General features: G+C 69.6%; 215 protein-coding genes, 4 tRNA genes and 1 pseudogene (1 of these 220 only partly in view). 149 read left to right on the plus strand and 71 right to left on the minus strand.

Annotation, left to right across the window (positions count from 1 at the left end; all coding sequences use genetic code 11):
* Positions 1 to 4: 4 nt before the first annotated feature.
* Positions 5 to 193: a hypothetical protein gene (locus tag QC180_RS30375; protein WP_474646487.1), complete on the minus strand. Its 189-nt coding sequence runs from the start codon at positions 191 to 193 to the stop codon at positions 5 to 7.
* Positions 194 to 637: 444 nt separating this feature from the next.
* Here QC180_RS30375 and QC180_RS18965 point away from each other — a divergent pair, with 444 nt between their 5' ends.
* A complete protein-coding gene (locus QC180_RS18965) occupies positions 638 to 1,030 on the plus strand; it encodes a DUF6301 family protein (RefSeq protein ID WP_278264523.1) in 393 nt (130 codons plus the stop codon).
* Between the two features lie 270 nt (positions 1,031 to 1,300).
* Here QC180_RS18965 and QC180_RS18970 read toward each other — a convergent pair whose 3' ends face one another.
* Together QC180_RS18970 and QC180_RS18975 are read right to left on the minus strand one after the other, a co-directional pair.
* A complete protein-coding gene (locus QC180_RS18970; protein ID WP_278264112.1) occupies positions 1,301 to 2,548 on the minus strand; it encodes a ribonuclease D in 1,248 nt (415 codons plus the stop codon).
* 22 nt (positions 2,549 to 2,570) lie between these two features.
* Positions 2,571 to 3,122: a DUF3000 domain-containing protein gene (locus QC180_RS18975; protein WP_474646488.1), complete on the minus strand. Its 552-nt coding sequence runs from the start codon at positions 3,120 to 3,122 to the stop codon at positions 2,571 to 2,573.
* 318 nt (positions 3,123 to 3,440) lie between these two features.
* Between QC180_RS18975 and hemE the strand changes: the two genes are divergently transcribed.
* The 7 genes from hemE (at position 3,441) to hemQ (ending at position 9,521) form a co-directional block, all read left to right on the plus strand.
* A complete protein-coding gene (gene hemE, locus QC180_RS18980; RefSeq protein WP_278264114.1) occupies positions 3,441 to 4,496 on the plus strand; it encodes a uroporphyrinogen decarboxylase in 1,056 nt (351 codons plus the stop codon).
* A 303-nt stretch (positions 4,497 to 4,799) separates the two neighbouring features.
* The gene (locus tag QC180_RS18985) at positions 4,800 to 6,155 is read left to right on the plus strand and encodes a protoporphyrinogen oxidase (RefSeq protein ID WP_278264115.1); all 1,356 of its coding nucleotides are present in this window, start codon (positions 4,800 to 4,802) and stop codon (positions 6,153 to 6,155) included.
* A 35-nt stretch (positions 6,156 to 6,190) separates the two neighbouring features.
* Positions 6,191 to 6,781, plus strand: a complete 591-nt coding sequence (locus tag QC180_RS18990; RefSeq protein ID WP_278264116.1) for an HAD-IA family hydrolase — start codon at positions 6,191 to 6,193, stop codon at positions 6,779 to 6,781.
* A gap of 101 nt (positions 6,782 to 6,882) precedes the next feature.
* Positions 6,883 to 7,347 (plus strand): RrF2 family transcriptional regulator, encoded by a 465-nt coding sequence (locus QC180_RS18995; protein WP_278264117.1) that lies wholly within the window; start codon positions 6,883 to 6,885, stop codon positions 7,345 to 7,347.
* A 3-nt stretch (positions 7,348 to 7,350) separates the two neighbouring features.
* A complete protein-coding gene (locus tag QC180_RS19000) occupies positions 7,351 to 8,589 on the plus strand; it encodes a globin domain-containing protein (protein ID WP_278264118.1) in 1,239 nt (412 codons plus the stop codon).
* Positions 8,590 to 8,641: 52 nt separating this feature from the next.
* Entirely contained in the window at positions 8,642 to 8,797 is a 156-nt protein-coding gene (locus QC180_RS19005) for a hypothetical protein (RefSeq protein ID WP_278264119.1), read from the plus strand.
* A gap of 28 nt (positions 8,798 to 8,825) precedes the next feature.
* Positions 8,826 to 9,521, plus strand: coding sequence for a hydrogen peroxide-dependent heme synthase (gene hemQ / locus QC180_RS19010; RefSeq protein WP_278264120.1), 696 nt, complete (start codon positions 8,826 to 8,828; stop codon positions 9,519 to 9,521).
* 166 nt (positions 9,522 to 9,687) lie between these two features.
* Here hemQ and msrB read toward each other — a convergent pair whose 3' ends face one another.
* From msrB to QC180_RS19030, 4 genes are all read right to left on the minus strand, one after another.
* A complete protein-coding gene (msrB, locus tag QC180_RS19015) occupies positions 9,688 to 10,122 on the minus strand; it encodes a peptide-methionine (R)-S-oxide reductase MsrB (RefSeq protein ID WP_278264121.1) in 435 nt (144 codons plus the stop codon).
* 50 nt (positions 10,123 to 10,172) lie between these two features.
* Entirely contained in the window at positions 10,173 to 11,504 is a 1,332-nt protein-coding gene (locus QC180_RS19020) for a glycosyltransferase family 87 protein (RefSeq protein WP_278264122.1), read from the minus strand.
* Between the two features lie 82 nt (positions 11,505 to 11,586).
* Positions 11,587 to 13,143 (minus strand): alpha/beta hydrolase, encoded by a 1,557-nt coding sequence (locus QC180_RS19025; RefSeq protein WP_278264123.1) that lies wholly within the window; start codon positions 13,141 to 13,143, stop codon positions 11,587 to 11,589.
* A gap of 32 nt (positions 13,144 to 13,175) precedes the next feature.
* A complete protein-coding gene (locus tag QC180_RS19030) occupies positions 13,176 to 13,937 on the minus strand; it encodes a pyrimidine reductase family protein (RefSeq protein WP_278264124.1) in 762 nt (253 codons plus the stop codon).
* 35 nt (positions 13,938 to 13,972) lie between these two features.
* Here QC180_RS19030 and zapE point away from each other — a divergent pair, with 35 nt between their 5' ends.
* Together zapE and QC180_RS19040 are read left to right on the plus strand one after the other, a co-directional pair.
* On the plus strand, positions 13,973 to 14,992 hold the full coding sequence (gene zapE / locus QC180_RS19035) for a cell division protein ZapE (protein ID WP_278264125.1): 1,020 nt from the start codon (positions 13,973 to 13,975) through the stop codon (positions 14,990 to 14,992).
* 29 nt (positions 14,993 to 15,021) lie between these two features.
* Positions 15,022 to 15,828 (plus strand): tyrosine-protein phosphatase, encoded by an 807-nt coding sequence (locus tag QC180_RS19040; protein WP_278264126.1) that lies wholly within the window; start codon positions 15,022 to 15,024, stop codon positions 15,826 to 15,828.
* Positions 15,829 to 15,831: 3 nt separating this feature from the next.
* Here the strand turns inward: QC180_RS19040 and QC180_RS19045 are convergent, their stop codons facing one another.
* Positions 15,832 to 16,371: a GNAT family N-acetyltransferase gene (locus tag QC180_RS19045; protein WP_278264127.1), complete on the minus strand. Its 540-nt coding sequence runs from the start codon at positions 16,369 to 16,371 to the stop codon at positions 15,832 to 15,834.
* 37 nt (positions 16,372 to 16,408) lie between these two features.
* Between QC180_RS19045 and QC180_RS19050 the strand changes: the two genes are divergently transcribed.
* Positions 16,409 to 17,917, plus strand: coding sequence for a flavin-containing monooxygenase (locus QC180_RS19050; RefSeq protein WP_278264128.1), 1,509 nt, complete (start codon positions 16,409 to 16,411; stop codon positions 17,915 to 17,917).
* A gap of 66 nt (positions 17,918 to 17,983) precedes the next feature.
* Positions 17,984 to 18,949 carry a LysR substrate-binding domain-containing protein gene (locus QC180_RS19055; RefSeq protein WP_278264129.1) on the plus strand — a complete coding sequence of 322 codons (966 nt, stop codon included), beginning with the start codon at positions 17,984 to 17,986 and terminating at the stop codon, positions 18,947 to 18,949.
* On the opposite strand, the gene QC180_RS19060 is transcribed toward QC180_RS19055, so the two are convergent.
* The gene (locus QC180_RS19060; RefSeq protein ID WP_278264130.1) at positions 18,946 to 21,657 is read right to left on the minus strand and encodes a hypothetical protein; all 2,712 of its coding nucleotides are present in this window, start codon (positions 21,655 to 21,657) and stop codon (positions 18,946 to 18,948) included. The two genes, QC180_RS19055 and QC180_RS19060, sit on opposite strands and share 4 nt — an antisense overlap.
* A gap of 373 nt (positions 21,658 to 22,030) precedes the next feature.
* Here QC180_RS19060 and QC180_RS19065 point away from each other — a divergent pair, with 373 nt between their 5' ends.
* Positions 22,031 to 22,984, plus strand: a complete 954-nt coding sequence (locus tag QC180_RS19065) for a hypothetical protein (RefSeq protein ID WP_278264131.1) — start codon at positions 22,031 to 22,033, stop codon at positions 22,982 to 22,984.
* On the opposite strand, the gene QC180_RS19070 is transcribed toward QC180_RS19065, so the two are convergent.
* The 5 genes from QC180_RS19070 to QC180_RS19090 form a co-directional block, all read right to left on the minus strand.
* Positions 22,950 to 24,134: a hypothetical protein gene (locus QC180_RS19070; protein WP_278264132.1), complete on the minus strand. Its 1,185-nt coding sequence runs from the start codon at positions 24,132 to 24,134 to the stop codon at positions 22,950 to 22,952. The two genes, QC180_RS19065 and QC180_RS19070, sit on opposite strands and share 35 nt — an antisense overlap.
* A gap of 59 nt (positions 24,135 to 24,193) precedes the next feature.
* Entirely contained in the window at positions 24,194 to 25,267 is a 1,074-nt protein-coding gene (gene mraY / locus QC180_RS19075; protein ID WP_278264133.1) for a phospho-N-acetylmuramoyl-pentapeptide-transferase, read from the minus strand.
* Positions 25,268 to 25,484: 217 nt separating this feature from the next.
* Positions 25,485 to 25,559: transfer RNA gene (locus QC180_RS19080), tRNA-Val, on the minus strand.
* A gap of 1 nt (position 25,560) precedes the next feature.
* Positions 25,561 to 25,631 (minus strand) — tRNA-Cys (locus tag QC180_RS19085).
* 40 nt (positions 25,632 to 25,671) lie between these two features.
* A tRNA-Gly gene (locus QC180_RS19090) sits at positions 25,672 to 25,744 on the minus strand.
* A gap of 384 nt (positions 25,745 to 26,128) precedes the next feature.
* Here QC180_RS19090 and QC180_RS19095 point away from each other — a divergent pair.
* From QC180_RS19095 to QC180_RS19115, 5 genes are all read left to right on the plus strand, one after another.
* Positions 26,129 to 26,200: transfer RNA gene (locus QC180_RS19095), tRNA-Val, on the plus strand.
* A 476-nt stretch (positions 26,201 to 26,676) separates the two neighbouring features.
* The gene (locus tag QC180_RS19100) at positions 26,677 to 27,732 is read left to right on the plus strand and encodes a ThiF family adenylyltransferase (protein WP_278264134.1); all 1,056 of its coding nucleotides are present in this window, start codon (positions 26,677 to 26,679) and stop codon (positions 27,730 to 27,732) included.
* A complete protein-coding gene (locus QC180_RS19105) occupies positions 27,732 to 28,361 on the plus strand; it encodes a GNAT family N-acetyltransferase (RefSeq protein ID WP_278264135.1) in 630 nt (209 codons plus the stop codon). The genes QC180_RS19100 and QC180_RS19105 overlap by 1 nt, the downstream gene beginning before the upstream one ends.
* Before the next feature lie 143 nt (positions 28,362 to 28,504).
* Positions 28,505 to 29,479, plus strand: a complete 975-nt coding sequence (locus QC180_RS19110; protein ID WP_278264136.1) for an AraC family transcriptional regulator — start codon at positions 28,505 to 28,507, stop codon at positions 29,477 to 29,479.
* 200 nt (positions 29,480 to 29,679) lie between these two features.
* A complete protein-coding gene (locus QC180_RS19115; RefSeq protein ID WP_278264137.1) occupies positions 29,680 to 29,892 on the plus strand; it encodes a helix-turn-helix domain-containing protein in 213 nt (70 codons plus the stop codon).
* An 11-nt stretch (positions 29,893 to 29,903) separates the two neighbouring features.
* Here the strand turns inward: QC180_RS19115 and QC180_RS19120 are convergent, their stop codons facing one another.
* Positions 29,904 to 31,277: a cutinase family protein gene (locus tag QC180_RS19120; protein ID WP_278264138.1), complete on the minus strand. Its 1,374-nt coding sequence runs from the start codon at positions 31,275 to 31,277 to the stop codon at positions 29,904 to 29,906.
* A gap of 339 nt (positions 31,278 to 31,616) precedes the next feature.
* On the opposite strand from QC180_RS19120, the gene QC180_RS19125 reads away from it, so the two are divergent.
* The 15 genes from QC180_RS19125 (at position 31,617) to pdxS (ending at position 50,918) form a co-directional block, all read left to right on the plus strand.
* A complete protein-coding gene (locus QC180_RS19125; protein ID WP_474646489.1) occupies positions 31,617 to 33,131 on the plus strand; it encodes a glyceraldehyde-3-phosphate dehydrogenase in 1,515 nt (504 codons plus the stop codon).
* A gap of 205 nt (positions 33,132 to 33,336) precedes the next feature.
* Complete coding sequence (locus tag QC180_RS19130; protein ID WP_347567338.1) at positions 33,337 to 34,626, plus strand: hypothetical protein; 1,290 nt, start codon at positions 33,337 to 33,339, stop codon at positions 34,624 to 34,626.
* A gap of 51 nt (positions 34,627 to 34,677) precedes the next feature.
* On the plus strand, positions 34,678 to 35,895 hold the full coding sequence (locus tag QC180_RS19135) for an AAA family ATPase (RefSeq protein WP_278264140.1): 1,218 nt from the start codon (positions 34,678 to 34,680) through the stop codon (positions 35,893 to 35,895).
* Positions 35,892 to 37,121 carry a vWA domain-containing protein gene (locus QC180_RS19140; RefSeq protein WP_278264141.1) on the plus strand — a complete coding sequence of 410 codons (1,230 nt, stop codon included), beginning with the start codon at positions 35,892 to 35,894 and terminating at the stop codon, positions 37,119 to 37,121. The genes QC180_RS19135 and QC180_RS19140 overlap by 4 nt, the downstream gene beginning before the upstream one ends.
* 192 nt (positions 37,122 to 37,313) lie before the next feature.
* Entirely contained in the window at positions 37,314 to 39,536 is a 2,223-nt protein-coding gene (locus QC180_RS19145; protein ID WP_278264142.1) for a bifunctional SulP family inorganic anion transporter/carbonic anhydrase, read from the plus strand.
* 236 nt (positions 39,537 to 39,772) lie between these two features.
* Entirely contained in the window at positions 39,773 to 41,998 is a 2,226-nt protein-coding gene (locus QC180_RS19150; RefSeq protein ID WP_278264143.1) for a bifunctional SulP family inorganic anion transporter/carbonic anhydrase, read from the plus strand.
* A gap of 43 nt (positions 41,999 to 42,041) precedes the next feature.
* Positions 42,042 to 42,533, plus strand: coding sequence for a TIGR02611 family protein (locus QC180_RS19155; RefSeq protein WP_278264144.1), 492 nt, complete (start codon positions 42,042 to 42,044; stop codon positions 42,531 to 42,533).
* Positions 42,530 to 43,201 carry a (2Fe-2S)-binding protein gene (locus tag QC180_RS19160; protein ID WP_278264145.1) on the plus strand — a complete coding sequence of 224 codons (672 nt, stop codon included), beginning with the start codon at positions 42,530 to 42,532 and terminating at the stop codon, positions 43,199 to 43,201. Before QC180_RS19155 ends, QC180_RS19160 begins: the two co-directional genes overlap by 4 nt.
* 212 nt (positions 43,202 to 43,413) lie before the next feature.
* Positions 43,414 to 45,471: a threonine--tRNA ligase gene (gene thrS / locus QC180_RS19165; RefSeq protein ID WP_278264146.1), complete on the plus strand. Its 2,058-nt coding sequence runs from the start codon at positions 43,414 to 43,416 to the stop codon at positions 45,469 to 45,471.
* Complete coding sequence (locus QC180_RS19170; protein ID WP_278264147.1) at positions 45,468 to 46,028, plus strand: ATP adenylyltransferase; 561 nt, start codon at positions 45,468 to 45,470, stop codon at positions 46,026 to 46,028. The genes thrS and QC180_RS19170 overlap by 4 nt, the downstream gene beginning before the upstream one ends.
* 5 nt (positions 46,029 to 46,033) lie before the next feature.
* A complete protein-coding gene (gene pgsA / locus QC180_RS19175) occupies positions 46,034 to 46,711 on the plus strand; it encodes a phosphatidylinositol phosphate synthase (protein ID WP_278264525.1) in 678 nt (225 codons plus the stop codon).
* Positions 46,708 to 47,631, plus strand: a complete 924-nt coding sequence (locus tag QC180_RS19180; RefSeq protein WP_278264148.1) for a phosphatidylinositol mannoside acyltransferase — start codon at positions 46,708 to 46,710, stop codon at positions 47,629 to 47,631. Before pgsA ends, QC180_RS19180 begins: the two co-directional genes overlap by 4 nt.
* Positions 47,628 to 48,752, plus strand: a complete 1,125-nt coding sequence (locus QC180_RS19185) for a glycosyltransferase family 4 protein (RefSeq protein WP_278264149.1) — start codon at positions 47,628 to 47,630, stop codon at positions 48,750 to 48,752. The genes QC180_RS19180 and QC180_RS19185 overlap by 4 nt, the downstream gene beginning before the upstream one ends.
* Positions 48,752 to 49,798 (plus strand): NUDIX hydrolase, encoded by a 1,047-nt coding sequence (locus QC180_RS19190; protein ID WP_278264526.1) that lies wholly within the window; start codon positions 48,752 to 48,754, stop codon positions 49,796 to 49,798. The genes QC180_RS19185 and QC180_RS19190 overlap by 1 nt, the downstream gene beginning before the upstream one ends.
* A gap of 199 nt (positions 49,799 to 49,997) precedes the next feature.
* Positions 49,998 to 50,918, plus strand: a complete 921-nt coding sequence (gene pdxS, locus QC180_RS19195; protein WP_278264150.1) for a pyridoxal 5'-phosphate synthase lyase subunit PdxS — start codon at positions 49,998 to 50,000, stop codon at positions 50,916 to 50,918.
* 46 nt (positions 50,919 to 50,964) lie between these two features.
* On the opposite strand, the gene QC180_RS19200 is transcribed toward pdxS, so the two are convergent.
* Positions 50,965 to 51,753 (minus strand): hypothetical protein, encoded by a 789-nt coding sequence (locus QC180_RS19200; RefSeq protein ID WP_278264151.1) that lies wholly within the window; start codon positions 51,751 to 51,753, stop codon positions 50,965 to 50,967.
* 197 nt (positions 51,754 to 51,950) lie between these two features.
* Between QC180_RS19200 and QC180_RS19205 the strand changes: the two genes are divergently transcribed.
* The 5 genes from QC180_RS19205 (at position 51,951) to QC180_RS19225 (ending at position 57,191) form a co-directional block, all read left to right on the plus strand.
* Positions 51,951 to 52,685 carry a sulfite exporter TauE/SafE family protein gene (locus tag QC180_RS19205; protein ID WP_278264152.1) on the plus strand — a complete coding sequence of 245 codons (735 nt, stop codon included), beginning with the start codon at positions 51,951 to 51,953 and terminating at the stop codon, positions 52,683 to 52,685.
* Positions 52,686 to 52,723: 38 nt separating this feature from the next.
* Positions 52,724 to 53,680 carry a hypothetical protein gene (locus QC180_RS19210; protein WP_278264153.1) on the plus strand — a complete coding sequence of 319 codons (957 nt, stop codon included), beginning with the start codon at positions 52,724 to 52,726 and terminating at the stop codon, positions 53,678 to 53,680.
* Positions 53,681 to 53,724: 44 nt separating this feature from the next.
* On the plus strand, positions 53,725 to 54,525 hold the full coding sequence (locus QC180_RS19215) for an inositol monophosphatase family protein (protein WP_278264154.1): 801 nt from the start codon (positions 53,725 to 53,727) through the stop codon (positions 54,523 to 54,525).
* A 39-nt stretch (positions 54,526 to 54,564) separates the two neighbouring features.
* The gene (locus QC180_RS19220; protein ID WP_278264155.1) at positions 54,565 to 56,523 is read left to right on the plus strand and encodes a nucleotidyl transferase AbiEii/AbiGii toxin family protein; all 1,959 of its coding nucleotides are present in this window, start codon (positions 54,565 to 54,567) and stop codon (positions 56,521 to 56,523) included.
* 167 nt (positions 56,524 to 56,690) lie between these two features.
* Positions 56,691 to 57,191 (plus strand): WKL family lipoprotein, encoded by a 501-nt coding sequence (locus tag QC180_RS19225; protein WP_278264156.1) that lies wholly within the window; start codon positions 56,691 to 56,693, stop codon positions 57,189 to 57,191.
* 62 nt (positions 57,192 to 57,253) lie between these two features.
* Here the strand turns inward: QC180_RS19225 and QC180_RS19230 are convergent, their stop codons facing one another.
* Positions 57,254 to 57,865 (minus strand): nucleoside/nucleotide kinase family protein, encoded by a 612-nt coding sequence (locus QC180_RS19230; RefSeq protein ID WP_278264157.1) that lies wholly within the window; start codon positions 57,863 to 57,865, stop codon positions 57,254 to 57,256.
* Between the two features lie 79 nt (positions 57,866 to 57,944).
* On the opposite strand from QC180_RS19230, the gene QC180_RS19235 reads away from it, so the two are divergent.
* The 6 genes from QC180_RS19235 to QC180_RS19260 all read left to right on the plus strand — a co-directional run bounded on the left by QC180_RS19235 (position 57,945) and on the right by QC180_RS19260 (position 62,522).
* Positions 57,945 to 58,766, plus strand: coding sequence for an acyl-CoA thioesterase (locus QC180_RS19235; protein ID WP_278264158.1), 822 nt, complete (start codon positions 57,945 to 57,947; stop codon positions 58,764 to 58,766).
* Between the two features lie 45 nt (positions 58,767 to 58,811).
* Positions 58,812 to 59,429 (plus strand): pyridoxal 5'-phosphate synthase glutaminase subunit PdxT, encoded by a 618-nt coding sequence (gene pdxT / locus QC180_RS19240; RefSeq protein WP_278264159.1) that lies wholly within the window; start codon positions 58,812 to 58,814, stop codon positions 59,427 to 59,429.
* 91 nt (positions 59,430 to 59,520) lie between these two features.
* Entirely contained in the window at positions 59,521 to 60,276 is a 756-nt protein-coding gene (locus QC180_RS19245; RefSeq protein ID WP_278264160.1) for a YebC/PmpR family DNA-binding transcriptional regulator, read from the plus strand.
* A gap of 91 nt (positions 60,277 to 60,367) precedes the next feature.
* Positions 60,368 to 60,862, plus strand: coding sequence for an ImmA/IrrE family metallo-endopeptidase (locus QC180_RS19250; RefSeq protein WP_278264161.1), 495 nt, complete (start codon positions 60,368 to 60,370; stop codon positions 60,860 to 60,862).
* Positions 60,859 to 61,938, plus strand: a complete 1,080-nt coding sequence (locus QC180_RS19255) for a hypothetical protein (RefSeq protein WP_278264162.1) — start codon at positions 60,859 to 60,861, stop codon at positions 61,936 to 61,938. The genes QC180_RS19250 and QC180_RS19255 overlap by 4 nt, the downstream gene beginning before the upstream one ends.
* Positions 61,935 to 62,522 (plus strand): phosphatase PAP2 family protein, encoded by a 588-nt coding sequence (locus tag QC180_RS19260; RefSeq protein WP_278264163.1) that lies wholly within the window; start codon positions 61,935 to 61,937, stop codon positions 62,520 to 62,522. The genes QC180_RS19255 and QC180_RS19260 overlap by 4 nt, the downstream gene beginning before the upstream one ends.
* Position 62,523: 1 nt before the next feature.
* Here the strand turns inward: QC180_RS19260 and QC180_RS19265 are convergent, their stop codons facing one another.
* Together QC180_RS19265 and QC180_RS19270 are read right to left on the minus strand one after the other, a co-directional pair.
* Positions 62,524 to 62,955 (minus strand): helix-turn-helix domain-containing protein, encoded by a 432-nt coding sequence (locus tag QC180_RS19265; protein WP_278264164.1) that lies wholly within the window; start codon positions 62,953 to 62,955, stop codon positions 62,524 to 62,526.
* Between the two features lie 248 nt (positions 62,956 to 63,203).
* Positions 63,204 to 63,701, minus strand: a complete 498-nt coding sequence (locus QC180_RS19270; RefSeq protein ID WP_278264165.1) for an SRPBCC domain-containing protein — start codon at positions 63,699 to 63,701, stop codon at positions 63,204 to 63,206.
* 105 nt (positions 63,702 to 63,806) lie between these two features.
* On the opposite strand from QC180_RS19270, the gene QC180_RS19275 reads away from it, so the two are divergent.
* From QC180_RS19275 to QC180_RS19295, 5 genes are all read left to right on the plus strand, one after another.
* Positions 63,807 to 64,316 (plus strand): O-acetyl-ADP-ribose deacetylase, encoded by a 510-nt coding sequence (locus tag QC180_RS19275; RefSeq protein WP_278264166.1) that lies wholly within the window; start codon positions 63,807 to 63,809, stop codon positions 64,314 to 64,316.
* 150 nt (positions 64,317 to 64,466) lie between these two features.
* Positions 64,467 to 65,036 (plus strand): crossover junction endodeoxyribonuclease RuvC, encoded by a 570-nt coding sequence (gene ruvC / locus QC180_RS19280; protein ID WP_278264167.1) that lies wholly within the window; start codon positions 64,467 to 64,469, stop codon positions 65,034 to 65,036.
* A complete protein-coding gene (gene ruvA / locus QC180_RS19285; RefSeq protein ID WP_278264168.1) occupies positions 65,033 to 65,632 on the plus strand; it encodes a Holliday junction branch migration protein RuvA in 600 nt (199 codons plus the stop codon). Before ruvC ends, ruvA begins: the two co-directional genes overlap by 4 nt.
* 3 nt (positions 65,633 to 65,635) lie before the next feature.
* Entirely contained in the window at positions 65,636 to 66,715 is a 1,080-nt protein-coding gene (gene ruvB / locus QC180_RS19290; RefSeq protein ID WP_278264169.1) for a Holliday junction branch migration DNA helicase RuvB, read from the plus strand.
* Positions 66,716 to 66,767: 52 nt separating this feature from the next.
* A complete protein-coding gene (locus QC180_RS19295) occupies positions 66,768 to 67,280 on the plus strand; it encodes a GtrA family protein (RefSeq protein WP_278264170.1) in 513 nt (170 codons plus the stop codon).
* A gap of 113 nt (positions 67,281 to 67,393) precedes the next feature.
* Here QC180_RS19295 and QC180_RS19300 read toward each other — a convergent pair whose 3' ends face one another.
* On the minus strand, positions 67,394 to 67,972 hold the full coding sequence (locus QC180_RS19300) for a DivIVA domain-containing protein (RefSeq protein WP_278264171.1): 579 nt from the start codon (positions 67,970 to 67,972) through the stop codon (positions 67,394 to 67,396).
* 164 nt (positions 67,973 to 68,136) lie between these two features.
* On the opposite strand from QC180_RS19300, the gene QC180_RS19305 reads away from it, so the two are divergent.
* The 6 genes from QC180_RS19305 (at position 68,137) to QC180_RS19330 (ending at position 75,443) form a co-directional block, all read left to right on the plus strand.
* Positions 68,137 to 69,627, plus strand: coding sequence for a flavin-containing monooxygenase (locus QC180_RS19305; protein ID WP_278264172.1), 1,491 nt, complete (start codon positions 68,137 to 68,139; stop codon positions 69,625 to 69,627).
* A 153-nt stretch (positions 69,628 to 69,780) separates the two neighbouring features.
* Positions 69,781 to 70,119: a preprotein translocase subunit YajC gene (yajC, locus tag QC180_RS19310; RefSeq protein WP_278264173.1), complete on the plus strand. Its 339-nt coding sequence runs from the start codon at positions 69,781 to 69,783 to the stop codon at positions 70,117 to 70,119.
* Positions 70,120 to 70,224: 105 nt separating this feature from the next.
* Positions 70,225 to 71,946, plus strand: a complete 1,722-nt coding sequence (secD, locus tag QC180_RS19315) for a protein translocase subunit SecD (protein WP_278264174.1) — start codon at positions 70,225 to 70,227, stop codon at positions 71,944 to 71,946.
* On the plus strand, positions 71,943 to 73,112 hold the full coding sequence (gene secF / locus QC180_RS19320; protein ID WP_278264175.1) for a protein translocase subunit SecF: 1,170 nt from the start codon (positions 71,943 to 71,945) through the stop codon (positions 73,110 to 73,112). Before secD ends, secF begins: the two co-directional genes overlap by 4 nt.
* Before the next feature lie 22 nt (positions 73,113 to 73,134).
* A complete protein-coding gene (locus QC180_RS19325) occupies positions 73,135 to 74,847 on the plus strand; it encodes an ABC transporter substrate-binding protein (RefSeq protein WP_278264176.1) in 1,713 nt (570 codons plus the stop codon).
* Positions 74,848 to 74,870: 23 nt separating this feature from the next.
* On the plus strand, positions 74,871 to 75,443 hold the full coding sequence (locus tag QC180_RS19330; protein ID WP_278264177.1) for an adenine phosphoribosyltransferase: 573 nt from the start codon (positions 74,871 to 74,873) through the stop codon (positions 75,441 to 75,443).
* Here the strand turns inward: QC180_RS19330 and QC180_RS19335 are convergent.
* Positions 75,433 to 76,038 carry a GNAT family N-acetyltransferase gene (locus QC180_RS19335; RefSeq protein ID WP_278264178.1) on the minus strand — a complete coding sequence of 202 codons (606 nt, stop codon included), beginning with the start codon at positions 76,036 to 76,038 and terminating at the stop codon, positions 75,433 to 75,435. The two genes, QC180_RS19330 and QC180_RS19335, sit on opposite strands and share 11 nt — an antisense overlap.
* 233 nt (positions 76,039 to 76,271) lie before the next feature.
* Between QC180_RS19335 and QC180_RS19340 the strand changes: the two genes are divergently transcribed.
* Positions 76,272 to 77,849 (plus strand): ABC-F family ATP-binding cassette domain-containing protein, encoded by a 1,578-nt coding sequence (locus tag QC180_RS19340; protein ID WP_278264179.1) that lies wholly within the window; start codon positions 76,272 to 76,274, stop codon positions 77,847 to 77,849.
* A 205-nt stretch (positions 77,850 to 78,054) separates the two neighbouring features.
* The gene (locus QC180_RS19345; protein WP_278264180.1) at positions 78,055 to 78,684 is read left to right on the plus strand and encodes an NUDIX hydrolase; all 630 of its coding nucleotides are present in this window, start codon (positions 78,055 to 78,057) and stop codon (positions 78,682 to 78,684) included.
* 68 nt (positions 78,685 to 78,752) lie between these two features.
* On the opposite strand, the gene QC180_RS19350 is transcribed toward QC180_RS19345, so the two are convergent.
* The 7 genes from QC180_RS19350 to QC180_RS19380 form a co-directional block, all read right to left on the minus strand.
* The gene (locus QC180_RS19350) at positions 78,753 to 79,526 is read right to left on the minus strand and encodes an ESX secretion-associated protein EspG (RefSeq protein WP_278264181.1); all 774 of its coding nucleotides are present in this window, start codon (positions 79,524 to 79,526) and stop codon (positions 78,753 to 78,755) included.
* Positions 79,526 to 80,674 carry a WXG100 family type VII secretion target gene (locus QC180_RS19355; protein WP_278264182.1) on the minus strand — a complete coding sequence of 383 codons (1,149 nt, stop codon included), beginning with the start codon at positions 80,672 to 80,674 and terminating at the stop codon, positions 79,526 to 79,528. Before QC180_RS19355 ends, QC180_RS19350 begins: the two co-directional genes overlap by 1 nt.
* A gap of 50 nt (positions 80,675 to 80,724) precedes the next feature.
* On the minus strand, positions 80,725 to 81,231 hold the full coding sequence (locus QC180_RS19360) for a hypothetical protein (RefSeq protein WP_278264183.1): 507 nt from the start codon (positions 81,229 to 81,231) through the stop codon (positions 80,725 to 80,727).
* A gap of 44 nt (positions 81,232 to 81,275) precedes the next feature.
* A complete protein-coding gene (locus QC180_RS19365; RefSeq protein ID WP_278264184.1) occupies positions 81,276 to 81,854 on the minus strand; it encodes a DUF3558 domain-containing protein in 579 nt (192 codons plus the stop codon).
* A 665-nt stretch (positions 81,855 to 82,519) separates the two neighbouring features.
* Positions 82,520 to 83,407: a hypothetical protein gene (locus QC180_RS19370; protein ID WP_278264185.1), complete on the minus strand. Its 888-nt coding sequence runs from the start codon at positions 83,405 to 83,407 to the stop codon at positions 82,520 to 82,522.
* A complete protein-coding gene (locus QC180_RS19375) occupies positions 83,404 to 83,715 on the minus strand; it encodes a hypothetical protein (protein ID WP_278264186.1) in 312 nt (103 codons plus the stop codon). Before QC180_RS19375 ends, QC180_RS19370 begins: the two co-directional genes overlap by 4 nt.
* The gene (locus tag QC180_RS19380; protein ID WP_278264187.1) at positions 83,715 to 84,515 is read right to left on the minus strand and encodes a hypothetical protein; all 801 of its coding nucleotides are present in this window, start codon (positions 84,513 to 84,515) and stop codon (positions 83,715 to 83,717) included. The genes QC180_RS19375 and QC180_RS19380 overlap by 1 nt, the downstream gene beginning before the upstream one ends.
* Before the next feature lie 570 nt (positions 84,516 to 85,085).
* On the opposite strand from QC180_RS19380, the gene QC180_RS19385 reads away from it, so the two are divergent.
* The 18 genes from QC180_RS19385 to QC180_RS19470 all read left to right on the plus strand — a co-directional run bounded on the left by QC180_RS19385 (position 85,086) and on the right by QC180_RS19470 (position 105,730).
* Positions 85,086 to 86,228 carry an RNA-guided endonuclease InsQ/TnpB family protein gene (locus QC180_RS19385; RefSeq protein ID WP_278264188.1) on the plus strand — a complete coding sequence of 381 codons (1,143 nt, stop codon included), beginning with the start codon at positions 85,086 to 85,088 and terminating at the stop codon, positions 86,226 to 86,228.
* Positions 86,229 to 86,301: 73 nt separating this feature from the next.
* Positions 86,302 to 88,647 (plus strand): RelA/SpoT family protein, encoded by a 2,346-nt coding sequence (locus QC180_RS19390; protein WP_278264527.1) that lies wholly within the window; start codon positions 86,302 to 86,304, stop codon positions 88,645 to 88,647.
* 274 nt (positions 88,648 to 88,921) lie between these two features.
* A complete protein-coding gene (locus QC180_RS19395; RefSeq protein ID WP_278264189.1) occupies positions 88,922 to 90,499 on the plus strand; it encodes a cutinase family protein in 1,578 nt (525 codons plus the stop codon).
* A gap of 56 nt (positions 90,500 to 90,555) precedes the next feature.
* Positions 90,556 to 91,785: a DUF8176 domain-containing protein gene (locus tag QC180_RS19400; RefSeq protein WP_278264190.1), complete on the plus strand. Its 1,230-nt coding sequence runs from the start codon at positions 90,556 to 90,558 to the stop codon at positions 91,783 to 91,785.
* A gap of 9 nt (positions 91,786 to 91,794) precedes the next feature.
* Positions 91,795 to 92,649: a MinD/ParA family ATP-binding protein gene (locus QC180_RS19405; RefSeq protein WP_278264191.1), complete on the plus strand. Its 855-nt coding sequence runs from the start codon at positions 91,795 to 91,797 to the stop codon at positions 92,647 to 92,649.
* On the plus strand, positions 92,646 to 93,293 hold the full coding sequence (locus QC180_RS19410) for a hypothetical protein (RefSeq protein WP_278264192.1): 648 nt from the start codon (positions 92,646 to 92,648) through the stop codon (positions 93,291 to 93,293). Before QC180_RS19405 ends, QC180_RS19410 begins: the two co-directional genes overlap by 4 nt.
* Before the next feature lie 94 nt (positions 93,294 to 93,387).
* Positions 93,388 to 93,684 carry a hypothetical protein gene (locus tag QC180_RS19415; protein ID WP_022566424.1) on the plus strand — a complete coding sequence of 99 codons (297 nt, stop codon included), beginning with the start codon at positions 93,388 to 93,390 and terminating at the stop codon, positions 93,682 to 93,684.
* Complete coding sequence (locus QC180_RS19420) at positions 93,681 to 93,935, plus strand: hypothetical protein (protein WP_278264193.1); 255 nt, start codon at positions 93,681 to 93,683, stop codon at positions 93,933 to 93,935. Before QC180_RS19415 ends, QC180_RS19420 begins: the two co-directional genes overlap by 4 nt.
* Before the next feature lie 11 nt (positions 93,936 to 93,946).
* Positions 93,947 to 94,540, plus strand: coding sequence for a DUF8175 domain-containg protein (locus QC180_RS19425; protein ID WP_278264194.1), 594 nt, complete (start codon positions 93,947 to 93,949; stop codon positions 94,538 to 94,540).
* The gene (locus QC180_RS19430) at positions 94,537 to 95,352 is read left to right on the plus strand and encodes a DUF8175 domain-containg protein (RefSeq protein ID WP_278264195.1); all 816 of its coding nucleotides are present in this window, start codon (positions 94,537 to 94,539) and stop codon (positions 95,350 to 95,352) included. The genes QC180_RS19425 and QC180_RS19430 overlap by 4 nt, the downstream gene beginning before the upstream one ends.
* A 71-nt stretch (positions 95,353 to 95,423) precedes the next feature.
* Positions 95,424 to 96,869, plus strand: a complete 1,446-nt coding sequence (locus tag QC180_RS19435) for a hypothetical protein (protein ID WP_278264196.1) — start codon at positions 95,424 to 95,426, stop codon at positions 96,867 to 96,869.
* Positions 96,866 to 98,362 (plus strand): SCO6880 family protein, encoded by a 1,497-nt coding sequence (locus QC180_RS19440; protein ID WP_278264197.1) that lies wholly within the window; start codon positions 96,866 to 96,868, stop codon positions 98,360 to 98,362. The genes QC180_RS19435 and QC180_RS19440 overlap by 4 nt, the downstream gene beginning before the upstream one ends.
* A 7-nt stretch (positions 98,363 to 98,369) precedes the next feature.
* The gene (locus QC180_RS19445) at positions 98,370 to 100,832 is read left to right on the plus strand and encodes a hypothetical protein (RefSeq protein WP_278264198.1); all 2,463 of its coding nucleotides are present in this window, start codon (positions 98,370 to 98,372) and stop codon (positions 100,830 to 100,832) included.
* Entirely contained in the window at positions 100,829 to 101,137 is a 309-nt protein-coding gene (locus QC180_RS19450; RefSeq protein WP_278264199.1) for a transposase, read from the plus strand. The genes QC180_RS19445 and QC180_RS19450 overlap by 4 nt, the downstream gene beginning before the upstream one ends.
* A 58-nt stretch (positions 101,138 to 101,195) precedes the next feature.
* Positions 101,196 to 102,863, plus strand: coding sequence for a peptidoglycan DD-metalloendopeptidase family protein (locus QC180_RS19455; protein WP_278264200.1), 1,668 nt, complete (start codon positions 101,196 to 101,198; stop codon positions 102,861 to 102,863).
* Positions 102,864 to 102,931: 68 nt separating this feature from the next.
* On the plus strand, positions 102,932 to 103,447 hold the full coding sequence (locus QC180_RS19460; RefSeq protein ID WP_278264528.1) for a hypothetical protein: 516 nt from the start codon (positions 102,932 to 102,934) through the stop codon (positions 103,445 to 103,447).
* A 43-nt stretch (positions 103,448 to 103,490) separates the two neighbouring features.
* Complete coding sequence (locus QC180_RS19465) at positions 103,491 to 105,320, plus strand: type IV secretory system conjugative DNA transfer family protein (RefSeq protein WP_278264201.1); 1,830 nt, start codon at positions 103,491 to 103,493, stop codon at positions 105,318 to 105,320.
* A complete protein-coding gene (locus QC180_RS19470; protein ID WP_278264202.1) occupies positions 105,317 to 105,730 on the plus strand; it encodes a DUF4913 domain-containing protein in 414 nt (137 codons plus the stop codon). Before QC180_RS19465 ends, QC180_RS19470 begins: the two co-directional genes overlap by 4 nt.
* A 56-nt stretch (positions 105,731 to 105,786) precedes the next feature.
* Here QC180_RS19470 and QC180_RS19475 read toward each other — a convergent pair whose 3' ends face one another.
* The gene (locus tag QC180_RS19475; protein ID WP_278264203.1) at positions 105,787 to 106,344 is read right to left on the minus strand and encodes a hypothetical protein; all 558 of its coding nucleotides are present in this window, start codon (positions 106,342 to 106,344) and stop codon (positions 105,787 to 105,789) included.
* A gap of 154 nt (positions 106,345 to 106,498) precedes the next feature.
* Positions 106,499 to 107,395, minus strand: coding sequence for a peptidylprolyl isomerase (locus QC180_RS19480; protein ID WP_278264204.1), 897 nt, complete (start codon positions 107,393 to 107,395; stop codon positions 106,499 to 106,501).
* 85 nt (positions 107,396 to 107,480) lie between these two features.
* On the opposite strand from QC180_RS19480, the gene hisS reads away from it, so the two are divergent.
* Together hisS and QC180_RS19490 are read left to right on the plus strand one after the other, a co-directional pair.
* Positions 107,481 to 108,755 (plus strand): histidine--tRNA ligase, encoded by a 1,275-nt coding sequence (gene hisS, locus QC180_RS19485; protein WP_278264529.1) that lies wholly within the window; start codon positions 107,481 to 107,483, stop codon positions 108,753 to 108,755.
* A 75-nt stretch (positions 108,756 to 108,830) separates the two neighbouring features.
* Complete coding sequence (locus QC180_RS19490) at positions 108,831 to 109,469, plus strand: hypothetical protein (RefSeq protein WP_278264205.1); 639 nt, start codon at positions 108,831 to 108,833, stop codon at positions 109,467 to 109,469.
* 36 nt (positions 109,470 to 109,505) lie between these two features.
* On the opposite strand, the gene QC180_RS19495 is transcribed toward QC180_RS19490, so the two are convergent.
* On the minus strand, positions 109,506 to 110,519 hold the full coding sequence (locus QC180_RS19495; protein WP_278264206.1) for an Rv2578c family radical SAM protein: 1,014 nt from the start codon (positions 110,517 to 110,519) through the stop codon (positions 109,506 to 109,508).
* A 31-nt stretch (positions 110,520 to 110,550) separates the two neighbouring features.
* On the minus strand, positions 110,551 to 111,525 hold the full coding sequence (locus QC180_RS19500) for an NAD-dependent epimerase/dehydratase family protein (protein ID WP_278264207.1): 975 nt from the start codon (positions 111,523 to 111,525) through the stop codon (positions 110,551 to 110,553).
* Between the two features lie 195 nt (positions 111,526 to 111,720).
* Between QC180_RS19500 and QC180_RS19505 the strand changes: the two genes are divergently transcribed.
* Positions 111,721 to 112,050, plus strand: coding sequence for a type VII secretion target (locus QC180_RS19505; protein ID WP_278264208.1), 330 nt, complete (start codon positions 111,721 to 111,723; stop codon positions 112,048 to 112,050).
* On the plus strand, positions 112,047 to 113,672 hold the full coding sequence (locus QC180_RS19510; protein WP_278264209.1) for a hypothetical protein: 1,626 nt from the start codon (positions 112,047 to 112,049) through the stop codon (positions 113,670 to 113,672). The genes QC180_RS19505 and QC180_RS19510 overlap by 4 nt, the downstream gene beginning before the upstream one ends.
* 64 nt (positions 113,673 to 113,736) lie before the next feature.
* On the opposite strand, the gene QC180_RS19515 is transcribed toward QC180_RS19510, so the two are convergent.
* Both QC180_RS19515 and ypfJ read right to left on the minus strand, forming a co-directional pair.
* Positions 113,737 to 114,231, minus strand: a complete 495-nt coding sequence (locus tag QC180_RS19515; RefSeq protein WP_278264210.1) for a hypothetical protein — start codon at positions 114,229 to 114,231, stop codon at positions 113,737 to 113,739.
* Positions 114,232 to 114,274: 43 nt separating this feature from the next.
* On the minus strand, positions 114,275 to 115,198 hold the full coding sequence (gene ypfJ, locus QC180_RS19520; RefSeq protein WP_278264211.1) for a KPN_02809 family neutral zinc metallopeptidase: 924 nt from the start codon (positions 115,196 to 115,198) through the stop codon (positions 114,275 to 114,277).
* Positions 115,199 to 115,396: 198 nt separating this feature from the next.
* Between ypfJ and aspS the strand changes: the two genes are divergently transcribed.
* Complete coding sequence (aspS, locus tag QC180_RS19525; protein WP_278264212.1) at positions 115,397 to 117,208, plus strand: aspartate--tRNA ligase; 1,812 nt, start codon at positions 115,397 to 115,399, stop codon at positions 117,206 to 117,208.
* A 26-nt stretch (positions 117,209 to 117,234) separates the two neighbouring features.
* Positions 117,235 to 118,203 (plus strand): DUF389 domain-containing protein, encoded by a 969-nt coding sequence (locus QC180_RS19530; RefSeq protein ID WP_278264213.1) that lies wholly within the window; start codon positions 117,235 to 117,237, stop codon positions 118,201 to 118,203.
* A gap of 7 nt (positions 118,204 to 118,210) precedes the next feature.
* Here QC180_RS19530 and QC180_RS19535 read toward each other — a convergent pair whose 3' ends face one another.
* Complete coding sequence (locus QC180_RS19535) at positions 118,211 to 119,230, minus strand: hypothetical protein (RefSeq protein ID WP_278264214.1); 1,020 nt, start codon at positions 119,228 to 119,230, stop codon at positions 118,211 to 118,213.
* Positions 119,231 to 119,423: 193 nt separating this feature from the next.
* On the opposite strand from QC180_RS19535, the gene QC180_RS19540 reads away from it, so the two are divergent.
* Positions 119,424 to 120,593: a phosphotransferase family protein gene (locus tag QC180_RS19540; RefSeq protein ID WP_278264215.1), complete on the plus strand. Its 1,170-nt coding sequence runs from the start codon at positions 119,424 to 119,426 to the stop codon at positions 120,591 to 120,593.
* A 70-nt stretch (positions 120,594 to 120,663) separates the two neighbouring features.
* Positions 120,664 to 121,488 carry a siderophore-interacting protein gene (locus QC180_RS19545; protein WP_278264216.1) on the plus strand — a complete coding sequence of 275 codons (825 nt, stop codon included), beginning with the start codon at positions 120,664 to 120,666 and terminating at the stop codon, positions 121,486 to 121,488.
* 49 nt (positions 121,489 to 121,537) lie between these two features.
* Here QC180_RS19545 and QC180_RS19550 read toward each other — a convergent pair whose 3' ends face one another.
* The 3 genes from QC180_RS19550 to QC180_RS19560 form a co-directional block, all read right to left on the minus strand.
* Positions 121,538 to 122,746, minus strand: a complete 1,209-nt coding sequence (locus QC180_RS19550) for an RNA polymerase sigma factor (protein ID WP_278264217.1) — start codon at positions 122,744 to 122,746, stop codon at positions 121,538 to 121,540.
* A gap of 59 nt (positions 122,747 to 122,805) precedes the next feature.
* Positions 122,806 to 123,153 (minus strand): YciI family protein, encoded by a 348-nt coding sequence (locus QC180_RS19555; RefSeq protein ID WP_278264218.1) that lies wholly within the window; start codon positions 123,151 to 123,153, stop codon positions 122,806 to 122,808.
* Positions 123,154 to 123,269: 116 nt separating this feature from the next.
* Positions 123,270 to 124,928, minus strand: a complete 1,659-nt coding sequence (locus tag QC180_RS19560; protein ID WP_474646490.1) for an alkaline phosphatase D family protein — start codon at positions 124,926 to 124,928, stop codon at positions 123,270 to 123,272.
* A gap of 131 nt (positions 124,929 to 125,059) precedes the next feature.
* Between QC180_RS19560 and QC180_RS19565 the strand changes: the two genes are divergently transcribed.
* The 6 genes from QC180_RS19565 (at position 125,060) to QC180_RS19590 (ending at position 132,551) form a co-directional block, all read left to right on the plus strand.
* Entirely contained in the window at positions 125,060 to 126,406 is a 1,347-nt protein-coding gene (locus QC180_RS19565) for a replication-associated recombination protein A (RefSeq protein WP_474646491.1), read from the plus strand.
* Between the two features lie 74 nt (positions 126,407 to 126,480).
* Positions 126,481 to 129,147 (plus strand): alanine--tRNA ligase, encoded by a 2,667-nt coding sequence (gene alaS, locus QC180_RS19570; protein WP_278264219.1) that lies wholly within the window; start codon positions 126,481 to 126,483, stop codon positions 129,145 to 129,147.
* A complete protein-coding gene (gene ruvX / locus QC180_RS19575) occupies positions 129,147 to 129,695 on the plus strand; it encodes a Holliday junction resolvase RuvX (RefSeq protein WP_278264220.1) in 549 nt (182 codons plus the stop codon). Before alaS ends, ruvX begins: the two co-directional genes overlap by 1 nt.
* On the plus strand, positions 129,692 to 131,245 hold the full coding sequence (gene mltG / locus QC180_RS19580; RefSeq protein ID WP_278264221.1) for an endolytic transglycosylase MltG: 1,554 nt from the start codon (positions 129,692 to 129,694) through the stop codon (positions 131,243 to 131,245). The genes ruvX and mltG overlap by 4 nt, the downstream gene beginning before the upstream one ends.
* Entirely contained in the window at positions 131,238 to 132,065 is an 828-nt protein-coding gene (locus QC180_RS19585; RefSeq protein WP_278264222.1) for a shikimate dehydrogenase, read from the plus strand. The genes mltG and QC180_RS19585 overlap by 8 nt, the downstream gene beginning before the upstream one ends.
* Before the next feature lie 36 nt (positions 132,066 to 132,101).
* Positions 132,102 to 132,551, plus strand: coding sequence for a B-4DMT family transporter (locus tag QC180_RS19590; protein WP_278264223.1), 450 nt, complete (start codon positions 132,102 to 132,104; stop codon positions 132,549 to 132,551).
* A gap of 85 nt (positions 132,552 to 132,636) precedes the next feature.
* Here QC180_RS19590 and aroB read toward each other — a convergent pair whose 3' ends face one another.
* The 4 genes and pseudogenes from aroB to QC180_RS19610 all read right to left on the minus strand — a co-directional run bounded on the left by aroB (position 132,637) and on the right by QC180_RS19610 (position 136,776).
* On the minus strand, positions 132,637 to 133,752 hold the full coding sequence (aroB, locus tag QC180_RS19595) for a 3-dehydroquinate synthase (RefSeq protein WP_278264224.1): 1,116 nt from the start codon (positions 133,750 to 133,752) through the stop codon (positions 132,637 to 132,639).
* 560 nt (positions 133,753 to 134,312) lie between these two features.
* Positions 134,313 to 134,795 (minus strand): annotated as a pseudogene (locus QC180_RS19600) (shikimate kinase); the annotation flags it as partial.
* Between the two features lie 110 nt (positions 134,796 to 134,905).
* Entirely contained in the window at positions 134,906 to 136,114 is a 1,209-nt protein-coding gene (gene aroC, locus QC180_RS19605) for a chorismate synthase (protein WP_278264532.1), read from the minus strand.
* Positions 136,115 to 136,302: 188 nt separating this feature from the next.
* Positions 136,303 to 136,776 (minus strand): prepilin peptidase, encoded by a 474-nt coding sequence (locus QC180_RS19610; protein ID WP_278264225.1) that lies wholly within the window; start codon positions 136,774 to 136,776, stop codon positions 136,303 to 136,305.
* 160 nt (positions 136,777 to 136,936) lie between these two features.
* On the opposite strand from QC180_RS19610, the gene QC180_RS19615 reads away from it, so the two are divergent.
* From QC180_RS19615 to QC180_RS19630, 4 genes are read left to right on the plus strand one after another with little or no spacing between them, the layout of a single operon-like run.
* Positions 136,937 to 138,058, plus strand: a complete 1,122-nt coding sequence (locus QC180_RS19615; protein ID WP_278264226.1) for an aminopeptidase P family protein — start codon at positions 136,937 to 136,939, stop codon at positions 138,056 to 138,058.
* A 50-nt stretch (positions 138,059 to 138,108) separates the two neighbouring features.
* Complete coding sequence (efp, locus tag QC180_RS19620) at positions 138,109 to 138,672, plus strand: elongation factor P (protein WP_278264227.1); 564 nt, start codon at positions 138,109 to 138,111, stop codon at positions 138,670 to 138,672.
* Between the two features lie 2 nt (positions 138,673 to 138,674).
* Positions 138,675 to 139,181, plus strand: coding sequence for a transcription antitermination factor NusB (gene nusB / locus QC180_RS19625; protein WP_278264228.1), 507 nt, complete (start codon positions 138,675 to 138,677; stop codon positions 139,179 to 139,181).
* Between the two features lie 3 nt (positions 139,182 to 139,184).
* On the plus strand, positions 139,185 to 139,451 hold the full coding sequence (locus tag QC180_RS19630) for a YciI family protein (protein ID WP_278264229.1): 267 nt from the start codon (positions 139,185 to 139,187) through the stop codon (positions 139,449 to 139,451).
* 59 nt (positions 139,452 to 139,510) lie between these two features.
* Here the strand turns inward: QC180_RS19630 and QC180_RS19635 are convergent, their stop codons facing one another.
* From QC180_RS19635 to QC180_RS19650, 4 genes are all read right to left on the minus strand, one after another.
* Positions 139,511 to 139,987, minus strand: coding sequence for a hypothetical protein (locus QC180_RS19635; protein WP_278264230.1), 477 nt, complete (start codon positions 139,985 to 139,987; stop codon positions 139,511 to 139,513).
* A 342-nt stretch (positions 139,988 to 140,329) separates the two neighbouring features.
* Complete coding sequence (locus QC180_RS19640; RefSeq protein ID WP_278264231.1) at positions 140,330 to 142,771, minus strand: NERD domain-containing protein; 2,442 nt, start codon at positions 142,769 to 142,771, stop codon at positions 140,330 to 140,332.
* 111 nt (positions 142,772 to 142,882) lie between these two features.
* The gene (locus QC180_RS19645; protein WP_278264232.1) at positions 142,883 to 144,073 is read right to left on the minus strand and encodes a serpin family protein; all 1,191 of its coding nucleotides are present in this window, start codon (positions 144,071 to 144,073) and stop codon (positions 142,883 to 142,885) included.
* Between the two features lie 64 nt (positions 144,074 to 144,137).
* Positions 144,138 to 145,103, minus strand: a complete 966-nt coding sequence (locus tag QC180_RS19650) for a quinone oxidoreductase family protein (protein WP_278264233.1) — start codon at positions 145,101 to 145,103, stop codon at positions 144,138 to 144,140.
* Positions 145,104 to 145,207: 104 nt separating this feature from the next.
* On the opposite strand from QC180_RS19650, the gene QC180_RS19655 reads away from it, so the two are divergent.
* Entirely contained in the window at positions 145,208 to 145,783 is a 576-nt protein-coding gene (locus tag QC180_RS19655; RefSeq protein WP_278264234.1) for a TetR/AcrR family transcriptional regulator, read from the plus strand.
* Positions 145,784 to 145,785: 2 nt separating this feature from the next.
* Here QC180_RS19655 and QC180_RS19660 read toward each other — a convergent pair whose 3' ends face one another.
* Positions 145,786 to 146,409: an alpha-ketoglutarate-dependent dioxygenase AlkB gene (locus QC180_RS19660; protein WP_278264235.1), complete on the minus strand. Its 624-nt coding sequence runs from the start codon at positions 146,407 to 146,409 to the stop codon at positions 145,786 to 145,788.
* A 68-nt stretch (positions 146,410 to 146,477) separates the two neighbouring features.
* Positions 146,478 to 146,999 carry a hypothetical protein gene (locus QC180_RS19665; protein ID WP_278264236.1) on the minus strand — a complete coding sequence of 174 codons (522 nt, stop codon included), beginning with the start codon at positions 146,997 to 146,999 and terminating at the stop codon, positions 146,478 to 146,480.
* Between the two features lie 125 nt (positions 147,000 to 147,124).
* Between QC180_RS19665 and QC180_RS19670 the strand changes: the two genes are divergently transcribed.
* From QC180_RS19670 to pyrF, 9 genes are all read left to right on the plus strand, one after another.
* Positions 147,125 to 147,622 carry a VOC family protein gene (locus tag QC180_RS19670; RefSeq protein WP_278264237.1) on the plus strand — a complete coding sequence of 166 codons (498 nt, stop codon included), beginning with the start codon at positions 147,125 to 147,127 and terminating at the stop codon, positions 147,620 to 147,622.
* 29 nt (positions 147,623 to 147,651) lie between these two features.
* On the plus strand, positions 147,652 to 148,446 hold the full coding sequence (locus QC180_RS19675; RefSeq protein ID WP_278264238.1) for a MerR family transcriptional regulator: 795 nt from the start codon (positions 147,652 to 147,654) through the stop codon (positions 148,444 to 148,446).
* A 340-nt stretch (positions 148,447 to 148,786) separates the two neighbouring features.
* Positions 148,787 to 149,419 (plus strand): bifunctional pyr operon transcriptional regulator/uracil phosphoribosyltransferase PyrR, encoded by a 633-nt coding sequence (pyrR, locus tag QC180_RS19680; RefSeq protein WP_278264239.1) that lies wholly within the window; start codon positions 148,787 to 148,789, stop codon positions 149,417 to 149,419.
* A complete protein-coding gene (locus tag QC180_RS19685) occupies positions 149,416 to 150,369 on the plus strand; it encodes an aspartate carbamoyltransferase catalytic subunit (protein ID WP_278264240.1) in 954 nt (317 codons plus the stop codon). Before pyrR ends, QC180_RS19685 begins: the two co-directional genes overlap by 4 nt.
* Positions 150,366 to 151,682, plus strand: coding sequence for a dihydroorotase (locus tag QC180_RS19690; protein WP_278264241.1), 1,317 nt, complete (start codon positions 150,366 to 150,368; stop codon positions 151,680 to 151,682). Before QC180_RS19685 ends, QC180_RS19690 begins: the two co-directional genes overlap by 4 nt.
* Complete coding sequence (locus tag QC180_RS19695; RefSeq protein WP_278264242.1) at positions 151,675 to 152,181, plus strand: PH-like domain-containing protein; 507 nt, start codon at positions 151,675 to 151,677, stop codon at positions 152,179 to 152,181. The genes QC180_RS19690 and QC180_RS19695 overlap by 8 nt, the downstream gene beginning before the upstream one ends.
* Positions 152,178 to 153,293 carry a glutamine-hydrolyzing carbamoyl-phosphate synthase small subunit gene (gene carA, locus QC180_RS19700; RefSeq protein WP_278264243.1) on the plus strand — a complete coding sequence of 372 codons (1,116 nt, stop codon included), beginning with the start codon at positions 152,178 to 152,180 and terminating at the stop codon, positions 153,291 to 153,293. The genes QC180_RS19695 and carA overlap by 4 nt, the downstream gene beginning before the upstream one ends.
* Positions 153,293 to 156,655 carry a carbamoyl-phosphate synthase large subunit gene (gene carB / locus QC180_RS19705; protein WP_278264244.1) on the plus strand — a complete coding sequence of 1,121 codons (3,363 nt, stop codon included), beginning with the start codon at positions 153,293 to 153,295 and terminating at the stop codon, positions 156,653 to 156,655. The genes carA and carB overlap by 1 nt, the downstream gene beginning before the upstream one ends.
* Positions 156,656 to 156,677: 22 nt before the next feature.
* Positions 156,678 to 157,502: an orotidine-5'-phosphate decarboxylase gene (pyrF, locus tag QC180_RS19710; protein ID WP_278264245.1), complete on the plus strand. Its 825-nt coding sequence runs from the start codon at positions 156,678 to 156,680 to the stop codon at positions 157,500 to 157,502.
* A gap of 61 nt (positions 157,503 to 157,563) precedes the next feature.
* Here the strand turns inward: pyrF and QC180_RS19715 are convergent, their stop codons facing one another.
* Complete coding sequence (locus QC180_RS19715) at positions 157,564 to 158,637, minus strand: serine hydrolase domain-containing protein (protein ID WP_278264246.1); 1,074 nt, start codon at positions 158,635 to 158,637, stop codon at positions 157,564 to 157,566.
* A 182-nt stretch (positions 158,638 to 158,819) separates the two neighbouring features.
* On the opposite strand from QC180_RS19715, the gene QC180_RS19720 reads away from it, so the two are divergent.
* The 3 genes from QC180_RS19720 (at position 158,820) to QC180_RS19730 (ending at position 161,388) form a co-directional block, all read left to right on the plus strand.
* Positions 158,820 to 159,470 (plus strand): DedA family protein, encoded by a 651-nt coding sequence (locus QC180_RS19720; RefSeq protein ID WP_278264247.1) that lies wholly within the window; start codon positions 158,820 to 158,822, stop codon positions 159,468 to 159,470.
* Between the two features lie 155 nt (positions 159,471 to 159,625).
* Complete coding sequence (locus QC180_RS19725) at positions 159,626 to 160,750, plus strand: sensor histidine kinase (RefSeq protein WP_278264248.1); 1,125 nt, start codon at positions 159,626 to 159,628, stop codon at positions 160,748 to 160,750.
* Positions 160,741 to 161,388, plus strand: coding sequence for a response regulator transcription factor (locus QC180_RS19730; protein WP_278264249.1), 648 nt, complete (start codon positions 160,741 to 160,743; stop codon positions 161,386 to 161,388). The genes QC180_RS19725 and QC180_RS19730 overlap by 10 nt, the downstream gene beginning before the upstream one ends.
* A 6-nt stretch (positions 161,389 to 161,394) precedes the next feature.
* Here the strand turns inward: QC180_RS19730 and QC180_RS19735 are convergent, their stop codons facing one another.
* Positions 161,395 to 161,736, minus strand: coding sequence for a DUF6463 family protein (locus QC180_RS19735; RefSeq protein ID WP_278264250.1), 342 nt, complete (start codon positions 161,734 to 161,736; stop codon positions 161,395 to 161,397).
* A 30-nt stretch (positions 161,737 to 161,766) separates the two neighbouring features.
* On the opposite strand from QC180_RS19735, the gene QC180_RS19740 reads away from it, so the two are divergent.
* The 14 genes from QC180_RS19740 to QC180_RS19805 all read left to right on the plus strand — a co-directional run bounded on the left by QC180_RS19740 (position 161,767) and on the right by QC180_RS19805 (position 175,761).
* Positions 161,767 to 162,357, plus strand: a complete 591-nt coding sequence (locus QC180_RS19740; protein WP_278264251.1) for a TetR family transcriptional regulator — start codon at positions 161,767 to 161,769, stop codon at positions 162,355 to 162,357.
* Between the two features lie 348 nt (positions 162,358 to 162,705).
* The gene (mihF, locus tag QC180_RS19745) at positions 162,706 to 163,026 is read left to right on the plus strand and encodes an integration host factor, actinobacterial type (RefSeq protein WP_030203531.1); all 321 of its coding nucleotides are present in this window, start codon (positions 162,706 to 162,708) and stop codon (positions 163,024 to 163,026) included.
* A 5-nt stretch (positions 163,027 to 163,031) separates the two neighbouring features.
* Complete coding sequence (gene gmk / locus QC180_RS19750; RefSeq protein ID WP_278264252.1) at positions 163,032 to 163,616, plus strand: guanylate kinase; 585 nt, start codon at positions 163,032 to 163,034, stop codon at positions 163,614 to 163,616.
* A gap of 28 nt (positions 163,617 to 163,644) precedes the next feature.
* On the plus strand, positions 163,645 to 163,923 hold the full coding sequence (gene rpoZ / locus QC180_RS19755) for a DNA-directed RNA polymerase subunit omega (protein ID WP_067493623.1): 279 nt from the start codon (positions 163,645 to 163,647) through the stop codon (positions 163,921 to 163,923).
* Between the two features lie 28 nt (positions 163,924 to 163,951).
* Positions 163,952 to 165,169 carry a bifunctional phosphopantothenoylcysteine decarboxylase/phosphopantothenate--cysteine ligase CoaBC gene (gene coaBC, locus QC180_RS19760; protein WP_278264253.1) on the plus strand — a complete coding sequence of 406 codons (1,218 nt, stop codon included), beginning with the start codon at positions 163,952 to 163,954 and terminating at the stop codon, positions 165,167 to 165,169.
* 173 nt (positions 165,170 to 165,342) lie between these two features.
* Positions 165,343 to 166,554 carry a methionine adenosyltransferase gene (gene metK / locus QC180_RS19765; protein WP_278264254.1) on the plus strand — a complete coding sequence of 404 codons (1,212 nt, stop codon included), beginning with the start codon at positions 165,343 to 165,345 and terminating at the stop codon, positions 166,552 to 166,554.
* Between the two features lie 14 nt (positions 166,555 to 166,568).
* Positions 166,569 to 168,938 carry a primosomal protein N' gene (locus tag QC180_RS19770; RefSeq protein ID WP_474646492.1) on the plus strand — a complete coding sequence of 790 codons (2,370 nt, stop codon included), beginning with the start codon at positions 166,569 to 166,571 and terminating at the stop codon, positions 168,936 to 168,938.
* Positions 168,939 to 168,996: 58 nt separating this feature from the next.
* Positions 168,997 to 169,824, plus strand: coding sequence for a thioesterase family protein (locus QC180_RS19775; RefSeq protein WP_347567339.1), 828 nt, complete (start codon positions 168,997 to 168,999; stop codon positions 169,822 to 169,824).
* A gap of 94 nt (positions 169,825 to 169,918) precedes the next feature.
* Positions 169,919 to 170,596 carry a PadR family transcriptional regulator gene (locus QC180_RS19780; protein WP_278264255.1) on the plus strand — a complete coding sequence of 226 codons (678 nt, stop codon included), beginning with the start codon at positions 169,919 to 169,921 and terminating at the stop codon, positions 170,594 to 170,596.
* 62 nt (positions 170,597 to 170,658) lie between these two features.
* Positions 170,659 to 171,678, plus strand: a complete 1,020-nt coding sequence (locus tag QC180_RS19785; RefSeq protein ID WP_474646493.1) for an esterase/lipase family protein — start codon at positions 170,659 to 170,661, stop codon at positions 171,676 to 171,678.
* Positions 171,679 to 171,763: 85 nt separating this feature from the next.
* Positions 171,764 to 172,303, plus strand: coding sequence for a peptide deformylase (gene def / locus QC180_RS19790; RefSeq protein ID WP_278264257.1), 540 nt, complete (start codon positions 171,764 to 171,766; stop codon positions 172,301 to 172,303).
* Positions 172,303 to 173,226 (plus strand): methionyl-tRNA formyltransferase, encoded by a 924-nt coding sequence (gene fmt, locus QC180_RS19795; RefSeq protein WP_278264258.1) that lies wholly within the window; start codon positions 172,303 to 172,305, stop codon positions 173,224 to 173,226. The genes def and fmt overlap by 1 nt, the downstream gene beginning before the upstream one ends.
* A gap of 695 nt (positions 173,227 to 173,921) precedes the next feature.
* Positions 173,922 to 175,295, plus strand: coding sequence for an RsmB/NOP family class I SAM-dependent RNA methyltransferase (locus tag QC180_RS19800; RefSeq protein ID WP_278264535.1), 1,374 nt, complete (start codon positions 173,922 to 173,924; stop codon positions 175,293 to 175,295).
* A 121-nt stretch (positions 175,296 to 175,416) separates the two neighbouring features.
* Entirely contained in the window at positions 175,417 to 175,761 is a 345-nt protein-coding gene (locus QC180_RS19805; RefSeq protein WP_278264259.1) for an MmcQ/YjbR family DNA-binding protein, read from the plus strand.
* A 23-nt stretch (positions 175,762 to 175,784) separates the two neighbouring features.
* Here QC180_RS19805 and QC180_RS19810 read toward each other — a convergent pair whose 3' ends face one another.
* Positions 175,785 to 176,666 carry an RNA polymerase sigma factor SigF gene (locus QC180_RS19810; protein ID WP_278264260.1) on the minus strand — a complete coding sequence of 294 codons (882 nt, stop codon included), beginning with the start codon at positions 176,664 to 176,666 and terminating at the stop codon, positions 175,785 to 175,787.
* A complete protein-coding gene (locus QC180_RS19815; RefSeq protein ID WP_278264261.1) occupies positions 176,666 to 177,034 on the minus strand; it encodes an ATP-binding protein in 369 nt (122 codons plus the stop codon). The genes QC180_RS19810 and QC180_RS19815 overlap by 1 nt, the downstream gene beginning before the upstream one ends.
* Before the next feature lie 152 nt (positions 177,035 to 177,186).
* Here QC180_RS19815 and rpe point away from each other — a divergent pair, with 152 nt between their 5' ends.
* Entirely contained in the window at positions 177,187 to 177,843 is a 657-nt protein-coding gene (gene rpe, locus QC180_RS19820) for a ribulose-phosphate 3-epimerase (RefSeq protein ID WP_278264536.1), read from the plus strand.
* Between the two features lie 61 nt (positions 177,844 to 177,904).
* On the opposite strand, the gene QC180_RS19825 is transcribed toward rpe, so the two are convergent.
* A complete protein-coding gene (locus QC180_RS19825) occupies positions 177,905 to 178,312 on the minus strand; it encodes a hypothetical protein (RefSeq protein ID WP_278264262.1) in 408 nt (135 codons plus the stop codon).
* Between the two features lie 470 nt (positions 178,313 to 178,782).
* Here QC180_RS19825 and QC180_RS19830 point away from each other — a divergent pair, with 470 nt between their 5' ends.
* The 4 genes from QC180_RS19830 (at position 178,783) to QC180_RS19845 (ending at position 181,793) form a co-directional block, all read left to right on the plus strand.
* Positions 178,783 to 179,406 (plus strand): riboflavin synthase, encoded by a 624-nt coding sequence (locus QC180_RS19830; RefSeq protein WP_278264263.1) that lies wholly within the window; start codon positions 178,783 to 178,785, stop codon positions 179,404 to 179,406.
* 140 nt (positions 179,407 to 179,546) lie between these two features.
* On the plus strand, positions 179,547 to 180,791 hold the full coding sequence (locus QC180_RS19835) for a bifunctional 3,4-dihydroxy-2-butanone-4-phosphate synthase/GTP cyclohydrolase II (RefSeq protein ID WP_278264264.1): 1,245 nt from the start codon (positions 179,547 to 179,549) through the stop codon (positions 180,789 to 180,791).
* A 31-nt stretch (positions 180,792 to 180,822) separates the two neighbouring features.
* Complete coding sequence (gene ribH / locus QC180_RS19840; RefSeq protein WP_278264265.1) at positions 180,823 to 181,299, plus strand: 6,7-dimethyl-8-ribityllumazine synthase; 477 nt, start codon at positions 180,823 to 180,825, stop codon at positions 181,297 to 181,299.
* Positions 181,300 to 181,301: 2 nt separating this feature from the next.
* Complete coding sequence (locus QC180_RS19845) at positions 181,302 to 181,793, plus strand: PH domain-containing protein (RefSeq protein ID WP_278264537.1); 492 nt, start codon at positions 181,302 to 181,304, stop codon at positions 181,791 to 181,793.
* A gap of 3 nt (positions 181,794 to 181,796) precedes the next feature.
* On the opposite strand, the gene ggt is transcribed toward QC180_RS19845, so the two are convergent.
* A complete protein-coding gene (gene ggt, locus QC180_RS19850; protein WP_474646503.1) occupies positions 181,797 to 183,695 on the minus strand; it encodes a gamma-glutamyltransferase in 1,899 nt (632 codons plus the stop codon).
* Between the two features lie 112 nt (positions 183,696 to 183,807).
* Between ggt and QC180_RS19855 the strand changes: the two genes are divergently transcribed.
* Positions 183,808 to 184,500, plus strand: coding sequence for an HAD family hydrolase (locus QC180_RS19855; protein WP_278264267.1), 693 nt, complete (start codon positions 183,808 to 183,810; stop codon positions 184,498 to 184,500).
* Between the two features lie 10 nt (positions 184,501 to 184,510).
* Here the strand turns inward: QC180_RS19855 and QC180_RS19860 are convergent, their stop codons facing one another.
* Positions 184,511 to 184,924 (minus strand): hypothetical protein, encoded by a 414-nt coding sequence (locus QC180_RS19860; protein WP_278264268.1) that lies wholly within the window; start codon positions 184,922 to 184,924, stop codon positions 184,511 to 184,513.
* A 121-nt stretch (positions 184,925 to 185,045) separates the two neighbouring features.
* Here QC180_RS19860 and uvrC point away from each other — a divergent pair, with 121 nt between their 5' ends.
* The 7 genes from uvrC to tpiA all read left to right on the plus strand — a co-directional run bounded on the left by uvrC (position 185,046) and on the right by tpiA (position 193,357).
* Positions 185,046 to 187,037 (plus strand): excinuclease ABC subunit UvrC, encoded by a 1,992-nt coding sequence (gene uvrC, locus QC180_RS19865; RefSeq protein ID WP_278264269.1) that lies wholly within the window; start codon positions 185,046 to 185,048, stop codon positions 187,035 to 187,037.
* A gap of 119 nt (positions 187,038 to 187,156) precedes the next feature.
* A complete protein-coding gene (rapZ, locus tag QC180_RS19870; protein ID WP_278264270.1) occupies positions 187,157 to 188,113 on the plus strand; it encodes an RNase adapter RapZ in 957 nt (318 codons plus the stop codon).
* Positions 188,110 to 189,156: a gluconeogenesis factor YvcK family protein gene (locus QC180_RS19875; protein WP_278264271.1), complete on the plus strand. Its 1,047-nt coding sequence runs from the start codon at positions 188,110 to 188,112 to the stop codon at positions 189,154 to 189,156. The genes rapZ and QC180_RS19875 overlap by 4 nt, the downstream gene beginning before the upstream one ends.
* Entirely contained in the window at positions 189,147 to 190,130 is a 984-nt protein-coding gene (gene whiA, locus QC180_RS19880) for a DNA-binding protein WhiA (protein ID WP_278264272.1), read from the plus strand. The genes QC180_RS19875 and whiA overlap by 10 nt, the downstream gene beginning before the upstream one ends.
* Positions 190,131 to 190,329: 199 nt before the next feature.
* Entirely contained in the window at positions 190,330 to 191,346 is a 1,017-nt protein-coding gene (gene gap / locus QC180_RS19885) for a type I glyceraldehyde-3-phosphate dehydrogenase (RefSeq protein ID WP_278264273.1), read from the plus strand.
* 4 nt (positions 191,347 to 191,350) lie between these two features.
* Entirely contained in the window at positions 191,351 to 192,565 is a 1,215-nt protein-coding gene (locus QC180_RS19890; RefSeq protein WP_278264274.1) for a phosphoglycerate kinase, read from the plus strand.
* Between the two features lie 3 nt (positions 192,566 to 192,568).
* On the plus strand, positions 192,569 to 193,357 hold the full coding sequence (gene tpiA / locus QC180_RS19895; RefSeq protein WP_278264275.1) for a triose-phosphate isomerase: 789 nt from the start codon (positions 192,569 to 192,571) through the stop codon (positions 193,355 to 193,357).
* Between the two features lie 66 nt (positions 193,358 to 193,423).
* Here the strand turns inward: tpiA and QC180_RS19900 are convergent, their stop codons facing one another.
* The gene (locus tag QC180_RS19900) at positions 193,424 to 194,212 is read right to left on the minus strand and encodes an META domain-containing protein (RefSeq protein ID WP_278264276.1); all 789 of its coding nucleotides are present in this window, start codon (positions 194,210 to 194,212) and stop codon (positions 193,424 to 193,426) included.
* 228 nt (positions 194,213 to 194,440) lie between these two features.
* On the opposite strand from QC180_RS19900, the gene QC180_RS19905 reads away from it, so the two are divergent.
* From QC180_RS19905 to QC180_RS19915, 3 genes are all read left to right on the plus strand, one after another.
* Positions 194,441 to 196,036: an MFS transporter gene (locus tag QC180_RS19905; RefSeq protein WP_278264277.1), complete on the plus strand. Its 1,596-nt coding sequence runs from the start codon at positions 194,441 to 194,443 to the stop codon at positions 196,034 to 196,036.
* A gap of 34 nt (positions 196,037 to 196,070) precedes the next feature.
* Complete coding sequence (secG, locus tag QC180_RS19910) at positions 196,071 to 196,304, plus strand: preprotein translocase subunit SecG (protein WP_278264278.1); 234 nt, start codon at positions 196,071 to 196,073, stop codon at positions 196,302 to 196,304.
* Positions 196,305 to 196,382: 78 nt separating this feature from the next.
* On the plus strand, positions 196,383 to 196,556 hold the full coding sequence (locus QC180_RS19915) for a hypothetical protein (protein WP_278264279.1): 174 nt from the start codon (positions 196,383 to 196,385) through the stop codon (positions 196,554 to 196,556).
* A gap of 1 nt (position 196,557) precedes the next feature.
* Here the strand turns inward: QC180_RS19915 and QC180_RS19920 are convergent, their stop codons facing one another.
* Together QC180_RS19920 and QC180_RS19925 are read right to left on the minus strand one after the other, a co-directional pair.
* A complete protein-coding gene (locus QC180_RS19920) occupies positions 196,558 to 198,741 on the minus strand; it encodes a transketolase C-terminal domain-containing protein (RefSeq protein ID WP_474646494.1) in 2,184 nt (727 codons plus the stop codon).
* Positions 198,742 to 198,822: 81 nt separating this feature from the next.
* The gene (locus tag QC180_RS19925) at positions 198,823 to 199,053 is read right to left on the minus strand and encodes a hypothetical protein (RefSeq protein ID WP_278264280.1); all 231 of its coding nucleotides are present in this window, start codon (positions 199,051 to 199,053) and stop codon (positions 198,823 to 198,825) included.
* Between the two features lie 552 nt (positions 199,054 to 199,605).
* Here QC180_RS19925 and QC180_RS19930 point away from each other — a divergent pair.
* Entirely contained in the window at positions 199,606 to 200,055 is a 450-nt protein-coding gene (locus QC180_RS19930) for a hypothetical protein (RefSeq protein WP_278264281.1), read from the plus strand.
* Positions 200,056 to 202,231: 2,176 nt separating this feature from the next.
* On the opposite strand, the gene QC180_RS19935 is transcribed toward QC180_RS19930, so the two are convergent.
* Together QC180_RS19935 and QC180_RS19940 are read right to left on the minus strand one after the other, a co-directional pair.
* Positions 202,232 to 206,752, minus strand: coding sequence for an RHS repeat-associated core domain-containing protein (locus QC180_RS19935; RefSeq protein ID WP_278264282.1), 4,521 nt, complete (start codon positions 206,750 to 206,752; stop codon positions 202,232 to 202,234).
* Positions 206,752 to 207,084 (minus strand): type VII secretion target, encoded by a 333-nt coding sequence (locus QC180_RS19940; protein ID WP_278264283.1) that lies wholly within the window; start codon positions 207,082 to 207,084, stop codon positions 206,752 to 206,754. The genes QC180_RS19935 and QC180_RS19940 overlap by 1 nt, the downstream gene beginning before the upstream one ends.
* 676 nt (positions 207,085 to 207,760) lie before the next feature.
* Between QC180_RS19940 and QC180_RS19945 the strand changes: the two genes are divergently transcribed.
* The 4 genes from QC180_RS19945 to QC180_RS19960 are packed head-to-tail and all read left to right on the plus strand — an operon-like array spanning position 207,761 to position 210,944.
* Positions 207,761 to 208,306 carry a DUF3558 domain-containing protein gene (locus QC180_RS19945; protein WP_278264284.1) on the plus strand — a complete coding sequence of 182 codons (546 nt, stop codon included), beginning with the start codon at positions 207,761 to 207,763 and terminating at the stop codon, positions 208,304 to 208,306.
* 36 nt (positions 208,307 to 208,342) lie between these two features.
* Positions 208,343 to 208,744 (plus strand): hypothetical protein, encoded by a 402-nt coding sequence (locus tag QC180_RS19950; RefSeq protein WP_278264285.1) that lies wholly within the window; start codon positions 208,343 to 208,345, stop codon positions 208,742 to 208,744.
* A complete protein-coding gene (locus tag QC180_RS19955; protein WP_278264286.1) occupies positions 208,744 to 210,114 on the plus strand; it encodes a hypothetical protein in 1,371 nt (456 codons plus the stop codon). Before QC180_RS19950 ends, QC180_RS19955 begins: the two co-directional genes overlap by 1 nt.
* Positions 210,111 to 210,944 (plus strand): ESX secretion-associated protein EspG, encoded by an 834-nt coding sequence (locus QC180_RS19960; protein ID WP_278264287.1) that lies wholly within the window; start codon positions 210,111 to 210,113, stop codon positions 210,942 to 210,944. The genes QC180_RS19955 and QC180_RS19960 overlap by 4 nt, the downstream gene beginning before the upstream one ends.
* Positions 210,945 to 210,969: 25 nt before the next feature.
* On the opposite strand, the gene QC180_RS19965 is transcribed toward QC180_RS19960, so the two are convergent.
* Positions 210,970 to 211,899 (minus strand): YbaB/EbfC family nucleoid-associated protein, encoded by a 930-nt coding sequence (locus tag QC180_RS19965; protein ID WP_278264288.1) that lies wholly within the window; start codon positions 211,897 to 211,899, stop codon positions 210,970 to 210,972.
* 363 nt (positions 211,900 to 212,262) lie between these two features.
* On the opposite strand from QC180_RS19965, the gene QC180_RS19970 reads away from it, so the two are divergent.
* The 3 genes from QC180_RS19970 (at position 212,263) to QC180_RS19980 (ending at position 213,983) form a co-directional block, all read left to right on the plus strand.
* Positions 212,263 to 213,060, plus strand: coding sequence for a hypothetical protein (locus QC180_RS19970; RefSeq protein ID WP_278264289.1), 798 nt, complete (start codon positions 212,263 to 212,265; stop codon positions 213,058 to 213,060).
* Positions 213,057 to 213,716: a DUF5642 family protein gene (locus QC180_RS19975; RefSeq protein WP_278264290.1), complete on the plus strand. Its 660-nt coding sequence runs from the start codon at positions 213,057 to 213,059 to the stop codon at positions 213,714 to 213,716. Before QC180_RS19970 ends, QC180_RS19975 begins: the two co-directional genes overlap by 4 nt.
* Before the next feature lie 63 nt (positions 213,717 to 213,779).
* Positions 213,780 to 213,983, plus strand: coding sequence for a hypothetical protein (locus QC180_RS19980; RefSeq protein ID WP_278264291.1), 204 nt, complete (start codon positions 213,780 to 213,782; stop codon positions 213,981 to 213,983).
* 147 nt (positions 213,984 to 214,130) lie between these two features.
* Here the strand turns inward: QC180_RS19980 and QC180_RS19985 are convergent, their stop codons facing one another.
* Positions 214,131 to 214,670 (minus strand): hypothetical protein, encoded by a 540-nt coding sequence (locus QC180_RS19985; protein ID WP_278264292.1) that lies wholly within the window; start codon positions 214,668 to 214,670, stop codon positions 214,131 to 214,133.
* A gap of 190 nt (positions 214,671 to 214,860) precedes the next feature.
* Here QC180_RS19985 and QC180_RS19990 point away from each other — a divergent pair, with 190 nt between their 5' ends.
* Positions 214,861 to 215,436 carry a dihydrofolate reductase family protein gene (locus QC180_RS19990; RefSeq protein ID WP_278264293.1) on the plus strand — a complete coding sequence of 192 codons (576 nt, stop codon included), beginning with the start codon at positions 214,861 to 214,863 and terminating at the stop codon, positions 215,434 to 215,436.
* 25 nt (positions 215,437 to 215,461) lie between these two features.
* The gene (locus QC180_RS19995; protein WP_278264294.1) at positions 215,462 to 216,205 is read left to right on the plus strand and encodes a hypothetical protein; all 744 of its coding nucleotides are present in this window, start codon (positions 215,462 to 215,464) and stop codon (positions 216,203 to 216,205) included.
* A 7-nt stretch (positions 216,206 to 216,212) separates the two neighbouring features.
* Here the strand turns inward: QC180_RS19995 and QC180_RS20000 are convergent, their stop codons facing one another.
* The 6 genes from QC180_RS20000 to tkt form a co-directional block, all read right to left on the minus strand.
* Positions 216,213 to 216,935, minus strand: coding sequence for a PaaI family thioesterase (locus tag QC180_RS20000; RefSeq protein WP_278264295.1), 723 nt, complete (start codon positions 216,933 to 216,935; stop codon positions 216,213 to 216,215).
* A 168-nt stretch (positions 216,936 to 217,103) separates the two neighbouring features.
* The gene (gene pgl, locus QC180_RS20005; RefSeq protein WP_278264296.1) at positions 217,104 to 217,895 is read right to left on the minus strand and encodes a 6-phosphogluconolactonase; all 792 of its coding nucleotides are present in this window, start codon (positions 217,893 to 217,895) and stop codon (positions 217,104 to 217,106) included.
* Complete coding sequence (gene opcA / locus QC180_RS20010) at positions 217,888 to 218,796, minus strand: glucose-6-phosphate dehydrogenase assembly protein OpcA (protein WP_278264297.1); 909 nt, start codon at positions 218,794 to 218,796, stop codon at positions 217,888 to 217,890. The genes pgl and opcA overlap by 8 nt, the downstream gene beginning before the upstream one ends.
* Entirely contained in the window at positions 218,793 to 220,364 is a 1,572-nt protein-coding gene (gene zwf / locus QC180_RS20015) for a glucose-6-phosphate dehydrogenase (RefSeq protein WP_278264298.1), read from the minus strand. Before zwf ends, opcA begins: the two co-directional genes overlap by 4 nt.
* A 4-nt stretch (positions 220,365 to 220,368) precedes the next feature.
* Positions 220,369 to 221,502: a transaldolase gene (gene tal / locus QC180_RS20020; protein WP_278264299.1), complete on the minus strand. Its 1,134-nt coding sequence runs from the start codon at positions 221,500 to 221,502 to the stop codon at positions 220,369 to 220,371.
* 4 nt (positions 221,503 to 221,506) lie between these two features.
* On the minus strand, positions 221,507 to 223,648 hold the full coding sequence (gene tkt, locus QC180_RS20025; RefSeq protein ID WP_278264300.1) for a transketolase: 2,142 nt from the start codon (positions 223,646 to 223,648) through the stop codon (positions 221,507 to 221,509).
* Between the two features lie 322 nt (positions 223,649 to 223,970).
* Between tkt and QC180_RS20030 the strand changes: the two genes are divergently transcribed.
* Positions 223,971 to 224,963 (plus strand): heme o synthase, encoded by a 993-nt coding sequence (locus QC180_RS20030; RefSeq protein ID WP_278264301.1) that lies wholly within the window; start codon positions 223,971 to 223,973, stop codon positions 224,961 to 224,963.
* A 57-nt stretch (positions 224,964 to 225,020) separates the two neighbouring features.
* On the opposite strand, the gene QC180_RS20035 is transcribed toward QC180_RS20030, so the two are convergent.
* Positions 225,021 to 226,478 carry an FAD-dependent monooxygenase gene (locus QC180_RS20035; RefSeq protein WP_278264302.1) on the minus strand — a complete coding sequence of 486 codons (1,458 nt, stop codon included), beginning with the start codon at positions 226,476 to 226,478 and terminating at the stop codon, positions 225,021 to 225,023.
* Between the two features lie 95 nt (positions 226,479 to 226,573).
* On the opposite strand from QC180_RS20035, the gene QC180_RS20040 reads away from it, so the two are divergent.
* On the plus strand, positions 226,574 to 227,176 hold the full coding sequence (locus QC180_RS20040; protein WP_278264303.1) for a TetR/AcrR family transcriptional regulator: 603 nt from the start codon (positions 226,574 to 226,576) through the stop codon (positions 227,174 to 227,176).
* Here the strand turns inward: QC180_RS20040 and QC180_RS20045 are convergent.
* Entirely contained in the window at positions 227,170 to 227,955 is a 786-nt protein-coding gene (locus tag QC180_RS20045) for a CPBP family intramembrane glutamic endopeptidase (protein WP_278264304.1), read from the minus strand. The genes QC180_RS20040 and QC180_RS20045 overlap by 7 nt on opposite strands.
* 87 nt (positions 227,956 to 228,042) lie before the next feature.
* Entirely contained in the window at positions 228,043 to 229,008 is a 966-nt protein-coding gene (locus QC180_RS20050) for a quinone oxidoreductase family protein (protein ID WP_278264305.1), read from the minus strand.
* 76 nt (positions 229,009 to 229,084) lie between these two features.
* Here QC180_RS20050 and QC180_RS20055 point away from each other — a divergent pair, with 76 nt between their 5' ends.
* Positions 229,085 to 229,296 carry the 5' portion of a hypothetical protein gene (locus tag QC180_RS20055; protein WP_278264306.1) on the plus strand. 157 nt of this gene lie beyond the right edge of the window, so the window shows 212 of its 369 coding nt (coding positions 1–212); its start codon is at positions 229,085 to 229,087; its stop codon lies off the right edge, out of view.

Genomic DNA, 229,296 nt, shown 5'->3' on the forward strand with positions numbered 1-229,296 from the left:
TTACTCACTTCGAGACAGAACCTAGCCCCGGGTCTACGACGAACTCGAACAACGACGGATCACCGGCCATATCCCACGTCGCGGCACCCGCGACAAGGTGACCGCCGGCCGCTGGATCGTCGAGCAGACACTGGCGTTGCTGCACCAATACCGGCGCTTGGCAGTCCGTTGGGAACGCCGTACCGACATCCATCAGGGATTCCTCGACCTCGCTGCTGCGCTCATCTGCTGGCGACGAATCAGCAACCGAACCCGTTAGGTGCTCTTGGTGGGCACTGATGTTCCAGTGTGCTGCAGAAACTGTGATTCACACTTCATCGGGATAGTGGTCGATCCGTAATTGACTTTTGCAGGAGATATGATTTCGCGCTACAACAGTCATCGCTATGTGGATTTATGTCCGGTGTGTAAGCAGCGCTGGCGGACCGACATTTTGGAATTGGTTGCGAGTGCACCTTGTTCTGAATAGGGGCTACGACCGGCTGGCGGTCACAACCGGGCCGTCGGTGACTACGAGAAAGAGCTGTTTCTCAATGCGAGCAGATATTGAACGCGCTGCCCAGGCAGTGCGTGTGGCTACCGAGTTCGATTGGACGTGGACCGTTGACGATCTGCGGCGGTTCTGCAATGGTGTCGGCTGGCAGCTCAGCGGTCTTGGGGAAGATTCCCGAAAGCTACGACCAACCTAGAGGTCAATCGACCCGATGTATTGCTGTCTATAGGCGACGCACCGACAACCGAACTTTCGCGGCGGATCGATCAGATCTCGTTTCGCGCGAGCGATGTGGTTCTCGACCGAACTGGCTTGGGTCCTGAACTGGACGAGGTCTTCGATGCGCTAGTGCAGCGGGTGTTCGAGGTTCTCGGGAAGCGGCCGACGGATTGGTGGATCGAACCGACACGCGGATTGCGCTGGGATTTCGAGGCTGTCATCGTTACGGCCACGATCTCGGCAACATCGGTCTATGTGGACCTGGTCAGCCCTGCGTACCAGCAGTGGTGCGGAGAAATCGAGAACGAGTTCTGCTGATTCAGCCGGGCGCCGCGCGGTCCTTCCTGGAGCGGTTCGCCTACCCGAAGTCGGCGCCTTGATCGGTGTGGAGCTTAGCCGACCGCACCCGGTCGACGTGACGGTGTCGATCACGGCGGCCGTGGCCGACGTCGTCGGTGAGCGCAACGCGACGGTCCTGGGGAGAAGCAGCCGGATCACTTGGACGGGCACTCCCCGCCAGTAAGTCATCGGACGGCGCATCAGCTACAGGTCGCCGACATCGTCTGGCACGGCGCTCACGGCGAACGGTCAGGTGGTCGGGGTCAGGGCTTCGGTGAGGGTGGGGACGGTGAGGGTGCGTTGCCAGGGGCGGGCGCCGCCGGTGTGGAGGAAGGACTCGATGCGAGCGGACAGTTCGTCGGGGGTGCCGGGGTTCTTGTAGTCGGGGAGGGCGTCCCAGCAGAGGCGGCGGACCAGGTCGGGGGAGAGAAGGTTTTCGACCGGGATGGCGTACTCGGTGGAGAGTTTGCCCATGGCGCTGCGGGCGGTGTTGAGGCGTGCGGCGGCGGCGGGGTCGCGGCGTTCCCAGCGGTTGACCGGTGGGGGGCCGTCGAAGGGGAGGGTGAGCGGGGGGAGTTCTTTGTCGGGGAGGGTGCGGGCGCGTTCGACGGCGGCGAGCCAGTCGCGGGAGTAGCGGCGCTGGCGGGGGCCGCCGAAGACCGGCAGGTTGCGCAGCTGGGCGATGGTGCGGGGTTCGGAGGTGGCGGCGGCGACGATCGCGGAGTCGGGCAGGATGCGGGCGGGGGCCACGTCGCGGGCGCGGGCCAGGCCGTCGCGAGTGGTCCACAGTTCGCGCACGATCGCCAGCTGACGGGTGCGGCGCAGGGTGTGGATGCCGGAGGTGCGGCGCCAGCGGTCGGCCTTGGGCGTGGGCGGGTCCAGGGTGCGGACGTGCTCGAATTCCTCGGCGGCCCAGTCGATCTTGCCCTGGGTGGTGAGGTCGGCGGCGACGGTGTCGCGCAGTTCGAGGAGCAGTTCGACGTCGAGGGCGGCGTAGTTGAGCCACTCGTCGGGCAGCGGGCGGGTCGACCAGTCGGCGGCGCCGTGGCCCTTGCGCAGCGAGCGGCCGAGCAGGTTCTCGACCATGGCGGCCAGGCCGACGCGTTCGTATCCGGCCAGCCTGCCGCCGAGCTCGGTGTCGAACAGGCGGGCGGGGCGCAGGCCGAGTTCGGCGAGGCCGGGCAGGTCCTGGTCGGCGGAGTGCAGGACCCATTCCAGGCCGTTGATCGCGTCGGCCAGCGGGGTCAGCGCGTCGGTGATCGGGATCGGGTCGATGAGGAACGAGCCAGCGCCCGCGCGCCGCAGCTGGATGAGATAGGCGCGCGCGGAGTAGCGGAAACCGGACGCGCGCTCGGCGTCGACGGCCAGCGGACCGGTGCCCGCGGCGATGGCGGCGGCGGCCGCGGCGACCTCGTCGGCCGTCGCCAGCACAGGTGGAACCCCCTCGGCGGGGGCGAGCAGGGGCTCTGCTGCGGTGGGTTCCTCGGCGACCGGCATAACCGTGAACTCTACGTGGCGATCACGGACGATCGGTGTGGGTATAGGTCTCCGGTCGCAAATGAGTGATCCCGGCGGGTGGCAGTCCGGCCGCGAACGCGAGCACTTCGCAGAAGGCCTCCACGTGACGCCGCATCTCGGTGTTCATCGCCGTCCAGGACGCGCGCAGCTCCAGTTGGTGGGCGCGCGGCGGGCCCGCGATGTCGCCGTAGCGGACCGAACTGGTGGCGGTGACGGTGCCGCCGAGCGCGGTGAACGGCTCGCCGCGCGACTCCAGCGAGTCGACCAGCCAGCTCCAGGCCACCTCGGGGAGTAGTGGGTCGGCGGCCAGGGCGGCGTCGATGTCGGCCTGGATGTAGGCGACCAGGCGGAACACGCCGTTCCAGGCCTCGTCACCGTCCGGGTCGTGGAGCAGGATCAGCCTGCCGAACGCGTCGCCCTCGGAGTCGATGGGCACCGGACCGCCGTCGGGGTGGGTGACCTCCGCTCCGAGCGCATAGGAGAACGGCGCCAACCGTTGCGGGGGACGGATAGGCGCCAGCTCGATTCGGGGGTGCACTGTTGCGGTGCCCATCGCATCGACCGCCGCCCGGAAAGAAGCAGGCTCGCGGGGCGTTCCCCCGGTCGGTGCGGCGCCGTCGCGGATGTCGAGCGGTGTCACGAGGAGCAACCGTAGACGGTGGGCGGCCGGTGCGCGCGGAGGCGCGCCGCCGTCCGTGTGGCGTGCGGGGGCGCGTTGCGAAGGGCGCATTTTCCGGGCGCTGACGGTGCACGATGCGCGATGCGGAACGGGCGGTGGGCGGTTCGTCCGTTTCCGGTCGACGCGGCGGTGATCGGTGCGGTGCGTCACCGTGAGCCGGGAGCGTCGTCAGGTCACCTAGGATGAGCGGTGATGAGCACTTACACCCGCCGCCGGTTGACCGATGCCCCGTTCCTGGCCGCCGCCACCGGCGCGACGCCCAGCAGGCGACCGGTCTGGTTCATGCGTCAGGCCGGTCGGTCGCTGCCCGAGTACCGGGAGCTGCGCAAGGGCATCGGCATGCTCGAGTCGTGCTTCGACCCGGAACTGGTGTGTGAGATCACCATGCAGCCGATCCGCCGCCATGGCGTCGACGCGGCGATCCTGTTCTCCGACATCGTCGTTCCGCTCAAGGCCGCCGGGATCGATCTCGACATCGTGCCCGGTGTCGGTCCGGTCATCGCCTCGCCGGTGCGGACCGAGGCCGACGTGCGCGCGCTGCCGCGGCTGCGGCCCGAGGAGGTGGGCGCGGTCTCCGAGGGCGTGCGGCTGCTCACCGACGCGCTCGGCGACACCCCGCTCATCGGTTTCGCCGGTGCGCCGTTCACGCTGGCGTCCTACCTGGTCGAGGGAGGTCCGAGCAAGCAGCACGAGCGCACCAAGGCGATGATGCACGCCGACCCGCGGACCTGGCATGCCCTGCTCGGCACCCTCACCGACATCACCATCGCCTTCCTGCGGGCCCAGCTCGCGGCGGGTGTGGACGCGATCCAGCTGTTCGACTCGTGGGCGGGCGCGCTCTCCCTCGCCGACTACCGCGAATTCGTGCTGCCGCACTCGGAGCGTGTCTTCGCCGAAGTCGCCGACGCGGGTGTGCCGCGCTTCCACTTCGGTGTCGGCACGGGCGAGCTGCTCGGCGCCATGGGCGAGGCCGGTGCCGACGTGGTCGGTGTCGACTGGCGGGTCCCGCTGACCGACGCCGTGCGCCGCGTCGGTGCCGGAAAAGGCTTGCAGGGCAATCTCGATCCGGCCATCCTGTTCGCCGGATTCGACGCGGTCGAGAAGGAGACCCGCCGGATCGCCCGCGAAGCGGACGAGGCGATCACCCTCGGCGCGACCGGGCACATCTTCAACCTCGGGCACGGGGTCCTCCCGGACACCGATCCCGGCGTGCTGACCGCGCTGGTCGAGCTGGTCCACTCGCTCTAGCCGTTCCGGACGATCGACCACCACGCGCTGGGTGGCGTTCGCCGCCGAGGTGGATTCCGTCGGCCGAGGCCGCGACGCGAGTGTGGTGATCGCCGAGTCCGGCAGGTGATCGCGCAATGCGGGGCGGCGATCGTCGTTGCCGTAGGTGACTGTCTCGGCCCAGCGTGCGGGGGCCGAGGTAGGGACGCTCGGGCGTGCCGCTGGCGAGTAGCGGGCCTTGGCTCTGCTCGGCGTGATCCGTCCGACAGCTGTGCGGGTCGGGTCAGGGTGGGCCGGGGTGTGGGGCGCGGCTACGGTCGAGGGATGCGGATCGCGGTTATCGGGGGCGGAATCAGTGGGCTCGTCGCGGCGTATCGCCTGCGGCAGCGGCTGGGGGACGACGCCGACATCGTGGTGGTCGAACAGGGCACGCGGGTCGGTGGGGTGCTGCATACCGATGAATTGGCCGGGGGGCCAATGGATCTCGGTGCCGAGGCGTTCGTCGGGCGCCGTCCCGAGGTGATCGAGCTGATGGGCGAGCTCGGGATCGAGGATCAACTCGTGCGCCCTGCCGGGAAGCGGCCCCTCGTCTGGGCACAGGGGGCGGCGCATCCGCTGCCGGGGCGCACGCTGATGGGCATCCCGTCCGACGCGGAGTCGCTGCGCGGCCTCGTCGACGAGCAGACCCTCGCCCAGGTGGCCGCCGAGCCGCAGCGGCCGCTGCACTGGGAGCCCGGCGGTGACGTCGACGTGCAGAGTCTGGTCGCCGATCGGTTCGGCGCCCAGGTGGTGGCGCGCAGCGTGGACCCGCTGCTGGGCGGTGTGTACGCAGGGATCAGCGCGTCCATCGGTATCCGGGCCGCGCTCCCGACACTGGCCGCCGCCCTCGATCGCGGGGCCACCAGCCTCACCGAGGCGGTTCGGCAGGCGATGCCCGCGCCGAGTTCGGAACCGGTCTTCGGCGGACTGCGCGAGGGGTACGGTGCGCTGCTCGCGGCGCTGACCAGGGCGTCGGCGGCCCGGATCGTCACCACGCTCGCGGCCACCCGCCTCGCCACGGCATCGCGCGGATGGATCGTCGACCCGGTCGGCCTCGTCGACGCCGTCGTCCTCGCGACACCGGCCCCGGTCACCGCGCGCCTGCTGCACTACGTGGCACCGGCCGCCGCCGAAGCCGCCGCGGGCATCGAGCTGTCCTCCTCGGCACTGGTCGCACTGGCTCTGCCACGCGAGACCGACCTGCCGGACAACTCCGGCATCCTCGTCGCCACCGGAGAACCCCTGCGCGCCAAGGCTTTCACCCTGTCCAGTCGCAAGTGGCCGCACCTGGCCGACCGTGACGTCGCCCTGGTCCGCGCTTCCTTCGGCCGCTTCGGCGACGAGTCCCCGCTGTCCTGGACCGACGAGGACCTCGTCGCCGCCGCCGTGGACGACCTCACCACCGTCACCGGCGTGCCGATCACCCCCCTCGCCGCCGTCATCCAACGCTGGCCCGGCGGACTGCCCCAGTACGCCCCCGGCCACGCCGAGCGCATCGCCACCCTGGAATCCGCCCTCGCACCACTCGACGGCCTCGCCGTCGCGGGCGCCTACCTCCACGGCGTCGGCGTCCCGGCCTGCGTAGCCACCGGCACCGCGGCCGCCACCCGCATCGCGACGTCCCTGGCGACGCGCGCCTAGATTCGAACATCCTGCGGCACAGGCACACTGGTGTCATGCGAGAATTCGACGCGGTGCTGTGTGACCTGGACGGTGTGCTCCGCCGGTTCGACGAGGACCGTCAGCGGTGGATCGAGCGGCGGTACGGACTTCCGGTGTACGCGACCGCCTTCGCGCCGGAGCGTATGGTCCCCGCCGTGCTGGGGGAGACCACCGCCGCGCAGTGGCTGGCTTCGATCGCCGAGGCGCTGGGCGGGCATCCGGAGGCCGTGCGGGCCACCGAGGACTTCGCCGCGGTCGAGTTCTGGGTCGACGAGCAGGTCCGGGAGCTGCTCACGCCGATCCGGGCGGTGATGCCGCTGCTCCTTGTCACCAACGCGATGGACGACCTGGACGAACACCTGGCCCGGATGGGCCTGCGCGACTTCGCACACCAGGTGATCAGCAGCGCGATGGTCGGGGTGGCGAAACCCGATCGGCGGATCTACGAGATCGCCGCTGCCGCCGCCGGTGTCGCGCCGAACCGCTGCCTGTTCATCGACGATCGGGCCGAGAACGTCGAAGCCGCGCGGGAGCTCGGGATGCTCGGCATCCACTATCACGAGATCGAAGACCTGGCTCTGCTGCGTGGAGTCGCCGGACGATAGCGGGGGATTCGCGGTGACGGAAAATACGCACGGGGAGACGTAATAGATCGCACGGTGTTCGGGTGGGGGAAACTCGTGTCGGCGCCGATACGCTCGGGGACATGCAGCTCTCGCCCTCGACCGACATCGCGTTGCGGGCCGTCATGCGGCTGGCCGCCGGTGACGATACGGGTGGGCGGGTGACGACCGGGATCATCGCCCGGCAGGTCGGCGCTTCGCCGCGGCACACGTCCAAGGCCATCGCCCGGTTGGTGGCGATGGGGCTGGTCGAGGCCCAGCGCGGCCGGATGGGTGGGCTCACGCTCACCCGCGCCGGACGCGAGATCGGGCTCGGCACGCTGGTGCGTGACCTCGAGGACGATCGCGAGATCGTCGACTGCGCTGGCGAGCATCCGTGCCCGCTGATCGCGGCGTGCCGGTTGCGCAAGCTCCTGGCCGAGGCGAAGGCGGCGTTCTACGCCGAACTCGACCGCTACGTCGTCGCCGACCTGGTGTCCGGTCCCGCCGGGCGTTTGCTGCAACTGCTCGCGCACCCTGGCGCGGGCCCCGGTAACACCCAGGAGTGAACCATGAGCACATCCGTCCGTCGCGGCGCCCCCGAACTCGCCCCGGCCCACGCCGACATCGTCCGCGCGACCCTGCCCCTGATCGGCGCCAATATCGACGCCATCACCAGCGCGTTCTACGCGACCCTGTTCGAGCGGCACCCCGCGCTGCGACGCGACCTGTTCAACCGAGGCAACCAAGCCCAGGGCAGCCAGCAGCGCGCCCTCGCCGCGTCCATCGCCACCTTCGCCGGATACCTGGTCGACCCCGACCTGCCGCACCCCACCGCGCTGCTCGCCCGGATCGGCCACAAGCACGCGTCCCTCGGGATCACCGCCGATCAGTACCAGGTGGTGCACGACAACCTGTTCGCCGCGATCGTGGAGGTGCTCGGCGCCGACGTGGTCACCGATCCGGTGGCCGCGGCCTGGGACGCCGTGTACTGGATGATGGCCGATGCGCTCATCGACCTGGAGAAGCAACTCTATGTGGCCGCGGGCGTCGAACCGGGCGAGGTGTTCCGGAAGGTCCGGGTGACCGCGCGCGCCGACGACGCGGCGGGCACGGCCGTGTTCACCGTCGCCGCCACCGATTCCGGCACCGAACTCCCGGATTTCCTGCCGGGACAGTACATCTCGGTCGGCGTCCGGCTCGCCGACGGCGCCCGCCAGCTTCGGCAGTACAGCCTGGTCAACGCTCCCGGTGGCGGTCTGCTGGAATTCGCCGTCAAGCGGGTGCGGGCCGGGCATGGCTGCCCGGCCGGTGAGGTGTCGAATCACCTGCACGACACTGTCTTCGCCGGTGACGAAATCGAGATCACCCTGCCCTTCGGCGATCTCACCGTCGACACCGACGCCGACACCCCGCTGGTGCTGATCTCGGCGGGCATCGGCAGCACCCCGATGATCGGCGTGCTCGAACATCTCGCCGCGCGCACCCCGCACCGGCCCGTCGAGGTGCTGCACGCCGACCACGCCCCCGGCACGCATCCCCTGCGCGAGCGGATGCGCGCGCTGACCGAACGGCTGCCCGCGGCGAGCCTGGACCTCTGGTACACCGAGCCGACGCCGGGCGCCCACCTCGGCAGGCTCGACCTCACCGAGGTCACGCTGGCGCCGGACGCGGAGGTCTATCTGTGCGGCGCCACCGGGTTCCTCGACGCCGCCCGCGCCCAACTCGCCGCCGTGGGGGTGCCCGCCGAACGCGTGCACGTCGAACAGTTCACGCCCACCGACTGGCAGGCGCTGAGCTGCCCCGTCTGAGCTGCGGCGTGTCACCGGTCACGGCGGTGTCGATCGGGCATGATCGCCCGCTGTGACCACCAGCGACGAGCACGGACACCGCACCCTCATCCTCGACCCCGACCTCGGTCCGGTCGAATTCCACGCCGATCGGGTCAGCACCGTCGTCTCGATCTTCGGCACCGACGAGAACCGGCCGTGGCGCACGGACCGGGCCACCCCGAGCTGACCGGCACGACAGTGGCACGATAGGAATCATGGCGCGACTCGATTATCAGGCTCTCAACTCCACCATCCGCTACCTGATGTTCTCGGTGTTCCAGGTCCAGCCGGGCGTGCTCGGCGAGGACCGCACCGCGGCGATCAAGGAGGCGCGGGAGTTCTTCGACGGCCTCGCCGACAAGGGCGTGGTGCTGCGGGGCATCTACGACGTGGCGGGCATGCGCGCCGACGCGGACTTCATGCTGTGGACCCACGCCGAGCGCGTGGAAGACCTGCAGGCCGCCTACGCCGACTTCCGCCGCACCACCGAGCTGGGCCGGGCCAGCGCGCCGGTGTGGAGCAATGTGGCGGTGCACCGGCCCGCCGAGTTCAACAAGAGCCACATCCCCGCCTTCCTGGCCGGGGAGGACGCGGGCAACTACATCTGCGTCTACCCGTTCGTGCGCTCCTACGAGTGGTACCTGCTGCCCGACGAGGAGCGTCGCAAGATGCTGGCCGACCACGGCAAGGCCGCGCGCGGCTACCCGGACGTGCGCGCCAACACGGTGAGCTCGATGGCCCTGGGCGACTACGAGTGGATCCTCGCCTTCGAGGCTCCCGAACTGCACCGCATCGTCGACCTCATGCGCGACCTGCGCGCCACCGAGGCGCGTCTGCACGTGCGTGAGGAGGTGCCGTTCTTCACCGGCCCGCGCGTGGAGGTCGAAAAGCTGGTCACCGCCCTGCCGTGATTCTGGAGCGCTGGCGCGCTCGAGTTCGCGGCCCCGGGGGTCCCGTCGATCAGGCACCGTCGCTTGCTCCTTCGTCGCGTACGCAACGGCGCCTGATCGACGGGACGGCCGCGAACCGCCGCTGCGCGGCGGGACCCTCCTCAGGGTCGGGTCGTGCGGGGTCAGGTCAGGCGGATTCGTCCGGTACGGCGGGCTGCAGGCGCAGGGCGATGGAATTGATGCAGTAGCGCTGGTCGGTGGGGGTGGGGTAGCCCTCGCCCTCGAAGACGTGGCCGAGGTGGCTGTGGCAGTTCGCGCACAGCACCTCGACGCGGCGCATGCCGAGCGAGTCGTCGGAGCGCAGGATCACCGCGTCGGAGTCGGCGGGGTCGAAGAACGACGGCCAGCCGCAGTGCGAGTCGAACTTCTCGGTGCTGCGGAACAGTTCGGCGTCACAGGCCCGGCAGGTGTAGACGCCCTCGGTCTTGGTGTCGGTGTACTCACCGACGAACGGGCGTTCGGTGGCCGCCTCACGCAGGACGGCGTATTCCTGCGGGTCCAGTTTCGTCCGCCACTGCTGCGGCGTCAGCTGAATGCGCGGTGTGGGCAACGAAGAACTCATCACTCCACGCTAATGGTTTTCGCCGGAACGCGCCGCGAGCGCGGCCCGCGCTACTTGAGCGCGGGTTCGCGATCCTCGACCGGTTCCTCCGGCGCGACCGGGTCCTGCTCGGCCGACGCGGCGGTGGCGCGCGCGGTGACGGGGGTCTTGCCCTCGCGCGGTTCGGGCGCGTCCGTCAGCCAGACCGGGTCGATGCCGAACCGCAGCCTGCCCTCGCGGCGCGCGGCCAGGTAGCGATCGCCCAGGACGCAGAACACGACGATGAGCAGCAGACCCCAGCCGAAGGTCACCCGCAGGTATTCGAGGTTGCGTCCGACGCCCTGCCAGCGGTCCGAGAGCCACTTGTCGTAGGTCATGAACCCGAAGATCGCCAGCCAGGCGGGCCAGTTGCGCAGCACCGAATTGCGCAGCACCACCGACATCAGGAACGGGAACAGCATCATCGAGTAGTACATCTGGCCCAGTGAGAGCAGCAGGAACGACGCGGTGAGCAGCACCCCGGAGAAGGTGGTGACGAAGAACAGTTCGTCGTCGCGGTAGTAGCGCCACAGCAGCCACAGGGTGAGCGCCACGATCACCGCCATCACGCCCTGGATCAGCAGGATCAGCCAGTGCGGCAGCCCGTAGTAGGCGCCGTTGCCGCCGATCGAGCTGTTGAAGTAGTCGCGCGTCTGCGCCAGATACGGCACCACCCGGGTGAAGAACTTCTCCGGATCGGCCGACAGCGGCCAGGCGATGGCGGTGAGCGCCACCGGCACGCCGAGCGCGGTGATGAAGACCTTCCACTGCCCGCGCACCGCCGCGAGCAGCAGTAACGGCGCCAGCGTGGGTTTGACCGCGATGCTCAGACCCAGCGCCACACCCGCCCACAGGTCGCGGCGTTTGAGCAGCAGGTGCAGGAACACCAGCTCGGCCAGCAGCAGGCAGCCGTTGACATTGGTGAAGACCAGCGTGTTGGTCACCGTCTCGGAGGTGAACATCGCCAGCAGCAGCGCGGGCGCGGCGATCGAACCCAGACCGAACTTGAACAGCCGCAGGATCAGATACCAGGCGATCAGGATCGCGACCGCGTTGAGCGCGATGAACAGCCACCGCGACAGCTCGTACTCGATGACCGCCACCGGCGCGATCAGCAGCGTCCCGCTCGGATAGTAGAGATAGTGCGGGTCGACCGAGGAGAAGTCGGCGGTGTACAGGGGCCTGCCGTTGAGGAACTCGAACGACGCGTTGTAGACCGGTCGGTAGTCGTCGGTGATGAACCCGTTGATCGCCTTGATGAAGACACGGTTCAGCACGGTCATGACCGCGAAGGGCCACAGTGCGAACTTGATCACCTCGGCGGAGGTGCGAGCGGTACGAGGCTCGAGCTGTCGGAACAACACTGGGGCACGGTACACCGAATCACGGTGTGATGGTGTCGCCGGACCCGTCCGACGCGCCGAAACGCCGGGGTCAGCGCCCCGCTCAGGCCGGGCAGGCGCCGCCGTCGCCGGGCAGTTTCGCCTCCGCGAGATAGGCGTTGGCGGCCTTCTGCGCGCACCCGGAATGCGCGAGCACCGGATGACCCCAGCCCTGCCAGCTCATGGTGGCGTGCCGGGCACCCGCGACGCCCAGCGCGCCGGTGACCGAGGCCGCCGCACTGCCCACCACCGGATCGGCCATCCCGGTGAACACCAGTACCGGCATGTCCAGCTTCGCGGGCAGTGGCGGCGCGGTGGACACCGGCCAGGCCGAGCACACCATCAGCTCGATCGCCGCGGTCGGCCCGAACACCGGGTACTTGCTCGCCCAGGTCCCCAGCAGTTCGCGCGCCTTGTCCGGAGTGGGGGACTGCTGGCTGTCGGTGCACCGGTTGACGAACTCGCCGTCGGAGTTGATCGCGGCCGATTCGCGGGTGACCAGCGCGGCCAGCGGGCCGCGATCGCCGCGGTCGGCGGCGGCGAGGATGTCGGCCAACGCGGTGACCCGTCCGGCCTGGTCGCCGCGTGGGCTGGACAGGAACCCGGTCAGCGCGGTGGACAGGTCGGCGGCGGAGATCTCGCCGAGCTCACCCGCGTTCGCCTTGGCCATCAGCGCGGTGACACTGGCGCGCGGGTCGGCGCCCAGCGCGCAGTTGGCGGCCTTGCAGCGTTGCGCGAAGGCGGTCAGCGCGGCCTCGGCGCCGGTGACGCGGGCCTCGGTCATGGTGGTGGCGTCGGCGTTGACCGGCTCCGGGGAGTCCAGCACCAGCCGGGCCAGGTGATCGCCGTAGCGGCGCGCGTAACTGAGCGCCACCTTGGTGCCGTTGCCGGTGCCGAGCAGATTGATCTTCTCGACCTGCCACTGCTTGCGCAGCTGCTCGATGTCGTCGGCGGCGTGCGGCGCGTCGAAGGTGCCCTCGTAGGGCTGCAGGAAATCGCGGCAGGCGATGGTGGCGTCCTGGCTGTATCCGGCCACCGCCCCGACCCGGTCGTCGCTGCCGACCCCGAACTGGCCGAGATCGGTGAACACCGCGCGCAGCTGCGCGGGAATGCAGTCGATGGGCTGGGAGGAGCCGATGCCGCGCCGGTCCACCGCCACGATGGGCTGGGCGGCCAGCAGCGCGCTGTCGGGGCCGATCGCGAGCCCGGCCAGCGTCGAGGCCGAGGAACGGTCCGAGCCGGAGGTGAGTACCAGGGGCGGGGCGTCGGCGGGAGTCTGGGGCAGCCGGGCGCGCACGGCGCCGGTGCGGAAGGTGCCGATCACGGTGCCCGCGGTGTCGATCGGGGTGGAGAACTCCGCGCAGTCGAGCACCAGGCCCGCCGGGGCCGGACCGAAGTCGAGCGAGCCCAGGGTCGCGGCGGTGCAGTCACGCCAGGCCAGATCGGTCTTGGGGACCTCGGCGGTGGCCGGTTCGGGGGTGGTGGGCGCTTCGGTCTGCCCGCCGCCGCCCGCACCGGGACGCTCGACCGCGACGCCGGGCCGATCCGACGGACCTGCCCCACATCCCGCGAGCATGATCGACAGTGCGGCGGCCGTCGCCGCGGCCCGAGTCCAGCGCATGGGCTACACACTGCCAGGTTCGGCGCCAGGTTTCATCGACGGGCCCATCGGGCCAGGACGGTGCCGTCCTCGGCGAGCACCAGCTGCTTGCGTGCCATCGGCTGATCGAATCCGCTCGCCGACAGTGAGATTCGCCCGCCCGCCCCGCCGACCAGCACCGGCGAGGTGCTCAGGCACAGTTCGTCGACCAGCCCGGCCTCGGCCAACTGCCCGAACAGATGCGGTCCGCCCTCACAGAGCACCCGGTGCAGATCGCGCTCCGACAGCACCCGGACCAGCGCCTGCGCGGTGATCGCCGCCTCGCCCGCGACCACCACCTCCGCCCCCGCGTCCCGTAGCGCGGCGAGCCGGTCGGCCTCGGCGTGCGCGGTGGTGATGATCAGCGGCGCGGTCTCGGCGTCGGTGAACAATTTCGCCGCCGGATCCAGGTCCGCGCGCGCGGTGACGACCGCGATCGGCGGCGGGGCGCCATCGGCACTACCGCCGATCCCGTGTCGGAAATGCGCCCGTCGACGCTCCGGATCGGGGTGCGCGCCACCGTAGTTCTCGGCGCGCACGGTGCCAGCACCCACCAGGATCACCTCGGCCAGTTCGCGCAGCACGTGGAACACCTGGTGGTCGGCATCGGTGCCCAAGCCCTTGGACACCCCGTCGACGGCGAAGGCCCCGTCGATGCTGCTCACGAAGTTGGCCCGCAGCCACGGCCCGGCCAGCTGGCGCGGGTAGGCGTAACACCTGGCCAGTGCGTCGTCGTCGAGGTCTGCGAGCTGGGTCACATTGTGGATACGCTGCATAGGAACCGATGCAACCACGTATCTACCATTTGTCCATGCAAGAACGCCTCGTCGATCGCCATCCGGAGGTCCCGGCCGACCAGCTCGTCGCCCAGATGGTGCCTCCGCCCATGTTCGACGAGGTGAGCTTCGCCTCCTACATTCCCGACCCCAAGGAACCGAGCCAGGCGGCCGCGGTCCGCAAGGCCGAGGAATTCGCCGGTCAGGTCGCCAAGATCCACAAGGCATCGTCGAAGAAGAGCCTGTTCGGCAAGAAGAAGGCGGTCTCGGGCGCCGGGCTCTACCTCGACGGCGGCTTCGGTGTCGGCAAGACCCACCTGCTCGCCTCGATCTTCCACAGCGCGCCCGCGCCCAAGTCGTTCGGCACCTTCGGCGAGCTGACCAACCTGGTCGGCGCGCTGGGCTTCGTCAACGCCGTCGAACGCCTCTCGGCCAACAGCCTGCTGTGCATCGACGAATTCGAACTCGACGACCCGGGCGACACCACCATGGTCTCGCGCCTGCTCACCGAACTCTCCGCCGCGGGTGTGTCGATCGCCGCCACCTCCAACACCCTGCCCAGCCAGCTCGGTGAGGGCCGCTTCGCCGCCCAGGACTTCCTGCGCGAGATCAAGAAGCTCGGTTCCATCTTCGAGCCGGTGCGCGTGGACGGCCCCGACTACCGCCACCGCGACCTGCCGCCCGCCCCCGAGCCGACCTCCCCGGACGTGCTGGCCGAACGCGCCGCCACCACACCGGGTTCCACGCTCGACGACTACGACGCGCTGCTGAAGCACCTGAGCACGCTGCATCCGTCCAAGTACGGCGCGCTGATCAACGGCGTCACCTCGGTGTTCATCTCCGGCGTGCACCCGGTGACCGACCAGGCCGTCGCGCTGCGCATCGTGGTGCTGGCCGACCGTCTCTACGACGCGAGCATCCCGGTGACGGTCTCCGGCGCCAAGCTCGACGAGATCTTCTCCCAGGAGATGCTCGACGGCGGCTACCGCAAGAAGTACCTGCGCGCGATCTCGCGTCTGCTGGCGCTGTCGCGGTTCGAGGCCGCCGCCGCGTGATCGTCGGTCCCCGGGTGTAGCTTCTGGGCATGCTGACAGTGCCCCGAGTTCGTGCCGTGCGCGCGAGCCTGTCCGTCGCGACCGCCGTGGCCCTGCTGTTCGGGCCGGTCGCCGGGCAGGTACTCGCCGCGCCCGCACCGGCGAACGAGAACGCCACCGCCGAACGGCTGCTCGGGCTCTCCGGCGTGCCCAACGCCAGGGACGCGGGCGGCTATCGCACCGTCGACGGCCGGTGGGTGCGCACCGGGCTGTTCTTCCGGTCCGGCGCGCTGGACAAGGCCACCCCGGCGGACCTGGCCCGGCTCAGCGCGCTGGGCGTCACCGTCGTCGACGACCTGCGCACCGGCTACGAACGCTCGCTCGCGCCGGACAAGCTGCCCGCGGGCGCGACCGGACACTCCTACGACGTCATCGGTCAGGCGCCCCCGCTGATCCTGGCGGGCGCGCTGTTCGGCGGCGAGGGCATGTACCGCGCCTTCATCACCGCGCCCGGCGCCAACGAGGCGTTCGCGGCGGTGCTGCGCGGCATCATCGCCACCGACGGCGGCGTGCTGTACCACTGCAGCGCGGGTAAGGACCGCACCGGCTGGACCTCCGCGCTGCTGTTGAGCCTGCTCGGTGTCGACCGCGCGACCGTCACCGTCGACTTCCTGCTCTCCAACACCTACCGCAACGCCAACCCCGGCGACCCGCTCAACGGGGTGCAGGGCGAATGGCTCGACGCCGCCTTCGACCAGGCGACCCTGTCCTACGGCAGCTTCGACGGCTACGTGCGCGAGGGCCTGGGCCTGACCGAGGCCGAGCTCACCGCGCTGCGTGCCAAGCTGCTGGTCTGAGGCTCACAGTGCGCACTCGTAGACGAAGTCGTCGTGCACCTGGTTGCCGACGTGGAAGGTCTTGGTGCCCACCCGCGTGAATCCGTGCTTGGCGTAGAACTTCTGCGCGCGCTCGTTGGCCTGGTTGACCCCCAGCCACAGTGCGTCCGCGCCCGCCTCGCGCGCGACCGCCACCACCGCCGCCATGAGCGCCGCGGCCACCCCGCTGCCGTGATGGCCGGGCAGCACGTACATCTTGCTCAGTTCCACCACCGTGCCGGGACGGACCTGCGCGTCCACCTCCGGATCGCGGGGGCGTCCCGCCACGAGCATCGCGTAGCCGACGATCTCGTCGCCTTCGACCGCCTTCAGTACCGTCCGGTCCGGATCGGAGAGGTATTCGCCGAAACGTTCGCCGGAGAGCATCTGCTCGAGGAAGATCTCGATGTCGCCCGGAGTGGCCTCCGGCGGGCAGGCCAGCGGAAAGGTCGCCGCGGCCACGTCACTGAGGGCTTCGGCGTCCCAGAGTCCGGCCCGATCGACGACGACGGAACTGTTGGTCATCAATCCAGTACAGCACGGGTCGAGTAATCTCTCGGCCATGACGAGCGGTAGCCGCATCGGGATCGTCGGTGCGGGAGTGGCGGGTTTGGCCTGCGCGAAGGTTTTGAGCCAGGCGGGTTTCCCGGTCGAGGTCTACGACCGGACTCCTGATGTCGGCGGTGTGTGGAGTGCCACTCGCCGCTATCCGGGGCTGCGCGCGCACAACAGCAAGTACACCGGTCAGTTCAGCGACCACCCCATGCCGGAGGACTATCCGCGCTGGCCCGACGCCCAGCAGATGCAGGCCTACCTGGCCGGGTACGCGCAGCACTTCGGCCTGGCCGACACCCTGCGCCTGGGCACCGAGGTGGTGGCGGCCGACCCGGTCGACAGCGGCTGGCTGCTCGAGTTCCGCGACCGCGACGGCGTGCACCGCACCTCCTGCGATCATCTGATCGTCGCCAACGGCGTGCACAGCGAGCCCTTCGTGCCCGCGCTGCCCGGAGAGGCCGCCTTCCGCGCCGCCGGTGGCCAGTTGGGCCACGTCTCCCAGTTCCGTGATGCCGAGCAGGCGCGGGACCGGTCGGTGGTCGTCATCGGCTACGGCAAGTCCGCCTGGGACGTCGCCGAGGCCGTCAGCCACTTCGCCGACGACACCACCGTGGTCGCGCGCAGGCTCACCTGGAAGATGCCGCGCACCTTCGGCGCCGGTATCGACTACGAGCGCCTGCTGCTGACCCGCGCGGGCGAGGCACACTTCCGCTCCCGCCTCCCGCGCCGGGCCGAACGCCTACTCGACCGCTCCGCGCTACGCGAGACGAACATGGACCTGCTGCAGGAGCGGATCACCCGCAGGCTGCGGCTGCGCGAGCTCGATCTGGTGCCGGAGGGCTCGATCACCGATATCGCGACCAGCAGCGCGAGTCTGGCCACCGAGGGCTTCGTCGACCAGGTGGAGGCAGGCCGCATCCAGGTCTGCCGCGACACCGAGGTCACCGAACTCATCGGCGGCCAGCACGGACCCGCCGTCCGCCTCGCCGACGGCAGCGTGCGGCTGGCCGACCTGGTCATCTGCGCGACCGGGTACAAGCAGGAGGTGCCCTTCCTCACCCCGTTCGTGCGGCGCGCACTCACCGACGAGGCGGGCGATTTCCGGCTCTTCCGCAACATCCTGCCGGTGGACGTACCCAACCTGAGCTTCGCCGGATACAGCAGCTCGAACCTGAGCGCGCTGGGCGCCGAGGTGAGCGCGCACTGGATCGCGGGCCTGCTCACCGGCAAGTTCGTGCCGCCCATGCCGGAACTGATGAATTCCGAGATCGACGAGCAGCTGGCCTGGTCGCGCGAGCGCACCGAGGGCAGGCACGCACACGGTGCCTCGGTGGGTCCGTTCTCGCTGGCCGCCATCGACGAGATGCTCGAGGATCTGGGTCGGACCCTGCCGTGGAGCACCCGGGTGGGGCAGTGGGTGCGCCCGGTGCGGCCCGCGTCCTATCGGGGCGTGCTGCGCGGTCCGGTCGTCCCCGTGCCCGCGGCGCCCGCCCCCGCCGCGTTCACCGAGGGATAGCCCGACACGCCGGTCGGTGGTCGCGCAACGCCGGAGCGCGAGACCGGCAATGGTGATAATCCTCGCGTGGATGCGCTGGATCTGAACCTGTTGCTCGCGCTGGACGCGCTACTCGACACCAACAGCGTGACCGAGGCCGCCCGGCGGCTGCAGACCTCCACCTCGGCGATGAGCCGCACCCTGACCCGGCTGCGCGTCGTGCTCGACGATCCGCTGCTGGTGCGCTCCGGCCGGGCGCTGGTGCCCACCCCGCGCGCGCTCGAGCTGCGCCACGATGTCGCGCACCTGGTCGAGCAGGGACGCACGCTGCTCACCGCGCGCGACGGCGGCGAGCCCAGGCACCGGGATTTCGTCGTCCGGGTCGGGGACGCGGTGGCGGCGCGGCTTTCCGGGCCGCTGCTGGCCGCGGTGCGGGCCGAACTGCCCGGCGTGAGTGTGCGGTTCCTGGCGGCCGATCCCGCCGACGGCTCGGTCGCGCTGCGCGACGGACACGTCGACGTGGAGGTCGGCATGCTCGGACGCACCGACCCGGAGACCGTGGTGCAGCGGCTGTTCGCCGATCGTTGGATCGGCGTGGCCGCCGCCCGCCACCCGTTCGCCGCCGCCCGGCCCACCGTCGCCGCCTACGCCTCCGCGTTGCACCTGGAGGTCTCGGCCACCGGCCGCACCCACAGCCCGATCGACGACCGCCTGGCCCTGCACGGCCGCACCCGACGCGTGGTCGCCACCGTCCCCGACCTGGCCACCGCGCTGTTCACCGTCACCACGACCGAACTGGTCTGTCCCGCCCCGGAACAACTCGCCGCCCCCGCCTGCGACGCGCTCGGCGCGACCGTGTTCGACATCCCCCTCCCGCTGCCCGATCCCGTCGTCGCGATGGCCTGGCACCCCCGCAACACCGCCGACGCGGGCCACCGCGCCCTGCGCGAGCTCATCGCCGAGGTCCTCGTCCCCACCCGCGCGCCCACGGTCGAACTGCTCACGCCACCGGTCGAACTCGTCGCGCCGCGCGCCGAACCCGCCTCGGCCTAGCTCTCGGGCGTCGGCGGCCCGAACACGTCCCGCCGCCCCGGCGGCAACCCCGCCGACCGCTTCAACTCGTCGAGCATGGCCTGCAACTTGTCGACGTGCGCGCGCTCGATATCGAACGCCCGGAACGTCCCCGTCACGGTGATCCCCGCCGCGTCGGTGGCCGTGGGCGGCTCGGGGTCCGCGGGAGTGGTGTGATCCCGGTCCTTGGGCAGTCCGATGGTCGGCGGGTCGTAGGCCGTGGGCGGGATGGTGAGTTCGGGCGTGGGGGAGTGGTCCCCCGTGGGGTCCGAAGCCGGGTTGTACTGTGCGAACTCGCTCGGGGCGGTGGATTCCGCCGAGGAGGTGACCTCGGGCGGCGCGAGCCGAGCAGGAGGGTTCGCGATGGCCGGGGAGTCCATCGACCCCTCGGCCGTCACCGGACCGGTCGGCTGTGACCCGACCGTCTGCTGTGCGCTCGTGCCCAGCTCGGAGGGGCGGGTGTCGTACGGGTCCACCGATTGGGACGTTCTCGCCTGCAGCGCGCCGGTGTTCGCCTGCTGGGCGCCGGTGTTCGGCTGCTGGGCGCCGGTGCCCGGCTCAGCGGGCCGGACGACGAATGGATCCGTCGAAGGGGATGTGACCGCCTGCTGCGCGCCGGTGTTCGGCTGGTGTGCGCCCTGCTCGGCGGGACGGGCCGCGAACGGGTCCGTCGAAGGAGACATGCTCGCGTGTTGCGCGCCTGCGCTCGGCTGATGGGCGTCTGGCTCGCCGGAGCGGGTGGCGAACGGGTCCATCGACGCGCTGGCCTGTTGCGCGCCTGTACTCGGCTCCCCGGGTAGGGCGGCGAATGGGGCGGTCGAATCGGATGCTCGGGTGACAGGTGTCGAATCTGTCTGCCGGTCCGGTGCGGGAAGCTGGGGTGCGGTGGACGGCGGGGCGCTCGCGGCAGCGGGCGTGGTCAGGTTCCGGGGCGTGAAATCGTCGAACAGGGAGTCGGCCCGCCGCGTCGAATCGGTGGTGAAACCGTTGCGGGCGTGCCCATTTCGCGGCGGAATCGGCTCGGCGCTGGCAGGAGTCTCCTCGGCGAACGACCAATGGAACCCGTTGGCGGTGGTGCCCTGATCGACGTGCTCGGAACGCCCTCCTGCCGTCAGCCCCGCCGCGCGCGGATCCGGCGCGGTGGAGCCAGCGCCATTCCGCGAGGCGGGTGGGAGTTCGATACCGCTGTCGTCGGCACCCTTCGCCGTCGACTCCTCGCGAGTGGCCGCGCCGTCGGCCCGGACCGAATCATCGGACCGCACCGAGCTGTCGGTCAGCCGATTCGCTGGCCGCGCGCGCCCGACACCGGCAGACGACACCGGTCGAACATCCTCCGGTGACACAGACGAAAGATGTTCGCCCACAGGGACATCCCCGGTCGGCCCGGCACCGATCACCCCGTCGACCACGCCGCCGCGAACACTCGCGGTCGCCGGTTCATCGACTACCCCGTCGACCACGCCGCGAGCACCCAAGGACGCTGCTCCCTCGACCGCCCCGTTCTCCCTTTCGGGTCTCCGATCATCGCGCGCCCCACCGGGCTCGCGCACATCCGCGGCCACCTGTTCGGTCGTCACACCTGATCCGCGCCCATCAGCGGTCGCCCGGTCACTGACTGGCCCGCTCCGGTCCGCACCACCCGCCAGGGCCCGGTCGTCCGCCGAATCCGGTACCACCCGTGCGCTGTTGAGCGCGGAGAACGACACGGCCCGCTCGGGAACCTCGCTCACCGAGGAACGAGGAGTCTCCGACCCGGAGTGCCGCGAAACCGCCGTCCCGGCTTGCTCGGAAGCATCCGACCCGGCCGACGGCTCATGTCCAGCCGTCTGCCGCACACCGGGATGCGAAAGACGTTGGGGTGCTGTGCGTTCCGAGCTGCCGGTCTCGGCGCGTTCGGAGGGGGTGACCTCCTGCCGCGACGCCTCGTGTCCTCGCGCGGGCACACCGATCCCCGCCGCCACCCCGGCCTTCCCCCCGCCGGGGGGTGTCTCGGCGTCGAGGCCGACGGACGCGAGCCCGTTCGTCTCGGGCGCGGAAGGCGCGCTGGGCTGAGGCGTGGAGTGATCGAGTCGCGTCCCATTGCGGTTGGTCGACACCTCGTCCGGCGTTGCGCCGCTGTGCCTTTCGGCCATCTCCTCGACCGAGTCGGTCTCACGCTCGACGGTGACCACCGCGACCCCACCGGGCGCGTGCGCCGCACGCGGGACCGGGGTGACGGTGATCGGCCAGGTCGGATCACCCAGGTGATCGGTGGCGGTCGGCCGCAGGGCGGACTGTCGACGCTCGAGCGGCGGCCGCGCGCCGTCGATATTGCGGAAAGGGTGGGGCGCAGGAGGTTCCGGCGCGACGGCGGCTTCGGCGGCCCGCTCCGCGGCTTCGGCGGCCTCGCGCACCTCGCGCCGACTGGGCGTGGTGCGGGTGGGCCCGCGGGTGCCGGGCTCGGGATCGCCGCCGTCGAGTGCGTCCAACCGGGAACTCAACCGCGAAATGTCCTGTGACGCATGGAAAGCCCAGGACTCCAGCCTGCGGATCCGGATCTGGTCGGGCACATCGTCGTCGTTCGGGAAGGGCGGGATCTCCTGCTGGACCCGCGCGGCGACCATATCGAGCTTCTCGCTGACCTCACGCAGCGCCGCGGCGATACTCGCCAGCATCGACCCGATGGTTTCGTCGTGCTCCGCGTGGTTCATGCACACCCTACTTCCCGTGGTAGGCGAGCGGGCCCGCCTCGGCCGCAGCGATCATATCCACCGGTGCCGTCGAGTGCGTCCTCGCGCCGGACCGGCCCACCCATCGGGGACACGCCGAAGCGTTTCTCGATCGGGATGAATCGGACACGCAACAGGCCCGGTCTGTGTATCGAAATGATCAAGATCTCGGGGACGTTCTGCGACGTCGGCACAATGAAATAGCTTGATATACAGGTCAAGCCGTATTTGTGATCTCGCTCACCGAAGGGTGACGCACCCGAGCGCGGGTCAAGGGGGCTGGCGGCGTGTCGGATGCTGCGGGAACCTGGTGTCCAGGGCGCGGGCGAGATGCCCTTGGTGAGGGAGTGATGGTGTGAGGACGACGCGGCGCAGTGACACCCAGGTGGTGTGCGGACGACGGGCTCTGCTCGACGAGCTCGGGATCTCCGAGGGCAGTCGGCGGGCGGCTCCCGAACGAACCGGCTACGGCTGTGGCTGTCCCGAATGCGCGGCCGCGCAGTGGAACACGCAGCGACTCGAACACTGGATCTGCGGTCGACTCACCGCGGCGGGCGCCGACGAAGCCGAGGTCGACACCCGGGTCGGCGACATTCCGGTCGACATCTACTGGCGCCGGGGCGAGCGCCGCTGCGTGGTCGAGGTGCACAGCGGTCCGCTCGACATCACCGCCGCGCGCGAACATCGGAAACGGTTGCGGGCGGCCGGAATCGACGACGTGCTGTGGGTCTGCCCGCAGGGCTACTGGGTGCCGCTGGTCCCCGCCGTCGGCGTGCCCGACTTCGCTCCGGCGGCCGCGGACTACCGCATCGACCAGGGCATGCTCACCGCCGGGGAGACGGGTTTCGCCGCTCCCGCGCAGGCGAGCACGGAACTGCGTGACTTCCTCGAGGGCTGGGTGGTCGGCGAGATCGAGTGGGGCCATCGGGATCTGACGACAGGAGGGTGGGCCGAGGTGGGCACCTGGGAACGGCATACCGCGGCGCAGGCCGCGACGATCGAGCGTCAGCGCCGCGAGCTGCGCGATCAGCGGGTGGAGTTGGCGGTCTCCCGCCAGGCCGTGCGTGACAAGCAGAAGCTGGTGACGCGTCTGCACAATCGGATCGACCGCGCGGGGGTCACCGCCGACGCCGAGGCCATCACCCTGGCCGGGGTGCGCAGCGAACTGCTCGCCCAGCAGCGCATCGCCGCGGGGCTGCGCGCGACGATCGGGCGGATGGACCGCACGATCAATCAGTGGCAGTGGCTCACCTGCTGCGCGATGCTGCTGGTGATCACCCTGATGGCCGGGGCGATGGTGGTGCGCTGAGCCGCAGCGGCATCCGGTCCCACCGCCAGTCGTTGCGCAGGACCAGTCCGGCCAGGTCCAGCAGGTCCAGGCCGGTGTCCGCGCACAGGGCGGTCAGCGCGGCCCGGTCGTAGGGCGCCTGGGCGAGGTCGGCGGCGACGCGCTCTTCGACGGCCGGGTCGATGTCGCGTGTTCGTAATCGGTCCGGACCGAGCGCGCTGCCGGTCCAGGGCAGCCAGCCCCAGCCGTGCTCGTGCGCGTGGGCGCGGGTGAGCTCGTTCTGGATCCGACTGTGGTGGAAGGCGATCCGGCCCAGCGGCACCACGTCGACGAGCACGACGCGACCGTCGGTGAGCTGGGCCGCGACGGTCGGGTAGTGCTCCTGGTCCGCGCCGTCGAAGCGGTAGGTGAGCGCGACCGGTTCCTCCTGGAACGTGGCGACCGAGGGCGCGGCGTCGAGGGTCCGCAGCAGGCGGGCGGCCAGTGCGGAGTCGTAGGCGACCTCGCGGCCCACCTTGGCCAGGTAGAAGCGGCCGCGCCCGTCGTCGTCGCGATCGGCGCGCGCCGACGCGGTGGGCAGCGGCGCGGGGGACCCGGCAAGCCATTCGACGCCGGTGAGCAGCGCGTCGAGGTCGTCGGTGTCGTCGTCGGGGGAGTGGAGTTTGGCCAGGATGCTGGCGGTCTTCTTCTGCCAGCCCAGGATTCGCTGCATCACATAGCCCGCCACCCGCTTGGCGTCGGCCTGGTCGTGTCCGGCCAGGCGCAGCTTCAGATACGACCACTCCATCGCCACCAGGTCGGTGTCGGTGGCGTAGGTCTCGGCGAGCAGGGTCCGGGTCAGGCGCAGGTCACCGACCGCGCGCGGATATCGATGGGCGAACACCGCGGTCGCACGGTGTCCCGAGCGGGCTGCTTCGCGCACGACCTGTCCGATCGCCTTGGCGTAGAGCTGACGGACCCGGTCGCGCGCCAGGTCGTAGCGGGCGCCGACCTGGGTGAGGGTTTCCGGGCGCCTGCCGCCGATCCCGAGCCGCAGCGCCACGATCCGCGCGTCGCGGGCCGCGCGTTCGGCATGCTCGACGAGCAGTTCACCGACCAGGTCGTCGAGCTCTTCCAGCTCGAACGAGACCTCGGCGGCGATATCGTGGCCGACCTCGCTCGCGGTGCTCACCGTGCAACCTCCCTCGCTCGCCTCGGGTCAGCGTAGCGGCAGGCTCCGACAACTCCGGCTCAGAGCGCGGTGAGGTATTCGCTGTAGAACAGGCACAGCCCGGTCGCCGACGCGATACCCGCCAGCACCCAGAACCGGATGATCACCGCCGTCTCGGGCCAGTTGTTGAGCTCGAAATGGTGATGGAACGGCGCCATCCGGAACAGCCGCGTGTGGGTGGTCCGGAAGACCACGATCTGCAGCACCACCGACATGATCTCGGCGACGAACAGCGCGCCCAGCACCACCGCGAGCAGCTCGGTGTGGCTGGTGATGGACAGTCCGGCCAGTAGGCCGCCGAGGCCGAGGGAGCCGGTGTCGCCCATGAAGATCTTCGCCGGGGCGGCGTTCCACCACAGGAATCCGATACACGCGGCGGCCCCTGCGGCGCTGACCATGGCCAGATCGAGCGGGTCGCGCACGGTGTAGCAGGCACGGCCGGGGCTGATCTCGCAGGAGTTGTCGTACTGCCACAGCGTGATCACCACGTAGGCGCCGAGGGTCAGACTCATCGACCCCGCGGCCAGTCCGTCGAGGCCGTCGGTGATGTTCACGGCGTTCGACCAGGCCACCACCAGCAGCACGATGAACGCGACGAAGAACAGCGAGGTGAAGGAGATGGTGCTGATATCGCGGACGTAGGACAGGTTGCGGCTGGCCGGGGTGAGTCCGGTGGCCCCGGGGAAACGCAGCACGAGCACCGCGAACACGACCGCGGCGCCGATCTGGCCGATGTACTTGCCCGCCGCGGTCAGGCCGAGGTTGCGGTGTTTGCGCAGCTTGATGGAGTCGTCGAGGAAGCCGACGATGCCGAGAGCGGAGGCCAGCAGCAGGACCAGGATGCCCGAGGCGCTGGGCCCGGACGCGCCCCACAGCATCCCGATCAGGTGTGATCCGAGATATCCGGCCCACACGCCCGCGCCGATCGCCAGCCCGCCCATGGTCGGGGTGCCGCGTTTGGTGTGGTGGCTGGCCGGTCCGTCGATCCGGATCTCCTGGCCGAACCCTCGCCGCGCGAACACCCGGATGAGCACCGGGGTGAGCGTGATGGTCACGACCAGCGCGATCCCCGCCGCCAACAGGATCTGCCTCAAATACTCGCCCCTCACACGTGGCCGGTCCGCGCCACCCGACCCACCCGGCGACGCCGAGTGCCGATCCTAGGGGAGCCCGCGCCCTCTCCGCCCATCGAGTGACCTGCGTTACATCAGATCGGATGTGGTCAGCGAACCCGGGCGCTGACCAGGCCCGACGGTCGTGGACAGGCCGGAAACGCAAGTAGGGCCCCGGGGGTAACCGGGGCCCTACTTGTGGTGCGCGATACTGGGATTGAACCAGTGACCTCTTCCGTGTCAGGGAAGCGCTCTCCCGCTGAGCTAATCGCGCGAGGTGGAGACGGGAATCGAACCCGTGTGCACGGCTTTGCAGGCCGTTGCCTCACCACTCGGCCACTCCACCGCGCAAAGGAGGATTGGCGAAATGCCTAACCTACCTCTCGAGCGGATGACGGGATTCGAACCCGCGACCCTCACCTTGGCAAGGTGATGCGCTACCAGCTGCGCTACATCCGCATTCACACTTCCGGAGGCTGTCGGCCTGGCGGCTTCGCTGTCCTCCGTGGTGCGATGAGAACATTAGCCGACGTTCGACGCAGACTACAAATCGCCTGGTAGACGGGCATGAATGCGAATTACACGGGTGTCGTTCAAGCATCCGTGGGCGAGTCTTCACCGCCCGGCGCGCCCGAGTTACTGCATCGTGAAACGTAGATATGCGCATTGAAACATCTATGTGCCCAGCGGTCTGCCGGTAGTGGCTCGAACGGAACGGAGGCAAAGGACAGCTGAGGACCCCGAACCTCCCGCTCACAAGCCGATTTGGTGTCACACCGGTACTCCGTGCTAATGTTCCATCTCGTTCGAGCGGCCCACCCCGGCCACTCGAAAAGCAGGTCAGGTCCCATAGCTCAGCGGGAGAGCGTCCGCCTCACACGCGGAAGGTCGCTGGTTCGAAACCAGCTGGGACCACACATAATGGCTGGTCAGGCATGTTCTTCATGTCGGCCAGCCATTTTTTGTGCGCCGAGCACGATGGATCGTCGTCTATGAACCCACGGCAGTCGGGGCTGCGGCGGTTTGGGCGGGTTGACCGATACTTGCGGGGGTATTGCGAGGTCGCGGACGGCTGACCGGTCGGGTTGCCTTTTCGCTCGGGTCCGGGCGGTTGTAGGCCCAGTTGGGTGGAGTCTTGTTCGCGCCATGCCGGTGGACCGGAGATCGATTTGCTGGAAGTGTGCTGACTGTATCCTGTGCGCGTCCTGTTCGACAGAGAGACAAGCGGGTGTCCGTTCGTCTCATGAGGGTCGGAGGTTCGTGCACCTATGGTTCGGCTTCGCTCGGTTCCGCGTCCGGCGGTACTCACGCCCTGCGCCGCGACATCGCAATTCCTTCCCGTACTGCTCGACGCGTCGAGTGCGGAAGGGCTGAGTGATCTCGAAGCGTTGGTGGCGTCGGGTGCTGTGCGCGCGGTGCACGACACGATCGAGGAGCAACTCGACGAGCTGATCCGCTGCGAGGATCCCGCCGTCGTGTGGACGACGGACTCGTTGGCGGCGGCCCGGCGGGGGATCTGTGGTGAGACGCCGCTGTGGCGGTGGGGGACCTGGGTGTTCTACCCGTGGAGCGGTCGGTTGGTGCATGTGCTGCCGCGTGAGGGTTTTCAGCAGGTAAGAACCGATCGGAATCGGAGCAAGATCGACCGGGTGCAGCAGCGCGACCTGCGGGGGCGGCGGATCGGTGTGGTCGGGTTGTCGGTGGGCAACAGCGCGGCGGTGACGTTGGCGATGGAAGGGGTCGGGGGAGCGTTCCGGCTGGCCGATTTCGACACCGTCGGGCTGTCGAATCTGAACCGGCTGCGGGCCGGGATCGGTGATCTGGGGGTTTCCAAGGCGGTGCTGGCCGCGCGGCAGATGGTCGAGATCGACCCCTATCTCGACATCGAGGTGATCACCGACGGGCTGACCGAGGCATCGATCGGGCCCTTCTTCGACGGTGTGGACGGCACCCGGCCGCTGGACCTGCTGGTGGAGGAATGCGACACGGTCTGGGCGAAGGTCGCTGCCCGCGAGTACGCGCGGAACCGGGGGATTCCGGTCCTGATGGACACCAACGATCGCGGTCTGCTGGATGTCGAGCGGTTCGATCTCGAACCCCATCGGCCGCTGTTCCACGGCCGCACCGGCGAGGCGACATCGTCGGATGTGGCGCGGATGAACAAGGGTGAGCTGCTGACATTTCTGCTGGCCGTGGTCGACGGGCCGCGATTGAGTCCGGCGATGCGCGAGGCTGTCGGCGAGATCGGCCGGAGTCTGTCGAGCTGGCCGCAGCTCGCCTCGGGGGTGACGCTCGGCGGTGCCCTGGTGGCGGACACCGCGCGCCGGATCCTGCTCGGCGAGCTGATCCCTTCGGGCCGGACCTATATCGATCTCGACGAACTCGTCCCCGCCCTGTGTCCACCGAGTGTCACGGAAGCCGTGCGGGTGATGGAGGAAGCCCGGTGATGATCGATCCGCGCGATGTGGAACTGGTCGGCTCGCGGCTGCGGCTGCGTGACCTGCGCGCCGGTGACCTGGGGGTCTACCAGCGGATCTTCACCGACCCGCACCTCACCCGGTACATGGGAACCGACAGCATGGGCGTGCAGGCGGCCACGGCGGCGTTCGACGCGGCTCTGCGCGCCCGAGGCGAGAGCCCGCGGCGCAAGTACACATTGGCGATCACGGCGCGCGACGCGGACACCATGGTCGGCACCATCGGTCTGCTGGTCGAGGACTACGGCAGCAACGCGATGATCGGCGGACTGGTCGTGGTGCCGGAAGGGTCGCTGCGCGCGGGCGGGATCGAAGCGGGACGGCTGCTGGCGGCGTTCGCCTTCGGACCGCTCGGGATCCACCGGGTGTGGGCGGGACACCGCCACGATCATCCGGTGATGGACACGGTGATGTCGGGGGTGGGCTTGACACCGGAGGCGCGGCTGCGGCAGCTCTACCGGACCCAGGGTCGGTGGCACGACGTGTGCACCTACGCGGCGGTGCGGCCGGAGTGGGCGGCCACGGCGACGGCCGCCGAACGACGGATCCTCGCGGTAGGTCCCACTGCGGCAAGGGAACACGCCTCCGTGGGGCGGTGAAGTCGGCGGGGGAACCCTGCCGAATCGGGCTCGGGGGCGGCCGCGGCGCGATAGCATCGCGGCATTGCCCCCACCCCGAACGCGCAGCGGCCGGCGACGGGATGGCCTCCACCGCCGGCGAGAATCCGAAGCGGAGATCCCCCATGGCAGTGCTGATCGACTCCGACTACTTCACCCCGGCGGACCGTCGCGAGGCGGTCACCGCGATCCTGCAGGAAGCCGACATCGGGGCGAATCTGCGGATGTGGGACGCGCCCGCCGAAGTGGTCAGCAGACATCAGGCCTGGATGCTGGGTCCGATCGCGCTCACCCGCTCGGAGGTGTCCGGGCACCAGGTGTGCCGGACCAGTCGCCACGAGCGGGCCACCCCCAGCGACACCCTGACGGTGACGGTGCAGAACGGGCAGGTCCGCAGGCACGAACAGTTCGGCGCGCAGACGCTGATCGAACCCGGCGCGTGCGAGGTGATCGATCTGGCCACCACGTTCGCGTCGGGCTGGCACGGTCTCGGCGGCACCCTGTGTCTGCAGCTGTCGCGGGAGCGCCTCGGCGTTTCGGCGGAAACGATCATCGCCGCGCACGGACGACTGGCGGCATCGCCGCTGTATCCGATGGTGACGGCCCAGATCCAGCATCTCGTCGGGATCGCCGACCAGCTCGAAGCCGATCCGGCCGCCGCCTCGGTGGGCGAGTCGTGCATGGAAATGGTTCGGGCGCTGCTGATTTCGGCGGCCGGGCGCGGGCCGGGCGACGGTGGCGCCATCCCCGAACAATTGTTGATCGAGCAGATTCTCGGCTATGTGCGGGCGCACCTGTCGGATTCGGCCCTGAAGATTCCGGACATCGCCGCCGCCAACAACATCTCCGTCCGGCACCTGTACAAGGTGTGCGCGCAGTCGGGAATCAGCCTCGAGCAGTGGATCATCGAACAGCGCCTGGTCCGGGCTCGCGACATGCTGGTCGACCGGGGCTACGCGCATCGGTCGATCGCCGCGGTCGCCGGTGCCGTGGGGTTCCGCGACTCCGCCCACTTCACCCGCCGATTCCGCGAAACCTTCGGGATGACACCGCGAGACTGGCGCCGCAGCGCCACCGAGGCGGACAACCCGCCGACGTAGTCGGGGACATCGAGCCCAGGTGCGCGTGCAGGTGTGCGTGCAGAGTCAGTTGCCGTGCAGTCACAGTCTCTTTCGGCCTCCGATTCCTCGATATCGTTCGAATGTGGCTGCGCGAGACCGCTTCAGGGGCGCGAGTGTTCGCCGACGGACACCAGCGCCGATGCGATCCGTGCCGAGGGCATCGAGAGAAAGGGGGGACCATGTCCACGATCGGCAAAGCTATTCGGGCGGCGAGGATGGCCTCCGGATTCACGCAGGCGGAGTTGGCCGACTGGATCGGGATCCGGGACGGAAATCAGATCAGCCGTTGGGAACGCGATGTGGTGACCCCCAGTCCCGACAGTGTCGGCGAGTTGAAGCGGGTCCTCGGCGTGCGCATCGACAACGCGTCCGGCGACGCGGTGTCGTGCTGAGCTGAACCCCGCTACGCGCCGACCTGCGAGCTCAGGTAGTTCAGCAGGAGGGGAACGTCCTCGCCGTAGTCGAGGTGGGCGGCCGAGGCGTAGAAGTTGGCCATGTCCACACCCTGACGGCCGAGCTGGACGAGCTCGTCGACTGTCTCGGGATCGGTGAGGCTGAGCAGGGTGCGGGTGGTCGCGCGCAGGTCGGCGCGGATACCGGCGGCGACGGGGCCGAGTACGGCGCCGGTGAGGTCGGCGCCGGTGGCGGCCAGGTTCGTCAGGTCGGCGGCCGCGGCGACGGGGTCGTCGCGATCGAGCGACTCGATCGCGCGCCAGAGGATCTCCTGAACCCGGCCCACCTGGTCGGCGATGCTGAGGAAGTCGATCCGGGTGAGGGCGTCGGCGACGACGCTGAGGCCCGCCGTCCGGCCGGAGGGGTCGGCGGCGGCCGCCGCGCGGATGACCTCGGCGATCAGGTCGCGGTCCACCCCGGCGGCGGCCTGGACCAGCGGGGACAGGGCGACGTTCAGGGCGTTCGCGGTGCGGTGCGCGCTGCGGATGTCACCCGCCGCGAGCAGCTCCGGCAGGCTGGTCAGGTCGTCGAGGATGGTGGGCAGGTTCGCCGCGGTGGCGGTCCAGCCCGCGCCCATCGTGACGGCCTGTTCGATCAGGGTGCGGGGATCGACCGTGGCGGGGACGACGTCGGCGATCGGTCCGGGATCGCCGCTCAGGACCCGGCCCACCACGGCGAGGAACGGGGAGGTGGCGGCATCGAGGGAGCAGTACAGGTCGCCGTCGGCGCACAGGGTGCGGACCCGGTCGGTCAACGCGCCGAAATCCCGGCTGCGCGTTCCGGCGATGCCGCGACCGGGCTGGGGGTCACCCAGGGACAGGGTCGTGTTCGGGTCGCGATGCGGGTCGGCCAGTAGTCCGACACCGGCCACTCGATCGGTGTCGACGGGTCCCTCGCCGTGACCGATCTCGGTGGCGAGATCGCCGATGCCGTCCGCGCCCTGGCTGTACCCGGCGAGGACGACCCGCGTCGAGTCGCACAGGCCGCGCAGCATCCGGTGCAGGCGGGATTCCAGGGTGCCCAGCGACTCCGCGTAGGTCAGACCCAGATCGAAGGCGCTCGCGGCGTAGGGGACGTAGAGGACGGTGATGTCCGGGCCGAACCGCTGTCGCAGGCCGTCGCCGACGGGTCGGAGCATGCCGACCGGCACCCGGGGATCGGCGTCGGGCGTGGTCTCCCAGGTTCCCGGCGCGAGAATCGCGGTGTACGGGGTGCAAGGCTGGGTGGCGGGTACTTCCGCCCGCGCGACGCCGACCGCTCCGGTACCGGCCGCGACGACGGCGGCGACCAGGGCCGCCGCGGTGGAATTCACCAAGCTACGCATCGCCGAATCCTCTGTTGCCGAGGGGGATTCGCGACCTCGAAGGGTCCCGAATCCCGCTGAGGGTGCCTCGGCCAATTATCGCCAGCCGCCCTCGGTTTTGTCCGCCTTTCCGACACAGTTACATTTCAGATTGTTCGCGCGGGGCGCGCGTCGCGTGGGCGCGTGGCCGAGCCATTTTGTGCGGTGCGAGGTTCGTTCTGTAGTGTCACAGTGCTGGTTCGAAACCGGCCGGAACCACACCACAGGGCCAGGACCGCCGTCCTGGCGTTTTTTGTGCGCCTGAACGATGACCTCACGATCGGGGAGCCGGTTTCGGTGAAAATCGCCGGCCTCAATAGCATGGATCTGCCGTACCGATCGAAGAACCTGAGGACGCCTGTGACTACCGAACAACTTGACCGCTGGAACGCTCAGGAAGCAGCCGCCGAGGCGATGATCCCGATCATCGGCACGCTGTACCGGAGCAAGGGTGTGACGATCCTGCTGCACAGCCGTTCGCTGGTGAACAAGTCGGTGATCAGCATCCTGCGCACGCACCGCTTCGCGCGCCAGATCGAGGGCGAGGAGCTCTCGGTCGACGAGACGCTGCCCTTCCTGCAGGTGCTCAGCCAGCTGGACCTGGGTCCGTGCAAGATCGACCTCGGTCAGCTCGTGAAGTCCTACCGCGCCGACGGCGACGGCCGCTCGATCGCGGAGTTCACCGCCGCGGCGCTGGCCGACGTGCTCGACGGCAACAAGGCACAGCCGCAGGGCCCGCGCGACGTCGTGCTCTACGGCTTCGGCCGGATCGGTCGCCTGGTGACCCGCCTGCTCATCGAGAAGGCCGGTTCGGGCAACGGGCTGCGGCTGCGCGCCGTGGTCGTGCGCAAGAGCGGCGACGAGGACCTGGTCAAGCGCGCCTCGCTGCTGCGTCGCGACTCGGTGCACGGTGCCTTCAACGGCACGATCAAGGTCGACACCGAGAACAGCACGATCACCGCCAACGGCAACGTCATCAAGTTCATCTACAGCAACGATCCGACGACGATCGACTACACCGACTATGGCATCGACAACGCCATCCTGATCGACAACACCGGCCGCTGGCGCGACCGCGAGGGCCTGGGCCAGCACCTGCGCCCCGGCATCGAGAAGGTCGTGCTCACCGCGCCCGGCAAGGGTGACGTGCCCAACATCGTGCACGGCGTGAACCATCGTGAGCTGGACCTGTCGCAGCAGATCTACTCCTGCGCGTCCTGCACCACCAACGCGATCGTGCCGCCGCTCAAGGCGATCGACGACGAGTTCGGCATCCTGCGCGGCCACGTGGAGACGGTGCACTCGTTCACCAACGACCAGAACCTGCTCGACAACTTCCACAAGGCGGACCGTCGCGGCCGTTCGGCGCCGTTCAACATGGTGCTCACCGAGACCGGCGCGGCCTCGGCCGTCGCCAAGGCGATGCCGGACTTCAAGGCCAAGATCACCGGTAACTCGATCCGCGTCCCCACCCCGGACGTCTCGATGGCGATCCTGAACCTGCACCTGAAGCAGGAGACCACCAAGGAAGAGGTGCTCGCCTACCTGCGTGGGGTGTCGCTGGCGGGCCCGCTGAGCCGCAACCTGGACTACACCGCGGCCACCGACGTGGTCTCGAGCGACTTCATCGGTTCGCGCGCGGCCTCGATCATCGACGCCAACGCGACCATCGTCGAGGGTGACACCGCGATCCTCTACGTCTGGTACGACAACGAGTTCGGGTACTCCTGCCAGGTGGTGCGGACCGTGCAGTTCATCTCGGGCATCGAATACCCGACCTACCCGCAGGTCGCGGCGCAGTCCGAGGCCCGCGAGCCCGCCACCGCGGCGGTCTAGCGATACGCTCCGCGAACGGGACCCAGCGCCGCGCGCCGGGTCCCGTTCGTCGTCTCCGGGTGGACCGAACGGGTCGGCCTGTGCATACTGATCCCATGACATCTCGTCGAAAGGGCGTTCTGCGCCCGGGCCGTTGAGCCCCCGGCCGGTCGTCGAACCGGCTTCCCTCTTCCCCGATCGCGGGGATTCTTCCTCCGATTCCCGGTTGTCCTTCTGGCAGCGCGTGCGCGAATACGCCGTGCCAGCCACCATGATCGAGACCGCCACCGCCCGGCGTCGCGTCGGCGACTGGGCCGGGGCCTGTGCCGCCGCCGGGGTCGATGTCGATCTCGATCTGCGCGCGCTGGCTCGCGCCAGCGGACGTGACGTGGCCGCGCGGGTGCGGGCCGACCTGCGTCAGCTGGCGCCAGATCTGCTGCGCTGGCATCTGCCGCGCGTCGCGCCGGACGGTCTGCTGCGGCCCGGTCTGACGATTCCGCTGGCCCGCTACGACCCGGGCGGGGGAGCGCCGCCGGTGTGGCTGGTCGTCCGGACCGCCCCGGCCTGGGCCGATGCCGGTCAACGGCTCGTGCTCGCGCTGTGGGACGGAGCGGACGGTTCCGCGCATCCGCACCGGCGTTTCCGGCTCGACCTGCACCGGCACCTGTGGGACGCGCGCCGCACACTCGAACTGCGCCCGCGAGCGGGCGCGGCTCCCGGTCCCGAGAGTGCGGTGCTTCCCGTTCCCGAGACGGTGCCCGACACCTGTGCGGTGCACCGCTGGGCCGCCGAGGCGGCGCTGCTGCTGCGGGCGGACCGGGAGCCGGGCGGGTTGGTGCGGGTGCGCTACGGCGCCCGGCGGCACCTGGTGCTCGACGTCACCGGACCGGCAGCGCGGATCGTGCACGACCCCGCGCGGGGAGTCCGGCTGCCGGTGCTGCCCGACGCCGCCACCTGGGTCCTGCCGGATCTGGCCCTGCTCGACGCGGGCCTCGTCGCCGCCGACCGGCTGCATCCGCTCGTCGCCGCGGCGCTCGTGCCGGGCAGCGCGCCGGTCGACTCACGGCCGCGCGCCACCAACGGGCAGCGCGTCGTGCTGTGCCGGGGTGAGCGTCATCGGATCGGCCTGGTCGACGGGGTGCTCACCGCGCTCGATCACGATCCGGTGGAGTTGCGCCGGGAGGAGCTGCTGGTCGCGCTGACCGGTACTCCGCTGCCGTGCCTGCGGGTCATCGATCGGGCGCTGCGCGCGCCTTCGGGGCTGACGGGTGTCACCGAGCGACTCGACCACGGTGACATCGCCGGGGCGCTGGCTGTCGTCGAGGACCTGCTCGGCACCGGCGCGGCACTGCGCGACGGCCCGCTGCTCGACGCGCTGACGCAGGCGGCCGAGCGGCGCACCACCTACGGCCTGTACCGGGCGGGACTGCCCGCACCCGGGCAGCTCTGCCCGCCGTCGTGCCGGTCGGATCGTCGCGTGCTCGGCGGCCATCCCCGGCACGCCGTCAAGCTCTGACGCGCCCCCGCGCGCTTTCTGACATCCCAACGACCACAAGGTGATTCACTCATGTCTGTTCACACCCTGACCCGTCCCTCCGCACAGCTCGACGTCGCGGCCGAACTGCTGTCCCTGCTCGGTGACGTGACCACCGAACCTCGCCCCGACACCCGACTCGAAGCCCTCACCATGGCTGTGGCCGCCGACCTGCCGGTGCTGCTGTGGGGCGAACCGGGAATCGGCAAGACCGCCGCGCTGACCCAGCTCGCCGACTCGCTCGACCTGCCGCTGACCACCGTGATCGCCAGCGTCCACGAGCCCTCCGACTTCGCCGGACTGCCGGTCCTCGGCGACGACCCCGCCACCCAGGGCGTGCCGATGGCACCGCCGGACTGGGCGGTCGAGCTCGCCCGCACCGGCCGTGGCCTGCTGTTCCTCGACGAGCTGTCGACCGCGCCGCCCGCCGTGCAGGCCGCGCTGCTGCGCCTGGTCCTGGAACGGCGGATCGGCACGCTGCGACTGCCCGCCGGTGTCCGCATCGTGGCGGCCGCCAACCCGCGCTCCTCGGCGGCGGACGGCTGGGAGCTGAGCCCGCCGCTGGCCAACCGCTTCGTGCACCTGCAGTGGACGCACGATCACGAGGTGGTGGTGCGCGGACTCGGCGGCACCTGGCCCCGGGCTACCTTGCCGACCCTCGCACCCGAAAAGCTCTCCGAGGCGGTGGCTTTCGCGCGCCGGGCGGTCTGTGAGCTGCTGGCGGCGCGCCCGAAGCTGGTCCATCAGATGCCCACCAGCGAGACCCGGCGGGGTGGGGCGTGGCCCTCACCGCGCAGCTGGGAGGCGACCGTGCGGCTGATCGCCTTCGCCACCGCGGCCGGTGCGTCGCGCGACGTGCTGTCGCTGCTGGTGCGCGGCGCGGTCGGCGACGGTGCCGGTTTCGAGCTGCTGACCAGCATCGACCGGATGGACCTGCCCGATCCGGAAGTGCTGCTCGCCGACCCGGCCGCCGCGCAGTTGCCCACCCGTGGTGACCTGCGCCAAGCCGTGCTCGACGCGGTGGTGGCGGCGGTGCGGCAACGGCCCGAGCGGGCCCGCTGGGACGCGGCGTGGACGCTGCTGGCCACGGCGGTGGAGACCGGTGCCCCGGACCTGGTGGTGGTGCCCGCGAGCACCCTGGCCGCGTTGCGCCGCGACGACTGGACCGTGCCCGCCTCCATCGAGCGGCTGGCCGGGATGGTCTCGATCTCGCGGCAGGCCGAGCGCGCCGCCGCCGAGGTGGGCCGATGAGCGAGGACCTGGCCGGACTCGACTCCGGCAAGCTCTATGCCGCGCGGCTGCGGGCGGTGTCGGCCCGGCCGTATCTGGCGACCGCCCTCTACGCGCTGCACCTGGTCGTGTCGCGGCGGGTCCCGACCATGGGCGTCGACCGGTACTGGCGCTGCTATGTCTCGCCCGCGTTCGTGGACCGGATGTCGGTGGCGGAACTCGCCTCGGTGCTGGTGCACGAGGTGTCGCATCTGCTGCGCGAGCACCACGCGCGCAGCGATCGCTTCGCCAGGGAACACGAGCTCAGCGGCCCGGCCGAACGGCTGCGGATGAACATCGCCGCCGACGCCGAGATCAACGACGACGCCTTCGGTGACGGCCTGGTGCGGCCCGAGGACGCGGTCACTCCGGCGAGCCTGGGCCTGTCCAACGGTGGCCTCATGGAGGACTACCTGCGGCAGTTCCGGCTCGGGCCCCACACCGCGGCCATGGCCTGGCTCGACTGCGGTAGCGGTGCCGACGGCGCGGACCGGGAGTGGGACCTGGGGCCCGACGGCGCCGACGGACTCAGCGAACAGGAGCGCGCCGCGGTGCGGTTCCGGGTGGCGCAAGGCATCGTCGGCAGGCCGGGCGATGCCCCGCGGGCCTGGCGCCGCTGGGCCGAGCGGACGCTGCATCCGCCACAGCCGTGGCGGCAGCTGCTCGGCGCCGCGGTCCGGTCGGCGGCCTCGGCGGGCGGGTCGGGCGCGGACTACACCTACGGCCGCCCGGCCCGGCGCTCGGCGGCGCTGTCGGGGATCGTGCTGCCGAGCCTGCGGCACATGCCGCCCAAGGTCAGCGTGGTCATCGACACCTCGGGATCGGTCAGCGACGCGGAACTGGGCAGCGCGCTGCTCGAGGTGGGCGCCATCGGCCAGGCGGTGGGCGGGCGCCGCGACCTGGTCACCGTGTTCTCCTGTGACGCGGCGGTGCACCTGGCCGCACCGCTGTGCCGGGCCGAGGGGATGACGCTCATGGGTGGCGGCGGCACCGATCTGCGCACCGGCTTCGCCCAGGCGCTGCGCACCTCCCCGCGCCCGGACGTGATCGTGGCGCTCACCGACGGCCAGACGCCGTGGCCCGAGCGCGAGCCGTCCTGCCGCACCGTGGTCGGCCTGTTTCCGCGCCCGGATACCTGGCAGGAGGACGACCCCTACTACGTGCCGGATCGGCCGCCGTCCTGGGCGCGGGTGGTCGACATCGGCTGAGGCGCACGCGGATTCATGCGATGTGTTGCACGTCACATTTCCGTAGCGATTCCCGGACCGGCTTTCCGTACGCTTGGGTAAGTCTTTACTATTGGCCCGACCCTGTGTCTCGGGTCCGATCTCGCAGCTCAGCATCTATTGCCAGTGCCATGTTCGACCGATGAACCGGGCTCCTTCGCCCGGCGAAGGAGAATGATGACCGACAATGATCCTGACCCGACCACGACGGCGAGCTCGCCACCGGGTATCACGGTGAGTTCCGTTCTGCGGCAAGATCTTCCGGCCTCGCTGGTGGTTTTCCTCGTCGCGCTACCGCTGTCGTTGGGCGTGGCGCTGGCCTCCGGCGCCCCGGTCGTGTCCGGGCTGATCGCCGCGGCCGTGGGCGGTGTCGTCGCCGGACTGCTCGGCGGTTCGTCGATCCAGGTCAGCGGGCCGACGGCCAGTCTCGCCGTCGTGGTCGCCGGTGCGGTGCAGCAATTCGGCTGGGCCGCCATGTGTTTCATCACCGTCGGTGCCGGGGTGGTGCAGATCCTGTTCGGGCTCAGCCGGGTCGCGCGGGCCGCGCTCGGCATCGCGCCGGTGGTGGTGCACGCCATGCTCGCCGGGATCGGCGTGATCATCGCGCTGCAGCAGGTGCACGTGCTGCTCGGCGGGACGACGGTGGGTTCGCCGTGGCAGAGCGTGCTGGCGCTGCCGCACCAGGTGATGTCGGTCCACGGCGGCGGCCTGTTCGTCGGGCTGCTCGTCATCGGGGTGCTCATCGGCTGGCAGTACCTGCCGCGGCGGGTGCGGGTGGTGCCCGGTCCGCTGGTGGCGGTGGTCGCGGCGACGGTGGTGTCGCTGGTGCTGCCGCTCGGGGTCGAACGGGTGCGTCTGGACGGCTCGCTGCTCGACGGCATCGGCCTGCCCGCGCTGCCGCACGGCGGCTGGGGGCCGATCCTGCTCACCATGCTCGCCGTCGCCCTGATCGCCAGCGTGGAGACGCTGCTCTCGGCGGTCGCGGTGGACAAGATGCGCCCCGAACGGCGCACCGACTTCGACCGCGAACTGCTCGGCCAGGGCGCGGCGAACATGACCTCGGGGCTGCTGGGCGGGCTGCCCGTCGCGGCGGTCATCGTGCGCAGCATCACCAATGCCAACGCGGGAGCGCGCACCAGGGCGTCCACCGTGCTGCACGGGTGCTGGGTGCTGGTGTTCGCGCTGGCGCTGGTGGGATTGGTGCGCCAGATCCCGACGGCGGCCCTGGCCGGACTGCTGGTACTCATCGGCGTGCAGCTGGTGAAGCTGGCCCACATCAAACGCGCGCGGCGCACCGGTGATCTCTACGTCTACGTCATCACGGTGATCGCGGTCGTCGCGCTGAATCTGTTGCAGGGCATGGTGATCGGACTCATCGCCTCGTTCGCGCTGCTGCTGTGGCGGGTGGTGCGGGTCAGCGTCGAGGCCACCCCGCGCCCCGACGGCGGCTGGCTGGTCCGTGTCGAAGGGCCGTGCACCTTCCTCGCCGTGCCCAAGCTCACCGCCGAGTTGGCCAAGGTCCCCGCCGACGCCGAGGTGACCGTGGAACTCAGCGTGGATTTCCTCGACCACGCCGCGTGTGACCTGCTCGCCGAGTGGACGGCCGAACGCGAATCCGCGGGCGGCACCGTGCATGTGGTCGAACTGGGCACCGCGCGGATGGCGCGCGCGCAGGACGGTCCGCCCGAGCGTGGGCACGCGCGCAAGGCGGTCGACGAGGCGATCCGGCCGTGGCGGCGCACCGGGGGAGTCGACCCGATCGCGGCCGGGATCGCGGCCTACCACCGCGGCCACGCGCACCTGCTGCGGCCGCATCTGGACGGGCTGCGCCACCGCCCCGACGCCGACACCTTCTTCCTGACCTGCGCCGACGCCAGGATCGTGCCGAACGTGATCACCAGCAGCGGGCCGGGTGACCTGTTCACCGTGCGCAATGTCGGCAATCTGGTGCCGGTCGGCGGCAGCGACGTGTCGGTGGAGGCCGCGCTGATCTACGCGCTCGACAAACTCGACGTGCGCTCGGTGGTGGTCTGTGGGCACAGCGGGTGCGGGGCGATGGAGGCGCTGCACGCCCAGGTGCAGGCCGGTCCCGGACTCGACGACTGGCTCGCCCACGCCCAGCCGACGCTGACCGCCTACCAGCAGGGACATCCGGTGGCCGAGGCCGCCGCCCGCGCGGGCTTCGGGCCGATCGACCAGCTCGGCATGGTGAACGTGGCCCGGCAGGTCGAGACGTTGATCGCGTATCCGGCGGTGCGCGGCGCGATGCGCGAGCGCGGCGTGGCGGTTTCGGGATTGTTCTTCGACCTGGCCACCGCCCGGGTCATCGAGGTGACCGCCGAGGGCATCGCCGAGTTCGACGACCGCCGCAGCGGACTGGCCGCGGAGCCCGTGTGAGCGCCTCCGTGTGGGTCACACCACAGCGCGCCCCTCGTTATGGCGAGGCCCACTCTTTCTGCGGCACACTGGTTTTGCCATTTCTTTACCAATAGTTTGGATGGCCTGCCCGGTCCATCGTCGCACCGGGATTTTCTCGAGATTCACCGTGTGAACCGGTTCGCGGTCTCTGCCCGTGCTGGACAAGTTGATCGTCGACCGACCTCGGCCCAGCGCCGAGTCGGCGAAGGAGAGTCATGTCTGTGGAAAACGATCTCGCACCGCCTCGTCCCGAGGCCGAAGTACCCGGCGGCGCCGCCCGCCCCGCGTGGCGCACGACGCTGCTGCGCCATGATCTTCCCGCGTCCATCGTGGTCTTCCTGGTCGCGCTGCCCCTGTCGCTGGGCATCGCGGTCGCCTCCGGCGCGCCCGTGGCCGCCGGACTCGTCGCCGCCGTGATCGGCGGTATCGTCGCCGGTCTGCTCGGTGGTTCGGTCCTGCAGGTCAGTGGCCCCGCCGCGGGCCTGACCGTGGTGGTCGCCGAATCCATCGCCACCTTCGGCTGGCGTGTCACCTGTTTCATCGTCGTCGCCGCCGGGGTGTTACAGATCCTGTTCGGCCTCAGCCGGATCGCGCGCGCCGCGCTCGCCGTCGCCCCCGTGGTGGTGCACGCGATGCTGGCCGGTATCGGTATCACCATCGCCCTGCAGCAGATCCATGTGCTGCTCGGCGGGTCCTCGCACAGCACCGCGCTGCGCAATCTGCTCGAACTGCCCGGTCAGCTGCTGGACCTGCACGGCGGTGGCGCGCTGGTCGGCGCCACGGTGATCGTGGTCATGCTGGGCTGGAAACGCATGCCGCCCAAGCTGCGTGCCGTGCCGGGACCGCTGGTCGCGGTCGTCGCGGGCACCCTGCTGTCGCTGCTGCTGCCCACCGACGTCGACCGCATCGTCATCGACGGCTCGCTCTTCGACGCGCTGCAACTGCCGGAACTGCCCTCGGGCGACTGGTCGGCGGTGGCCATGATGGTGCTCACCATCGCGCTGATCGCCAGTGTGGAGAGCCTGCTCTCGGCGGTGGCCGTGGACAAGATGCACACCGGCCCGCGCACCGATTTCGACCGCGAGCTGATCGGTCAGGGTTCGGCCAACGTGCTCTCCGGCCTGGCCGGTGGTCTGCCGATCACCGGCGTCATCGTGCGCAGCGCCACCAATGTGCAGGCCGGTGCGCGCAGCCGCGCCTCGGCGATCCTGCACGGCTGCTGGCTGCTGCTGTTCTCGGTGGCGCTGGTGGCGCTCGTCGAGCAGATCCCGACCGCGGCGCTGGCCGGTCTGCTGATCGTGATCGGCATCCAGCTGGTGAAGCTGGCCCACATCCGGCTGGCCCGGCGCACCGGTGATCTGCTGGTCTACGTGGTGACCATCCTGTCGGTGGTGTTCCTGAACCTGCTCGAGGGCGTGATCATCGGCTTGGCCCTGGCCTTCGCCCTGCTGCTGTGGCGGGTGGTGCGGGTGCAGGTCGGCGCCGTGGCCCTGGACGAGTCGCGGTGGCTGGTGAGCATCGACGGTTCCTGCACCTTCCTGGCGCTGCCCAAGCTCTCCGGCGAGCTGGCCAAGGTGCCCGCGGGCGCCGACGTGACGGTGGAGATGACCGTCGACTTCCTCGACCACGCCGCGTTCGAGGCCATCGAGGAATGGCAGCGGCAGCAGGAGAACAGCGGTGGCCGTGTCGATTTCGTCGAGATCGGCAGCGCGCGCATGGCCGGTGCGGCCGCCGCGCCGCCCGCGCGCGGGTTCGGCCGTCAGGTGTGGGACGAACTGCTCGGGCCGTGGCGCAACGCCGAGCCCGGTGGCGACGTGGTGGCCGCCGGTGTCTCGGCGTTCCATCGCAGTCACGCGCACGTGGTGCGCCCGCACCTGGACGAACTGCGCGACAGCCAGGACCCGCACTCGTTCTTCCTGACCTGCTCGGATTCGCGGATCGTGCCCAATGTGATCACCAGCAGCGGCCCCGGTGACCTGTTCACCGTCCGCAACATCGGCAACCTGGTCCCGCTGCGCGGTGACGATTCCGTCGAGGCCGCACTGGAGTTCGCGCTCGAGGAACTGGCGGTGCGCTCGGTGGTCGTGTGCGGGCACTCCTCGTGCGGCGCGATGAAGGCGGTCCACGCCGGTGCCGAGACCGCGGGCGGCCTCAACGCCTGGCTCGAGCACGCCGAGCCGAGCCTGGCGCGGTACCGGGCCGGGCATCCGGTGGCCATGGCCGCGCGGGCGGCCGGGTACGGCGAGGTCGACCAGCTGAGCATGGTGAACGTCGCCGTGCAGCTCGAGACGCTGCAGCGACATCCGGTCGTGCGCCGCGCGATCGCCGAGCGCGGCGTGGTGGTCTCGGGCCTGTTCTTCGACATCGCCAACGCGCAGGTGGTCGAGGTGACCGCGGAGACGGTCCGCGCGATCGAGGGCGAGGTCCCGGTCACGCTGTGATCGGGACTACGCGTGCGCGGCGGTCGGCTCGTAGGCTGGAACGATGATCAGCGAGCCGACCGCCGACGCCACCCGCGCCGACCTCGACTCCGGTGACCCGGGGGATTCCACCGAGGCACCGGACCGGTGGACGCGCGCGAAACAGCGCCTGCGCGCCTTCCGGGAACACATCGCCGACCGCCCTACCCTGAACTTCGGCTATCGCGTCGTGGTCGGACTGGTCGGCGGTGTGGTCCTGCTCGTCGGGATCGTCACCATCCCGTACCCCGGCCCGGGCTGGGCGCTCGTCTTCGCGGGATTCGGCATCCTGGCCACCGAGTTCGTCTGGGCGCATCACACCCTGCGGTGGGTTCGCGGGAAGTACCGGATCGTCATGGACTGGTACACCTCGCGCGGCCCGACGATCAAGGTGCTCGGCGCGGTGGCGACCTTCGCCCTCGTCCTGGCGACGCTGTGGCTGCTGGGCACATATTCGATGGTGGCAGGGTGGATCGGAGTCGATTGGCCATGGTTGCGCAGTCCCCTGATGTCGTGAGCACCGTCCCCGGACGGCTGCTCACCGATCCCGCCTGGGTCGCGGCCCGCATCGAGGAGATGGGCCGGACCTGGGGCACCGACGTGCCCCGGGTGGCGGGCACGCTGTGGTGGTGCATGGTCGCCTCGACGCTGGTCGAGCCGGTCACCCGGGCCTACGCGACGGGCGGCCCGGCCCCGGTCGCCGCGCTCGGTGACTTCGACTGCGAGGTACGCCCGGACGGCGGCGTCGAGCACGTGGCGTTCCGGCGGGTCGCGGTCGACGCCGACGGGCGCGCCGTGCGCTCGGATGTCGGCGGGGAGCGCGGCGCGTGCGCGGCCGAGGAGGTCGGCGAGGCGCTGCGGGCCACCCTGGCCGCGGTGATCGCGCAGGTCGCGGCCGTGTCCGGGGCGGGGATGCCCGCGCTGTGGGCGATCGTGGCCGACGCCGTGGGCAACCGCGCGCTCGACGCGGGCGCCCCGGAGGTGGGTGCGCGCCTGGCCGCCGACGTGGGCGCGCGGCTGCTGCCGCCGCGGTTCGTCACCGTCGGCGCGCGCACCTTCGTCAAACGGATCTCCTGCTGCCTGGTCTACGAGGTCGCGGGCTGCCAGATGTGCACGAGCTGCCCGAAACGTCCCGCCGCCGAGCGGGCCGAGCTGCTGGACCGGCTCGCGCGCCCGTCGCGCTGACCGGGCCGCTCGCCGACCTCCGGAGTTCGCGACATCGCGCGCTGTCGGGCGTTTTCGGCGCGTCCGCGTCGCGGGCGTCGCACAACACGCGGGCCCCCGGTCCGTCGACACCGCCGGTCGACGCGCCCGATAGCATGGGCGACGGCGCGGGATGGACCCCGCGTTCCCGCCGGACGGACCCGGCGGACATCACTGTCAAGGAGAGCATTCCCGTGACCACCTCTGCACCCATCAGTCCTGTCGCCCTCGTCCGGGTGCAGGCCGGGACTACCGCGGGTGCCGCGGTGCGGGAGGCGGGCTTGCCGACCAAGGGCCCGGACACCATCGTCGTGGTGCGCGACGCCGAGGGCGCGCTCAAGGACCTGTCCTGGATCCCGGACACCGACGTCGAGGTCGAGGCCGTCGCCGCCAACACCGAGGACGGCCGCAGCGTGATCCGGCACTCGGCCGCGCACGTGCTCGCCCAGGCGGTGCAGCAGGAGTTCCCCGAGGCGCAGCTGGGCATCGGCCCGCCGATCAAGGACGGCTTCTACTACGACTTCCGGGTCGAGCGCCCGTTCACCCCCGAGGACCTGGCCAAGCTGGAGTCCCGGATGAAGAAGATCGTCAAAGGCGCGCAGCGCTTCTCGCGTCGCGTGGTCGAGGTCGACGACGCCCGCGTCGAGCTGGCGAACGAACCGTTCAAGCTCGAGCTGATCAGCGACAAGTCCGGCATCGACGACCCGGAGATCATGGAGGTCGGCGGCAACGAGCTGACCATCTACGACAACCTGGACCCGCGCACCGGCGAGAAGATCTGGGCCGATCTGTGCCGCGGCCCGCACATCCCCACCACCAAGTTCATCCCCGCCTTCAAGCTCACCCGCTCCTCGGCCGCCTACTGGCGTGGTGACCAGGACCGCGAGGACCTGCAGCGCATCTACGGCACCGCCTGGGAATCGACCGAGGCGATGGACGAGTACCTGCACCTGCTGGCCGAGGCCGAGCGCCGCGACCACCGCAAGCTGGGGCTCGAGCTGGACCTGTTCAGCTTCCCCGACGAGCTCGGCTCGGGTCTGCCGGTGTTCCACCCCAAGGGCGGCATCATCCGCAAGGAGATGGAGGAGTACTCGCGCCAGCGCCACATCGACGCGGGCTACGAGTTCGTCAACACCCCGCACATCACCAAGGGTCACCTGTTCGAGGTCTCCGGTCACCTCGACTGGTACCGCGACGGCATGTTCCCGGCCATGCACCTCGACGCCGAACTCAACGACGACGGCACCGTGCGCAAACCCGGCCAGGACTACTTCGTCAAGCCGATGAACTGCCCGATGCACAACCTGATCTTCCGCGCGCGTGGGCGTTCCTACCGGGAGCTGCCGCTGCGGCTGTTCGAGTTCGGTTCGGTGTACCGCTACGAGAAGTCCGGCGTGATCCACGGCCTGACCCGGGTGCGCGGCATGACCCAGGACGACGCGCACATCTACTGCACCAAGGAGCAGATGCACGCGGAGCTCACCACCACGCTGCAGTTCGTGCTCTCGCTGCTGCGCGACTACGGTCTCGACGACTTCTACCTCGAGCTGTCCACCAAGGACCCGAAGAAGTTCGTCGGCTCCGACGAGCTGTGGGAGGAGGCCACCGAGACCCTGCGCAAGGTGGCCACCGACTCCGGCCTGGACCTGGTGCCCGACCCGGGCGGCGCCGCCTTCTACGGCCCGAAGATCTCCGTGCAGGCCAAGGACGCGCTGGGCCGCACCTGGCAGATGTCGACCATCCAGCTCGACTTCAACCTGCCCGAGCGCTTCGACCTGGAATACACCTCCTCCGACGGCACCAAGCAGCAGCCGGTGATGATCCACCGCGCGCTGTTCGGCTCGATCGAGCGGTTCTTCGGCGTGCTCACCGAGCACTACGCGGGCGCGTTCCCGGCGTGGCTGTCGCCGGTGCAGGTGGTGGGCATCCCGGTCGCGGAGAACTTCGCCGAGCACCTGGACGACGTGATCGAGCGGCTGCGCGCCGCGGGCGTGCGCGCTCAGGTCGACCGCAGCGACGACCGGATGCAGAAGAAGATCTTCAATCAGACCGCCCAGAAGGTGCCGTTCATGCTGCTGGCCGGTGCGCGCGATGTGGAGGCGGGCGCGGTGAGCTTCCGCTTCCGTGACGGCACCCAGGTCAACGGTGTGCCGGTCGACGACGCCATCGCCACCATCACCCAGTGGGTCGGGCACCGCGTGAACACCTCGCCCACCGCGGAGGGTTTCGAGGTCGTCAAGGTGACCTCATGAGCGAGAGCATCGCCTCGGAGGCGTCGGCGGGGTCGATCGCCGACGCCGGGGCCGGGCAGCCCGACCGCCTGCAGCGGTTGTGGACGCCGTACCGGATGTCCTACATCACCGGCGCGGTGAAACCCAAGGACGCCACCGGGCACCCGTTCACCGATATCCCCAAGATGTCGGACGAGGACGGGCTGATCATCGCCCGTGGTGAGCTGGTCTACGCCGTGCTCAACTTGTACCCGTACAACCCAGGGCACATGATGGTGGTGCCGTACCGCCGGGTAGCCGACCTGGAGGACCTCACGCCCGCCGAGAGCGCGGAACTGATGTCCTTCACGCAGCAGGCCATTCGCGTGATGAAACGGGTCTCGCGGCCCGCCGGATTCAACGTGGGCCTCAACCTCGGCGGGGTGGCCGGTGGTTCGCTCGCCGACCACCTGCACCAGCACATCGTTCCGCGCTGGGGTGGGGATGCGAACTTCATCACCGTGGTCGGCGGGGTGAAAGTGATGCCGCAGTTGCTGCGCGAGACGCGGCAACTGCTGGCGGAGGCGTGGGAGGACTGACAACCGTGCTCAGCTTCTTCGGCCGCCAGACGTTTGCGAAAGCGACTGCGCCGCTGGGCAAAGCGCTCGTCGGGACGGGGTTGACCCCGGACGCGATGACGCTGATCGGCACCACCGCGACGATCGCGGCCGCGGTGACCCTGTTCCCCTCCGGACACCTGTTCTGGGGGACGATGGTCATCTGGCTGTTCGTCATGTTCGACATGCTCGACGGCGCGATGGCCCGGGCGCGCGGCGGCGGCACGAAGTACGGCGCGGTGCTCGACGCCACCTGCGACCGGGTCGCCGACGGCGCGATCTTCGCCGGGCTGGCCTGGTGGGCGGTGTATCACGAGCAGAGCAAGTCGCTGTTCGTGGCGACGCTGATCGTGCTGGTCACCTCGCAGGTCATCTCCTACGCCAAGGCGCGCGCCGAGGCCAGCGGACTCTCGGCCGACGGCGGGCTCATCGAGCGGCCGGACCGGCTGGTCATTGTGCTGGTCGGCGCCGGATTCACCGGGATCGGCGGCCACTGGGGCATCGAGTGGCTGACCTGGGCCGTGTACGTGGCCATGTGGGTGCTGGCGGTGCTGAGCATCGTCACCGTGTTCCAGCGGGTGCTCGCGGTCCGCAATTCGCCGGGCGCGCGGGTGGTCGTCCCGCCCGCGCCCCCGGCGCCGCAGGCGGAGGGAACGGCGTCGTGACACTCGGCGAACGCGTGAGCGACTGGGGTTACGCGGCGGGCTGGCGACTGGTGCGCGCGGCACCGGAACCGCTGGCGCGCAAGGTCTTCGACGCGGGCGCCGACCGGGCGGCCCGCGACGGGGGACCGGTGCAGTTGCGCCGCAATCTGGCCAGGGTCCTCGGCGTGACACCCGAGGAGGTGCCCGCGGAGCTGATGCGGGCGAGCATGCGTTCCTACGCGCGCTACTGGCGGGAGGCGTTCCGGCTGCCCGGCATGGACCACACCACCATCGACTACTACGTCGACGGTCTCGAACATCTCGACGCGGCCCTGGAACGGGGCCGCGGCGTCGTCTTCGTGCTGCCGCACTCGGGCAACTGGGACATGGCCGGGGTGTGGCTGGTGCAGCACTACGACACCTTCACCACGGTGGCCGAGCGGCTGAAGCCGGAGTCGCTGTTCGAGCGGTTCGTGGCCTATCGCGAGAGCCTGGGCTTCGAGGTGTTCCCGCTGACCGGGGGCGAACAGCCGCCCTTCGGCCAGCTCGCCGAGCGGCTGCGCCAGAACCGGATCGTGTGCCTGATGGGCGAGCGCGACCTCACCGGCAAGGGCGTGCCCGTCGACTTCTTCGGCGAACGCACCTGGATGCCCGCCGGGGCGGCCAAGCTCGCCATCGAGACCGGCGCCGCGCTGCTGCCGGTGCACGCCTGGTTCACCACCGAGGCCGACGGCACCGAGGGGTGGGGCCTGAAAACCGGTGCGCCGGTGGATGTCTCGGCGGGCGTGGCCGCGGCCACCCAGGCGCTCGCCGACGAGTTCGCGGCCAATATCGCCCAGCACCCGGCCGACTGGCACATGCTGCAGCCGCTGTGGGAGGGCGACTTGTCCGAAGAACGGCTGGCACGCATCGCGACTCAGCAGGCCGCGGGGCCGCGGTGAAGATCGGCATGGTCTGCCCGTACTCGTTCGACGTTCCCGGCGGGGTGCAGGCCCATGTGGTCGAGCTCGCGCGGGTCTTCCTCGAACGCGGGCACAAGGTGAGCGTGCTCGCCCCCGCCTCCGACGACACCCCGCTGCCCGACTTCGTGGTGTCGGCGGGGCGCGCGGTGGCGATCCCGTACAACGGCTCGGTGGCGCGACTGTCGTTCGGGCCGATGGCCTACACCCGGATCCGCCGCTGGATCGACGGCAACGACTTCGACGTGCTGCACATCCACGAGCCCAACGCGCCCAGCCTGTCGATGCTGGCGCTGAAGATCGCCGAGGGCCCGATCGTCGCGACCTTCCACACCTCGACCACGAAATCGCTGGTCCTGAGCACGTTCCAAGGCGTGCTGCGGCCGTATCACGAGAAGATCAGCGGCCGGATCGCGGTGTCCGAGCTGGCCCGGCGCTGGCAGGTGGAGGCGCTGGGGTCCGACGCGGTGGAGATCCCCAACGGGGTCGACGTGTCGGCCTTCGCGCGGGGCCCACTGCTCGACGGCTACCCGCGCGCGGGCAAGACGGTGCTGTTCCTGGGGCGCTACGACGAACCGCGCAAGGGCATGGACGTGCTGCTGGGCGCGCTGCCCACGCTGGTCCGGCGCCACCCCGACGTGCAGATCCTCATCGTCGGACGTGGGGACGAGGACCGATTGCGCCGTGAGGCGGGCGAGCACGCCGGGCACCTGCGTTTCCTCGGGCAGGTCACCGACGCGGAGAAGGCCGCGGCCATGCGCAGCGCGGACGTCTACGTGGCGCCGAACCTGGGCGGGGAGAGCTTCGGCATCATCCTGATCGAGGCGATGGCCGCGAGCACCCCGGTGGTGGCCAGCGAACTCGACGCCTTCCGCCGCGTCCTGCGCGACGGCGCGGCCGGACTGCTCACCCCGGTGGGCGACGCGGCGGCGCTGGCCGAAGCCATCGACACCGTCCTCACCGACGAACAGACCAGGGACCGCCTCGTCCGCACCGCCACCCAGGTGGTCGCCGGATACGACTGGCCGGTCGTCGCCGAGCAGATCCTGCGCGTGTACGAGACCGTCACCGTCGGCGACGCCACCGTGCGGGTGGCCGGATGATCACCTTCTCCGCGACCACCGTCCTGATCCTGGGCCTGGTGGCCCTGCTCGTGCTGGCGCTCGGCGTCTGGGCCTACTCCACGGCCAACCGCCTCGACCGACTGCACGTGCGCTCGGACCAGTCCTGGCAGGCCCTCGACGCCGCGCTGGCCCGGCGCGCGGTGGTGGCCCGCGCGGTGGCCATGGCCGTGGCCGGACCGGCCAGTACCGATCCGCTGCGCGGTGACCGCGCCGCCCAGCTCGCGAGCCTCGCCGACCGGGCCGAACGCGCCGACCGGGCCGACCGGGAGACCATCGAGAACCAACTCTCCGCCGCGTTGTCGCTGGTCGACATCGAGCAGTTGCGCCCCCAACTCGTCGCCGAACTCGCCGACGCCGAGGCCAGGGTCCTCATCGCCCGCCGCTTCCACAACGACGCGGTGCGCGACACCCTCGCGCTGCGTACCCGTCGTCCGGTCCGCATCCTGCACCTGGGCGGTACCGCGCCGCTGCCGCACTACTTCGAGATCACCGAACGCGCGACCCCGGCCGCCGCGACCGGGCTCGAGGTGCACACCACCCGCACCACCGCCCGGGTGGTGCTGCTCGACGAGCAGGACCGGGTGTTGCTGCTGCGCGGGCACGATCCGATGGTTCCCGAGGTGGCCTTCTGGTTCACCGTCGGCGGCGGCGTCGAGCCGGGGGAGACCCTGCGCGACGCGGCCGTCCGCGAGATCCACGAGGAGACCGGCCAGCGCGTCGACCCCGCCACCCTGCGCGGCCCGCTGTGGCGGCGGGTGGCGGTGTTCCCGTTCAACGGCGAACTGGTGCGCTCGGAGGAACTGTTCTTCACGCTGCGCGCCCAGCGGTTCGAATGGCGGCCCGCCGCGCTCAACGCTCTCGAGCGCCGCACGATCACCGATCACCGCTGGTGCGGCCCCGCCGACATCCGCGCGTTGGAGGAGAAGGGCGAGGCGGTGTACCCGTACCACCTCGACGAACTGCTCGCCGAGGCCGTCACCGCGGCCGCCGACGACACCGAACACGTCGTCCGCTCGATCCGCTGAAACGATCGAGTCCACACCGCGTCGTGACGCGGCCCACGATGCTCCGGTGACGCGGGCCACCGGAGCAGGCCAGCGGCCGGTGGTGACGGCATCGCCGCTGGTCGTGGCAAGGCCAGTGGACCTCAACTGGCTATGAAGGCCGATTTCGGACGGCTCTAGAATCGACGGTGTCCACCACCGAGCGACCTGATTGGCGCCCATGACACAGGAGACAGCCGTGACTACGCCTGAGACCACCACCACCGTCGGCACCGCCCGCGTGAAGCGCGGCATGGCCGAGATGCTCAAGGGCGGCGTGATCATGGACGTGGTCACCCCCGAGCAGGCCAAGATCGCCGAGGACGCGGGCGCCGTGGCCGTGATGGCGCTCGAGCGCGTGCCCGCCGACATCCGCGCCCAGGGCGGCGTCTCCCGGATGAGCGACCCGGACATGATCGACGGCATCATCTCCGCGGTGTCGATCCCCGTGATGGCCAAGGCCCGCATCGGCCACTTCGTCGAAGCGCAGATTCTGCAGAGCCTCGGCGTGGACTACATCGACGAGTCCGAGGTGCTCACCCCCGCCGACTACGCCAACCACATCGACAAGTGGAACTTCACCGTCCCCTTCGTCTGTGGCGCCACCAACCTGGGCGAGGCCCTGCGTCGCATCACCGAGGGCGCGGCCATGATCCGCTCCAAGGGCGAGGCGGGCACCGGTGACGTCTCCAACGCGACCACCCACATGCGCACCATCCGCGCCGAGATCCGTCGCCTGACCTCGCTGTCGGCCGACGAACTGTTCGTCGCCGCCAAGGAACTGCAGGCCCCCTACGAGCTGGTCCGTGAGGTCGCCGAGACCGGCAAGCTCCCGGTCGTCATGTTCACCGCCGGTGGCATCGCCACCCCCGCCGACGCCGCCATGATGATGCAGCTCGGCGCCGAGGGCGTGTTCGTGGGCTCGGGCATCTTCAAGTCCGGCAACCCCGAGCAGCGCGCCGCCGCGATCGTCAAGGCCACCACCTTCTACGACGACCCGGACGTGCTGGCCAAGGTCTCGCGCGGCCTGGGCGAGGCCATGGTCGGCATCAATGTCGAGGAGATCCCGCAGCCGCACCGCCTGGCCGAGCGCGGCTGGTGATCTTCGCTCCGGCGGACATCGCCTCGCGGTGTCCGCCGGAGTGCTGTCACGGCCGTTCGAGGTCGAGCGCGTCCCCGAAGTCCTCGGCGTACCCGACGACGAGCAGGTCGCGTTCGGGCAGCAGGACCCCGAGTTCGTGCCAGGCGATGGATTCGGGCAGACCGTAGAGGTGGATGAGGTCGGAGACCACGGCCGCGGCCTCCTCGACGGTCGGTGCGGTGGGTCGGTCGAAGGCCAGCAGCGCGGCACCGATCGCGACATGGCGGTAGCCGTGCCCGGCCATCCGCCGGATGACGGCGTGATTGGCGAAGATGGTCCAGTCGTCGGCGAAGTAGCCGTTCGGGATGCCCGCGATGGCCAGGTCGTCGCGGTCCACGGGGACGCGCTGGACCACGACGGTGGGGTCGAGGGCGCGGTCGGGGGCGTGGTTGAGCCGCACGAGGTGGTCGAGATCGGTCTCGGTGGCCGCCCGGCTGCCCGGCAGCGACGCCCAGTCGACACGGCGGTCGGGATCGTCGAGGAGGGCGGCGATATGCGCGAGGGTCGCGGTCTCGGCGCGGTGCACGGCCGCCGGGTCGTCGTAGTCGTACTCCTCGACCTCTCTGTCCTCGTCGAGGACGTGGGTGGCGTGCATGCTCGTGTACGCGCACTGGTTCAGGTCGTCGTAGGTGCACAGCAGCCGGGCGTCGGGGTGCGCGGCACGCAGCGCCGTCAGTGCCTCGCGGAGGTCGGCGAAACCGGTGACGCCGTCGAGCCGCGCGACGGAATGGGAATCGAGGCGATCACGCACGCCGGGCTCGCTGGGTTCACCGGGTTGGAAGAGCGTTGTCTGCACCCTGCCATCGTGGCACGGGTCACCGACGAGCAGTGCGCGTGAACATGGTGGGGCGAAGGCGGATTCAGGCGCGCGGGGCGGGGTCGTAGCGGGCGCTCAGAACCGGATCGCCGGTTCACCAGCTTCCGCAACACCCCCGTGCGGGCCGGTTAGCACCGGCAAGGAGCTGCCACCTGGGCATACCGTACAGTCGGTCCGTGACCGTGCTCGACTTCTTCCTGCTGGTCGTCGCGGGATTGTTCACCGGCTTGATCGGGTTCGTCACCGGGATGGCCTCCATCGTCTCCTATCCGGCGCTGTTGGCCGTGGGACTGCCGCCGGTCACGGCCAATGTCACCAATACCGTCGCGATGGTCGCCGTCGGCGTCGGGGCGACGGCGAATTCCGGGCGCGAGCTGACGGGGCGGGGGGCCACGCTGGTGCGGTGGGCGGCGCTCTCGGCCCTCGGTGGGCTACTCGGCGCGCTGGCCCTGCTGGTGGCGCCCGAGGGGACCTTCGAGGTGGTCGTGCCCTTCCTGGTGGCCATCGCCTCGCTCGCGCTGCTGGTGCAGCCGGTGGTGCGGCGTCATGTGGGTGAGCTCAGCGCACCGTGGATCGTGCCGCTGGGCATTCTGCTGATCTCGGTCTACGGCGGCTATTTCGGCGCGGGCGCCGGGGTGATCTACCTGTCGATGATGCTGCTGTGCACCTCGGAATCGGTGTGGAGCGCCTCGGTGCTCAAGAGCTTCCTGCTCGGCATCGCCAATCTCGTCGCCGCCATCGGCTTCGCGGCCTTCGGGCCGGTGCACTGGGGTGCGGCGCTGGCGCTGGGCGCGGGCGCCTTCGTCGGCGGCTGGTGCGGGCCGCCGGTGGTGAAGGTGATCCCGCCGGGCGTGCTGCGGGTCGGCATCGGCGTCGCGGGTCTGGGGCTGGCGGCGTACCTGGCGCTCTAGCCGCCGGTTGTCGGTGCGTGGCCCTAGGGTCGTGAAATATGGGTTACGACATCAGCTTTCATCCGATCGACCTGCGGCTCGTGGAGGAACGGCTCACCCCGTTCCTGGCCGGGCGCGGCAGCGACGACGACCTCGACGACCTGGTCGCCGACGCGGTCCGCCAGGCCAAGGTGCGCTTCCGGGCGAACGCGTGGGGGCTCGGCACGCTGAAAGCCTGTGCCCGCACCGATTTCGACGCCTCCCTCTACGTCTGGGGCAGGCCGTTCTTCGTCACCGCCGACGCGCCGGAGGCCGTCGCCGAGACCGTGCTGCGCTACACGAAGGCCGAGGTCGGCGAGGTCGACGAGCTGGCCCGCACCCAGCTCGCCCAGCTCGACCGGGCCCTGCTCGACCGCGTCGAGCCCGACACCGCTGGGACCCTGCCCGCCGACGAGCACCTCGCCACCGGTTTCCGCTGGAAACTCGATCTGCTGCGCGAGGCCGCCGCCGCGGTGCGCGCGGGCAGGCCGAGCATCCGCAATGCCGACGGCGACGACATCGACGCCGCGGACGCGCTGACCGGTAACGCCCAGTTCGCCCTGGTCGAATTCCTCGCCGCGCTGCTGCCGGGCTGGATCCAGCGCGGTCGACTCTGGCCCACCGAACTGGCCGAATCCGCCGCCACCGACGGCTACGCCCCGCTCGGCGGCAACGACCCGCTGCTCGGGGTGCTGCCCGCCGAATTCCCCACGCTGACCTGGGAATCCAACTGGACCATCCCCACCAACTACGCGATCGGCGGCTACGCGGCACCGGCCGAGGTGGGTCCCCTGCGCGACTGGCTCGCCCGCAATGCCGAACCCCTCGAGGCGGTGGGGGACCAGTGGAACGACCGCGCGTCCGTGCGGCTGGCGCTGCGCAAGATCGACGAGGCGCTGGCCCTGGCCGAACTCACCGGGTCGGGCTTCGCCGAGGCCGCCGAGATCTACATCCCGATGGAGGGCAGCATGAACTGAAAGTTTCGCTGTCCGGATGCGCCCGAGCCCGTAGCCTGGAAGAGGTGCACCATTCGGATATCGAAATCGCCATTCGCGCAACGCAAGTCGCATCCGGAGCCATTCGGGACGCGTTCCGGGAGCCGGTCACCCGGCACGCCAAGCACGGCGACGACTTCGCCACCCACGCCGACCTCGCCGCCGAGCGGGCCATCCTCGACCTGCTGACCAGCGCCCGGCCGGGGGACCGGTTCGTCGCGGAGGAGTCGGGAGTCACCGGTTCGGACGCGGGGGAGCGCGTCTGGTTCATCGATCCCCTGTGCGGGACGCGCAATTTCGCGGTCAAGACCACCACCGCCGCGGTCAATGTCGCGCTGCGCGTCGGTACGGAGGTGACCGCGGCCGCCACCGCCGATCCCTTCGCCGCCGAGGTGTTCTGGACGACGGGCGAGGGCGCGTTCGTGCGGCACGAGGGCCTCGACGCGCCGTTGATCCCCTCGGCCGAGAGCAGGCTCGTCGACGTCGACCTGGACAATCCGTTCCCCTGGTCGACTCCGGCGCGTCTGTTCGACGCGACCGGGTTCGCCGGGCGGTTCCACGCCAGGGTGCTCTCGACCTCGCTGGCCACGGCCTGGGTCGCCGCCGGGCGTCGCGCCGCCTACGTCACCGGGGGCGACCTGCGCGACAGCGTGCACTTCACTGCCGCCATCGCCCTGTGTCAGGCCGCGGGTTGCGTGGTCACGGGGCTGGCCGGACAACCCTTACACAGCGCGCCGCACGGGCTGATCGCCGCCGCCGACGCCGACACCCACGCGCGGCTGGTCGGGGCGGTCACCGGGTTACGGGAGATCCGCGCGGCCGGATAGCCCGACGAATCCGGTTGCGCGTGCTGTGATCATGAACAGGTGAGTACCGAGGTCGAGTTCGTCGGCAATTTCGAGATCCATCTGACCGTGCGCGCCGCGAGCGCGACCGAACTCGCCGCGGTGGAGAGCTTCGGGGTGCGGCGGGAGATGAAGTTCACCCATATCGTGCTGGCCCGGGGTCGCGTCGCCGACCAGCCGATGCTCACCCTGCGCCACACCGGTGACCTCGCGAGCGTCACCGCGCTCGCCGAGTCGGCCGCCGCCGACCTGCGCGCCGCGGACTTCGCGCTCATCCGCACGAAGATCGAGGCCGACTATCGGGCGCGTGGCGTCCCGGCCACCGATCGCCGTGCGCGGGAACTGGGTTCCCGGTACTACTTCGAACACCACATCAAGGTCGTGCTGCCCGCCGACGCCGACCTCGTGGCGCTGGCCGCCGCCTGCGCCGGGCACCACGCGCACGTGTCGGCCAATGCCCGGCGGGTGCGCGAGGACGGCCGCGCCGAAAGGTTCGTCACCCAGCGGTGCACGCTGTCGGGCAGGCACAGCGCCGAGCACCGGCTCGGTCTGCTGCGCGCGGTACTGCGCGAGCACGGCTACGAGATACTGTCCACCGAACAGGAATTCGTGGTCTTCGACAGCGACGAATCGGTCGACGACGGCTGGCTGTCCGCAGACGGCGGCACCGCGCCGGTGACGCCGTGGCGGCATGCGCCGCGCGGTCCGTGGCGCGCCGAACAGCATCGCGTGCCCACCGAGCCGCCGACGAACGACCGGGTCGACCCGGCGCGGTTCCCGGCGACGCTGCTGCCGGTCGGTGGGGTCGGTGTGCGGCAGCGGCCCGTCTTCGATCCGGCCTTCGCGGACCGCTGGCACGGGATGCGGTTGAGCGAACCGGCTTTCGACGACGACACGATCGCCCGTACCTGGCGCACCGCCCGCCGCGCCGCGTTGGACCACGTCCTGGCCGGGCTCGCCGACACCCCCTGGGCCGAACGGGTGATGGTGCGCGGCAGTGTGCTGCTGCGCGCCTGGTTCGGCGAGGACGCCAGGGAGCCCGGTGATCTGGATTTCGTGGTGCTCGACCCGACCTGGACCCTGGACGACCCGCGCACCGCCGCCGCGTTCGACGAGATCGCCGCCGCGGCGACCGCGCGGGCGGCCCAGCCCGACAGCACGGTGCGCATCGATCCCGCCGCGGCGGTCTCCGACCAGATCTGGACCTATGACCGCGTGCCGGGCCGCCGCCTGCTCCTGCCCTGGTCGAGCATCGAGCCCGGCGTCCCCGGCGGCAGCGTGCAACTGGACTTCGTCTTCGGTGAACAGCTACCCGAACCGCCGGTCCGCACCGAACTCGCCCGGCTCGCCACGCCCGGCCCGGCCACGATCCTGCTCGCGGCGAGTCCGCGGTTGTCGCTGGCGTGGAAACTGCTGTGGCTCGCCACCGACATCTACCCCGAGGGCAAGGACCTCTACGACGCGGTCCTGCTGGCCGAGCACACCGACCTGCCACCGGCGTTGTTCCGCGCGGTGACAGCCGACGCGGACGACGGCCCCTGGGTGGCGGACTTCGCCGACGGTGCCACCTGGGCGCAGGCGGCCGACTGGCCCGAATTCGCCAAGGACCACCCGCTGCTGGTGGACGAACACGACGCCTACGTCTGGCGGCTGGCCACCGCCCTCGCGGCCCTGCGACCCGAAGGCATGGCCGGTGCCGTGGCCCGGCTGACACCACGGGAGACCCTCGGGCTCGAAGATCTGCGCGCGGCCTTCCGGACCGGGGGATTGCCCGCGCTGGCACCGGCTCTGGACCGCTACCCGCGCGCCACGGTGTTCCGACTGATGACCGTGCGCGCGGTGCTCGGACCCGAGACGTGCACGCTGCGCGAAGCCGCCGAGGTGCTGCTGCGCATGCCGGTGCCCGCCGACAGTGTGCTGCCCACCCGGGTCGACCCGCGCGTGATCGCCGCGAGGCTGGAATCGGTTGCCTCGACCTGAACCTCGGCACAGCGCGCACCGGCGGGCATTGTGTGTGTCTCAGAGTTTCCTCAACATCACTCGGTAGCGTGCGCGCCGTGGCATCGTGGCCCGCGTCGTACGGGCGCGCGGCCCGTGCCTCCCGCCCACCGGGCGAGAACGAGTGACCCGAGATGAAGGACGAGTGGATGAAGCTTCGTAGGACCGGACGTGTGGCGATCGCTGGCCTGGCCGTGGTCGCCGCGCTCGGCATGAGCGCGTGCAGTGACGACAAGGGCACGACCACCGCCAAGCCCAGCACGAGCACCTCGAGCTCGGCCGCGGCCACGCCCAGCGCGAACCTTCCCGCGGTGCCGACCGTGGAGCAGCTCAGCGAGCAGCTCAACACCGCGCTGGACCCGTCGATCCCGAACGAGCAGAAGCTCGAGTTCGTGCAGGGTGTGGCCGCCGATCCGGAGCTGCCCAACCGTCTGGCCCAGGCCGCCAAGGACGCGGGCGTGCAGGTGCAGGTCACCGAGGTGACCTCCTTCGGCGACAGCGTCAACGCCAAGGCCAACTTCACCGTCAACGGCCAGACCAATGTCGTCGACGTGCCCTTCGTCGCCGACAACGGCACCTGGAAGGTGCAGCAGGCCTGGGCCTGCCAGATGCTGACCAACTTCGGCCAGCAGTCGGCCGCCTGCGCCTGATCGGTGCGCGAGGCCCCGCCGGGAACACGTTCCGGGCGGGGCCTTCGCGCGTTCGGGAGCGCTCAGCCGACCCGCAGGGCGGGCCGGTCCGGGTGGTCCCAGCGCAGCGTCCACGTCGCCGCCTCGGGATTTTCCGCGGCGTGGGCGGCCAGCGCGGGCAGGGTCCAGTGCTCCTCGGGCGGGGTGCGGCGCAGGGCCGCCGGTGGGCTCAGTTCCAGGCGCACGGTGAGGTCGAAGTCGAGGTCGCGGCCCAGCAGCATCGGGCCCGCCGTCACCACCACGAGATCGGCGGGCGCGGTGCGCACGGCGGCACGGGCGGACCGGTCGCGGTCCTCGTCCCAGAGGGCGGGCAGCCAGCGGCCGGTGGCGCGCAGCGGGACGAGGATCTCGCGGCGCAGCGCGTCGTAGTCGAACCAGGCGGTGCGATAGGACCATTCGTCGTCGCGGCCGTACTCCATCCGCAGCGAGGCCGGGCGGACGAAATCACGCAGCGCGACCACCTCGGCCGAGCGGCCCCCGGCCCCGAGCGTCTCGGCGATCCGCTCGGCCAGCTTTCTCGGTGCGGCCGCGTCGGGCCCGTCGACGGCGAGCACGCGGCGCCCCGGCAACCTCGTCAGCCGGTCGGCGACGAGTTCGGCGAGCGCCGAGGGGGACAGGGGCGTGAACGACGGCACCGCACTATCACAGCAAATTCCGCGCCACAGTGCCGAGCCGGACAGACCGGACGGTCGGGGACGGGATAATCTCGGGCACATGGCGACTATCGAAGAGGCGCTCGAGATCGAGCAGCTGGAACGCGACATCTTCCGTGGTGCGGCGACCGAATCCCAGCTGACGCGCACCTTCGGTGGTCAGGTCGCCGGGCGGGCACTGGTCTCGGCGGTGCGCACCGTCGACCCCGACTACCAGGTGCACTCGCTGCACGGCTACTTCCTGCGCCCGGGCAATCCGGAGGCGCCGACGGTCTACCTGGTGGAGCGCATCCGCGACGGCCGCTCCTTCTGCACCCGTCGGGTCACCGGCGTGCAGGACGGACAGGCGATCTTCATGATGTCGGCCTCCTTCCACCGTGGCGACGAGGGGCCCGAACACCAGGACGTGATGCCCGCGGTCGAGGCGCCCGAGGGCCTGCCCGACGCCAGCGTCACCATGAGCCCCGAGCGGCTGTGGGCCATGCGCGAGTGGGAGCACTGGGACATCCGCACCGTCCCGCAGGACCAGGTCGTGGCCCGCGACGGCGCGGTCTCCCCGCAGCAGGTGTGGTTCCGGTACCGCCACCCGCTGCCCGACGACCCGCTGTTCCACGTCTGCACGCTGGCCTACATGAGCGATATGACGCTGCTCGGCTCGTCCAAGGTGGCCCACCCCGGCGTGCCCACCCAGGACGCCTCGCTCGACCACGCCATGTGGTTCCTGCGCCCCTTCCGCGCCGACGAGTGGCTGCTCTACGACCAGTCCTCGCCCTCGGCCGGGTTCGGTCGCGCGCTGACCGGCGGCAAGATCTGGGACCGCGAGGGCAACCTGGTCGCCGCGGTGGTCCAGGAGGGCCTGATCCGCACCCCGCGCCACACCTAGGGCGTGAGCGGGCGCACACCGGCGCGGCTCGTAAGCTCACCGGCTGTGAACGCAACCTCGACCGACCGGCCCACCATCGGTGTGCTCGCCCTGCAGGGCGACGTGCGCGAACACGTTGCCGCGCTGGAGCACTGCGGTGCCAGGGCGGTGCTGGTGCGCCGCGAGTCGGAGCTGGCCGCGGTCGACGGACTGGTGCTGCCCGGCGGCGAGTCCACCGCCATCTCCAAGCTGCTGGTGGCCTTCGACCTGCTCGAACCGCTGCGCGCGCGGCTGCGCGACGGACTGCCCGCCTTCGGCTCCTGCGCGGGCATGATCCTGCTGGCCTCGCAGGTGCTCGACACCCGCGCCGACGCCCAGCACCTGTCCGGCATCGATATGACGGTGCGGCGCAACGCCTTCGGCCGCCAGGTCGACTCCTTCGAGACCGACCTGGACTTCACCGGGCTCGACACGCCCGTGCGGGCCGTGTTCATCCGCGCGCCGTGGGTCGAGCGGGTGGGCGAGGGCGTCGAGGTGCTGGCGCGGGTGCCGCACGGACCCGCCCAGGGGCGCATCGTGGCCGCGCGGCAGGGCGATGTCGTGGCGACCTCGTTCCACCCCGAGGTCACCGGCGATCTGCGGGTGCACGAGCTGTTCGTCGACCGGGTTCGTTCGGCGCGGTAACGCCCGCGTCCACGGGCGCGCGCGGCCCGAGTAGGCTGGATCGAGCTTGTCCGCCCGGGCAGACGCGCAACCGACCTGAAGGAAGTAGGGCATGAGCGGCCACTCCAAATGGGCCACCACCAAGCACAAGAAGGCGGGAATCGACGCCAAGCGCGGCAAACTCTTCGCCAAGCTGATCAAGAACATCGAGGTGGCGGCCCGCACCGGTGGTAGTGACCCTGCGGGCAACCCGACGCTGTACGACGCCATCCAGAAGGCGAAGAAGTCGTCGGTCCCCAACGACAACATCGAGCGCGCCCGCAAGCGCGGCGGCGGTGAAGAGGCCGGTGGCGCCGACTGGCAGACCATCATGTACGAGGGTTACGGCCCCAACGGTGTCGCGGTGCTCATCGAGTGCCTCACCGACAACCGCAACCGCGCCGCCGGTGAGGTCCGTGTCGCGATGACCCGCAACGGCGGCAACATGGCCGACCCGGGTTCGGTGGCCTACCTGTTCGGCCGCAAGGGCGTGGTGACCCTCGAGAAGAACGGCCTGTCCGAGGACGACATCCTCGAGCACGTCCTCGACGCGGGCGCCGAAGAGGTCAACGACCTGGGCGAGGCCTTCGAGATCATCAGCGAGCCCGGCGATCTGATCGCCGTGCGCTCGGCGCTGCAGTCCGCGGGCATCGACTACGACTCGGCCGAATCCGGCTTCCAGGCCTCGGTCTCGGTCGCCGTCGACGCCGAGGGCGCCCGCAAGGTGCTCAAGCTGGTCGACGCCCTGGAAGACAGCGACGACGTGCAGAACGTCTACACCAACGTCGACATCTCCGACGAGGTCGCCGCCCAGCTCGACGACGAGTGATCTCCTCGCGCACCCACCCAGCCCCGGCCGGAAACGGTCGGGGCTGAGTGCTTTCCGCTCCCCTCGGCCGGTGGGGCCCGGGTGTGGTTGGATGACAGGCGTGTTCACCGGATCGACTGTCCATGCGGCGGTCGATCGCATCTTCACCACGGCGACGGTGGAGGAATCCCGGTCACTGCCCGGATTGGTGGCGGCGATCGCCCGCGACCGGGGCAGGCCGTTGCGTCTGGTCGAGGACGCCGCACTGCCGACCGGAGTGTTCGGACAGTGGGTCCACTTCCCCGACCATGACGAGGTGAGTGTCGCGTCCTGGGTCCAGACCCGGGACCGGACCATCGCGCACGAACTCGGTCACATCGTCCTGGGACATCGAGGTCGGCCGGTGGTGGACCTGGCGCGAACGATGCTGCCGGACTCGGTGCACGACATGGCGGCGCTGATGTTGCGTCGGGAGTGCGGGAACGCGGGTGCGGCCGAGGAGGAATCGGCTGCCGAGCAGTTCGCGAGCCTGCTGCTGACCCGCCTGCGGACCATGGGCGGCAGGCGACCGCGGTTGCGCTCTCGCTGGGGTGAGGCGCTGGGATGATCGCCCTGGTGCTGGCGCCGCTGATGTGGATCGCCGTGGTGAGCCGGGCGTGGCGGTGGTGGTGGTCGCGTGGCTGGGTGCTCGGGAGCATGGTGGTGGCGCTGAGTGTCGTCGCCGTGCATCTGAGCTCGAACATCCCGGCGGTCGAGACCCTGGTGCAGGCACTGGTCCCGATATCGAACTTCTCGACCGGCCTGCGCATGGTGCTGTTCAACGTGATGGCCGCGTCCTCGGGCGTGCTGGCATTGGCGGTGACCAGCGATCCGGATCGGGTGGCACGCGGGGCGCGGGTGCTCGGCCTGGTCGCGGTGGTCGGCTCGGTGGCGGCGATGACGATCTTCGCCTGCGCTCCCGCCGTTCCGCAGGCCGCGGGCGGCTTCGAGTTCGACATCACCTACAGCCACCTGCCCGGATACGCCGAGGCGGGCATCGCCGGAGCGCTGTTCCCGGCGCTGCTGTGCCCCGCCCTGATGGTGATGACCGCGCGAGCCGCCGACGCGCGCAGCCTCACCGGCTGGAGCCTGATCCTGCTGTCGGCCGGGCTGGCCGCCGCGACGGTGTGGGCGTGGATCCGCCTGAGCTATTTCGTGGCGGTCCGTTGGCTCGGCGCGCCCCCACTGCCGGTGGTCTTCGAGGTGACCCGGGCGGTGTCCGCGGTGGGTGTGCTGGTGATCTTCGTGGGCATGATGTTGTCACCGGTGGTGTCGTGGCTGCGTGCGCGCCGCACACTACGGGCTATCGGTCCGCTGCATCGGGAACTGACGTCGCGTTGGCCGGGAGTTCGGCGGCCCTCCCGGCGGGGCAGCGGCATCGAGGAGCGGGCCGGTGACCGGGTCACCGAATTGCTGGACGCGTTGAGTATGGAAGCCGAGACCGCCGCACCGCCCGGCACCGAGGTCGCCGAGATGACGGAAGTAGCTGCGGCAGTGGCGGATTGGCTGTTGCACGGACGATGTTCGCCCGCCTTCAGCAGCGCCGGAATCCGATCGGCGGTGCTCGCGGCGGACCTCGACCGCACGTGGGCGTTGACCTTGGCGCGGACATATCGGGATGGGCAACGGGAGGTTTCGGCGTGACGGAGACGATGGCACCGCGAGCGCGCGCGGCGCGGGTGATCACCGAACTCGGTGCGCCCTGGGTGATCAACATCGTGACCGGCACGATCGCCGGATTCGCGGTGGGGGCACCCGGGTGGGGGCTGTTCGTCGCCGCGATCACGGGCGCAATTCCGATGATCATCATCCTGGCCGGGGTGCGGCGCGGTATCGCCAGCGATCACCACGTCACCGATATCGACGGTCGGCGCTGGGTGATTCCGGCGATTCTCGGCATCGTGGGCCTCGGCCTGATCGTCGAGATCGCGCTGGGCGCCCCGCGCGCGCTGATCGCCTGGACGGTGGCCGGGCTGGTCGTCCTGTTCGGCATCGGCATCGTCACCGTGGTCGGCAAATGGAAGGTGAGCGTTCACACCGCCGTGAGCGCGGGAACGACGATCCTGCTCGCGCTGATCGCCTCACCGTGGTTCCTCGCCGCGTTGCCGCTGACCGCCGTCAACGGATGGTCGCGGGTGTGGCTGGGTGATCACAGTCGCGGTCAGGTCGTTGTGGGCTCTTTCGTGGGCGCGGTCCTCGCCGGTGCGGCCTATCTGTTGGTGGCCTGAATCAGTCGTCGCGTTCGATCGTGCTCCGGCGCAGCTCCCGGAACCCGACCTCGAACACCTGGGCCGGGTCGTAGCTACGGGCCGCGATCCGCTCGGCACCGGAATCGCGGATCGTGCCGAGCCAGTCGATGTGCCGCCGGATCTCGGCATAGGACTCCGGCGCGCCGAAATAGTCGATCGGAACCCGGAATACGGTGGCGATGTCGGTGAGCGTCGGCAACGCGGGTGAGCGTCGCTTGCCCGACAGCAACTGTGACATGTAGCCGGTGGTCATCCGACCGCCGTTGGCCCGGATCATGTCGACCACTTCGGTCTGGCTGTAGGGGCCCCGGCCGCGCGGATACACCGTCTCGAACAGGAACCGCAATCGTTCGGAGAACGCCGGGCCCGCGTCGGATTCCGTCGGCGCGGCATCGTTGTCGAGGTCCGACATGGCCTCGCACCTCCTTCGTCATCGTCCGGCGGTGTACCCGTCCGCGCGAACTCCACGCGCCACCTTATCCGGCCACCGCGAACTTGCTTTTGCAACTTGCACTAGCAAGTAGAGGCCGCATAGGGTTTGCAGCGCTGCCCTGATCGGTCGGGAGGGGGAGTCCCGGTTCGCTCGTGGAGGGGGCGAGCGAACCATCCGTATCGGCAGTGGCCGTGGGAGACACAGCGGCGTGCGTCCCACGGTCGCCGCTAGGCGAGCTTGCGGTAGTACGCGGCCATGGACGGGTAGTAGTCGGCGAAGTCGGGGCGTTCGGTGTGGGTGCAGGCGGCGACGAACATGTCGGCGTAGTACTCCCAGCCGGGGCCGATCTGGGGGATCTCGGCCAGTTGGTACTCCGAGGTCAGGTGGTGGACCAGGTGCAGTTCGGTGGCCGCGCCGATGTCGAGCAGGGTGACCTCGAGTCGCCACAGGCCGATCTGGTCGGTGGCCGACAGGGCCAGGTGGATCGGTGGGGTGCAGTCGTCGATGCGCATGGCCGTCCAGGGCTCGCCCTCCTCGAAGCGCATCTGCACCCGGACGGTGTTGCCGGTCCCGGCCTCGCCCTCCCAGGTGCCGTACCAGCTCGCGGTCAGGTGCGGGTCGGTCAGCCGGGCCCAGACCTCCTCGATCGGCAACCCCAGCGCCCGGGTGATCACCAGGTCGCGGCCCTCTTCGGTGGGCAGGATCTCGCCGGTGGGTGTGGCCATACGCGGTTCTCCTCGGCTCGGACGGATCGACGGGCAGCGACCTTCTCGACGGTACGCCGCGATAAGCACTGGCGACCTGAGCCGCGCGAAACCGACAATGGAGCGATGACGAGAATCGAGGCGGTCCGCGGCGACATCACCGAACAGCGCGTCGACGCGGTGATCAACGCCGCGAACTCCTCGCTGCTCGGCGGCGGCGGTGTCGACGGCGCGATCCACCGCAAGGGCGGCCCCGAGATCCTGTCCGCCTGCCGCGATCTGCGCGCCTCCCACTACGGCAAGGGCCTGCGGACCGGCCAGGCCGTTGCCACCACCGCCGGTGGGTTGCCCGCGCGCTGGGTGATCCACACCGTCGGCCCGGTGTGGTCGGCCTCCGAGGACCGCTCGGCCCTGCTGGCCTCCTGCTATCGCGAATCCCTGCGTGTGGCAACGGAACTGGGCGCCGCATCGGTGGCGTTTCCCGCGATCTCCACCGGCATCTTCGGCTGGCCGATGGACGACGGCGCCCGGATCGCGATCGAGACGGTGCGGACGGCCGAATTCGTCGTCCCCGACGTGCGTTTCGTGCTGTTCGACGACCGGGCCCACGCGGCCTTCATCGCTGCCCTGGGCTAGTAGCTCACGCGGAGCTGATCTCCCCGACCTCGCGCGGGTGCTGTCCCCGCTGTCCGAGCCGACCGTCGGCCGGATCGTGTCGCTGGCCGTCGGTCCCCGCGCGATGCTCTAGACTTTCGAACAACTGTTCGTGTCTTCGAAGGGGTGCCGGTGCGGGTGATGGGCGTCGATCCCGGGCTCACCCGGTGCGGGCTCAGCATGGTGGACAGTGGGCCGGGGCGGCGGATCGTCGCGGTGGATGTCGGGGTGGTGCGCACGCCGGTCGACGCCGAACTGGCCCATCGGCTGATGGCGGTGGCCGACGCGGCCGAGGAGTGGATGGACACCCATCGGCCCGAGGCGGTCGCGATCGAGCGGGTCTTCGCCCAGCACAATGTGCGCACGGCGATGGGGACCGCGCAGGCGGGCGGGGTGATCGCGCTGGCGGCCGCGCGGCGCGGAATCCGGGTGGCCTTCCATACGCCCAGTGAGGTGAAGGCCGCCGTCACCGGTAACGGCACTGCCGACAAGGCACAGGTCACCGCGATGGTGACCCGGATTCTCGGCCTGAAGGTCGCCCCGAAACCCGCCGACGCCGCCGACGCGCTGGCGCTGGCCATCTGTCATTGTTGGCGGGCGCCGCTGCTGGACCGGATGGCGGCGGCACAGGCCAAGGCGGACGAGGTGCGGCGCCGCTACGAACAGCGGCTGGCCGAACAACGGAAGGTGGTGCGCGGGTGATCGCGTCGGTACGCGGTGAGGTGCTCGAGATCGCGCTCGATCACGTGGTGCTCGAGGCCGCCGGAGTCGGGTACCGACTCAATGTCACCCCCGCCACCCTCGCGGGCCTCACCCGCGGCGAGGAAGCCAGGCTGTACACGGCGATGATCGTGCGCGAGGACTCGATGACGCTGTTCGGCTTCGCCGACACCGAGGCCCGCGACCTGTTCGGCCTGCTGCAGACCGTCTCCGGCGTCGGCCCACGCCTGGCCATGGCGGTGCTGGCCGTCCTGGAACCCGAGGCGCTGCGCAAGGCGCTGGCCGAGAGCAATGTCTCCGCGCTGACCCGGGTGCCCGGCATCGGCAAGCGCGGCGCCGAGCGCATGGTGGTGGAACTGCGCGACAAGGTGAACCTGGTCCCGGTCCCGGCGGGTCCGCCCGGCGCGCAGGCGCCGATCACGCCGGTGCGCGAGCAGGTCGCCGAGGCGCTCGTGGGTCTGGGTTTCCCGGCCAAACTGGCCGAACAGGCCGTCGACGCCGTGCTGGCCGACCAGCCCGCCGCGTCCACCTCCGTCGCCCTGCGCGCGGCCCTCGGCCTGCTCGGCAAGAACAGGTAGCGCATGGACCCCGATTTCGAGGACGAGTCCGCGGTCAGCGCGGGCTTCCTGCACTCCGACGGCGAGACCGAGACCGGCCTGCGTCCCACCTCGCTCGACGACTTCATCGGCCAGCCGCGCGTGCGCGAACAGTTGGCCCTGGTGCTGCGCGGGGCCCGCCAGCGCGGCGCCACCCCCGACCACGTGCTGCTGTCCGGCCCGCCCGGACTCGGCAAGACCAGCATGGCCATGATCATCGCCACCGAACTGGGCACCGCGCTGCGCATCACCTCCGGCCCCGCCCTGGAACGCGCGGGCGACCTGGCCGCCATGCTGTCCAACCTCGTCGAAGGCGATGTGCTGTTCATCGACGAGATCCACCGGATGGCCCGGCCCGCCGAGGAGATGCTGTATCTGGCGATGGAGGACTTCCGCGTCGACGTGGTGGTCGGCAAGGGCCCCGGCGCCACCTCCATCCCGCTCGACATCGCGCCGTTCACCCTGGTCGGCGCCACCACCCGCTCCGGCGCGCTGACCGGCCCGCTGCGCGACCGCTTCGGCTTCACCGGCCACATGGACTTCTACGAACCCGACGAACTGCTGCTCATCCTGCAGCGCTCGGCGCGCATCCTCGGCGTGCGGATCGACCACGACGCGGCCGCCGAAGTCGCCGGACGGTCGCGGGGCACCCCGCGTATCGCCAATCGACTGCTGCGCCGCGTGCGCGACTTCGCCGAGGTCAGGGCCGACGGCGTGATTACCACCGAGATCGCGCGGGCCGCGCTCGAGGTCTACGACGTGGACGCGCTCGGCCTGGACCGGCTCGACCGGGCCGTGCTGGGCGCGCTGGTGCGTGGCTTCGGCGGGGGACCGGTCGGGGTGTCGACGCTGGCGGTCGCCGTCGGCGAGGAAGCGGCCACGGTCGAGGAGGTGTGTGAGCCGTTCCTGGTGCGCGCCGGACTCGTCGCCCGCACCCCGCGCGGACGTGTCGCCACGGCCGCCGCCTGGGAGCATCTGGGACTGGTCCCGCCGCCGGATCTGGTCATCGGCGCCATCGAAGTGCGTGGGCGCGAACCACAACCGAGCGGCGAACTGCTGGACTGACCGCGAGGGACCGGACGGGCGCGGCCGGGCCGGGTCGTCTACTGTCGGCGTGGTGGCAGTCCATGCGGTGGTGCAACGCCTCCCCGAGCCGTTGCGTTCCCTGCTGTTGAAGCACCGGGAACTCCTGAAATTCGCGGTCGTCGGCGCGATCACCTGGTTCATCGACACCGGCGTGGTCTACGCGGTGAAGCTGACCGTGCTCGGCGACAAGCCGCTGACCGCGCGGCTGCTCGGCGCGCTGATCGCGACCATCGCCTCCTACATCCTCAACCGCGAGTGGTCCTTCCGGACCCGCGGTGGACGCGGCCGCAGTCACGAGGCCGCCCTGTTCTTCACCGTCAGCGCGCTGGGCATCGTGGTCACCATGATCCCGCAGGCGCTGTCGCTGTACGTCCTGAATCTGCGGGTGCCGCACGTGGATTCGACGGTGCAGATGGTCGCCAACTTCATCAGCGGCCAGATCCTGGGCGTACTGCTGGCCATGGCGTTCCGCTTCTGGGCCTTCCGCCGCTACGTCTTCCCCGACGACCTGCGCGCCGCCGAACTCACCAGCATCCAGGGCTGATATATGGCGGCTGGCGCCGCGGGTTCTCGGCCTGGAAGCCTCGATCTTCCCTCCCGGCGGGTACTCCTTCGTCGCACCCTCTGGTCAGTCCAGATCGAGGCGGCCGAGAACCGTCAGCGCTTGGCCTCGGCGCGGTCCAGGGCGGTGATCACCAGGTCGACGAAGGCGTCGACCTCCTCGCGGGAGTAGCCGCGGGTGCCCAGGCGCGCGTCGGTGAAGCGCACCCCGCGCACGTCGGTGGCGGTGAGGCTGCCGGGGCCGTTGTGGGCCAGGGTGGCGGCGACCAGGTCGAGGAAGGCGTCCACCTCTTCCTCGTGGTAGCCGCGTCGACCGACCGCCGACAGGCTGAAGCGCATCCGGTGCACGTCGTCGGGGGTGAGCATCTCGGCGGCGGTGTCCCCGGCGCGGGCCGCGGGCACCGGCGCGCCGCCCTTCTGGCGGTATTCGAGTTCGGTCCGGACGCGGTCGAGGAAGTCGTCGACCTGGTCGGCCTGGTAGCCGCGCCCGCCGAAACGGGGGGCGCCGAAGTGCACGTGGCGGATGTCGTCGGCGGTGAGCGCGCCCTGACCGTCGAGGGTGGCGGCGACCAGTTCCAGGAACGCGTCGACCTCGTCAGCGTGGTAGCCGCGATGGCCCAGGGTCGGCATGGCGAAGTGGGTGCGGCTCACATCGTCGGGCGTCACAGCGGTCATTGTGTCAGGAGTGCCCTTCTATCCCACTGGTTTTCGTCATCGCCACCGCGGCGCGGACCTCGCCGCGGAACAGCCGCCGTCGGGCGTGACTGTACACCGGTACAATAGTGTGTCATCTTGTAACAGACACTTGTGAGAAGTACTTGTCGTGCGGGAGGTTCGACGTGGCACCTCAACTGGACGCGGTCGTGGTGGGCGCGGGTTTCGGCGGTATCGGCGCCGCCATCGAACTCGACCGCCTCGGCCTGCGCGATTTCCTCATCCTGGAACGGGAGGACGACCTGGGCGGTACCTGGCATGTGAACCGGTACCCCGGCCTGGCCGTCGACATCGCCTCGGTCACCTACTCCTATTCCTTCGAGCCCAACCCGTTCTGGAGCAGGCTGTTCGCCCCGGGCGCCGAGCTGAAGAAATACGCCGAGCACGTGGCCGACAAGTACGGCCTGCGCGCGCGGATGCGCTTCGGCACCGTGGTCGACGGCGCCCGCTGGGACGAGGACAACGAGCAGTGGGTGGTGAGCGTCGCCGGGGGCGAGACGCTGACCGCGCGCTATCTGCTCACCGCGACCGGGTTCCTGTCCCAGCCCTACACCCCGCCGTTCCCCGGTATCGAGTCCTTCGCGGGCAAGATCATCCACACCACCGACTGGGACGACTCCTACGACCTGACCGGGCGTCGGGCCGCCATCATCGGGACCGGCGCCACCGCGGTGCAGCTGGTGCCCGAGGTGGCCGAGCGGGTCGCCGAGCTGACGGTGTTCCAGCGCACCCCGATCTGGGTGGTGCCCAAGATCGACGCGCCGATCCCGGGCGCGGTGCAGCAGCTCTTCGACAAAGTGCCGCTCACCCAGAAGGCGGCCCGGCTGGTCAACACCGGCATGCTCGAGGCGCTGATGGTGGTGGGCGTGCTGCACTACGCGCAGGCCAAGCCGCTGAACAAGGCCGCCGCGCTGCTCGCCAAGGCGCATCTGTACGCCCAGGTCCGCGATCCGGAGACCAGGGCCCGGCTGACCCCGCACTACGACTTCGGCTGCAAGCGGCCCACCTTCTCCAACCAGTACTTCAAGACCTTCAACCAGCCGCACGTGCGCCTGGAGACCAACTCGATCGACCACCTCGAACCCGACGGCATCGTCACCGCCGACGGGCACAAGACCGAGATCGACACCCTGCTGCTGGCCACCGGCTTCAACCTGTGGGACGTGAACTTCCCGGCCATCGAGATCGTCGGGCGCGAGGGGGTGAATCTCGGGAAGTTCTGGCGCGACAACCGGTTCCAGGCCTACGAGGGCATCACCGTGCCCAAGTTCCCCAACTTCCTGAGCCTCAACAGCCCGTACTCCTACAGCGGGCTGTCCTACTTCACCACCATCGAGGCCCAGATGAAGCACATGGGCCGGTTGTTCACCGAGCTGTTCCGGCGTGGCGAGCACACCTTCGAGGTCACCGAGCGGGCCAACGCGCAGTTCCTGGACCGGGTCACCGAGAAGCTGGGGTCCTCGGTGTTCTACGGCGGCGACTGCTCCACCGCGCGCAGCTACTACTTCAACCAGCACGGGGAGGCCGCGCTGCTGCGCCCGACCAGCACCGCCAACGCCCACCGCGAGGCGGTCGCCTTCCCCCTCGAGGACTACCGCTACGGGCGCACCGCCTGAGCCCACGCGACCCCGCCGACCCCGGCCCGCACGCGCGGGACCGGGGTCGTTTCCTCCGCGTGGCGGGTGTCCGGTGTGTCGGCGCGGCGGAGAACTGGCAGACTGTCAGGCGTACTTGCACGTCCACCCACTGACTAGGGACTGACTTCGACGATGGACTTCCTGTTTCCGCTGCTGATCCTGGCCCTGCTCGTGCCGATGTTCTTCGGTATCCGCAAACAGAAGCGGGAGGCCGAGAAGGTCTCGAGCATGCAGGAGGGGCTGAAGGTCGGTGACCAGGTGATCACCACCTCGGGCCTGTACGGCACCGTCGTCGACCTCGACGATTCCACCGTCGACCTGGAGATCGCCGAGGACGTCGTCACCACCTGGCTGCGTCAGGCCATCCGTGAGGTGCGTGTCGAGGAGCAGGTCACCGACGAGACCCCGGTGACCGAGGCTCCCGTCGAGGAAGCCCCGGAGCAGACCGAGACCCGGCTGACCAAGGACTGACCCGTTCCACCCCCGCCGGGGTCGGCGTGCGATCGGTGCGCGCCCGGCCGGGCACCGCTGTGCCCATCGATCCATCCTCGACTTCCGCCTAGGAGATGACCTGCTGTGCCACCTTCCCAGGGATCGGCGCATCCGTTCCGGCTGCTCGGCGTCTACGCCGCGCTGCTGGCCGTGATCTACGCGCTGGTGTTCTTCACCGGTGACCATTCCCCCACGCCCAAGCTCGGCATCGACCTGCAGGGCGGCACCCGCGTCACCTTGACCGCGCGGACCCCCGACGGCAACAAGCCGAGTCAGGACAGCCTGAAGAAGGCGCAGGAGATCATCGAGAACCGCGTCAACGGTCTCGGTGTCACCAACTCCGAAGTGATCATCGACGGCGACACCCTCGTCATCACGGTGCCCGGCGAGGACAGCCAGCAGGCCCGTGCGCTGGCGACCACCGCCAAGCTCTACATCCGGCCGGTGCTGGCCGCCACCCAGCCGCAGGTGGGCGGCGCCGCGCCGCAGACCCCGGTCCCGGGTGACACCCCGCAGACCCCGACCACCGAGACGCCCGGTCAGACGCCCGCCGAGACCCCGGCGCCCGCCGACCCGAACGCTCCGGCCGCCGGTGAGCCGACCACTCCGGCCCCGCAGTCGCGGGTGTTCCCGGCCCAGGCGCCCACCCCGACGCCCTCGCCCGCGCCCGCGCCCGGCACCAGTGCCGCCCAGCAGCAGGCCAAGGAGATCGCCGACGCCAAGGCGCTGCGCCAGAGCACCGATCAGGCCGTGCAGCAGGTCGCCGTGGCGAGCATGGACTGCACCAAGCCCGACGTGCTCGCCGGTAACGACGACCCGGCGCTGCCGCTGGTCACCTGCTCGCAGGACGGCACCGAGGTGTTCCTGCTCGGCCCCAGCCGCATCGACGGCCAGGAGATCGCCGACGCCACCTCCGGCCTGAACTCCCAGCAGGCCCGCCACGAGGTGAACCTGGAGTTCAAGTCCGCCGGTTCCGACGCGTGGGCCGATCTGACCGGCGAGTACGTCTACAAGCGGGTCGCCTTCGTGCTCGACTCGAAGGTGGTCAGCGCGCCGCAGGTGCAGCAGGGCCCGCAGCTGGGTGGCCGCACCTCGATCTCGGGCAGCTTCACCGCCGACAGCGCGGCCGAGCTGGCCAACACCCTCAAGTACGGCTCGCTGCCGCTGTCGTTCCAGACCTCCGAGGCCGAGACGGTCTCGGCGACGCTGGGTCTGTCCTCGCTCAAGGCCGGTCTGCTGGCCGGTGCGGTCGGCCTGATCGCGGTGCTGCTGTACTGCCTGCTGGTCTACCGGATGCTGGGCCTGCTGGCCGGGTTCTCGCTGATCGCGGCCGGTGTCGCGGTCTACGGCATCATCGTGCTGCTCGGGCGCTGGATCGGGTTCACCCTCGACCTGGCCGGTATCGCCGGTCTGATCATCGGTATCGGTCTGACCGCGGACTCGTTCGTGGTGTTCTTCGAACGCATCAAGGACGAGATGCGCGAGGGCCGCAGCTTCCGCTCGGCCGTGCCGCGTGGCTGGGCGCGCGCCCAGCGCACCAACCTCTCCGGTAAGACCGTCAGCCTGATCGCCTCGGTTGTGCTGTATCTGCTCGCCGCCGGTCAGGTGAAGGGCTTCGCCTTCACCCTCGGTGTCACCACCGTCCTCGACGTGATCGTGCTCTACCTGGTCACCGCCCCGCTGATGATGCTCGCCGCGCGCTCGCCGTTCTGGGCCAAGCCGTCGGTGAACGGTCTGGGATCGGTACAGCAGATCGCCAGGGAGCGCGGCGCCGGGCAGTCCCGGCCGAAGGAGATGTCTCGATGAGCAACGACAAGCCCACCGACGAGTCGGTGTTCCTGGACGAGGCCGAACCCACCCAGGGCCCGAAGCACGGTTTCTTCGAGCGTCTCTACACCGGTACCGGTGGCTTCCCGATCGTCAGCAGGCGCAAGTTCTTCTACGGCGTCGCCGCGGCGCTGCTGCTGATCTCGCTGCTCAGCATCGGGATCCGCGGGTTCACCCTCGGTATCGACTTCGCCGGTGGTTCGCGCATCCAGGTGCCCGCCGCCGACGTGACCACCCAGCAGGTGGAGGACACCTACGCCACCACCCTGGGCCACGGCCCGGTCTCGGTGCAGAAGGTCGGCTCCGGGGACTCGGCCACCATCCAGGTGCGCTCGGAGACCCTGGACAAGGACCAGAGCGCGCAGGTGCAGGAGTCGCTGCGTCAGCTGTTGAGCACGGAATCCGGGACCGAGGCCAGCATCGACGCGATCAGCATCGCCGAGATCAGCGAGACCTGGGGTGGCCAGATCACCCAGAAGGCGCTGATCGCCCTGGTGGTGTTCGTGCTGCTGACGATGATCTACATCGCCATCCGTTTCGAACGCGACATGTCGGTCGCGGCCATCGTGTCGCTGTTCTTCAACCTCATCGTCACCGCGGGCATCTACTCTCTGGTCGGCTTCGAGGTGACCCCGGCCGCGGTGATCGGTCTGCTCACCATCCTGGGCTATGTGCTCTACGACAACGTGGTCGTCTTCGACAAGGTCGAGGAGAACACCCGTGGCGTGCTGCACCTGAACAAACGCACCTACGCCGAACAGGCCAACCTGGCCGCCAACCAGACCCTGATGCGCTCGATCAGCACCACCGTCATCGGCATCCTGCCGATCATCGGCATGCTGGTGATCGCGGTCTGGCTGCTCGGTGTCGGCACGCTCAAGGACCTCGCGCTGGTGCAGCTGGTCGGCATGATCGTCGGCGCCTACTCGTCGATCTTCCTGGCCGTGCCGGTGCTGGTGTCGATCAAGGAACGCTGGGGCCCGGTGGCCGCGCACACCAAGAAGGTGCTCGCCAAGCGGGCGGCCGGGGACACCCGGGTGCCGGTGAGCGCCGGTACCGGTGCGGCGCGCGCCCCGCGTTCGGGCAACACGGGCGCGCCCCGACCGGGTGCGCGACCCAGCGGAAAGCGGCAGAGAAGGCACTGACGGCGACGGCAGGGGTATCGGCATGCGAGGCAGCACGATTCGACTGATCGCCGGGCTGGCCGCGGCGGTGGTGACCGCCGGGGTGGTGACCGGTTGCTCGTCCAAGAACCAGGTGCCCTCCATCGGGTACGCGGTGGACGCGGCGGTCGCCAGCTACAACGGCGGCAGCACCCTCGGCGCCACCAGCGGCGCGCAGGCGGTGTTCGGGCGGGTGCTGACCGGGTTCTTCTTCACCGGACCCCACGGTCAGCAGATCGCCGACACCGACGCGGGCACCGCCAAGGAGGTGCCCGGTGACACCCAGACCGTGCAGTACCGGCTCAACCCGGACGGTGTGTACTCCGACGGGGTGAAGACCTCCTGCGACGATCTCGTGCTGGCCTGGTCGGCGCGCTCGGGCCGGTTCACCCGGCCCGGCGACCGCGGCCCGGTGCCGCTGTTCGACGCGGCGACCACGGTCGGCTACGAGGACATCGAGCGGGTCGACTGCCAGCCCGGCTCCAAGGACGCCACCGTGGTGTTCCGACCCGGCAAGCACTATCTGCCGTGGCGGACCCTGTTCACCGCGGCCGAGCTCATGCCCGCGCACGTGGTGGCGCAGGCGGCCGGGGTACCGAACGTGGTGGACGCGCTACAGGCCGGTGACGGTGCCGTGGTCGGCCGGATCGCCGACTTCTGGAACACGGGCTGGACGATGAAGCCCGGCGCGCTCGAGCTGACGAAGTTCCCGTCCTCGGGGCCCTACCGGATCGAATCCTTCACCGCCGACGACGGATTGGTGCTGGTCGCCAACGAGAAGTGGTGGGGTTCGGCACCGGAGACCAGCCGGATCGTGGTGTGGCCGCGCGGCACCGACTACGCCGCCAAGGCGAAGGACAACGCGCTGGGCGTGGTCGATCTGGGGGCGGGCTCGGTCGACGGGCTCTCCCTCGGCGGCTTCGACGAGCAGACGATCCCCGGTCGCGGCGCCGAGCAGCTCGTGCTGGCCAGCGGTGGTGTGTTCGGCCGGGTGGAGGTGCGCCGGGCCTTCGCCCAGTGCGTGCCGCGCCAGGCGCTGTTCGACACCCTCGGCAAGGCGGGCGAGGTGCCCGAGCGTGGTCTGGGCGCGGGTCCGCTGAACACCCGTGTCGTGCAGCAGGATTCGCTGTACTACCCGGCCGTGGCCGGTACCGCCGACCGGTACCGCGGCGCCGACATCCCGGCCGCCACCGCCACCCTGGCCTCGGCGGGCGCCGCGCAGCCGACCGTGCGGATCGGCTACCTGGCACCGGACGCGCGCCGAGCGAAGACGGTGGCGATGATCGCCGAATCGTGCCGTGGCGCCGGGATCAGCGTGGTCGACGCGGGTGCCCCGGATTTCACCCCGAGCAAGCTCGCCGAGGGCACGGTCGACGCGGTGCTCGGCAGCACCGGCGCGGTGCCGGGCCCGGCGGGGTCGAGCGCGAACGTCGCCGCCTTCGCCGCGTTGCGGGCCGGTAGCGGGCTCGATGTCGGGGGTTTCGCCAACGGTCGCTACGATGCGATCACCGATCAGCTTGCGGGCGAGACCAACTCGGCCGTGACGCTGGATCTGCTCACCGAGGCCGAGAACCTGCTGTGGGCGCAGTTGCCCAGCATCCCGCTGTTCGCGACCCCGCGCACCATCGCCTTCGGCCACGGCATGCAGAACGGGATCGCCGGGCCGACGCAGGCCGGTACCGGGTGGAATATGGATCGCTGGGTGTTGCAGCGGTGAGTGGATGTGACGGAGAGGTGCCGATGAGCAAGCACGCGGTGGTCGAATCGGACGACCAGGTGGTCGCCCGGAGCGAGAAGGCCGCCGACGCGGTGGCCCGACTGACCCGCTGGCACGACGACTTCCCCACGCCCGGAGTGCGTTTCGCCGATCTGACGCCGGTCTTCGCCGACGCCGAGGGTTTCCGCGCGGTCATCGACTGCTTCGCCGCCGTCGCCCCCGAGGCCGACCTCATCGCCGGTGTCGACGCGCGCGGCTTCCTGCTCGGCGCGGGCGTGGCCGCGACCATGGGCACCGGGGTGCTGGCGATCCGCAAGGGCGGCAAGCTGCCGCCACCGGTGGTCTCGCGCGAGTACCAGCTCGAATACGGTTCCGCCGCACTGGAAATCCCCGCCGACGGTGTCGACCTGGCGGGCAAGCGGATCCTGCTGCTCGACGACGTGCTGGCCACCGGCGGCACCCTGGCCGCCGCGGCCGCGCTGTTCCACGAGGTGGGCGCCGAGGTGGTCGCGGCCGCCGTGGTGATGGAACTGGAGTTCCTGAAGGGGCGCGAGCACCAGGGCGACTACCCGGTGACCTCGATCGTCAAGCTGTAGCGGCTCGCCACATCGGCCACAGCGGCGGGCCGCCCGGCACCCGGAACTCGCCGGTCACGGTGAAGCCGAAGCGTTCGTAGTACCCGATGTTGTCGGGGTTGCTGGATTCCAGATAGGCGGCCGCGCCCTCGGCGTCGACCCGGTCGAGCCGGGAGCGCAGCAGCGCCTGTCCGTATCCGGCGCCGCGCGCCGCGGGCGTGGTGCCGATCATCGACAGGTACCAGTGCGGTTCGCGGGGATGATGCTCGGCGAGCAGGTCACCGAGTTGTTTGCCGAGCATCGTGCGTCGGCCGAACGCGCGGAGGATGCCGGGGAGCGTCCGCAGATCGGTGGCCGGGGTGCCGTGCCAGTGGCCCGGTGGGCCCCACAGGGTCGCGCCCGTGCCCGCGGATTCGGGGTCGGTGGCCAGTTCACAGGCGCCGAACGGGGTGAAGACGTGGCGGGCCATGGCGGTGAAGAAATGTGGGAGACCGGCCGCCCTGCGCTCGGGATCGGGCAGGATCCACGACATCACCGGGTCGTCCTGGAAGGCCGCCGCCAAGGTGGTGCCCAGCTCTCGCGCATCGGCGCGTCCGGCCTGGCGCACAGTGATCATTCGTCCCGCTCCTGTCGTCGTCGCTGCCCGGTCAACGTGGCCGCGGGCACCCGGAGTTCCCGTGTGGTCGCGCACGTCGTCCGGAAAAGGGGGTGGCGTGCGCGCGTGCCGCGTGCTATCAATGACTGGTCCTGTTCCCGGCGATCGGAGCCGCGTTGATTTCTTGAGGTTGCGCTTACGGGCGGTCCGCATTCCGCGCACCGCGTTTTCCGCCGCACCTCGAGGGGATCCGCATGGGCACTCTTTCTTTTTCCGATCTCACTTTCCACTGGCCGGACGGCACTGTCGTGTTCGACGGGCTCGACGCCACCCTCGGCCCGGGCCAGATCGGTCTCGTCGGCGCCAACGGTGCCGGGAAATCCACGTTGCTGCGGCTGATCAGTGGGGAACTGACCCCGCTGCGCGGTTCGATCACCGTGCCCGGCGACCTCGGGTATCTGCGCCAGGACCTGGGCATGCGGACCGGGCACCGGGTCGACGCCGTGCTCGGCATCGCCGAGGTGCGGGCCGCGCTGCACCGCATCGAGGGCGGCGAGGGCACCCCCGAGGACTTCGACACCGTCGGCACCGGCTGGCAGATCGAGGACGAGGCCGTCGCGCTGCTCGGCAGACTCGGGCTCGACTACGTCGCAGGGTCGGTCGCCGATCTGGACCGCACCGTCGAGACCCTGTCCGGCGGGGAGACCGTGCTGCTCGGGCTGGTCGCCGAACTGCTGCGCGAACCGGATGTGCTGCTGCTCGACGAACCGACCAACAATCTCGACACCGCCGCGCGCGGCAGGCTCTACGAGGTGATCCGTCAGTTCGGCGGCACGGTGATCGTGGTCAGCCACGACCGCGAGCTGCTCGACCGGATGGACGGCATCGGCGAACTGCGGTCCGGTGAGATCCGGTCCTTCGGCGGCAATTTCAGCGAGTACGAGCGGATCGTCGAGCAGGAACAGGAGGTCGCCAGGGCCGCGGTGCGCGACGCGCGCAGCGATGTGCGCAAGCAGGCGCGGGAGCTGGTCGAGGCGCGCACCAAGCTGGATCGCCGTGCCCGGTTCGCGCAGAAACAGCAGGACAACAAGCGGGTGCCGAAGATCGTGGCGGGCCTGCGCAAGAACGCCGCCGAGGTGTCGGCGGGCAAACTGCGCACCTCGCACATCGAGAAACTGGACTCCGCGCGCGAAACTCTTGACCAGGCCGAGGAATTGGTGCGCGCCGACCGCGAGATCCGGGTCCAGCTGCCTGGTACCCGGTTGTATCCGGGCCAGGAGGTGATCGAGCTGGACCAGGTCGAGCTGGCCAACGGTCCGGTCGTCGACCTGCGGGTCAGCGGACCGGAGCGGATCGCGCTGACCGGGCGCAATGGCGCGGGCAAGACCACGCTGCTGCGCCGGATCGTCGAGGAGGGGCCGAAGGTGGCGTGGCGGTTGCTGCCACAGCGGCTGGACGTATTCGACGAGGACCGCACGGTCTTCGACAATGTCGCCGCGGCTGCGCCGCACGCGAGTGCCGAGCAGATCCGGGCCCAGCTGGCGCGGTTCCTGTTCCGTGGCACCGATGCCGACCGGCTCGCGTCGGCCCTGTCCGGCGGGGAGCGCTTGCGGGCCGCGCTGGCGACCTTGCTGCTGGCCGAGCCTGCGCCGAAGCTGCTCATGCTCGACGAGCCCACCAACAATCTCGACCTGCCCAGCCTGGCCCACCTGACCCAGGCGCTGGCGAGCTTCGAGGGCGCGCTGATCGTGGTCAGCCACGACGCGCGATTCCTCGACGACATCGGGGTGACCCGCACCCTCGAACTCACCCCGGACGGACTTGTCGAATAGCCCTGCTGCTGAAGAACAATGGCTACGCCGAGGACCCGAAAATCGTCTTCGGCGCGATCGGCGGATCGCTGCCCCACGGGCAGGGGCGAGGGCGGGCGACGGCCCGTCGTTCGGGAGCCACGTGAGCGAAGTGCCTGCGGGGAGGGAAGAATCGAGCGGGGCCGCCGACCGCGCGGTTCCGGCCGCCGACCCGAGAAGGAGCGACGTGGAGCAATCCGTGGTGTCGATCGACGTGGTGACGCTGCGCTGCTGGGAGGCCGACAGCACAGTGCGTATCGGGGTCGCTTCCCGCGAATTCGAGCCGTTCACCGGCCAGCTCGCGCTGCCCGGTGTACTGCTCGGCCGCGGTGAACGCCTCGCCGAGGCTGCCCGCCGGGCCGTGCACACCAAACTGGGGGTGCCCGAAGCGGCGATCGGGGCGGTCGGCCAGCTCGTCACCTTCGACGAACCGCACCGCGACCCGCGCGGCCCCACCCTGGCGATCGCCATGTGGGCCGTCGTCGCCGAACACGAAGGCCCGGCCGAGTGGGTCGGCTTCGACGAGGTGCCGCCACTGGCCTTCGACCACAACCGCATCGTCGAGACCAGCCGCGGGTTGCTCGCGGGCATGCTGTGGAAGGACCAGCGCCTCACCCGCGCCCTCACCGGCACGGAGTTCCCGGCCACCCGCGCGGTCGAACTGTCCACCGCGCTGCACGGCACGCGCCCCGATCCAGCCAACCTCAACCGCACCCTCGCGGCCATTCCCGGCCTCGAACGCACGGGGGAGCGGCGGCGGGTGAAGGCGACCGGGCGGCCCGCCGTCGTCTGGGCGTTCGGCAGTGATGATGCCTGAGTCGGTCGTAGATTGGCCGAACGAAGGCGTTCGATCACTCCCGATCGAACGGGGCGGGTAGCGTGGGTCTACCACTGGCTCTGCTGCTCCGCCAATCGCAGCCCCGCACGATCCACCCACCGAGCGAACCGGGCAGCGAGTTCATCGCGGCTACCCGGCCGAACCGTGACATGCTGTCCCCGCGTCTCGGCGTACCTGCCGTCTCCGGTGACGTCGAACCAGCGCAGCACTCCCGAGTGCTCTGCCGAAGAACGCGGCCGTCCGATGTATAGGCGAGCGATTCCGTAGCCATCGCCACTGCGACCGAGCAAACGCTCATACCGCTCCCGTTCGGAATCTCGGTGCGAGTCCTCGAAGTAGCCATCCTCGCCGGGTTCGAGGTCATGCGGATGGAACGTGGCAGGAGGGCGACCCCCAGGTTCGCAGCGCGGAATCGCACCAGCGAGTTGCCCCGCGAGCCCGTCCGGCCCGAACAAACGGAGCCTGATATCGCCGTACTCGCCAGCGCGGCCTCCTTGGAAAGCCAGCACCGCGCGATGGTGATCCCGAACACCGACAATGCGGTATTCCTTGCTGTCGTCGGCACCGGTGCTCGACTTGTGCCGAGTGGTGCACCCGACGATCTCGATCCGAATCCGCGAGGTCGCCAGCGTATGCACAGCGAGATCGATCTCCTCACGCTCACCACTCCGCAGATCCGCGCGAACCCGGCTCCGGAACTGACTGAACTCATCCTCGACGCCGAAGCGGCTCAGGTATTTCAACGGGACCGGAAAGCGGTCGTTGGCATCGCTGTACCAGTGCGCGGCAAAGGTTTCCGGCTCGAAGGTCCACGACGCCATCAGATGCGGTTCCTCGGCACTAAGTGAGCACCAATAACACCGCCGGTGACCGTGGGCAAGTCATCACCGATGAGGTCGTCGGTATTGGCTTGGTTGATCAAGAAATCCGGAGTGCCTCTGGACGCCTCGTCTTCCGCGCGTTGCCCGCCACGCGCGCCACCCATCGGCATCCCACCCATCGATGTCCCGCGACTGGCACCCGATGCAGCGGTCGCGGTCGTCGCCGCGACCACGGGCGATCCAGCACCAGGTGTACCCGGGACCGCACGCCCAGCTTCGGGGGTGCCACCACCCGAACCGCCCGGAGATCCTCCGCTGGGCAACCCTGCGCTCGGCGAGCCAGCAGAACCCGGTCCACCATGCGTTCCGGTGGGTGTGGTCCCAGCTGGTGTCGTCAGCGACTCCGGGGAACTATCCATGTCATCCGGGTCAGTGCCGCTCGGGTTCGTGTCGTCATCGGACGATTCAGAATCCACCCCGGACTCGTCATCCGGAGTGTCGGTCGTATCGGGGTCTTCATCTTCGCCGGTGGTCTCATCGTCGTTGGCAGGATCATCGGCCGGATGCTGTGAGGGGGAATCACCATCGGGATTCGTACCGCCGGGGTACGTGCCGCCGGGGGGCACTCGATCCCCGGCGGTCGGCTCATCGATATCGAACGGCTGCACCGGGTTGACCGGCGAACTCAACACCGGGATCTGGGTGTCGTAGTCGTTGACGAACGGCGTCACGTACTTGTTCGCCATGATCGCCTGGGCTTCCTCTTGCTCCCGCTCGATCACCGGGTCCCGGTTGGACCCGACAATCGGCCAGGAGTCAGGATGTAGAGGATTCTTCTCCTCGACCGGCTCTGGCAACTCGTACTTGGTCGTCTCCACCGAAGCCGCGGACTCATCAATACGAGTCGCCAGCACCCGCAACTGCGTCTCGAACTCGATGGCGTCGGTGGTGTACCGCTTGATCGAGGCCACGAACGCATCCGCCGCCTGCCCCTCCCACGACGAAGCGACCGACCGCTGAATACTGGTCGAGAACACATGCAACCCAGTCGCCCAGTCATTACCCAACTGCCGATAACCAGCAGCCAGACCACGCGCGTCAGCGGTTCGCGTGGCCTGAAACGCCGCATAGATGTCAGCGTGGGTCATGCTCTTGGGCCGCTCCCCACCACCGGTGATCCGCGGGTCCTCGTTCCCCGTCAAAAAGTCCCCCCTCGGCTCACATGGCGAGAACCCGGATTGTTCACCGGTGTCGCAGCAGCCGGAGGAACATCGATCGGAGCGATGGGACCGAGGCTTTCCTGCAAACTGCGCACCTTCGACGCGAACTCGGCATCGGACTCGATATAGCGATCCATGATCAATCTATGCACCGTCTGGATATCCTCGACGATCTTATAATGCTCATTTAGAATCGAGTAGACATCGTTTCCCGGATTTGCACCCTTGGCCTTGTCTCGGAACCACGAAACCATCGTTGCTGCCGAAGTCAGCAGTGGATTTTCCGCCCCAATGCCCCAGTTTTTCGGCTCGGTTTCGGCGATAGCTTTCGCATTCTCTCGCATACTGTCAATCAACAACTTGAATCGTTCACAGTCGCGGTCGATATTGACGAATTCCCCGGGCTCCATCCGAACCGACATTCGGCCTTCACGTGCTTCGGCTATCAGATTCTCGAATGGCCTATTAGGGCTTTCCCCCGCCATGGATCCTAACCTCCCAAATGTTCTTGGTTGTTGGTTGGGGCAATCTACGCATCCGTCGGCACCGTAGGAAGCACTGACTCTGCAACTTTCTTGCCTATATCGCAGAAGTCTACATCCTGTGGCGCGTTGCGAGAGGCTGACTTCAGTATATGAAATTCTAGACTGCCGCCGCGCAATTCGACGTTGACATAGCAACTGTCCTGCGGATCAGATTCGCTTCGTCGAACCGATATCGCACTACGGCCGAAGATTGTAAACTCGCTCAGTCCATCTCCCCAGTTGTCTTTGACGAAGCCGAGAGTGAGATTGGTGTTCCTGATGCTGAGGGCGTATACGTTCGGTCGAACCCAGCCGCATCCTCGCCATTTTTGGCCGTTCGGACCGTCGAAGTCGGCAGTGTTTGGATTCTTGGCTTTCACCAGTTGCAACTGGTTGAGAACCTCCGGCGTCACCCCTACGCACGGGTCGTATCTGGACGGGGCGTCAACCTCAAGCCCATCCGCCGTAAGGGTTGGTACTGTCGGACCAATGGGCTCGCCGGAATCGGTACCACAGCCAACCACGGCAAGGATCCCGATGACCGTAGCCAGAACCGTCGCACCAGTATGGAACCGTTTACGCATGTTTCGCGCTCGTCCTCCCAGTCAAATACCTTCGATAAGCTCAAATATTTCGATCACGCCAGGAATCCATGTTCCAGATTATTTCGAATTCCATGTGGGCTGGGATTCGGAAAGTTGCTGAGCGAGTCTGACCAGGTACTGGCTAGCGGTGCGCTTGCTCTCATCGGAGAAGTGGAAACTGCCAGCATCGGTGACTATATGCTCCTCCCAGATAGTAAGTTGCGCAAACCAGTCGCCTGATCGGGTCGCGAACGTCACCTGTGGATCAGCCCCACCAGTGTTGCGTGGGTCCCATACCCAGACCGATTCACCCAACTCCTCGGACTCTATGAACTTCGCCTTGTTGTTCCCCAGCGGGTTCGGATCTCCGGAAGCATTTCGCACCATGATTTGGCCATTTGGAGTGCTTGCCGCAGAATTTTCGATTGTACAGGAACCGCCCGTCCGGAATACTTCATCAGCGCTACCCGCCAATATGAACTGTTGAAGGTGTAGTGCACCTAGGTCATCAGACAATAGTGCTTTCAGAGAGTCGCAGAGATCTTGCTGGGAGAGGCCGACGTTGAGTGACTCCGTCCGTGTTTCGTCGGTGGATGTGCACGCGGACAAAACTGATATCGCGATTGCGAGTAGTCCTAGACGTTTGCAATACGAGACCATGATATTCAGAGAGTCCAATCCGACTTGTCATTGTCGCGTGTTGACGCATCTCCCAGCGCCGCTGTGATTCCGTCCTTGCCGATACCGTAGGATTCAACCACCCCCGGTGGCCAATGATTATTGGGAATTCCCGCTTGAACAGACGCATCTTGCGCAATCCTGTTGGATGCGATGATGTTTGCCTGCGCGCTGGTGGCAACAGCTGTACTTATATCTAGGATAAAGGTATTGGATGCTTGTACGGCTGTGGCGAGGTCTCCGGATGCGGAAATCGGACCCCATGGTAGGTTGAAGAATGATCCGACGTAAGATCCGGTGAGTGCGGTAACCTTTTCGACCAATTCTTGGGCGGCAGTTGCCAGATCTGTATAGAGCTCAAGTTCGGCTACGGCGACACTTTCGAGATTTAGTGCGATATTCTCACACAAGGTGGACATCGCCGGAAAGGCTTTCTCCTGCCGAATGCGCAACGCGCGATACCGCTTCGCTGCGTCACCTTCCCATTCGCCCATTAATTCGGTTTCGCCGTAGGTGGAAGATGCGTTATCTATATCACCTTTAATATTGCGCCACTCATCGGCGTATTTTAGAAATGTCACGGGCACTTCAAGGCCTGGATCCATCTCCTCCAATTTGTTCCATGTCTCGCCCAGGGCATTGTTGATTTTGTCGCGGTTGTCCCAAATCTTTGGGATTACGATAGTTTCATCGACCACAAAGGACGCGCCGAGAGTGCCTACGAAACCCACTATTCCACCGGTTCGAACCAGCTTGACCAAGTCGCCATGCCAGTCTTGAACCTTCTGTGGTAGGTCTCCTATCTCGTTCTTTCTTGATCGAATAGCCGTTATCTGCTTGGCGAGTTCGGTCTGACTGGACGCGGGCGGGCTCATATGTCTGCCTCCAGCGCGCCGAAACTGTCTGCGATGTCCTTGTTCTCGGCCTCGAATGTATCTCTAACATGGCGTAATACATCGGCAATGTCAGACATGACGGTAGCGCCTTCTGTCATGCGGTCTCCGACATAGCTGGGTACTGTTCGATATTTTTCTAGTGCCAGCGCAAATGTTCCAGCTTGCATATCTCCAATTTCGACCTTGGCGATTTTGGATTTCGCATTATTTAGATGGGTTGCCGTTTCGTCATTCCTGACGGCAGCAAGCTTCATCAGATCCAGCGACATCGTAAACTTGTCCGACATCAGCTAACAACCTCCTCGGAGATCCGTTGCAAATGGCAATTGAGATGATATTCAAGATCTGAATCGCTATATCTTGAGTAGTCGCCCCGGACTGAAAATTTTGGACGTATCTCCCGTAATCGATTAACACACGCAAGAAGTTCGTCGGTGATCCGGTGGTGGTCAAGCACGCCGGGCCAGGTTGGCAGTACGATGATGTCATCAACGTAATTCCGGTTGGCGCGCACCGTCACGGATGGCACACCATAAGTCGACGCGCGACTACCGACTTCGTACTTGTAATCTCTGACAAGCGCAGACGATACGTTGCGATATTCACTCCAACTGCCAGTTTCCAGTAGAATCATCATTCGCGTTCGACTATCGGGAACTGCGTTGATGGAAACTTCCTGTGGTGTTGGCCAGTGTCTCGTATTGTATAGCTGCTCCATCCGCATCGAGACTGCTTTTCGATAGGCTCGTGTCAACTCCTCGCCAACTTCATGCGGGCTTACATATCGGCTCCAACTTGCGCGGAAATCTATCCGAATAGGAAGAAAACCGTTGTCGAGGTCCATCGTTAGGAATGACGACCCAACCCGTGGTTGCGTGGTCTGATCCACTGTCGTTGTGCGATCCGCGGCGATGGTCGCCGACGGCGCGAATTGTTCCTCGAGGTTTCGCGACCTATGCTCAGTCGAATCCTGGCTGGCGATTGGTGTCGAATTTCCCTTTGAGGGGTGCTCCCTGGGGACGAGTGGCTCATCGTCCCAGAATTCGTCAGGATCATCGAGGTGGTTGAACCAACCTTGGGTAGCCATCACTGCACCTCGCGTCCGGTGTCGCGTGTTGGATTTATTGATTGAACCTGCACTTACCCCCCGCATGTGTGAAATTTTGCCATGATGGTCGCTCGACCACTCTCTCAGACCTCTGTCCAAGTTGTCCACTTCGTGGCGGTGGGCGTGACGTCGCCCGGAACCGTCGAGCGCCGTTGCGGCACGCGGCCCATCGACTGGGGTACGTCGCTGTATCGAATGGCAGCGTGGCCAGAGGTGGGTGGTCGGGTCGCGGATCATTCGGGCAGTATCGGGCCGTCGAACCAGGCAATCGGTGTATACCGCTAGTTGACGAACGCTGATGGTTCGCAAGGTAGGAGCTAGGTTCTGGCCTCGTCGCCAGCGCCTCACGCTGATGACCGTAGCGAATCGAACACCGGATCGATGCGGGGACTAAAGTTGATGTTCCTGGCGGATGCGGCACTCGGCCTGCATGGACCGGGTGTGTGGGAGGCGATGGCATGGCTCAGGAACGTAGCGAGCGGGCTTCGGTCTTCAGGTCGGTGACGACGGGCCATTCGATTGACAGGGTACTGATGTACTCTGTCAATCATGGCGTCGAAGGTGGTGAAGCGGGCCTACAAGTACCGCTTCTATCCCACGGGGGAGCAGCGCGATCAGCTCGCTCGCACCTTCGGCTGTGTCCGCTACGTCTACAACCGCGCCCTGGCGGAGCGCTCGCGCGCCTGGTCACAGGACCAGCGGCGAGTCACCCATGCCGAGACCGACAAGATGCTGACGCAGTGGAAACGAGAGCAGGACACGGTCTGGTTGACCGAGCCGTCGAAGGGGCCCTTGCAAGCGACGTTGCGGAACTTGCAGGGTGCGTTCGACAAGTTCTGGCGCAAACAGGGTGGTTACCCGAACTTCAAGAAGAAGGGGCGCAGTCGCGACTCGGCCACCTATTATGCGAACTGTTTCAGCTTCCGGAACGGGCAGGTCAAGCTCGCCAAGCAGGCCGAGCCGCTGGATATTCGCTGGTCGAGGCCATTGCCAGAGGGGGCGCAGCCCTCGCAGGTGACCGTGTCGAGGGACGCAGCCGACCGGTACCACATTTCGATCCTGGTCGAGGAGACCATGGTCGAGTACGAACCGACCGGTGCCACGGTCGGTGTGGATGTGGGGATTACGAGTCTCTGCACCCTGTCCACCGGGGAAAAGATACGCAACCCGCGCTACGAGCGCCGGGACCGCGAGCGGCTCGCCAAGGCTCAGCGGTTTCTGGCGCGCAAGCAGAAAGGTTCCAGCAATCGGTCCAAGGCAAGACTGAAGGTAGCCAAGGTGTATGCCCGTATCGTCGACCGGCGACGGGACGATCTGCACAAACTCTCGACTCGACTGGTGCGCGAAAACCAAGTGATCGCCATCGAGGACCTGAGCGTGCGGAACATGCTCCGCAACCACAACCTCGCCCGGGCCATCTCGGATGCGAGTTGGGCGCAGATGCGATCGATGCTCGAGTACAAAGCGGGATGGTACGGGCGCGAGGTTGTGGCGATCGACCGGTTCTATCCGTCGAGCAAGACCTGCTCGACGTGTGGGCATATCGTCGGCAACTTGTCGTTGAGCGTTCGGGAGTGGACATGTCCGTGTGGGGCCGTTCACGATCGGGACATCAACGCTGCGAAGAACATTCAGGCGCTGGGGCTCAGCGTCTCGGCCTGCGGAGATGGTGTAAGACCTCCCCGCGCGTAAGCGTAGAGAGGCGGCGTCTGTGAAACAGGAACACCCTGTCGTGAGTCAGGGAGTCTCCGGCCTTCGGGCCGGGATGGAAGCCAATCGACAACTCGGCGAGGATGGTAAGAAATCCACCAGCGCCCCGGCGACCCCCGCCAAGCAATCCCCGACCGCCGCGGTCCCCAGCTCGGCCTCGCGCCGGGTGCGGGCCAGGTTGGCGCGCCGGATGACCGGTCAGCGTGGCATCGCCGCCGTCAAGCCCGTGCTCGAGCCGTTGGCGACGGTGCACCGCGAGCTGTACCCCAAGGCCAACCTGGCCCTGCTGCAGCGCGCCTTCGACGTGGCCGACGAACGCCACGCCAAACAGTTCCGCAAGTCGGGCGACCCGTACATCACCCACCCGCTGGCGGTGGCCAACATCCTCGCCGAACTCGGCATGGACACCACCACGCTGGTCGCGGCGCTGCTGCACGACACCGTCGAGGACACCGGCTACTCGCTGGACCAGCTCAAGGAGGAGTTCGGCCAGGAGGTCGCCCACCTGGTCGACGGCGTCACCAAGCTGGACAAGGTGAACCTGGGCGCGGCCGCCGAGGCAGAGACCATCCGCAAGATGATCATCGCCATGGCCCGCGACCCGCGCGTGCTGGTGATCAAGGTCGCCGACCGGCTGCACAACATGCGCACCATGCGCTTCCTGCCGCCGGAGAAGCAGGCCAAGAAGGCCAAGGAGACCCTCGAGGTGATCGCGCCGCTGGCGCACCGCCTGGGTATGGCCACGGTCAAATGGGAGCTCGAGGACCTCGCCTTCGCGATCCTGCACCCCAAGAAGTACGACGAGATCGTGCGCCTGGTTGCCGACCGCGCGCCCTCGCGCGACACCTACCTGGCCAAGGTGCGCGCCGAGATCGTCAACACCCTGGCCCAGTCGCGGATCAACGCGATCGTGGAAGGCCGCCCCAAGCACTACTGGTCGATCTACCAGAAGATGATCGTCAAGGGCAAGGACTTCGACGACATCCACGACCTGGTCGGCATGCGCATCCTGTGCGACGAGGTCCGCGACTGCTACGCCGCGGTCGGCGTGGTGCACTCGCTGTGGCAGCCGATGGCCGGACGGTTCAAGGACTACATCGCCCAGCCGCGCTACGGCGTCTACCAGTCGCTGCACACCACCGTCGTCGGCCCCGACGGCAAGCCCCTGGAAGTGCAGATCCGCACCCAGGACATGCACCGGACCGCCGAGTTCGGCATCGCCGCGCACTGGCGCTACAAGGAGACCAAGGGCAAGCACTCCGGTGACGCCGCCGAGGTCGACGACATGGCCTGGATGCGCCAGTTGCTGGACTGGCAGCGGGAGGCCGCCGACCCGGCCGAGTTCCTGGAGTCGCTGCGCTTCGATCTGAAGTCGCCGGAGATCTTCGTGTTCACGCCCAAGGGCGATGTGATCACGCTGCCGCAGAAGTCCACCCCGGTCGACTTCGCCTACGCGGTGCACACCGAGGTCGGGCACAAGTGCATCGGTGCCCGCGTCAACGGCAGGCTCGTCGCGCTGGAACGGCAGCTGGAGAACGGCGAGGTCGTCGAGGTGTTCACCTCGAAGGCGCAGAACGCCGGACCCAGCCGGGACTGGCAGAACTTCGTCGTCTCGCCGCGGGCCAAGGCCAAGATTCGCCAGTGGTTTGCCAAGGAGCGGCGCGAGGAAGCGCTCGAGAGCGGCAAGGAGCAGATCTCCAAGGAGGTCCGCCGGGTCGGTCTGCCGCTGCAGCGGTTGATGAGCGTCGACGCGATGACCGCTGTCGCCCACGAACTGCACTACACCGACATCTCCACCCTCTACACCGCCGTCGGTGAGCACCAGGTCTCGGCGCATCACGTCGTGCAGCGGCTGATGGCCCAGCTCGGCGGCATCGGCGACGTGGAGAACGAGCTCGCCGAACGGTCGACGCCCTCGACCACCCCGGCCCGCCAGCGCGTCACCGGCGACGCGGGCGTGCTCATTCCGGGCGCGCCCGGCACGGTCGCCAAGCTGGCCAAGTGCTGCACGCCGGTGCCCGGCGACGAGATCATGGGCTTCGTCACCCGTGGCGGTGCGGTGAGCGTGCACCGCACCGACTGCACCAATGCCGGATCGTTGCAGGAGCAGTCCGAGCGGATCATCGACGTGGAATGGGCGCCCTCGCCGTCCTCGGTGTTCCTGGTCGCCATCCAGATCGAGGCGCTCGACCGCACCCGCCTGCTCTCCGACGTCACCAAGGTGCTCGCCGACGAGAAGGTCAACATCCTGTCCGCCTCGGTGGCCACCCACGGTGATCGGGTGGCGATCAGCAAGTTCACCTTCGAGATGGGCGACCCGAAGCACCTGGGTCACCTGCTCAACGTGGTGCGCAATGTCGAAGGCGTGTACGACGTCTACCGCGTGACCTCGGCGGCCTGAGACCCCGATCCCGGCCCGGGCGTTCGCGAGAATGCCCGGGCCGCGTCGTGTCCGGCGCGAGCCGGTACTTCGCCAGGGATTAGCTGGCGCCGAAGGGGTTTGCCGAGGCAGTGAAAGGGCCCGTTAGGGCAGCGGTTGGGTTGACCGGAATCTGTTACGGTTTACTGCGTTTCAACGTTCCACTGGTCAGCCGAAACGGACTGTGATGCGGATCGATAGGGCTCGGTGCACGACACGACTCACGGTGGCGATGATCGCGTTCACCGTCGCTTCGGTGACGGTGTCGACAGCCACCGCGCACGCGCAGGACATTACTCCCGCCGCGCCGTCGACGCAGGTCTCGATCTCCGCGTGTCCGGCACTGTACGCCTTGGGAATCCAGGGCACCGGCGAATCGTCTCCGGACGCGGCACCCAGTACCGACACCGGCATGCTGTCCACCGTCTTCCGGCCACTGCTGGCCGAGGCGGGCGACGCCGGTCTCGTCGACCGGGCCTACGTGCCCTACGAGGCGGGCTTCGGCGGTGCCGTGCCCGGCGGCGCGGTGCCCTACACCGAGTCCGTCGACGGTGGTCTGCTGCGGCTGCGCGCGATGGCCGCTCAGGTGGTCCAGCGCTGCCCGGACACGCGTATCGCGGTGGTCGGGTATTCCCAAGGCGCCCATGTGGCCTCGCTGTTCGCCCAGGAGGTCGGCGCGGGCACCGGCGTGCTGCCTCCCGAGAAGGTCGCCGCCGTCGCGCTGTTCGCCGATCCCACCCGTGCCGCCGACGCCCCGCTGTTCCCCGGTGCGCCCGGGCTGACGGTGCCCGGCGCGGCACCGGGAACCTCCGGTGCGGCACTGGCTTCGCTCGGCGAGGTCCGGCAGGCCGCGGCCCCCGGTGGTGGACTCGGCCCGAGCAGTGATCAGGCCGCCGATTTCGGGCGGCTGACCGGGCGTGTCGCGAGCTTCTGCGCGACAGGCGATCTCGCCTGCGACGCGCCGCAGGGCACGCCGCTGGTGCGCGCGGTCACCAATCTGATCAGCCAGGTGAAACTCTCCGGCGGCGACCCGATCGGCTCGCTGGTCTCCATCGCCGACGCGCTGGCCTACACCTCGATCAAGACCGCGACCACCGTGGTGAACTCCGATATCACCGGCAGCTCGCTGGCGGATCTGTCGCTCACCCCGGGCACCTCGATCGCCCAGCGCGTCGCCGACGCCGCCGACCCGCGCGCCACGCTCGACGTCGACGCGTCGTACCAGGCGCTGCTGAAGCTGGGCACGCTCGGGCTGACCGCGGTGTCCACCGCGGTGAAATCGGTGCTGACCCCGGCGAATATCGCCGAGCTGGCCACCGCCACCCTGTCCAACCCCCTGGTCGGGCTCACCCTGCTCGGGACGAAACTGGCGGGCGCGGTGCCCGAGCTGGTGCCGCCGACCACCGGGGTGCGGCTGGTGAGCGAGGCGTTCACCGAGGTGCAGCGCACGATCACCGACCACCGGGAGCTGCTCGACGTCAGCACGCTGGTGCGGTACTGGAATACGTTGCAGCGCCACGACGGATACTCGCGGATGGCCGTCGGTGCCGACGGTGCGCCACCCACCCGATACGTGGCAAGCTGGTTCGCGGCGGTGGCCCGCGACGCGGCGGACACCTCGGGTGTCGGTGCGGTGCCGGTCGGTGGCTCCGATCGCGGCGCGCCGGGAATATTCACCAGTCCGACCGGCGCGTCAACGAGACCCGCGGCGCCGGGTGGGGGACAATTTCCCTTCGGGACAGGAGCCGATGGCGCCTCATCCGGCGGCGCGTCGACTCCGCCTGCCGCGACACCCACCGCACCCACGACTACCCGTCCGTTCTCAGTGAACTGATCACCGAGAGGTTCTTCGATGCGAATCCATGTGCCCGTCGACGCGGAAAGGGGGGAATGTTGAAGTCGTACAACGAACTGTCGCGCTGGTATTCGGCGCTGGAACCGGAAGCCGACCCGGCGACCTCCGCGCGCGGGGGCACCGCCGACCCGGCGGCCGACGGGGACGACGGCCCCGCGCGATATTCGCAGCGCCCCGCGCGCGTCCCGTCCGATGATCCGTCCGCCGAGCCCACCGAGCTCGACGGCCGCACCGCCGACGACGATTCCGTCGACCCGGACGACGCGACCCCGCGCGAACCGAAGCCCGACGCCGTGCGGGCACCGGAAGACGATGCCGCGGTAGGCGCCGAGCCGGACCGCCACACCGTGGAACCTCCGGTGGCGAAGCCCGCCGTCGCGGGTGACCCGGCGCCGGACTCCCGTGCCGAGAGCGCCCCGGTGTGGGGCCGTCCGGCGGGCTTCCCCGACGACGAGACACCCCGCCGCACCGTCGGTTACCCCGAGCGTGACTTCCGCAACCAGGACGTGCCCGCCTACCGGCCCGAGCCGGAGTCCGCTCCGGAACCGCCCCTCGAACTGGCCGCGCGCCGCAGCGAATTCACCGGTGGCTGGTCGGACTGGGTCGCCCCCGGCCCCGAGGACGACTACGACGCCGAACTGGTCCAGTTCCCCTGGCCCGAGGCCGCGGCCGACGACTACGACGAGGCCCACGTGCTCGCGCCGTCGGGGTCCCTGCGCGCCACCCGCGCGCGCAACCGCACCTGGATCGTGCTCGCGGTCTCGGTGCTGGTGCTCGTGCTCGCCGCCACCGGGGTGCTGTTCCTGCTGTTCGGGCGCGGCGAGGAGGAGTCCACCGGGCGCCACGCGGCACCGTTGCACTTCACCGCGGGGCAGCTCCTGGCCGACACCCCGCTCGGCGACTGCCCGACCGAACGCACGGGCAGCGTGGTGCGCAGCGCCGAGGCCGGTGGCACCGACTCCGGCCCCGACGCCGTGCTCGCCTTCCAGTACGCCTACTACGTGACCCGATCGGGGATCGAGGCCAGAGCCGTGGTCGCCCCCGACGCCGAGGTCGCCCCCGCGGCCGTGATCCAGCGCGGCATCGACTCCATCCCGGTGGGGACCACCCACTGCGTGCGGATCACCACGGTGGCCGACGACCGGTTCACCGTGGAGGTCACCGAGTTCCGTCCGGCGGGCGCCCCGGCCACCTACACCAAGCAGTCGGTGCGAACCGCGCTGGTCGGCGAGCGCACGCTCATCACGGGCATCGCGGCAGGGTAAGGAGAGGCGATGACAGACGACTGGAGCCGTTGGCTCGACGAGGCCCCCGAGGGGGAATCGTCGGACGACGCGGCGCGTGATCCGGCTCCGGTGGTGCGGTTGCGGCGCAGGACCGGAGACCGATCCGAGGGCGCCCGCAGGCCGATCCTGGTGGTCGGCGGCTGCGGCGGGGCGGGCACGACCACCACGACACTGGGACTGGCCGCCGAAATGGCGGGCACCGGCGCGGCGACCGTGGCGGTCGACGCCACCGCCGCCGGAAGCGATCTGGCCCTGCGCGGGGCCGACAAGCACCTGCACCCGGTGAACCTGCAGTCCTGGGTCTACGGCCGCGGCGGTGACGAACCGGCCCCGCTGGAGGACTGCCTGTCGCGCTCGACCTCCGGGTTCGGGCTGCTCTGGCGCGACGCCACGCCGCTGCGCCGCCGCGCGACATATCTCACTGTCGCGCGTGCGCTCGACACCGGCGGGTATACGGCGGTCTACGACGGCGGAAACCCGATTGCCGGACGGCAACTGCGACCCCTGCTCGACGACGCCGATATCGCGCTGGTGCTGGCGATTCCGGCGCGCGTGGACGCGGCCAACCGACTGCGGGTCACCCTGGAATGGCTCGACGACCACTACGGTGACGACGGCGCCGGTGTGGTCGCCGATACCACCATCGTTGTCTCGCACCAGTATTCGCACGACGACTCGCGCGTTGCCGAGCATTTGCGCGAACACCTGTCCGGTTGGGTGCGCGAGGTCGTCGAGATTCCCTACGACCCGCATCTCGCGCGCGGAGAGCTGGTCCGGCACGGCGAACTCGCCGAGCCGACCCGCGCAGCGTATGGGAGCTTGCTCGCCGGGGTGGCATCATGACGGCCGCTATGAATCTTCGTCGTCGTCGTGAACCGGCAACCCCCGGAATCGGTGTCGTCGCGCCGCCCGAATCGCTGCGCGCCCCGATCTGGGAGCGTCCGGTGCCCGGAGTGGGCCGCGCCCCGCTGGTGTGGCTGCTGGGGGTGCACGGCGGCTCGGGCGCCACCACCCTCGCGCACGTCCTCGCGCCCGCCGCCGATGCGAAGGGCCGGTGGCCTGGCGTGTTCGACCGCGAGTCACCCTATGTGGTCCTGGTCGCGCGCGAGACCATCTCGGGTCTGACCCGCGCGCACGACCTGCTGCGCCAACACCACGCGAACCTGGCCGGGCCCTCGCTGGTGCTCGGCCTGATCACGGTGGCCGCGCGGCCGGGACGGGTGCCGCCGGAGATCCGGCGCTACCGCGACGTGGTCGGCTCGCTGGCCGGACACGTCTGGCAGGTGCCGTGGATCGAGGAATGGACCCTGGTCGAGTCCGAGTCGCTGCCGGTCTGGTCGCCGGGCCACAGCGTGTCGGTCAAGAAACGCGGGCGGGTCGACCCGCTCGACGAAGTACCCCTCGAGATCGATGAACTCGGTGTCGATCTGGTCGCCGCCATCCGGGCCAGCATCGGCACTCCCGAGCCGGGGGAGCAGCGATCATGAACGCCGGGCGGTCGGGCCGCCGGTGGTGTACAAACGTGTGTCGGCGTCGAAGTGTTTGTGGCACAACACCTTTACAGTGGGAGAAAGGCACCCGATGAGCATGATCCTCCTCGCCGTGCAGGACACGTACGGCACTGTCCTGGCCCAGGTGGGTAATCCGACGCCGGAAGCTCCTCCCGGGTCCGAGAAGATCCTGCAGCTGGTCCGGTACCTGACCTGGTTCGTGTTGCTGTCGGGCATCTGCGGGATCACCTACGCGGGCGGCAAGTTCGCCTGGGAGCGCTGGACCGGCGGTGGCCTCGAGTCGCCGAAGATGGTCGCGGGCGCCATGATCGGCGGCGTGGTCGCGACCAGCGCGGGCACCATCATGAACGCGGTCATCGGTACGTGATCACTGTGCTCGCCTACAAACAGCTCCCGGCCGACGTGCTGGCGCCGATGACGCAGCTGCTCAACTGGCTGCTCTGGTTCGTTCTGCTGTCGTGCCTGGCCTGGATGATCCTGTCGGCCGGTCGATTGTGGATCGCGTTCCGCAGCGACCTGGCCGTCAACGACGCCTCACACGGTGTGCTGATGAGTCTGATCGGAGCCGCGGTCGCCAGTACCGCCTCCGCGATCGCGCTGGCGTTCCTTCCGGCGTGAGGGGGAGAGTTATGACACGGCCGGTCGCGGTCGGTATCGCACTGCTCGCCGCGACCGTGGGTTGCGGTGGCGGCGAGGCGGGCACCGAGCTGTCCGCGGCGCCGACCGGTGTGCGCTGGGAGGGATACCAGGGCGTCTCCCTGCCGCACGCCGACCAGGGCCCGGCCTCGGTGACCGACGGTGCCGCGACGGGTTTCGAGCATTCCCCGCGCGGCGCGGGCCTGGCCGCACTGACCCACACACTGCGGCTGGGCGTCGCGCCGGACACCCAGTGGGCCACCGTGGTGAACCGCGAACTGATGCCGGGACCGGCCCGCGACGAGTGGGCGATCAACCGGGTCCGGCTCTCGATCACCGGGCCCGCCGCGCCCGGGTACGCACCGAGATTGTTGGGCTACAAAATCACCGAATACCGCGACGAGCAGTCCAGTGTCGAGGTCTACACCGAGTACGCCGATCGCTCGCGCGTCGTCAGCCACACCACGGTCGGCTGGTACGGGGGAGACTGGCGGTTGCGGTTACCCGATCCGCTGGCCGGTACCCGACCGGTCGACGTGATCGACGAATTACCCCCCGACATCGTGAGATTGGAGGCACCGCGGTGAGCGAGAGAGAGCCGGGCACGCGCGACCGCGCGTCCTTCGGCATGATCGCCTCCGGTGCCCTGCTCGCGTTGATCCTCGTCGTCGGCGCGCTGGTGTACTTCACCAGCGGTGGGGACGGCGAGACCGAGAGCGCTCCGCCGCCCGCCCAGGCCGCCGGTGGTACCGGTTTCGCCGATCCGGAGGTCGACGTGCTGGGCAGGCGCGTGGACATTCCGAACAACCCGGCGGGCCAGCCGTTGGCCCAGGTGCCGGGAACGCAACGTACACCGACGGACCCGGATTGGTTGACCGCCGCGCCGGAGGGCACGAAGAAGCCGCACGGCTGGCAGCGTGTCTACGGCGCGTCGGTGCCCTTCTCCACCTCCGACGGGCCGACCCGGATCGAGGGTGGCCTGGCCGTGGGCTACGCGCGCACCCCGCAGGGCGCCGCGCTGGCCGCCGCGCAGATCACCTACCGGCTCAACGCCCGCCCTGCGGACCGGGCGCTCTACGTCGAGCAGGTGCGGGTGAGCACGGCGCAGCTGGCCGCCTACGACAGCGCGCTGGCCGCCGACCGGCTGCCCGCGCAGCAGCCGGAGACGGTGACCCGCTACTTCGTGGCCACCGACGCGTTCAAGATCGACGACTACGCCGACGACATGGCGATCGTGCGGTTGGCCTCGCGCGGTCCGGTCCTGGACGGGAAGCAGTTCTACGCGGCCATGCGCATGATCGTGGTGTGGGACCAGGGGGACTGGCGGCTCAAGCCGTCGGCCACGACCAACACCCAGACCGAATATGTGGAATCGCTGGCGGGGTGGACGACATGGTGAGCATCGATGTGCAGCACAGCCCGGATCGATTCCCTGCGGACCATCGAGGGGTGCCAACAATGCTGAGGCCAATGTTGAGGCGGATCTTCACGATTCTCGCGGTGGTCTTCACCGTGATGATCGCGACGCCGACGGTCGCCATGGGTGAGGACTACGGATTCGACCAGGCGTGCAACGAATTGCACGACACCCTCGACAGCGTCGCCATTCCGGGGATCTCCCTCGGTGACGCGGCCTCGGCGGTCTGCAAGGCGGGCAACGCCGCCTCGCATCCGGGTGAGGCGGCCAACGCGGTCAAGGACAAGGCGTGGGACTCCACCTTCGGCAAGGTGGTCGACTCGCTGATGAAGGGCCTCGGTGAGGCACTGATCCTGGCGCTGACCTTCTGGATGAAGGTGCCCAACGAGGCGGTGAGTGACTCCGGCGCCCTGTTCACCAAGATCAACGACTACACCTATCAGATCCAGATACTGCTCTTGATCGCCTCGGTGATCATCACCGGTGGACGCTTGGCCGAGGCCAGACGCGGCGCGGCGGTGAGCGAGGCCGCCGAATCGTTCCGGCTCTTCGCCAGGGTGGTGTTCAGTTCCTGGATGCTCGGCGCGGTGATCGTGGCCGGGACCAGGGCCTCGGACAAGTTCTCCGAGTGGATCATCCAGGACTCCACCGGCGGCAACGCCAAGAACATGGCCGAGCTGATGGTGAAAACCAGCAAGCTGCAGGCGTTCTCGCCCGGTCTGGTGCTGATCATCGCGATCGTCGGTCTGCTCGGCGCGCTGGCCCAGATCGTGCTGGCCATCGTGCGGCAGGGTCTGCTGGTGGTGGCCGCGGGCGTGCTGCCGTTGGCGGCGGCGGCCTCGGCGACGGGGACCGGTAAGCAGTCGTATCAGAAACTGGTCGGCTGGATCATCGCCTTCATGCTGTTCAAGCCGGTCGCCGCGATCGTCTACATGATCGCGTTCACCACCGCGGGCCACACCGACGAGACCACGTCCTCGGGCGGGCTGCCCAGCGGCGAGGACGCCCAGCGCATGCTGGTGGCCCTGGTACTGCTGTGCAGCGTGGCGTTCGTGCTGCCCGCGCTGATGCGGCTGGTGGCTCCGGCGGTCGCCACGGTCGGCACCGGTGGTTCCGGTCTGATGGTGGCGGGCGGTACCGCGGTGGGCGCCATGGCGCTCGGCGCGATCGGCACCAAGGCGGTCGCCTCGCGGCCCGCCGCGGCGCCGGGCTCGGCCGGATACTTCGCGAGTTCCGGCGGCGGACCGCGCCCCGGCGGCTCGCCGGGGACCGGTGGTGGCGCTCCGCGCCCGACCCCACCGCCGCGCGGTGGCGGGGGTGGCGCGGCGGCCGCGCCACCGAGTTCGGGGTCGGTGCCCTCGGGCGCGGCCCGCAACATCGCGGCCGCGCGCGCGGCGGCCGGTGGCACGACCAGGGCCGACCAGGCGATGGGTGACGTCGCCGGTGATCGCTGGGCCAACCGCGCACCCGACCTCGGCAGGAGCACGATCCCGCGATGACCACTTCGGTGACCGACACCTACGAGCGCCGTTCCTACGGCCTGTGGCAGAAGCCGCGCAGCGCGGGCCTGTTCGGCCTGCGCTGGGAAGAGACCGTGATCGGTTTCGTCGTGGTGATCACGGCGCTGATCTGCGCGATGGTCGGTGGATTCAAATGGGGCTTCATCGTCGGCGGCCTCGGCGCGCTGGTGATGGTGCCGCTGGTGTGGCGGACGGGGGGCCGCTCGGGCTACGAGACGGGACTGATGATGTTCAACTGGATGCGCTCGCGCAACAACGGCGAGCACGTGTACCGCGGCGGCCGGTTCTCCCGGATCCCCGGCGGTGTCACGAAACTGCCAGGGCTGCTGGCCCCCTCGAAGCTCTACGAAGGCATCGACGCGGGCGGCTATCACTTCGGCATGATCCACCTGCCCGCCTTCGCCCAGTACACCGTGGTGCTGCGGGCCTGGCCGCAGGGCCACGAGGCGGTGGACCAGCCGGTGATCGATCGCTGGGTCGCGGCCTGGGGCACCTTCCTGGCCTCGGTCGGTCAGACCAGCGACATCGTCGCGGTGGTGCCGGTGATCGACACCGTGCCCGAGACCGGCAACCGACTGCTCAACGAGGTCTCCACGATCACCCGCCCGGAGGCGCCGGAGCTGGCCCAGCAGGTGATGTACGAGCTGGCCACCGAACTGCCGCAGGAGCGCGTGCAATTGCTGCCCCGGGTGGCGATCACGTTCAAGGCCACCACCGCCGAGCGTCGTAAGAACCCGGCCGAGGAGGCCGTGGAGATCGGGCGCAGGCTGCCCGGTATCTGCGCGGCGCTGGCCGAGGCGGGCGTACGGGCCCAGCCGATGTCGGCCGAGGAGGTCATCTCCTTCATCCGGCGCAGCTACGACCCGGCCGCCCAAGCAGACCTCGAGGTCGCCGCGGCCGATCCGGGCGGGCACGGGCTGGGCTGGGATGACGCGGGCCCGGTCTCGCACGACGAGAAGTGGGACCACCTGATCCACGACGGTGGCCGCTCGGTCACCTGGGAGATGGACGCCGCGCCCGAGGGCGCGGTCGACGAGCGGGTGCTGCAGCGGCTGCTCGCGCCCAATCCCGAGGTGCCGCGCAAGCGCATCGCGATCGTCTACCGGCCGCACTCGGCCGCCGACGCCGCCGAGATCGTCGACGACGACTTCAAGAACGCCCTCGTGGCGCAACAGAGTGAGCGTGGCGTCGTCTCGGCGGCCGCGACACTGCGGGTCGGCGCGACCCAGCAGGCTCGTGAGGAACAGGCCCGCGGGCACGGTGTGACCCGCTTCGGCGCGCTGGTGACGATCACCGAGCCGCTCCGGGGCGATCTGCCGCGCATCGAGGCCATCACCCGCGACCTCTCCACGCAGGCCCGGCTCAAGATCCGGCGCTGCTACCGATACCAGGCCGCGGCGTTCGCGGCCTCCCTGGGATGCGGCGTGATCCTGCCCGAGCACGCGACCATTCCGAAGGCATTGGCGGGGTGAGGCGAACATGGGACGCGACTACGAACCCCCGGTGCGCGATCGCGACGACATCGCGTTGCGCCCGGTGCACCGGCCGCCGCGCATCCGCGGCGAACGCGAGCCGCGGCCCGCGGGCAGCCCGTCGCGCGTGAGCGAGGATGTGCTCGGTCTCGACGAGCGCACCGACCGTGCCGAAGGCGAGCCCGCAGCCCGGGGCTCGCGCACCGACGCGGACCGCAGGCAGGGCGAACGCCGTGCGCGCGAGGAGGATCGGTCGCGTACCGCCCGCCCTCGCGGTGAGAACGCGCGCCCGCCCCGGCCACATCCCGAGGAACCCCGCGGCACTCGCGAGGGTGAGTCCCGGCGCGCTCGCGAACACGAGTCCCGCCGTTCCCGCGAGGGCGAGGGCCGCGACCCGCGCGGCGAGGGCCGTGAGTCGAGCGGCGAGGGCCGCGTCCCGCGCGATGGCCGTGACCCGAGTGGCGAGGCAGGTCGTCCCCGTGGCGACCGTGCTCGCGGACCGCGACCAGCGGGTGGTCAGGGTGAGCGGCGCGCCCGGGGCCCGCGCCCCGAGCAGCCCCGGCGTGGACTGCGTGAACAGGACCACGGCCCCCGGCTCGAACACGATCGCGCCCAGGACGATCCGCGCCGCCAGCCGCGTCCGGCCAAGCCCCGGCTGAGCAAGCCGACGCGCCCGGTCAAGGCCGCGCGACCCGACCGCCCGGACGACGCCGCCGATCGCGCGATGGGCACCGGCCGCGCGGCCAAGTCCAAGGCGCGGCCGGACCGCAGGCAGGGTCCCGCGCTGCTCGACGACGCCACCCGCGCCCGCTACGAGATGATCCAGCGCGAGCAGTCCGGACTGCGCGCCGCCTGGGCCACTTTCCGCCTGCACACCGACGACCTGCGCCGCAACAACGCGCAGGCCCGCTCGGAGGCCGTGGTCGGCGACGGATTCGACCGCACCACCGCCGAACTCACCGACCGCGGCTACTCCGGTCCCGGCGGCGGCAAGATGAACGTGGTCGGCCGCCCGGTCGAGTACCGGGCCACCACCGCCCAGGTCGCGGGCCTGTGGCCGTGGTCGGTGGGCGCGGGCGCGCCGCTGATCGGCACCCCGCTGGGCTCGCATCTGCACACCGGCGCGCCGGTCTGCTTCGACCCGATGAACTGGTTCATGCGCGGCAGCTTCATCACCGCGCCGAGCCTGTTCGTGCTGGGCCTCAACGGTTTCGGCAAGTCCTCGCTGGTGCGCCGGATCGTGCTGGGCGGCATCGCCCAGGGCATCACCCCGCTGATCCTGGCCGACGTCAAACCCGACTACCGCAAGATGGTGGAACTCGTCGGCGGGCAGGTCATCGACCTGGGTTACGGCCACGGCAAGCTCAATCCGCTGGCCGCGGGTGTGCTGGGCGCGGTGGTGCCCCGACTCACCGATTTCCCCGCGCTGCAACAGCAGGTGCTGCAGGATCTGCGCGCCCGGCAGGTGACCCTGATCGCCGGTCTGGTGGAACTCGTGCGCGGCGCGCGGGTGGCCGACTTCGAGGAAACCCTCATCGCCACCGCGCTGCGCATCCTCTACCAGCCCGGCCGTGGCTTCACCCCGGACAAGCCGCCGATCATGGAGAACCTGCTCGAGGTGATCATCGACGGCGGCCCGGAACTGATGCTCGACGCGGGCGCCGACGACGACGACGAGTACCAGCATGCCATCAAGAACCTGCGCCGCTCGCTGCGCGCGCTCACCCAGGGCCCGTTCGGCGCGATCTTCAACGGCCAGACCTCGGTGCCGATCGATACCGGCGCGGTCGCGGTGTGCATCGACGTCTCGCACATCCCCACCGGCGACAAGAAACTCAAGGCCGCGGTCATGCTGGCCTGCTGGGCCGACGGTTTCGCCTCGGTGGAGGCCGCGCACGTGCTGGCCGACGCGAAACTCGGCCCGCAGCGCTACTTCCAGGTGGTGATGGACGAGCTGTGGCAGGTGCTGGGCCTGGGCGACTTCATGGTCGACCGCGTCGACGAGCTGACCCGTCTGCAGCGCGGCCTGGCCACCGCGCTGATCATGATCAGCCACACCATCAAGGACCTGCAGGCCCTGGGTTCCGACGCCGCCATCGCCAAGGCCATCGGCTTCCTGGAACGCGCGCGCGCCAAGATCTTCGGCGCGCTGCCCGCCGAGGAGCTCTCGCGGCTCGATTCGACGGTGCCGTTCACCTCCGCCGAACAGGAGATGGTCACCGGGTGGTCGGCGCCGCAGGCGCTCACCGGTGAAGCGCTACGGCCGGGCCAGCAGCGGCCCTCCCCGCCGGGTACCGGCAAGTTCCTGCTCAAGATCGGTGAGGATCGCCGACCGGGCATCCCCTTCCACATGGAGTTCACGGTGTCGGAGAAGGAAAGCGGAATCCACGACACGAACCAGCGGTTCAGCGAGTTCGGGGACAACCCGCGCGGCGCACCCGATCCGACGGCGGACGGGGGACAGCCATGATGCCGCATCGGTCCTATCGCCGCGTCTCCCCGGAAGTGCGCAAGGCCGCCGTCGAGCAGGTCGTCGCACTGACCGACAAGCTGCGCAGCGAGTCCGAGGCGTGCCGGGTGGTCGCCGAACAGATCGGCGTGCACACCAATTCGGTGCGCAACTGGGTGCGCGCGGCCGAGGGGCCGAGTCTGGAGCGGATGGACGCGACGGCCCTGCGCCGCAAGGTGGTCCTGCTCCAGCAGCAGCTGGCCGCGGCCGCGGAGATGAACCGCACCCTCGCCGACACGCTCAACGAAACCCGGCGCCGGACGTGAACACCGCCGCGGCGGACCCGGATCCCGGCGCCCGGCGCGGCACGGCAGGAGGCGCCCGATGAGCCCGCGCACGATCGTGATGTCGGCGCTCGGCGCGGTCCTCGGCCTGGTCACCCTCGTGCTGGTGATCGTGCTGCCCTCCTCCGACGAGACCTGCGAGACCGGCGACATCCTGGTGGGGTCCTCGGCGGCGACCCTGCCGCAGCTCGGCGGCGACTACCCCGGCGACCCGCGCGCCGCCGCGACGAGTACCCCCGCACCGAGCTCGAATCCGGCGGTCACCGGCACGCCCTCGCTGGCCGCCGGGGTGGGTCCGCTGCGGCGCACCCTGCCGCTCGAGGTGGGCACCTTCACCATCTCGGATGTGTTCGGTTCGCGCGGCGGCGATCACAAGGGCATCGACATGGCCGCCGCCGACGGCACCACGATCTACTCGGTCTCCGACGGCAAGGTCGTCGCCGCCGGGCCCGCCTCCGGTTTCGGCAACTGGATCGTGGTGGACTCCGTGGACACCAACGGCCGGGCCTATTCCGCGGTCTACGGCCACATGTGGGACCGCGGCGTGCGGGTGCGCACCGGCGAGACCGTCACCGCGGGCCAGCCGATCGGGATGGTCGGTTCGGCGGGTGAATCCAGCGGTCCCCACCTGCATTTCGAGATCGTGCCCGGCGGGCGGTTCACCGGTGGTCGCCAGATCGACCCGATGCCCTGGCTCGACGGCGCGCCCACCCCCGATGTCGGTGGCGCGAAGGCCTTCTCCAGCGATCCGAACTGTGTGCGCGGCTTCGGCAGCGCCGGTGGCCTGCTCGCCGACGGGAAGGTCCCGGCCGAACTCGAGATCTGGTATCGCCGCGCGGGCACGGTCTGCCCGGAGATCTCGTCCTCGCTGCTGGCCGCACAGGCCAAGCAGGAGTCCGGCTTCCGGCGCGGCCTCACCTCACCGGCGGGCGCGCAGGGCCTGGCCCAGTTCCTGCCGGGAACGGCGGCGAGCACCAATCCCGACGACGGCAGACCGTATGTCATCGACGCCGACGGCAACGGGCGCGCCAGCGTGTGGGACGACGGCGACGCGATCATCGGCCAGGCCCGCTACATGTGCGCCCTCGCGCACAAGATCGCGGGCTGGATGGCCGAGGGCAAGGTCTCCGGCGACCTCGCCGCGCTCACCCTGGCCGGGTACAACGCCGGTGAGGGCGCGGTATTGGCCTCCGGCGGCATGCCCAACCAGTACGCGGCGCACTATTCGGAGACCCGGCCCTACGTCACCAACATCCTGACCATGGAACCGCAGTACCGCGCGCCCGGCGCCCAGGGCCGCTTCACGCCCGAGCAGGGCGGGGGCGGCGCGCAGATCGTCGAGGCCGCCCACGACTGGCTCGGCACGCCCTACGTGTGGGGTGGGGGCGGCGCGCAGGGGCCCAGCGGTGGCGGGTTCGACGGGCCCGGTCTGACGGCGGCGGCGGTGTTCGCGGCCTCCTCGGGCGCGGTCACGTTGCCGCGCACCGCCGAACAGCAGTGGGAGGCGGGCCAGGAGGTGCCGATCGCCAAGATCGCCGCCGGTGACCTGGTGTTCAGCGATTTCGGACGGCAGGGTCCGACGCAGGTGGGTATCTACGCGGGCAACGGCCGGATGATCCAGGCGCGGCCCGCGGCGAGCACCCGCGGCGGGGGTGGCGTCGTCGAGGTGGCGGTGCCGGGCGACGCGCGGGCGAGGAGGGTGTTGTGACCACATCGTGTCGGACACCGGGGATAACCTGGTGGGAGAGAACACGAATCCGCACGATCCCGGCGGTGATGCTCGTGGCGGTCCTCACGACGACGGTCGCCGCCTGCGGCGGTGACTCCGACTCCGCGCGCCCGGACCAGGTCACCTCGACCACCCGGTTGCTCGAAGCCGCCGCGGCGGCCGACCCGACCACCGCCGACGGTGTCGCGGTGGTGGCCTTGCGTGAGGTCTTCACCTGGTACCCGGCTACCGAACAGCCGGGGTCCTCGGTGCAGCGCGCGCGAAAATGGATGGGGCCCAGCATGATCCGTATGCTGGACAGTTCGACCGGCGCCACCGACACGCCGAAACCGTCGCTGCAGTGGGCGGATTGGGCCAAGGCGAAAGCGAAGGTGGAGGCGTTCACCTTCGCCTCGGGGGAGAAACCACCGGCGAGCGCGGATCCGGCGGTGGCGCAGTACAAGATCGGCGTCGAGCAGACGGTCGTCTACCCGGACGGGCGCACCGAGGCACTCCCGCCGACCACGGTCATCGCGACCGTCGTGCGGACGCCGCAGGGCTGGCGCCTGGAGGCGTTCCGTTGATCGGCGCACTCGAGCATCCGACAAGGTCCACAAGGAGGCACACGTGGCGAAGAAGAAGGTGACGGATCCGGCCGCGGTCGGACCGGATACGACGCTGATCCTGATCGTGGTCGGCTTTGCGACCCTGATCACCCTCGCCGTCGCGCTGCACCTGGGCAACGCGATGGCGGTGGTGCCGCAGAACATTCCGATCAACCCGATCGCGGTGGTCGCCGACCTGGCCAGGGGCAAACTGCACTGGCCGCGCGCCTCCACGGTGATCGTGCTGCTGGTGATCGCCTCGGTCGTGGCGTTCTACGTGATCCGCGCCCGCCTGCGCAAGCGCGCCGTCGTCGGCAGGCTCGCGATCGATGACAAGGCCGACTACATGGGCACCGGCAGTGCGATCGCCTCGATCACCGAGGCGGGCGTGCGCGAGAAGGCCAACCAGCTCGGCGTGCGGCTGCGTCCCGGTGACGCGCCCGGCGTGCCGATCGGGGTGGCGGTGGCCGACGGCTCGCCGCTCTACGGCTCCTACGAGGACCTGCACCTCGACATCTGGGGCCCGCGCCAGGGCAAGTCCACCTCCCGGGTGATCCCGGCGATCCTGTCCGCGATCGGCCCGGTGATCACCACCTCCAACAAGCGCGACGTCGTCGACGCCACCCGCAATGTGCGCGAGGACCGCGACAGCCGGACCTTCGTCTTCGACCCGCAGGGCGTGGCGGGCGAGCGCGCCAAGTGGTACTGGGACCCGCTGGCCTGGGTCGATCACCGGCAGGAGGGCTGTGAGATGCGCGCGGCCCGGTTGGCGGGGCACTTCGCCGACGCCGAACGCGACGAGGGTGACAAGACCGACAGCTTCTTCGAGCCGGAGGCCGAGGACCTGCTGGCCGGGCTGTTCCTGGCCGCCGCGATTGCGGGCAGGCCGATCACCCAGGTATGGGAATGGGTGACCGACCCGCAGAACGCGGAGCCGATCGAACTGCTGCGAGGTGCCGGGCACGACTTCACCGCTTCCGGTCTCGCGATGCAGTACAACACCGAACATCGCACCAAGAGCGGCATCTTCGCGATGGCCAAGAAGATGACCAGATGCCTGCAGCTGTCGAACGTGCATCCCTGGATCACCCGGGGCAACAGCGACCGCTACCAGTTCGACGAGCTCGAGTTCATCGAGCGCAACGGCACCCTGTACTGCCTGTCGCTGGAGGGTCGTGGTTCGGCCGCGCCGCTGGTCAGCGCGCTGACCGAGGCCGTCATCGATGTCGCCATGCGCAAGGCGTCGCGGTCCTCGGGCGGGCGGCTGCCGGTGCCGCTGCTCGCCGTGCTCGACGAGGCCGCCAACGTGGTGCGCTGGAAGGATCTGCCCAAGCAGTACAGCCACTTCGGGTCCCGCGGCATCGTGGTGATGACGGTGCTGCAGTCGTGGGCCCAGGGCGCGCGCTGCTGGGGCGAGGCGGGCATGAGCGCGCTGTGGTCGGCGGCCAACATCAAGGTGCTCGGCAGCGGTATCGACGACATGGCGTTCCTGCGCGACCGCTCCGAGGCGATCGGTGAGTACGACTCCATCTCGCAGTCGATGTCGCAGTCGGGCAACAGCAAGAGTTACTCGCGCTCGCTGAGTTCGTCGGTGACCTTCACCGCCCAGGGGTTGGCGACGCTGCCGCGCGGTCGCGCGGTCGTGTTCACCTCGGGTCAGCCCGCGGTGCTGGTACGCACGGTGCCGTGGTGGGAATCGGAGTACGACGCCGCGGTGCGCCGTTCGATCGAGGACAACGATCCCACCCGCAAGACCCGCATCGAAGATGTGATCGGCCACCCCGCGACCATGGTGGCCACACCCATTCCGCCCGACGAGATCGGTGACATCGAGGAGGTCAAACCGCTGTGAGCAACGAGATTCCGGGCGTGGAGCGGAAGCGGGTCTACGCCGACGTGTCCGAGTTCGTGGAGAAGTATCTCAGTGAGATCTATCAGCGGCAGGTGACCGACATCAGCGACACCGTGTGGTGCCCGGAGTGGTGGCGCCATCCGGAGGCCGCTGTGCGGCTCGACGCGCTGTGGCAAGCGTGGGAGCACTATCGGATGCAGGGCGGCCCCGGGATCAGCGTGTGGTTTCTCGACCACGCCGATCCACACATGACCAAGTTGTTCGACCCGAGAGGCCCGTTCAAGTACTGCAGTGTGCGCAACGGCCACAAGGAGATGCTCAAGTCCTTGCCGTTGCAGAACCCGCACGCCGACCAGTGGACCGCGCCGGTGAACGGGCTGTGGGACAAGGATCATCCGCGGGGCGAATGACAGCCGGTGTCGCGATGCTCGGTGGGCCGGGGCGGCCCGCCGAGCATCGCGGAACGTCACCGTTCGATGCCGCGTTCCAGGCCGCGCTCGAGCCCGCGCGCTTCGAGCCCGCGAGCACGCAGCGGCGTGTGCCGGGCAGCTGCGTCGTGCAGGCGGATCGCGTCGTCGGGCGAGATGCCCTGGCCCATCTCGACGAGCATGCGCACCTGGCTCAGTTCGGGCGCGACCCCGGCGCGGTCGAGGTGGGCGGCGATGGCGGCCCGACGCTCCACGGTGTCGTAGCCGACCTGCGGGGGGTTCGCGGCCACGGACGCGGAAGCGAACGGTGAGGACGGGTCCTTCTCGAGGCTGATGCCGCGTGGTTCGACGGCTTTGTTGCCCAGTGACATCATCTGCACGAGTTCGATGTTGCGCGGGTCCTTGGCCTTGAGATCGCGCGCCTCGCGCAGCTGCAGTTCCTTGGCTTCCTTGATCTTGGCCTCGACCGCCTTGGCGCGGGCCTCGGCCTCTTTCTGACCGTGCTCGCGCGACTTCAGGGCGACGAGCGTGGCCATCTGCAGCATGGTGCGCATCATGGACGCTGTTTCGCTGCCGATGTCGTCGAGTTCCGCCATGACTGCTCCCCGATGCCGCTGTGGAAGTGGACATCTGAGCCTACCTCGATGAGGACACGAGCGGAGGCCCAGCGCACGTGTCGAGGTCGGCGAAACGGAAACGGACCGGTCACCGTGCGGGTGACCGGTCCGTGCCGGGCTCGGTGGGCGAGTGTCAGCCGACCTTCACCGTGTTGAACGAGATCGGAATGGCGGGCCCGCCGTCCTCGGCGCCGCCTTCCACGCCACCCCCGGCGACCTTGTCCAGCGTGGCCAGTCCGGCCTCGTCGATGGTGCCGAAGATGGTGTAGTTCGGCGGCAGCTGGGTGTCGCCGAAGACCAGGAAGAACTGACTGCCGTTGGTGCCCTTGCCGTCGGGCGAGGTGCCCGCGTTGGCCATGGCGACCACGCCGCGCTGGTAGTTGACCGGCTGGTTCAGCGCCGGGTCGGTGGGCGCGAACAGATCGGTCGGGTACTCGTTGTCGAAGCTGTAGCCGGGTCCGCCGCGACCGCTGGCCGTCGGGTCACCGCACTGCAGGATGCCGAAGCCGGGGCTGGCCACGATGCGGTGGCAGCTGGTCTTGTCGAAGTAGCCCTGCTGGGCCAGGCTCACCAGCGAGTTGACCGTGCACGGGGCCTGCGCGCTGTTGAGCGACAGGCCGATCGGGCCCTGGGTGGAGTCGATGGAGACCTTCACCTCGGGGCCGTCGGTGGCCACCGAGGTCACCGACGGCGCGGTGACCGGCTTGGCGGGCGGCTCGGTGTCGGCCGGGTAGGAGCAGTCGACCGTGGCGGGCTTGGCCGCGGCGGGCGGCGGGCCGGGCAGGTCGAGCGGGGTGTTGACGAACTGCGTGGTCGGCACCGCCGAGGACGACTCGGCGGCCGTGGCGTCCTCGTCACCGCCCTTGGTGAGGAAGTACACGCCCACCGCCGCGGCGGCGACCACGACGACACCCAGGGCCGAGCCCGCGATCATCAGGCGCTTGCGCTTCTTCTCCTGCTCGGCCCGTCGGGCCAGCTGGCGCTCCAGCTTGCGCTTGGCCGCCGCCCGTCGCTGTTCGTTACTCGGCACTACCGCGTTCCTCCCGTGTCGTCGATTTCGTCTAGAGGGTAACCGGTTGGACGCGAGGGGCGCCCGTGGGGAAAACTGGATGATCGTGACCAAGACCAGCAGCTTCACCGCCCCGAAGGGGGTCCCGGATTATGTGCCGCCCGGCTCGGCCGAGTTCGTCGCCGTCCGCGACGGCTTGATCCACGCCGCCCGACTCGCCGGGTACGGCCACATCGAGCTGCCGGTTTTCGAACAGACCGCCCTGTTCGCACGGGGTGTCGGCGAGTCGACCGACGTGGTCAGCAAGGAGATGTGGACCTTCGCCGACCGCAACGGCGAGAGCTTCACGCTGCGTCCCGAAGGCACCGCGGGTGTCATGCGCGCGGTCATCCAGCACGGCCTCGACAAGAGCGGTCAGCTGCCGCTCAAGCTGTGCTACGCCGGTCCGTTCTTCCGCTACGAGCGGCCGCAGGCCGGTCGCTACCGTCAGCTCCAGCAGGTCGGCATCGAGGCCATCGGCGTGGACGATCCCGCCCTCGACGCCGAGGTCATCGCCATCGCCGACGCCGGTTTCCGGAGCCTGGGCCTGGAGGGGTTCCGCCTGGAGATCACCTCCCTCGGCGACGAGACCTGCCGTCCGCAGTACCGCGAGCTGCTGCAGGAGTTCCTGCTCGGCCTGCCGCTGGACGAGGAGACCCGCCGCCGCGCCGAGATCAACCCGCTGCGCGTGCTCGACGACAAGCGCCCGGAGGTGCGGGAGCTGACCGCGAACGCGCCGCTGATGATCGATCACCTCTCGGAATCGGCCAAGGCGCACTTCGAGCAGGTCCTGGGCCACCTCGACGCGCTCGGCGTGCCGTACGTGGTGAACCCGCGCATGGTGCGCGGCCTGGACTACTACACCAAGACCACCTTCGAGTTCGTGCACGACCAGCTGGGCGCCCAGTCCGGCATCGGTGGTGGCGGCCGCTACGACGGGCTGATGGCCGAGCTCGGCGGGCAGCCGCTGTCCGGGATCGGCTTCGGCATCGGCGTGGACCGCACCGTGCTGGCACTGGCGGCCGAGGGCAAGTCGGCGGCCGATCCGGCGCGCTGCCAGGTCTACGGCGTCGCCCTCGGTGACGCCGCCAAGGCGCGGATGGTCGCCCTGGCGGGTGAGCTGCGCGGGGCGGGCGTGAGCGTGGACCTGGCCTACGGCGGGCGTGGGATGAAGGGCGCGATGAAGGGCGCCGACCGCTCGGGCGCGAAATACACCCTGGTCCTGGGCGATCGAGACCTGGCCGAGGGCACCGTGGGCGTCAAGGAGATGGCCACCGGCGAGCAGCGGCCGGTGCCGCTGGACGAGGTCGTCGCGGTGCTGCGCGACGCGCTCGGCAACTGATCCGGGCGGTGACGGCGCGGTAGGCTGACCGCGCCGTCACCGGACCCGCCGCTGACCGGTGGAGAGGGAACAGGGTTGAACGGGGATTCCGGCCGCGCGGAACCGGTCGGTATCGACCTGGTGGCGCCCGAGGTGTTCGCGCCGATGCTGCGCAGGCTCGCCCTGGGCGCGCTCGCCTTCGGCGCTGTGGTGGGGCTGCTCGCGGCGATCTGGCTGAGTTGGCCCTTCGCGCTCGTGCTCGGACTGGTCGTCTCGGTGCCCACCCTGGGCTACGCGCTGGCCTTCGGGCGCAGGCGGATGTGGTTGAGCGGCAGCGTGATCCGGGCCCGCCGCCTGCTCGGTGAACACCGGGTCGACCTGGCCGACGCGACCGGCGTGCACCTGCTGGTGTTCTCCGGTCGGCTGAGCCGGATCGTGCTGAAGGTGACCGTCGGCGCCGAGACCCAGCTGGTTCCGCTGGCGATGTACACCGACGCGGGCAGCGGCCGTGAACTGCACCTGCTCGGTCTACGCAAGCTCGCCGACGCGCTCTCGGCCAGCGACCTGGCCGCCGCGGTCTCGGTGTCGGCGGTCCTGGTGTCGCAGTTGCGCGCGGAGGCGCGCGACGCGGGCCTGGGCGAGCGGCCGCTGTATCGCGCGGTGCGGCTGGTGCGGGCCAAGGACGCGGTGTCGCCCGTGGTGCTCACCGATACCGAGGTCGCCGAGCTGACCTGAGCTCGTCGGCTTCGATGGGCCGCCGCGGTGCCTCGATCAGCCGAACAGCGCGAGCTGATCGGCCGGTGCGGGCGGCGGCGGGGCCGAGGGCGTGGTCGGCCCCTGCGGCCGGTGCAGGCCGTGTGCGGTGAGCAGCGGATCGACCCGCTCCCGCAGCCACGTGCGGTAGGTGGGGGCGACGGTGCCGCCCCGGGCGTAGAGCTGCCGGTAGCGGCGCATCAGCGCCGGGTGTTCGGTGGCCAGCCAACCGAGGAACCAGTCGCGGGTCGGGCCGCGCAGATTCATCGGGAAGGCCGTGGCGCTGGTGGCGCCCGCCTCGGCGATGGCGGAGACGAGCGCGTCGAGATGCGCGCGGCTGTCGGTCAGGCACGGAATGATGGGCGCGGCCATGACGTGCACCGTGAATCCCGCCTCGGCCAGCGCGCGCACCAGCTCCAGACGCGCCCGGGGTTCGGGGGTGCCCGGTTCGAGACTGCGGTGCAGGTCCGGATCGAGAATCGCGATCGAGACGGCCACGCTGACCTCCACCTGCCGCGCCGCCTCCACGAGCAGCGGCAGATCGCGGCGCAACAGCGGACCCTTGGTGAGAATCGAGAACGGGGTGCGCGCCTCGGTCAGCGCGCGAATGATGCCGGGCATCAACCGATATCGCCCCTCGGCGCGCTGGTAGGGATCGGTATTGGTCCCCAGCGCCACCGCCTCGCGCTGCCAGGAGCGGCGGCCCAGCTCCCGCCGCAGCACCGCGGCGACATTGGTCTTCACCACGATCTCGGAATCGAAATCCCGCCCGGCATCCAGGCCCAGATACTCGTGACTGCCGCGCGCGAAGCAGTACCGACAGGCGTGGGAGCACCCGCGCATCGGATTGATGGTCCAGCGGAACGGCAGCGCCGAGCTCTCCGGCATCTTGTTCAGCGCGCTCTTGCAGAGCACCTCGTGGAAGGTGATGCCGTCGAACTCGGGGGTGCGGACGGTGCGGACCAGCCCGGCCCGGGTGAGCCCGGGCAGGGCGCCGTCCTCGGCGTCGAGGGTCTGACTCTGCCACCGCACCCCACGAGTCGAACATGTGTTCGAACTACTGTCAAGCGGCGCGCGGGGCCCGCAGGAAATCGACCAGGTCGGCCACGGTCTCGCGGACCGGGCGCGGCTGGTAGCCGAGCTCGCGTTCGGCCTTGCCGTGGTCCACGCGCGGCGCCGCGATCACCGCGCCGAGGGCGGCCTTGGACAGGATGTCGGAACCGAGCCGCTTGCTGATCGGTTCCACCACCGGCAGGATCGCGCCCAGCGCCTTGGCCGGGATGGCGAAGCGCGGGCCCTTGGCGCCGGTGTGCGCCGCGGCCATCCGGCACAGGTCGATGAGCATGGTGAGTTCGCCGCCGAGCAGGTAGTTCTCGCCGGTGCGGCCCTTCTCGCCCGCCAGGATCAGACCCTTGGCCACATCGCGCACGTCGACCAGGTCGAACCCGCCGCCGATCATCACCGGCATCCGCCCGCGCACGGCCTCGAGTACGGTGCGATTGAGTCGCGACAGGCGCTCGGGGTGGTCGACCGGGCCGTAGACGCCCGTCGGGTTGACGATCACCGCGTCCAGGCCGCGCTCGATCACCGGACGCAGCGCCTGCTCGCCCGCCCATTTGGAGCGGTCGTAGACCGGCAGGTCCGGATCGGCCGAGCGGACGGTCGTCTCGTCGATGTGCCCGCCCGCGCGGTACTGGTCGAAGGCGTGGATGGAACTGGTGTGCACGAACCGGCGGGCGCCGACCTCGAGCGCCGCCTCGGCGGTGACGCGTACGCCCTCGGTGTTGACCCGCCACGCCAGATCGTTCTTCTCGGCGAGGGTGATCAGCGCGACCAGGTGGTACACCACCTCGGCGTCGGCCAGCGCCGAGCGCATCGAGGCGGGGTCGAGCACGTCGCCCTCGACCCAGGTCACGGCCGGGTCGGTGGTGGTCGGGGCGGCGCGGTCGATGGCCACGACGTCGTGGCCGCGCTCGACGAGCTGCGGGATCAAGTTGGTACCGAGGTAGCCGGCTGCGCCGGTCACTGCGACCTTCATGCGCCCGAGGATATAGAACAGGTTCTAGTTTTCCTAGGGAATCGGGCAGATCCACCGGCGACACGGGTCGAAACGCGTCGGGGTGTTCGGCTATATTCGGTGCACTGCGCTGTCGGGGTGTCGCGCCGGGAGTTCCGTGGCCACCGACCGCGCAACCCGGAGAAGACTTTTCACGACGAGTTGGGGGGATTTCGCATGACCGATCTCTCGGTCGAAACCGATGCTGTCACGGCCTTCGCCGCGACCAATTCCGTGGTGGCCGCGAACGTCGCCTCGGCGGGCATCACCGACGCGGCGGGCAACGTCGCCGCGATGACGCCGGTGTTCGGCCTGATCGGCGCCGACTACCTGGCGATGTTCGCGGTCGCGCAGACGCTGCAGGCCAAGGACATCAACGACCTGTCCGCCAAGTTCAGTTCGCTCTCGGACGCCGCCTTCAAGACCTCGGTGACCTTCGAGACCGAGGATCTGTCCCGCGCGGCCGACCTCGCGCGCCAGACCGCCGGGATCGGCGGCGGCGCATGAAGCCGCTGAGCGCCGACGCGGGCGTCATCACTCCCGATGCCGCCCTGGCCGCCGCCGACGCCGCCACCGAGACCGCGCTGGCCGCCGCCCCGGTCGACTACGCCAGCCAGGCCATCCTCGACGTGCCGCTGGTGCAGCTGCCCGAAGACGTCGACGAACCGATCCTCACCCTGGCCCAGAAGATCACCGACGACACCCAGGCCGCGGGCACCCTGCCCACCGCGGGGCTGTCGGGCCTGTCCGGGCTCACCGACGGCTCGGTGGACGCCCAGGACATCCTCTCCGGTGCCGCCGACGACGCCGCCACGGCGTTCGGTGACGCGCAGACCTCGATCGACGCGCTCGTCGCGCCGGTCCTGGCCAACACGCAGACCGTGTTCGACCAGGCCAAGAGCGCGCTGGCGGGCACCACCGCGGGCGGGACCACCAGCGCGGGCAACACCTCGGCCGCGAGCACCACCCAGACCGAGGACCCGGTCGCGGCGCTGCTGAGCGGGCTGTCGCTGCCCGAGCTGCCCGGCATCGAAACCCTCTTCGAGCCGCTGCTGTCGCTGCTGAGCAGCTTCGGCTCCGGCGTGTTCGGCTCGATCGACCCCACCTCGATCCTGAGCAGCTCCTCGGCGATCATCGAGCAGGCCATGAGCGTGGCGCAGGGCGGGGTGAAGACCGTCCAGCAGCTGTGGGAGGGCCAGTCCTCCGACGCCGCGACCACGGCCAGCCAGCAGGCCCAGACCGAGGGTGAGGAGACCAGCCAGCGCGGTATCGACATCGCCGCGCTCACCCAGCAGGCCGCCACGGTGGTCCAGTCGGGCAACGCGCAGCTGTCGACCATCGCCACCACCTTCGCCGCGCAGGCCGCCGCGCTCGCGCCGACGATCATGCTGCCGCCCACCCAGGCCGCGCTCATCGGCCTGGCCACCGAGCACCTGGGCGAGGCGGTCACCGTGGTGAACGTGACCCGAGGTCAGCTGGCCGGGCACACCGCCGAACTCAGCGGTGTGGTGCAGCAGCTCGCCGCGCAGAGCGGCCTGCCCTCGCCGGAGGAAGCGCTCTCGGCGGTGTCGGAGAACATCGGCGAACCGCTGCTCACGCAGGCGCAGGAAGCCCTCACCGGCACCGACGACTCCACCACCGCGGCGACCACCACCACGCCCGGCACCACCACGACGCCGGGCACCACCCCGTCGGGTCTGGGCACCGGTGGCTCCACCGGCAGCCCCGGCTCCTCGCTGGGCGCCCTCGGCGTGGCCAGGGGCGGCGGCGGTGGCGCGGGTGGCAGCACCGGCGGCACGCCGAGTTCGGGGACGCCGAAGTCGGCCGGTGTGCCGGGTGCCGCGGTACCGGGCACGGCGGGCCGGATGATGGGCACGGGTCTGGGTACCGGCCTGGGCAACACCACCACCGCGAGCACCGGCGGGTCCAACTTCATGGGCGGCGGTAGCGGTGCGGGCGCGGGTGCGGGTCAGCGCGGCGGCAACGACGACGAGCACGGCCGCACCGTGCAGGCCTACCAGAGCCGCACCGGCAACGACGACCTCACCGGGCCGCTCGGGGAATCCACCCCGGATGTCATCGGCGCGGTGCACGAGGACGAGCGCGACGCCGACGAAGACCGGTTCTGAGCGACGAGGGCGCCGGTGGTCGGTGACCACCGGCGCCCTCGCGCACTCCGTTCTCGACGGGCACTCAGCTCTTGAAGGCGTCGACCAGCTTCTTGTAGAGGTCGGTGAACCGCTTGCGCGCGGCCTGCTGCTCACCATTGAGGCCGTCGGCGGAGGTGGGGGAGTAGACCACCAGGTGGACCTCACCGGCCGGGTCGTCGGGCATCAGGTCGATGATCTGGCTGCCCTTGCCGTCCCCGGCGGGGACCCCGAAATCGACCTCGGCCAGCGCGGCGATCTCGTCCCTGGCCGCCGCGAGCACCTCGGCGTCGACCGTGCCCGTCACCATCTTCGCCGCCGTCTCGGGTTTGCGGTCCTTGCTCACCGCGTCGGGACTGTGCACGGCCTTGCCGTCGGCGAACACCTGCAGCACCGGGCGCAGGTCGGTGCGCTGCGACCAGCCGTCGGGGATCGTGGTCAGGCTGACCAGCGGTAGCGGCGTCGGCTCCGCGTGGGCCGCGGCGCTCAGGCCGGGCAGTGCGAGAGCGCAGACGAGCAGTCCGGTCATGGTCAGGCGCATGGGTTCCCCTCGAAAGGCGATGTGTCGGTGTCGTGTTCGGGGGTCAGCGTAGCCCGGGTGGGTTGTTCAGGTCACCCGCGGAATAGGTGTCACAGGAGGACACCTGGCCGGTCCGGTATCCGGCGAGGAACCACTTCTGGCGCTGCTCGGAGGAGCCGTGTGTCCAGGACTCGGGATTGACCCCGCGCCCGGCCGACCGCTGGATCCGGTCGTCGCCCACGGCGTTGGCGGCCGAGAGCGCGTCACGGATGTCGTTGTCGGTCAGCGGGTTCAGGAACGGCTGACTGGCGCCCGGCGCGGGCTGCTTGTCGGCGAAGTGCGCCCAGATGCCCGCGTAGCAGTCGGCCTGCAGCTCGGTGCGGACCGCACCGGACTGCGCGCCCTTCGGGTCGCGCTGGGCCCGACCGATGTCGCCGAGCTGATTCTGGATGTGGTGACCCACCTCGTGCGCCACCACGTATTCCTGGGCCAGCGGGCCGCCGCTGGCGCCGAAGCGATCGGTGAGCTCCTGGAAGAAGCTGGTGTCGAAGTAGGCGGTCTGGTCGGCCGGGCAGTAGAACGGACCCACCTCGCTGGTGGCGTTGCCACAGCCGGTGCTCACGGCGCCGGAGAACAGCACCAGCTTCGGCTCCACATAGCGGGTGCCGGTCTGCTTCGGCAGCTCCTGCGACCAGACGCCGTCGAGGCTCTGCGTGGTGGCCACGATCCGGCAGTCGACGTACTTGTTGGCGTCGGCGCCGGTCTTGCAGTGCGCGGGGGTGCCCGCGGTGGCGCCCTGACCAGGCTCGGTCTGCGCGCCGGTGAAGTTGCCCAGCACCGAGCCGGGGTCCCCGCCCAGCAACAGGGTGATCACCAGCAGGATCAGACCGCCCGCGCCGCCGCCGATGGCGAGTTTGCCGCCCATGCCGGGTCCACCGCCCGAGGATGCCCGTCCCGGATCGATCTGCATACCTTCGTTGAAGGTCATCGACGTACTCGCCTTCGCTCGGTTGTCCAGCTGTCCAACAGCATGATTCACCGTCGGCGGGCGTGGCGGACGGCGGGCATGTGTCACAAGCTTGACACGGTCACCCGGATATCGGTTTTCACTCCGCGAACGTGTCTCACTACGATGGCGGTGCGCCTGGTTTCTCCGCGGGTGCGACAACTCGTCGAAAGGAATACCGTGCTGCGCACCCACTTGGCTGGTTCGCTGCGAAGCGAGCACGCCGGTCAGACCGTCACCCTCACCGGCTGGGTGGCCCGGCGTCGTGACCACGGTGGCGTGATCTTCATCGATCTGCGTGATGCCTCCGGTGTCGCGCAGGCCGTGTTCCGCGAGGGTGCGGCGGCCGAACAGGCCCACAAGCTGCGCGCGGAGTACGTCGTGCAGATCACCGGTGTGGTGGAGCAGCGTCCCGACGGCAACGAGAACCCGGAGCTGCCGACCGGGCAGATCGAGATCGACGTCAAGGAACTGGTGGTGCTCAACGAGAGTGCGCCGCTGCCGTTCCAGCTCGACGAGACCCCCGGCGACGAGGCCCGCCTCAAGTACCGCTACCTCGACCTGCGCCGCGAGGGCCCCGCGCACGCCATCCGGCTGCGCTCCAAGGTCAACGCCGCCGCCCGCGAGGTGCTGGCCCGCCACGAGTTCGTCGAGGTGGAGACCCCCACGCTGACCCGCTCGACCCCCGAGGGCGCCCGCGACTTCCTGGTCCCCGCGCGCCTGCAGCCGGGCAGCTTCTACGCGTTGCCGCAGAGCCCGCAGCTGTTCAAGCAGCTGCTCATGGTCGGCGGTATCGAGCGCTACTTTCAGATCGCGCGCTGCTACCGCGACGAGGACTTCCGCGCCGACCGCCAGCCCGAGTTCACCCAGCTCGACATCGAGATGAGCTTCGTGCGCCAGGAGGACGTGATCCTGCTGGCCGAGGACGTGCTCACCGCCTTGTGGAGCCTGGTCGGCTACGAGATCGAGACCCCGATCCCGCACATGACCTACGCCGAGGCCATGCGCCGCTTCGGCTCGGACAAGCCCGACCTGCGCTTCGGTGTCGAGATCACCGAGTGCACCGAGTTCTTCGCGCAGACCCCGTTCCGGGTGTTCCAGGCCGAGTACGTGGGCGCGGTCGTCATGCCCGGCGGCGCGAGCCAGCCCCGTCGTCAGCTCGACGCCTGGCAGGAGTGGGCCAAGCAGCGTGGCGCCAAGGGTCTGGCCTACATCCTGGTCAACGAGGACGGCACCCTGGGCGGCCCGGTCGCCAAGAACCTCTCCGACGCCGAGCGCGAGGGCCTGGCCAAGCACGTCGGCGCCGAGCCGGGTGACTGCGTGTTCTTCGCCGCGGGCCCGACCAAGGCGCAGCGCGCGCTGCTGGGCGCCGCGCGCGGCGAGATCGCGCGCAAGTGCGACCTCATCGACCCGAACGCCTGGGCCTTCGTCTGGATCGTCGACGCCCCCATGTTCGAGCCGACCGCCGACGCCACCGCCAGCGGTGACGTGGCCCTGGGCTACTCGGCCTGGACCGCGGTGCACCACGCCTTCACCTCGCCCAAGCCGGAGTCGATGGACACCTTCGACACCGACCCGGGTTCGGCGCTGGCCTACGCCTACGACATCGTCTGCAACGGCAACGAGATCGGTGGCGGTTCCATCCGTATCCACCGCCGCGATGTGCAGGAACGCGTGTTCAAGGTGATGGGCATCGGCCACGACGAGGCCCAGGAGAAGTTCGGCTTCCTGCTCGACGCCTTCTCCTACGGCGCCCCGCCGCACGGCGGCATCGCCTTCGGCTGGGACCGCATCACCGCGCTGCTGGCGGGCGAGGACTCCATCCGCGAGGTCATCGCCTTCCCGAAGACCGGCGGCGGCGTCGACCCGCTCACCGACGCGCCCGCGCCGATCACCCCGCAGCAGCGCAAGGAAGCCGGTATCGACGCCAAGCCCGAGCCCAAGGGCGAGGGCAAGGCCGCCGACGCGCCGAAGGCCGCCGAGGCGAAGTAGCGCCGTACCCGCGCTGAGGAGGCCCGGTGCTCCACCTGCGTGTCATCAGCCCGACCGAGTACACCGACGCGTTGGTGCGGCTGCTCGAAGCCGATCCCGGCGTCACCCATCTGACGGTGGCGCCCGGGATCGCCGTCGACCCCGCCGGTGATCTGGTGCAGGCCGACGTCGCCCGCGAGGGCGCCAACAAGGTGATCGACGACGTCAAGAGCCTGGGCATCGTCGAACACGGCGGGATCACCCTCGGTCCGGTCACCACCGTGCTCTCCGACGCCGCCGACCGCGCCGAGCGCGCCACGCCCGGCGACTCGACCGACGCGGTGGTCTGGGAGCAGTTGCTGAAGGAGACCCACGAGGAGTCCACCCTCAACATCACCTTCCTCGCGTTCCTGACCATCGCCTGTCTGCTGGCCTCCATCGGCGTCGCGACGAACTCGCCGGTGACGGTGGTCGGCGCCATGGTGGTGGGCCCGGAGTTCGGGCCGCTGGCGGCGCTGTCGGTGGCGCTGGTGCGCCGCAACTGGCGGCTGGCGCGGCGCTCGGTCATCGCGCTGGCGGTGGCCTTCCCGCTGGCCATGACGATCACGCTGGCCGCGACGCTGGTGTGGGAGCACTTCGGCTGGATCACCACCGAACGGGTCATCGACGCCCACAATGTCGACTTCATCTACCAGGTCGGACCGTTCTCGCTGGTGGTCGCGCTGCTGGCGGGGGCGGCGGGGATGCTCTCGCTGGTGACGGCGAAGTCGGCGGCCCTGATCGGGGTGTTCATCTCGGTCACCACGGTCCCGGCCGCGGGGTACGCAGTGGTGGCCGCGGCCATCGGCGAATGGCATCGGGCCTTCGAGTCGGCCGGTCAGCTCGCGGTGAACCTGCTCGGCATCGTGGTGGCCGGGGTGGTGGTGCTCGAGCTGCGTCCGCGCGCGGGCGAGGAGAGCGGGCCGGTGGGCCGGTTCCAGCGCGCGATCGGGATGCGGACGCCGTTCGACCGCTGAGACCGGGTCAGATGCGCGCGACCGGGCCCGCGGTGAGCATCCGGTAGGCGTAGGTCACCGCGATCGCGCACACCGGCCCCGCGACGAAGAGCCCGAGCCCGCACAGCGCCAGGCCGACGAGGGTCACCAGCGCGATCGTCAGGGCCAGCAGCAGCGCGGCCCACAGGTTGGCGATCACCAGCTGCGCGCTCGCCTTGATCGCCTCGACCGGACCGTAGTCCTGATCGATGACGAAGTGCAGCGAGAACATGCACAGGAACCCGACGACCAGGCCGGGCAGCAGGCACAGCGACGAGGCGATCAGCGTCGCGGCGAAGGCCAGCAGCGAGGTCAGCAGGACATTGCCCGCGTTGACGAAGCGGAAGAACGAGCCGAATGCCGGTGGATAGCCGTCGATTTCGTAGAGCGCGCCGCGCACCATCACCGCCTGCAGCAGCCACAGGCCCACCAGCACGACCAGGAACAGCAGCAGCAGCGTGAACAGCGAGGTGGGCTCGAAGATCTGGACGACGGCGAGGAAAGCGAGATAGATCAGTACCCCGACGCCGGTCACCCCGAGCCACGGACCGGGATTGGCGCGGAAGCGTTCCCAGCCGTAGCTCAGCGAGCGGCCGATATCGAGGGCCTGTGCTCCCGAATGGTAGTAACCCGGCGGCTGCCCGGTGCCGCCGCCCGACACGCCGGACGCGGGGGCGGTGGCGAAGGTGGCGCTGTCCGGTTTCGGCTGCGGGGCGGCGTAACCGGGACCGGTGCCCGCGGGCCCGTAGTGCGGAGCGGGAGCGCCCGCCCCGGCAATCGGGGGCGCGGGCTCGACGGGCTCGTTGCCGTACTGCGCGGCGCCGGGCCCCTCGAATTGCGGATACCCTGCGCCACCGGCCATTCCGTGCCTGCTGTGGCCGGAGCCGGTGGGGGGCGAACCGCCCGGGCCCGGCGGGGAATTCGGTGGTCCGGCGAACTGTCCGCCACCGCCGTGACCTGGCGACCCACCGGGGGAATCGCTCGATGCGGCGTACGGTGTGTCGGTCACTGTGATAGACCTTTCGACTCAACCGGTTTGCGGTGTGGCGCACAGCAGTTGACGATGAGAAAACCCGACAACCGTCGAGTGTGTCAAGCGAACAGGCACACTCGCGCAACCTCGGCGCCAACACGCCGAGCGACGCGGAAAGGTTGTGCAACCGCTCGCTAGAAGTGACCAGGTACGAGTAGCTTGAGAGGCGATGACCGCACTATTGGCCGAACGCGCCGCCGACGTCGTGTCCGCAGCACAACAGTTGCTCACAAAGCGAATGGGTGCTCCGGTGAAGCTGAGCGATCCGATGGAGCTCAGTGGCAGTGGTAGGACGACAGTCCTACGCGTGCGTGTCGCGGAGAACGCATTCTCGTTGCCGCGCACGCTGATCGTGAAACAGGTGCGCGGTACCGCGACGCAGCGGCGCACCGGGGGCATGGCTCCCGGCGTCGCCAGCATCGACGCGGCTTTCCTGCGCGAGGCGGTGTCGTATCAGTTCACGACGGCACTGAGCCGCGAGCAGCGACCCGGCGCCTTCCTGATCGCGCACAGCGTGCCCGACCGGTTGCTGGTGCTGTCGGATCTCGGCGACAACGCGCTGCTCACCTCGGTGCTGCGGGCGCGGGTCGAGCCGGGCACCCGCAACGCGCTGATGGCCTTCGCGCAGGCGCTGGGCCGGATGCACGCCGCGACCGTCGGCCGCGAACCCGACTTCGTGGCGCTCATGCGCCGGGTCGATTCGGCGCACCGGGTCGACGGGATCGCCCAGCAGGCCCAGGCCGCGATCGCCGACGTCCCCGGAATGCTGCGCAGCGAGCTCGGCATCGAGGTGCCGGGTGAGATCGCCGAGCGCATCGTGCACGGTAACCGCCTGTTCACCGGCGGCCGCTACCGCGCGTTCAGCCCGTCGGATCTGTGCCCGGACAACGTGATCATGAACGACGAGGGCGCGCGGTTCCTCGACTACGAGTGGGGCGGTTTCCGTGACGCCACCCTCGACATCGCCTACGCGCTGGTCTCCTTCCCCGGCTGCCTGTGCGATTTCGAGCTCTCGCGCGGTCGCGCCAGGGAGATGGTCGAGGCCTGGCGCTCGGCCGTGGTCGGGGTCTGGCCCTCGCTGGCCGACGACGACGTGCTGGCCGAGCGGATTCTCGAGGCCCGGCTGATCTGGGTGTGGCTGTCGACCTACTGGTTCCTGCCCGCCGACCACACCCGCATCGCCACCGCCCGCGAACACGGCCTGTCGGTGCCGCGCTCGGAGGCGCTGATCAACCGCTGGTCGGCGTTGGCCGAGGACGCGCGCGTCACCGGCGACGACGCGGTCGGCGACTTCGCCGAACAGGTCTCGGCCATGCTCGAGGAGCGCTGGGCCGAATAGGAGCACCCCACTTTCCGGCGCGACGGGAGTAGCGTCGGAGGTCGGATCATCCGAGGAATGGGGAGCAGTCGTGCCGAAGCCGGTCAGTGTCACCGTCGTCCGTAAGCAGTGGTTGACCCCGCATCTGGTTCGGGTCGTCGGCACCGTGGAGCCCGACGGGTTCAGGCCCAACGAATTCACCGACGCCTACGTGAAACTGATCTTCCCGGTGCCGGGCGTGACGTATCCCGAGCCGTTCGACCTGGACACCGTGCGGGCCACGCTGGGACCGGAGAGTCAGCCGATCCTGCGCACCTACACCGTCCGGTCCTTCGATCCCGCGACCGGCGAGATCGCCATCGATTTCGTCGTGCACGGCGACGACGGGGTCGCCGGGCCCTGGGCACGCGATGTCGAGGCCGGGGAGCGGTTCCGGCTGTTCGGGCCGGGTGGGGCGTTCGCGCCGGATCCGGCGGCCGACTGGTTCCTGTTCGCCGGTGACGAATCCGCGCTGCCCGCCATCGCCGCCGGTGTCGCGGCACTGCCCGAGGGCGCGACCGCGGTGGTGTTCGTCGAGGTGGGCGGCGCCGAGGACGAGATCGCCCTCGAGTCGCCCGCCGAACTGCGCCTGCACTGGGTGCACCGCGGGGTGTCCTCGGACGCGGTGCCCAACGAGTTGGCCGGGGCCAACGCCCCGCTGGTGGCCGCGGTGCGCGCCGCGCAGTGGCTGCCCGGCCAGGTGCAAGCCTTCGTGCACGGCGAGGCCGAGGCCGTGATGCGCAATCTGCGGCCGTACCTGCGCAAGGAACGCGAGGTCGCGCCCAAGTGGCTGTCGATCTCGGGCTACTGGCGGCGTGGCCGCACCGAGGAGGGCTTCCGCGAGTGGAAGCGGGAACTGGCCGCCGAAGGGGCGTGACCGGACCCCGAGGTTGTCGCGGTGCCGGACCTCCCGGACGAAGGCGTGATCACGGGTGCGGCGGTCGGTGCGTGGTGAGCTCGGCCAGCTTGCTCCGCAGATGCGCGCGTTCGACGGCGTTGTCGGTGAGCAGCAGCGCCGACTCGTAGGCGGCGCTGGCCTCACGGGTCCGGCCGAGTTCGGCGAGGAAGGCGGCGCGAGCGGCGTCGAGGTAACCGTAGGTCGCCAGCGCGGGTTCGGCGCCGAGCGGGTCCAGCAGCGCCAACGCCTGCCCGGGGTCTCCGGCGAGGCCGACCGCGATGGCGTGGTTCAGGCGCGCCACCGGGGACGGTGCCACGCGCAGCAGGATCCGGTACAGGCCGATGATCTCGGGCCAGTCCGTCTCGGCCCAGGTGGGCGCCTCGTCGTGCACCGCGGCGATGGCGGCCTGCAGGGTGTAGCGATCCGTGTGCGGCAGCGCCTGTTTCACCAGCGCGACGCCCTCGGTGATCGCCGCGCGATCCCAGCGCGCGCGGTCCTGGTGTTCGAGGGTGCGCAGGGTGCCCGTCGCGTCCACCCGGGCGGCCCGGCGGGCGTCGGTGAGCAGGATCAGCGCGAGCAGACCGGTCACCGAGGGGTCGTCGGGGACCAGGGTGTGCATCATCGCGGCCAGTTGCCGAGCCCGGTCGACCAGATCGACGCGGACCAGGACGTCACCGGCGGGCGCGGTGTGGCCGGTGGTGAACAGCAGGTGGATCACCGCGCAGATGGCGTCGAGCCGCTGGGGCAGCTCGCGCAGCGACGGCACCCGGTACGGGATTCCCGCCACCGCGATCTTCTTCTTGGCGCGGGTGATCCGCGCGGCCATGGTCGCCTCGCTCACCAGGAACGCGCGGGCGACCTCGGCCGTGGTGACGCCGCAGACCAGCCGCAGCGTCAGCGCCACCTGCGCCTGCGGGGCCAGCGCCGGGTGACAGCAGGTGCTGATCAGGCGCAGCCGGTCGTCGGGGATGGCCGGGCCGTCCAGTTCGGCCAGCGCGAGTTCGGCGGTGTCGTCGGCGGGTTCGTCGACGACGAGTTTCGGCAGCGCGCGCCGGAAGGTGCTGTCGCGGCGCAGCAGATCCAGGGCGCGTCGGCGGGCCACCGTGGTCAGCCAGGCGCCGGGGCGGGCCGGGACACCGTCGGCCGCCCACGCGGTGAGCGCTGTCGCGTAGGCGTCCTGCACGCACTCCTCGGCCAGGTCCAGGTCGCGCACCAGGCGCACCGTCGCGGCGAGCACGAAAGCCCATTCGCGTCGGTGCGCCTGTTCGACGGCCGCGGCCGCGTCGGTGACCGTGCTCAGCGCGGGAAGACCTTGATCGGGCGCACCTCCACGCCGCCGGTGGCGGGCACCCGCGAGGCCAGCGCGATGGCCGCGTCCAGGTCGGGTGCCTCCAGCAGGTAGTAGCCGCCGAGTGCCTCCTTGGCCTCGGCGAACGGGCCGTCGGTGATGATGGCCGTGCCGTCGGCGTCGTGGCGGATGGTGGTGGCGGTCGAGGTCGGCTGCAGCGCGTTGCCGCCCAGGTTCGCGGCGCCCGCGATCTCCTGGAAGGCCCGGTGCTCGGCGAGCATGCCGCCGAGTTCGTCCGGTGACATGGCCGCGTGGACCGCTTCGTCGCCGTAGATCAGGACCAGGTACTGGCTCATGATGACGCTCCTTCGTGGACTCGGCGGCCCGCCGATCGGGCCGCTCTACTCCACCGACGAGCAGCCACCACCGAGATCGACAGCCGGTGCCCAGAATTCTCCTCCGCGCGGGCGCCTCAGGCGATCGGCGCACCGCGCTGTTCGAGCCGACCGCCAGCGGGCACGGCGAAGGACACGCCGTGGCGCACGCCGCTGCCCGGATCGGTGACGTCGAGGACGTAGAACCAGTCCATCTGGGTCTGCCCGGCCGTCACGTCGAGCACGCCGAAACCGTGCGAGTCGAGTTCGACGTAGCGCAGATGGTGGTTGGCCGCCCTGATGGCCTCCTCGGCGGGCACCGAGGCCGTGCGCGGCGGCATCTTCAGCAGGTCACCGACGCTGGAGGAGGTCACCGACGGGATGACGAACTCCGCGCCCGCGGTCGGCCCGCCCGGGTAGTTCGCGGCGTCCACCGGCAGGTCGGCGGCCCAGGAGGTGTGGATGTCGCCGGTGAGGAACACGACGTCGCTGACCTGGTTGTCGGTGATGGCCGAGAACAGGGTGCGTCGGTCGGCGGTGTAGCCGTCCCACTGGTCGCCGTTGACGGTGAGCCCACCCTGGGGCAGGCCGAGCAGGGTGGTGACGGCCGCGGTGGTGGCGGGTTCCAGCGGCGGGAAGACCAGCGGCGCGATCATCACCGAATTGCCCACCAGTTTCCAGCGGGTCGGCGAGGACACCAGTCCGGCGGTGAGCCACTGCATCTGTGCGCGGCCGGTGATCGTGCGCGCGGGATCGTCGGCGACCCGCCAGCCCGCGCCGGGCCCGGCCTCCTCGTCGCGGTAGCTGCGCAGATCGAGCATGGACAGTTCGGCCAGGGTGCCGAAGCGCAGCCGCCGGTAGATCTGCACCTGCCCGTCGGCGCGGGTCTCGCGCACCGGCATCCACTCCAGGTAGGCGCGGGTCGAGGCGGCCTTGCGGTCGATCCACGGGCCGTCGACGGCGGGGTCGTGGTGACCGGCGCCCTCGCGCCAGGAGTTGTCGGCCGACTCGTGGTCGTCCCAGGTGCAGATGAACGGCAGCCGCGCGTGCAGGGCCGTCAGATCGGGGTCGGTCTTGTACTGGCCGTGGCGGACGCGGTAGTCGGCCAGGGTGTGGATCTCGTGGACCGGGTCGTGCCCGCGCACCGCCCCGTCGCGGCCGGTGTACCTGCCGCGCGCGTACTCGTAGATGTAGTCGCCCAGGTGCACGATCGCGTCGAGGTCGGTGCGCGCGGCCAGATGCCGGTAGGCGCCGAACCAGCCCGCCTCCCAGTTGGCGCACGACACCAGACCCAGCCGCAACCGGTCGACCTCGGCCTCGGCGGCGGGCGCGGTGCGGGTGCGCCCGACCGGCGAGGTCTGGCCGAGCGCGGTGAAGCGGTAGAAGTACTCGGTGCCCGGGGTCAGGCCGGTGGCGTCGACCTTGACCGTGTGGTCGGCCTCGGCCGAGGCGGTGACCGAGCCCGAGGCGGCCAGGTCGCCGAAATCGGCGTCGGTGGCGATCTCCCAGCGCACGCCGGTCGCCTCGCCGAGGCCCGAGCCGGGGACGGCGTCCTCGGCGACGGTCACGCGCGTCCAGAGGATCACCGCGCCCGGCAGCGGGTCACCGGAGGCGACACCGTGGCCGAAGACGCCCTCGGCCGCGTGCGCGGGGGCGGCGGTCCCCAGGACCGCGACCGCCGCGACGGCCGTGCCGCCGGTGAACAGGGTGCGTCGGGCGAAGTGCCCGTGCGGTGCGGTGCGGGAGTCGTGGGCCACGATCAGCGATCACAGTCGACCGGGAGCCCCCGCGCAAGTCGACGGACCATATGTTGGTCGACTGTCCATCTTCGCGTCGCGTCGGTGCCACTCGAGCGGACCTGTCCGACCTCGTCGGTACCCTGCTCGGTGTGAGCGAGAGTCTTTTCGACGTGCCCGGCGCGCACGCCGACCCCGAGCCCGGCGCCGACGCGATGATCCGTCGCGATCCGGGCGCCCCGCTCGCCGTCCGCATGCGCCCGCGCGGCCTCGACGAGGTGATCGGTCAGCAGCATCTGCTCGGCCCCGGCTCGCCGCTGCGCCGTCTGGTGGAGGGCTCCGGCGCGGCCTCGGTGCTGCTCTACGGGCCGCCCGGCACCGGCAAGACCACCCTCGCTTCGCTGCTGTCGCAGGCCACCGGCCGCCGGTTCGAGGCGCTCTCGGCGCTGTCGGCCGGGGTCAAGGAGGTGCGCGCGGTCATCGACCTGGCGCGTCGACGGATGACCGCGGGCGAGCAGACCGTGCTGTTCATCGACGAGATCCACCGCTTCTCCAAGACCCAGCAGGACGCATTGCTGGCGGCGGTGGAGAACCGGATCGTGCTGCTGGTCGGCGCGACCACCGAGAACCCGTCGTTCTCGGTGGTGGCCCCGCTGCTGTCGCGCTCGCTCATCCTGCAGTTGCAATCGCTGACACCCGAGGACATCCGGGCCGTGCTGGAACGCGCCGTCGTCGACGAGCGTGGACTGGCGGGCGCGGTGACCGTCACCGACGAGGCGTTCGACCATCTGGTGCGCATCGCCGGGGGTGACGCGCGGCGGGCGCTGACCGCGCTGGAGGCGTCCGCGGAGTCGGCCGAGGACGGCATCGTCGACCTGGAACTGGTCGAAACCGCCGTCGACAAGGCCGCCGTGCGCTACGACCGCGCCGGTGACCAGCACTACGACGTGATCAGCGCCTTCATCAAGTCCATCCGCGGCTCCGATGTCGACGCCGCCGTGCACTACCTGGCCCGCATGCTGGCGGCGGGGGAGGACCCGCGATTCATCGCGCGCCGCTTGATGATCCACGCCAGCGAGGACATCGGCATGGCCGACCCCACCGCCCTGCAGACCGCCACCGCCGCCGCCCAGGTGGTCCAGCAGGTCGGGCTGCCCGAATGCAAACTCGCCCTGGCGCAGGCCACCATCCACCTGGCCACCGCCCCGAAATCTGGGGCCGTGACCTCGGCGATCGGCAAGGCGATGGCGGATGTGTCGGCCGGGAAGGCGGGCGCGGTGCCCCCGTATCTGCGCGACGGCCACTACTCCGGCGCCGCCCGCCTCGGCAACGCGCAGGGCTACAAGTTCCCGCACGACGCCCGCGACGGCGTCGTCACCCAGCAGTATCCCCCCGACGAACTCGTCGGCACCGACTACTACGAGCCCACCGACCACGGCTACGAACGCGAGGTGGGCCCCCGGGTCACCCGCCTGCGCCGCATCGTCCGGGGCCGCTGACCGGCGCGCCCAGTGGTGCGGACCACCCCGGGCGATGGAAAACCACGTGCGCCGCACCGGTAGGCTGGGTATTTGTGCAGACCCACGAGATTCGACGACGGTTCCTGGACCATTTCGTCCGTGCCGGACACACCGAGGTCCCCAGTGCTTCGCTGATCCTGGCCGACCCCAACCTGCTCTTCGTCAATGCGGGCATGGTCCAGTTCAAGCCGTATTTCCTGGGTCAGGAAGCGCCGCCGTACTCGCGAGCGACCAGCGTGCAGAAGTGCGTGCGCACCGGTGACATCGACGAGGTCGGCGTGACCACCCGCCACAACACCTTCTTCCAGATGGCGGGCAACTTCTCCTTCGGCGATTACTTCAAGGAAGGCGCCATCACCTTCGCCTGGGAGCTGATCTCCAAGTCCCAGGAGGAAGGCGGCTTCGGTTTCGATCCCGAGCGCATCTGGGTCACCGCCTACGAGTCCGACCCGGAGGCCGCCGAGATCTGGCACCGCGTGGCCGGGATCCCGAAGGAGCGCATCCAGTTCCGCGACGGCAAGGACAACTACTGGGACATGGGCGTGCCCGGTCCCGGCGGTCCCTGTTCGGAGATCTACTACGACCGCGGCCCGGCCTACGGCAAGGAAGGCGGCCCCGTCGCCGACGAGGACCGCTACCTCGAGATCTGGAATCTCGTGTTCATGCAGGACATCCGCGGTGACCTGAGCCCCAAGCAGGGCCACCCGCCGATCGGCTCGCTGCCGCGCAAGAACATCGACACCGGCATGGGCGTCGAGCGCGTCGCCATGCTGCTGCAGGGCGTGGAGAACGTCTACGAGACCGACCTGCTGCGCCCGATCATCGACAAGGCCGAGCAGCTCACCGGCCGCTCCTACGGCGTCGAGCACGCCGACGACGTGCGCTTCCGCGTCATCGCCGACCACGTCCGCAGCTCGGCCATGCTCATCGCCGACGGCGTGAACCCCGGCAACGACGGCCGTGGCTACGTGCTGCGCCGCCTGCTGCGCCGCATCGTGCGCTCGGCCCGCCTGCTCGGCGCCCAGCAGCCGGTGATGGCCGAGCTGATGAAGGTCGTCTCGGACCTGATGTCGCCGTCCTACCCCGAACTGGCCACCGACTTCTCGCGCATCGAGACCGTCGCGGTGGGCGAGGAGACCGCCTTCCTCAAGACCCTCAACACCGGGGAGACCCTCTTCGACAACGCCGCCTCCGCGGTGAAGTCCAAGGGCGGCAAGCAGATCGCGGGCTCGGACGCCTTCGCCCTGCACGACACCTACGGCTTCCCGATCGACCTCACCCTCGAGATGGCCGCCGAGGCGGGCCTTTCGGTGGACGAGGAGGGCTTCCGCTCGCTCATGGCCGAGCAGCGTCAGCGCGCCAAGGACGACGCCCAGGCCCGCAAGCACGCGCACGCCGACCTGACCGTCTACAAGGAACTCGTCGACCGGGGCGCCACCGAGTTCACCGGTTTCGACGAGCTCACCTCCGAGGCGACCGTGCTGGCCCTGATCGCCGACGGCGTGCGGATCCCCGCCGCGCAGGCGGGCCAGGACGTCGAGGTGATCCTCGACCGCAGCCCGATGTACGCCGAGTCCGGCGGCCAGATCGCCGACCGCGGCAGCATCACCGCCAACGGGCTGAAGCTGCGCGTCAACGACGTGCAGAAGATCGCCAAGAAGCTGTGGGTGCACAAGGCCACCGTCGAGCAGGGGCAGATCACCGACGGCGATGTGGTGCTGGCCCAGGCCGATCCGGCCTGGCGGCGCGGTGCCACCCAGGGGCACTCCGGCACGCACATGGTGCACGCCGCGCTGCGGCAGGTGCTCGGCCCCAACGCCGTGCAGGCCGGTTCGCTGAACAAGCCCGGCTACCTGCGCTTCGACTTCAACTGGCAGGGCGCGCTCTCCGAGGCGCAGAAGGCCGATATCGAGGCCGTCTCCAACGACGCCGTCGGTGCCGACTTCCCGGTGAACACCTTCGTCACCGATCTGCCCAAGGCCAAGGAAATGGGCGCCATGGCGCTGTTCGGCGAGAACTACGGCGACGAGGTGCGCGTCGTGGAGATCGGCGGCCCGTTCTCGATGGAGCTGTGCGGTGGCACCCACGTCGAGCACTCCTCGCAGATCGGCCCGATCACCGTGCTCGGTGAGTCCTCGGTCGGCTCGGGCGTGCGGCGTGTGGAGGCGTTCGTCGGCCTGGACTCCTACAAGTATCTGGCCAAGGAGCGCGCGCTGCTCGCCGGTGTCGCGTCCTCGCTGAAGGTGCCCTCGGAGGAGGTGCCCGGTCGCGTCGAGCAGCTCGTGGAGCGGCTCAAGGTGGCCGAGAAGGAACTCGAGCGCACCAAGATCGCCGCGGTGCTGTCCTCGGCGGGAACCTTCGCCGAGCAGGCCGAGCGGGTCGGGGCGGTGCGTCTGGTCGCCGCCGCCGCGCCCACCGGCGTCGCGGCGGGCGACCTGCGCACCCTGGCCACCGACATCCGCGGACGGCTGGGCACTGATCCGGCGGTGGTCGTGCTGCTCGGTGACGTCGACGGCAAGGCGCCGTTCGTGGTGACCGTGAACAAGGCGGCCCAGGACCTCGGCGTCAAGTCGGGCGACCTGGTGGGCGCCTTCGGCCCGAGCATCGCCGGTCGCGGCGGTGGCAAGCCGGAGATGGCACAGGGCTCCGGCTCGGACCCCTCGGGCATCCCCGCGGGTCTGACCGCGGTCCGCGCACGGGTGGCCGAACTCGTCGGCTGATGACCACCCCCGGTTCAGCCGACGACACCGCCGCTGATCGACCGGATCCGGCGACCGACCCCGGGCGCGGGCGCCGCATCGCCATCGATGTCGGCAGCGTGCGCATCGGGGTCGCCTCGAGCGATCCCGACGGCATCCTCGCCACCCCGGTGGAGACCGTCCCGCGCGCCAAATCCGGTCGCGCGGGCGGCCCACCCGCCGACATCGGAAGAATTGCCGAGATCGTGCGGGAGTACGAGGCGGTCGAGGTGATCATCGGTCTGCCACGCACGCTACGCGGGGAAAACGGTACGGCGGCGGGTATCGCGCGTAGATTTGCCAAGCAGTTGCGAAGGGTGATCGACCCGATTCCGATACGCCTTTCCGACGAACGTTTGACTACGGTGTCTGCTGCACGTGCGCTGCGCGACAGTGGAGTTCGCGCACGTGGCCAGCGGCAGATGATCGATCAGGCGGCAGCCGTGTCGATCCTGCAAGGATGGTTGGACGAGCGGAGTTCGGTGTTGAAGGACGCAGAGACGACGAATGCGGTCGGAGATGATGCATGACCGACCGATGGGCCAGGGCCGAGGAACGCTACCGGGCGCGGGAAGCTGATCGGCGCTACCCCCGGCGCGACGACTGGGGCCTGGACGCCCGCACCGCGCGCACGGAGCAGGAGCCGCCGTCGGGTCCGCCCGGCTGGGACGACGAGGACGGCACCGACGTCATCCCGCGCTACGAGGACGAGCTCTACGCCGAGCCCGAACCCGAGCCGGAACCGGTCGCCCCGCCGCGCCGCGTCCGCGAGCGCGCCGCCCCTGCCGACCGCAAACCCCGCGAGGGCGCGCGGCCCAAGCCGCGCGACGGCGCCCGCGGGAAGTCTCGTGCCGAGGAGGGTGACGGCAAGCGCGCCCGGCCCGCCGGTCGCAAGCGGTCGCGGATCGCCTCGCGCAAGGCGGCCGAGCGCAAGCGGCGCCGCCGCAACATGTGGCTGATCACCGGTGTGTTCATGGTGCTGGTGGTGGCCGGTGCCGGTTTCGCCGGATACAAACTCATCGGCAGTCTCACTCCCGCCGCCGATTTCAGCGGGCCGCCCGGCGCGCAGGTCATCGTGCAGGTGCACCAGGGCGACACCGCGACCCAGATCGCCGAGGCCATGCACGACAAGGGCGTGGTCGCCAGCCGCGAGGCGTTCTATCAAGCGGCCGTGCGCAACTCGGGGATGAACAGCGTGCAGCCCGGGTTCTACGCGATCGGCGTGAACAGCCCGGCCGCCGACGCCGTCACCACCCTGGTGGGTGGCAAGGCCCGCGTCGGCAATGTGATCGTCTCCGAAGGGCGGTTGCTGCACGACAAGCACGACGTGAGCACCGGTGGCCGCTACGACGGCATCTACCGCAAGATCGCGCAGGCCAGCTGCTACGGTGCCGACCAGAAATGCGTCACCTACGAACAGCTCGACGCCGCGGGCGCGAGCCTGGATCTGGCCAAACTCGGCGTGCCGGAATGGGCGATGCAGGGCGTGCGTGACTGCCCGGACCGGGCGCGTCAGCTCGAGGGCCTGATCGCGGCGGGCACCTGGGATTTCGATCCGAGCGGCACCCCCGAGCAGATCCTGCGCCAGCTGGTGACCTCGAGCGTGCAACGCTACGAGTCGACCGGGCTGCTGAAGTCGGGTACCACCACCGGCCTGACGCCGTACGAGACCCTCGTCGCCGCCTCGCTGGTGGAGCGGGAGGCCAAGCCGCAGGACATGAGCAAGGTCGCCCGGGTGATCGTGAACCGGCTGAAGGTCGACCAGATGCTGCAGTTCGACTCGACGGTGAACTACACCCTCGACACCACCGAGGTCGCGACCACCAACGCCGACCGCGCCACCGAGACCGCGTGGAACACCTACGCGATGCACGGCCTGCCCATGACCCCGATCTCGGCCCCCTCCCTGGGCGCGCTGGAGGCGATGGAGAACCCGGAACCCGGGAACTGGCTGTACTTCGTCACCGTCGACAAGGAGGGCACGACGCTGTTCACCGACGACTACTCCGAGCACCTGCGCCTGGTCACCCAGGCCCAGCGCAGCGGCATCCTCGACAGCTCCCGGCCCTACGGTGGCTGAGCCGCGCAAGGCGGCGGTGCTCGGCACGCCGATCGCGCACTCGCGTTCGCCGCAGCTGCACCTGGCCGCCTACCGGGCCCTCGGCCTGGACTGGAGCTACGAGCGCGTCGAGTGCGACGCCGAGCAGCTGCCCGCGTTGGTCGACGGGCTCGGCCCGGAATGGGTCGGGCTCTCGGTGACCATGCCGGGCAAGGAAGCCGCGCTGGCCCACGCGGACGCGCGCACCGACCGCGCGGTGCTGGTCGGCTCGGCCAACACCCTGGTGCGCACCGACGCGGGCTGGCTGGCCGACTGCACCGACGTGGACGGCGTGCTCGGCGCGCTGCGCGGCGGCGGTGTCGACACGCTGCGTGCGGGCGTGGTGCTGGGTGCCGGTGGCACCGCGCGGCCCGCCCTGCTGGCGCTGTCGGAACTGGGCGCGCGGGCGGTGACCGTGGTCGCCCGCGACGCCGGACGGGCGCGCGACGCGCTGGACCTCGCCGAGCGCCTCGGCATGGCCGTGTCGACGATCGGCTTCGACGAGGCCGCGCTCGCCGACATCTGCGCGCGGGCGGGTGCGGTGGTCAGCACGATCCCGTCGACCGCGGCGGCCGCCGTCGCGGAGTCGGTGGCCGCGGCACCGGTGGTGCTCGACGCGATCTACAACCCGTGGCCGACCCCGCTGGCCGAGGCCGTGGCCGCCGCCGGGCACACGGTGGTCAGCGGACTGCAGATGCTGTTGAACCAGGCCTACGGGCAGGTCGAGCTGTTCACCGGGCAGCCCGCGCCGCGCGCGGCCATGGCGGCGGCGCTCGACGAGCTCGCCGATACCCAGAATTGATACCGGTTCTAGTTTTGGCCCGCTAAGGTGTTGCCCATGACCGCTTGGGTGTTACGAGCCATCAGTCTCGGCGCGTTGGTCGTCGCATTGCGGGTCCTGCTGGGATTCGCGATGGCGACGCTGCCGACCTACGGCATGCTGTGGCGGGGGGCCTGCCTGGTTGTGCTCGTGGGCACGGCCGTCGTCTGGGGTCTGCGCGACGGACGCTCCGGCGGCACCGACCTCACGGTGCGCTGGCTGGCCGCCGGATTCGGTGCCGGGCTGAGCAGCAGCGCGGTGTGCTGGGCCCTGGATCAGCTGCCGCGCGTCGAACTCGGCGACAGCGGCGCCCTGTTCGAACTCACCTCGGCCGCCTCGTTCATCATGCTGCTGATCTTCCTGCCCGCGATGGCGGGTGTCGCGTTCGCGGGCGTGCGCGCGCGCCGCGCCCGCGAGTCGGCCGACACCGCCGAGGTCACCGGCGAACCGGAGCTCGCCACCGCCTAACCGCCTCCGGTGCGCGGGCGGGAGAAGTCTCGCCGTCATCGCCCGACCGATGTGCCCACCGCCTTCCAGCGGTGGGCACATTCGTTCAGAGCAGGATCGCCCCGCCCGGCTTGTCCTCGCGCGCGATCGCCGAGTAGGCGGCGGCCAGCAGGCTCGGGTCCGGGCCCTCGAGGCGACCGGGCTTGGCCAGGCCGTCGAGCACCACGAAACGCAGCACGCCCGAGCGGGTCTTCTTGTCGGTCTGCATGGCGTCCATCAGCTGCGGCAGCGCGTCGGCGTCGTAGCTCACCGGCAGGCCGACGCTCTCCAGGATGGTGCGGTGCCGGTCGGCGGTGGCGTCGTCGAGACGCCCGGCCAGCCTGCCCAGCTCGGCCGCGAACATCAGCCCCACCGACACGGCGGCACCGTGGCGCCAGCGGTAGCGCTCGCGGCGCTCCACGGCGTGACCCAGGGTGTGGCCGTAGTTCAGGATCTCGCGCAGGCTCGATTCCTTGAGGTCGGCGGCGACCACATCGGCCTTGACCTGGATGGCGCGCCGGATCAGTTCGGGCAGCACCTCCCCGGTCGGGTCGAGGGCGGCTGCCGGATCGGCCTCGATGAGATCGAGGATCACGGGGTCGGCGATGAAACCGGCCTTGATGATCTCGGCCATGCCCGCGACGATCTCGTTGCGCGGCACCGTCTCCAGCGTCGCCAGGTCGACCAGCACGGCACCGGGCTCGTGGAAGCTGCCGACCAGGTTCTTGCCCGCCTCGGTGTTGATGCCGGTCTTGCCGCCGACCGCCGCGTCGACCATCGCCAGCAGCGTGGTCGGCACGTGCACGATGCGCACGCCGCGCATCCAGGTGGCGGCCACGAAACCGGCCAGGTCGGTGGCCGCGCCACCGCCCAGGCTCACGATGGCGTCGTTGCGGGTCAGCCCGATCCGGCCGAGCACCTCCCAGCAGAACCCGGCCACGGCCAGATCCTTGCCGTCCTCGGCGTCGGGGATCTCGATGCGGTGCGCGTCGATGCCGGTGTCGGCCAGTGCCTTGCGCACCACCTCGGCGGTCTCGGCCAGCGGCGGCTGATGGAAGATCGCCACGGTCCGCACGGCATTGCCCGCGGACACGGACTCGACGAGGTCGCCGAGCAGTCCGCGACCGATGATCACCGGGTACGGGTCGGCGGTGCGGACCTGGATGGTGGTCGGCTCTGTCACGTGCGCTGCTCCGATTCTTTCTGGTCGTTGGTGGTGCGTCTGCCGCGGCGGCGCGGTGTGCGCCGGGTGCGATCCGCGCGCTCGGTGGTGCCGGACTGCCCCGTTCCGGCGCGCTGGCCCGCGGATTCCGGTGTGCCGGTGCGTGTTCCGGTGTCGGCCGGGGTGCCGCGCTCGCCCTGGGTGGCCGTGCGTGCGGCGTCCCGGTTCGCCGCGGCGGTCCGGATGCGCGCGCCACCGCGCCGCGACCGGGGCCGACGGGCGCGCCGGGTGCCCGCCGCGCGCTGTTCGCCCTGGCCGGTGCGGGTGCCCGCGCCCTGCGCGGTGGTCTCGCCCTCGGATCGGGGTGTGCCGGAACGGTTCCGGCCGGGATCGGTGGACGTCGGCTGTTCGACGGTGCCCGCGTTCTCCGCGCGCCGGGCCGCCGCCGCGCGCGCCCTGGCCCGCCGTCGCGCCCTGGACCGATTGCTGCCGATACCCGGCCTGCTCGTCGAACTCGCCGGGGGAGTGGCGTTTCCGGCCCTGCGCTCGGTGTCGAGGTCGGTGCGCACCGATTCCAGCCCGAGCTTGGCCAGGATCATCCGCACGACTCGACCCGGACTGCGGCCGTCGGTGCGGACCCGCACGGTGGCGACCTCGCGGTAGATCGGCCGCCGGATGGTCATCAGCTCACGGTATTTCGCGGCCGGGTCGGCGCCGTTGAGCAGCGGGCGGGCATTGCTCGACCCGGTCCGCCGCAGCCCCTCGCCGATGCTGATCTCGAGGTACACCACGGTGGCCCCGCGCAGCACCGCGCGGGTGCGCTCGGAGAGCACCGAGCCGCCACCGAGCGACACCACGCCCTCGTGTTCGAGCACGGCGCGGCGCACGACCTGTTCCTCGATCCGGCGGAACTCCGGTTCGCCGTCGGTGGCGAAGATCTCCGGAATGCTGCGACCGGTATCGGCCTCGATCCCGGCGTCGGTGTCGTAGAGCTCGACGCCCAGTTCCCTGGCCAGCTTGCGCCCGATCGTGGACTTGCCCGATCCGGGCGGGCCGACCAGCACGACCCGCGCGCGCGGCGCGTTCGCCGCCTCGCCGTCGGGACCGGCCGACTCGGGCGCGACAGGCGTGGGGCCCGCGGTGTCGTCCGCGGCCCCCTGCTGCCCCGACTCGGTCACGACGTACGGCTGTCCGCGGGCACGTGCGGACGGTTGCCGATCCGCTTGACGTAACTGGTGATGTTGTCGACGGTCTCGGCCAGCGAGTCGCCGCCGAACTTCTCCAGCGCGGCCTGCGCCACGACCAGCGCCACCATCGACTCCGCGACCACACCGGCCGCGGGCACCGCGCACACATCCGAGCGCTGGTGGATGGCGACGGCTTCCTCACCGCTGGACATGTCGACGGTCGACAGCGCGCGCGGCACCGTCGAGATCGGCTTCATCGCCGCGCGCACGCGCAGCGCCTCACCGTTGGTCATGCCGCCTTCCAGACCACCGGCGCGGTTGGTCGAGCGCAGCACACCGTCGGGACCGGGACGCATCTCGTCGTGGGCCTGGCTGCCGCGGCGGCGCGCGGTCTCGAAACCGTCGCCCACCTCGACACCCTTGATCGCCTGGATGCCCATGAGGGCGGCGGCCAGGCGCGAGTCCAGGCGCTGCTCACCACTGATGAACGAACCCAGCCCGATCGGCAGGCCGTCCACGATGACCTCCACGACACCACCGAGGGTGTCGCCGTCCTTCTTGGCGGCCTCGATCTCGGCGATCATCGCCGCCTCGGCGTCGGCGTCGAAGGCACGGACCGGGCTGGCGTCGATGGCGTCGAGATCGCCAGCGCCGGGAACGACACCGGTGGTGTTGGCGGCGGTGCCGATCGACACCACGTGCGAGACGACCTCCACACCGAAGGCCTGGCGCAGGAAGTTCCGGGCCACGGTGCCCGCCGCCACCCGGGCGGCGGTCTCGCGCGCACTGGCGCGCTCGAGCACCGGACGGGCGTCGTCGAAGCCGTACTTGAGCATGCCGGAGTAGTCGGCGTGCCCGGGACGCGGCCGGGTCAGCGGCGCGTTGCGCGCCATCCCGGCGAGCTCGGCCTCGTCGACCGGGTCGGCCGACATCACCTCGGTCCACTTGGGCCACTCGGAGTTGGCGACCTCGATGGCGACCGGGCCACCCATGGTGCGGCCATGGCGCACACCACCGACCAGGGTGACCTTGTCGGCCTCGAACTTCATGCGGGCGCCGCGCCCGTAGCCGAGCCTGCGGCGCGCGAGCTGAGCGGAGACATCCTCCGACGTCACCTCGACTCCGGCGACCATCCCTTCCAGGAGGGCGACGAGAGCGGGACCATGGGATTCTCCGGCAGTTATCCAGCGCAACACGCCGACCATCTTCCCACGTCGACACGCGTAGGTGGTGACGTGGTCCGACGTGACGAGCGGCACGTCGGCGCCGAACCCGGCCGCGCGATGCCGCCCGACCCCGCGACGGTGCCGCACCGACGCCCTCCGGGGAGCCCTCGGACCCGTCGTCTCGGCGACCCGATCGGGCCGGTGGGCCGTGCCGCCGATCATGTCAGCGCCATCGCCGACACGGTGGCCAGGCACATGGCGGGGCCGTGCGGAACCAGCCTCCGGCCGCCCGTGGAGCGGGCCCGGTCGACGGCGTGTCGCAGGCGGTCGCGCACCCACTGCCTGCCCAGGACGGCCAGCGCGGCCACCCCGGTGAGCACCGGCGCCGCGACGGCGGCCCAGGTCCAGGCGGGCGGCCCGGCCAGCGCGGCGGCGGCACCCAGCGCGACCGCCAGTTTCACATCGCCCGCGCCCAGCGCGGCGGGGGAGAGGAGATGGACCACCAGATACGGCATGGTCAGCAGCGCGGCGCCGATGACGGCGGTGGCGAGCTGGCCGGTGCATCCGGCGAAGAGGAAGACGGCGAGGGCCCCGACGCCGGTGAGGGCGTTGGGCAGACGGCGGGCATGGACATCGATGACACCCAGCAGCAAACACCAGGCGACGAGCAGGCAATACGCGGCAGTGGTCATGCGTCGATCGTGCTGCCGTACGCCGGTCCGATCGAGCCCTCTCCGGCGATTGTGGACAACTTCTCCGGTTGTGGACAGGCCGATATCCAGTTGTGCCACCTCGGCGACGAGTCCGGTGTTCGGTGCCGACGTGTCGCGCGAGGGGCGGTAGCGTTGTCCCATGTGTGCTGACAACCCGGGTCCCGATCACGCGGCACGGCGTGGCGCCCTGCGGAGCCTGCTGGTGGAGAACGGCGTCGACGCGCTGCTGGTCACCGATCTGATCAACATCCGCTATCTCACCGGCTTCACCGGCTCCAATGCCGTTCTGCTGGTGCACTCCTGGGACATGCGCGGCGCCGAGGACCACACCGTCCTCGGCACCGACGGCCGCTATTCCGCGCAGGTCGCCGCCCAGGTGCCCGATCTGCGCGCCGAGATCGCCCGCGCGACGGCACGACGCATCCTCGAACTGGCCGGGGAATGGCAACTGGGCCGGATGGGATTCGAGAGTCACATCGTCACCGTCGACCAGCACAAGTCCTTCCAGGAGCAGCGGACCGGCCTGCAGCTGGTGCCCACCTCCGGGCTGGTCGAGCAGCTGCGCATGGTCAAGGACGACTACGAGATCACCCAGCTGCGCGCGGCCTGCGCGGCCGCCGACGCGGCCCTGGCCACCCTGCTCGACCGCGGTCTGATCCGGCCCGGCCGCACCGAACGTCAGGTCGCCCGCGACCTGGAATGGGCCATGTTCGACCACGGCGCCGAGGCCATCTCCTTCGAGACCATCGTCGCCGCGGGCGCCAACTCCGCCATCCCGCACCACCGGCCCACCGGCGCGGTCCTGGCCGCGGGCGACTTCGTGAAATTCGACTTCGGCGCGGTGGTCGACGGCTACCACTCCGACATGACCCGCACCCTGGTGCTCGGCGAACCCGCCGACTGGCAGCGCGAGATCTACGACCTGGTCGCCCTGTCCCAGCGGGCCGGTCGCGAGGCGTTGAAGCCTGGCGCCGAGACCCGCGAGGTGGACGCCGCGGCCCGGGTCGTCATCCAGGACGCCGGGTACGGCCCCCAGTTCGTGCACGGTCTCGGGCACGGGGTCGGGCTGCAGATCCACGAAGCGCCGGGAGTGGCCAAAACGAGTACCGGTACACTTCTTGCTGGCGTGGCGGTGACCGTCGAACCTGGTGTGTACCTTCCCGGCCGCGGCGGGGTCCGGATCGAGGACACGCTCGTGGTGCGCGAAGGGGGCCCGGAACTGCTCACCCTCACCACCAAGGACCTGACCGTCGTCGACTGACGCCGGTCGCACCCAGACCCGCAGTAAACGAACGAGGAGATCCGAGGACAGTGGCGGACACCAGCGACTTCAAGAACGGCCTTGTGCTGAAGATCGACGGTCAGCTCCAGCAGATCATCGAATTCCAGCACGTGAAGCCGGGCAAAGGCCCCGCGTTCGTGCGGACCAAGCTGAAGAACGTCGTGTCCGGCAAGGTCGTCGACAAGACCTTCAACGCCGGTGTGAAGGTGGAGACCGCGACCGTCGACCGTCGCGACATGACCTACCTGTACCACGACGGTAGCGACTACATCTTCATGGACGGCGAGACCTACGACCAGATCTCCATCGCGGAGGCCACCATCGGTGACGGTGCGCGCTTCCTGCTGGAGAACATGGGCGTGCAGGTGGCCGTGCACGAGGAGGCGCCGCTGTTCGTGGAACTGCCCGTCACCATCGAGCTGATCGTGCAGCACACCGACATCGGCCTGCAGGGCGACCGCTCCACCGGCGGCACCAAGCCCGCCACCCTGGAGACCGGCGCCGAGGTCCAGGTCCCGCTGTTCATCAACACCGGTGACAAGCTGAAGATCGACTCGCGCGACGGCAGCTACCTCGGCCGCGTCAACGCCTGATCGTGGCGGACTCCCCGGACAAGAAGGGCTCGTACAAGAAGCTCGGCGCGCGCCACAAGGCCCGCCGCCGCGCTGTCGACCTGCTGTTCGAGGCGGAGGCGCGTGACGTCGACGTCTCCGACCTGCTCGCCGAACGCGCCGAGCTCGCGACCCGCGACCAGAGTGTCGCCCCGGTCCACGCCTACACCGGCACCCTGGTGGAGGGCGTCGCCGACGATCTCGACCGCGTCGACGGCACCATCGAGTCGTATCTGCAGGACTGGACACTGTCGCGGCTGCCCGCCGTCGACCGGGCGATCCTGCGCATCGCGGTCTGGGAGCTGTTCCACGCCACCGACGTGCCGCCGGTCGTCGCGGTCGACGAGGCCGTGGAGCTGGCCAAGGAACTGTCCACCGACGACTCGCCGTCGTTCGTGAACGGTGTGCTCGGTCAGGTCGTGCAGGTCGCGCCGCAGGTGCGGGCCGCCGCGGCCGCCACCCGGGCCCCGCGCCCGGACCCGGAGGACTGACCCGTGGCGAACAAGTACCTGGTGATGGTCATGCGCACGCCGAAGTTCGACGCCTCGGTGATCGAACCGCACCGTGTGTTCCTGCAGGAGCTGATCGCCAAGGGTCAGCTCCAGGAGAGCGGCAAGTTCACCGACGGCACCGGCGGTGCCTACGTGATCCTGGCCGACAGCCTCGATGCCGCGACGGCGATCGCCCACACCGACCCGGTGCACACCACCGGTGCCTCGGACCTGATGATCTACGAATGGGAGATCACCGCCTCGGCGTGACCCTCGTTCCCCGACAGCCGCGGATCCACTCCGGATCCGCGGCTGTCGTCGTTTCGTCCTCAGATCCGATGCAGGCAGTACGAGACCGGGGGCCGGGCGTACGTGATCGCCTCGGTCACCGCGAATGTCTTCGCCGACGTCGCGCAGACCCGCGGATCCCGAGCGGCCACCCGGGTGTCGACGACGAATGCGCCCGCCGCACAGGGCACTTTGCGCAAACGGTTCAGCCAGGCGTTCACATTCTTCGGATCGTTGACGCATTCCCCGACAGCGACATTGAGTTGCGTGCACCAGCTCTTGCGCCGACCCGACTTTCCGAAGGGAGAATCGCCGACCGCGCACTTCTGCTTGCTCGGCGCCTGGGTCACGATCAGCACCGCCTCGGGATGATCGCACGGGCGCCGCTCCCACTGGTCGGCGCCGCGCGAGGCTCTAGAGAAGTATCCGCAGTCGCCGGTGGCGATCCGGCGGAAGTCGGATTCGGCGATACCGGTGACGACGAGCGCGCTCATGGCCACCGCGATCACGCCGAGCACTCCGATCCACACCCACTTCCGGCGTCCGCCGAACCAGCGCGCGTTGCGTGCCCGCTGCTCGCGGTAGCCGGGGCGTTTGCGCCTACCGGCGGGCGGGTGCCACTGTCCGGCGGGCGGCGTGGTTTCCGGGCTCGGCGGCGTGCTCTGCGGTCCATGTGACGGTTCCACCGGCCCAGCTTGCCAGAGCCGCAACGGAACTCGGACGGGTGCTCCCGACGGCCTCCGCCGGTGAGTGTACGTGGCCCGGCGGAGGCGCGACCGGCGCCGGGTGGCGCGGTGTCGGGGTGTGCGCGAGGCACATGGTGATCCTGCAACCTCGAGTGGGCTCGAGGTCAAGGTGGGTCAGCGTTCGGGGTGGACGACCGGGGTGAGGAAGCCGGTGACCTGGGCGGCCGACGGTTGGCCGAGGCGCCTGCCGAGGTAGTCGGGGGCGTCGGCGGCGGCGCGGCAGCGGTCCGGGTCGATATTCGCCGGGTCGGCGGAGAAGCGGTCGCCGAACATGACCGCCCTGGCCACCTCGCGGCCGGTCCGCAACTCGTAGACCACCACCTCGTAGCTCGCCCGGAACAGGTTGACGGTGCGGCCGATCGGCTCGCCCGGGCCCGGCGCGTACTGGCAGGTCTGCACGAGTTCGCGCAGCTCGAGCTGTTTCATGCAGGCGATGAGCTGGGCCGTGCCCGGATCGGTCGGCCGCCAGGCGCGCGCGTCGTCGCGGGTGACCATGCCGCCCAGATCGCCGGACAGATAGATCGGGCTCGGCCCGTCGCGTTCGTAGGCGGCCGCGTTCGGGAACGGCGTGCGATTCTCCCCGCACATCCGGTCGTAGTCCGACATCTCGAACCGGCTCGCCTGCACCGCCGTGATCGCGAAGAACCCCGCCCCGAACAGCGCGATGAACAGCACCAACGCCACTCCGGGCCCGACCCGTACCCGCCGCAGCGGCGAGGTCCGCCGCTCCCGGACCGGCCGATTGCGCCACCGTTCCAGCCACGACCCACCCGCCGGACGGCTCGCCTGCGAGATCGACTGCCTGGCCGTGCGATCCCGCTCGACCCAGTCGCTCCAGTGCTCGGTGTTCTCCTGCCGCACGGGGTTTTCCGAGGGGCCCCGCGACCGTCCGGCGTGCGCGGCCACCGCCGCCCCGGCTGCCCCGGCCGCGGCGAATCCGGCCGCTCGCCCGTATCCCGAGCCCTGCGAACCCGTCGCGGCGCCGGACCACGAGGAAGATCGCGGTGCGTCGTCGTCCTCGTACGGGTCCTGCTCGTCCCAGTCGTCGTCCTCGTCATCCCAGCGTGCGGAGTCCCCGGGACCGGAGTATCCCTCGCCTGTCGCCGCGGATCTCTTCGAGAACCCGTCGTCTGCTTCGTCGTCCCAGCGTGACGCATCCTCGGCGTCGGAGCTCTCCTCGCCGGTTTCCGTGGACCTGCTCGCGGCGCGGTCGTCTGGCGCGTCGTCCGAGCGTGAATCGTCGTCGGTTCCCGTGGACGTGCTCGCGAACTGGTCGTCTGCCCCGGCGGTGGAGTGCGGTGCAGATGTCGGTTCGGCTTCGTGTGGGGCTGCCCCGAGAGCAACCGCGCTCGTGCCCCGAGGCGCCGGTCCTGCCGACTTGACCAGCGACACCGCCTTGACCAGCGAAACCGTGTCCGTGTTCGGCCCGGTGGCCGACGAGCTCGGCTCGACATCTGGACCGGTCACCGCCGCAGGAGCCGGGCCGTCCTCGTCCGGCCTCGATGCCTGCTCATCGGTTCGCGCCTCGGCGGCATCGGATTCGGGTTCCGGAACGACATCCGGACGTGCCGCGGACGGAAGGGCAGGGAGTTCTGCGACCACAGCTGGCGCGTCCTCGCGGTTCGTACTCGCGGCGGACTGCGTCGAGCCAGGCCCCTCGGAAGCGGACTCGGTGGTTTCTGCGCGCGGGGAGCGTCGTTCGACCTCGCTGGCCGTCGCCCGCTCCACCTCCGCGCGATCGTCCACGTCCTCCCGGGGTGGCCGGTGCGCGAGGCGGTCGATGGCGGCGAGGAAGGCGGGGGTGGCCGACTGGCCGATGCGGGAGGTCATGCGTGGTGGGGCGCTCGGTTCGCGCACGGGTTCGGCGGGGGGCTCGGGGATGTCGACCGGGGGCGGGGTCACCGGGCGGCTGGTGGTGGTGTCGAGATCGGCGGGGAATCCCTGGCCGGTCAGGGCGTCGGGTCCGGGCAGCAGGTGGTGCAGGTTCAGCGCGGTGAAGACACGGCCGACATCGTGGACGCCGAGTCGGACCGTGCGGCCGGTCTCGGCGTGGAAGTAGTCGTGCAGGGGGGTGGGGTCGTCGCGGTCGACCAGGACGGCGCGGTAGCCGTCGGCGATGCGTGTCTCCTCGAGGGTGATGGCCGAGCCGGGCTGGGGTACCAGCGCGATCACCGCGTTGACCCAGCCGAAGATGCCCGCCTGCTGCAGCAGGTTCTTGACCGCGAAGACCTGGCGCCGCACCTGCACGAACGGATTCGGCACGCGGGTGGCGTGATACAGCGCGGCCGGTTCGTCGTCGATGGTCCACGGGCCGTTCGGCGGGGTGGCCAGGATGCCCGCCTGACGCTCGGTGAATCCCTTCACCTCCACCACCGTGACACCCTGCGGCGTGCACACCAGCGCGTCGACCTCGACGGACCCGCCGCGGCTCTCGGCCACATGGCACCGGAACACGGCGACACCACCGGCCTCGGACACCCAGTCACGGATCGCCGCGCCGACGATCTGCTCTGCGCCTTCGAGTTCGGTTTCGTCCGCGACGACGACGATCACCACGACCCCCTGTGCAACCTTGTGCGGACCCCTACCAGGATACGACCTCCGCTAGTCGTGTCGAAACCGAATCCTGTTGCTGAACAACGTGATCGACAAGAACAATTACCGCACTCACCCCAGCACACCCGGCATTCGGCCGGGACCGTCGATTTCGGCCGGACGCGACCACTCCCGGGGCGGCCGCGTGACCTGGCCCGCGACCAGCACCAGCCCCGTCGGCCGGTCCACGGCCAGGAAGCCGAACGGACGATCGATCCGCACCGAGGTGATGGTCGACATCGTCGGCTGCGGAACGCCGCCCGGCGTCATCGCCACCGCGCTGACGGCGGCCGCTTCGAACCCGGCGGCGTCGAACCGCGCGACCACTTCCTGCGCGGCCGCGTCGAGCGCGACCGGCTGCACCGCGAGGCCAGGGAAATGCCCCCGGGTCGTGTCCCGCGCCGCGGTGAGACCGAACAGTGCCGCACGGGCGAAAAGATCGTGCTTCGCGCGGACTTCGAACGGCGGAAGCGTGAGATACACGGCGTCGCCACCGAAGACCTCGCGCCGCTCCACCGCGAGACAGAGTGCGACGGTACCCGGTGCCGGATCGGTACGGACCGCCAGAGCCCCGTCCAGTGCCGCGAGGCCCGCGTCGAGTGCCCGCGCGGGCCCGTCGGCGCTGATCAACAGGTGGACATCGAGCTCACCACGGCCGCGCACGACCACGCGGGTGACCGTGTCGTCGAGGACGGACACCGAACCGTCCGGGTAGCTCCGGCGGTACAGACCCGGGCCCCGATGTCCTTGCCACGGGCCGGTTTCCGGCGTGAACAGCACCTCGTCGAACTGCTTCGCCCATCGCGTGCGCGCGAGTAGCGCGGTGGCCAGGGCGAACAGCGTGCGCTCGGTGATCGGCACCGGGAACTTCTCGATCAGCCCGTCGGTATGGTCGCGTGCCCACGCGTCCAACTGTGCCGAGCCGCGCAGGGTGCCCACCGTTCCCGCGGGCATACTGCGCACCCATTCCTCGCGCAGGGGCAGCTCCGGCCGCACCCACGCCCCGATCGCCGTCGTCACCTCCCGCGACGCGTCGAGCGTCTTCAGCAACTCCAGCCCCGCGGCGTGCGCGTACTCGGCCGGAACACCGGCTGCCGCAACCAGTTCCGCGCGCGTGGGCCCCTCCGCGCACCCCGCCAGAATCGCGAGCAACGGCCACACCCCCGCCGCCGACACCACCGTGTCCTCGCCCCCGAACGTCGCGCACCACCGCGCCGTCAGCGCATTGGCCGAGCGGACGTGCGGCATCAATGGACTCCCCATGTCCCGGATCCTACGGCCAGGCACCGACATCCGGCCTGTCGTGGCCTGACCGGGCGAATCCGGATCAGGGCCGCAACAGCACCGCGCCCGACGCGCGTCGATCTTCCAGCCTGCGGTGAGCCCGATCGGCCTCCGCCAACGGCAGCACCGTGTCCACGACCGGAGCCAGCCTTCCGTCGACCACCGCCGCCAGTGCGGCCGACCGCTGCGCGGCGACCTCGGCGAGCCAGGCGGTTCCCGCGCAACCGGTGAGGGTGAGGCCACGCAGGATCAGGTCCGTCGCCGTGAGCTGGGCGGGTGCGCCGGTGAGCCAGCCGTAGCTGAGGATGCGGCCGCGCAGGGGAGTGATCAGGTCCAGCAGCGGGGTCACCGAATCGCCGCCGAGAGAATCGAAGACGACGTCGATCGTGCCACCCGCGAGGACCTCGGGCAGCTGCTCCGCCCAGTCGGGAACGGAGTGGTCGAGGACCGCGTGGGCGCCGTGCTCGCGGGCGAGCGCGATCTTCTCCGGGCCGCCCGCCGTGCCGATCACCCGCGCGCCCGCCGCCGCGCAGAGCCGGGTGAGGTAGCTGCCGATGCCGGTCGCGGCCGCCTCGATCAGGACGGTCTCACCCGCGTCGACCCGGGCGGCAGCCAGTAGCGCCAAGGTCACCGAGCCCGGCATGAGGGCGGCGGCCGCCTGCTCGGTGTCGAGTCCGTCCGGGATGACGGTCACCGAATCCGCGTCGACGGCAACGTATTCGGCGTACGCACCGAATCCGCTGGTCGAGGCCACCACGCGCGCTCCGCGCACCGACGGATCGACAGCGTCGCCGATTTCCTCGACGACGCCCGCTGCCTGGAATCCGAACACCGCGGGCAGCGGCGCGGGGGACGGGAACGCGCCCGAGCGCACCTTGGTCTCGGGAAACAGCACGGGAATCGCCTCGGCGCGCACGAGCACCTGCTCCGCGCCCGGACGGGGCCGCTCGACCTCCTCGGCGACCAGCACCTCGGGCCCGCCGGTCGCGGTCATTACGATTGCCTGCATCAGAACTTCATAAGTTGACTGTCGGTCCAGATATTGTCACGACGACGATATGGACCGGCGGTCAACTTGTCAACGGATCGGCGGCTGCCGGGAAAGCGGGTGTGATGACCGGGCGCCGTCCCACCGAACGTGCCGATGCCGCGCGCAACCGGCGCGCGATCCTCGACGCGACTGCCGCGCTGCTGGCCGAACACGGTGCCGCCGGGGTGACGATGGACCGCGTCGCCGCCGCCGCGGGCGTCGGCAAGGGCACGATCTTCCACCGGTTCGGCAGCCGGTCCGGGCTGCTCTACGAGCTCGTCGCGGAGGGGGCGATCGCGCTGATGAACGCGGTCACCGACGGTCCGCCACCGCTGGGGCCCGGGGCCGCGGCCGACGAGCGGCTGCTGGCGTTCTTCGACGCGATCACCCGTCTGTTCACCGACGACGTGGAACTCATCGCCGCCTATCAGGCCATGCCCCCGCATCCGCGCAGCGCCGAATTCCACGCCTTCTGGGCCGAGCACATCGCCACGCTGCTGCGTGAGGTGCGTCCGGACATCGACGCGGACGTCGTCGGCGCGCTGCTGCTGTCCGCGGTCGGCGGGGAGGCCGGTCAGCGGCTGGCCAGGGCGGGGGAGGGCGACCGTTTGCGCGCGGCCGTGCGCGCCATGGTCGGTTCGGTGTTGCGGGCGGGGTGAACTCAGCGCACGTTGCGCGGTCGGAACTGGATGCTGATACGCGGCCCCACCGGGCGCGTGGTCTTGGGTACCGCGTGTTCCCAGGTGCGTTGACACGCGCCACCCATGACGAGTAGATCACCGTGTCCGGCGGTGAAGCGCACGCTGGCGCCACCGCCGCGCGGGCGCAGCAGCAGGGAGCGCGCGGCGCCGACCGACACGATCGCGACCATGGTGTCGGTGGTGGCACCGCGACCGATGGTGTCACCGTGCCAGGCCACGCTGTCGCGACCGTCGCGATAGAAACACAGCCCCGCGGTGCGGAACGGTTCGCCCAGCTCCGCGGCGTAATACGCGCTGAGCGCGTCACGCGCGGCGACCAGAATGCGGTCCGGCAGCGGATCGTTCTCGCCGTAGAACGAGACCAGCCGGGGAACGTCGACCACCCGGTCGTACATCGGCCTGCGCTCCGCATGCCACGGCACCCGCTCGGCCAGCCGCTCGAACACCGTGCTCGCGCCACCGAGCCAACCGGGCAACACATCCACCCAGGCGTTCGCGTCGAGCGGTGTACGCCGGATCGCCTCGATCGGACCCAACGCCACCGCGTCACCGTCGAACAGTGAACCTTGCAGGGGCAGCGACATGCAGGCCAGTCTAGCGCGCTTATTCGAACATGTGTTCGGATGGTGCCCCTCTGGTGTGGCCGTCGCCGTTACTCGGTCGCTACTTCTCGCAATCGGGCGGCAACCGCGACATCGAGTCTGTCGATGGCGTCGTCGTACTGGTCGCGGTCGAACAGGAACGGGCCGAACGCGGTGTAGTCGCGAGTGGTGCGGAAGGGCTGTTCGAAGCTGTCCCACACGACCAGGTCGCCGGTCAGGCTTATTCGGGCCAACAGCGGCCAGCAACCCACCACCCCACAGCTGCACGCGAGCACGGGGGTTTTCTGGTCGCTGGTGAGGCCGGAGGAGCCGTGGAAAAGGGCTGTCGCTGAATGGAACCGGAAGAATTCAGGGATGACGCCGCCGTACGCGTCCCCTGCGGGCTGCATGCCAGCGTGGACTTCGAAGGTGTCGATGAGATCGGTGAGGGGAATGGTGTCGATGCGCGGCAATATCTGGTGGACATCGGTCCGTCCGGGCGGTCCCGGCCGATAGTCGAACGAGATCCTGCTGGTGCCGCTCGAGGCTGCGCGCGCACGACGGCGGGCGCCGGGAGCTCGTCCGGGGTTCACCGGCTGAGGCGCATTACGCCCTTCTCAGTGGAAAGAATCACGGCGTCACCGTATCCCGCCACTCGCCGATCACCCAATGGTGTGGCCTTGACCCTCACGTGGCGTCAGGGGCGACGATGCCTGGCATGACCGACACATTCCCCGCTTTCGGCATCAGCCCGGTTCCCGTGCCGGGCCCCGACACCGTCGCTCCGGACCTCTTTCGTGGCATCTACGGCATGCCGATGTTCGTCACCGTGCCGACCACCGACCTCGATGTCTCGGTCGACTTCTGGTCGCGGGGACTGGGGTTCTTCGATCTGTTCTCGGTGCCCGGGCAGGTGACGCACCTGCGGCGGTGGGCCTTTCAGGATGTCCTGCTCGTGCCGGGGGAACGGCAGGCCGACAGCGCGCTGACGGTCAGCTTCTCCTGTGTGCTCGGCGAGATCCACGCCATCGCCGCGGCGTGTGAATCGCTCGTGCCGGGGTGTACGGCCGGGCCGCGGTCGATGCCGTGGGGTTCGCTGGAACTCGAGGTCCGGACGCCGGAGAACGTGCGGGTGATCATGACGGCGGCCCGCGCCTACGACCCGGACAGCGCCGCGGCCGCGCATCTGCGGTCGATCGGTATCGAGGCGCCGTGACGCGGGTCGGGCACGGCACACTGGGGGCCGTGCCCGAACTCGATCGCCGGACGGTGGGCGCCGCGGCCGCACTGCTCGGCGTCACCGTTCGCACCCTGCACCACTGGGACGCCATCGGCCTGGTCCGCCCGTCCGAGCGCACCCCCGCGGGCTATCGGCTCTACACCGTCGCCGATCTCGCCCGAGGCCAGCGCGTGCTCGTCTACCGCGAGCTCGGCGTGGCACTCGACGAGATCGGCGCGCTGCTCGACGCGTCCACGGACGCGGGCCTGGCCACGCTGCGTGCTCAACGCGCGCGGCTGGGCACCCGGATCGCTCGGCTCCAGCGCATGGCCGCCGCCGTCGACCGGATGATCGAGGCGGGACACTCCGGCATCGCGCTGACCGACGAGGAACAGATCGCCCTGTTCGGCCCACACTGGCAACCCGCCTGGGTCGACCAGGCCCGCGCGCGCTGGGGCGACACCGCCGCGTGGGCCCAGTACGCCGAACGCGCCGAGGGCCGGACGCGCGCGGAATGGGAACGGATCACCGCGGCGACCGAGGCCCTGCACGCCGACCTCACCGCCGCGTTCCGCTCCGGCCTGCACCCCGGCACCCCCGAGGCGAACACCCTGGCCGAACGACACCGCGACTCCTTCACCCCGTACTTCGACTGCACGCACGCCATGCACGTCTGCCTCGCCCGCGGCTACCTCGACGACCCCGGCTACACCGACTTCTACGACGCCCTGGCACCGGGCTTCACCCCGTGGCTCCACGACGTCATCACCGCCAACGCCCTGGCCCACGGCGTCGACCCCGCCACAGCGACCTGGGACTGACGACGGCGCTCGCGGTCAACCGGAAACCCGGGATGTCGCCGGTGCGCCCGTCGGGCACACAGGGTGGTGAGCCCGACGGGCACAGGGCGGTGAATGTGGTCACCCACCCTCACGGCGCACACCCGGCAGCTGACCGGGCCAAGGCCGGAAATTCCCACGCTTCCAGGGCGTTCGGTCGCGGAGGTGATCATCACCGCACACCCCACCCCCGAACCACCCCGCGTGGTGGCGCTCACAGGCGACGCCACCTGGTCAAAGTGCCCGCTGAGCGCTGATAAGCTGTCTGGCGAGTTAGGCATCCTTTAACGGACCGTCCGGTGAGGCGGGGAAGGAGGTCGGCATGGCTGTGCCCGAACGGGCGGCCAGATCCGGCGCAGGCGAAACATCGCAGCGGCACACCCCGGAGTGGGTGGCAGGCGGCCGCGAACTGCTGTCGCCGTCGGATGTGCAGCGCACCATCGCGCGCATCGCGCACCAGATCATCGAGAAGACCGCCCTGGATTCCGGCGACGCCGACGCACCACGGGTGGTTCTCATGGGCATCCCGACCCGCGGCACCACCCTGGCCAACCGGCTCGCCGCCAAGATCGAGGAATTCTCCGGTGTCCGGCCCGCACTCGGGTCCCTCGACATCACCCTCTACCGCGACGACCTGCGCAGCCGTCCGCACCGCCCGCTCGAGCGCACCTCGGTGCCCGACGGCGGCATCGAGAACGCGCTGGTGGTGCTCGTCGACGACGTACTGTTCTCCGGCCGCACCGTCCGCTCGGCTCTCGACGGCCTGCGCGACCTCGGCCGCCCCCGCGCCGTCCAGCTGGCCGTACTCATCGACCGCGGACACCGCGAACTGCCGATCCGCGCCGACTACGTGGGCAAGAACGTGCCCACCTCGCGTGCCGAGGACATCTCGGTGCTGCTGAGCGAACACGACGGCCACGACGGTGTGTACCTGCATCAGGAGGCTCAGTCGTGAAGCATCTGTTGACGGTCGCCGATCTCGATCGCGGCGCCGCCACCGAACTCCTCGACGAGGCCGAGCGCTTCGAACAGGCCCTGCTGGGCCGCGAGGTGAAGAAACTGCCGACCCTGCGCGGCCGCACCGTGATGACGGTGTTCTACGAGAACTCCACCCGCACCCGGGTGTCGTTCGAGGTCGCGGGCAAGTGGATGAGCGCCGACGTGATCAATGTGAGCGCGTCGAGTTCCTCGGTGTCCAAGGGCGAATCGCTGCGCGACACCGCGCTCACCCTGCACGCCGCCGGTGCCGACGCGCTGATCGTGCGGCATCCGGCCTCGGGCGCCGCGCACCAGATCGCGCGCTGGATGGAACAGTGGGCGCGCGAGGAGAACCGCGCCGCGCCCTCGATCATCAACGCCGGTGACGGCACCCACCAGCACCCCACCCAGGCGCTGCTCGACGCGCTGACCCTGCGTCAGCGCCTCGGTGACATCGAGGGCAAGCGGATCGTGCTGGTCGGTGACATCCTGCACAGCCGGGTCGCCCGCTCGAACGTGGTGCTGCTGAACACTCTCGGCGCCGAGGTGGTGCTGGTCGCGCCGCGCACCCTGCTGCCGGTGGGTGTCGACGCGTGGCCGTGCCGGATCGCCACCTCGCTGGACGCGGAACTGCCCGGCGCCGACGCGGTGATGATGCTGCGCGTGCAGGCCGAGCGGATGAACGGCGGCTTCTTCCCGTCGGCGCGCGAATACTCGATCAACTACGGACTGTCCGAGCGCAGGCTGGCCCTGCTCGGTGACGACGCCGTGGTGCTGCACCCCGGTCCGATGCTGCGCGGTATGGAGATCGCCTCGGCGGTCGCCGATTCACCGAAAGCGGCGGTGCTGCAGCAGGTCTCGAACGGAGTGCACATGCGGATGGCCGTGTTGTTCCGGCTGCTCGTGGGCCAGGAGGAAACGGTATGAGTGAGCTGCTGATCAAGAACGTCCGCCCCTACGGTGAGGGCGAGCCGGTCGACGTGCTGGTGCGCGACACCGTGATCGCCGAGATCGGCACCGGCCTCGCGGCCGCCGACGCCGAGGTGATCGAGGGCAACGGCCAGATCCTGCTGCCCGGCTTCGTCGACCTGCACACCCACCTGCGCGAGCCCGGCCGCGAAGACACCGAGACCATCGAAACCGGTTCCGCCGCCGCCGCGCTGGGCGGTTACACCGCGGTGTTCGCGATGGCCAACACCAGCCCGGTCGCCGACTCACACGTGATCACCGATCACGTGTGGCGGCGCGGCCAGGAGGTCGGCCTGGTCGATGTGTTCCCGGTCGGCGCGGTCACCGTCGGGCTCGAGGGCAAGCAGCTCGCCGAGATGGGCACCATGGCCGCCGGTGTCGGCCAGGTGCGGATGTTCTCCGACGACGGCCACTGCGTCTACGACCCGCTGATCATGCGCCGCGCCCTCGAATACGCGAACTCCCTGGGCGTGCTCATCGCCCAGCACGCGGAGGAGCCGCGCCTGACCAAGGGCGCCGTCGCGCACGAGGGCCCCAACGCCGCGCGCCTGGGTCTGGCCGGGTGGCCGCGCGCCGCCGAGGAGTCGATCGTGGCGCGCGACGCGCTGCTGGCCCGCGACGCCGGGGCGCGCGTGCACATCTGCCACGCCTCCACCGCGGGCACCGTCGAACTGGTGAAATGGGCCAAGTCCCAGGGCATCTCGATCACCGCCGAGGTCACCCCGCACCACCTGCTGCTCGACGACTCGCGCCTGGAGACCTACGACGCGGTCAACAAGGTGAACCCGCCGCTGCGTGAGTCCGCCGACGTGGCCGCTCTGCGCCAGGCGCTGGCCGAGGGCGTCATCGACTGTGTCGCCACCGACCACGCCCCGCACGCGGAGCAGGACAAGTGCTGCGAGTTCGCCGCCGCCCGCCCCGGCATGCTCGGTCTGGAGACCGCGCTGTCGATCATCGTGCAGACGATGGTGGCGCCCGGTCTGCTGGACTGGCGCGGGGTCGCCCGGGTGATGAGCGAGAAGCCCGCCGCCATCGTCGGTCTCGACGACCACGGCCGCCCGATCGCCGTCGGTGAACCGGCCAACCTCACCCTGATCGACCCCGACGCCGAGTGGACGGTGCGCGGCGCCGAACTCGCGAGCATCTCGAACAACACCCCGTTCGAGGACATGACGTTCCCGGCCCAGGTGTCAGCCACCGTGCTGCGCGGCCGGGTGACAGCCCGCGAGGGCAAGGCGGTCGGGATCCGAGGAGGCCAGGAACGTGGATAGAGCTCTGTGGGTGGTGGGGTGTCTGGCCCTGTTCCTGCTGTGCCTGTGGCTGATGTACCGGGCGTGGCACAAGAAGGCCGCGCGTCAGCGCGACCGCATCGGCGAACTGCCCGCGGTGCCCGCCGAACTGGGCGCGCAGCTGCTCGAGCCGACCACCGGCCTCTACCTGGGCAGCACCATCGCGCCCAGCTGGCAGGACCGGATCGCGGTCGGTGACCTGGGTTTCCGGGCGACCGCCGAACTGACGCGGTTCGAACGCGGAATCCTGCTCGAACGCGACGGGGCCACGCCGATCTGGATTCCGCAGGAATCCGTGACGGCCGTGCGCACCGAGCGCGGCCACGCGGGCAAGGTGATGACGAACAACGGTGTGCTGGTGATTCGCTGGACACTGCCGAGCGGAACCGAGATCGACACCGGTTTCCGCGGCGACGACAAGACGGTGTACCCGGCATGGACCGCGGATGCGACCAGGGTGACGACGGGAGACGATGAATGACCAAGGCAAAGGCAGCTCTGGTGCTGGAGGACGGCCGCGTGTTCCGCGGTACCGCCTTCGGCGCGGAGGGGCAGACGCTCGGTGAGGCCGTGTTCTGCACGGCGATGACCGGCTACCAGGAAACCCTGACCGACCCCAGCTACGACCGCCAGATCGTGGTGGCCACGGCCCCGCAGATCGGCAACACGGGCTGGAACGACGAGGACGACGAGTCCGACAAGATCTGGGTCGCCGGGTACGCCGTGCGCGACCCCTCGCGCGTGTCCTCCAACTGGCGTGCCAACGGCACCCTGCAGGACCAGCTCGACCGCCAGAACGTGGTCGGCATCGCCGGGATCGACACCCGCGCGGTGGTGCGGCACCTGCGCACCCGCGGGTCGATGAAGGCGGGCATCTTCTCCGGCGCCGCCCTCGCCGCCGACGAGGAACTCCTCGCGCGGGTCACCGGACAGCCCTCCATGCTCGGCGCCGACCTGGCCGAGGAGGTGAGCACCGACGGCCTGTACACGATCGAGCCGGTCGGCGAGCACCGCTTCACCGTGGTCGCGGTCGACCTGGGCATCAAGACCAACACCCCGCGCATGTTCGCCGAGCGCGGCGTGCGCACCCATGTGGTGCCGTCGAACACCTCCCTCGACGACATCCTCGCGCTGAACCCCAACGGCGTGTTCCTCTCGAACGGCCCCGGCGACCCGGCCACCCAGACCGGCGCCATCGCGCTCACCCAGGGAGTCCTCGAGCGCGGGATCCCGCTGTTCGGCATCTGCTTCGGCAACCAGATCCTGGGCCGCGCGCTGGGCCGTAACACCTACAAGATGAAGTTCGGCCACCGCGGCATCAACATCCCGGTCGTCGAAGAGGGCACCGGCCGCATCTCCATCACCGCGCAGAACCACGGCTTCGCCCTGGAAGGCGAGAAGGGCGAGCGGTTCGACACGCCCTTCGGCAAGGCCGAGGTCTCCCACATCTGCGCCAACGACGGCACCGTCGAGGGTGTGCGACTGATCGACGGTCGCGCCTTCTCGGTGCAGTACCACCCCGAGGCCGCCGCAGGCCCGCACGACGCCGCATACCTGTTCGACCGTTTCGCCGGTCTCATGGAAGGAGCCTGATGCCTCGCCGCGAGGATCTGAAGCACATCCTGGTGATCGGCTCTGGCCCGATCGTCATCGGCCAGGCGTGCGAATTCGACTACTCCGGTACCCAGGCGTGCCGGGTGCTGCGGTCCGAGGGACTGCGCGTGTCGCTGGTGAACTCCAACCCGGCGACCATCATGACCGACCCCGAGTTCGCCGACTCCACCTACGTGGAGCCGATCACCCCCGAATTCGTCGAGAAGGTCATCGAGAAGGAGCGTCCCGACGCCATTCTCGCCACCCTCGGCGGGCAGACCGCGCTCAACACCGCGGTCGCGCTGCACGAGCGCGGGGTGCTGGAGAAGTACAACGTCGAGCTGATCGGCGCCGACTTCGAGGCCATCCAGCGCGGTGAGGATCGGCAGAAGTTCAAGGACATCGTCGCCAAAGTCGGCGGCGAGAGCGCCCGCTCCAAGGTCTGTTACACCATGGACGAGGTCCGCGAGACCGTCGCCGACCTCGGCTTCCCGGTCGTCGTGCGCCCCTCGTTCACCATGGGTGGCCTCGGCTCGGGCATGGCCTACAACCACGAGGACCTCGACCGCATCGCCGGTGGCGGCCTGGCCGCCTCGCCGACCGCGAACGTCCTGATCGAGGAGTCCATCCTCGGCTGGAAGGAATTCGAGCTCGAGCTCATGCGCGACGGCCGCGACAACGTGGTCATCGTCTGCTCCATCGAGAACGTCGACCCGATGGGCGTGCACACCGGCGACTCGATGACCGTCGCCCCGGCCATGACCCTCACCGACCGCGAGTACCAGAAGATGCGCGATCTGGGCATCGCCATCCTGCGCGAGGTCGGCGTCGACACCGGCGGCTGCAACATCCAGTTCGCGGTGGACCCGAAGGACGGTCGCCTGATCGTCATCGAGATGAACCCGCGCGTCTCGCGCTCCTCGGCGCTGGCGTCCAAGGCCACCGGCTTCCCGATCGCCAAGATCGCCGCCAAGCTGGCCATCGGCTACACCCTCGACGAGATCGTCAACGACATCACCGGCGAGACCCCGGCCTGCTTCGAGCCGACCCTGGACTACGTCGTGGTCAAGGCCCCGCGCTTCGCCTTCGAGAAGTTCCCCGGCGCCGACGGCACCCTCACCACCACCATGAAGTCGGTGGGCGAGGCCATGTCGATGGGCCGCAACTTCACCGAGGCACTGGGCAAGGTGCTGCGGTCACTCGAGACCAAGGCCACCAGCTTCTGGACCCTCGACGACGGCCAGTGGGCGCCGAAGGATCCCAGCGATCCGGCGTCGGTCCGCGAGGCCATCGAGGCGATCCTGGCCGACCTGCGCGTGCCCACCGAGGGGCGCATCTACCAGGTCGAGCGCGCGCTGCGCTACGGCGCGAGCATCGAGGAGACCGCGCTGGCCTCCGGCGTGGACCCGTGGTTCGTCGCCGAGGTGGCCGGGCTGGTCGAACTGCGCGAGGAGATCCTGGACGCGCCGGTCCTCGACGAGGAACTGCTGCGTCGCGCCAAGCACTACGGCCTGTCCGACCGTCAGCTCGCCGCGCTGCGGCCCGAGCTGGCCGGTGAGTCCGGCGTGCGCGCGCTGCGCCACCGCCTCGGCGTGCGTCCGGTCTACAAGACCGTCGACACCTGCGCCGCCGAGTTCGAGGCCAAGACGCCCTACCACTACAGCGCCTACGAGCTCGATCCCGGCGCCGAGTCCGAGGTCGCGCCGCAGCGCGAGCGCGACAAGGTGATCATCCTGGGCTCGGGCCCCAACCGCATCGGTCAGGGCATCGAGTTCGACTACTCGTGTGTGCATGCCGCGCAGACGCTGTCGGCCGCGGGCTACGAGACCGTCATGGTCAACTGCAACCCCGAGACCGTCTCCACCGACTACGACACCGCCGATCGCCTCTACTTCGAGCCGCTCACCTTCGAGGACGTCCTCGAGGTGTACCACGCCGAAGCCGAGTCGGGCACCGTCGCCGGTGTCATCGTGCAGCTCGGCGGCCAGACCCCGCTGAGCCTGGCGCAGCGGCTCACCGACGCGGGCGTGCCCGTGGTCGGCACCTCCGCGGCCGCCATCGACCTGGCCGAGGACCGCGGCGAGTTCGGTGACGTGCTCGTCGCGGCCGGACTGCCCGCGCCTAAGTACGGCACCGCCACCACGGTCGAGCAGGCCAAGAAGATCGCCGCCGAGATCGGCTACCCGGTGCTGGTGCGCCCGTCCTACGTGCTGGGCGGACGCGGCATGGAGATCGTCTACGACGAGAAGTCCCTCGAGGGCTACATCTCCCGCGCCACCGAACTCAACCCCGAGCACCCGGTGCTGGTCGACCGCTTCCTGGAAGACGCCATCGAGATCGACGTCGACGCCCTGTGCGACGGCGAGGAGGTCTACCTCGGCGGCGTGATGGAACACATCGAGGAAGCCGGTATCCACTCCGGTGACTCCGCCTGCGCGCTGCCCCCGATCACCCTGGGCCGCAGCGATATCGAGGCCGTGCGTCGCTCGACCATCGCGCTGGCCAAGGGCATCGGCGTCAAGGGTCTGCTCAATGTGCAGTACGCGCTCAAGGACGATGTGCTCTACGTCCTCGAGGCCAACCCGCGCGCCAGCCGCACCGTGCCCTTCGTCTCCAAGGCGACCGCGGTGCCGCTGGCCAAGGCGTGCGCGCGCGTCATGCTCGGCGCCACCATCGCCGACCTGCGCAAGGAAGGCATGCTGCCGCCCGAGGGCGACGGCGGCCATGTGCCGCTGGACGCGCCGGTCGCGGTGAAGGAAGCCGTGCTGCCCTTCCACCGGTTCCGTCGCGCCGACGGCTCCGGCGTGGACTCGCTGCTGTCCCCGGAGATGAAGTCCACCGGCGAGGTCATGGGCATCGACGCCGACTTCGGCACCGCCTTCGCCAAGAGCCAGGCCGCCGCCTACGGCTCGCTGCCCACCGAGGGCACCGTGTTCGTCTCGATCGCCAACCGCGACAAGCGCGCCATGGTGTTCCCGATCAAGCGCCTGCACGACCTGGGCTTCCGCATCCTCGCCACCGAGGGCACCGCGGAGACCCTGCGCCGCAACGGCATTCCGTGCGAGCAGGTGCGCAAGCACTCCGACCCGGACACCGTCGACCCCGAGACCGGCACCCCGCTGGCCTCGATCGTCGAGCAGATCCGCGACGGCGAGATCGACATCGTGTTCAACACCCCCTACGGCAACTCGGGCCCGCGCGTGGACGGCTACGAGATCCGCACCGCCGCGGTGGGCGCGAACATCCCGTGCATCACCACCGTGCAGGGCGCGGCGGCGGCGGTGCAGGGCATCGAGGCGAGCATCAACGGCGGTATCGGCGTGCGCTCGCTGCAGGAACTGCACTCGGTGCTGCGTGGCTGATCGGACAGAGGGAGCGGAATCGATGTCGACGTTCGGTCACCGATTGCAGCAGGCCATGGGTCGGTTCGGTCCGCTGTGCGTCGGCATCGACCCGCACCCCGGCCTGCTCCGGGCGTGGGGACTCACCGAGGACGTCGACGGACTGGAGACCTTCGCCGAGATCTGCGTCGAGGCCTTCGACGGTCGCGTCGCCCTGGTCAAGCCGCAGGTCGCGTTCTTCGAGCCCTACGGCTCCGGCGGCATCGCGGTGCTGGAACGCACCATCTCGGTGCTGCGCGCCTCGGGCACCCTGGTGCTGGCCGACGCCAAACGCGGCGACATCGGCTCCACCATGGACGCCTACGCGCAGGCCTGGCTCGGTGACGGTCCGCTGGGTTCGGACGCGGTGACGGTCTCGCCCTACCTCGGTTTCGGGTCGCTCGACCCGGCGCTGAGCCTGGCGCAGGCCAACCATCGGGGCGTGTTCGTCCTCGCGGCGACCTCGAATCCCGAAGGGGCGCAGCTGCAACGGATCACCGCGCCCGACGGTCGCACCATCGCGCAGACCATGGTCGACGCGGCCGCGGCCCGCAACGCCGGACCCGGTTTCGGCTCGGTCGGCGTCGTCGTGGGCGCCACCCTCGCCGAGGCGCCCGACCTGTCCGCGCTCAACGGCCCCATCCTGATGCCCGGCGTGGGCGCCCAGGGCGGGGGAGCGGAGTCGATCCGGGCGATCGTGCCCGAGGCCACCCTGTCCTCGGTGGTGCCCGCGGCTTCCCGCGAGATCCTCGCCGCCGGTCCGTCCGTGTCGGCACTGTGCGACAAGACCGCGCAGCTCCAGGAGGAGTTCGCCTTCCTGCGGGCCTGACATCATCCCGACGAGGCCGGGGGAGCGCGACGCTGCCCCGGCCTCGTCGTCGGTCGGGTACTCAGGCGAGGCAGTAGGCCGCGGTGACGGTGGCGAACAGCGACAGCGCGTCCCCCGAGGCCGCCGAACCGACCACCATCGTGAGTGATCGACCGTCGTCGGACCGGAACGCCGAGGACACGTAACCGAGGAGCTCACCGCCGTGTCCCCACAGCGCGGCGCCGCACGGCGGATCGAAACGTTGCAGACCCAGACCGTAGTGGAACCCCATCCCCATCGGCACCGTCCGCCGCATCTGTTCCAGGGCGGACGGACTGGTCAATCGACCGCCCAGCAGCGCGGCGAAGAAGGCCTCGAGATCGGCGAGCGTGGAGATCATCTCGCCCGCCGCCCAGTCCAGCGAGACGTTCATCTCGGTGACCGCCACCCGGCCTAGGCCATCGACATCTCGTCGGGCGGTGAGCGCGGGCTCCGGCACGCCCGGATCGTCGCCGGGCACGGTGGTCGCGGTCAGTCGCAGGGGCGTGAGGATGCGGTCGCGGATCTCGTCGCCGTAGCGGTGACCCGTGACGTGCTCGATCAGCAGGCCGAGCACGAGGTAGTTGGTGTTCGAGTAGCGGAAGCGTTCGCCCGGTGCGAAGTACGGTTCGTGGCCGACCGCCACGGCGAGCAGCTCGCGCGGTGCGTGCTGATCGAACCGCTCGGCGCCGCGCCACCGGTTCGTCGACAGGCCGGGCTCCTTCATGTAGTCGTAGAGCCCGCTGGTGTGATTCATCAGCTGTCGCACCGTCATGCGATCACCGCCGGGGATGGCGTCGGGCAGCTGCGTCGCGATCGGGGCGTCCAGGGCGATCCGCCCCTCGTCCACCAGCTGCAACACCACCGTGGCGACGAAGGTCTTGGTGATGCTGCCGATCCGGAATCGGCTCAGCGGACCGGGCGCGACCTGCTCGGCGTCGCTGCCGCCGTGATACCAGTCGCGATGACGCTCTCCGTCGGAGATCCGCAGCACGATGTCGGCGTCGGCCCACCGCGCCGACGCCTCCACCACGGTCCCCACCACCCGCCATCGTGCCGTCACGAGGACGGTGGCGGCCACGAGCACGGCAACCAGCAGGGTCCCCGTGACGACCACGGTGCATCGAAACATCCTCTGTCGCATGTGGTCCGACGCTACGAACACCGCACCGCACCCACGAGGACGCGGGCCCTACGCCGGAGGTGCGGAAAACCCCACCTGGACACTGGGGTGGCTCGGCCCCGGCCGGGTGGCTGACGCCACTGATCCTGGACCCTCGCCTTCCTAGCGTCGAAACCATGGATACGACAGGGAATTCGGCCGAACTCACCGGCATCGCCGCCTGGTCGGTCGAGCTGATGGAACGACTCGGCGGCCTCGGCGCTGGCATCGCGATCGCACTGGAGAATCTCTTTCCGCCGCTGCCCAGCGAGGTGATCCTGCCGCTGGCCGGATTCACCGCCAGCCGCGGCCGGTTCAGCCTGGCCGAGGTCCTGCTGTGGACGACGCTCGGCTCGGTCGTCGGCGCGCTGGCGCTCTACGGCGTCGGGGCGGCCCTCGGGCGCGAGCGGCTGCGGCGCATCGTCGACCGGCTGCCGCTGGTGCGGCTGTCCGACCTGGACCGCACCGAGGCCTGGTTCGCTCGCCACGGCGAGAAGGCGGTGTTCTTCGGCCGGATGATCCCGATCTTCCGGAGTCTCATCTCCATCCCGGCCGGGGTCGAACGGATGCCGCTGGGCCGATTCACGCTGCTGACCACGGCGGGCAGCCTGCTGTGGAACACGGTGTTCGTGCTCGCCGGATACTTCCTCGGCGAGAACTGGCACGTCGTCGAGACCTACGCCGGTGTGCTGCAGAAGCTGGTGATCGCGACGGTGCTCGTGGCCGCGACGGTGTTCCTCGTCCGACGGGTTCGGCAACGACGGGCACCGGCGAGTGCCGAGAGATGAGAGCGTCGCCACGAACAGTCGACGCGAGGAACACCGCTGGATGCGAGGTGGCGCCGACGGTGCGCTCGCACGTGCTGGTCCCCTCCCTGCGGAGAGGTCATGATGGCGAGGCGCGCTCCGTGGCCGAAGTGGCTGTGACGCGAGAGGATTGGCTGATGAGACCTTCTCCTGGGCGATCGTCACGCGCCGTCACGGCGATCTCCGGGTATCTGCTCGGCGTGGTCACCGTGCCGCTGGATCTGCTCAGTGTGCTCGCCGCGCCGGTGGCGACGGGCCTGACCGAGCGGGTCGCCGGGATCGAGAAGTGGCGGCTGACCCGCCTGCTCGGTGTGCGCGACACCGGCACGCCGAATGGGCCGCGCGCCGCAGGCTACCTGGCCGTTCGCGCGCTGCTCGGGGTGCTCGCCGCGCTGGTGCTCGCCCTGTCCGGGCTGGGTGTCGTCGTCGCCGTCGCCCTGGTCTATGGGGCAACGACCGGCGAGGCGGTGCCGATCGTCGACGCCACCGAACCGGGCCAGGTCTCCTGGGCCACCGTCGCGGTACTGGCGTTGCCCGGCGCGGTGCTGTGCTTCCTCGCCGTGCACGGTCTCCTCGGCGTGGTGCGCGCCGAGGCGTGGTGGCTGCGGCGAAGCCTGCGGCCGGGCCAGGAGGAACTGGCCCAGCGGGTCGCCCAGCTCACCACCACCCGCGCCGAGGTGGTCGAGGTGATCGACGACGAACGCCGTCGCATCGAACGCGACCTGCACGACGGCGTGCAGCAGCGGGTCGTGGCGCTGTCGATCCTGCTCGGGCGCGTCGACCGGGAAGCCGACGCCGAGGTGCGCACCGATCTGCACCGCCGCGCGCTCGCCGAGACCGGACACATCCTCGACGAACTGCGCGAGGTCTCCTGGCGCATCTATCCGGCCATGCTCGCCCGTGACGGCCTGCACGCCGCGCTCGAAGCGCTCGCCGACCGGACGCCGGTGCCGACCGGGCTCGACTACGGCCTCACCGAACGCGCGCCGCGCCCGGTCGAATCGGCCTGCTACTTCACCGCCAGCGAGGCCATCACCAACGCCATCAAGCACTCCGGCGCCACCACCATCGCGGTCGAGGTGGCCCGCGCCGGGACCCTGGTGCGGCTGCGGGTCCGTGACGACGGACGCGGCGGCGCCGACCCGGCCGGACACGGGCTGGCGGGCATCGCCACCCGGGTCACCGCGCTGGACGGCACGATGGTGGTGGACAGTCCGCCGGGCGGTCCGACCATCATCACCGTGGAGGTGCCGTGCGGATAACCCTGGCCGAGGACTCGGCGCTGCTGCGCGAGAGCCTGGCCCAGTTGCTCACCGCCGAGGGCCACGAGATCCTCGACTCGGTCGGCACCGCCACCGAACTGCTCGCCGCGGTGCGCGTGCGCCCGCCCGATCTGGTGATCGCCGATGTCCGGATGCCGCCCGATCACGTCGACGAGGGGATCAGGGCCGCGCTCGAGATCCGGCGCGAGCTGCCCGGCGTGGCGGTGCTGGTGCTCTCGCAGTACGTCGAGCGCAGGCACGCGGCGGAATTCCTGACCGGCACCGGCGGAATCGGCTATCTGCTCAAGGACCGGGTGGGCGCGATCGGGGCCTTCCTCGACGCGGTGGAGCGCGTGGGCACCGGCGGCACCGCCTTCGATCCGGAGGTGGTGCGCCAGCTCCTGCTGCGCAATCGCGCCGATTCCCCGCTGCACCGCCTCACCGAGCGCGAACGCGAGGTGCTCGAACTCATGGCGCAGGGATTGAGCAATGCCGCCATCGGCGCGCAGCTCTACATCAGCCGCAGTGCGGTGGAGAAGCACATCAACGCGATCTTCACCAAGCTGGACCTCCCGAGCGACGAATCCGCCAATCGGCGCGTGCTCGCGATCCTGCACCACCTGCGCGCCGAGGCCTGATCGCGCTCAGCTCGCCGTCACCGCGCGGGCGCGCCACCAGCCCAGCGCACCCGCGCCGAGCGGGATCAGCAGCGTGACGAAGCCCGAGACCGGCTCGAACACGAGCCCGAACACCGTGACCGCCGCGAGGGCGATCAGCACCGGCCCCGGCACCACCCCGCGCACGCGCTCGAGCTCGATCATGGCCAGGCCCAACCCGATGCCGAGTACGCCGAACGCGGTGAACCAGAACGACAGCTCGGTGTCCTGATCGCTGACGGCCAGCAGGACCACACCCATGATCGTGTGCACGGTGGCGATGAAGGTCAGCGCGGTTCCGGCGACGGGGAATCTTGTTTTTGAATTCATATTCATAAACTCTGTCACTAGGCTGGCCGGGTGGCAAGACCCCGCCTCTTCACCGACGATCAGGTCCTCGACGCCGCCCGTGATCTGCTGGCCGACCCGGCGATCACCCGCCCGGCCATCGCCGCCATCGGCGCGGCCGCCGGGGTGCACGCCGGGTCGATCTATGTGCGCTTCGCCTCCCGCGACGAACTGCTGGCCCGGCTGTGGCTGCGCTCCATCCGCCGCTTCCACGAGGGATTCGTCACGGCCCTGCGCGGCCCGTCGCCCCTGCTGAGCGCGGCCGCCTTCCTGCCCCGCTACTGCCGCGAACACCCCACCGAGGCCAGGGCGATGAAGATGTTCCGACACGAGGAACTCCTCGATGTCGGCCCGGAGGCCCTGCGCGCCGAGCTCGCGCACGTCAACGACGACATGTACGCCGCCCTGCGTGCCGCTGTGGCGGCCGAATTCGGCGTCGCGGACGCGCGGACGCTGGCCGTCGCCGAAGCCGCGGTGAAGGCGATTCCGTACGGCCTGGTCCGCGACTACATCGCCCGCGCCACCCCGATTCCGACCTGGATCGACGAGGTCACCGTCACGGCCTCGGGCGCGGTTCTGGACCGCTTTCGTTCCCGATCGTGACGACACGCGGTACGAAACCGCGCGACACGCCGAGATTTTCGGGAAACCCCCTGGTCGCGCGGTGCCGAGTTTGCCGGGGTGTCGACGGCCGGGGTCGCTACCCGGTGGCTAACATCGCCCAATTCGGTATCACCGCAGGTGAGGGCTGGTTTTACCGTTCGGTCGGTAGGATCGGGGCAGCGGAATCCGGTGTCACCGCATCTGGTCCGCGCGTGCCATACGGCATCCGTATTCCTGCCCTGACCTGGGGGTCGGGTTCGCAATCGGCGCGCGCCGTGGGTACGGTCGCACAGACCGTTCGGGTAACCGGCGGTAGATCTAGCAATGAACGATGAGACGGAGGAACCCGTGGCCCTTCCCCAGCTGACTGACGAGCAGCGCGCCGCTGCTCTGGAGAAGGCGGCTGCCGCTCGCCGCGCTCGGGCAGAGCTCAAGGAGCGCCTGAAGCGAGGCGGCACCAACCTGAAGCAGGTCCTCACCGATGCCGAGTCCGACGAGATTCTCGGCAAGATGAAGGTGTCGGCGCTGCTCGAGGCCCTGCCGAAGGTGGGCAAGGTCAAGGCCGCCGAGATCATGACCGAGCTGGAGATCGCCCCCACCCGGCGGCTCCGTGGCCTGGGCGACCGTCAGCGCAAGGCGCTGCTGGCTCGCTTCGACTTCGACTCCTGATCCAGGTGGTCGAACACACGCGGAAGGGTCGACTGGTCGTACTGGTCGGCCCCTCGGCCGTGGGTAAGTCCACGGTCGTGCGGTGCGTGCGGGAACGCCTGCCCGAACTGGTCTTCAGTGTGTCCGCGACGACCCGGGCCCCCCGGCCCGGGGAAGTCGACGGCCGCGACTACCGCTTCGTGTCCCGAGCCGAGTTCGACGCCATGATCGAGGCGGACGAACTGCTCGAATGGGCAGACATCCACGGGGGGTTGCAGCGTTCGGGCACCCCCGCGGCCCCGGTGCGGGAAGCGCTGGCGGCCGGACATCACGTCCTGCTCGAGGTCGATCTCGAGGGCGCCCGGTCGGTGCGGCGGGCGATGCCCGAGGCGCTGCTGGTGTTCCTGGCCCCGCCGAGCTGGGACGAACTGGTCGCGCGGCTGCGCTCGCGCGGCACCGAGACTCCCGAGGTGATCGAGCGCAGGCTCGAGACCGCCCGGGTCGAATTGGCGGCCTGTGACGAGTTCGACACGGTGATCGTGAACGCCGAGGTGACGACGGCCTGCGAGCAGTTGGTATCGTTATTCGTTAGCACAAATTCGAGTTCTTGACCCACTAACCACCCAGGAGCCTCCCCTAGTGAGCACGGACATCACCGCAGCGCCCGCGTACGACACCCCGATCGGCCTCACCAACCCGCCGATCGACGAACTGCTCGAGCGCACCTCGTCCAAGTACGCCCTGGTGATCTACGCGGCCAAGCGCGCGCGTCAGATCAACGACTACTACAACCAGCTCGGCGACGGCATCCTCGAGTACGTCGGCCCGCTGGTCGAGCCCGGCCTGCAGGAGAAGCCGCTGTCGGTCGCCATGCGCGAAATCCACTCCGACCTGCTCGAGCACACCGAGGGCGAGTGACAATCTCTTTTCCGGAGGCGTAGAGACCATGCGGATCGTCGTCGGGGTCGGCGGGGGCATCGCCGCCTACAAGGCGTGTGCCCTCGTTCGCCGGTTCACCGAGACCGGCCATCAGGTGCGGGTCATCCCCACCGAGTCGGCCCTGCAGTTCGTCGGTAAGGCGACCTTCGAGGCACTGTCCGGCCAGCCGGTGCACACCGGCGTGTTCGCCGACGTGCCCGAGGTGCCGCATGTCCGGATCGGCCAGGAGGCCGACCTCGTCGTCATCGCCCCCGCCACCGCGGATCTGATGGCCCGCGCCGCCCAGGGCCGCGCCGACGATCTGCTCACCGCCACCCTGCTGACGGCCCGATGTCCGGTGCTGTTCGCGCCCGCGATGCACACCGAGATGTGGGAGCATCCGGCGACGGTGGCCAATGTCGCGACTCTTCGCGCGCACGGCGCCAATGTCATGGAACCCGCGTCGGGCCGCCTCACCGGCACCGATACGGGTCCGGGACGGCTGCCCGAGCCGGAAGAGATCTTCGGACTGGCGTCGCTGCTGCTCGAACGCGCCGACGCGCTGCCCCGCGACCTGACCGGCCGCCGGGTGGTGATCACCGCCGGGGGCACGAGGGAACCCCTCGACCCGGTGCGCTTCCTCGGCAACCGCAGCTCCGGTAAGCAGGGCTACGCGCTGGCCAGGGTGGCCGCCCAGCGCGGCGCCCAGGTGACGCTGATCGCGGGCAACACCATCGAGCTCGCGCCGCCCGCCGCGGTCGATCTGGTCCACATCACCACCGCCGACCAGCTGAAGATCGCGGTCGACAAGCACGCGCTCGGCGCCGACGCGGTCATCATGGCCGCCGCCGTCGCCGATTTCCGGCCCACCCACGTCGCCGCCGCCAAGATCAAGAAGGGCGCCGACGAACCCGACGTGATCCCGCTGACCAAGAACGAGGACATCCTCGCCGGACTGGTCGACGCGCGCACCGAGGGCAAGCTGGCCGGGACCGCGATCGTCGGTTTCGCCGCCGAGACCGGCGACGACAACGGTGACGTGCTCACCCACGCGCGCGCCAAGCTCGCCCGCAAGGGGTGCGATCTGCTCGTGGTCAACGCGGTCGGCGAGGGCAAGGCGTTCGAGGTCGACACCAACGACGGCTGGCTGCTCGGCGCCGACGGCACCGAACAGGCCCTCGATCACGGATCGAAGGCGCTGCTGGCCAGCCGGGTGCTCGACGCGCTCGTGCCGCTGTTGCGCTGACCGGGCGTATTCACCGATTTCCTACGAAAACCGTTGCGCGCCAACGAAGGTCGCGCAGTGTACCGCCGAGGTGGTCGATCGCGGCGTGGCTTGGTACTAACTGGCCACCGCGGCGGTGGTTTGCCATAGTCTTGAAGAGAACGAAGTAACCCGTTGAGGGAGAGGGAATAACTGTGCGTACGACAGGCAGTCGGCTATTCACCAGTGAGTCCGTGACCGAGGGCCATCCGGACAAGATCTGTGACGCGATCAGCGATTCCATCCTCGATGCGTTGCTCACCGAGGATCCGGGCAGCCGCGTCGCGGTGGAAACCCTGGTCACGACCGGTCAGGTCCACGTCGCGGGCGAGGTCACCACCTCCGCCTACGCCGACATCCCGCGGATCGTCCGCGAGAAGGTCCTCGAGATCGGATACGACTCCTCCGCAAAGGGTTTCGACGGTAACTCCTGCGGTGTCAACATCGCGATCGGCGCCCAGTCGCCCGATATCGCCCAGGGCGTCGACACCTCGCACGAGGCGCGCGTCGGCGGTTCCGACGACGCCATCGAGCGTCAGGGCGCCGGTGACCAGGGCCTGATGTTCGGCTACGCCACCACCGACACCCCCGAGCTGATGCCGCTGCCGATCGCCCTGGCGCACCGGCTCTCGCGCAAGCTCACCGAGGTCCGCAAGTCCGGCGTGCTGCCCTACCTGCGGCCCGACGGCAAGACCCAGGTCACCATCGAATACGACGGTGACCGCCCGGTCCGCCTGGACACGGTCGTCATCTCCACCCAGCACGCGGCCGATATCGACCTGGACAACCTGCTGGCCCCCGACATCCGCGAGAAGGTCGTCGACGCCGTCCTCGGCGATCTGGAGCTGCCCAGCCTGGACACCTCCGACATCCGCCTGCTGGTGAACCCCACCGGCAAGTTCGTGCTCGGTGGCCCGATGGGTGACGCGGGTCTGACCGGCCGCAAGATCATCGTCGACACCTACGGCGGCATGGCCCGCCACGGTGGCGGCGCGTTCTCCGGCAAGGACCCGTCGAAGGTGGACCGCTCGGCCGCCTACGCCATGCGCTGGGTCGCCAAGAACGTCGTGGCCGCCGGGCTGGCGGAGCGCGTCGAGGTGCAGGTCGCCTACGCCATCGGCAAGGCGGCCCCGGTCGGCCTGTTCGTCGAGACCTTCGGCACCGAGAAGGTCGACCCGGCCCGCATCTCCACCGCGATCTCCGAGGTCTTCGACCTGCGTCCGGGCGCGATCATCCGCGACCTGGACCTGCTGCGCCCGATCTACGCGCCGACCGCGGCCTACGGTCACTTCGGTCGCACCGATGTGGACCTGCCCTGGGAGCACACGGACCGCGCCGACAAGCTGCGCGCGGCCGTCGGCCTGTAGTACCCACCGCCCGCGTGGCAGCGGACGAGCCGACGACAGCAGCGGGACACCCGATCGCTCGGGTGCTCCCGCTGCTGTCGCCCGCGCACCTGGATCGCGATTTCGACTATCTGGTGCCACCCGACCTCGACGAGATCGCCCAGCCGGGCGTGCGGGTGCGCGTGCGTTTCGCGGGCCGCCTGGTCGACGGCTATCTGCTGGCCCGGCTCCCACGCACCGACCACACCGGCAAGATGATGCCCCTCGAGCGCATCGTCTCCGCCGAGCGCGTCCTCACCCCGGAAGTCCTGCGCCTGGCCACCACGGTCGCCGCCCGCTACGCGGGCACCCGCGCCGACGTCCTCCGTCTGGCCATCCCGCCCCGGCACGCGAGTACCGAGAACGGTGGGGCGAAGAAGAAGGCGGCCCCGAAGAAGGCCACCGAGCATCACGTGACGCCACCGTCCGGGGCTGAATCCCTCAGCGACACCGCGCGATCCGAGGCCGATTCCGGCGTTGAGCGCGAATCGTCGGGCGAGGTCCGCGGGAACCCCGCCGCGACGTCGCCGACCGGTCCGATTCCGGACAGCAATTCCGTCGCGGCGCCAGCGACGTCGACGGCTGGTCGGCCCGCCGACCCGATCACGGGCAGCGATTCCAGCGAGGTCTACGCGACGTCGACGACCGGTCAGCCCACCGATCCGATTTCGGACAGCGACTCCGGCGAGGCTCAGTCATCGCCGATGCCCTCATCGTCGGCGGCCACGGATCGCGCTGTGCCCGAGCATGTTTCCTCGGATGCGCCGAGCATCGACACCACCGCCTGGTCGCGCTACCTCCACGGCGGCGCTTTCGTCGCCGCGCTGGCCGAGGGGCGGGGTCCGCGCGCGGCGTGGCAGGCGCTGCCGGGGGAGGACTGGGCGGCGCGGCTGGCCGAGCTGGCGGCGACCGTGGTGGCGGCCGGGCGCAGCGCGGTGCTGATGGTGCCGGATCAGCGGGACCTGGACCGGCTGCTGGCGGAATGCGTTCGGCTGGTGGGGGATTCGGCGGTCGGGCTGTCGGCGGGGCTGGGACCGGCGGCCCGGTACCGGCGCTGGCTGGCGGTGCTGCGGGGGCAGGCGCGCATCGTCGTCGGAACGCGCGCGGCGGTGTTCGCCCCGGCGCGGGACCTCGGCCTGATCGCGCTGTGGGACGACGGCGACGACACCTATGCCGAACCGCGCTCGCCGTATCCGCACGCGCGCGAAGTCGCCATGCTGCGTGCCCACGAGACCGGCGCCGCCTTCGTCGCGGCCGGATTCGCCCGCACCGCCGAGATCCAGGCCGTGGTCGAATCCGGCTGGGCCCACGATCTGCTCGCCGAACGACAGGTCCTGCGGGATGTGATGCCCCGGATCAGTGCCCCGGGCGACACCGACTTCGCCCTGGAACGCGACGCCCTGGCCCGCGCCGTGCGCATGCCCGGTGTCGCGTTCGCGGCCGCCCGCTCCGCGCTCAAGGAGAACGCCGCGGTGCTGGTCCAGGTGCCGCGACGCGGGTACGTGCCGTCGCTGGCCTGCGCCAAGTGCCGTACCCCCGCCCGCTGCCGCCACTGCAACGGGCCGCTGGCGCTGCCGCAGTCGGGCAACGGGGAGGCCGCCAGCCCGCAGTGCCGGTGGTGCGGGATCACCGAGGCCGCTTACCGCTGCCAAGCGTGCGGGGCCAGGGCGCTGCGGGCGATGGTGATCGGGGCGGCCCGCACCGCCGAGGAACTCGGTCGCGCCTTCCCCGGCGTCCCCATCCGCGGCTCCGGCGGTGGGGAGGTGCTCGACACCGTCGAGCCGGGCGCCCAGGTGGTCGTGGCCACGGTCGGCGCCGAACCGTTGGTGCCGGGCGGCTACGGTGTCGCGTTGCTGCTCGACGGCTGGGCCCTGCTCGGTCGCGCCGATCTGCGCGCCACCGAGGACACCCTGCGTCGCTGGATGGGCGCCGCCGCCCTGGTCCGCCCGCGCGGCCAGGTCATCGTGATGGCCGACCCCGGCCTGCCCACCGTGCAGGCCCTGGTGCGCTGGGACCCGGTCCATCACGCCGCCGCCGAGCTCGAGGCCCGCGCCGAGGTCGGCTTCCCGCCTGCCGTCCGGCTGGCCGCCGTCGACGGCACCACCGCCTCGATCGCCGAATTGCTCGATGCCGCAGCGCTTCCCGACGGCACCGAGGTCCTGGGCCCGGTGCCCTTGCCGCCCACGGCGCGCAAGCCGTTCTCCGGCGGCGACAGCCCCGCCGAGGTCGAACGCATGCTGCTGCGCGTCGGCCGCACCGCGGGCGCCCCCTTGGCCCGCGCCCTCACCGCCGCCCAGGCCGTGCGCAGCTCACACCGCTCCGACGCGCCCCTGCGGGTGCAGATCGACCCGGTCGACATCGGCTGAGCGTCCCCGCCCCGCCGTCCACCGCCTGGAACTGAAACGTGTTCTACGATGGCCCGGAGTGGACGGAGAGATCGCGATGGAGTTCTTCACCTGGCGTGACGGCGCCTACGTGCCCAGCGAGCTGGCCATCAGCCGCTGGTCACCGAATCAACTCAACGGCGTCGCGGTGAGCGGTCTGCTCGCGCGCGAAGCCGAGACGCGAAGTCCCGGGGCGGGTTTCGTCCCGGCCCGGTTCACCGTCGACCTGTTCCGTCCGGTCCGCAACGAACCCATCACCCTCGACAGCGCCGTGGTGCGGGCGGGCAACCGGATCACCGTCGCCGATTCCTGGCTCCAGCAGAACGGCGAGACGATGGCCAGGGCGACCGTGGTCTTCCTGGCTGCCACCGAGGCGCCACCCGGCGAGGTCTGGCAACCGGCCGCCCAGGTACCGGTGCCCGCGCGGCGCCTGGACTCGCCCGAGGGCGAACCGCCGCTGCTGAAGTGCGGCGAGGACGACTGGATCACCGAGTTCACCTTCGCCCCGAACGCCGACCGCAAGGTGACCTGGCACAACCTGCCCGCCCTGGTAGCGGGTGAACCGTTCACCCCGTTCCAGCGGGCCGCCGCCACCGGTGACGTCACCAACCTCGTCTGCCACTGGGGAACGCGCGGCGTCGGTTACATCAACGCCGATATGACCCTCACCCTCGCCCGCCTGCCCATCGGCCAGGAACTCGGCCTGCAAGCCCTCGATCATGTGGCCGCCGACGGCGTCGCGGTCAGCACCGCCACCCTCTACGACCGCACCGGCCGCCTCGGCACCTGCGTCATCACCGCCGTCGCCAACGCGGGCCGTCAGATCCGCGTCACCGCACCGAACCGGGTGGCGGCGACCGCCGACTAGATATCTGTCCGACAGAACTCGCCCTTGCTATAGATGCATTGCCGATATATCGTTGATAGTGTCAAGAACAACGGCAATGCCTGAGGAGGCAGTTATGCGTCACCAAGAACAGCGAGAATTCGGACACTTCGGTCGCGGTCGTGGACCCGGCCACCCGGAATTCGGTCCCGACCGGCGGGAGTTCCGCCGCGGTGGACGGCACGGCCACGGACCCGAGTTCGGGCCGGGCTTCGGTCCCGGGTTCGGCCCGGGTTTCGGGCCGGGCTTCGGTCGCGGCCGGGGTCGCGGCGGACGGGGCAGGCGCGGTGACGTGCGCGCCGCCGTCCTGCTCCTGCTCGAAGACCGGCCCATGCACGGCTACGAGCTCATCCAGCAGATCCGCGAGCGCAGCGACGACATCTGGCGTCCCAGCCCCGGCTCGATCTACCCCGCGTTGGCCCAGCTCGAGGACGAGGGCCTGGTGCTCATCGAGAAGGTGGCCGGTCGCAAGACCGCCCAGCTCACCGAGGAGGGCAAGTCCTATGTCGAGGCGCAGCGCGCCGAACTCGGCGATCCGTGGGCCGAGGTCAAACAGGATGTCGGCGCCCAGGCGCTGGACCTGCGCGGCCTGGTCGGACAGGTGATGGGCGCGGTCGGGCAGGTCGCCCAGGTCGGCACGGCCGAGCAGGCGGCCAAGGCTGCCGAGGTGCTCACCGAGACCCGTCGGGCCCTCTACCGCATCCTCGCCGAGGACGATGTGACCCCCGGCGACGCCGCAACCCCCGAGAAGTGAGGGCGCGGTGAACCCCCTGGTCGAGGTGCGCTTTCGGTCCCGAAGGAGTAAATCTTTGGGATATGGAACAGCCGCGAGGTGTGTGGGGTTGGGGAGCATCACAGACGCGCAGGGCGGTGTCGGTCACGGCACTGGCCTGTACGGCGGCGATCGGTGTCGTGTTCGCGCCGATCGCCGCCGGTGAACCCGCGGGCTACCGGCCCGCGATCGTGCCGAGCGAGCCCGGTCCGCCCCAGTCGGATCACCTGGCCGCCGCACGCTATCTCGACACCCATCCGAACGCGGTTCCGGTGGGCGTCAACGACTTCGGCTGCGTTCCCGGCGCCGCACACCCCCGGCCGATCGTGCTGGTCCACGGTACCGACTCCAGCGCGTACTCCGATTGGGCGGGTATCGGTCCGCAACTCGTGTCGGCCGGGTACTGCGTCTTCGCGCTGAACTACGGCGGGGCGCCCGGCGCGGACACCTACGGCACCGAGGACATGCGGATCAGCTTCGCCCAGCTCGCCGACTTCGTCGACGATGTCCTCGCCGCCACCGGCGCGGCGAAGGTGGACCTGGTCGGTTTCTCCCAGGGCGCGACCGTCAGTCGGTACTACATCAACAAACTCGGCGGCGCGCCGAAGGTCGGCACCTGGGTCGGGCTGGCCTCGCCCAGCTACGGCGGCGTGATGTACGGCCTGGTCCCGGTGGGTCAGGCGGTGCCGGGGATGATGGACGTCTACGCGAAGGTCACCTCGACCGCGGCCGTCCAGCAGGCCCAGGGCGAACCGCTGATGGTGGAACTCAACGCGGGTGGCGACACGGTGCCCGGGGTCCGCTACGTCACCGTCGGCAGCCGGGTCGACGAGATGATCCAGCCGTTCGACAACATCGCCCTGCACGGCCCCGGCGCGGAGAACCTTGTGCTGCAGGACCTGTGCGCCGACGATCTGACCGGCCACTTCCACATGGTCTACGACCCGTTCGTGCAGCAGTTGCTCCAGCGCGTGCTCGATCCCGCCCGCGCGCCCGCGCCGGTGTGCTCGGCGGTGCCGCTGGGCACCGGGATTCCGCAGGTCATCATCGCCGGGAACTCCTGAGGGCCGCGTCGGACCCGGCGGGCGGGAGCGCGTCGGGGCGCTCCGTAGAATGGGACGACCGCACATCGTCGAGCCGGGAGCCGCCGTGACCATTCAGCCCGTTCGCCTCTTCGGCGATCCGATTCTGCGTTCGCGTGCCGACGCGGTCTCCGAGTTCGGCGCGGAACTCGCGCAGTTGATCGCCGATCTCACCGAGACCATGCACGACGACGGCGGGGTCGGGATGGCCGCGCCGCAGATCGGGGTCGGGCTGCGGGTGTTCGTCTACGACACCGGCGATGCCGCCGGGCACGTGGTGAATCCGGAATGGTCGGCGATCGGTACCGAGGAACAGGTCGGTCCCGAGGGCTGCCTGTCGATCCCCGGCGTGCGTTATGACGTGACCCGTGCCCAGCGCGTGCGGGTCACCGGCGTCGACAGTGGCGGTGCGCCGGTCGAATTCGAGGCCGAGGGCCTGCTCGCGCGGTGCGTGCAGCACGAGACCGACCACCTCGACGGCGTGCTGTTCGTGAGCAAGCTCGAACCCGACGACCGTAAGGCCGCCATGCGGACCATCCGCGAATCCGACTGGTTCCGCGCCGGGGTGACCGTGCGCGAGTCCAGCGGTGTCGGCGGTGGCCGCTGATGCGCGTCGTCTTCGCCGGAACACCCGAACCGGCCGTGCCGTCCCTGCGCGCGCTGCTCGCCAGCCCGCGCCACGAGGTCGTCGCCGTGGTGACCAGGCCCGACGCGGTCGCGGGCCGGGGCCGCAAGGTCATGCGCTCACCGGTGGGTCAGCTCGCCGACGAGCACGGCATCCCCGTGCTCACCCCCGCCAAGCCGAGCGACCCCGAATTCATCGCCGCGCTCACCGCATTGGCGCCGGACTGCTGTCCCGTCGTCGCCTACGGCGCGTTGCTGCCCCAGCGGGTGCTCGATATCCCCACGCACGGCTGGATCAACCTGCACTTCTCGCTGCTGCCCGCCTGGCGCGGCGCCGCGCCGGTGCAGGCCGCCATCACCGCCGGTGACGAGATCACCGGCGCGTCGACGTTTCTCATCGAGGCCGGGCTCGACACCGGGCCGGTCTACGGCGTGATGACCGAGCAGGTGGGCCACACCGACACCGCCGGAGAACTGCTCGGTCGCCTGGCCGAGGCGGGCGCGGTCCTGCTGGAGAAGACCCTCGACGGTGTGGAAGACGGGACGCTGCAAGCGATTCCGCAGTCCACCGAGGGCGTGTCCTACGCACCGAAGGTCACCGTGGAGGCGGGCCGGATCGGCTTCGAGGAGCCCGCGCTCTCGCTGCACCGCCGCATCCGCGCCGTCACCCCGGCGCCCGGTGCCTGGACCGAGGTGAACGGGCTGCGCCTCAAACTCGGCCCGGTGGAACTGGTGGAGGAGACCTTGCCCGAACGCGTCATCGAGGTGCGCAAGTCCGGCGTCTTCGTCGGCACCTCGACCACGGCGGTCCGCCTCGGCCAGGTCCAACCACCCGGCAAGAAGATGATGAACGCCCTGGACTGGGCCCGCGGCGCCCGCCTCGCCGAGGGCACGGTGATCGGATGAGCGCCTCCGACCGCCGCCGTCGCCGCGAAGCCGATCAGCGCGGCGACACCACCCCCCGTGACGACCGCAGAGTCACCGGCAAGAACGTCGACGGCGGCTGGGCCGCCCGCGCCGCCAAGGGCCGCGACACCAAGAACCCCACCACCGGCCGCGACGACCGCGGCACCCCACCTCGTTCCGGCCGATCGGACGACCGCCGACCGACCGGCGACCGCGCACCCACGCGCGAGTGGCGCCGTGACGAGAACCGAGGCTCCGCACGCCGCGATGACGACCGGCGCCGCGATGACGACCGGCGTGGACCTCGTGGTCCCGAGCGGTCCGCTGGGTTGCGTCCGGCGGACGATCGAGATTCCTCGCGGGATCGACGTCGTGACGACGACCAGGGTCCGTCGCGCCGTAGTCCTGACGACCGATACGACGGTGGCGATCGTCGCGGTGATCGCGGTACGGCGGCCGGACATCGGTCGGACCGCATTGCGCGCGAAGGGGATTCGCGTCGCGGTGCGACGTCCGACCGCGGGCCGGGCGCGGGGCGTGGACGCGCGGACGGTGGTGGTCGCGCCGACGCCAGGTCCGGCGGTACGCGCGGGGACGCCAGGTCCGGCGGTGCTCGCGGTGGTGCTGGGTCCGGTGGGGGACGGCGTGGCGACGAGGTGCGCGGTGGCGCCGGACAGCGGGGGCGCGGTGACCGGATCGACCCGAGTGTGCCCAGTCCGCGCAAGCGTCGCGAGAGCGGGGATCCGGCGCGCGAGGTCGCGTTGGATGTGCTGCGGGCGGTGCGGGAGCGTGACGCCTACGCGAACCTGGTCCTGCCGAAGTTGTTGCGGGAGCGCAAGATCAGTGGTCGGGACGCGGCGTTCGCGACCGAGCTCACCTATGGCGCGTGCCGGTCGCAGGGGCAGCTCGATGCCGTGATCGCGGCGTGCGCGGGCAGGCCGGTGGCCGAGATCGACGGGCCGATCCTGGACATCCTGCGGCTCGGCGTCTACCAGCTGCTGCGCACCCGCACCGGCGCGCACGCGGCCGTCGACACCTCCGTCGACCTGGCCAGGGCCGAATTCGGCCAGGGCCGTGCGGGTTTCGTGAACGCCGTGCTGCGGCGGGCGGGGGAGCGCACGGTCGAGGAGTGGGTGGCCGAGCTGGCCCCCACCGACCCGGTCGGCAAGCTCGCCTTCGAATACGCGCACCCGGTCTGGATCGCCCAGTCCTTCGCCGACGCGCTCGGTGCGCGGGCGGGCGAACTCGGTGACCTGCTCGCCGCCGATGACGAGCGCCCGGTGGTGCACCTGGTCGCCCGGCCCGGTGAGATCACCGCCGAGGAACTGGCCCTGGTCACCGGTGGTGACGAGGGCCGCCTGTCGCCGTACGCGGTCCACCTCGACGGGGGCGACCCCGGACAGCTGGAACCGGTGCGCGAGGGCATCGCCGCCGTGCAGGACGAAGGCAGCCAGCTGGTCGCCCTCGCCCTCACCCGCGCGCCGCTGAGCGGCCCCGACCAGGGCCGCTGGCTCGATCTGTGCGCCGGTCCCGGTGGCAAGGCGGCCCTGCTGGGCGCGCTCGCCGCCATCGACCTGTTCACCGTCGACGCCGTCGAACCGGCCGAACACCGCGCCGACCTGGTGCGCAAGTCCACCCGGGGCCTGCCGGTCACCGTGCACGTCGCCGACGGACGCGACAGCGGCCTGACCCCCGGCTACGACCGCATCCTGGTCGACGCCCCGTGCACCGGCCTGGGCGCGCTGCGTCGCCGTCCCGAGGCCCGCTGGCGCCGCACCCCCGCCGATGTGCCGGAACTGGTCACCCTGCAGCGCGAACTCCTCACCGCCGCCTGGGATCTGCTGCGCCCCGGCGGGGTCGTGGTCTACTCGACCTGTTCCCCGCACCTGGCCGAAACCGTCGGCGTCGTCGGCGACTTCGCCCGCCGCTGCGGCGCCGAACACCTCGACACCCGCGAGTACCTGCCCGGCGTCACCGACCTGGGTGACGGTCCGTCGGCCCAGCTCTGGCCACACCGCCACGGCACCGATGCCATGTTCCTCGCGGCCCTGCGCAAACCGGCCGAATAACGCCCCCGCCGCCGGGCACACCGTACGACGATCGGGCCTCGCCCGCGGCTCGGCCGGTGTGCCCGCGCGGCAGGTGACATTCGTCCAAGCCGCCACCCCGTCCCCGGCGCAGAATCGAGGCATGGCGATGACATGGGAAGACGTGGTGGCGGTGGCGACCGCCCTGCCGGAGGTCGAAGAAGGCACCTGGTGGCGCACGCCCGGACTGAAAGTCGCGGGCAAGGGGTTCGCCCGGCTACGGGTCGAGGCCGAAGGCGGCCTGGCCCTGCTGTGCGAACCGGCGGAGAAGGAAGCCCTGCTGGCCTCCGGTGACCCGGCGTTCTACACCACCGCGCATTACGACGGTCATCCCTACATCCTGGTCGACCTCACCGCGGTGGACCCGACCCAGCTCGGCGAGCTGATCGACAGTGCCTGGTGGTTGCGCGCTCCCGCGCGGCTGCGGCGCGAACGGACCCGCGCCTGAGGGACTCCGTTGTCCCGACGGCGTCAGTCGCGCTCGGAGAGTTCGCGCAGGCGGGCGAGAGTTTTCGCGAGGATCCGCGAGACGTGCATCTGGGAGATGCCCAGCTGCGCGGCGATCTGGGTCTGGGTCATCGACTCGAAGAAGCGCATGGTCAGGATGCGGCGTTCGCGTTCGGGTAACCCCGCCAGCAGCGGGCGCACCGCGATGTACTCCTCGACCCGGTCGAACTGGGACTCCTCCTCGCCGAGCGTGTCCAGCAGCGAGGCGTCGTTGTCGCGGCCGACCGAGGCCGCGTCGATCGAGGTGGGCTGATACGCGTTGCCCGCGATGACGGCCTGGGTGACCTCGTCGGCGTCGACCTCGAGCTCGGCCGCGATCTCCTTGGCCGTGGGTGCCCGGCCCAGCCGCTGCGAGAGCTGATCCACCGCCGACCCGATCCGCAGATGGGTCTCCTTGACCCGGCGCGGGACGCGCATGGCCCAGGTGTTGTCGCGGAAGTACCGGCGGACCTCACCCATGATCGTCGGCACCGCGAAGGACAGGAAGTTCGAGCCGCGGCTCAGATCGAACCGATCCACCGCGTGCACCAGACCCACCCGCGCGACCTGCGACAGATCGTCGAACGGCTCGCCGCGTCCGCTGAACTTGCGGGCGATGTGGTCGGCGAGCGGAATGCAGCGGTTGATCAGCGCGTCGCGCGCGATCGCGTGCGCGGCGGTGCCCGGTTCGGTCGCCGCGAGGCGTTCGAACAGCCCGCTGACATCGTCGTACCCCGAGACCGACTCCTCGGCCTGCTCCTCCTCGGGAGTCTCGGCCGCGTCGTCGCCGGTGCTGGCCTCCTGGGCGGTGGGGTTGTCGGGTGTTTGCTGGTCGGGCTGGTCTTCGGTGTCGTTCTCGCCGTGCACTACGCCTTCCCCCGTACCCGACGGAATCGGACAGACGTCGGGAATCCGGCCACGGCCGCGTCGTATCCCTGTTGCTCGGCGGTCACTTCGTCGCTGAGGGTGCGCAGCACATGCCAGCCGAAGCTGCGCTGATCGGGCATGCCCTCGGTGGCCGCGACCCCGTCCACGCGCACCCGCAGTTCGCTGTCGCCCACCAGGAATTCGCAGCTCAGCTGCGAATCGGGGGCGGCGATCGCGATCAGGGTGGAGCACACCTCGTCCACGGCCAGACGCACGTCGGCGACCTCGTCGAGGGTGAAATCACTGAGTAGGACCAGGGTTTCGGCCAGCCCACGCAGGATGGGCAGCTGGGTCAGCGATGCTGCCACGCGAATCTCCACCGGGGCGCTGTGCAGCCCATGTTCCGCCGAAATATTGGTCACCCTATGCAGGCTACCCACATCCCCACAGGGCAATCACCATTTGGTCGCTACACTTGCCCGCTGTGTCCACACCGACGTTCTCCCGTCCCGCCCAGCCGATGATCGCCCCGTCCATCCTGTCCGCGGACTTCGCGAATCTGGCCGCCGAGGCCGCCGCCGTCGAGGGGTCCGACTGGCTCCATGTCGACGTCATGGACGGCCATTTCGTGCCGAACCTCACACTCGGCCTGCCCGTCGTGCAGAGCCTGCTGAAGGCCACCGACATCCCGTTCGACTGCCATCTGATGATCGACGATCCGGGCCGCTGGGCCCCCGGCTACGCCGAAGCGGGCGCCTACAACGTCACCTTCCACGCCGAGGCCACCGACGACCCGATCGCGGTGGCCCGCGACATCAGGGCCGCGGGCGCCAAGGCGGGCCTGTCGGTGAAGCCGAACACCCCGATCGAGCCCTACCTGGAGATCCTGCGCGAGTTCGACACCCTGCTGGTGATGAGCGTGGAACCCGGCTTCGGCGGGCAGTCGTTCATCGCGAGCGTGCTGGAGAAGGCGCGGATCGTGCGCAATCTGGTCGACGCGGGCGAACTGCGGCTGGTCGTGGAGATCGACGGCGGCATCAACACCGACACCATCGAGCAGGCCGCCGCCGCGGGCATCGACTGTTTCGTGGCCGGGTCGGCGGTCTACAACACCGCTGATCCCGGTGCCGCCGTGCAGAACCTGCGCACGATGGCCACGGCGGCCTGGCTGCGCTAGTTCGGCGAATTCGCTTACGGGGTGCGGGTTCTGGGAGTGCCCAGAGCCCGCGCCGCCTCGATCACCGCGTCCAGCGGCGGCCGCAGGTCCTCGGCCGAGGGCGCCTGGACCCAGGTTCGTCGTCGGGGGAGGGCAGCACGATCCGGCTGCCGTGGCAGGCGACGGTGGCGTAGAGGCGGAACAGTTCGGCCGATTCGGTGGGTTCCAGGTCCTCCAGGTGGCACGGGCCGGTGAGGAAGGTCCAGCGACGGGCCCTCGGGTGCGCGACGACCGGCCCGGCGAGATCGGCGGCCCGCAGCCGGGCCAGCACCCGCTCACCCAGATCGCCGGGCATGGTGACCGCGCCGTGGTGCGCGCCGATCGCGAGCAGAATGCGCCGCGAATCGGGATCGATGGTCGCTGGAAGATGGAGTTCGCGCCGATATCGGACGCACCGGATTTCCAGCGTGGAATCGACCAGTGTGCTCACGCGGCACCCCCACTTGTTTCGGAACTGGTGTGACCCACAGTGTTGTCTGACTTCCTGGAGTGGTGGACTATCTCTGGGTCGATCAGGCCCCCGACCAGCGGTTCAGCCCGAAAACAATATTGCTGCAATGCCTCGGCGGGTGCAAGCATTCGAATCACCGTGTTTCGAGTCGATGATCGGCGGGTATTTCTCAGAATAGGGCCGTCGGATGAATATCTCGGGCGGTTCACCGAGAATTGGACAGAACAACGACCGCCGATTCGATCAACGGCGGCGTTTCGTCGTGTCGTGACACTCTCGTCATCCCGTCGCCCGTCGGTGCCCGCACCGCGCGATTCGGCCCGGTCCGCTGCCGGAGCTCACCCGCCCCGCTACTAGGCTGTGCGATGAACGGACGGCACCGGGAATAGCGGTCGTCCGGGCGCTGTTGGGCCCGATGGGTACGAACCACGCGACACAGGGAGTCAGGCATGTTCACAGGGATCGTCGAAGAGCTGGGCGAGATCGTGGCCACCGAGCAGCTGGCCGACGCCGCCCGCTTGACGATCCGCGGCAAGCTGGTGACTTCCGATGCCGGACACGGGGATTCGATCGCCGTCAACGGCGTGTGCCTGACCGTGGTCGACGTGATCGACGGCGACAGCTTCACCGTCGACGTGATGGCCGAGACGTTGAACCGGTCGAGCATCGGCGCCCTGACCGAGGGCTCCCGGGTCAACCTCGAGCGCGCCGCCGCCCTGAACAGCCGCCTCGGTGGGCACCTCGTGCAGGGCCACGTCGACGGCACCGGCACCGTCCTGTCGCGCACCCCCTCGGAGAACTGGGAGGTCGTGCGGATCTCGCTGCCCGACGCCATCGCCCGCTACGTGGTGGAGAAGGGCTCGATCACCGTCGACGGCGTCTCGCTCACCGTCTCCGCCCTCGGCCTGGCCGACGAACCGGCCGCCGACGGCAACCGCGACTGGTTCGAGGTCTCCCTCATCCCGACCACCCTGGCCCTGACCGTGCTGGGCACCGCCCCGGTCGGCACCGTGGTGAATCTCGAGGTCGACGTGATCGCCAAGTACGTCGAACGCCTCGCCCAACGAGGGTGAGCGAGCAGACGGCGGGCGGTCCTCGGAACGACCGGCCCCACGCCGTAGTGTAGAAGTCGATACCGGCCCACGGGATTTTCTAGGCCCCCAGGGCCGAGAAACCCGCGGCCCCGGCCGCCAATATTACGGAGCAAGCAGACGTGACCAGGTTGGACAGCATCGAGCGCGCGGTCGCCGATATCGCGGCCGGTAAGGCTGTTGTCGTCGTCGACGACGAGGACCGGGAGAACGAAGGCGATCTCATCTTCGCGGCCGAGAAGGCCACTTCGGAGCTGGTCGCGTTCATGATCCGCTACACCTCGGGCTACATCTGTGTGCCGCTGACCGGTGACGACTGCGACCGCCTCGGGCTGCCGCCCGCGTACGCGATGAACCAGGACAAGCACGGCACCGCCTACACCGTCTCCGTCGACGCCCGCGAGGGCATCACCACCGGCATCTCCGGGGCCGATCGCGCGGTCACCATGCGCCTGCTGGCCAGCGCCGAGGCCAAGGCCGACGAGTTCACCCGTCCCGGTCACGTGGTGCCGCTGCGCGCCAAGGACGGCGGCGTGCTGCGCCGCCCCGGGCACACCGAGGCCGCCGTGGACCTGGCCCGGATGGCGGGGCTGCGTCCGGCCGGGGTGATCTGCGAGATCGTCAGCCAGAAGGACGACGGGCACATGGCCCGCACCGACGAGCTGCGTGTCTTCGCCGACGAGCACGACCTGGCGATGATCTCGATCGCCGACATGATCGCCTGGCGACGCAAGCACGAGAAGCACGTCACCCGGGTGGCCGAGGCACGCATCCCCACCGCGCACGGTGACTTCAAGGCCGTCGGCTACCAGAGCGTCTTCGAGGAGGCCGAGCACGTCGCGCTGGTGCGCGGCGACATCGCCGACGGCGAGGACGTGCTGGTCCGCGTGCACTCGGAGTGCCTGACCGGCGACGTGTTCGGTTCGCTGCGCTGCGACTGCGGTCCGCAGCTCGACGCCGCGCTGGAGATGGTCGACCGCGAGGGTCGTGGCGTGGTGCTGTACATGCGCGGGCACGAGGGGCGTGGCATCGGCCTGATGCACAAGTTGCAGGCCTACCAGCTGCAGGACACCGGCCGCGACACCGTCGACGCCAATCTCGACCTCGGCCTGCCCGCCGACGCCCGCGACTACGGCACCGGCGCGCAGATCCTCGTCGACCTGGGCATCCGGTCCATGCGCCTGCTCACCAACAACCCGGCCAAGCGGGTCGGGCTCGACGGCTACGGACTGCGGATCACCGAGCGGGTGCCGATGCCGTTGCGCGCGAACGCCGAGAACCTGCACTACCTGCGCACCAAGCGGGACCGGATGGGTCACGACCTGGTCGGCCTCGACGATCTCGACCTCGGCGAAACCGCGCAGTGATCTCCTCCGACTCCTCCGAAAGGCAGCAACGATGAGCGGCACCGGTGTCCCGTCCTTCGCGCTGGCGCAGGCCAAAGACGTCAAACTCGGCATCGTCGCCTCGCGCTGGCACACCGAGATCTGTGACACCCTCGTCGCCAACGCCGAGCGGGTGGCCAAGGAGGCCGGGGTCGAGCAGGTGACCGTGGTGCGCTGCGCCGGGGCGATGGAACTGCCGGTGGTGGCCCAGGAACTGGCCCGCACGCACGACGCCGTCGTCGCGCTCGGTGTCGTGATCCGCGGTGGCACACCGCATTTCGAGTACGTCTGCGACGCGGTCACCGCGGGCCTGACCCGGGTGTCGCTGGACGCGGCCACGCCGGTCACCAATGGCGTGCTCACCACCAACGACGAGCAGCAGGCGCGCGACCGTGCCGGGCTGCCGGGGTCCTCGGAGGACAAGGGCGAGCAGGCCTGCGCCGCCGCTCTCGACGCCGCGCTGACCCTGCGCGCGCTGCGATCGGCGTGACCGTGCCGGTGGTGCGGACCTGGCGCCGGAGTGCGGGCGCACCGGAACCCGGATCGGACTGGGAGTTCGAGGTGCGGCCCCGCCGGGCCGTCCGGACCGCCGTGGTCGTCGCGATCGTCATCCTGGTGGCCTTCACCGCCGGTGGCCTGCTGCTGCGGACCGGGTCGACCGGCGTGAACTTCCGGGTCGCCGATCAGGTCGCCATGATCCTGATCGGTGTGCTCGGGGCCGGTGCGGTGCTGCTGCTCACCCGGCCGCGGGTGCGGGCGGGCGCGCGGGGCGTCTCGGTGCGCAATATCCTCGGCGATCACGAGTACCCATGGGCCTACGTGCGCGGCGCGTCGTTCCCCGATCGCAAGTCCTGGGCGCGGCTCGAGCTGGCCGACGACGACTACGTGCCCATGCTGGCCATCCGCTCCAACGACAAGGCCCACGCCGCCGACGCCATCGAGCGCCTGCGCGAACTGGGCGCGCACTACACCGCCCAGGACTGACCGCTAGCGGGTGTCGCCGAGCACCGCGCCCTCCCGGCGCGGGTCGGCGCCACCGATCCAGCCGTCGCCGCCGTCACGCCGCAGTGCGCTGAGTCCGCTGGACTGCGGCGCCACCGACACCTCGTGGCCCATCGCCCGCAACTGCTGGACCAGCGCGTCGTGGTCACCGTTGTCGGTGGCGTCGATGGCGGGATGCTCGCCGCCGACCCCGGTGACCGGGGTGTTGCCCGCGCCGAAGGAGACTCCCGAGACCGCCTGCTGCGGATCGAGCTTCCAGTCCAGGATGTTGACCAGCGTCTTCACCACGAACTGGATGATCACCGCGCCGCCCGGCGAGCCGGTCACCAGGGCCAGTTCGCCGCGATTGCCCTGCTCGTCGCGATCGAACACCAGGGTGGGCGCCATCGAACTGCGCGGGCGTTTGCCCGGCTGCAACCGGTTGGCGACCGGGATGCCGTCGGCGTCGACCGGGTCGGCCGCGAAATCGGTGAGCTGGTTGTTGAGCAGGAAGCCGTCGACGAAGTGGAACGAGCCGAACGCCGATTCGACGGTGGTGGTCATCGCGGCGGCGTTGCCGTACTTGTCGACCACTGAGATGTGGCTGGTGCCGTGTTCGGGCGGCTGGGGACCGTTGCCCAGCGGCACCGGGCCCAGGTCACCCGGCTTCGCGGTGCCCATGCTGCGCTGCGGATCGATGAGCGTCGACCGCTGCTGCAGATACTGCGGATGTACCAGTGACAGCGCCGAATTGCCCGGCAGCGGAACGAAATCCGGGTCGGCGACGTACTTGTTGCGGTCGGCGTAGGCCAGCCGCTCGGCCTCGGAGATCAGATGCACCGCCCGCGCGTCGGGGACGCCGCCGTCGGCGTCGGGGTCGGCGGGGCGCAGGGCGGCCAGGTCGAAGTTGGCCAAAATGCCCAGGGTCGCCGCCACGGTGGTGCCGCCGGAGGACGGCGCTGGCATCCCGCACAGTTCGTAGGCGCGGTAGCCGGTGCACAGCGCGGTGCGCTTCTTCGCCTGGTAGTCGGCCAGGTCGGTGGTGGTGAGCAGGCTCGGTGTGCGTCCGCCCGCCGTGCTGCCCGCCGCCTCGACGATGGCCTGGGCGATCGCGCCGGTGTAGAAGGCGTCGGCGCCGTCGGTGGCCACCGCGCCCAGCGTCTTGGCCAGCGCCGGATTGGTGAGCACGGTGCCGGATTTCTTGGGGGCGCCGTCGGATTCGAGGAAGTAGGCGCGCGCGCCCTCGTCGGCGGCGAGGTCCTGAGCCGACTCGGCGATCTGGCCCGCCAGCCGGGGGCTGATCTCGAAACCGTTGTCGGCCAGGTCGATCGCCGGATCGAACAGGTCCTTCCAGGAGGTCTGGCCGTGCTCACGATGGGCGAGTTCGAGCATCCGCAGCACCCCGGGGACACCGATCGAGCGGCCGCTGGCGCGGGTGTTCGGCGCGGGCTCGGTGCGGTCGGTGTCGCTGACCCAGCGCAGATAGTTCTCGGTGGCCGCGGCGGGGGCGGTCTCCCGGCCGTCGTAGGCCTCGATCGTGCGCGTGCGCGCGTCGTAGTGGACCAGGAACGCGCCACCGCCCAGGCCCGAGGCCTGCGGTTCGACCAGCCCGAGCACCGCCTGCGCGGTGACCAGCGCGTCGGTGGCCGTGCCGCCCGCGCGCAGCACCCGGCAGGCGGCCTCGGTCGCCAGCGGGTTGGCGGTCGAGACCGCGTAGGTGCTGGTGCGCACGGCGGTCATACCGGTGCGATAGCCCGACGCGATCTCGGGGTTCAGACTCAGGTTCTGCGAGGTGGGCGCCGTGCCCGAGGCGGCGGGCGCCGCCGTGATCGGGGTGCCGTTCGGGGTGCTCGCGCATTCGGCGGCCGCCGCGTCGTCGGACGCGCAGCCCGTGAGCAGACCCATCGTGAGGACTCCGGCCGCCGCGGCCCCGATCCACGTCTGTCGCCTTGGCGTCATCCTGGCAGCGTAACGCTTTCCGGGTCGCGACCGGCCGGGTTCTGGCTACCCTGGCGACATGGGCGTGGACGCGGTGCTGTTCGATTTCTCCGGCACGGTCTTCCGGTTGGAGGACGACCGGACCTGGGCCGACGAACTCGTCGGCGACGACGGCACCCCCTTCGACGTGGCCGCGAAAGCCGAAGTGCTGCGCCGCATGACGGCCCCGGTCGAACAGTTCATGACCTTCGACACCGCGGGCCAGCACGCCTGGGACCACCGCGATCTGGACCCCGCGCTGCATCGCCACGCCTACCTCGAGGTGCTGCGCGGCTCCGGCGTCCCCGAGACGCAGGCCGCCCGCCTCTACGAGCGGCTCATCGATCCGCTCGCCTGGACGCCGTACCCCGACACCGGCCTCGTCCTGGAATCCCTGTCCGCCCAGGGCATTCCGGTGGGAATCGTCAGCAATATCGCCTTCGACATCCGCCCCGCCTTCACCCGACACGGCTGGGACGCGTTGATCGGCGCGATGACGCTGTCCTACGAGATCGGCGCCATCAAACCGGACGCGCGCGTCTTCCGCGACGCCATCGACCGGCTCGGTGCCGACCCCGCCCGCGTGCTCATGGTCGGGGACAGTGCCGAGGCCGACGGCGGTGCCGCCGCGCTGGGCGCGCGCTTCGCCCTCGTCGACCCGCTACCGACCGCCGACCGCCCGCGCGCCCTCATCGACGCGCTGGCCGCCCACGGCGTCGACACGACCGGCTGAGCGCGGGCGCTCAGCGCTGCCGGGTGAACCAGGTCCGCGCGGACTCGCGGGTGAGCAGCGCGGCGATGGCGCCATTGGCGACGATCCCGACCGCGCCCGGCGGCAGACCGGTCAGAATGCCGGTGCACGAGACCAGACCGCCCAGTGCGGCCACGCCCACCGCGGCCTGTCGGACCCGGTCGCCACCGCGCCCGAACAGCAGGATCAGCGGGACCAGCGCGAAGGTCGGCAGGTATCCGGCGAGCAGCGGGATCAGCGAGTTCGCGGTGCCCAGGGCCAGCGTGATGGCGATCAACACCACGCCGACGGCTGCCGAGACGGCGGCGATGAGCCGGGCGCCGCGCACCGTGCCGGGCGGGAGCCAGGGCGGTGGGGCGTCGTCGTCGAGGTCGACGGCGGGCGGTGGTGCTACCGGGGAGGTCATCGGACGTCCTTTCCGTGCGGGTCCGGAGCGCGCCCCGGATCGGAATCCGGACATTTACGGTACACGGGCCGGTCCGCTCGGCTCGATGGGTTCTGTCGGACGGGGTCGATAGTCTTGACGAGTGGCAGATCCCGCGACGTACCGGCCGGCGCCGGGCACGATCCCCGTCGAACCCGGTGTGTACAAATTCCGGGACGCGCACGGGCGGGTCGTCTATGTCGGCAAGGCCAAGAGCCTGCGCAGTCGGCTGAACTCCTACTTTGCCGACGTGCTGTCCCTGCACCCGCGCACCAAGCAGATGGTGACCACCGCCGCCAGCGTCGAGTGGACGGTGGTCTCCACCGAGGTCGAGGCACTGCAGCTCGAGTACAACTGGATCAAGGAGTTCGATCCGCGCTTCAACGTCCGCTACCGCGACGACAAGACCTACCCGGTCCTGGCGGTGACGCTGAACGAGGAGTACCCGCGCCTGTTCGTCTATCGCGGTGCCCGCAAGAAGGGCGTGCGCTACTTCGGCCCCTACGCCCACGCCTGGGCCATCCGCGAGACCCTCGACCTGCTGCTGCGGGTGTTCCCGGCGCGCACCTGCTCCAACGGAGTCTTCAAGCGGCACAGCCAGATCGGGCGCCCGTGTCTGCTGGGCTACATCGACAAGTGCTCGGCGCCGTGCGTCGGCCGGGTCGACGCCGCCGAGCACCGCCGCATCGTCGAGGACTTCTGCGACTTCCTCTCCGGCAAGACCGACAAGATGGTGCGCGCGCTGGAGCGGCGTATGCACGAGGCCGCCGAGGACCTGGATTTCGAGACCGCGGCCCGCCTGCGCGACGACGTGCAGGCCCTGCGCCGTGCCCTGGAGAAACAGGCCGTGGTGCTCGGCACCGGCACCGACGCCGATGTGATCGCCTTCGCCACCGATGAGCTCGAGGCGGCGGTGCAGATCTTCCACGTCCGCGACGGCCGGGTGCGCGGCCAGCGCGGCTGGGTGGTCGACAAGTCCGGCGACGCGCTCGACGTCGCCGAGTCCGGCACCGAACTGGCCGCGCTGGTCGAGCAGTTCCTCACCCAGTTCTACGGCGAGCAGGCCGCCATGGCCGAGCAGAACACCGGGAGCGAGGCCGCGGTGGTGGTCCCGCGCGAGGTGCTGGTCCCGGAACTGCCCGCCGACGCCGTCGAGATCCAGGACTGGCTGAGCGATCTGCGCGGTGCCGCGGTCTCGCTGCGCGTGCCCCAGCGCGGCGACAAGAAGGCGCTCGCCGAGACCGTGCAGCGCAACGCGGGGGAGGCACTGGCCCAGCACAAGCTCAAGCGCGCGGGTGACCTCACCTCCAGATCCCAAGCGCTGCAGGACATCCAGGACGCCCTCGAACTCGACAGCGCGCCGCTGCGGATCGAATGCGTCGACATCAGCCATGTCCAGGGCACCGACGTGGTCGCCTCACTGGTGGTCTTCGAGGACGGGCTGGCTCGCAAATCCGACTACCGCCACTACGCCATCAAGGAGGCCGCGGGCGACGGCCGCTCCGACGACGTCGCCAGCATCGCCGAGGTGACCCGTCGCCGTTTCGCCCGCCTCGCCCGCGACCGGCAGCAACCGGTCGACATCGAACCCGACGAGACCGAGGAACCCGCCTCGCGCCCCGGCATCGACCCCTCCACCGGCAGGCCGCGCCGCTTCGCCTACCCGCCGAATCTCTACGTCGTCGACGGCGGCGCGCCCCAGGTCGCAGCGGCCGCCGAGGTGCTCGACGAACTCGGCATCACCGATGTCGCCGTGATCGGCCTGGCCAAGCGCCTGGAGGAGGTGTGGGTGCCCGGCGAGGCCGACCCGGTGATCATGCCGCGCAACAGCGAGGCCCTCTACCTGCTGCAACGCGTGCGCGACGAGGCCCACCGCTTCGCCATCACCTTCCACCGCAGCAAGCGCTCCCGGCGGATGACGGCCTCGGCGCTGGACTCGGTGCGCGGGCTCGGCGAGGCCAGGCGCACCGCGCTGGTGACCCACTTCGGCTCGGTCGCGCGGATCAAGGACGCGACTGTCGAGGAGATCACATCGGTGCCCGGTATCGGGGTCTCCACCGCGAAAGCGGTGCTCGAAGCGCTCAATTCCCCCTAGCCGGGTCGGGCGCATCACCGTCACGCAATATTGCGAGTGCCGTACGTTGTGTGTCTGCGCCCGATACCCGAACCGGTGCGGGATGATCGAAAGGCACCCAGAAACGGATCCGGTAGGACATGACACGCGTCGAATCGAACAGCACAGCGGGGGCGGCACCCGGGCAGTCCGGGTCGGTCACCGACATACAGCAACCAGTAGAAGTGGTCATCGTGACCGGCTTGTCCGGCGCTGGCCGCGGCACCGCCGCGCGGGTATTGGAGGATCTCGGCTGGTACGTGACCGACAACCTACCGCCCGAACTGATCGGGCGGATGATCGAGCTCGGCGCCGCCGCCGACCCGCCGATCCGGCGGTTGGCCCTGGTCATGGACGTGCGCAGCCGGTTCTTCACCGGTGAGCTGTCCGGCGTCACCGAGCAGCTGCGGTCGGCGGGCATCCGCACCCGCGTGCTGTTCCTCGAGGCCTCCGACGACGTGCTGATCCGGCGCTTCGGCTTCGCCAGGCGCAGGCATCCACTGCAGAGCGACAGCCCCGACGGCACGCTCTCGGCGGGCATCACCGCCGAGCGGGTCCGGCTCTCGTCGGTCAAGGCCGCCGCCGACCTGGTCATCGACACCACCGAGCTCTCGATCCACCAGCTGCACCGCAAGCTGGAGGAAGCCTACGGGGCTGGCGCGCCAGCGGCACTGCAGCTGACGGTGCAATCGTTCGGCTTCAAGTACGGTGTTCCCCTCGACGCCGACATGGTGCTGGACGTGCGTTTTCTGCCCAATCCGCATTGGATTCCCGAACTGCGGGAACACACCGGGCAGGAAGCGGTGGTCAGCGACTACGTGTTGTCGAGGCCGGGCGCGCAGGACTACTTGAGCACCGGTGAGCACCTGGTCGACCTGACCACGACGGGATACCGCCAAGAGGGGAAGCGATACATGACGGTGGCAGTGGGCTGCACCGGCGGTAAACATCGCAGCGTCGCGATCGCCGAGGCGCTCGGCGAGCGCATCGGCGACGACACCGCGCACACGGCGGTCGACGTCGTGCGCGTGGTGCACCGGGATCTGGGGCGCGAATGAGTGGAGGTGACACCGACCCAGCCGTCGTCGCACTGGGCGGCGGACACGGGCTGTACGCGACCCTGACCGCGGTGCGCAGGCTGACCCAGCGGATCACCGCCGTGGTCACCGTGGCCGACGACGGCGGGTCCTCGGGCCGGTTGCGCGGCGAACTCGGCATGCTCCCACCAGGTGACCTGCGGATGGCGCTGGCCGCGCTGTCCGAGGACGCCGAGGGCGTGTGGACCACCACGGTCCAGCACCGCTTCGGCGGCACCGGCGCGCTGGCCGGGCACTCGGTGGGCAATCTGATCCTGGCCGGGCTCACCGATGTCCTCGGTGACCCGGTCGCCGCGCTGGACGCGGTGGGCTCGCTGCTGCGGATCACCGGCCGGGTGCTGCCCATGTCGCCGATCCCACTCGACATCGAGGCCGAAGTGTCCGGGCTGGAATCGGATCCGCGGATCGGGCGCCGCGTGCGCGGTCAGGTTGCGGTGGCCACCACGCCGGGTAAGGTCCGGCGGGTGCGGCTGATTCCGTCCGATCCGCCTGCCAGTCCGGAGGCGACCGCGGCCATCGAGCACGCGGATGTCGTTGTGCTGGGCCCGGGTTCGTGGTTCACCAGCGTCATCCCGCATGTCCTGGTGCCGCAACTGCGCGAGACCCTGGTGCGCACCGCGGCGCGCAAGGTATTGGTATTGAATCTGGCCGCGGAGCCGGGGGAGACCGCCGGCTTTTCCGCGGAGCGTCATCTGCATGTATTGTCCCAGCACGCACCGGATTTCGCGGTCGATGACGTGCTAGTCGACTCGGCGTCGGTGCCCGAGGGGCGGCAGCGGGAACATGTGGCAAGAGCCGCCGAACAGTTGCGCGCACGGGTAACGTTCTGCGATGTCGCCGAGCCGGGAACGGATCGGCATCATCCCGGAAAACTTGCCGCCGCACTGGATCAGGTGATCCGGTCGCCGCGGCCGCAACTGGCAGGGCTTCGAGTCGAGGGACGGCACACGGGATCGGATGTGCGTTCCGGGTCGGTGGGAAAGGAGCGCGTCTCGTGGCGATGACAGCCGAGGTGAAGGACGAGCTGAGCAGGCTCGTGGTGTCGCAGGTCAGCTCGCGGAAAGCGGAATTGTCGGCGTTGCTGCGGTTCGCGGGTGGTCTGCACATCGTCGGGGGCCGGGTGATCGTGGAAGCCGAAGTGGACATGGGGTCCATCGCGCGGCGCCTGCGCCGGGAGATCTTCGAGCTCTACGGATACGGCTCCGACGTGCACGTACTGGGCGCCGGTGGGCTACGCAAGACCTCCCGCTATGTCGTGCGGGTGTCGAAGGAGGGCGAGGCGCTGGCGCGTCAGACCGGCCTGCTCGACGTGCGCGGCAGGCCGGTGCGCGGGTTGCCCGCCCAGGTGGTCGGCGGCAGCATCGGTGACGCCGAAGCCGCTTGGCGTGGCGCGTTTCTGGCGCACGGTTCGCTCACCGAGCCGGGGCGGTCCTCGGCGCTCGAGGTGAGCTGCCCGGGTCCGGAGGCCGCGTTGGCACTGGTCGGCGCCGCGCGTCGGCTCGGCATCACCGCCAAGGCCCGCGAGGTGCGCGGCACCGACCGGGTGGTGGTGCGTGACGGCGAGGCCATCGGTGCCCTGCTCACCCGGATGGGCGCCCAGGACACCCGCCTGACCTGGGAGGAACGCCGGATGCGCCGTGAGGTGCGGGCCACCGCCAACCGGCTGGCCAACTTCGACGACGCCAACCTGCGCCGCTCGGCGCGCGCGGCCGTCGCCGCGGCGGCCCGGGTCGAGCGGGCGCTGGAGATCCTCGCCGACGACGTGCCGGACCATCTGGCCGCGGCGGGCAAGCTGCGTGTACAGCACCGGCAGGCCTCGCTCGAGGAACTCGGTCAGCTCGCCGATCCGCCGATGACCAAGGACGCGGTCGCGGGCCGGATCCGGCGGTTGCTGTCGATGGCCGATCGCCGGGCCAAGGACCTCGGGATCCCCGACACCGAGTCGGCGGTCACCGCGGAACTTCTCGACGACGCGTAACAGTCCGATTCGCCACTGGCTGTGGCGAATCCGACGTTTGGGGCAGAGCGGTCATGCACGATCGCTCTGCCCCTTACTCTGGGTGGTCCATAGGCAGCTGGCGGTACCTCACGCGGCACAGTTCCGCTGACGGGAACGGCCAGGTGGCTACTAGTCTGGGAACGGTCGGAACGAATCCGCTACAGGTGAGGAGCGACAAGTGACTGTCCGGGTAGGTATCAACGGCTTCGGCCGGATCGGCCGGAATTTCTTCCGCGCCGTGGAGGCCCTCAAAACTGTCGGCCAGACCGACATCGAAATCGTCGCGGTCAACGACCTCACCGACATCAACACCCTCGCCACGCTGCTGAAATACGACTCGATCCTGGGTCGGCTGCCGCAGCAGGTCTCCGTCGACGGTGACACCATCGTCGTCGGCGAGCAGCGCATCAAGGCGCTGGCCATCAAGGAGGGCCCGTCCGCGCTGCCCTGGGCGGACCTGAACGTGGACGTGGTCGTGGAGTCCACCGGGATCTTCACCGCCGCGGAGAAGGCCAAGGGTCATCTGTCCGCGGGCGCGAAGAAGGTCATCATCTCCGCTCCCGCCTCCGGCGACGACATCACCATCGTCATGGGCGTCAACGACGACAAGTACGACGGCACCCAGAACATCATCTCCAACGCGTCCTGCACCACCAACTGTCTCGGCCCGATCGCCAAGGTCCTCAACGACGCCTTCGGCATCGAGCAGGGCTTGATGACCACCGTGCACGCCTACACCCAGGACCAGAACCTGCAGGACGCGCCGCACAAGGACCTGCGCCGCGCCCGCGCCGCCGCCCTCAACATCGTGCCCACCGGCACCGGCGCCGCCAAGGCGATCGGCCTGGTCCTGCCCGAGCTGCAGGGCAAACTCGACGGCTACGCACTGCGCGTTCCGGTCCCGACCGGCTCGGTCACCGACCTGACCGCTACCCTGTCAAGGCCGGTTACTGTCGAGGAGGTCAACGCCGCGATGAAGGCTGCCGCCGAAGGGCCGATGCAGGGCATCCTCAAGTACAACGAGGACCCCATCGTGTCCAGTGACATCGTCACCGACCCGCACTCGTCCATCTACGACGCGCCGCTGACCAAGGTCATCGGCAACGAAGTCAAGGTGGTGTCGTGGTACGACAACGAGTGGGGATATTCCAACCGTCTGGCCAACCTTGTCGACCTCGTGGGTAAGTCTCTCTGAAAATATGACTGTCAAAACACTCCAAGACCTCCTGTCCGACGGCGTCGAAGGCCGTGGCGTGCTCGTGCGCTCCGACCTGAACGTGCCACTCGACGATCAGGGGCAGATCACCGACCCGGGCCGCATCATCGCCTCGGTCCCCACCATCGCGGCGCTGGTCGAGGCCGGTGCCAAGGTGGTCGTGATGGCGCACCTCGGCCGCCCCAAGGGCGAGCCCGACCCGAAGTTCTCGCTGGCCCCGGTGGCCGCGAAGCTCGCCGAACTGCTGGGCCGCAATGTCCAGCTCGCCGGTGACGTGGTGGGCTACGACGCGCTCTCGCGCTCGGAGGGCCTCACCGACGGTGACGTGCTGCTGCTCGAGAACGTGCGTTTCGATCCGCGCGAGACCAGCAAGGACGAGGGGGAGCGGGCCAAGCTGGCCGCCGCCTACGTCGAACTGGTCGGCGACGACGGCGCTTTCGTCTCCGACGGCTTCGGTGTGGTGCATCGCAAGCAGGCCTCGGTCTACGACGTGGCCCAGCAGCTCCCGCATTACGCGGGCACGCTGGTCGCCGCGGAGGTCGAGGTGCTGCGCAAGCTCACCGAGGACCCGGCCCGCCCCTACGCGGTGGTGCTCGGCGGCTCCAAGGTCTCCGACAAGCTCGCCGTGATCGAGGCGCTGGCCCCCAAGGTCGACACCCTCGTCATCGGTGGCGGCATGTGCTTCACCTTCCTTGCCGCCCAGGGCCTTTCGGTGGGCACCTCGCTGCTGCAGGAGGAGATGATCGACACCTGCAAGGGGCTGCTCGAGCGTTTCGGCGACGTGCTGCACCTGCCCGTCGACATCGTCGCGGCCGACAAGTTCGCCGCCGACGCCGAATCGAAGACCGTCGCCTCGACCGAGATCCCGGACGGCTGGATGGGTCTGGACATCGGCCCCGAGTCGGTGGCCCGGTTCTCCGCGCTGCTCACCGAGGCGAAGACGGTGTTCTGGAACGGCCCGATGGGCGTGTTCGAGTTCGAGAAGTTCGCCGCGGGCACCCGCGGGGTCGCCGAGGCCATCGTGACCGCCACCGGTAAGGGCGCGTTCACGGTCGTCGGCGGTGGCGACTCGGCCGCGGCCGTGCGCACCCTCGGCCTGCCCGAGGACGGCTTCTCTCACATCTCCACCGGTGGTGGCGCGTCTCTGGAATACCTGGAAGGCAAAGAGCTGCCAGGTATTTCGGTGCTGGAGGACTGAGCCGTGGCCGCACGCAAGCCGCTCATCGCGGGCAACTGGAAGATGAACCTCAACCACCTCGAGGCCATCGCGCTGGTGCAGAAGGTGGCCTTCGCGCTGCCGGACAAGTACTTCGCGAAGGTCGACGTGGCGGTCATCCCGCCGTTCACCGACATCCGCAGCGTGCAGTCGCTGATCGAGGGCGACAAGCTCCTGCTCACCTATGGTGCGCAGGACGTCTCGACCCACGATTCCGGCGCCTACACCGGTGAGGTCAGCGCCCCCATGCTGGCCAAGCTCGGCTGCACCTACGTCGTGGTCGGGCACTCGGAGCGCAGGCAGTACCACAGCGAGGACGACGCGACCGTGCTCGCCAAGGCCAAGCAGGCGCTGAAGTACGGGATCACCCCGATCGTGTGCATCGGCGAGGGCCTGGGCGTCCGCGAGGCGGGCACACACGTCGAATACAACCTCGAGCAGCTGCGGGGTTCGCTGCAGGGCCTGTCGGCCGAGGAGATCGCGAAGGTCGTCATCGCCTACGAGCCGGTGTGGGCCATCGGCACCGGCAAGGTCGCCTCGGCGGCCGACGCGCAGGAAGTGTGCGGCGCGATCCGTGGCGAGCTGGAGAAGCTCGCGTCGCCGGAGGTCGCGGCGGGTGTGCGGGTGCTCTACGGCGGCTCGGTCAACGCCAAGAACGTCGGCGAGCTGGTCGGGCAGACCGATATCGACGGCGCGCTGGTGGGCGGTGCCTCGCTCAAGGGTGACGAGTTCGCCACCCTGTCGGCGATCGCCGCGGGCGGTCCGCTGCCCTGATCCGGGGGATCGAACGCCGAAGGGCCGGACACCGCGAATCGGTGTCCGGCCCTTCGTTTTCCGCGTCTACTGGGCGCGCAGCACCAGGCCGTAGCCGTTGTCGTTGCGCAGCGTGAGCTGGTCGGCGTCGATGCTGGCCGTGGTGCGTCCGTCGAGCGCCCGCAGGACGTTCTGCTCGACCTCCATCACCTCGGGCGCGCACATCATCCGAGTGGTGGCCACGGCGAAGTTCACCGCGTCGCCGGGGCCGACGCCCGCGGTCCCCGTGATGCGGTTGCAGCCCGCCATCCCGGCGACGGTGCCGCCCTCGCCGATGGTCAGATTCGGGCTCACCTCGTCGAGCACGGTCGAGCGGACCTGCCCCTCCGGGGTGAGCATGGTGGTGACGATCCAGGTGGTGCCCAGCAGCGGCCGGTCCGGATCGACCACCTTCTTGTCGGTGAGGTGCACGGTGACGGTCTCGCCGGTCAGCGTGAGCCGGTCCCCGTCGACACGCCAGCGCGGCGCCGACTCCAGGAAGGAGTTCTGCCAGGTGTCGGCGCGTTCGCGTCCACCCGCGCACGCCATCAGGGTGCCCGCCAGCGGTGAGGTGCGCAGGATGTGGTCGCTCAGGTCGACGGTGCCGCTGCTGGTGTTGCAGCCGGAGTTCGCCGAGATGCGCCCGTCGGCGAAGGTGAGCGTCATCGGGCCGCCGCCGGGGATGGTGTCGCCGTCGACCTCGGTGGAGACGTAGGTGTGGCCCATCGGGGTCGCGGTGTCGTCGGTGGTGTCCCCGGAATCCGAGGACGAACACGCGGTGGCCGCGACGGCGGCCAGCACACACAGCGCGGCGAGGCGGAGCGGGATTGCCGACATGGGGGCCATCGTACGTGCCGGGATCCGGACAGCGGGGCACGTGACGACGGCGAGGCATCGTGCCGTCGCCGCCGACACGATCCCCGATCCGCCCGCGTCGGTGTGCGCGTGCCGTCGGCCCGAGCACGGAGATTCGCGCAGTGTGCGGCGAATCCGTCGGGGGATGTCACGGCGACGCGGGATCGTGCGCGGCGGCCCGGCGGCGGTCGCCGCGGATATGCTCGGCGGGTGACCAGCGCGCCCGTGAAGCCGATCTCCACGTGGGCGCCGTTGCGTTCGCCGGTGTACCGCGCGCTGTGGATCGCCCAGCTCGTGTCGAATCTGGGCACGTGGATGCAGACGGTCGGCGCGCAGTGGATCCTGGTCGACCAGCCCAACGCGGCCGCGCTGGTGTCGTTCGTGCAGACCGCGCTCGCGTTGCCGGTGATGTTGCTGTCGATCCCGTCCGGCGTGCTCGCCGACCTCGTCGACCGCCGCCGACTCCTGCTCGGCGCCCAGACCGGCATGGCCCTGGCCTCGCTGACCCTCACCGTCTTCACCGCCACCGGCCACACCACCCCCGCGGTGCTGCTCACCCTGCTGTTCCTGCTCGGCTGCGGCCAGGCGCTCACCGCACCGGCCTGGCAGGCGATCCAACCGGAACTGGTCCCGCGCGAGCAGATCCCTTCGGCGGCCGCGCTGGGCAGCATGAGCGTCAATATCGGTCGCGCGGTCGGGCCCGCGGTGGCCGGGGTGATCGTCGCGGTGGCCGGGCCGACGGTGGTCTTCGCCTTCAACACACTCTCGTTCATCGGGATCGTCGCGGTGCTGCTCGTCTCGACCTGGCAGACCAGCCCGCACACCCTGCCCAGTGAGCGTCCGCTGGCCGCCCTGCAGGCGGGCACCCGCTTCATCCGCGCGGCCCCCGCGATCCGACGCGTGCTGTTCCGCGCGATCCTGTTCATCGCCCCCGCCAGCGCGGTGTGGTCGCTGCTGCCGGTGATCGCGCACGACCGGCTCGGCCTGGCCTCCGACGGCTACGGCCTGCTGCTCGGCGCGCTCGGCCTCGGCGCGGTCTGCGGGGCGCTGGGCCTGTCGCGCCTGCGCGTGCTGTTCACCCCGACCCAGCGACTCGCCCTGGCCGCCGTGCTGTTCGGGATGGGCGCGGTCGCCACCGCGCTGGTGCACAGCGTGGTGATCGTGCTGATCCTGCTGGTCGGCGCCGGTCTGGCCTGGCTGCTGGCCATGGCGACCCTGAACTCCACCATGCAGCTGCTGCTGCCCGCCTGGGTGCGGGCGCGCGGGCTGTCGGTCTACATGCTGGTGTTCATGGGCGGTCAGGCGATCGGCTCGCTGCTGTGGGGTCTGGTCGCCGGTGCCTACGGCGCGGTGACCGCGCTGCTGATCGCGGCGGGCCTGCTGGCCGCCTGCGCGGTGAGCACGGTGTGGTGGCCGATCCGGCACAATGTCGAGGACATCGACCTCTCACCCGCGGCCTTCTGGCCCGAACCGCAGCTGGTGGTCGAACCCGACGCCGCCGACGGCCCGGTGCTGGTCATGCGCGGCTACGACGTGCCGCCCGCCGAGGTGCCCGGCTTCACCGCCGCCATGGCCATGGTCGGACGGTCCCGGCAGCGGACCGGGGCGATGGAATGGCGGCTCTACCGCGACGTCGGCGTGGTCGACCGCTATGTCGAGGCGTTCGTGGTGCGGTCCTGGGCCGAGCACATGCATCAGCACCAGGTCCGGCTGACCGCCCGCGACCGGGAGATCGAGGAGACCGTCGCCCACTACTCGGCGGGCCCCGACACCATCTCCCACCTGGTCGCGGTCGAGCCTGGTTAGACCAGTCGCCCGGAGACCACCTAGGATGAACGCCATGTCGCTGTTCCTCGATATCCTCCTTGTGATCACCAGCGTGCTGTTGGTGCTGCTGGTGCTGCTGCACCGCGCCAAGGGCGGCGGCCTGTCCAGCCTCTTCGGTGGCGGCGTCCAGTCGAGCCTGTCCGGCTCCACGGTCGTCGAGAAGAACCTCGACCGCATCACCATCTTCGTCGGCCTGGTCTGGCTCATCGCGATCCTCGGCATCGGCCTGGAGATCAAGTTCGGCTGATCCGGCCGCGTTCTCCCTTACTTCGCGCTCGTCGCACCCGACATCGATGACGGTCATCGCCGGATCGGCGGCTACGACGTGAGCGCCGTGCGCGCGAAGGACAACGGCTGCCTGCTGACCGTGCCGGGCATGGGGATCGGCGGACCCGCGGGCTTCGCGTACCTGCCGCACGGGGAACCGCCCGCCAGCAGCGGCGAGTACGACGAGCGCTACCGGCATCTCGACGGGCCCTGGTACAAGTTCTCGACCTGACTCAGCCGAGCAGGCGCCGGGCCGCGTCCTCGATCGCGTCTTCGCTCAACAGGACGGTGTCGGCGGCCGGACCCAGGGGGACGAAACTGTCCGCACTGGTCACCCTGGCCAGCGCGCCGGAGTATCCGGCGTCGATCAGTGCCGCGAACACCGACTCCGAAACCCCACCGCCGCGGCGTGTTTCATCGGCGACCAGTACGCGACCTGTCGCTCCGGCCTGCTGGATCAGGTCCTCGACCGGCAGCGGATTCAGCCAGCGCAGATCGACGACGCGTGCGTGAATACCTTGGGCGGCAAGGTGATCCGCCACCCGCAGGCTCATCGGCACCCCGTTGCCGAAGGTGACAATGGTCAGATCCGTGCCGTCCCCGTAGACCCGCGCCTTGCCGATCGGCACATGCTCCCCGGTGGGTGCGGTCATCCAGGCCTCATCCCCCGGATACAGGTCCCGCGTGTGATACAGCGCGATCGGCTCGATGAACAGGCACACGCGCCCGTCGACCCGGGCCGCCGACACGCATGTCCGGAGCAGGGCCGCCGCATCGTCGGCACGGGCGGGTACGGCCACCACCACCCCGGGGATATCACGCAGTGCCGCAAGGGAATCGTCGTTGTGGAAATGCCCGCCGAACCCCTTCTGATAGGCGAGCCCCGCGATCCGCACCACCATCGGATTGCGGAACTGCCCGTTCGAGAAGAACTGCAGCGTGGCGGCCTCGCCCCGGATCTGATCGGCGGCATTGTGTACGTAGGCGAGGTACTGGATCTCCGGGATCGGCACGAATCCGGCCAGCGCGGTGCCGAGTGCCGTACCGAGGACGGCCTGCTCGTCCAGCAAGGTATCGAACACCCGCCTGCTGCCGAACCGCTTCCGCAGCCCCTTTGTGACCCCGTACACCCCACCTTTACGGCCGACGTCCTCGCCGAACACGAGCACATCGCGATCCCGCTCGAGCAGTACACCGAGCGTGTGGTTGATCGCTTGGGCGAGAGTCATCGGCTCGGGCACAGGCACGGCCGCTCGTGTCCCCGCGTCGGTGGTAGGGCTGGAGCGCACCACGTCGGCCCGGACACCCGCAGGGTGAGCCGGTGCGAGCGGGGCGATCACCGCGGCCGCGGAGTCCAGCCGCGACTCATGGACCACCTCATCAGCGACTTCCCGGACCCGCGCACCGATCCGGTCGTATCGCGCGAGCAGGCCGGTCGCCTCGTCGATACCTGCCGCGATCAGATATCGCGCGGTGCTGAGCAGCGGATCGCGAGCGAGATCGGCGGCCATCTCCGCCGGACGACGATAGGAGGCCTCGACATCGGAACCCGCGTGCCCGCCGAGCCGAACCGTCCGCAGGTGCAGGAACACCGGCACCCGCCACGACCGCACCATCTCGACCGCGTCCTCGGCCGCACCGAGCACATCGGGCAGATCGGTGCCGTCGGCCGCCAGATAGGTGAGCCCGGGGCGCGGCCCGTAGGCCCGCTCGATCCAATCCGGCGGAGTCGGCACACTGATCCCCAGCCCGTTGTCCTCACAGACGAACAGAATCGGCATCGGCACACCCTGATGCGAAGCGTGCACGGCAGCATTGAGCGCCCCGGCTGCCGTCGAATGATTGGCCGAGGCATCCCCGAAACTGCACACCACCACCGCATCCGACGGCCACCGGCACGAAACCCCCAGCCGCGCAGCCCGATCCAGCGCGAACGCCAACCCGACCGCCCGCGGCAGATGCGAAGCGATCGTCGAGGTCTGCGGAATGATCGAGGCACTCGCACTCCCGAACACCTTGTGCCGCCCACCGGAAATCGGATCCGCCGCGGCCGCCACCACACCGAGCAACACATCCCGCACCGGATCCAGCCCGGCGATCTGCCTGCACCGCTGCACGAAGAACGCCCCCGACCGATAGTGCAACAGCGCCGGATCATCCACCCGCAGCGCCGCCGCCACCGCCGCATTCCCCTCATGCCCCGACGACCCGATACTGTAGAACCCCTGCCGCGCCACCCCCAACCGCCGCGCCACCAGATCCAGATGCCTGCCGGTGACCTGCGAATCGAACAGTTCCAGCCCGAATGCCCCATCGATCGCATCCACCGCGTCCACCCGCCCCGCCGCGGACATCTCGGCCAGCGCGTCCCGGAACGCCACATCGAGATCGAGCCCCCCACGCCCTGCCTCGCCCATCGCCCTCACTCCTCGCCTGCCGTCGAGTCGTCGTGCCGAGAAATCGATGCTAGTGCCGACTACACGTCTCGCCCCGCAGACTCAGCTGCCACCCATGACATCGAGAACTTCCGGCGCCGTGGAGGACCGCTGCTGTCCCCGGGGCACCTCGACGAGAATGACCGCGGTGACCAGCTTCTCGGCCACCGCCAGGGAGATCTCGAACCACCCGGGCCGATCACTCTCGATCGACAGCCGCAGTAAGCCCTCATGATCAGCCCGCTGAGCGGGGGAGAAGTCCTCGGGTCGTCGAGGACCACCGCTGGGATGCACGAGTGATACTTCTTCCTCGAAAAGTATCACTCGTGAAGTCCAGTGATACTTTGCTAGCAATGGCAGCACTATCGGCGTGATGGTGTGGTCGCTCTCGGTGGGGAGACGCGAACGGCGTGTGTGGCGATCTCTCAGGACCACTCCGGAGCTGTAGTCCCCGCGGCGGGTAGGGTCCGGTGGTCGGGGAAGTTCGCTGGAGGAGGGGACATGACATCAGCGGGGCCAGGAGCCCAGTTCGGTTATCCGCAGCAGCCGGGTCCGTACGGAACGCCGCAGCCCGGCCCCTACGGTGCACCCCAGCCGCAGCAACCAGGCCACTACGGCGCGCCACCACAGCAGCCCGCCCCCTACGGAGCGCCCCAGCCGTATCAACCCGCGCCCTACGGCGCCCCGCAGCCGTACTCCCAGCAACCCTACGGCCAGCCGAACCCCGCTCCCTACGGCGCACCCCCGCAGCCGAATCACGCTGCACCGCAGCCCCCTTCACCCGTCGGCCCAGAGGAGAGCCCCGCAGTCCAGGCTTACCGCGCAGCCGTCGCCCAGCACATGGCCATGGGCGGCCTGCAGGTAAGCCAGAACTGGCTCGGCCCCGTCTGGTCCACAATCGGCATCGGCGCAGTCATCAAAAGCTCCCTCAACCCCATCGAACTCGCCGTCTGCGTCGGCTACGCCGGCGAAATCTCCCCAGCCACCGTCGCCGGCTTCACCCGCCAGGTAGACGAATTCGCCCGCTCCATCCGCCGCCCCAGCGCCTTCGCCGTCAAAGGCGGCGCCTGCGCCGTAGCCGCCCTCATCTCCGAACGAGTCCACCCCGCGGCGATCCCCGCCGTCACCAACAAACCCATGAGCTTCGGCACGGTAGTAGTCCCCGCAGTCATCGACCTCACTGCCCGCCACCTCCTCATCGCCCAGAACACCCCCATGATCGGCATGGCGATGTGGGGCAGCGTGAAAGGTAAGGCCCGCCTCTACCTCCCCGAACCCAGAGCCGTCCTGGGCTGAAGACTTCTGCTCCGGCGAGAGATGTCGTGTACGGATCGGACTATGAAGAACGCTGATTACGTCCGCGCCCGACGACGCGCAATACGGAGGGCGTGGTCTCGTTCTCGACAGCTTCGAATATTCCGCTACCGCCTACCACGGGCCTCGGTCACTCCTCGACGGAGTTAAGTGCTTGGAGTTGCCTTGGCAGATGGAAACCCTTGGTGATAAACCCGAATCGAATAGCTCGTGCATGCAACCAGGCTGTCAACACGACCAGATTTGAGGGCCAGGCACTTGACTCGATCCCAGCGTGACTCGTCTAACCCTGAGAGCTGGAGTATTTCTACGGATTGAGAATGGTCGGCCAGATCAATCGTCACCGTTTCGAAAAGCGTGGCCATCTTCACGGCGAATACACTGAAGAATCTGATCGATATGTAGGTCGGATCGGGAGACCTGTCGAAGCTGCGAAACTCCAATTCTGATAGAGATAAATTGTAGCGCCATGGCCTGAACTTGAATCCAAAATGTATTGGCAAATTTCCGTCGATCCACGCGAACTCTCGATCATCTGAAGGAGTTGTCATACCGGTCTGACCTTATTCGATTGCTCTATCCCGCACTGTCCAAGCCCTATCCAGGTGGGAGAATAGCGAGTCGAAATCAGATATTGCATTTTCGCAGAACTCTGGATCGAGTTCCGATATTTTCAGCGGAAGCTCTGAGTGATTTACGCCGAGCTGGGGAGCGAACTCTGTCGGCACCCGACACGGTTGAATCATCCAGTTCCTTCGTCGATTGGTTTCTGCGCACCAAGCCACTGGGCCTCTGTAGGATACAATGCCATATCGAACTAATTCGCTAGTATTGCTCTCCTCTGACTTGTATCGCCAAACAACAAAAAGGGGGTGTTCGACGCTTATTGTATTCGTCGTAGCCCAAATCTATTCGTGCCCATTCTACCTCTCCGAGCTTTGATAGGATTCTCAACACGCTAAGGCTCGGTGACTGATCCGGCGGCGCGGCTGTCATCGCCAGCTCATTCCGGGATTTAGGCTCCTCATGACATTCTGATAGTCTCCGAGTGGAATTGGAGTCTGAGAGAGTCGGGGGTCGTAGGCGTACCGGCCGTCAGTGTAAACCTCGTGGAATACGTACTGCTCCATGATTCTCCCCCGTTTTCGGGTGTGGTCAGATCGGGACACTCGCGGCGAACACCCCTGATGCCGAGGCGCTACGGCCGTTTGTGCGGGCGATCCCGGCCGCGCGTTCCCGGCGGGGCTGCGTCGTCGTAGGCCGGGAAAGCTGCACGCGGACAAGGACTTATGAAGATCGTGAGCTGCGGCAGTGGCTGGCCGATCCCTGGATCGGTGTAAGGATCGCCCGCAAGGGCGTCGAATCCGGTGAGCGCCTGGGCAGGCATCGGTGGGTGATCCGGCGAACCACGGGCCTGGCTCATTGGGTACCACCGTTGACGATGCGCTACGACCGCAAAGACGCCCATTTCTGTGCCTTCCTCACGCTGGCGGCGGCACTGACCGGGTACAAGAACCTCGCGCAGGCCCGAGCAACCAGAAGAGGCACGATCTTAGAAAGAGGGGCTACCGCCGGGATGGCGACAGACTCGAACCTCTAACAATAGACCACATTTCGTCGGCCTCGGCGACCGTGAGATTGGATAGCGCGTCGAATCTGTATCGTTCGGCACTACCAGAGTCGGACTTTGCGGCCTGTGTGATGCGGTCGAAAGCATCCAGGGTCGTCGAACCAGATATCTAGTGCTACTGGTGATGGCAGGTGGCGCGCGCTGCCGTTCCGCGGCGACCTCAGTATCCGCGAATTGCGATGTCCTGCGGCAACATTCCCCGCTCCCACTTATCATCCAGCTTCCACAAGTAGGACTGTGGCGACTTCGTATCGATGAGCTGCTCAAGTTTCGTACCGCGCAGTGGTGCCGAAATGCTAAATCTTGCCGACATGTCAGGAACCATAGTCGATGCGAACCGCCGACAGCGTCTACACCATTCGAGAACTTCTCCACGATCCACCAGTCCAACGAGCTTGTGAAAGTAGAATCGAACGGAGATGCATCCGCAATGCGGGCACTCGCGCTCGTCGGCAAGGTCCGAAAATGAAGATATCTTCAACTTCGCCCTTTCATGGCCAGTGTAGGCAGTCCATGAATATTCGTTCACTATGAGATCCTTCGTATGTATTCTTGATACATTGACTTGCCATAGGATTCAGCGTTGCCCTCTAGTCCGCCCATGCTGTATGGGCTCATCCTGAATTGCTTGTGATGGTATATCTCATGAAAAATTGTTGTTATCAGAGTCTCATCGGAGTCAAACGCCTTCTCGCTCAGCTGAATGAGCGGACGCCCCCTCTCGCCAAGGTTTGGACGGCCGCCACCATCATGCGGAGAATCGCCCCAAATGGAGTCCGTGCCTAACCGGTCTCGAATTTCCGGATGGTACTCGATGTCGTAATCTTTGACACTCATCCCCGCTCTTCCCAGCATCATTTTGATTCGCTCGATTCTGCACGGCGTCAACCCGAGCGGATCTGTCCAAATAGTCGGATTATGTGGATACGTGGCAGGATTTGGAGCCGGCGACAATCCCAAGGGGTCCTGCGAGAGATACCGTCCCGTTTCGGGGTCGTAGTAGCGGTGATAGTTGTAGTGGAGCCCAGTCTCGTCGTCGTATTGCTGCCCCTGGAAACGATGTGGGGTATCGAGACCGAGCCAAGTGTGTCGGCCCCATAGTGTTGAGGTTGCCGTCGACGCGATTTCGCCCGTCTTCGGATCTGCAAGATGGGTGGGCGACCCTTGAGTGTTGGTGACTATCGCCCAGAACCGATTGTCGATCGATTGAGTTAGGGGGACATAAGTGCCCGGATGGTTGGTCCAGGTGTGGACGCGAGTCGTCGTCGCAGTGGTGGTAATTTGTTCGGCGAGGTGGACTCCATCCCAGAGGAAGTTCGTGCGAGTTGCACAGTCGTGACGGTATTTGCTGGTTCGTCGCCCAAAAGGGTCGTAAGTGTAACCCCAGATCGATTTATCGGGCATCGTGACTTCGATGAGTTGGTCGAGCGCGTCATAGCTGTAATGCCAAACCGCAGGTTTACGTGAGAGCCGTGTTCTGACCTTCCGGATAAGGCGGCCTGCGGCGTCGTAGTGGTAACGGGTGCGCCCTGCACGGATCAGCAGGTTGTTGCGATATTCAAAATGGGGGTCGTCCATGGATGGGTGGACCTCGTGGGCGGGTTTTGTTTGTGTTGGCAGCGCAGGTATTTCGGCAGTGGTCAGGCTAGATAGTCCGTTGTAGGTGTATCGCTCTGCTATTCCAGCGCTCGGCGCAGTGATGTGGGTGATCCGGCCGATCACGTCAATAGTGTAGTCCCGGCGGTTAGTTGTGGAAGGTGTCGTAGTGGTGTGGCGGGTGATGTAGCCGTCGGGGCGCCAATCGTAGTCGTCGCGTCCGAGTAGCTGGGTGGGGGCGCTGCTGCGGGGATCGAGTGCGACGAGTTCGCGGCGCAGAGTATATCCGGCGGGGCTGTAAGTGTTGTGTTGGCCGATTCCGGTGGTGTGCCAGCTGTTCTGGCGGCCCAGTAGGTCGTGGGTGAAGTCGAAGCGGTGGCCGTGGGTGGTGAGGGCGGTGACCTCGCCGGTGATGGCGCGTTCGTAGGTGGTCGTTGCTCCGCTGGGTGTGGTGTATCCAGTTCTGCGGCCGTGGTTGTCGTTGACGTAGTACGTGGTGCGGCCGTCGACGTGTTGTGCCTGAAGCCTGCCCGCGAGCGTGCGGTCGAAGGTGACGGCGTGGATCGTGGAGTCGTGCAGGCCGTTTCGAGCGGTGACCAGGTGGCCGGTCGGGGTGTAGGTGTTGGTGATCCATTCGCCGGTGTCGGTGCTGACTCCGGTGAACCGGCCCAGGATGTCGTAGAACTGGCGGCGTTGGATACCGGTTGGGGTGGTGATGACGGTCGGCCGGTTGAGCAGGTCGTGTTCGGTGCGGGTGATCGAGCCGTTGTAGTCGGTTTCGGTGCAGACGTTGCCAGCGATGTCGTATTCGTACGTCCAGGTGTCGCCGAGGGGGTTGGTGACGGTGGTGAGGCGGCGTTCGGTGTCGTGGGTGTAGGCGGTGATGGTGCCGTCGGGGGCTTGTTTGGTGGCGACGAGGTCGAAGCTGCCGTAGGTGTAGCGCGTGACGGCGCCGATCTGGTTGGTGTGGGTGAGCAGGTTGGCTTCACCGTCGTAGGTCCACGACTGGGTAGCGCCCTCGGGGTCGGTGTGGGAGAGCAGTTTTCCCTCGACCGAGTAGTGGTGGGTGTTGATGTTGCCGAGGGCGTCGGTGATTCTCGCGGGGCGGCCGAAGACGTCGCGCTCGATGAGTGTGATCGCGGTGTTGGGTTCGGTGATGCGGATCGGGAGTCCGGCGCTGTCGATTTCGATGACGGTGGTCGCCCCGGTGGAGAGGGTGATCGATGCCGGTGCGCCGCACCGGTGGTGGGTGTAGGTGGTGGTGATGCCGTCGGCGTCGGTGACGCTGGTCAGGTTGCCGTGCTCGTCGTAGGTGCGGGCAATGGTCGAGCCGTCGACGTCGGTGACCAGGGACGGGCGGTGGGGTGCGGCGTAGTCGATGGTGATCGTTTGCTGGTCCGGGCGGCGCAGCAGGATCAGGTCGCCGTCGTCGTTGTAGAGGTAGATCGTGGTGTTGGCGTAGGCGTCTACGTGGCGGACCGGTTGGCGGTATTCGTTGTAGTCGGTCAGGGTGCTCGCGCCGCGGGGATCGATGACCTGACGCAGGCAGAGTTCTTCGTCGAATTCGAAGATGGTGGTGGCGCCGAGGGAATTCGTGTGGTGGGTGCGGGTGCGGTTGAATCCGGGGACGTCCTCGTAAGCGAGGGTGGCCGAGAGGATCCCGTCGGTGCCGACCTGTTTGACGACTCGGCCGTGCTGGTCGTAGGTGTTGACCATTTCGGTGCCGCGGGAATCATGCCAGGACAGCATGCGCGTGTCACTGTCATAGCGATACTGGGTCATGGCCCCGACGCCGTTGATGACGGAGGTGAGGTTGCCTGCGGTGTAACCGAATTCGCGGACGCGGGTCGCTACGGGGGTGCCGTCGGGGTCGGTGCCGGTGACGGTGAGAGCGGTGACGCGGCCGTCGGCGGCGTCGATCTCGATGTGGTAGCCGCCGGTGTGGGTGATGTGGGTGGGGACGCCGTCGGGGTTGTAGTGGAAGCGGATCTGGTTGTGGTGGCGGTCGGTGATCTCGGTGATGGCGTAGTTGCCGAGGCGGGTGTCGAGGCCCGCAAGGACGGGATCGGGGTGGAAGCCCCAGGCGATCTCGCGTTCGGGGTCATAGACGTGGTAGCCGCCGGACTCGGTGCGCGTCAGTGTGGCCCGGATGCCCTTGTGGACGGGGCGGACGGGGACGTCGGGGGCGGTGTGGGGGAATTGCCAGAGTTCGCCGTCGGGACCGACGAACTTCACGCCGACCTGGTCGACGACGACGCGCATGTCCAGGGTCGCTGCCCAGGACGGGCCGAACCAGCGTCCGAAGCGGTAGGAGGAGCGGTGGCGGCGGGTCAGGACCAGCGCGAGGACACCGGGCAGGTTCACGTCGGTTTCCGGGAGGAGGAACTCGCCGGTCGCCGCGTCGACGGGGTCGCCGCAGTCGATGGTTTGTTTGGTGGTTTTGTTCGCTTCCGGTGACGCTGTTTTGTTCTGGTTGGGCAGCGTGTTGTCGATAGTGGCGGTGTTGGCCGGGTTGGTGGTCGAGGGTTTGGTTTCCGGTGTCGTACCGCTCGGGGTGTCCGGGGTGGCGGGGTCTTTCACCGTCGACGGGCTGGTCGGAGAATCGGTTTGTTTGACGTTCGACGGGGTCGTCGGGGAGTCACCGCTTTTGGTGTTCGCCGGTTTGGTGGTGGCGAGTTCGTCGGCGTTCTTGGTCTTGGACGGGGTCTTCTTGAAGGCTTTGGCGATGTCGCCGAAGGCGTTCTTCAACTGTTTGAGCAGTGGTTTGAGTTTGGCCATGGTTTTGGCCAGGCGGGAGAACAGTTTCGAGATCATCGCGGTGGTTTTGGCGATGTAGGCGGTGGCTTGGACCGCGATGACGGGGGTGGCCAAGCCGAGGGAGAAGATGGCTTCGGCGGCCCAGACCGCGAGGCGGCCGACGGTTTGGGCGACCAGGTCGCGCACGGTTTCGCGGACCGCGGCCACGACACCGCCGGCGAGGCGGATCGCCGAGGCGGCGGTGGTGGCCGCGGTGTTGGCGGCGGTGAGCAGGTTGGTGGTGTTGGAGGCGGCGTTCTTGTAGGCGGTGGCGGTTTGGCCGGTCCAGTCCGCGACGTCGGTGGTGACGGCGGTGTTCTGGGCGGTGGCGACTTCGCTGATGCGGGTCGCGACGTTGTCCCAGGTTTTGGCGTAGGCCTCGATCTGGGCGGGGTCACCGGCGATCCAGTCCAGGGCGTCTTGGAGGGGTTGGCAGTGTTCGATCAGCCAGCCGACGCCGTAGGCGGCCAGGGTGCCGAGGGGGTCGACGACCAGGGATACGGCTTCGGCGCCGAGGCCGACCACGCCGAGGCCGACGTCGATCCAGGAGCCGCCGGAGATGGCGTCGGACAGGTCGGTGACCGAGGAGACCAGGCTGATTCCGGTGGACCAGTCGGTGGTGTCTTCTTTGGTGGCGATCAGGGGGTTGGCGGCCATCAGAGGCCGGATTCCTGTGACTTGAGCGCGGCGGCGTTGGTGGTGTCGCGGGAGGTGAACGCGTCGGCGACCGCGGTGAGGTTCGTGCTGGTGTCACCGAAGGCGGTGATCGCGGCTTGGATGGCGTCGATGCCGTCGGTTTCGACCGAGTCGACGAACAGGGGACCGAGGAAGGCACAGAGTTTGCCGAACGCGTCGGAGGGGGCGGAGACGGCTTGGGCGGCTTCCAGGGCTTCGGTCAGGCCCGATCCGGCGGAGGTGACGTTGGTGGCGTGGGTTTTGATCTGGTCGGGGGAGATGTTGATTTCCCCGGCGCCGCCTGCACTTGTCATCGTTGTCCCGCCCCCGGTGAAGCCGTGTGCCGCCGGATCGGAGATGCTCGCGACCTGCGGTGTCGATTCTGATCGGTCTGATCGTCGGCGCGGGGCGAGCCCGTGCGGACGATCTGTGGCACTAGGTGCCAGTCGCTCAGCGTAGCGGAATCGGGGGCGGTTTCCGGTGTGGGGAATTCGACGGAACCTCGAGGCGGAACGGTGCGTCCAACGGTGGTGAGCGTGGTGGGATGCGGGGTCGTCAGCGTCCCGATCGACGAAGCTGAAGGGGGACACTCCGTGGTCGTCCAAGCGTGCATGCAGGACGCCGAGCTGCCCTGATTGCGAGCGAGTCACACTGTGGCACTAGCGGAACAAGGACAGGGTGGAGGTCGACGCAGTCCTCGAAGCGGCCGATGGACGAGGCATTGGTATCGAGGTGAAGGCGGCTTCGACGCTGCAACGCACTCGCTGCCCTTCGGCGACCGGCTCAGGGCGCATCCGATCAATGCGCTCTGGCACTGTGCTCCCTGATGCCCGCCGCCTCGGCCGGATTGTGGAGATTCGGGAGGTTCTGTGGGTGGGGGTCGCGGTGTATTCTTGGCGCCGAACTGCGGTGCGCCGGGGGCGCAGTGGCGGGGGTTCGGCTTGTGGTGGTGGATGCCGCGCAGGCTCGGTTGGGGATCTGAGGAGATTCGTGCGGAACGGTCGAGTACTGGGTGCGGTGTTTGCCGGGGTGTGTCTGCTGGGTGTCGTCGGGTGTGACGAGACGATCGATGGGACCGCCACGGCGCCGACCACGACGGTGCGGGACATCGATGAGATCGAGGTCTACAACCCGTGTACGGAGCTGAGTGCTGATGTGCTGCGGGCTACCGGGGTGGATCCGGCGTCGAAGCGGACGGTGACGGATCCGCCGTCGGGGCCAGCGAGTTGGCGGGTGTGTTCGTGGTATCCGGAGGGGGATCCGTACACGTTGACCGTCGGTTCGACTTCGCACACGATCAGTGAAACTCGCTCGAAGTCGGGTGTTGTCGGCCTCCGGGACACGACTGTGGGGAAGCGGTCGGGGATCGTCTTCCGTGAGAGCTCTGACCCTGACGGGTGTCACGTTTCGTTCCAAGCGGAGCAGGGGATGTTCGACATCTACGCCGCCTGGTTGATGAACGGGAAGCGCGATGTCGACATCTGCATCATCGCGGCTGGGCATGCGGCGGACCTCGAGCCGAATCTGCCGAAGTGAACATTGCTCGGTAATGCGTGGTAGGGGAGGAATCTAATGGCTGATGGTCTGGACAAAGACATCGCTGAGTGGAAAACACTCAAGCAGAAAGCTATTGCCGGTGAGTTCAAGATGGAAGAAGGAATCGGCGAAGCGCTCAGGGCGGCGTGTAGCACTTACGCGTCCAAATTGGACAAGCTGAAGATCGACGCCCGGTATCTGGGATTCCTATCCGGCTACGGCGGAATTCCTTCCGCCGACGTGCTCAAGGAGAAGTTCCAGAACAAGGCTGTGAATGGCGAGGGCGACAACCCGACCGATTCGGCAGTCAAGCGCCTGGAACAGCATGTCGAGATCGCCGCCCTCATGCGCGACACCTACGCCGCCGCCATCGGCAAACTCCAAGACTCCGATCAGAAGAGCGGCACCCAGCTCGGTCAGAAGGAGGGTGAGATCTGATGGTCTTCCCTTTCGCCATCGCCCTGCCCGCCATCATCACCATCGGTGGCGCCAAGGTCTACGACAACTATTCCCAGTCGTCGGAGAATTCCGACCAGCAGAAGTCGCGGAATCAGGACGCGGACAACCAGTTCGGTAACGACAAGCAGGTCATCAGTTCCGAGCGGTCGATGTTGCAGGGGCGGTTCGACGGGCAGTACGCCGGGCAGAAGATCACCAACCACGAAGACTTCGACACCTGGTCCCATCAGGACATCTGGGATGCGTTGCAGGGCAACAACGGTAAGCCCGCGGTGAAGGCCAGTGACATCAACTCCGGTGCCAACGGCTGGCGGCGGCTCGACGAGGGGGAGGGCGGCAACGGCGGTATGCGGGAAGCCGTCAGCACGTTCCGCGCGGAGGTCGAGCGGGCCATCCAGGAGCACTGGCAGGGCAAGTCGGCCACCGCGGCGATGGAGAGTACGCGGGCCTACGGGACCGAGGCCGAGAAGCTCGCCCTGACCTTCGAGATGGTGGCCAACAGCATCGACCTGCTCGAAACGGCTCTCGGACACGCGAAGACGGCCGTCGGTGAGCCGGAGGACGTGTCCGCCTTCGACAAGGCGGTCGCGATGATTCCGGGTACGGGGCTGCTGAAGACGGCGAAGTACCGGGCCGACGAGTCGTCGAAGGCGGCGCAGGAGGTGATGAAGACCGTCTATCAGCCGGTCGCGAAGGACGTCGACGAGCACACGCCGGTCCTCGCGCCCGCCGTGAGCACCTTCAAGTCCGACACCACCGATCCGGGCGGCAACAAGCCGAACAGCAACGGCACCGACGATCCGTCGGACACCGACAAGCCGAAGACGACGACCACCCCGGAGACACCGACCACCCCGTCGGGGACGGATCCCGAGGACACCGATCCGGACGACACCGACACCGACGATCCGGACGACACCGAGACCGACACCCCGGAGACGACTGACCCGGACACCACCACCCCGGCGGGCACGACCCCGGACACGACCACGCCCGCGGGTGTCACGCCGAGCACTCCCGGTGGTGGATCGCCGCTGGGTACCGGTGGCAATCCCGGCGGCGGTTCGCCGGGCGGCACGCCGAGTGGGACGCCGAGTGCGGGAACGCCGGTCGCGGGCGTCCCGGGACAACCGGCGGGCACGGGCGCGGGGGCGCGCGGTGGTACCGGTGCGAGCGGCGGCCGCAACGGCATGCCGGGTATGGGTGGCATGGGCGCCGGTGGCGCGCGCGGCAAGGGTGACGACGACAGCGAGCACAAGATCCCCGACTACCTCATCCAGGACCGCGAGACCGAACTGCTCGGCGTCCAGCCGCGCGTGCTGCCGCCGGGCGGGGTGATCGGCGAATGACCGGGTCGACCTGGCAGATGGAAGGGCTCACCTTCACCATCGCTCTCGAAGCACTCGGTCGCGACCGGCTGCCCTACCCGCTGAGCTGGTTCCCGCGCGATCTGGAATTCCCCGGCGACCTGGAACGCAGCCGTGCCACCGCCGCGCAGCGTCTGGCAAGCCGGTTCGACGAGGCGCTCTACAGCGCGCTCGCGGTGCTGCTCGAACCGGAGATGCGGATCGAGGTGTACGGGTTCTACGGGCCGGACCAGTCACAGGTGGTCCGCATCCACGCCGGGATCTCCGGGCACACCGCGACATTGGCGGTGCAGCGGCCCGGTCCCACGCGCGAGTACGGCACCGACATCACGGTGAGCACCCACCAGTCGCATCGGATCGCCGCCGAGGTGATCGGCAGGCTGCCCCGGCTCTCGGCGGGCGGCCACCGGCCGTTCCACGGGCGGCGCAGCGAGATGGAGCAGCCGACCTACGGGCGCCATCCCACTCGGCTCTCGCCCGTCGAGGAGATGCAGCGGTTCTTCCGTCGCGAACGGATCGGAATGGGCGAGATCACGGTGCTGCCCGGTTTCGCGCTCGATTCCAAGCCCACCGACGACGGTCGCGCTTTCCTCTGGCTCGACTACCCGAACGACGGCCGCTACCTGCTGCACGAGCTCAGCGCCGACGACATCTCCATCACACCGGGTCCGCCGGACGAGCTGCTGCGCCAGCTTCAGGAGCGTGTCGACGCCACCGCCCGGACGCTGCGTCCGGCGCCGCGCGACAACTACTACGACGACGAGGACGATCCCGAAGCGGAGTATTTCCAGCGCAAGAGCTGGCTGGTCTGAGCGGCGGGCTGGTCGTTTCGGACGGTCAGCGTCCGTCGGGTGACGGGAGGTTCCACCAGTCGCTCGACAGGGTGAGGTGGTCGTCGGGCGGCCAGCCCTCGTCATTGACGGCGGTGTCGTCGGCGGGTTCGCCCCACGGCACGATCTCGACCTCGAGCGCTGGTCGCGCGGTGGGGGATTCCTCGGCGGGGAGCGCGGCGGTGGAGGCGGTCGTATCCGGAGGCGAAACCGGCGGTGTGTTTCCCGGTTCGACGGGTGCGTGTTCGGCGGTTGAGCTCGACGGCCATGGCTGATCGGTGCGCGTGGGTGCCCTGGGCGGTGTGGCGCGTCGCGGTCGGTCGGTGTCCACCGCAGGTGTCGACAACGGGCGCGGACGGGTAACCGGCGCGAACGTGACCGGGTCGAATTCGGACAGGCGGGCCGGTGCGGCGGGGCGTCGCGGTGCTCGCGCGGGTGGTGCGGGACGCGGAGCGGGTGGAGGGGGCAGAGAAGGTGTTGTCCGGGGTGGTTCACCGCCGACAGCAGGTGTGTCGTCGGGTGTGGGGACGGATGCGCGGGTGGGCGGGTGCGGCTCCTCCGCCGGGGAGGTGTCGCCGGTCGTGGAAGATGCTGTGGTGTCTGGGTTCTCGTCGACCGGTCGTGGCCGGGCGAGTTTGTCGACGACCTCCTGCCTGCCCTCCTGGAGGCGCGGATCGCTGCCCAGCGCCGCCACGGCTTCGCGCATGACCGCCGCCGCGTCGGCCACTGCCTCCCGGTGCAGGTCCACGATCATCGAGACGAGCACCCGGGGATCGAGATCGGCTCCTCCCTCGCCCAGTTCGACGCTGTGCAGGGTGCCGTTGGCCCCGACCTCCACCCGCAGTGTGCCGTCGGCGCTGGTGGCTTTGCCCCTGGCGTCGGTGAGCGCACGCTGGAGCCGTTCGATGTGCCCCGAGACCGGATCGATATCCCCCATGCCGCGCTACCTTCTCTACCCGGATTCTCCGGTGAGCCTATCGGTCCCGTGAGCAAGCGTCGACGGGCACGTTCGATCTTGTTGCGCTTGCGCGGGGGACGCCTAGCGTTGCCGCCGAACGAACTGCGAGAAACGGGGGAAATGATGGCTGGCGCAACAGATCTGGATCTGGATCCGACACGGACACAGGAGCTCGCGACAACGCTGGGTAAAGCGAAGTCGGAATTGGGGACGGTCTTCCGCGCAGACGCTGGTCAGTGAGTACGAGGCCCTGTCGAAGGCGACATCGACGGCGGTGACGGAATTCCAGAGCAAGGACGCGCAGAACGCGGGTGACCTGGGCGCGGCGCAGGCGGCGCTGGTGTGACGACACTTGGTACCGCGGAACAGAAGTCGCTGGCCGACGGGGTGGACGCGAGCCGGGACTTCTGGACCGGTACCGCCGCCGAGGCGATGCGGACCAAGCACGAAGAGGTCCGCACCACCACGAAGACGTTCATCACAGCACTGCAGGACGGTGCGAGCGCCGCGAAAGCCGGTGCGAGCACTCTGGAGTCGGCCAAGAGCGCGGTGGTGAACGCGGTGCGGCCCGCGCAGGCCAACGGCTACGAGGTCGGCGACGACGGCACGACCACGATCTCGGCGAGCGCCCACCAGACCTTGCTGCCTCAGCTGGGCGCGTCGTCGTATTCCACTGCCGCGGGGGCGTTGCAGGTGGACGCGGACGCGTCGACGACGGCGGTCAAGGAGGCGCTGGAGAACGTGCGTGCGGCGGCGAGAGCGGTGCGCGGATGCCGATCGAGTCGCCGCGGACGGTCCAGCTCGACCCGGACAAGTACACGACCGACTGGACACCGGGGGCATCAGACCTGGTCGGTGCCGAGCGGAAGTATCAACGAGGGTACGAGCTACCGGGTCCGACTGGTCGAGATGACCGAAAAGGAAATCTACAACAACGACGGCAAATCCATGATCGTGTGGGAGCCGAAGTACGAGATCCAGGAGCAGAAGATGGTCGTGCCGATCACCGGCGGCCAGGGCTATCCGGTGGCGATGCCGCCCGGAGAGTGGCGCTCCGCATCGATCGACGAGGTCATGACCGTGCAGCGCAACAGCCCGACGACGTTGAACATCCCCGATCCCACCCAGGACATCAAGTGAGGGCGGGTCTGCGCGGCGCGCTCCTGGCCGCCACGGCGGTGGTGCTGGCGGCCTGTGGGTCCGATACCGGTGCTGGCGTCGATCCGCTCGCGGCGTTGCCGCCGCTGGCGGATTTTCCGGTTGGTTACTCGATGATCGGGGCACCCGAGTCGTTCGATTCGGCCTTGCCCGGTGTCGGAGATCGGATGGCGTTCGACGAGGAGCGGTGCCGGAAGCTGATCGAGCCGCCGGCGGGTCCCGGGGCGGGAGAGTCGGTGTCCTCGGGAATGGGTTCGGCGGTCTATCTCGTGTATGTCGTCGACACGGAGCAGTCGGTCGGCGACTTCGCGGATGCGGTGAGGGAATGCGAGGTGATCAGTGCGAGCTCGCAGCGGCAGACGTTGGCACTGACGCGGGGTACGGCGCCGGACGTGGGGCCGGATGCTGTGGGCTATCGGTACGTCGGGACGCAGGGTGTGCGCGCTGATGGTCAGCAGCTGGTGGATACGCCGATGGTGCAGGAGCGGCTGGTGGGTCAGGTTGGAGACTGGCTGGTCACTGCCTCGGTGACCGTGTTGTCGCGGACCGGTGAGGCCGTGACCGAGGCGCAGATTCGGCCCGAATCCGAGGTTCTGCGAACAGTTTTCGACCGGACGATCGAATGGCTCGGCAGCTAGGGGAGATCATGGCGACCGTGGAACGCGATTTGGCACTGCTGGCCGGACGAGAACGCGATTTCGGTGGATGCCGCACTGGCGAGCTGGGTGGGGATCTGCACCCGTGCGCCGATTCCGGTTCGTGCGCTCGGGTATGCGGATCGCGACGAGTTCTATCGCGATGTCGAGAGGCTGCGCAGGGCGGTTGGCGACGAACGCAAGATATCGGAAGCAGACACCGCGAAGGTGCTCTTCTGTTCGGTGCTGGTACGGAGTTCCGGATGGTGAGCACGTTTTCCGATGCGGAAGGGATCGTGGTGCTGCGTTCTCTTCAGCGCGCATTGTTCACGGGGCACGGGGCGCGGGTTCTGTTCAATGCTGAGCTCTACGCGCCGCGAGTCGAGGGAGGAGAACCGCCGGGTGATCCTCGTCCTGTCAGGATGACGGGTAGGGCCGTCTCGTGTACTCGTCTTCGGTGTAGAGGGCGAAACCGGCGAGGCAGTAGTCGCGTTCCGGGAAGCCGCAGTTCAGGGTTCCCCACGGTTGCCAGGATGTCCACACATAGCGTTCCTCCAGGGAATGGCCGCGCGGCATGCTCGTCTTCTCGATGTCGGGGTAGTGCGTTTTCACCTCGTCGAGGCTGATGCAGCGTGGTTCGTCGATTTCCAGGTGGGTGAAGGCCCAGGTGCCGTCGGGGCGGCTGACACTGGTCACTTCTTCGATAGGGATGCCGCCGACGGCGACGACCGGGCCGATATCGCGGCGTCCGGTGCCCTCCAGACGGGTGTTGTACAGCGCGTTGATCTTCTCGTTCGTCAGCGGAGACTGGGCGGTGGTCGCACTGATCAGGCTCCAGAGATCGGTCGGCTGGATGGCAGTCGTTGCTTCGGGGTGCACGTCGTTACCGGAGGCGCATCCGCTGATGGAGAGGATGAGCGACACTGTCGCGCTTGCGTAGTAGATGATCTTCCTCATCGGCGGACCACGCCGCAGTGATCGTGGTGGTGCATATTTCCCCGTTTCCCCCGTGGAACCTTCGTGCGTCACGCTAGCGGCGCCCACATGTCGGCGCAACAGGGGAGCGATTCGGGCTCTGGGCTGCGATGAATATCGGTGGGGGTGGTCGTCTGTATTCGTAGACGATCGACCAACCGAGGAGAATGGCATGACTGCTACGTATACGTTCGATGTGTTTTCGAGTCTCGACGGGTTCGGTGGGGTGAGCGGGGGTGATTGGGGTGGTTACTGGGGGAAGCAGGGGCCGGAGTTGTTGGAGCATCGGCTTTCGCTGTATGGCGGGGAGCAGCGGATGGTGTTCGGGGCCAATACTTATCGGGCATTTCGGGAGATTCTGGCGTCCGGGGAGGAGTCGGTGCGGGATCCGTGGGTGACGAAGATGCGGAATCTGCCTGCGACGGTGGTGTCGACGACGTTGCGTGAGCCGTTGGATTGGCCGGATGCGACGGTGGTGAGTGGGGATGCGGTGGATATCGTCGCGCGGTTGAAGGAGGAATCGGGGGTGCCGTTGCGGTCACATGGGAGTCTGTCGATGAATCGGGCGTTGCTGGCGGCGGGGTTGGTGGATCGGGTGCAGGTGACGATTTTCCCGGTGATCACGGGGAAGACGGGGGACGCTGCGATCTTCCGTGGGGCGGCGGATTTCGATCTCGAGTTGCTGGAGAGCCGGACGCTCGACGGTGATATCCAGGAGCTCGTCTATCGGCCGACGCCGCATCCCTGAGTGCCGGGTGGCAGGATGGCCAGGCGTGAGAACGGCGTCATCGCCCGACTGGCTCGGCCGGTATCGAGACGGGCAGCGGGAACAGGTCTGGCACGAGCTGCGGCAACTGGGCGCCACGATCCACGACAGCACATTCGCCGAGGAAGCGCAGCTGGTCTGTGACGAGATGGCGCTGCGCGCCCGGCGCAATATCGAGGTGATCGTCGAGCGGCTGACCGAGAGCGGCTACCGATTTCACACCAACGACGACGACCAGGTGCCCGTGGTGCCCTTCATCCCGGCGACCGAGAACGCCGCCGAGCACGCGCGCTGGCTCGGGGAGCGGTTCGGTGCCGTGCCCATGACGCTGCTGTCGTGGGTGCGGCTGGTCGGAGACGTGTGGCTGGTCGGTACGCATCCGGACTTGCCGGAGTCGGCGTCGGGAGATCCGCTGGTGATCCAGGTGGAAGGGTCGCACCATCCCGAATCGTCGATCCGTGAATTCTTCGCCGAGGAGTACGACAGGTGGAGTGAGTGGGAGTCGGGAACACGGTTCGTGCTGCCGCTCGCGCCGGATCGGCTGCACAAGGAGAACGTCAGTGGGGGAGAGCCGTATGGGATCGGGTTGCCGGACGGGTGTGTGGACGGGCTGTTCGTCGGCGAATCGACCATGCCGTTCGTGGCGTACCTGAATCGGGTGTTCGACCAGGGTGGGTTTCCCTGGCCGACGGGGTCACCCGAGCAGTGGCGGGTGCGTCAGGCGCTCCGTGCGGACATGCTGCCCTTGTGATCGTTCGCTAGGCGCGCGGGGCGACCCAGAGGGCCTCGGCCGCCGCGCAGAGGTCGCCGTCGCGGGTGGAGAGGGCGACGCCGACGGTGTGTTTGCGGCCTTCGTGGTGGATCGGCCAGGCGTGGGCGATGTAGTCGGTGTCGGCGGGGGCGGGGCGGAGCTGGGTGGCGGTGAGGGCGGCGGTGACGGCGCCCTTGGCCATGCCCTGGTGGACCCAGGCGGCGATGCCGCCGGGGCAGTCCAGGGCGGACCAGATGATTTCCGGGGGGAGATGACCGGTGTCGTCGGCCAGGCCGGGGTCGGGGGTCCAGGCGGCGGCCATGAGCCGGCTGTCGGGGACGGCCCAGGGGAACAGGCGTAGTCCGTTGCCGGGGGCGCATTCGACGCCGCAGCCGAAGCAGTCGGTGACGGGGCGTTTCGGGCTGGTGAGGGCGGCGTCGGTGGCGGCGCTCGCCGCGGCCCAGGAGGGGGCCGGTGGCGGAGTCAGGTCCAGGGTGGCGGGGGCGGCCTGGGCGAGGAGGGTGCCCTCGGCGTCGACGAGGACGGTGTGGCCGGGCTCGCCCGCGGACAGGGCGATGGGGGTGCCGACGGGGACGGCGCGGCGGAAATCGACGCGCACGGTCTCGGCGCCGGAGCGGCGGGCCAGCAGGCCAGCGACGTAACCGCCGAAGGCGACCCGGGGATAGCCGTGGATGTGATCGGGGAAGGTCACTGCCTCGGTTTGGATCATGCTGATGGACTCACCCTTCCGGCCGGTCGAACAGCCTCGACCATACCGAGTACCTCGACCACCGACCGGACGGGTGCCGAGGTGACGCGCGGAAAGGCGATGCCGGGCCCCGCGCGGAAACGACGATGCCGGGCCCGCGACGGGGCCCGGCATCGGAACAACTCGCGGTCAGTCTTCCTCGTGGTCGAGCAGCAGGTCGGTGGCGGCCGCCTCGTCGATGACCCATGTGGTGGAGTCGATGCCGACGGCACCCGCGGACGGGACGTCGTCGGGGGAGGCGCCGTTGACGGCGGCGGCGACCGCGGCGGCCTTGCCGACGCCGCTCACCACGAGCATGACGTGGCGCGAACGGTGGATCGCGGGCAGTGTCAGGCTCACCCGGGTGGGCGGCGGCTTGGGGCAATCGTGCACGGCGACAACGTAATCGGTCTGCTCGCGGATGGCGGGGGAGTGCGGGAACAGCGAGTCGATGTGACCCTCGGGGCCCATGCCGAGCACGGTGAGGTCGAACTCGCCGCGCTCGTCGAGCTCGGTGTGGATGAGCTGGGCGTAGGCCGCGGCGGCCGCCTCGGGGGAGCCGTAGGTGCCGTCGGAGGCGGCGATCGGGAAGACGTGGGCGGGGTCGAGCGGGACGTGGTCGAGCAGGGCCTGGCGGGCCTGCAGCTCGTTGCGGTCGGCGTCGCCGTCGGGGACGAAACGCTCGTCGCCCCAGTAGACGTAGAGCTGGGACCAGTCGATGGCGCCCGGGGCGCGGCGGACGCGTTCGAGCAGGCGGATGCCGTCGCTGCCGCCGGTCAGCGAGACCGAGGCGGTGCCGCGCTCGGCCTGGGCGGCGACGATCACGTCGACGAAACGTTCGGCGGCGGCGTCGGCGAGCTGGTCGGGGTCGTCGTGGACCTCGACGGTGTTGGCGGGGAACTCGGCGCCGAGCTCGTCGTGTACGTCGATGCGCTCACTCATAGGTCACCTTCTCGATTCCGGCGAGCGCCTCGGCGTAGATCTCGTCGGCGTCGAGACGCCGCAGTTCTTCGGCGAGGCAGTCGCGAGTTTCCCGGCGCGCCAGCGCAATTCGCTGATCGGGTTCGCCGGTGCGGGTCAGCGTAGCGGTCCTTCCCAACTGCGGACGAGCGATGGCGATCGAATCCGAGCCACGGTGGAGTTCCACCCGCAGCTCACCCGTCTTGCGGAGGACGGGACAGTTCAGCCGCGCGGCGAGCCACCCGGCGAGGGTGTCGAGCGCGGGCTCCTCGGCCAGCCCCGACACCGTCACCGCGGTGACCGGCGCGAACGGCGGTTCGTCCAGCGCGGCGGCCAGCAGCGCGCGCCAGTAGGTGATGCGGCTCCAGGCCAGGTCGGTATCACCGGGCGCGTAGGAGTAGCGGCGCTTCTTGATGGCGGCCTGCGGGTCGGGGGCGAAGGTGGCGTCGGTGATCCGGCGCTTGGCCAGCCTGCCCACCGAGTCCTGAGACGGGAACTCCGGCGCCCCGCGCGGCCACCACGCCACCACGGGTGTGTCGGGCAGCAGGAACGGGGTGACGACGCTGCTCTCGTGGTTCACCAGCGGACCCTGCAGCCGCAGCACGATGACCTCGGCCGCGCCCGCGTCGCCGCCGACGCGGATCTGGGCGTCGAGGCGGGTCTCGGCGTCGCGGTCGCCACGGGCCAGCACGATCACCCGGCAGGGGTGTTCGCGGCTGGCGTCGTTGGCGGCGTCGATGGCGTCCTCGGCCTCGGAGGAGTCCAGGGTGCAGACCACCAGGGTCAGCACGCGGCCCTGGGTGATCACGCCGTTGGTCTCGCGCAGCTGCACCATGCGTTTGGCGACGGCGATGGTGTCGGTGTCGGGCATGTCGACGATCACGGGCGCCGCCATTCCCGCCCGCTGCGCGCGAGCATCTCGTCGGCCGAGGCGGGACCCCAGGTGCCCGCCTCGTAGGGTTCGGGCTTGCCCTCGGCGGCCCAGTGCGCGAGCACGGGATCGAGGATGCGCCAGGACAATTCGACCTCGGCGTTGACCGGGAACAGCGACGGGACGCCGAGCAGCACGTCGAGGATGAGCCGCTCGTAGGCCTCCGGGGAGGACTCGGTGAACGCCTCGCCGTAGCTGAAGTCCATGTTCACGTCGCGCACTTCCATGCTGGAGCCGGGGACCTTGGAGCCGAAGCGCAGGGTGATGCCCTCGTCCGGCTGCACCCGGATGACCAGCGCGTTCTGGCCCAGTTCCTCGGTCATGGTCTGGTCGAAGGGCAGGTGCGGGGCGCGCTTGAACACCACGGCGATCTCGGTGACGCGACGGCCCAGGCGCTTGCCGGTGCGCAGGTAGAACGGCACTCCGGCCCAGCGGCGGTTCTCCACGTGCAGGGTGATGGCGGCGTAGGTCTCGGTGCGCGACTGGGGGTCGAAGCCCTCTTCCTCGTGCAGGCCGACGACGTGTTCGCTGCCCTGCCAGCCCTCGGTGTATTGGCCGCGCGCGGTCGTCTCGTCCAGTGGCTCGACGAGTTTGGTGGCGGAGAGGGCCTTGATCTTCTCGGCGGTGAGCTGCATCGGCTCGAAGGAGGTGGGTTCCTCCATGGCGGTGAGCGCCAGCAGTTGCAGCAGGTGGTTCTGGATGACGTCGCGGGCGGCGCCGATGCCGTCGTAATAGCCCGCGCGACCGCCCAGGCCGATGTCCTCGGCCATGGTGATCTGCACGCTGTCGACGTAGTTGGCGTTCCAGATCGGTTCGTAGAGCTCGTTGGCGAAGCGCAGCGCCAGGATGTTCTGCACCGTCTCCTTGCCAAGGTAGTGGTCGATGCGGAAGACCTGCTCCTCGGGGAACACCCGGTTGACCAGCGCGTTGAGTTCCTTGGCGCTGTCGAGATCGTGGCCGAAGGGCTTCTCGATCACCACCCGCCGCCACGGCAGGTAGCCGTCGGGGGCGGTGTCGGCGGGCTTGGCCAGGCCGTGTTCGGAGAGCTGGTCGAGCACCACCGGGAACATGTTCGGCGGGATCGACAGGTAGAAGGCGTAATTGCCGCCGGTGCCGCGTTCGGCGTCGAGCGTGCGCAGGGTCTCGGCGAGGGTGGCGAAGGCGACGTCGTCGTCGAAGCTGCCCTGCACGAAGCGCAGACCTTCGGCCAGGTGGTCCCAGACCTCCTGGCGGAAGGGCGTGCGGGCGTGCTGCTTGACCGCGGTGAGCACCACCGCGGCGAAGTCTTCGTCGGCGTAGTTGCGCCGGGCGAAGCCGACCAGGGCGAAACCGGGGGGCAACAGCCCCTGGTTCGCCAGGTCGTAGATGGCAGGCATCAGCTTCTTACGGGACAGATCTCCGGTGACACCGAAGATCACCAGGCAGCACGGGCCCGCGATGAAGGGGACCCGTTTGTCGCGTTCGTCGCGCAGCGGGTTCTGCCACAGCCCCGCCTGATTCGTCGATGCTGTGCCTGCCATCGGGTCAGTTGCCCCCCGCCGCCGCGGTCAGTTCGGCGGTGGTGGCCTCGATCAGTTCGCCCCACGCGGATTCGAACTTGTCGACGCCCTCGCGCTCGAGCAGGTCGAACACGTCGGCCAGGTCGATGCCGACGGCTTCCAGGTCGGCGAAGACCTGGGCGGCCTCGACCGCGTGGCCGCTGAGCGTGTCGCCACGGACCTCGCCGTGGTCGGCGAAGGCCTCGAGGGTCTTCTCCGGCAGGGTGTTGACCGTGTTCGGGCCGACCAGCTCGGTGACGTAGAGGGTGTCGGAGTAGTCCGGGTTCTTCACCCCGGTCGACGCCCACAGCGGCCGCTGCCGGTTGCCGCCCTGGGCGGCCAGGTGGTTGTAGGTGGAGGTGTGCGCGCCACCGTCGAACACGTCCTGGTACTCGGCGTAGGCCAGCCGGGCGTTGGCCACGCCCGCCTTGCCGCGCAGCGCCAGCGCCTCGGGGGTGCCGATCGCCTCGAGGCGCTTGTCGATCTCGGTGTCCACGCGGGAGACGAAGAACGAGGCGACCGAGTGGATCTTGGCCAGGTCGTGGCCGCCGATCTTGGCGTTGCGCAGCCCGTCGAGGTAGGCGCCCATCACCGCGCGGTAGCGCGGGACCGAGAAGATCAGCGTGACATTGACGCTGATGCCCTCGCCGATCACCGCGGTGATGGCGGGCAGGCCCGCCTCGGTGGCCGGGATCTTGATGAACAGGTTCTTGCGGTCGACGATCTTCCACAGCTCGATCGCCTGGGCGACGGTCTTGTCGGCGTCGAAGGCGAAGCGCGGGTCGACCTCGATCGAGACCCGGCCGTCCACGCCGCCGGTCCGCTCGAAGACCGGGGCGAGCACGTCGCAGGCGGCGCGCACGTCGTCGGTGGTCATGGTGCGGATCGCGGCGTCGGCGTCGGCGCCCTGGGCGGCGAGCTCACGCAGCTGGGTGTCGTAGCCGTGGCCCTTGCTGAGCGCGGCCTGGAAGATGCTCGGGTTGGTGGTGACCCCGACGACGCCACGGGTCGCGATCAACTCGGCGAGATTGCCGGAGTCGATCCGATCGCGGGACAGATCGTCGAGCCACACCGAGACGCCCGCGGCCGAGAGCGCGGCGAGATTCTCGTTCTGTGCCATGGTGTTACCCCTTCACCTTGTCGAGCGAACGCTGTGCGGCGGCGACGACGGCATCGGCGGTGATACCGAATTCGCTGTAGAGCTTCTTGAAGTTCGCCGACGCGCCGAAGTGCTCGATCGAGACGATCTCGCCCGCGTCACCGACGAACCGATGCCACGGCATCGCGATGCCCGCCTCGACGACGACCCTGGCGCGCACCGACGGCGGGAACACCTCGTCGCGGTAGCCCTGGTCCTGCGCGTCGAACCACTCCACACACGGCATCGAGACCACGCGGGTCGGGATGCCCTGCTCCTCCAGCGTAGTGCGCGCGGCGACGGCGAGCTGCAGCTCCGAACCGGTGCCTACGAGGATCACCTGCGGGGTGCCGGTGGACGCCTCGGCGAGGATGTAGCCGCCCTTCTTGACGCCCTCGTAGCTGGTGCCCTCGAGGGTGGGCACGTCCTGGCGGGTCAGCGCCAGCGCCGACGGGCCGTCCTGGTGCGGGGTGTCGTAGGTGTGGAAGTGCGAGGTGTGCTCGTCGGAGTCGCGCTCGAGGATGGTGCGCCAGGCGTAGGTGGTCTCGTTGGCGTCACCGGGGCGGACCACGTTCAGGCCGGGGATGGCGCGCAGCGCGGCCAGGTGCTCGATCGGCTGGTGGGTGGGGCCGTCCTCGCCCAGGCCGATGGAGTCGTGGGTCCACACGTAGATCGAGGGCACCCGCATGAGCGCGGCCAGGCGCACGGCCGGGCGCATGTAGTCGGAGAACACCAGGAAGGTGCCGCCGTAGGGGCGGGTCGGGCCGTGCAGCGCGATGCCGTTGAGGATCGAGCCCATGGCGTGCTCACGGATGCCGAAGTGCAGGGTGCGGCCGTAGGGCTGCGCCTTCCAGGCACCGGTGGAGATCGACTCGGGGCCGAAGCTCGGCTGGTTGGGCATGGTGGTGTTGTTGGACTCGGCCAGGTCGGCCGAACCGCCCCACAGCTCGGGCAGCTCGTCGGCCACGGCGGCCAGGAACTTGCCGGAGGCCTTGCGGGTGGCCATGCCCTTGGCGTCGGGCTCGTAGGTCGGCAGCGACTCGGTCCAGCCCGCGGGCAGCGAGCGGGTCTGCAGCCGGTCGAACAGGGCCTTGTTCGACGGGTGCGCCGCGGCCCACTTGTCGAAGTCCTGCTGCCAGGTGGCCTTGGCCTCGGTGCCCCGGGCCTGGGCCCGGCGGGTGTGCTCGATGACGGCCGGGTCCACGTCGAAGGACTTCTCCGGGTCGAAGCCCAGGGCCTTCTTCACCGCGGCGACCTCGTCGGCGCCCAGCGCCGCGCCGTGCACGCCGCCGGTGTTCATCTTGTTCGGGGCCGGGAAACCGATGATGGTGCGCAGGATGATGATCGACGGCTTGTCGGTCACCGCCTTGGCGGCCTCGATCGCGGTTTCGATGGCGACGACGTCCTCGCCGCCCTCGACGACCTGCACGTGCCAGCCGTAGGCCTCGTAGCGCGCGGGGACGTCCTCGGTGAAGGCGATGTCGGTGTCGTCCTCGATGGAGATCTCGTTGTCGTCGTAGATCACCACGAGGTTGCCCAGCTGCTGGGTGCCCGCGATCGAGGAGGCCTCCGCGGTGACACCTTCCTGCAGGTCACCGTCGGAGGCGATGGTGTAGATGAAGTGGTCGAACGGGGAGGTGCCCGCGGGGGCGTCCGGGTCGAACAGGCCGCGCTCACGACGGGCGGCCATCGCCATGCCGACCGCGGAGGCCAGGCCCTGACCGAGCGGGCCGGTGGTGATCTCGACGCCGTCGGTGTGGCGGAACTCGGGGTGACCCGGGGTCAGCGAGTCCCACTGGCGCAGCTGCTCGAGATCGGTCAGCTCCAGGCCGAAACCGGCCAGGTAGAGCTGGATGTAAAGGGTGAGGCTGGAATGCCCACAGGACAGGACGAAGCGATCGCGGCCGACCCAGCGCGGCTCGGTGGGGTCGTGGCGCATCGTCCGCTGGAAGAGCGTGTAGGCGACCGGCGCGAGGCTCATCGCGGTGCCCGGGTGGCCGTTGCCCGCCTTCTGCACGGCATCGGCGGCGAGTACACGGGCCGTGTCGACGGCCTTGGTGTCCAGGTCCGTCCAGTCGCTGGGGTAGTTCCGCTGAGTGAGGGCGCGAATGTCGTCTGTGACTGACACGACCGTGGTTCTCCTGACCTAGGTTTCGTCGACGGCGATACATGGCAGCGGCGATGGTGTCGGTACGGATCGCACGCGGCCGGGGTGCGTACCGATGTACAGGAATACCCTAGAGGTGCTGCTATACCGAACCGGCGCGAACCCTGGGTGTGAGTGTAGGCGCGTTCGCGGCGGGCGGGGGACGGTGACCACCCGCACGGTCGCGGGGGCCTGACGCGGAGCGGGACCGGCGTGGGTCTACCATCCTCTGTAGTAGTGGCCGCGCCGCAGCCGCGCGCTGCTCGTTCCAATGCCGGATGCGAAGCGCGTACGAGGAGAAACAGTGCGGATCGGTCACCAGCCGGGTAGTAGCGGTGCGCACGGATCGTCGTCGACGGCGCTCGCCGACCGCCTCGCCGGAGATTCCCTCCCCGCGCGGATCGTGCGCAAGCCCCTGGCCTACATCGCGCTCACCAAGCCCCGCGTCATCGAGCTGCTGCTCGTGGCCACCATCCCGACGATGCTGCTGGCCGACCGCGGCACCGTCGACATCCGGCTGATCCTGGTCACCCTGTTCGGCGGCTGGATGGGCGCCGCGAGTGCCAACACCCTCAACTGCGTCGCCGACGCCGACATCGACAAGGTGATGAAGCGGACCGCGCGTCGGCCGCTGGCTCGCGACGCGGTGCCCACCCGCAACGCCTTCGTCTTCGGCGTGACGCTCGGCGCGCTGTCCTTCGCCTGGCTGTGGTGGCAGGCCAACCTGCTCAGCGGCCTGCTGGTGGTCGCGACGATCCTGTTCTACGTCTTCGTCTACACCAAGGGCCTCAAGCGCCGGACCTCGCAGAACGTGGTCTGGGGCGGCGCGGCCGGGTGCATGCCCGCCCTGGTCGGCTGGTCGGCGGTGACCGGCACCATCGGCTGGCCCGCGATCGTGCTGTTCGCGGTGATCTTCTTCTGGACGCCGCCGCACACCTGGGCGCTGGCCATGCGCTACAAGGAGGACTACCGCGCGGCGGGCGTGCCGATGCTGCCGGTGGTGGCGACCGAGCGGGTGGTCACCAAGCAGATCGTCATCTACACCTGGCTGACCGTGCTGGCCACGCTGGCGCTGGTGCCCGCGACGGGTGTCATCTACGCGGCGGTCGCGTTGGTGGCCGGTGCGTGGTTCCTGCTGATGGCCCACCAGCTCTACGCCGGGGTGCGCCGCGGTGAGTCGGTGAAGCCGCTGCGGCTGTTCCTGCAGTCGAACAACTACCTGGCGGTGGTGTTCTGCGGGCTGGCCGTGGACTCGGTGCTCGGGTGGGACACCGTGGGCAGCTTCTTCGGGCTCTGATTCTTCGAGACGGACCGATGGCCGGGCGGGGTGCCCGGCCATCGGTCGTTTCCGGGGTCACCAGCGCTGGGCGAGGTGACCGTCCGGGCGGATGAGGACGTGGGCCCCGGGGTGGGCCGCGTAGACGGTGAAGGCGTGTCCGTCGGTGTCGACCAGGGCGCCGGGGGCGTTGCCCGCACCCGTCCGGTGGATCTCGACGGTGCGGATCTCGCCGAAGAGCGGGTCCCGGCCGCTGTCGGTCGGGGAGGCCGGTGGTTCGCCGGAGGTCGCCGAGGCGAAGCGGAGCAGGGTCGCGTGGGGGCCGCGGAAGGCGTCGAACAGGCGGATCGGGCGGCCTTGCATGTCGTGCAAGGGTGCATCGGGTGCACGGTCACCCGCGACCAGCGGGCCGTGGTCGGAGGGGGAGCGGTAGCTGATGTCGAGCTGGCGGGTCTCGGGGCCGCGGGCCATCGCGTCCTCGGCACCGTCGACCAGCTTGTCCAGGAGTTCGGTGCTCAGGCCGAGGATGCGGGCGGCCACCGCGCGGCGCTCCGGTTCGTAGGTGTCCAGTGGCGCCGGGTCGCCGTGCAGGGCGGCGGCGAGTTTCCAGCCGAGGTTGTAGGCGTCCTGGACGCCGGTATTGAGGCCCTGGCCGCCGGTAGGCGGGTGCACGTGCGCGGCGTCGCCCGCGAGCAGTACCCGGCCGTCGCGGAACCGTTCGGCCAGCCGGATATTGGGGCGCCACACGGTGATCCAGCGCAGATCGCTGAGCTGCGCACCAGCACCGGGTGCGTGCCGGTCCATCAACTCCTGGAGGGCGGCCAGGTCGGGGTCGCGGTCCTCGGCCAGGGGTGCGGCGAACTGGAACAGGCGGCCGCCGGGCAGCGGTGACAGGGCGATGCCGTCGGTGGGCCGGTCGGCGGACGCGGCGAACCAGTAGCCGTACTCGTGATCGAGGGCGTCGGCGCGGACATCGCCGAGCAGCATGCGCAGGGACTCGTCGGTGCTGCCCGTGAAGGCGATGCCCAGGCGCTTGCGGACCGTGCTCGCGCCGCCGTCGGCCCCGACCAGGTAGGCGGCGCGGATCGTCTCGCCGTGCTGGAGGGCGACCGTGACGCCGGTGTCGTCCTGGGTGAAATCGGTGACCGCCGTACCGAATTCGACGGTGACGCCGAGTTCGGCGAGCCGGGCCCGCAGGATGGCCTCGGTATCGGACTGGCCGAGGACCCAGGCGTTCGGGTAGGGCACGTCCGGTGTCGGGGCGACGGGCTCGGCCATCCGGCGTTCGCCCACCGGGGTGCCGCCGAAGTAGGCGCGCATGATCGGCAGATCGCGCCCGGCGGCCAGGACCGCGTCGAGCACGCCGAGGTCGTCGAACACTTCCAAGGTGCGCGGCTGGATGCCGTCACCGCGCGAACCGGCGAACGGTACGGCGGCCCGGTCGACGATGCGCACCGCGAGGCCGCGTCGGGCCAGATCGAGGGCGAGGGTGAGCCCGGTCGGGCCCGCGCCGGTGACAACTACCTGGTCGGACATGAGACAGCCTCCGAGAGTTTATGGTGAATCAAAATTCAGTGAATGCGAATTCAGTTTCACTCTTGGTACGGTCTGCTGTCAAGGAGGTGGCATCGGTGGCAGGCAGCAGGCGCGAGAAATCGGCGGAGACCGAGCAGGCGCTCAAGGACGCCGCGCGTCAACTGTTCGCCGAGCGCGGCTATCTGAACACCAAGATCACCGACATCACCGCGGCCGCCGGACGTGCGGCGGGCTCCTTCTACAACCACTTCGCCGGCAAGGAAGAGCTGCTCCAGGCTCTGCTGGGCGACCTGGCCGCCGCCAGTGACGAGCGAGCGGCCGACCCCGCCCACCTCGCCGACTTCACCGACCCGGCGGCGGTGCGCTACCACGTGAGCGGGTACTGGACCTTCGCGCGGGCGAACGCGGCGGTCTTGCGGGCGATGGAGGAGGCGGCGCAGGTCAGCCCGGACTTCGCCCGCGTGATCGCGGGTTTCGGCGCCGAGCAGCGCGCCGACATCGCCGACCACGTGGCGGATTTCCCGGCGCGCGGACTCGCCCTGCCCGGCACCGTGGACGCCAGCCTGGCGATGATGTTCGCCGCCGTGGACGGCATGCTGCGCATGGTGCGCGAGGGCGCGGTGACCCTCACCGACGAGGAGGCGATCGAGTCGATCACCCGCTTCGTCTACCGCGGGCTCACCGGCCGCGACTACTGAGCCGTGCTCGCCGGTTCGATAGCGCGGCGCTTGACCAGCAGGATGATCGCGAGCACCGGATAGAGCAGGATCGGCAGCAGGGTGCCGGGATAGAAGGTCTGGTCCGGCAGGATCGCCACGCCGCTGAGCAGGGCGAAGTCGAACAGGCCGTGGGTGACCGAGTTGAGGGCGTTGCCGCGGCTGACCCGGCGGATCAGATAGAAGAAGTAGCCCGCCAGGCTGACGATGATCGCCTGCGGCAGCGCCGAGAGGCCGTGCCCGATCACATTGGTCAGGTGTACCGCGCCGAAGACGACACTCGACCACAGCGCCACGCGGCCCTCGGTGAGTCCGTGTTCACGCAGCACCGTCACGCCGATGCCGCGGAAGATGCCCTCCTCGCCCCACCCGACGAACTGGGTGGCCACCAGCAGCACGAGGACATAGACCCAGCCCTTCTCGGCCAGCGCGCCGTAGTCGATCCCGGCGGCGATGGCGACCACGAACACGATCGGCACCACCCACACCCAGGGCCGGGTGGGTCGGTCGTCGTGCAGGACCGGCCGCAACCAGCCGAGGTAGGTGATGACGCCGTAGGTGAAGGCGAGTGCGGCGCCGAGCGGGAGGATCATGCCGAACACCACGCCGCGGGTGGTGAAGAAATCGTCCTCGCCGGACAGCTGTTCCAGCGCCAGTCCGCCGAGCTGGATGATCGCCAGGTAGACCACGACGATCACGGCGAACATCGGATAGCTCAGGCGCCGTGCCGTGCCCGGGGCCGCTGAGGTGGGCGTGCTCATGGACCGAATGTAGAGGCGCGGTGCCGGATCGCGGACGGGACGCGCCAGCGATCCGCCCCGGTCAATGTGGTGCCGGCCGCGGGCGGCTCACGGCAGCAGGACGATCGAGCCGGTGGTGCGGCGGGCCGCGAGCTCGGTGTGCGCCCGCGCGGCGTCGGCGAGTGGGAAGGTGGCGCCGATCCGGAAATCGAGCGTGCCCGCGGCGATGCCGTCGAAGACATCGGTGGCGCGCCACAGGAATTCGGCGCGGTCGCGGGTGTAGGCGCCCAGGGACGGACGGGTCAGCCAGACGGAACCGGCGGCGTTGAGACGCTGCGGGTCGAATGGCGGGACCGCGCCGCTGGCCCCGCCGAACAGGGCCAGGGTGCCGCGCACCCGCAGCGAGGCCAGGCTCGCGTCGAAGGTGCTCGCGCCGACGCCGTCGTACACCGCGGCGACACCCTCGCCGCCGGTCAGCGCGCGGACACGGTCGGCCAGGTCGTCGCCGTAGCGCAGCACCTCGGCGGCGCCCGCCGCGCGGGAGAGTTTCTCCTTGTCGTCGGTGGAGACGGTGGTGATCACCCGGGCGCCCTTGGCGGCGGCCATCTGGGTGAGCAGCAGACCCACGCCGCCCGCGCCCGCGTGGATCAGCACCGGGTCACCGGGCTCGGGACGGAACACCGACTCGATCAGGTAGTGGGCGGTCATGCCCTGCAGGAGGGCGGCGGCGGCCACGGTCGGCTCGACGCCCTCGGGCACCTGTACCGCGACGTCGGCGTCGACGGCGACCTTCTCGGCATAGCTGCCCGGGGCCGACGCCCAGGCCACCCGGTCGCCCACGGCGAACCCGGTGACCTCCGCGCCGACCGCCGCCACGATCCCGGTGCCCTCGGAGCCCGGGATGTACGGCGTCGCCTGCGGATACAGGCCGGTGCGGAAATAGGTGTCGATGAAGTTCACGCCGATGGCCTGGGTGTCGACCAGCAGCTGACCGGGACCGATCCGCGGGTCGGGCAGCTCCACCGATCGCAGGACCTCGGGACCACCGTGCTCGGAAACCTGAATGGCGCGCATGAGTCTCCTTTGTACACCCCGTGTTCGACACCACTCGGGGGTGGACTCGCGACTACCGGCCGGTAAACTCTCGCCCATGAGTGCTACCACCGACGCCCCGGCCGCCGTGCGGGTGCCCGCCGAGGTCGAGAAGTCCGTCGCGAAGTTCGTCGCCGAGCACGGTGGTTCGGGCACGGCCGTCCTGCAGTACCTCGGTGAGCAGGGCGTGCGCATCACCCTGGTCGGCTCCGACGGCATCCTCGGCGACCGCGTGGTGGCCGATATGGCGACCGCCAAGGCGCTGGTCGA

Source organism: Nocardia anocheti (assembly GCF_029675105.1).
Lineage (GTDB): Bacteria > Actinomycetota > Actinomycetes > Mycobacteriales > Mycobacteriaceae > Nocardia.

What these genes read in the sequence shown, in the direction of transcription:
- QC180_RS19025 (WP_278264123.1), bottom strand. Translation starts at nt 13,143, where the DNA reads ATGCGCTGGACTCGGGCCGCGGCGACGGCCGCCGCACTGTCGATCATG.
- QC180_RS19040 (WP_278264126.1), top strand. Translation starts at nt 15,022, where the DNA reads ATGCTGACAGTGCCCCGAGTTCGTGCCGTGCGCGCGAGCCTGTCCGTC.
- QC180_RS19125 (WP_474646489.1), top strand. Translation starts at nt 31,617, where the DNA reads ATGGATCTGCCGTACCGATCGAAGAACCTGAGGACGCCTGTGACTACC.
- QC180_RS19960 (WP_278264287.1), top strand. Translation starts at nt 210,111, where the DNA reads ATGACCGGGTCGACCTGGCAGATGGAAGGGCTCACCTTCACCATCGCT.
- QC180_RS19380 (WP_278264187.1), bottom strand. Translation starts at nt 84,515, where the DNA reads ATGGCTACCCAAGGTTGGTTCAACCACCTCGATGATCCTGACGAATTC.
- QC180_RS19270 (WP_278264165.1), bottom strand. Translation starts at nt 63,701, where the DNA reads ATGGCCACACCCACCGGCGAGATCCTGCCCACCGAAGAGGGCCGCGAC.
- QC180_RS19110 (WP_278264136.1), top strand. Translation starts at nt 28,505, where the DNA reads ATGGCAGTGCTGATCGACTCCGACTACTTCACCCCGGCGGACCGTCGC.
- pgl (WP_278264296.1), bottom strand. Translation starts at nt 217,895, where the DNA reads ATGAGTGAGCGCATCGACGTACACGACGAGCTCGGCGCCGAGTTCCCC.
- QC180_RS30375 (WP_474646487.1), bottom strand. Translation starts at nt 193, where the DNA reads ATGGATGTCGGTACGGCGTTCCCAACGGACTGCCAAGCGCCGGTATTG.
- zwf (WP_278264298.1), bottom strand. Translation starts at nt 220,364, where the DNA reads ATGGCAGGCACAGCATCGACGAATCAGGCGGGGCTGTGGCAGAACCCG.
- QC180_RS19365 (WP_278264184.1), bottom strand. Translation starts at nt 81,854, where the DNA reads ATGCGTAAACGGTTCCATACTGGTGCGACGGTTCTGGCTACGGTCATC.
- QC180_RS19030 (WP_278264124.1), bottom strand. Translation starts at nt 13,937, where the DNA reads ATGCAGCGTATCCACAATGTGACCCAGCTCGCAGACCTCGACGACGAC.
- QC180_RS19405 (WP_278264191.1), top strand. Translation starts at nt 91,795, where the DNA reads ATGACAGACGACTGGAGCCGTTGGCTCGACGAGGCCCCCGAGGGGGAA.
- QC180_RS19735 (WP_278264250.1), bottom strand. Translation starts at nt 161,736, where the DNA reads ATGAATTCAAAAACAAGATTCCCCGTCGCCGGAACCGCGCTGACCTTC.
- mltG (WP_278264221.1), top strand. Translation starts at nt 129,692, where the DNA reads ATGACCGACCGATGGGCCAGGGCCGAGGAACGCTACCGGGCGCGGGAA.
- QC180_RS18970 (WP_278264112.1), bottom strand. Translation starts at nt 2,548, where the DNA reads ATGCCGGTCGCCGAGGAACCCACCGCAGCAGAGCCCCTGCTCGCCCCC.
- QC180_RS19355 (WP_278264182.1), bottom strand. Translation starts at nt 80,674, where the DNA reads ATGACCCACGCTGACATCTATGCGGCGTTTCAGGCCACGCGAACCGCT.
- msrB (WP_278264121.1), bottom strand. Translation starts at nt 10,122, where the DNA reads ATGAGTTCTTCGTTGCCCACACCGCGCATTCAGCTGACGCCGCAGCAG.
- QC180_RS19150 (WP_278264143.1), top strand. Translation starts at nt 39,773, where the DNA reads ATGTCTGTGGAAAACGATCTCGCACCGCCTCGTCCCGAGGCCGAAGTA.
- QC180_RS19950 (WP_278264285.1), top strand. Translation starts at nt 208,343, where the DNA reads ATGGCTGATGGTCTGGACAAAGACATCGCTGAGTGGAAAACACTCAAG.
- QC180_RS19590 (WP_278264223.1), top strand. Translation starts at nt 132,102, where the DNA reads ATGACCGCTTGGGTGTTACGAGCCATCAGTCTCGGCGCGTTGGTCGTC.
- QC180_RS19510 (WP_278264209.1), top strand. Translation starts at nt 112,047, where the DNA reads ATGAAGCCGCTGAGCGCCGACGCGGGCGTCATCACTCCCGATGCCGCC.
- QC180_RS19720 (WP_278264247.1), top strand. Translation starts at nt 158,820, where the DNA reads ATGGATACGACAGGGAATTCGGCCGAACTCACCGGCATCGCCGCCTGG.
- QC180_RS19425 (WP_278264194.1), top strand. Translation starts at nt 93,947, where the DNA reads ATGACACGGCCGGTCGCGGTCGGTATCGCACTGCTCGCCGCGACCGTG.
- QC180_RS19135 (WP_278264140.1), top strand. Translation starts at nt 34,678, where the DNA reads ATGTCTGTTCACACCCTGACCCGTCCCTCCGCACAGCTCGACGTCGCG.
- hemQ (WP_278264120.1), top strand. Translation starts at nt 8,826, where the DNA reads ATGGCGCGACTCGATTATCAGGCTCTCAACTCCACCATCCGCTACCTG.
- QC180_RS19725 (WP_278264248.1), top strand. Translation starts at nt 159,626, where the DNA reads ATGAGACCTTCTCCTGGGCGATCGTCACGCGCCGTCACGGCGATCTCC.
- QC180_RS19115 (WP_278264137.1), top strand. Translation starts at nt 29,680, where the DNA reads ATGTCCACGATCGGCAAAGCTATTCGGGCGGCGAGGATGGCCTCCGGA.
- QC180_RS19610 (WP_278264225.1), bottom strand. Translation starts at nt 136,776, where the DNA reads ATGACCACTGCCGCGTATTGCCTGCTCGTCGCCTGGTGTTTGCTGCTG.
- QC180_RS19670 (WP_278264237.1), top strand. Translation starts at nt 147,125, where the DNA reads ATGACCGACACATTCCCCGCTTTCGGCATCAGCCCGGTTCCCGTGCCG.
- QC180_RS19455 (WP_278264200.1), top strand. Translation starts at nt 101,196, where the DNA reads ATGAGCCCGCGCACGATCGTGATGTCGGCGCTCGGCGCGGTCCTCGGC.
- QC180_RS19505 (WP_278264208.1), top strand. Translation starts at nt 111,721, where the DNA reads ATGACCGATCTCTCGGTCGAAACCGATGCTGTCACGGCCTTCGCCGCG.
- QC180_RS19875 (WP_278264271.1), top strand. Translation starts at nt 188,110, where the DNA reads ATGAGTGGAGGTGACACCGACCCAGCCGTCGTCGCACTGGGCGGCGGA.
- QC180_RS19900 (WP_278264276.1), bottom strand. Translation starts at nt 194,212, where the DNA reads ATGTCGGCAATCCCGCTCCGCCTCGCCGCGCTGTGTGTGCTGGCCGCC.
- QC180_RS19460 (WP_278264528.1), top strand. Translation starts at nt 102,932, where the DNA reads ATGCTCGTGGCGGTCCTCACGACGACGGTCGCCGCCTGCGGCGGTGAC.
- QC180_RS19650 (WP_278264233.1), bottom strand. Translation starts at nt 145,103, where the DNA reads ATGCAGGCAATCGTAATGACCGCGACCGGCGGGCCCGAGGTGCTGGTC.
- QC180_RS19265 (WP_278264164.1), bottom strand. Translation starts at nt 62,955, where the DNA reads ATGTCGGACCTCGACAACGATGCCGCGCCGACGGAATCCGACGCGGGC.
- QC180_RS19445 (WP_278264198.1), top strand. Translation starts at nt 98,370, where the DNA reads ATGGGACGCGACTACGAACCCCCGGTGCGCGATCGCGACGACATCGCG.
- QC180_RS18975 (WP_474646488.1), bottom strand. Translation starts at nt 3,122, where the DNA reads ATGGGCACCGCAACAGTGCACCCCCGAATCGAGCTGGCGCCTATCCGT.
- QC180_RS19940 (WP_278264283.1), bottom strand. Translation starts at nt 207,084, where the DNA reads ATGACAAGTGCAGGCGGCGCCGGGGAAATCAACATCTCCCCCGACCAG.
- QC180_RS19920 (WP_474646494.1), bottom strand. Translation starts at nt 198,741, where the DNA reads ATGGGCGAGGCAGGGCGTGGGGGGCTCGATCTCGATGTGGCGTTCCGG.
- QC180_RS19855 (WP_278264267.1), top strand. Translation starts at nt 183,808, where the DNA reads ATGGGCGTGGACGCGGTGCTGTTCGATTTCTCCGGCACGGTCTTCCGG.
- QC180_RS19690 (WP_278264241.1), top strand. Translation starts at nt 150,366, where the DNA reads ATGAGTGAGCTGCTGATCAAGAACGTCCGCCCCTACGGTGAGGGCGAG.
- QC180_RS19105 (WP_278264135.1), top strand. Translation starts at nt 27,732, where the DNA reads ATGATCGATCCGCGCGATGTGGAACTGGTCGGCTCGCGGCTGCGGCTG.
- QC180_RS19965 (WP_278264288.1), bottom strand. Translation starts at nt 211,899, where the DNA reads ATGGGGGATATCGATCCGGTCTCGGGGCACATCGAACGGCTCCAGCGT.
- QC180_RS19350 (WP_278264181.1), bottom strand. Translation starts at nt 79,526, where the DNA reads ATGGCGTCGTGGACCTTCGAGCCGGAAACCTTTGCCGCGCACTGGTAC.
- QC180_RS19515 (WP_278264210.1), bottom strand. Translation starts at nt 114,231, where the DNA reads ATGCGCCTGACCATGACCGGACTGCTCGTCTGCGCTCTCGCACTGCCC.
- QC180_RS19615 (WP_278264226.1), top strand. Translation starts at nt 136,937, where the DNA reads ATGTGTGCTGACAACCCGGGTCCCGATCACGCGGCACGGCGTGGCGCC.
- QC180_RS19245 (WP_278264160.1), top strand. Translation starts at nt 59,521, where the DNA reads ATGAGCGGCCACTCCAAATGGGCCACCACCAAGCACAAGAAGGCGGGA.
- ypfJ (WP_278264211.1), bottom strand. Translation starts at nt 115,198, where the DNA reads ATGACCTTCAACGAAGGTATGCAGATCGATCCGGGACGGGCATCCTCG.
- pdxS (WP_278264150.1), top strand. Translation starts at nt 49,998, where the DNA reads ATGACACAGGAGACAGCCGTGACTACGCCTGAGACCACCACCACCGTC.
- tal (WP_278264299.1), bottom strand. Translation starts at nt 221,502, where the DNA reads ATGGCACAGAACGAGAATCTCGCCGCGCTCTCGGCCGCGGGCGTCTCG.
- QC180_RS19330 (WP_278264177.1), top strand. Translation starts at nt 74,871, where the DNA reads ATGAGCAAGCACGCGGTGGTCGAATCGGACGACCAGGTGGTCGCCCGG.
- QC180_RS19935 (WP_278264282.1), bottom strand. Translation starts at nt 206,752, where the DNA reads ATGGCCGCCAACCCCCTGATCGCCACCAAAGAAGACACCACCGACTGG.
- ribH (WP_278264265.1), top strand. Translation starts at nt 180,823, where the DNA reads ATGAGCGGCACCGGTGTCCCGTCCTTCGCGCTGGCGCAGGCCAAAGAC.
- QC180_RS19540 (WP_278264215.1), top strand. Translation starts at nt 119,424, where the DNA reads ATGACCGCACTATTGGCCGAACGCGCCGCCGACGTCGTGTCCGCAGCA.
- QC180_RS20050 (WP_278264305.1), bottom strand. Translation starts at nt 229,008, where the DNA reads ATGCGCGCCATTCAGGTTTCCGAGCACGGTGGTCCCGAGGTCCTGCGA.
- QC180_RS19830 (WP_278264263.1), top strand. Translation starts at nt 178,783, where the DNA reads ATGTTCACAGGGATCGTCGAAGAGCTGGGCGAGATCGTGGCCACCGAG.
- QC180_RS19990 (WP_278264293.1), top strand. Translation starts at nt 214,861, where the DNA reads ATGACTGCTACGTATACGTTCGATGTGTTTTCGAGTCTCGACGGGTTC.
- QC180_RS19435 (WP_278264196.1), top strand. Translation starts at nt 95,424, where the DNA reads ATGTTGAGGCGGATCTTCACGATTCTCGCGGTGGTCTTCACCGTGATG.
- ggt (WP_474646503.1), bottom strand. Translation starts at nt 183,695, where the DNA reads ATGGGTCTGCTCACGGGCTGCGCGTCCGACGACGCGGCGGCCGCCGAA.
- QC180_RS20000 (WP_278264295.1), bottom strand. Translation starts at nt 216,935, where the DNA reads ATGATCCAAACCGAGGCAGTGACCTTCCCCGATCACATCCACGGCTAT.
- QC180_RS19210 (WP_278264153.1), top strand. Translation starts at nt 52,724, where the DNA reads ATGGGTTACGACATCAGCTTTCATCCGATCGACCTGCGGCTCGTGGAG.
- QC180_RS19655 (WP_278264234.1), top strand. Translation starts at nt 145,208, where the DNA reads ATGACCGGGCGCCGTCCCACCGAACGTGCCGATGCCGCGCGCAACCGG.
- QC180_RS20035 (WP_278264302.1), bottom strand. Translation starts at nt 226,478, where the DNA reads ATGTCCGACCAGGTAGTTGTCACCGGCGCGGGCCCGACCGGGCTCACC.
- QC180_RS19375 (WP_278264186.1), bottom strand. Translation starts at nt 83,715, where the DNA reads ATGTCGGACAAGTTTACGATGTCGCTGGATCTGATGAAGCTTGCTGCC.
- QC180_RS19250 (WP_278264161.1), top strand. Translation starts at nt 60,368, where the DNA reads ATGACAGGCGTGTTCACCGGATCGACTGTCCATGCGGCGGTCGATCGC.
- QC180_RS19145 (WP_278264142.1), top strand. Translation starts at nt 37,314, where the DNA reads ATGATGACCGACAATGATCCTGACCCGACCACGACGGCGAGCTCGCCA.
- QC180_RS19930 (WP_278264281.1), top strand. Translation starts at nt 199,606, where the DNA reads ATGGGCGGCCTGCAGGTAAGCCAGAACTGGCTCGGCCCCGTCTGGTCC.
- zapE (WP_278264125.1), top strand. Translation starts at nt 13,973, where the DNA reads ATGCAAGAACGCCTCGTCGATCGCCATCCGGAGGTCCCGGCCGACCAG.
- secF (WP_278264175.1), top strand. Translation starts at nt 71,943, where the DNA reads ATGAGCAACGACAAGCCCACCGACGAGTCGGTGTTCCTGGACGAGGCC.
- rapZ (WP_278264270.1), top strand. Translation starts at nt 187,157, where the DNA reads ATGACACGCGTCGAATCGAACAGCACAGCGGGGGCGGCACCCGGGCAG.
- QC180_RS19415 (WP_022566424.1), top strand. Translation starts at nt 93,388, where the DNA reads ATGAGCATGATCCTCCTCGCCGTGCAGGACACGTACGGCACTGTCCTG.
- QC180_RS19325 (WP_278264176.1), top strand. Translation starts at nt 73,135, where the DNA reads ATGCGAGGCAGCACGATTCGACTGATCGCCGGGCTGGCCGCGGCGGTG.
- QC180_RS19000 (WP_278264118.1), top strand. Translation starts at nt 7,351, where the DNA reads ATGAGCACATCCGTCCGTCGCGGCGCCCCCGAACTCGCCCCGGCCCAC.
- carB (WP_278264244.1), top strand. Translation starts at nt 153,293, where the DNA reads ATGCCTCGCCGCGAGGATCTGAAGCACATCCTGGTGATCGGCTCTGGC.
- QC180_RS19475 (WP_278264203.1), bottom strand. Translation starts at nt 106,344, where the DNA reads ATGGCGGAACTCGACGACATCGGCAGCGAAACAGCGTCCATGATGCGC.
- QC180_RS19785 (WP_474646493.1), top strand. Translation starts at nt 170,659, where the DNA reads ATGGAACAGCCGCGAGGTGTGTGGGGTTGGGGAGCATCACAGACGCGC.
- QC180_RS19780 (WP_278264255.1), top strand. Translation starts at nt 169,919, where the DNA reads ATGCGTCACCAAGAACAGCGAGAATTCGGACACTTCGGTCGCGGTCGT.
- QC180_RS19060 (WP_278264130.1), bottom strand. Translation starts at nt 21,657, where the DNA reads ATGAACCACGCGGAGCACGACGAAACCATCGGGTCGATGCTGGCGAGT.
- pyrR (WP_278264239.1), top strand. Translation starts at nt 148,787, where the DNA reads ATGGCTGTGCCCGAACGGGCGGCCAGATCCGGCGCAGGCGAAACATCG.
- fmt (WP_278264258.1), top strand. Translation starts at nt 172,303, where the DNA reads ATGCGCGTCGTCTTCGCCGGAACACCCGAACCGGCCGTGCCGTCCCTG.
- QC180_RS19235 (WP_278264158.1), top strand. Translation starts at nt 57,945, where the DNA reads ATGGCGACTATCGAAGAGGCGCTCGAGATCGAGCAGCTGGAACGCGAC.
- carA (WP_278264243.1), top strand. Translation starts at nt 152,178, where the DNA reads ATGACCAAGGCAAAGGCAGCTCTGGTGCTGGAGGACGGCCGCGTGTTC.
- yajC (WP_278264173.1), top strand. Translation starts at nt 69,781, where the DNA reads ATGGACTTCCTGTTTCCGCTGCTGATCCTGGCCCTGCTCGTGCCGATG.
- QC180_RS19340 (WP_278264179.1), top strand. Translation starts at nt 76,272, where the DNA reads ATGGGCACTCTTTCTTTTTCCGATCTCACTTTCCACTGGCCGGACGGC.
- QC180_RS19955 (WP_278264286.1), top strand. Translation starts at nt 208,744, where the DNA reads ATGGTCTTCCCTTTCGCCATCGCCCTGCCCGCCATCATCACCATCGGT.
- QC180_RS19645 (WP_278264232.1), bottom strand. Translation starts at nt 144,073, where the DNA reads ATGGGGAGTCCATTGATGCCGCACGTCCGCTCGGCCAATGCGCTGACG.
- QC180_RS18990 (WP_278264116.1), top strand. Translation starts at nt 6,191, where the DNA reads ATGCGAGAATTCGACGCGGTGCTGTGTGACCTGGACGGTGTGCTCCGC.
- QC180_RS19120 (WP_278264138.1), bottom strand. Translation starts at nt 31,277, where the DNA reads ATGCGTAGCTTGGTGAATTCCACCGCGGCGGCCCTGGTCGCCGCCGTC.
- QC180_RS19155 (WP_278264144.1), top strand. Translation starts at nt 42,042, where the DNA reads ATGATCAGCGAGCCGACCGCCGACGCCACCCGCGCCGACCTCGACTCC.
- QC180_RS19255 (WP_278264162.1), top strand. Translation starts at nt 60,859, where the DNA reads ATGATCGCCCTGGTGCTGGCGCCGCTGATGTGGATCGCCGTGGTGAGC.
- QC180_RS19450 (WP_278264199.1), top strand. Translation starts at nt 100,829, where the DNA reads ATGATGCCGCATCGGTCCTATCGCCGCGTCTCCCCGGAAGTGCGCAAG.
- QC180_RS19385 (WP_278264188.1), top strand. Translation starts at nt 85,086, where the DNA reads ATGGCGTCGAAGGTGGTGAAGCGGGCCTACAAGTACCGCTTCTATCCC.
- QC180_RS19300 (WP_278264171.1), bottom strand. Translation starts at nt 67,972, where the DNA reads ATGACCGCTGTGACGCCCGACGATGTGAGCCGCACCCACTTCGCCATG.
- QC180_RS19660 (WP_278264235.1), bottom strand. Translation starts at nt 146,409, where the DNA reads ATGTCGCTGCCCCTGCAAGGTTCACTGTTCGACGGTGACGCGGTGGCG.
- QC180_RS19390 (WP_278264527.1), top strand. Translation starts at nt 86,302, where the DNA reads ATGGAAGCCAATCGACAACTCGGCGAGGATGGTAAGAAATCCACCAGC.
- QC180_RS19440 (WP_278264197.1), top strand. Translation starts at nt 96,866, where the DNA reads ATGACCACTTCGGTGACCGACACCTACGAGCGCCGTTCCTACGGCCTG.
- QC180_RS19170 (WP_278264147.1), top strand. Translation starts at nt 45,468, where the DNA reads ATGAGCGAGAGCATCGCCTCGGAGGCGTCGGCGGGGTCGATCGCCGAC.
- QC180_RS19225 (WP_278264156.1), top strand. Translation starts at nt 56,691, where the DNA reads ATGAAGCTTCGTAGGACCGGACGTGTGGCGATCGCTGGCCTGGCCGTG.
- QC180_RS20045 (WP_278264304.1), bottom strand. Translation starts at nt 227,955, where the DNA reads ATGAGCACGCCCACCTCAGCGGCCCCGGGCACGGCACGGCGCCTGAGC.
- hemE (WP_278264114.1), top strand. Translation starts at nt 3,441, where the DNA reads ATGAGCACTTACACCCGCCGCCGGTTGACCGATGCCCCGTTCCTGGCC.
- QC180_RS19410 (WP_278264192.1), top strand. Translation starts at nt 92,646, where the DNA reads ATGACGGCCGCTATGAATCTTCGTCGTCGTCGTGAACCGGCAACCCCC.
- QC180_RS19500 (WP_278264207.1), bottom strand. Translation starts at nt 111,525, where the DNA reads ATGAAGGTCGCAGTGACCGGCGCAGCCGGCTACCTCGGTACCAACTTG.
- ruvB (WP_278264169.1), top strand. Translation starts at nt 65,636, where the DNA reads ATGGACCCCGATTTCGAGGACGAGTCCGCGGTCAGCGCGGGCTTCCTG.
- QC180_RS19890 (WP_278264274.1), top strand. Translation starts at nt 191,351, where the DNA reads ATGACTGTCAAAACACTCCAAGACCTCCTGTCCGACGGCGTCGAAGGC.
- QC180_RS19045 (WP_278264127.1), bottom strand. Translation starts at nt 16,371, where the DNA reads ATGACCAACAGTTCCGTCGTCGTCGATCGGGCCGGACTCTGGGACGCC.
- QC180_RS19050 (WP_278264128.1), top strand. Translation starts at nt 16,409, where the DNA reads ATGACGAGCGGTAGCCGCATCGGGATCGTCGGTGCGGGAGTGGCGGGT.
- QC180_RS19335 (WP_278264178.1), bottom strand. Translation starts at nt 76,038, where the DNA reads ATGATCACTGTGCGCCAGGCCGGACGCGCCGATGCGCGAGAGCTGGGC.
- rpe (WP_278264536.1), top strand. Translation starts at nt 177,187, where the DNA reads ATGATCGCCCCGTCCATCCTGTCCGCGGACTTCGCGAATCTGGCCGCC.
- QC180_RS19805 (WP_278264259.1), top strand. Translation starts at nt 175,417, where the DNA reads ATGGCGATGACATGGGAAGACGTGGTGGCGGTGGCGACCGCCCTGCCG.
- QC180_RS19370 (WP_278264185.1), bottom strand. Translation starts at nt 83,407, where the DNA reads ATGAGCCCGCCCGCGTCCAGTCAGACCGAACTCGCCAAGCAGATAACG.
- secG (WP_278264278.1), top strand. Translation starts at nt 196,071, where the DNA reads ATGTCGCTGTTCCTCGATATCCTCCTTGTGATCACCAGCGTGCTGTTG.
- QC180_RS18995 (WP_278264117.1), top strand. Translation starts at nt 6,883, where the DNA reads ATGCAGCTCTCGCCCTCGACCGACATCGCGTTGCGGGCCGTCATGCGG.
- QC180_RS19985 (WP_278264292.1), bottom strand. Translation starts at nt 214,670, where the DNA reads ATGAGGAAGATCATCTACTACGCAAGCGCGACAGTGTCGCTCATCCTC.
- coaBC (WP_278264253.1), top strand. Translation starts at nt 163,952, where the DNA reads ATGCGGATCGTCGTCGGGGTCGGCGGGGGCATCGCCGCCTACAAGGCG.
- QC180_RS19400 (WP_278264190.1), top strand. Translation starts at nt 90,556, where the DNA reads ATGTTGAAGTCGTACAACGAACTGTCGCGCTGGTATTCGGCGCTGGAA.
- pyrF (WP_278264245.1), top strand. Translation starts at nt 156,678, where the DNA reads ATGTCGACGTTCGGTCACCGATTGCAGCAGGCCATGGGTCGGTTCGGT.
- QC180_RS19860 (WP_278264268.1), bottom strand. Translation starts at nt 184,924, where the DNA reads ATGACCTCCCCGGTAGCACCACCGCCCGCCGTCGACCTCGACGACGAC.
- QC180_RS19555 (WP_278264218.1), bottom strand. Translation starts at nt 123,153, where the DNA reads ATGAGCCAGTACCTGGTCCTGATCTACGGCGACGAAGCGGTCCACGCG.
- QC180_RS19360 (WP_278264183.1), bottom strand. Translation starts at nt 81,231, where the DNA reads ATGGCGGGGGAAAGCCCTAATAGGCCATTCGAGAATCTGATAGCCGAA.
- ruvX (WP_278264220.1), top strand. Translation starts at nt 129,147, where the DNA reads ATGACCACCCCCGGTTCAGCCGACGACACCGCCGCTGATCGACCGGAT.
- QC180_RS19275 (WP_278264166.1), top strand. Translation starts at nt 63,807, where the DNA reads ATGACGAGAATCGAGGCGGTCCGCGGCGACATCACCGAACAGCGCGTC.
- QC180_RS19140 (WP_278264141.1), top strand. Translation starts at nt 35,892, where the DNA reads ATGAGCGAGGACCTGGCCGGACTCGACTCCGGCAAGCTCTATGCCGCG.
- QC180_RS18985 (WP_278264115.1), top strand. Translation starts at nt 4,800, where the DNA reads ATGCGGATCGCGGTTATCGGGGGCGGAATCAGTGGGCTCGTCGCGGCG.